Origin of the sequence: Sphingomonas daechungensis, from assembly GCF_039543105.1 — a bacterium.
GTDB classification, from domain to species: Bacteria; Pseudomonadota; Alphaproteobacteria; order Sphingomonadales; family Sphingomonadaceae; genus Sphingomicrobium; species Sphingomicrobium daechungense.
In genome coordinates this window covers 1703262-1925936 of record NZ_BAABJC010000001.1, presented here as the reverse complement: position 1 = coordinate 1925936, position 222675 = coordinate 1703262, and the positions used below count along the sequence as shown (strand labels likewise).

Below are 222675 nucleotides of genomic sequence, written 5' to 3'. Positions count from 1 at the left end.
GCGGGCAAGACCCGTCACGAAGACATGGCCGCCTTCATCCTTCGGCGCGCCCTCGAGGTAGCGGCCTCGCTCAACCTCATGGAACACGCCCGCAGTCGCCTCACCCAGCGCGACGCGGTGAAGCAGGCGATCGACGATCCCGTAGTCAGCCTTCACGGCGACGCGTGGATCTCAGCAAAATGACAACCAGTGGCAGGATTCCCGCGATCAGCAGCGGCCATGACAGGGTCGCTGCAAGCACGCCGTGGAAAGTCCAGACATGCGTAAACGCCAGCACCCAGGCAAGGAGGAGAGGAAGGCCGACCGCGAGGGCGAGGCCGACCGTCAAGGATGCAAAAAGCCCGAACAAGCTCAGGCTGTGATTTCGTAAGACTCGACCCTTCACGGCATCGCTTAGCGACCGGTCGGCCGCAGTCGCCGCACTCTGACGAACGATGCCATTGATCTGCCTGGACCGCTCGACGAGCTGAAGTCTCAAGAAGAGCCACGAAAAGCCGAGGACGACAAACGCCGCCCCGGCATAATTGCCGATCACGAAGCGTCTTTGTCCTCGGTCTCGGTGCCCTGCCGGAGGTGGATCAGGCGCTTGAGCGGGTACCAGATCAGGCCCAGCGCTCCAATTCCGAGCGCCGCGATCAGCGCGACCAGCGATCCAATGAAGGCCAGCCCGGCGCCCGGGCCCATATAGGCATAGGCCGGATCGGCCAGCGCCAAACACATTAGAACGAATGCGGCGACTCGCATTTCACTGCTCCTTTTGGGAGGCGGAAACTGGTCGAAATTCGAAGTGCCCGGGACATATCGAAAGTAAACTATTGCGTAAAGTCAGGTATCTTACACATCGGCAGAGAGGGTGACGGCGGGGGTGGTGCCGCCGGCTGGAGGCACAATGACCGAAAATGGGACAGTTCCGAAAGGGACGTCGAAGCCGCGCAAGCGCTCGACGGATTGGTCCTTCACCGTCTTTGTCATCTCGCTTTGCATGATGGCGTTCCTGTACGGGTTCGCCGCTAACGAATTCGATCTCCCGCCAAAGGGCCTGATGCGCCAGGCGGTGTCTGCCCTGAAGGCTTTGAACCTGATCGATCGAACCATGCCAACGGGCGTGAACCGGATCGAGGACAAGCCCGCTCCTGCAAAGTTCGTCAACCAACTCGACCCGGCTGCCGGAACGGAGCTCTTGCTCGTTACTGGGTGGCCCAATCGCGGTCGCTGCCAGAAATACCCATGCCTTGCGTCCGTAATCGACCGCTCCGGGAAGATCCTGCGCAGCTGGCCGGCACCGCTCGATGAGCTGTTCAGTGACACCAAGGAATTCTCTGGCGACGTGAAGCCGAGCAGCTTTTACCCGATCGGCCTCGGGATGCTCCACGACGGCAGTTTGGTGGCGACCTTCCACGGCACCAACGTCTATCCCTATGCAGTCGGAATTGCCCGGATTGACCCCAATGGGAAGGTGCTCTGGAAGCATCTGGACGGAGCTCACCACTGGATCCACATCGGCGCGGACGAGCGGATTTACGCGCCGGTCCAGGTCCGCCGCCGGATGAAGAACGTCGGCGACAATGCCGTGGAGCTGCGGTGCCCGGATATCGTCTACGACGAAGGTGTGCGCATCTATCGCCCGGACGGGTCGGTCGAGCGAACGCTGATGCTCTCCGACATCCTTGTCGCCAACGGCTATCCGGGCCTCATCTACAGCGTGCGCGACGATTGCGACCCGCTGCACATTAACTCGGTCGACATCGTTACGCCCGAAATCGCCAAAAACATTCCGGGCGCAACAAGCGGCGATCTCCTCATTTCTCTAAGAGAGCAGAGCGCAATCGTGCTGCTCGATCCCGTCTCATCCAAGATCAAGCGCATGATCGTCGGACGGTCGGCCGCGCAGCATAGCGCCCGCTTCCTACCCGACGGCACCGTCCTCGTGTTCGACAACCAGGGCGGGTCACGATCGCTCGGCGGATCGCGAATCTTGCGCGTGAACCTCGTCGACGGAAGTGCTCAGACGGTGTTCCCGACGGACGCCAGCGGGCCGGTCCTGCCCTTCTTCAACTTCGATGGTGGGACCGTCACTCCGAGTCCCGATGGAAAGCGCGCCATGATCGCCTCCAAGCATGAGGCGCGGGATATCGAGATCGACCTGGCGACCGGCAAACCGCTATGGACGATGCTACACGTGGCCGACAGCGGCTCTGCGGGCGGGAAGCCGGAAGCGGCCTATTTCAATGCTTACGGCAATTATTATTTGACCAAGGAGCAGCTGGCGGCATTGCATCTGCAATGAAAGTCCCACGCGGCCCGCCTTGCACTCCCTTCGTATTGCGCTATAGGAGCCGCGTTCGCGACGATCCGGCCGCCGCCGCGGGGTCTCCCCGCCTGGAAGAGGTGGAGATCGTCGCAATTTTTATTGCTTTTTGAAGGTGCCGGAATGGCTGTCCCTAAGAGAAAAACCTCGCCGTCGAAGCGGAACATGCGCCGCAGCCATCATGCGCTGAAGGCCACGACGTTCCAGGAGTGCCCGAACTGCGGCGAGCTCAAGCTCCCGCATAACCTCTGCCAGGCGTGCGGCCACTATAACGGCCGCGAGATCGTTTCGACCGAAGCCTAACGGCTTAAAGGAGGCGCGGGGCTTAAAGCGATGAACGCAGGCCCGCGGATCGCGATCGATGCAATGGGGGGTGACTCCGGTCCGGCGGCAATCGTCGCCGGGATCTCTCGTGCGCGCCGCAAGGATTCGACCCTCCAGTTCGCCCTTTTCGGTGACGAGGCCATCGTCCGCGAGGAACTGGCCAAGCATGACGGTCTGACCCAAGCCGTCACGGTCTACCACGCCCCGGAATCCATTGCGGCGACGGAAAAGCCGAGCCAGGCAATCCGGCGCGCGAAGACGACGTCGATGGGAATGGCGATCAACGCCGTGAAGGACGGCCAGGCCGACGCCGCCGTTTCAGGCGGCAATACGGGCGCGTTGATGGCAATGTCCAAGCTGGCGCTTCGGACCCTGCTCGGCATCGACCGTCCCGCTCTCGCGGCGCTACTTCCGACGCTCGGCGACCAGGATTGCGTGATGCTCGACCTCGGCGCGAACACCGAGTGCGACGCCCAGAACCTGGTCCAGTTCGCGGTGATGGGCTCCGCTTATGCGCGCACCGTGCTGGGCGTTCAGAAGCCGCGCGTGAAACTTCTCAACATCGGCACCGAGGAGCTGAAGGGCACCGACGAGCTCAAGGAGGCCGCAGGTCTGCTTCGCGAAGCGGATTATCTGCCGTTCAAGTTCGATGGCTTCACCGAAGGCGACCAATTGTCGCGCGGTAACGTGGACGTCGTCGTCACGGACGGCTTCTCCGGCAATATCGCGCTGAAGACCGCGGAGGGGACCGCTCGCTTCGTCACCGATCTCCTGCGCCGAGCCTTCAAGAGCTCGCTGCGGTCGAAGGCTGGCTTTGCGCTGTCGCAGCCCGCGCTGAACCTTCTCAAGGTTCATCTCGACCCCAACAATCACAATGGCGCGGTCTTTCTCGGTCTCAACGGCCTGGTGGTGAAAAGCCACGGCGGCGCGAACCCCAAGGGCGTGGCCAACGCCATCGGCGTCGCCGCCAGCATGGTCCGCAACGATATCATCCGGAAGATCGGCGACGATCTCGACAACTTCCGCGCGCACGCGTTCAATGAGGCCGCCCAGTGACAATCCGTTCCGTTGTTGCTGGTACCGGTTCCGCACTTCCCAAACGCCGCGTCGATAATGAGGAGCTTGCCCGGCAGGTCGACACGTCGGATGAATGGATCGTCACCCGAAGCGGGATCCGCAGCCGCTACATCGCCGGAGAAGGCGAAACCACGGCGAGCCTCGCGACCGAAGCCGCACGGCGCGCTCTCGAGGATGCCGGTATCCAAACGTCGGAAATCGACCTCATCGTCCTCGCAACGGCCACCCCCGATCAGACATTCCCGTCATCGGCGACCAAGGTCCAGGCCGCGCTAGGCATCGACGATTGCGTGGCGTTCGACGTTCACGCGGTCTGCACCGGCTTCCTCTACGCGGTCAGTGTCGCGGACGCGATGATCCGCGCCGGCACCGGGCGCACCGCCCTCGTCATCGGCGCTGAGACGTTCAGCCGCATCCTCGATTGGGAGGACCGCGCCACTTGTGTTCTGTTTGGTGACGGTGCGGGCGCGCTGGTGCTTCGAGCGGAGGAGGGCGATCGCGGCATCCTTGCCACCAGGCTTCACGCCGATGGGCGGCATAATGATCTGCTGTTCGTGGACGGCGGTCCTTCGACGACCGGCACCGTGGGCAAGGTGCGGATGAAAGGCCGTGAAGTCTTCCGCCACGCGGTCGTGAACCTTGCCGACGTCCTCGGAGAAGTCCTGTCCGACGCGAATATGACGAGTGAGGACATCGACTGGCTGGTTCCTCACCAGGCCAACGCCAGAATCCTCGACGCGACCGCGAAGAAACTGGGTCTTCCGCCGGAGAAAGTCGTCGTCACGGTCGACAAGCACGCGAACACGTCGGCGGCTTCGGTGCCGCTTGCCCTGGATACGGCCGTCAAGGATGGCCGAATCAAGCGCGGGGACATCATTGTGCTTGAAGCCATGGGAGGAGGCTTTACTTGGGGGGCTGCGGTCCTCAGGTATTGAAATCTAACGAAAATTAGCCAAGAATGTCGCATTGCCGACAGGACGGGTTTCCGTTACGCAAGTGTAACTGCCTAGCAGGGGAGCAACGGCAGTTTTGAGCGGGAGAAGCAAATGGCCGACCTCGGCATTGCAAGGATGAGTAAGGAAATGGGTCTGGGGGGGACGTTGACCCGCGCCGACCTGGCGGATGTCGTGCACAACAGGCTCGGCCTGTCCCGCGCCGAGTCTGCCCAGCTTGTCGAGCGAGTCCTCCACCACATGTGCCATTCGCTGTCAGAAGGCCGGAACGTGAAGATTTCCGGATTCGGCAGCTTCATCCTGCGCGACAAAGGCCAGCGCGTCGGCCGCAATCCGAAGACCGGGATCGAAGTCGCGATTGCTCCGCGGCGAGTCATGACGTTCCGCGCCAGCCAGATCATGCGCGACAGGATCGCTCGGTAACATCGGAATGGCGACCGGCGAAAAGGCACCCGGCGCCTTCAAGACCATCGGCGAGCTTTCAACCGAGCTCGGCGTTGCGCAGCATATCCTGCGGTACTGGGAGACCAAGTTCCCGCAGCTGCGGCCGCTGCAGCGCGCCGGCAACCGTCGCTATTACCGGCCTGCCGACGTCGAGCTCGCGAGGACCATCCATCGCCTGCTGAACGCCGAGGGCTATACCGTCCGCGGCGTGCAGAAGGTGCTCCGCAGCAAGGATCCAATTCCTGAGCCAGCGTCCCCGCCGCCGGCGCCGGTGATGGCCGAAGCTTCAGCTCCGAAGGTCGACGTCCAGCGGCTTAAGGCGCTACGTCACCACCTCGCCGCTTTGATCGACGACTAAGGATCGCGGGGCTTCACGAAGCTCCGGATCCGGCCCGATCCCGGCGAAAGGTCCCGCCAATCCTCGATGTCGAAAATGATCTCGGCAAGCGCCGCGGTCGGAAATTTGTACGCCACGTCTTCGCGCAGGTTCCTTGGACCCTCGGCCAGCAGCAGAGCCAGCTCATGCATACCGGGATTGTGTCCGACGATCATCAAGCGCTCGGAATCCACCGGCGCGCGGCGGACCAATTCCACCAGGCTGTGGGCTTCGGCAAGGTAGATCGCGCGCTCCTCGACGGTTTCGAACTTGCCGCCGAATCCTTCCACTACCCGCGCCAGGGTTTCCCGGGTTCGCACCGCCGGGCTGACGAACACCACGTCGGGGGCGCTGTCTCGCTGGCGCATTTCGTGACCGACCGCTTTCGCCGCACGCCAACCGCGATCGTTCAGCGGCCGGTCGAAATCCGTGAGCGACGAGTCTCCCCAGTCCGACTTGGCATGACGGAGCAGGTATAGGGCTTTCATCCGACAGCCTCCGGCGCGGCCGCCGGAAGGTGAGTGCCGGCCGCCGTCGCCGCGACATGAGCGATCGCCTCGTCAAGCGGAACCCGCCGGATGGGTACGCCCGTAGGGAACGCCGACAGCAGGCGCGAAGGCATTGCCGCCGACAGGATTACGAAGGTCCCGCGATCGCCCTCCCGCCGGATCAACCGTCCGAATGCCTGCGCCAGCCGGGCGCGGACGACGGCGTCGTCATAGGCGCTTCCGCCGCCCGCCATCCGCCGCGCTCCGTGCAGCACGGTCGGTCGGGGCCACGGCACGCGCTCCATCACCACCAGCCGCAGGGATTCTCCCGGGACGTCGACTCCGTCGCGCAAGGCATCGGTTCCGAGTAGCGAGGCGCGCGGATCGTCGCGGAAGATATCGACCAGAGTGCCGGCGTCGATCGGGTCCACGTGCTGAGCCAGCAGCGGCAAGCCCGCTCGCGCCAGCCGGTCCGCAATGCGCGAGTGCACGGTCTTCAGGCGCTGGATTGCGGTGAACAGCCCCAGCGTCCCACCACGCGCCGCCTCGATCAACCTCGCGTACGCACCCGCGAGGGCCGCGGCGTCGCCGGGCTTCACGTCGGTGACGATCAGGACCTCGGAACAGCCGGCGTAATCGAACGGGCTATCGGCCTCGAACCGCCCGACGGAACTGTCGAGATGGGCAGCGCCGGTCCGGGCCTCCGCCCTGTCCCACGACCCATCGCCGCCGCGAAGGGTAGCGGACGTGATGAGCACGCCGTGGGCCGGCTTCAGCACCGCACTCGCCAAGGGCTTCGTCGGATCGAGCCAGCGGCGGTGGATAGCGACATCATATTCACGCCCCTCGACCCGCTCGATGGCCAGCCAGTCGACGAACTCTGGATCCGCGGACCCGCCGACCCTTGCGAGAAGCGCAACCCAGGCGGCGATGATCTCCCGCCGCCACGACACGCCATTGATGGCGCCCTCGACCCGCGCCCGCGCCTGCGAATCCAGCCAGTCGGGCGCATCTTCGAGCACGGCTTCCAGCCGACGGCCGAGGGCCGCAAGCGGCTTCTGAAGCGCTTCCAGCCCTTCCATCGCCTTGATTGCGGCCGCGACAAGCGCCCCGTCCGGCTCCGCCAACTCCGTCTCGAGCCCATAGCCGGCGTCCTGCGCCTTCGCTCGCGCATAGACCATGCCGCGAACCTCGCCGAGCAACGCCTCGACCGGGCCGAACGGCGACCCCTCGATGATCCGCTGCAACCAGCCGTCGGACGGCAGGGCCCTTGCCGCTTCGACCGCTGCGTCGAGTGCCGAAGCGCCTTCATCGTCGTAGCTTGCCACGTCCATCAGCCGGGCGGACAGCCCGCGCCGCCGCCCGCGCGACTTGCCTTCCGGACCGACGATCCACCGCCGCATCTCGATCGCATCCTGTCCGCCGAACGTGACCGCGAAGGTCGAATCGGCGGCATCGAACAGGTGATGCCCCTCGTCGAAGACGATCCGTTGCGGAGCGTCCTCGCGGGCCCGCGCGGCATTGATCATCACCAGCGCATGATTGGCGATGACGATGTCCGCCTCTCGCCCTGCCCGTTCGGCGCGCTCGATGAAGCAGCGTCGGTAGTGGGGGCAGCCGGCATAGACGCACTCGCCGCGCCGATCGGTCAAAGCCGTGGCGCCGGCACGGCGGAACAGGCTCGGCAGCCATCCCGGAAGGTCGCCGCCGACCATGTCGCCATCTTTGGAGTAAGCCGCCCAGCGCCCGACCAATTGCGCCAGGATCGCCGCGCGACCGGCGAAGGCGCCTTGCAGGGCATCCTCCAGATTGAGCAGGCACAGGTAGTTTTCTCGCCCCTTGCGGACGACGATCCGCCGGGCCCGCTCGCCCGGATCGGCGACCAGGCGAGGACCCTCCGCATCCAGTTGGCGCTGGAGAGCCTTCGTGAAGGTGGATACCCAGACCGTCCCGCCCGCGGCCTCCGACCACAAGGATGCTGGGGCGAGATAGGCCAGCGTCTTGCCGATCCCGGTTCCGGCCTCCGCAAGCAGCATGTTCGGCGCGTCCTTCTGACGGCGCGGCGCGAACACGGAAGCGGCTTCCTCGGCCATTGCCGCTTGACCCGCGCGCAGTTCGGAGCGCGATCCGGCCAGGTCCCGCAGCCGATCGCGCGCTCGAACAGGATCGACAACGACCGTTCGCGGCGGCGGCCTGTCGGCGACTTCTTCCCACTGCTTCAGGCGGGAAAAGAGCATGCGTTCGCCCCGCTCCGGTCGCTCGAGCCGCGACGCAATCAGCGGCGCCCAGGTCCAACCCATTCGCGCGAGCGACTGGCTGGACGTCCAGGCCCCCTCGCGCTCCTTCCAGTCCGGCTTTTCGAGGTCGTCGAGCAAGGCGGCGGCAACCGACCGAAGCAAACCGGCAGCACCCGCCTCGCTTTCCGGAGGCTGCAGCCCGACCGCGCGCGCCATGCCGGCAACCGTGGGAACCGCGAAACGCGCTGGATGGACGAAGGCGAACAGCTCCAGGATGTCGAGGCCCGACAAGTCCGGATAGCCAAGCCGCTGTCCGACGAGAGGCGCATTGAGAATGATGTGCGGGCTCTCCGCAGCGCGAGCGATCGCCTCGCCCCGGCTGGCCTCACGCGGCTCGCCCTCCCCCCGCCCGGCAATCCAGATGCCCGCATGGGTTGCGTGAAGCGCGGGAAGAGGCAAAGGAGCAGCCACCTTCAGACAGTGACGCCGGAAGAACAGAAGAGCAACGGATTTGGACGCGCAGACGCTTCAGACGGCCGCAATGGCCTCAAAAGCCTGGCCCTATGAGGAGGCGCGCAAGCTCCTGAAGCGCTGGCCCGATGGCAAGCCCGACGGCGAGCCCATGATCTTCGAAACGGGGTATGGCCCCTCAGGCCTTCCGCACATCGGGACCTTCAACGAAGTATTGCGCACGACCTTCGTCCGCCGCGCCTACGAAGAACTGACGGGAGGTGCGCCGACGCGCCTCATCGCGTTCAGCGACGACATGGACGGGCTTCGCAAGGTTCCGGACAACGTGCCGGAGCAGGAAATGCTCGCGCAGTATCTGGGTCAGCCGCTGACCCGGATCCCCGACCCGTTCGGAAGTCACGAGAGCTTCGCTCATCACAACAATGCGATGCTCCGTCATTTCCTCGATCGGTTCGGCTTCGACTACGAGTTCCTCTCGGCGACCGAGTGCTATGCCATCGGCCGATTCGACGAAATCCTCCGCTCGGTGCTGCGCAACTGGGATGGCGTGATGGGGGTCATGCTGCCGACGCTCCGCGAAGAGCGGCGGCAGACTTATTCGCCCGTTCTGCCGGTCTCGCCGTCTTCGGGCCGCGTGCTGCAGGTTCCGGTCGAGGTGGTGGACGCCGAAGCGGGAATGATCGCCTTCGACGACGAGGAAGGCCGCGTCGAGCAGACCGTGTTCGGCGGTCAGGCGAAGCTGCAGTGGAAGGTCGATTGGGCGGCACGGTGGGTCGCGCTCGGCGTCGACTATGAAATGGCGGGCAAGGACCTCATCGACAGCGTCACCCAGTCATCGGAGATCGCTCGTGTGCTTGGCGGGCGCCCGCCCGAGGGCTTCAACTACGAGATGTTTCTCGACGAGAAGGGCGAGAAGATCTCGAAGTCGAAGGGGAACGGCCTCAGCCTCGACGAGTGGCTGCGTTACGGCAGCGAACCGAGCCTGGCCTTCTACATCTATCGCGAGCCGAAGAAGGCGAAGAGCCTGCATCTCGGGCTCATCCCGCGCGCGGTCGACGAATACTGGCAATTCCGCGGGAACTACGCGGACCAACCGATCGAGCAGAAGCTCGGCAATCCCGTGCACCATATTCACAATGGCAAGGTGCCGGGGCCGCGCAGTTTGCCGCTGACTTACGGCCTGCTTCTCAACCTCGTCAGCCTGCCGGGCATTCACGACAAGGAAACCGCCTGGCGCTTCGTCCAGCGTTACGCGCCGGAGACTTCCGCCAGCACGCATGCGGAGCTGGACGAGCTGATCGGGCTGGCGGTCAACTACGCTCGCGACTTCGTCGTCCCGACGTTGAAGCGGCGTCCGCCGACCGAGACGGAAGCGACCGCCCTACGCGATCTCGATGACGAGCTGGCCAAGTTGCCCGCCGACGCCGATGGCGAAGCGATCCAGAACATCGTCTTCGAAGTCGGCAAGCGCCACCCGTTCGAAAGCCTGCGCGGCTGGTTCCAGGCCTTGTACGAGACCCTGCTCGGCTCCTCGCAAGGTCCGCGCATGGGCAGCTTCATCGCGCTCTACGGCATCGACAACAGTCGACGCCTGATCGCCGAAGCTCTCGAAAGCGAACCCGCCTAGGGCTGGAACGCCCGGCTGGGTCCGAACATCGGACCTTCGCCAAACGCATCCTGACGCGAAACGAAGATCAACGTCGTCGTTCCCGCCTCCGCTTTGGCTTCCGCAAGCATTCGTGCACGCGCGACGGGACATCCCGGCAGCTCATCCGAGCCAACAAAGACCTGGCTCGCCGATGCTGGAACGAACCAGCATAGCGCCCCCAAAAGAAGCAGTGGTTTCGAATGCTTGGGCATTGCCGTGCTCCTCGACAGCCGATCATATCGTAAAGCCGCGTCGCGTTCGGGCGATTTCGATGGCCTGCGTGCCAAATTTCGGCAAACGGCGAGGCCGCTGCGATTTACTTCAGTCCAGAATTTGGCAGGCTGCCGCCATGCTCGACCGCTTCGACATCAGTCTCCTCAACCTGGTCCAGCGTGACGATGGCCAGACGGCGGAAGTGTTGGCGAACAACGTCCCCCTCTCACCATCGGCGATTGCGCGGCGGCTGCGACGGTTGCGTGCCAACGGAATTATCGCGCGGACGATCGCTTTGCTCTCTCCGCGCCTGGTCGAGCGCCGGCTTCGCGCCCTCGTCCTGATCCAGCTTAGCGAGCACGCCGACCTGAAAGGCAAGGACGCGTTGGAGAAGAGGCTGCTCGAGGCGCCCTGCGTGCAATTCTGCTACGAGATCGCCGGTCCCCACGACATCGTTGCTTTATTCGACTGCGAAAGCATGTCGGCCTTCAACGACGCCTCGGACGAACTGCTGGTGTCCTCTCCCACGGTCCGTCGCTACGAAACGCACTTCGTGAAACGCGAAGTGAAGTTCGCACCCTTCGTCGAACTGAGCGAAGGCTAGCTCGCCTTCTTCGCCGCGATCCAGCGGTCGATCTTCTGCTCGAGGATCTGCAGGGGCAGCGCTCCGGTGTTCAACACCTGCGCATGGAATTCGCGGATGTCGAACTTGTCGCCGAGCTCGGCCTTGGCCTTGTCCCGAAGCCGCTGGATCGTCAGCGAGCCGACCTTGTACGCCGTCGCCTGGCTCGGGATGGCGATGTAACGCTCGACCTCCGCCGTGGCATCGGTGCGGCCCATGCCCGAATTGTCGAGCATGTACTTGATCGCCTGATCGCGCGTCCAACCCTTGGCGTGGATGCCGCTGTCGACCACGAGCCGCATCGCGCGCAGCATTTCGTCGTTGAGCGTCCCGAAGCGCTGGTACGGGTCCTTGTAAAAGCCCATGTCGTAGCCAAGCGTCTCCGCATAGAGCGCCCAGCCTTCGACGTACGCCGTATTGCCCCCGAACCGCATGAAGGCCGGAAGCGCCTCATTCTCCTGTGCGAGGCTGATCTGGAAATGGTGCCCGGGCGCACCTTCATGCAGGAACAGGGTCGTTTCACCCCACGTGCTCCGTGAAGGAAGATCGTAGGCATTGAAGTAGAACGTGCCGGGCCGGGACCCGTCCGGCGTGCCCTGCTCGTAGGAGCCGCCGGCTTCGAACTTCTCGCGGAACGGATCGTACGGCTTGATTACCAGCGCGGTCTTCGGGACCGTCGCGAAATATTGCGGGATGTGGGCGTCGACGGCTTTCCCGATGCGGTAATAATCCTCGGTCAGCGACTCCCGGCTCTTCGGCTGGAACTGCTTGGCCGTCCGCATGTGGTCGAAGAACTGGTGCAGATTGCCCTTGAAGCCGACTTGCTGCCGGATCTTGTCGAATTCCGAATTGATGCGCGCCACTTCCTTGAGGCCAAGGTCGTGAATCTCGTCGGGGGTCATCGGCAGCGTGGTCGTCGACTGCAGCAGGTAGCGGTACAGGTGATCGCCGCCCTTCATGTACATCAGGCCGACGCCTTCACGGGCATTGCCGAGATATTCGTCGCGGAGAAAATCACGCAGGCGGGTCAGGGCCGGGTAGATCTCATCCGAAATGGCCGCCCGATACTCACGTGTCAGCCGCTCGCGATCCGCAGCGCCGATCGCGTCCGGGAATTCCTTTACCGGACCGAAGTATGGCGAGTCTTCGGGCTTCTGCTTCAACTGCGTGTCGAGCTGTTCGATCATGTTGCGAACGGTCAGCCTGGTCTCGACGACGCCCGCGGCCTCGCCTTCCTTGAACCGCCCGATGGCGCGGTCGACGTAGACCACGAAATCCTTGTGACGCTTCAGGTTGTTCTCATAGTCCGCAAGCGTGTTGAATGGCGCTCCACCCTTCCCGCTTGCGAAGGTCGGATAGAAGGTCTGGATGCCGTAGAAGTGATTGAGCGGGCGGACCTTGGTCAGGTTCAAGATGTCCGGCTGGTAACCCCGCAGCGTGTCCTTCGTAGTAAATTCGAACGTGTCGTACGCCAGCTGGTCGGTCTCATCGAGCTGGTCGCGCGGGATGGCATGAAGCGCTTCGAGGTCGCTTTCGCCAGCCGCTTTCTCTGCTGCATAATATTCGTCGCTGATGTTGTCGCCGAGCCGGTCGGCATAGCGCATGTCGCCGCGAAAGATCGCGCTGATCGGGTTGCGCTTGAGCGAGGCTTCGTCGCTGGCCTTGAACAGGTCGAACAGCCGGTCGTGCGCGCTCTTCTCCGGGACTGGCGCCGGGGCTGCTTCGGCAACCGGAGCGACAGGCGCAGGCTCGACCGCCGGGACGCCTGCGCAGGCGCCAAGCGCCGTCAGCGACGCACCAAGGAGGAAGAGGCGAAAACAAGGCTTCATGATGACACTTTCTGTGACCGGCGGCGGATAGGAAAAGGGGCGCCGCGATGCCGCAACGCCCCTTCGTCCAATGAACTTCTGCTGTCTACCAGAAGAAGTTGTAGATGATGTCCGCGATCTGCCCGGTGTAGATGTTCACCAGCACCGCATCGTGGTGATAACGGACCCAGCGGTACGGTCCGTAGGCCGGCGGCAAACGATAATACCACGGGTCGTTCAGCCAGAAGCTGCTGCCGTAATAGCTCGGCCACATGCGCCAGCCGAGACCGTAGCGGAAGTAATCCCAGCCGAACGGATCGTAGTAGAAACCGATGTGGAAGCGGCTGCGATGGCGTCGCCTCCAGTCGTTCCAGTCGTAACGGTGATCGCGCCGCCAGTCCGTGTTCCAATGACGGTTGGGATGCGCATGTCTCGTGTTCGCCGTGCTCGGCGCCGGCGGCTCCGTGCCGAACATCGGCCGTCGGCTGACCCGGCGCTCGCTTGGCTGGACAACGTGGGGCGTATCTCGACGCGGCTCGACCAGCGGCCCGCCTTCGCGGCTATTCGGCGGGACCCGCACGTTGCGGTCCTCGATCGTCGAATTCTCGGCCGGACCGTCCCGCCTAGTCCCGCGCCAGTTGCGAACCGTGTCGGACGTCTCGGCCGGCTGGACATGCCGCTCGACGTCGGGTCGATCCGGTAGTGTCGGACGCTCCGACTTCCGGACGTGCGTTTCCGCGGCGCTCGGAGTCTCAACGGCCGGCCGCTCCGGAAGGCTCGGCGCGTGCTCAGCCTTTCTGGCATGGCCCTCGAACGCATTCGGCTGCGGCTCAGTGAAAGTGCCATTGCCGTTCGAACGGCCGCCGGAGTCCGGACGGCTCGAGTTCTGCTGCGGCTGATAGCTGCGTTCGGGTCGCGACGGGCGCTCCGACCGCTGGCTGTCGCCGTCGGACTGGGACTTCTCGGCGCGGTGGCCGCGGAAACCGCGATTTTCACTATCGTTGGGGCCGGCGAGAGCGGGCGACGCCGCGCTGGCCAGCAACATCAGGAGAAAGACCTTACGCATCGCCATTACCTCGGCACTGGAGTTGTACGACAGACCGTGCGCCTGCGCAGATGAGCCGAGGGTGAACCATTCCGCAAGCGAATCGTAATCTTGCCATCGCCGGGGACGCGGTACACGGCGGGCGAATGGTCGACTTGCAAACATCCGCCGGCGTCATCGGGATCGATGTCGAGGGCGAAGGAGCCATTCCGATCCTGTTCCTTCACGGGGTCGGATCGGACAAGAGCGTCTGGAAGGGCCAGCTCGAACACTTCGGTCGGCATCGCCGGGCAATCGCGATCGATTATCCCGGCTACGGCGAAAGCGCATTCCTGCCGGATGCGACCCGTGAGGACTTTGCCCGGGCCGCGTGGGCGGCATTGGACGCGCTCGACATCGACGAAGCGCACGTCTGCGGACTCTCGCTCGGCGGCGTCGTCGCGATCGCCATGCATGCCGCGGCTCCCGATCGCTGCCGCTCGCTGATCATCGCCGACAGCTTCGCCGCGCACCCGCAGGGACAGGCCATTTACGACCGCTCGATCGCCGCGAGCAGCGACATGCGCGGCCTGGCGGAAGCGCGGATCGGAGCGCTGATGGCAAACCAGGACCCGACAGTCAGAGGCCAGGTCATCGAGACCATGTCGCGCATCGACCCCGAAGCCTATCGCCTTGGCGCCCGGGCGGTCTGGCTCGCCGACCAGCGGGAGCGCGCCGCTGCGATCCGCACGCCGACCCTGGTCATTTGCGGCGACGAAGACGCCATCACCCCGCCGGCGCTTTCGGAGGAGCTCGCGAACCTCATCCCCGGCGCCGCCCTCGACATCATCGCGGGAGCTTCGCATCTCGCGAACCTCGACAAGCCGGCGGAATTCAACGCCGCCATCGACGCCTTCCTGGCCAGGATCGAGACGCGCTGAGTGCCGACCGTCTGGGCCACCACGCGCCGCGGCGAGACTCGCCAGATCCACGCGAAGTCCGGCGCCTCCCTGAAGGACAATCTCAAGCGCGGCGGAATGGACGAGATCCTCGGCCTGTGCGGCGGCTGCGCGAGCTGCGGCACCTGCCACGTCTATGTCGCGGAGGATTGGCTGAGCCGCCTGCCGCCGATCCAGCCGGACGAAGAAACCATCCTCGCCTTCTCGGACTGGCGCGAGCCGAACAGCCGGCTGTCCTGCCAGATCAAGGTCACCGACGAACTCGACGGCCTCAGCCTGACCGTCGCTCCTGAGGACTAGGCGCGACCGAAGCACGCCGCGCATTTCGGCCCTAGCTGTTGAACCGCCGCGCCTCCGCTTTCGACTCAATGCGGACACTTAGGACGCTGCGCGATGACGCCGCATGTCGTCCGAAACCTATTGTCTGCCAATAGGGCGAGGGCGCTACGACGACCGTCTCATGTTCCAGGCAGGCCGCTTACAACTCAAACCGAACCTGCCTCCCGCACGGACCCAATATCTGCTAAAAAAGGGTTCGGAGGGGTCGTGGTTTACTCAACCGCATTACGTGAGTTCCAGTCATGGACCAGTTCGTTGCCACCGAGAACATCCGCCGCTTCAGACAACAATTAGCCGAGTGCACCGAGGATCGTCAGCGGCGAATGATCGAGTCGCTGCTGGGCGCGGAGATTCAGAAGCTTAGGCAAATTCAGTTGATCTGCGAGCCGAGTCACGTCGGGACCGATCAATCAAGCGGCACGAGCTCTACTTAAGAGGGGCAAGCCATGGGAACATCAAGATTGAACGCAATAGATATTGTGGCTGTTGCGCTCGGAATCGGAACTGCAGCGCCGTCGGCAGCGTCGGTGATCTGGGTCAACGGGCATGGCGACGTCCCAGGAACGACAACGACGTACATCTGTTCTCAGACACCATTTCCATCTGCTCCGCCGGCGTGCCCCTCCACTCAGATCGCCTGGAGCTTTCCGTTCTCTGTAACGGTCGCGGTAGATCCAGACGCTCTGACGCTTGCCCCTGCGTCCTTCCATAACCTTCAAGTTGGCAACTTCTTCTTTGCGGATTTCTCGATCGCACTTTTGGGCTTGGACCAGTGGGGAAATTATATTTTCGAGGGCCAAGATCTCTCAATCTCCGGTACGACGAATCTCCACCCCTGCTTTGGCGGAGCGGATCCCTGCACAATCGACATGAGTGCATTTTCAGGCCGTACTTTCACTGTCGAGCAGATTGATCCCAAGCCAGTTCCTGAGCCCACCACTTGGCTGACGATGCTGTTGGGGTTCGTAGCTATCGGTTCGCTGCTGAGACGAACCTCGAAAAGGTCGCATAATCGCGTTCCCAGTCTTCTGCATTGGGGCTACGGAAGATCTCACTTGCCTCCCTTGGAGACTTCGGAACAGGGAACATAAAAGTACCTCGCATGAAGGCGATCCACGCTTGGCTTTGCGTATCTCAAGTCTGCGACGCGTTCCCCCTTGCGAATTTAAGGCGATTAGCCCGCAGCAATCATTCAATCGCACCGGGTGCGCCTAAGATCGCCCGTGCTCCGTCCTGGAAGTCGTCCGCCGGCGGATCCTTCAATCGGAACACGCGTAGCACACGCTCATCCGGCCTTGCCTCCAGCCGAAAATTGCCGCTGTCCAGAAGTCCGGCAACCCATTCGAGGAATCCGCCCAAGGATTCCGCAAGCACGGTCTTGGTATCCTCGTCGCGCCCGAAGAGGATGACCTGGCCCACGCGCCCTCGTGGCCACGGACCGAAATCGAGGCCAATGTGATTGCCCGAGCCGTCATGGGTGAGCGGCAACCAGCGCGGATTGATATAGGCCGAATCGACGGCACCGTCCGGCCACCCCCTGCCGGGAATCTTATAGCGATCACCGCCTAGGCTTAAGAGCACTCGGTTCCATGCCGCCCATTGTGCGCCGGCCTCCCGGAGGGGCAGCAGAGGCAGCCCGTAAATGTGGCCCCAGCGATCATCTTTTTCGCCGTCATGCCACCGGTAAAGCTGGCGATAAGACGCCGGCAGGTTGATCCCGACCAGGCGCTCGAACGCGTCCAGCTGCGCTTCCGTCGCAGGCGGATTGAACCGATACCTGTCTGGCGGAAGATGCGCAGCATACCACGCGTCGAGACGCGCAAGCACCGCCGCGATGTTTTCCTCGAGCAACGGCTTCGGTTCGCCGGGCGGCCGCTTCGGCGGCTCCTTATCCGGCATCGCCGGCTTTGTAATTCGTCGCTGCTTCGAGCACGTCGTTGGGAGGATCCCAGCTACCGCTAAGGCTCCAGCCAGCGACGCTCCAACCAACAGCTTACGCCGACTCCAATTCATAACGGCTGGATTGGCAGAGACTTACTAATGTCAGCTTTCCACCCATTCCTGCCACTAGGACGCTCGCGGCGCCTTACCCCCCATTGCGGACACCCGCGATGCCGGTAATTTGCCCGACATCCGAGTTCGAGCGTTAACGGCATTCTGGAACCGTGGAGAATGAGCATTGCGTCTGCCAGGTTGGGTTGAGCGAGAAGAGCGGGAGGCGGTGTCGATCGACGCCTCGGTGGTCTTGCAGGATGGACGGACGTTCCCGGCGATGATCCGCGATGTCTCCGCGAACGGCTGCTGCGTGGAATGCGACGAGGTGCTGCCGGTGGCCGAGACCATTCGACTCGATCTCGGCGAGGACAGCATCGAGGCCGAGGTGCGGTGGGCACTCTCCGGGGCGGCAGGATTGCAACTGGTCAACCGGAACGCCGGCGACAAATGGGCCCAGCGCCGGAGATGACCGGGGCGGGTTGAAGCGAACACCGGCAGCGCCTGATTTCAAATAGGTCGACGGGGCCTGTCCTACAGGCGCTCTATTGTGCCATGCTGTGCCAATGCGCCGCCGCACGTCCGGTCCGAACCTCGCTAAGTTGCCCGGCCCTCACGTGGGCACCCGCGCGCACACGCGTGTCACCGTGAACATTGGGAACATTCGAGGTCTGCCAGCGTGAGAATTGCCTGCGTCGGCGCCGGTCCCGCCGGCCTCTACTTCGCCATTTCGATGAAGCTGCGCGACCCGTCGCACGACGTCACCGTCTTCGAGCGCAATGCGCCAGGCGTGACCTTCGGCTGGGGCGTGGTTTTCTCCGACCAGACGGTCGAGAACTTGCAGGCCAACGACCCGAAGTCCGCGAAGATCATCGCCGACGAATTCGCGCACTGGGACGATATCGACGTCCACATCGGTGGCGAGACGATAACGTCATCCGGCCACGGCTTTATCGGGATCGGCCGCAAGCGGCTGCTGGAAATCCTGCAGGACCGCGCGCGCGAACTGGGCGTAACAATCGAATTCAATGCCGAGTGCGATCCGGCCGATCCGAAGTGGCGCGATTACGACCTCGTCATTGCTTCGGACGGGATCAATTCGCGTTTCCGCGATGCCTATGAAGATGCGTTCGGGGTCGACGTCGACGTGCGCGCGAACAAGTTCGTCTGGCTCGGCACCCGCAAGGTCTTCGACGCTTTCACCTTCGCATTCGAAGAAACCGAGCATGGCTGGATCTGGGCGCACGCCTATCGCTTCGCGCCCGACTGCTCGACCTTCATCGTCGAATGCTCGGAAAACACCTGGCGCAAGTTCGGATTCGACCGGATGGACCAGGCCGAAGCCATCGCGGTGTGCGAAAAGCTGTTCGCGAAATATCTCTACGGCCACAGCCTGATGTCGAACGCGGCGCATCTACGTGGGTCGGCGGCATGGCTGAACTTCCGCCGCATCAAGTGTGAGCGCTGGTCGGCGGGCAACGTCATTCTGCTCGGCGATGCCGCGCACACGGCGCATTTTTCAGTGGGCTCCGGCACCAAGCTTGCGCTCGAAGATGCGATCAAGCTCGCCGACGTGCTCAATCGGCCGGGTCTCAGCCTCGAAGCGGCGATGGACGAGTACGTCGCCGAGCGGAATCTCGAAGTCCTGAAGCTGCAGAACAGCGCGCGCAACTCGACCGAATGGTTCGAGACGCTGGAACGCTACACCCATTTCGAACCGCTGCAGTTCGCTTACTCGCTCCTCACGCGTAGCCAGCGCATCAGCCACGAGAACCTCCGCCTGCGCGATCGCGAATGGTTGGAAGGTGCCGAACGCTGGTTCTGGAAACGCGCGACCGATGGAAGGTCGAACAAGACCGCGCCGCCGATGTTCGCACCGTTCAAGTTGCGCGAGATGACACTGGAGAACCGCATCACCGTGTCGCCGATGGCGATGTACTCGGCGGTCGACGGTACGCCCAACGATTTCCATTTCGTGCATTACGGCGAGCGCGCGATGGGCGGCGCGGGCCTCGTCTTTACCGAGATGACGTGCGTGTCGCCGGAGGGCCGGATTAGTCCGGGCTGCACCGGCATGTGGAGCGATGAGCACGTTGCCGCATGGAAGCGCATCGTCGATTTCGTGCACGGAAATTCAAAGGCGAAGATCTGCCTTCAGCTCGGTCATTCGGGCGCGAAGGGCTCGACGCGCGTTGGCTGGGAAGAGGACAATGCCCCGCTTCCCGACGGCAACTGGCCGATCATGGCCGCGAGCGATGTGGCGTGGTCGCCGGTCAACCAGGTGCCGACCCCAATGTCCCGCAAGGACATGGACGAGGTTCGCGACCAATTCGTCGCCGCCGTCCGGATGGCCCTCGATGTGAATTTCGACATGATCGAACTTCATGCGGCGCACGGCTATCTGCTGTCGGGCTTTCTCACGCCGCTGCAGAATAAGCGCACCGACGAATACGGCGGGTCACTCGAGAACCGCCTGCGCTACCCGCTCGAAGTCTTCACCGCGATGCGGGATGCTTGGCCGTCGGATCGCCCGATGTCCGTCCGCATTTCCGCGACCGACTGGGCCGGTGATCAGGGAATTACTCCAGACGAGGCAGTCGAGATCGCGGACGCTTTCGCCCGCGCCGGCGCCGACCTCATCGACGTTTCTGCGGGCCAGACCTGGACCGGCGCGCAACCCGTTTACGGCCGCATGTTCCAGACCCCGTTCAGCGACAAGCTCCGCAACGAAGCCCGCCTCGCCACGATGGCGGTCGGCAACATCTACGAGCCGGACCATGCCAACTCGATCCTCGCGGCGGGTCGCGCCGATCTTGTGGCTCTAGCGCGGCCTCACCTCATCGACCCGTTCTGGACGCTGCGTGCGGCCGCGCAGCTGGGTTACCGCGACGTGCACGTGCCGCCGCAATATCTCAATGGAATGAGCCAGCTCGCCCGGAACCTGAAGCGCGAGGCGGAGATGGCCGCCGCGCTTCGCGTCTAGCGTCGAAAGGGAGCGTCACCCAAAGCGAGAGTTTCAGTCTGCCCGCCGATCCACAAGCGGTCGCCTTCGTGGTCGATGTACGCCCGCCCGCTCCGACCGAGCTGCGTCCCCTGCGCCGTGACATAGGGCGGATGACCGCGGCCGGATCGGATCATCCATTCGGCAGCGGAGGCCTGGAAGCTTCCGGTCACCGGATCCTCGACGATCGCACCGACGTGATTGCTGAAAAACGTCCGCAACTCGAACGCCAGATCATGGCCATCGGGATATGGCCCGATCACGCCAACATCCATCCGCCGCGGATAGGAACTGACCGGTTCGAGAGCGAGGACCTCCTCCGCCGACCCGAGCAAGATGCCGAGCCAGCCCGGACCGTTGTCGACCCACTCCGCTTCCACGATCTTCGATCGGTGGATGTTGAGGAAGTCAGCGACCTCCGCGACCGAAGATTCCTCCACCGCTCCGGTATGGATTAGCGGAGGCGCTTCGAATGCCCAGCGGCCGCCGCGACGCTCGACGGTGATCAACCCGGCTTCGCATTCCTGGATCACGCGGTCCTTCGACGAACCGGTCCGCTCCGCCCACGCGTGGCAAGTGCCCAGCGTCGGATGGCCGGCGAACGGCAGCTCGCGCTCGAGAGTGAAGATGCGAACGCGGTAATCGGCTTCGTCAGTTGTCGGCGGCAGAAGGAACGTCGTCTCCGACAGGTTCATCCACCGCGCGATCTGCTGCATCGTCTCGGTATCGAGACCCTGGCCGTCATAGACCGCTACCGGATTGCCGGTGAACGGGCCGCTTCCGAAGACGTCGACAAGCTGGAACGTGATGCTCATTGCACTTCTCCTGTCCCAGCCCGCGAGCCGAATACCGCCCGCGAATGCTGTCGGCAACTAAGCCGACCAGCCTCCGCCGAGCGCGCGGAACAGGTTGATTTGAGCGTCGGCGACCTCGCCGTTGACGTCGGCAAGATCCGCTTCGGATTCCGCGAACGTGCGCTCGGCATCGAGCAGTGCAAGCGAGTCCACCACCCCTTCGCGCTGCTGTGCGCGGACGATCTTCGCTGCAACCTCAGCCTCATTGCGGGCCGCCTGCAGTGCTTCGCGGCGGCGAAGCATGTTGGCGTAGGCCGACAGCGCTGTCTCGGTTTCCTCCAGCGAGCGCAGGACGGTTCCGTCGAACAGTGCCAGCGCCTCCTGCGTGCTCGCCTCCGCACCCTGGACACGGGCCCGTGCGCGGGCGTGATCGCTGAACGACCAGCTGATCAGCGGGCCGAGCAGGAAGCCTACTGGGTTGCTCAGCAAATTGCCGAAATTGCCCGCGCTCGAACCAACGGATGCTCCGAGCGTGATCTGCGGATAGAGCTCTGCGGTCGCGACTCCGATCCTAGCGGTCGAGGCCGCGAGACGGCGCTCGGCGGCACGAACGTCCGGGCGCCGAGCCAGAAGCTGCGCGCCATCCCCGACGGGAATTGGCTGATCGAGCTTCAGCGAAGAAGTGCGCGCACCGGCCGTTGAGGGAAGTTCGGAAGGTGCGCGCCCGGTCAGCGTCGCCAGTCGGAACAAAGCGGAATCCCGCTCGGCGGCGAGGGCCGGAATTCCTGCCTGTCGCTGGTTTCGCAGCGCCGCGATCCGCGCCGTGTCGAGGCGCGTCGTCTGGCCGATCTCGACCTGCTTCTCGGTAATGCCCAGTGACTCATCGAGCAGCGCGACGATATGCTCGGCGACCGCGAGACGTTCCGCCGCGCTCGACGCATCCGCATAAGCACGCGCCGTGTCCGCAACGATGGCAATCCGCACAGCATCGGCGTCTGCTTCCGCCGCACCGACATCCCCGCTAGCGGCTTCGACTCCCCGCTTCACGCGACCGAACAAGTCGACTTCATAGGCGACCTCAAGGCCGGCATCGAAGCTGGTCGACGCATCGGAATCGCCATTCTCGCGTCCGCGAGTTGCCGAGGCCGAAGCCCCGCCTTGCGGCAGCCGATCGACCTTCACTTCCTTGAGCGAAGCGCGAGCGCGGGCAAAACGCGCAACCGCCGCGCGGATGTCGGTGTTGTGCGCCAAGGCGTCAGCGATAAGCCCATCGAGTACGGGATCCTTGTACAGCCGCCACCAATCGTCCGGCACGGGTGCGAGCGCCTGGACCGCCGGCGACTTAGCCGCCACGAAGGGTCCGGCAGCTGCCGAAGGTGTCGCGGGTTGCGCATACTCAGGTCCGCTTGCGCACGCCGCCAAGGCGAGCGCCAGCGCGATGCTCATTACAGTCTTCATCTCGAGAGTCCCTATTCCGCGGGCAGCAGCATCGGCTGCTGCTCGGACGGCCGGCCGCGACCGCGCGCCAATCGCTCACCGAGCGTGCGCGTCGCCACGTAGAAGACCGGCGTGAAGATGAGGCCGAACGCCGTGACTCCGATCATTCCGAAGAAGACCGCGGTGCCGAGCGCCTGGCGCAGCTCCCAGCCCGGACCGGTCGCCAGCACCAGCGGCAGCGTACCGAGGACGAAGGCAAAGCTGGTCATAAGGATCGGGCGCAAACGCGACCCGGCGGCTTCAACCGCTGCATCGATGGCCGAAAGGCCTCGCTCCTCCGCCTGCTTGGCGAACTCGACGATCAGGATCGCATTCTTCGCGGCGAGCGCGATGAGCACGATCAGGCCGATCTGCGTCAGGATGTTGTTGTCCAGACCGCGCAGGTTCACTCCCGTCATCGCGGCGAGCAATGTCATCGGCACGATCAGGATGATCGCCAGCGGAAGCAGCAGGCTTTCAAACTGAGCCGCGAGCACGAGGAAGACGAACACCACCGACAAGGCGAAGATGACCGCGGCGATGTTGCCGGCAAGCTTCTGTTGGAAGGCAATATCGGTCCACTCGGTCGCGAAGCCCTGCGGCAAGCTCGACGCGAGCCTTTCCATCGTTTTCAGCGATTGGCCGGTCGAATAACCGGGCGCGGTGTCGCCATCGACCTCGACCGCAGGGAAGAGATTGAAGCGCGTGACGCGATACGGGCCCGTCTTGTCCTGGAACGTCGCGACCGTTCCGATCGGCACCATGGCGCCGCTGTTTGAGCGGGTCTTGAGCTGGGCGATGTCGGCTGGATCGTCGCGATACTGAGCATCCGCCTGCGCCGTTACCCGGAAGGTCCGGCCGAGCAGGTTGAAGTCGTTGACGTAGGCGGAGCCGAGATAGACCTGAAGCGTCTCGTTCACACGCTCCGTCGGTACGCCGAGCATGTCCGCCTTGGCGCGGTCGACGTCGGCAAAGACGCGCGGGGTCGCGGTGTTGAACAAGGTGAAGACGTTGGCGAGACCTTTCTCTTGGTGGGCCTGGCCGATCAGCTGCTGGGCAGCCTGCTCGAGAGCCTGGTAACCGGCGCCGCTGCGATCCTGCACGATCATGCGATAGCCGCCGCCGTTGCCGACGCCTTGGATGACGGGCGGCGGGATGACGAACACGAACGCTTCGTCCATGTCGGCGAGCGCAGCGCGCATGTCGTTCTCGATATTAAGCTCGGTGCGGTCAGTACCCGCCCGCTCCTCGAACGGCTTGAAGGTGACGTAGGCTGCGCCGGCGTTGGAAGCCTGCGTCCCCGACGCTCCGTCGAAACCGGAGAACATCACCGCCTGGTCGACTCCGGGCACCTTCAGCAGCTTGGCCACAGCCTTCTTCAAGACTTCGTCGGTGCGCTCGATCGAGCTTCCCGGCGGAAGTTGGATCGCGGCAAGCGCGTAGCCCTGGTCCTGCGCGGGGATGAACCCGCCCGGCGTGTACCAGAACACTCCGACGGTCAGACCGACGAGCCCGGCATAGGTTGCCAGAGCCCGCTTCGGCGCCCGGAGGACCCGGCGCGTAAAGCTCCTGTACCAATTGCTGAGCTTGCCGAAGCCGGTGTTAAAGCGATCGCCCGCCCGATGGACGAAGCCCATGATACCCGACTCCGCGCGATGCTTGCTCTTCGGCTTCAGCAGCCGCGCCGCAAGTGCGGGAGACAATGTCAGCGAAAGCAGCAGCGAGATGACCGTCGACGCTGCAATCGTCACCGCGAACTGGCGATAGAATTCGCCCGTGATTCCGGTGAGGAACGTGACCGGGACGAACACCGCGCAAAGCACGAGGACGATGGCGACGAGCGCGGTCGAAACCTCGTCCATCGACTGATGCGCCGCTTCCTTTGGACTGAGGCCGTGTTCGAGGTTGCGTTCGACATTTTCGACGACGACGATGGCATCATCCACCACAATGCCGATCGCCAGCACCAGGCCGAACATCGACAATGTGTTGAGCGAGTAGCCGAGCGCGGCAAGCACTGCGAACGAGCCGATCAGCGACACCGGGATGGCGATGATCGGGATAACCGCGGCACGCCAGCTTTGCAGGAAGACGATGATCACAAGAACGACGAGGATAAGCGCTTCGAGGAGCGTTTCCTGCACCGCCGTCATCGACTTGCTGATGAACTCGGTCGGGTTCCAGATGATGCGATATTCGAGGCCCTTCGGGAAAGTCTTGGACGCCTCAGCGAGCTGGGCCTTGACGCCCTCCGCAGCGGCGAGCGCGTTGGTTCCCGGCCGTTGGGTGATGCCGAGGATCACCGAGTCCTTGCCCGAGAGGTAGGCGTTGACCCCGTAATCCTCGGCACCGAGCTCGACGCGTGCGACATCGCGAAGACGCGTGATTGCGCCAGATGCCGAATCGGTCCTGATGATGATGTTGGCGAACTCGTCGGCCGTCTTGAAGCGGCCCTGGGTCTCGACGTTAAGCTGTTGCGCAGCGCCCGTGTCGAAGGGCGGCTGGCCCACGGTGCCGGCCGCAACCTGGACGTTCTGGCTGCGCAGCGCACTCACGACCTCGCCGGCGGTCAGGCCAAGCGTCGAAGCCCGGCCCGGATCGATCCACACGCGCATCGCATAATCGCGGGCGCCAAAGATTGAGACGTCGCCAATACCGTCGACGCGCGACAGTCGGTCCTTGAGCTGCGTCAACGCGTAGTTCGACACGTAGCCGCGATCGAGCGAACCGTCGGGCGACAGAACGTTGACCGCCATCAGCCATGACGGCGAGGTCTTGCGAACGACGACACCCTGCCGGCGCACGTCCTCAGGCAAGCTCGGCGTGGCGAGGGCGACGCGGTTCTGAACGAGCACTTGCGCGGTATCGAGGTCGGTGCCGAGCTTGAACGTAACGGTGATCGTGACGCGCCCGTCACCGGTCGACTGCGACGACTGATAGAGCATGTTGTCGACGCCGTTGATCTGCTGTTCGATCGGCGCAGCGACGGTGTCCGCGACGGTTTCGGCGGACGCACCGGGATAGAAAGTGCTGACCGTGACCGTTGGCGGGACGACGTTCGGGAACTGCGACACGGGCAGCCCGAAGTAAGCGAACGCACCGACGATCGTGATGATGATCGCGATGACGCCGGCAAAGATCGGCCGTCGGATGAAGAAGTGACTGAACTGCATGTTAGAGAACTCTCTTATCGAGCCGCCAGCGTCGCCTGGGAGGCGGAGGGCGACTGCGACTGGGCCGGTGCCAACGGTGCGGCGGCCGGATGAACTTTCGTCACGCGCGCCTTTACCTTGGCACCGGGCATAGCGAACTGGACGCCCTGCACGACCACCCGGTCGGCAAGACTCAGGCCGCTGCGAATGACCCGGAGGTCACCAACCAGCGGTCCGGTTTCAACCGGCTTCGCGGCGACGGTATCGTCCCGCCCGACGACAAGCACGATCTTGCGCGCCTGATCGGTGCGGATCGCCGCGTCCGGGACGAGCAATGCCGGAGTCGTGCCGCCGTCCGCGAGCCGCATGTTTCCGAACATGCCCGGGGTCAGGAAGTAATCCGGGTTGGGAACGACGGCGCGAGCACGAATGGTGCCCGAGTTCTGGCTGATGCCATTGTCGGTGAAATCGAGACGGCCGGTGCGGCTGTACGTGGCCTCATCCTGAAGCCTGATCTGCGCGATGTCGCCTTGCTCACCCGCGGACCGCTGACGCGAATCCTTGAGATACAGGGACTCGGGCACGTCGAACGTGAAGTAGATCGGGTCCAGGGCGTTGATTGTGGTCAGCAAGGTTCCACCGTCCACGCCGGATGCGACGAGGTTGCCCGCGTCGATCTTGCGGTCCGAAATGCGTCCACTGATCGGCGCCCGAATCTGCGTGAACTCTACGTCGAGAGAGCGCTGCTGAACGCGAGCCTGAGCAGCCGCGAGCGCCGCACGGGCCGTCTGCACCTGCGCCGTCAATTGGTCGACATTGGCCTGCGACACCGCATTGGCTTCAAGCAAGCGACGGGCACGGCCGAGATTGGTCTCCGCCAGCGCCAGTTGGCTTCGCGCGGTTGCGACGCCGGCGCGGGCTTCGGCGAGCGCTGCCGTGAACGGACGCGGATCGACAGTGAAGAGAAGCTGGCCCTTCTGGACGATCTGGCCATCGCGGAAGTGGACGCCGACGATCTGCCCCGAAACGCGCGGGCGCACTTCGACCGAGCGGCTCGCCTCGAAGCGGCCGACATAGTCATCCCACAGATTCACCTCGCTCTGCAGGGGGGCCGCGACCGTCACCGTGGGGACCGGGGGAGCAGCGGCGGGGGAGGGATCGCTGCTCCAGAGGGTGACGGCCGCGGCTAGGGCGACCAGGGGCGTTCCGACAATCGCGGCACGTTGCCAGAGCGGCCTGCGCGCGAAGCTCAGGCGGACGCGTTGCGCTTCGCCATCGGACGTGACTTTCGAAATCATGTTCATGCTGCGGCCTTTCGCGGCGCGCTGATGGTGGCGTTGATGCAGCTCGCCATCAGCTCGTACTGATCCGGCGAGAAGCCGGCGGAGAGGAATTCGGCGATGTCACGACCGGGGACCGTGAAGCCGTAGTGCCAGGTCAGCACCGCCATCCGGCGGAGCGCTTCGAGGCGCGGGTTGGCGAGTTCGGGGTTACCCCGGCCAATCATCCAATTGTAGAACTTGCGCACGCGACCGGCTGCGCGGATCGTCCACAGCCGATCGATGCGGGCAAGGCGGATGATGGACCACTCGAGCTTGGAGAAGTCGGGCGTCGCCGAGGCCAGCGCCGGGAGCGCGATCGGCTGGGCGTCTTGCGCATCGATTCTTGCCAGATAGGCCATGTCATTCTCCCTCATTTTTCTGGGCAAGCCTCTCCGTCCGCCGGACCACCGTCTCGACGCGAGTGCTTTTCCCAGGCGCAGAAATCCGCTCACTGAAACGCGAGGTCTCAGCGTGGACTGCTAATGAATCTTCGAACCCTTTTTGCGGGGGTCAGGCCCCGCGGAAGACGGGAGGGCGTTCGCGACACCTTCCCGCTTTCTGTACTGCTCAGTACAAAGTCTGCTAACCGACGTCAAGAAAAATTCTGTACCGGCCGATAAAATAATTTGCGTTAGTTATAAATCAGGCGCTCGGCCAAAGGGCGAGGCCGCTTTCGACCAGCCGGTCGAGCTCATCGCGAGTCGCGCCCTGGCTTGCCTGGACGGAGATGCCCTGGAGCATGGCGATCAACACCCGCATGAGGCCTTCCGAATCAACGTGGGATGGGAGGTCGCCCTCCTGCTTGGCGCGATCGAACCTCTCCATCAACGCGCGCTTGGCGGCTTCGCCTCGCTTGACGACATCCTCGCGTACCGATTGCGAATCGGGCCCGCAGGCAACCGAAGTGATGACGCCCATGCACCCGTGCGGTTCGTCGTAGGCCATCACATTGTCGACGGAGCCGCGCAGCATCACCTCGGCGACGCCGCGTGCAGTCGGTTGCTCAAGCGCCTGTCGAATGTAGGCGAGCTTTTCGGTTTCGTAGAGGTCGAGCGCCTTGCGAAACAACGCGTCCTTGTTGCCAAACGCCGCGTAGAGACTCGGCCGGGTGATCCCCATCGCTTCCGTCAGATCGGTGAGCGACGTGCCATCGTAACCCTTCTCCCAGAAGACGCGCAGCGCCTGCGCAAGAGCACGATCGACGCAGAATTCGCGGGGGCGTCCTCGGCAGGGGCCGGTCCCCTCGGATATCACTTCAGGCTTATTCATATCGCGCGGTACATAATACGGTTTCGTGAAAAATCCAGTGCCATCCTCTACGGTTCCGTTCAGCTCACCTCGATATCCCTTGCGGCAAAGGCGAGGCGAAGTGCTTCGGACAAGCTGTGGACGGCGAGCTTGGCCATGAGATTCGCCCGATGGATTTCGACCGTGCGCGGACTGATGCCGAGATCATAGGCGATCGTCTTGTTGGGAAGGCCGTCTGCGAGCCCATCCAGGACTTCGCGCTCCCGTGGCGTCAAAGCTTTCAATCGAATCGCCGCATCACGGCCGCGATCCAACCGAGCGTCGGCGCGCTGGAGCACCGCTTCACCCGCGCCCAGTGCTGTAAGCAGGGTTGCCTTGTCGAACGGCTTTTCGATGAAATCCACCGCGCCGGCCTTCATGGCCCGGACAGATAAGGGGACGTCGCCGTGACCGGTCATGATGATCACCGGCAGCGCGTTGCCTCCTTCATTCAACGCTTCCTGAACCTGCAGGCCGTCCATCCCCGGCATGCGAATGTCGAGCAAGATGCAGCCCGGATCCAGCGATTTCAGCTCCTTCAGAAGGTCTGCGCCACTCGCGAAAGCATTTACTCGGAAACCCGAAGTCTTGAGCATGAATCCTACCGATCGCCTGACCGAATCGTCGTCGTCGACCAGGTGAACGACTTTCGGTGCCTCACTCATTCGCCGGCTCCCACAATTGGAAGGGTGAAATGAAATACGGTCCCGGCGCCCTCATTCGGCTCGAACCAGATCCGGCCGCCATGCGATTCGATGATGGTCCTGCTGATCGACAGGCCGACGCCCATTCCCGTCGTCTTCGAGGTGATGAAAGGCTGGAAGAGCTGGCCCGCTACAGATTCGGCAATGCCAGTTCCCGTGTCTTCGACCGTCACGGTCACCATCCGGTCCGGACCGGATTCCGTCCTGATCGTCAAGGACCTCTCCGGGCTATCGATCATTGCGTCGACGGCGTTGCGGATCAGGTTGGTCAGCACTTGCTGGATCTGGATGCGATCGACCGGGACGTCATCGAGATCCGGAGCCAATTGCAGCTGCACTTCAATGCCATGCTCCCGAGAGCCCACGAGAGCGAGTGCGCTCGCTTCGGTGACGAGGCGATTGACAGATTCCGGAGCGCGCAGTGACTCTCCATGGCTGACGAACTCGCGCAGCCTACGCACGATTTGCCCCGCTCGGACGGATTCCTTGGCGGCCTCAACAAGCGCTTCGCGCAGGAGCGCATCATTTTGGTGGGCGCCTTCGGGAATGAGGTCGCGTGCCGCTTCGCAATAGTTGGCGATGGCGGTCAACGGCTGGTTCAGTTCATGCGCCAACGAGGACGCGAACGAGGCCATTTCGCTCAACCGTCCGACATGAGCGAGCTCGGACTGGAGGTCGCGCAGGCGCAGCTCCGTCTGCCGCCGTTCGCTGATGTCATGGATGAAGCCTGTGAAGATCCGCTGGTCGCCCATCGCCGCTTCGCCCACGGCAAGCTCGATAGGAAATGTGTAGCCGTCGCGATGCCGGGCGGTCGTCACGCGCCCGATGCCGATGATCTTGCGCTCACCCGTTTCGCGATAATCCCGGATATACTTGTCGTGCCGCTCGCGATCCGGTGAGGGCATCAGCATGGAGACGTTCTCGCCGACAACGTCACCTTCGGAATAGCCGAACATCTTTTCCGCCGCTGCGCTGAATGACAGGATGCGGCCATGATCGTCGATGACAATCATGGCGTCAGGAACTGTCGCCAGGATCGATCGAAGGAGAGTCTCGCTCTCCCCGACCAGGGTCGGACGGCTCATGTCACGAATGATAGCATCAAGCTCCGGAATGGCTAAGGCCGCTCGAGGATCTGGCGGCCGGAATCATTGATGCTGGCGACACTGAACGCTTCGTTGCCGCCCGGGCCTTCGATCGAAACCCTTTCATTCAAGCGCAACGGAACGGCGGGGATCCGCGCTAGCTGCCCGGCCTTGTCCAGCCAGCGAAGCCGCCAATGACCGTTCTCGCGTTCGACCCGGCCATGCATATCCGGCTCGGACGCCCAGAATCTGGCGACGGTCGCCCTTGCCGGATTGGAAGCTATGGCTTCGGCATCGATCCTGCCGTCTGCGTCGAGTGGCACGCGCAAGAGATAAGCCTTGCTCGCCGAGGCCCGCGAAGAGCCGCGACACTGCGCGAGCTCAAGCCGGACGATCTTCCAATTCATCGGATCGGAATATGCCGGGCGCTCGCGGACGCGATATACGCAAAGCCCCGTACTGGTTTGCCACGCTCATTCCGAAGGCGTGTCGGGCGGCTCCAGCTCGAACGATACCCGGTGCCCGAAGGCGACGCGATAATCGAGCACAGAGAGGTATCTGCACCTGGCCCGCATGACAGCTGCATCGGCTGCGGTCGGAAGGTCGAGGCCGGATAGATTGGGGTGGCGTTCCGTGAGAAGTTTCCAGGCCTGGGCCTTCTCGGTCTGGTCGATCACTTCGGCAGCTTCCGCGCCGGCGTAAACGGCCTGCAATACATCGAGGCCGACCGGTTCATGGCCTACAGCGATCGCTACACGAGTGTCCGTACGGATGTTGGCGAGCTTCTGGCTGGACCGGAACACCACGAAGTAAATCGAAAAGCCGAGATTCGCGTATCCCACGATGGTGTTCTGCGGCCATCCGTCCGGGCGGTTGGTAGCGACTGCCATGATACGGTGCGAGTCCAGGATGCGGATAGCCTCGTCTTGGGCCGCGCGTTTGTCAGATGACATTAGATGTCGCCGACATGTTCGCGGTCGAGTCGTCACGCATTTCCGGCTTTGCCGTCAGCCAGTTCCAAATCAGAGCGAACACCGATCCGAACAGGAAACCGGCAGCGAAAGTGATTGCAACCAACGTTGCCGCAGTCTCGAAAGCGAATGGCGCCAGGTCATAGTCGAGCTGGATGAAATGCAGTCGCAGGACGAAGTTCATGAACGCCTTGGCCCAGCCAGCAGCGACCATCGCGACCCACATCGAATGCCAAAGTGCGAGAACCGCGCCGACGGACAGGCCCGCCTTCGTTGGGTTGATGTGACGCATGGAAGAGTCTCCTCGCAGATCAGTGCATCGTCACGATTGAAACCGGGCATTCGCGAAGCAGGTCGCGGGTGACACCGCCGAACAGGAACTCGCCCGCGCGACTGTGACTGTACCCACCCATCACCAGATAAGCGCAGCCCTTGCTCCTGGCGTAGGCCACGATGTCAGCCGCTGGTGAATAGGTGATCTGCCGTTCATCGAAGTCGGCATGGATCCCGTGCCGCGAAAGATATTCGAGTAGCTGCGTGTTCGGGAATTGCGCCGGCTTCGATTCAACGAACCGGACGACCTTTACTTTCGGTGCTAGCTTGAGAAGTCCGATGGCCCCCCGGACCGCGTTCGCCGCCTCGACGCTTCCGTTCCAAGCGATGACGGCGGGCCAATCAAACTCGGCAATTGGCACTTGGTCGCCCGGGATGAGGATAGGCGTGCGCGATTCAGCGATCAAACGGTTGATGAGATACGAACCGCCAAGGCCGAAATCCGGAGCGCTATGCTCCCGACCGACGATCACGAGGTCAGCCAGGGAGGCATGTCCGATGACGGCAGCCGCAAGGGGGGAAGTTACAGACTGGTAGTCCCAGCTGACATCTTCATTCCGCAGACGTTCTTGCACGCTCGCCTGGACCGCTCGTGCCTGATCCTCGAGCGCCTCGACGAGCTGGGCACTCAGGTTCATCCCGCCGTAGGCGTCCACGAACGTGTAGGCCTCGATCGGAACGACGTGGAGAAGCTGGAGATGGGCCGTGCAGGCTCTTGCGATCGAAAGCGCGGCTTGCAGCCGATGCTCGAGATGGCTGTCGTCATGGACATGGAGCAAGATGGATTTGATACCACCCTGCGCGCGGACACATCCCGTCTCACTCTTCAGTGCCGGCGCCGCTTCTGTGACGAGCATGTTCATCTCCTTGGCAATCGGAAAATGCGGTAGGATTCTCTGCCTACCGTCACGCTGGTGCCATCAGGAATTTCACGTAAGCCCCTCTTCTGGGCGAGGGTTCCGTAGCTTTACGTATTCGTCGCTCGGCAACCGGGGGCGTATACCCAATTTGCCTCCCGGAGGATCCCAGACTCCCCCTTCCCCACTCCGGGAGGTTTGCTCCCAGGGACGCTGCTTCTCAGGGAATCTCCCGATTCCGCTCCGCGCCGCCGGAGCCATAGCGTCTCCGCCAACACGCGCCGGATTCGGTGTGAGGCAGGAGCAGATCCGTTGGCAAATGAAGTCGCTGGGGCACAGGAAAAACCCTATAACATCTTGTTCATCCTGACTGACCAGGAACGCCACTTCCGGCCCGGCGAGCTGCCTATCGGTTTCGAGCTCCCGGCCCATGAACGCCTGCGTAAAACCGGCACCTATTTCACCAACCACCGCATCGCATCGTGCGTCTGCACGTCTTCCCGGTCGGTCATCTACACCGGCCAGCATATCCAGAAGACGAAGATGTTCGACAACACGAACTTCCCGTGGATCCAAAGCCTCGATTCTGACAAAGCGACCATCGGCGACATGCTGCGCGAGGCCGGATACTACACCGCCTACAAGGGCAAGTGGCACATGACCAAGGAGTTCGAGGAGGTTAACGAACTCGGCTCCCCGACCAAGATCTTCACCGCCGAAATGGAGGCCTACGGTTTCTCCGATTACTTCGGCATCGGCGACATCATCGCGCACGAGCAGGGCGGATACCTGCACGACGGCATTACCGCAGCGATGGCCGGCAGCTGGATGCGCGGAAAGGGCCGCGAACTCGCGAGCAAGAGCAAGCCGTGGTTCCTTGCGGTGAATTTCGTCAATCCGCACGACGTCATGTTCTTCGACACGACCGATCCAAGCACGCCTCCCGGTCCGCAACCGGGCATCGCCCCCATCCGCCGCAATCCGGACGATCCGCTCTACGCGAAGGAATGGGAGTTCGACCTTCCAGCCACACACTATCAGCCGCTTGACGAAGCCGGCCGCCCGCCCTGCCATAGTGATTACATCCAGTCGCACGACGTGCTGGTCGCGCAGGTCGCCCCAGGCGACGACGGAGCCTGGCGCAGACGTCACAACAATTACCTCAATTGCCTGCGCGATGCGGATCGCAATATCGCTGCAGTGCTCGCGGAGCTGGACGCGTCGGGCCTGGCCGACCGCACGATCATCGTGCTGACCGCCGATCACGGCGACATCGACGGCGCCCACTTCCTGCATGCCAAGGGAGGCACTGCATATCGCGAACAGAACAATGTGCCGCTGATCATCGTCCACCCGGACATCCAGGGCGGCAAGGAATGCCGCGCGCTGACCTCCCACCTCGACATTGCGCCGACGTTGATTTCCATGACTGGCGCCGCGGCCGAGAAGAAGGACGCGATCAAGAAGACCCTCCCGGGCAAGGACATCAGCCCGGCACTGGCGAAGGGCGATGCGGCCGGCATCAACGATGTTCGGGACGGCGCGCTCTATAATTTCAACATGCTCGCCTACGTCGACGGAAACTTCGCCCACCGCGCGCTGGAATTCCTTCACAAGGGTGGCAATCCGAAGACGCTCAAGGAGAACGGGATCGTTCCCGACTTGCGCAAGCGCGGCGCGATCCGTGCGGTCTTCGACGGGCAATACATGTTCGCCCGCTACTTCTCGCCGATGCAGCACAACCGTCCGGGCACACTCGAGCAAATCCACGCTTTCAACGACATCGAACTTTACGATCTCGAAGCTGACCCGCTCGAAGCGCGCAATCTCGCCGCAGGTGACAAGCCTGCGAACGACCTGATCCTCGCAATGAACGACAAGATGACGAAGCTCATCGACGACGAGGTCGGCGAAGATCCGGGCGGAATGATCCCCCCGGGCGTCGAAGGCGGCTGGGAAGTGTCCGCCGAGACCATGAAGGGCTTCTAGATAATGCGGTCCCTGAGAGAGGCGCTCGCCGCGCCTTCCGGCATGCTGGGTCAGCTCATGACGGCCGCATTTTGGAATCTGCTTGCCCTGGTCCTGCTGCTAGCGATCAATTTCCTGTTCCTCTCCCCGGCCGGCTTGCAGCCATCGGGAGCCAAGGCAATCAAGCTGTCGGGATCGCTGCTGACACGCTGAAAATGCTCATTTTGGTCAATCGGCGGACGTATGTTCGCCGTGCCACGCGAACTCAGGGAATCCCCCGATTCCGCAAGCATAGTGACTGTCGCAATTCGATGCGGTGCTGATCCGATCAGCGTGATTTCAGGAGCAGAACCGTGGCAACGAGAGCCTCAATCCGACTGGGAGAAACCCCCAGCAATACCGATAGCGCTCTGCGGCGCTTGATCGTCGCCGGCACGATGGGGGCCTGCGCAATCCTCGCCACCCCAGCGCTCGCGCAGGATGCCGCACCGGCCGCGGCCCCTGCACCGGCCGCCGCACCCGCGGCAGCGCCGGACCGTGATCCGGAAGCGATGGCCGCGCTGGAGAAGATGGGCGCGGCGCTCCGGAAGCTGGAAGTCGCTGAAGTCCACTCCGACGTCACTTCGGAAGAAGTTTTGAGCTCCGGACAGAAGCTGCAATTTGGCGGTACGACGACGCTCATTGTCCAGCGTCCCGACAAGCTGCGAGCGACAATTCATTCAGCGCGGCGCGATCGGGAGATCTTCTATAACGGAAAGACGCTGACGATCTTCGCGCCGAACCTCGGCTTCTTCGCCAGCTTCCCCGCCCCGGGAACGATCCGGGAGATCATCGATCTCGCCGACAGCAAGTATGACATTGCCATCCCGCTGTTCGAGCTGGCCGACTGGGGCACCGATCCGAAAGTCGTCGAGCGTGTGCAGACGGCCTTCCGCGTGGGCGCCGACAGCGTGAACGGCAAGATCTGTACGCATTACGCCGTTCGACAGCCGGCGATCGACTGGCAGGTCTGGCTGGACGAAGGCGGGAGCGGCCTTCCGTGCAAGCTGGTGGTAACCAATCGCGAGGATCCCGCAATGCCGCAGTACACGGCGGTCTATACCTGGGTCCCCGCCAAAGCGGCCAAGGCAGCAAGTTTCACCTTCAGCCCGCCCAAGGGAACCCACGAGATCGCGATCGCGACCATGCCTGACGACGCTGCAGCCGCAGCGAAGGGAGACAAGTGATGAAGATGACCGCACTCAAGACTTTGGCCATTGGCGGCTCCTTTCTCGCCCTTGCGACCCTCTCAGCCTGGGAAGCGGACGCACGGGGCCGGGTCAGCGGCTCCGTCGGAATGTCTGCCGGAGGCCGCCGCGGCGGCGTGAGCGCCTCCGTCCATGGCTCGCCGTCACGCGACATGTCCGTGCGCAGTTCGTCGCGCAGCAACATCAACTCGAGCGGCCGTTACAACGGAAACTACAACGGCAATCACAACACTAACATCAATCGCAACGTGAACGTCGATCGCGACGTCAACATCGATGTCGACCATCACTACGATTACGATTGGGGCGATCACTATCACCCGGTTGCGCGTGCCGCGGTCGCGACCACGGCAGCCGTTGCGACGGCGGCCGTCATCGGCAGCTACTATCGCACGCTGCCCGCTAATTGCGTGACCGTCTACCGCGGCTCGGTGATCTACTATCAGTGCGGCAGCGTCTGGTACCAGCCCAGCTATTACGGCAGCAGCGTCCAATACGTTGTGGTGACCGCGCCCTAGTTGGGTGCGGCGCCAGCGAGTTCGAACTTTAGTAGGAATGAGCGCCTAGTCGCTATTCGGCGACAGGCGCTCATCCCGCTTTTTTCTGCACGCAATCCGCGTCCGCGTCAGGAGTCGGCGCGTGCCTTGAGGACGTGGCGGTGAAGATATCCGCCCACAAGCCCGCCGAGGATCGGCGCTAGCCAGAATAGCCAGAGCTGCTGAATCGCTTCCCCTCCCTCAATCAGTGCCGGCCCGGTGCTGCGCGCGGGGTTCACCGACGTGTTGGTGATCGGGATGCTGATGAGGTGGATGAGCGTCAGGCAGAGCCCGATGCTGATCGGCGCAAAGCTGGCTGTTGCCGCGTCTTCCGTCGAGCCGGTGATGACAATCAGAAAGAAGCAGGTCAGCAGCACCTCAGCCGCGAAGCATGAAGCCAACGAAAAGCCCCCTGGCGATCGATCCCCGAAGCCATTGGTCGCGAGGCCTGTGACCTCGCCAGCCCCCGACGCAATATAATAGAGAGCGGCGGCAGCCAGAGTCGCGCCCACGACCTGCGCAATTACATAAAGCGGAATGTCCTTGCCGGGGAATCGTCCGGCCGCCCACAACCCCGCGGTCACCGCTGGATTGAGGTGGCAACCCGAAATCCGCCCGATCGTAAACGCCATCGTCAGGACAGTGAGCCCGAACGCAAGCGCCACCCCGGCAAACCCGATACCAAGATCCGGAAAGCCCGCGGCATAAATTGCCGCTCCGCAGCCACCGAACACCAGCCAGAATGTTCCGATCAGTTCCGCAAGTCCCTTTTGCATGTTCATTTTTCCCGCTCTCCTTTCGCCGAACAACTTAAAGCCATTCATTGGCCGGTATATCAGGGCAGACCCTCTGAATTGAGCGATTTTGGACAATCGGGTTCGACGCATCTCCGGCCCATCAGCTCGATCTGAGACCTGATTCGATAGCTGCTTTTTGCGGACTCGCGAGAAGGAGCCCGCTGGCACTTTTCGGGCCATGAAGCGATACGTGTCCGATGTTGGATGTGCCGCCGCCACCCCCAGAAATCATCGTCGTCACGGGTAGGGCATTGTCCGACCCGATTTCCAGCCGCGCCTTCCAGACCCACGTCATTGATAGTGGAGAGCTGCGCGATGCGCCGTCGCAACAGTTGGACGAAATCCTGAAGCGGGTCGCGGGGCTGCAACTGTTCCGCCGTTCTGATTCGACCAGCGGCCATCCAACGAGCCAGGGTGTGACTCTGCGTGCGCTAGGCGGAAATGCATCGAGCCGGGCGCTGCTGATCCTGGACGGAGTGCCGCAGGCGGATCCGTTCGGCGGTTGGGTAAACTGGGCGGCCTATGATCCCGCTGGACTGGAATCCGTCAGCGTCACCCGCGGCGGTGGAAGCGTGCCTTACGGCTCCGGTGCACTCGCGGGGGTCATCGAAATGCGCAGCCTGACAGCGGAAGGCGTTGCAGCGTCGCTCGAAGGGGGATCCCGCCAGTCCGTGCGCGGACATGTCTATGCAGGCGCTTCGTTCGGACAATCGCAATTCACGCTGGATACCCAGGCGTCGCGCAGCGACGGCTTCGTTCCGATCACTTCCTCGACACGCGGCACCGTGGATCGGCAGGCCCCCTACCAAGAAGGCAGCATCCGCTCGCGATGGATTACGCCTCTGTCGGGGACGATCGAAGCGCAGGTGGGAGGGCTCGCTTTCGTCGACCGGCGCGATCGGGGAACGGATTTCAGCGGCAACCGAACACGAGGTCTCGATACGTCCCTGCGTTTGGTCGGGCGCGGCGTCTGGCAGTGGAGCGCACTGGCCTACGCGCAGTGGCGAAACTTCCGCAGCAGCTTCGCGAGCGTGACTCAAAACCGCACGACCGTGTCGCGAGCCTCGCTGCAGGACTCGGTGCCTTCGTCTGGATTCGGATTCAGCGCAGAAATTCGGCCGCCGCGATCCGGCGGCGTGGACTTTCGCACCGGTTCAGATGGCAGGATCACCACCGGCGAATCGCGGGAGCTCTACGCGTACGTCGCTGGGCAGCCGACGCGCCGACGAATTGCGGGAGGGAGGACCGAGACGATCGGCCTGTTCGGCGAGGCGAGCTACGAACGCGGACGCCTGCTGTTGACTGCCGGCGGCAGGATCGATCGCTGGACTGTCGAGAACGGCAGCCTGCTCGAGCGACCGCTCGCCGCAGGACCGCCAACGCGGGACGATCACTTCCCCCGGCGAAGCGGCACCTTGCCGACGGCCCGCGCTGGCATCCAATATAAGCTCTCGGGAAACGTGGCTCTCAGGGCCGCCGCATATCGAGGTTGGCGGATGCCGACGCTCAATGAGCTGTTCCGGCCGTTCCGCGCGGGTACGGATGCCACCGCTGCAAATCCCCGCCTGAAGCCGGAAAAAGTTGCGGGCGCCGAGGTGGGCGTTGACGTTTCGGAAGGTCCGCTCACCTTTGCGATGACGGCCTTCGCCAACCGTCTCGACGACGCTATCGCCAACGTAACCTTGGGGCGTGGTCCAGGAACCTTTCCAGGCGTCGGATTTGTCGCGGGCGACTATCGGCCGCGCCAGAATGTCAGGGCGATCCAGGTGACCGGCGTGGAAGCGAGCGGACAGGCAAGGCTTGGCCCCTGGACCCTTCACGCCGATGCCAGCCTGACCGACGCCGAGGTCGATGCGACGGCAGCTGCGTCATTCCTCGACGGACTGCGGCCCGCGCAAACTCCGAAGTTTGTCCTCTCCGCGGGGGCTGAATGGTCGAAGAATGGGCGGACCGTGTCGCTGCAGGTGCGGCATGTCGGGGCGCAGTTCGAGGACGATCAGAACCAGCGCAAGCTCCGCTCAGCAACCACATTCGACGCGTTCGGCAGCCTTCCACTCTCGTCAACTGTCGAGGTTTTCGCCCGCGGCCAAAACCTTCTCGACAAGACCGTGAAAGCCGGGATCGGCGGCGACGGATCAATCGAACGCGCAACACCGCGGACGGTCTGGATCGGGATCAGGTACCGGGATCGCTGAACGGGCTTGGTCTGGCGGAGACGGAGTCAGTCACTCATCCCCACTGCCGGGTTCGGCCTGCTTTCTATGAATTTCGGCCGTCGTCGCGTCCGTCATCACGCCCGCGGCCGCCACCTGCATCTTGTTCTTCATCCCGTAGATGACAGCGTGATCGCCGCTCTTCATCGCGTCCCAGCCCGCCTTCGCGACGTCCGCGGGATCGTCCTTTTTCGCCTGCCCCACCTTGGTGTCGTCGAGCCCTGCGCGGTGGAAGAACTCCGTTTCGGTCGCGCCGGGCTTGAGGCAGGTGATCGTGAGGTTTGTGTCCTTGAGCTCATTGCCGATCGCTGCAGCAAAGCTGTCCACGAACGCCTTGGACCCATTGTAGACTGCCTGGAATGAACCAGCCATGTGGCCTGCGATCGATCCGGTAATCAGCACACGGCCTTCCCCGCGCTGAACCATGGTCTTCAGAACCGGCTGAATAAGCAACAAGGTGCCGGTGATGTTGGTGTCGATAACATGGCGCCACTCGTCCACCGATTGGTCGAGCCAAGCGTGACCGAGGCCGTGACCGGCATTGGCCACCAGCACGTCGATCGGACGATTGCCTGCCGCATCGAGCAGTTGGCGAACGCCCTGCTCCGTCGACAGGTCGCACTCGATCGACTGGACCTCCACGCCCATGTCCTCAAGCGCTGGACCCGCGTCCACGAAAGGCGTGTCGGCCGCCACCAGCAGGTCGTACCCGTCCTCCGCCGCGAGCTTGGCAAGCTCAAGGCCGATCCCGCTCGAAGCTCCGGTGACGATGGCGAATTTACGCTGGCTCATGAGCGAACTCCCTGAGGGTTTCGACCTCGCCCTTTTCCAGGCCAGGCTTAAGGACGATCTTCGTGTATTCGTTCTGGTCGTCGTGCCAGTGCCGGTACATGTCGGGCGCATCTTCCAGACCAGCATGATGGGACACGAGGAATGTCGTGTTGATTTTCCCCTCCAGAATCATGTCGAGCAGTTGCTTCGAATATTTCTGGACGTGGGTCTGACCGCTTTTCACCGTCAGTCCCTTTTCCATCATCTGGCCAAGCGGGAACTTGTCGGCGAACCCGCCATAGACGCCGGGGATCGAGACGCGCCCGCCCTTGCGGCAGGCGAGAATGGCCTGGCGAAGCGCATGGGGACGCTCGGTCCCCAGGAAGGTGTGGGCCTTCACGGTGTCGAGCACATTGTCGATCGCCATGCCGTGGCTTTCCATGCCGACACAGTCGATCACCGCATCTGGACCGATGCCGCCGGTCATCTCATTAAGAGCCGCGCGAACGTCGACTTCGTTATAGTCGAGGATGTCGGCGCCGAGCTGCTTCGCGAGCTCGAGCCGCGTCGGATAATGATCGATGGCGATCACCCGGTGCGCGCCCATGATGAAGGCCGACTGGATCGCGAAAAGGCCAACGGGGCCGCAGCCCCAGACGGCCACCGTATCGCCCGGCTCGATCATCGCATTTTCGGCCGCCATCCAACCGGTCGGGAGAATGTCGGAAAGGAAGAGGACCTGATCGTCTTCGATGCCGTCGGGAATGACGATCGGCCCGACATCCGAATACGGGACGCGGAGGTATTCCGCCTGCCCGCCGGCATAGCCGCCAGTCAGATGCGCGTAACCGAACGCCGCGCCCATTGCGTGACCCATCAGCACTTCGGACGCGTCGGAGGTTTCCGAGGGATTGCTGTTGTCGCAGGCGCTGAACTGCTGTTTCTGACAAAAAAAGCACTCGCCGCAGCTGATCGTGAACGGGATCACGACCTTCTGGCCCTTCTTCAGCGTACTTTTGGGCCCAACCTCCACGACTTCACCCATATTCTCATGGCCGAGGATGTCGCCGGCGCGCATTCCGGGAATGTAGCCGTCGTAAAGGTGAAGGTCGGACCCGCAGATGGCCGTCGATGTAATGCGGATGATCGCGTCGCGGGGATTGACGATCTCTGGGTCGGGAACGGTGTCGACGCGAACGTCGTGACGGCCGTGCCAGGTTACTGCGCGCATGAAATACTCCTCAGATCCGGGCTTCGGTCGGGGTTTCGGACTTTCGGGCCGATGGCGACGCGTTGACGCTCACCTCGCCCGTCTCGAGCAATTGCTTGAACCGGCGTAGATCGCGGCGCGCCTGCACCGTCGGTTCTCTCTGCAGCAGTTTAGCAATGCCGCGCCCGATGGCTCCGCCGGGCGGGTCGTAGCTCATCAGGAAGCGGACATAGGTCCCGCGCCCGGGTGGGGCGTCTTCGAACTCGATGACACCGGCGGTGTCGATGTCCGACCCCTCTTCGCTTTCCCAGGCCAGCCGCGATCCGGGCACGTCCTCGACGAGACGGCTGACGATCTTCACGTCGCTCCCGGCCGGCCCCTTGATCAGCCATTCGGAGCGGCTTTCATCGATGGGCTCCACCTGCCGCACGTTCTCCATGAAAGAAGGGAAGCGGGTGAAATCCTTCCAGATGTCGTAGATTTCCTGCCGGGGCTTTCCGATCGTGACCGTCTTTCCGACGAAAGTTTGGTCGCCCTGCGCTTCCTTTGCAGCATTGCCGCGCAGAACATGGGGCGGAGCATCGCTGCTTGCTTCTTCGCTATTTTCCGATTGCATTTTGCGTCCCCAGACAAAGGCCGCGCCAAGGGTTGCGGCCGCCAGTCCGGCGCCAATCCAGGCACGCGAATTGCTTCCCTGATCCTGCCGGTTTTCGGACATCGACAACCTCCGTCGCATTCCGGCTGTCAACCGAACTGGTCACCGCGAAGTTCCTACGGCTGTTGGGGAATTCCGACGCAGCTAACCTAGGTGAACAGCCGTAGGAACCGTTTCGGCAATCGCAATTTTTAGGGGCTTCTGTGCTGCGCCTTCGCGCAGGTGTCATGCGTACCTGGAGTCCGGATGCGGCGTTCAACCATCGCGATTTGCGCAGCGCTTGCGATGCTCATCGTCATCGCATTGGTGGGCTCCACTCTTATCCGAAAACACCAGCCGGATCTCGGCACTTCGCAGTACGGCACAGGCGCCGCCGAAAAGGCTATCCCTGCACCATCGGCGTCCCCGCCGGACGACGGCAATTGGACCATGCCGGGCAAGGATTACGCATCCACACGCTTCAGCGGCTTAAGTCAGGTCACCCCTCAGAACGTAAGCAAGCTGCAGGTCGCTTTCACCTTCTCGACTGGCACGACCGAGGGATTCGAGGCGCCGCCGCTCGTCGTCAACAACACGATGTACGTAATTGCGCCATGGCCGAACAATGTCTTCGCACTGGACCTGACTAGGCCGGGCGCGCCGGCGAAGTGGACCTATGAGCCAAGGCCGGCCGCGGCGGCGAAAGGCGTTGCCTGCTGCGGTCCAGTAAACCGCGGCGCGTTCTACCTGGACGGCAGGCTGTACATGAACCTGCTGGACGGAAGCACGGTCGCGATCGACGCGGACAGCGGCAAGGAAATCTGGCGGACGAAGCTCGGTGACATTCAGAAGGGCGAGACGATCACGATGGCTCCGCTCGTCGCCGAGGGCAAGGTACTCGTCGGCAATTCGGGCGGCGAAATGGGCGTGCGCGGCTGGCTTGCGGCACTCGATGCCGGAAGCGACAAGCTAGCATGGAAAGCCTACAGCACGGGCCCCGACAAAGACGCGCTGATCGGTCCCGAATACCGCCCCCCCTATCCGCAGGATCAGGGCACCGATCTCGGCGTCAAGAGCTGGGGTCCCGAACAGTGGAAGATCGGTGGTGGCACCGTCTGGGGCTGGCTCAGCTACGATCCGGTGCTCAAGCTCGTCTATTACGGTACGTCCAATCCTGGTCCGTGGAACGCGGAGCAGCGACCGGGCGACAACAAATGGACCGCGGGCGTATTCGCCCGCGACGTTTCAACGGGCCAAGCGCGCTGGTATTATCACAGCACTCCGCACGACCTTTTCGACCACGACGACATTAACGAGACGATACTCGTCGACTGGCCCGGCCCGAATGGACAGCGGATCCCGGCGATGCTTCGGCCCAGTCGCAACGGCTATTTCTACGTCCAGGATCGCCGCAATGGGCGCATCCTGTCGGCCGACGCCTACAGCTTCATCAATGCCTACAAAGGTGTCGATCTAAAGACCGGCCGGCTCATTCCGGCTCCAGAAAAGGAGCCGAAGGAAGGCCGCGTGGTCCGGAACATCTGTCCGGGGCCGCCGGGTGCGAAGGACTGGAACCCGTCGGCGTTCAGCCCGGTCACCGGTCTCATCTACATCCCGCACCTGAACATCTGCATGGATATGGGCGCGAAGAACGCGAACTATATTCCGGGCACGCCTTTCGTCGGCGCCGATGTGAAGATGTATGCCGGCCCCGGAGGCAATCGCGGTGTCTTCACGGCCTGGGATCCGGTGGCGCGCCGCAAGGTATTCGAGATCAAGGAAGATCTGCCGCTGTGGAGCCCCGCGCTCGCGACCGCCGGCGGCCTGGTCTTCTACGGAACGATGGATGGCTGGTTCAAAGCCATCGACGCGCGATCCGGCAAGCTTCTGTGGCAGTTCAAGACGGGAAGCGGGATCATCGGCCAGCCGATCAGCTATCGGGGCCCCGACGGGCGACAGTACATCGCCGTGCCGTCGGGCATCGGCGGCTGGGCCGGAGCGATCGTCTCGGCCGATCTCGACGAACGCGATCCGACCGCCGCGCTCGGCTTCGTCAACGCAGTAAAGGACCTCAAGAAACGCACCACGAGGGGTGGGACGGTTTATGTCTTTGCGCTTCCGCAATAGCACTGCGCTCCTGGCGCTGGCGGCAGCGCTTTGGGGCTGCAATCGCGAGGAGCGGCAGACAAGAGGCAAGCCGTTGGGCGAAACGGCTACCGCCGCAATGCCCGATACAGTCTACCCGGGCACCGGAAACGCACCTGCGCCCGATCCGAGAGCCGCCCAGTACGAAGGGAATGCATCGGCCATCGCCCAGGGGCAGATGCTCTACAATCAGATGAATTGCGTAGGCTGCCACTTTCACGGCGGCGGCGGAATGGGCGTCGCACTTATGGACGGCAAGTGGCGCTACGGCGGTCGCATAGACCAAATCGTCGCCTCAATCGATCAGGGTCGACCGAACGGAATGCCGGCGTGGCGCCATCGGCTAACCGAACAGCAGATGTGGCAACTTGCTGCCTACGTTCGAACGCTGTCCGGCCAGGAGCGCAAAGACGCCGTAAGCGCGCGGGCGGACGAAGTCAGCAACACGCCGCCTCAGACCCAGACGAAGCGGGAACCGCTGATGCCCGCGGACTCGGACGAGCAGTGATGCGGCGGGAAGGATTGTTGGCGCTGCTCTGCCTCAGCGGTTGCTCAGGCGCGCAGACCGCGTTCGGTGGGCAAGGCGCGGAGGATGCCAACTTCATCCAACTGTTCACCGTGTTCATGATCGTCTGCACCGTCATGTATTTGCTTGTCAGTGCTGCGCTGATCGTTGCCGTTTGGCGGCGGCGAAGGACGGCGATGGTGGTTGAGGACTGTAATCATCAGGCGACGTCCGGTGTCGTGCGTCCAGCGTTGATCGGCTGGACTGCCCTGATCGCGATCGGCCTCACCGCCCTGACCCTTGTGGGCTTCTTCACCGACCGTTCCAACGCCCGCAACGGCTCCCATCCGCAGCTCAAGCTGACCGTGACTGCCAACCAATGGTGGTGGGACGTCGAGTATGATTGGGCGGATGTTTCGAAGAGCGTCCGGACCGCGAATGAGATCCACCTCCCGGTCGGCATTCCGGTGGAAGTCACGCTCAAATCGAATGACGTGATTCACAGCTTCTGGATCCCGAACCTCGCGGGCAAGCAGGACCTTATTCCCGGCCGCCGGACAGACGCGCAGCTGCTCCCGCGCAAGACGGGCCTCTACCGCGGCCAGTGCGCCGAATTCTGCGGCACCCAGCACGCGCAAATGGCGCTCGACGTCACGGTCGAAAGCAAGGCCGATTTCGAGAAATGGTATGGCGCTCAGCTGCAAACTGCGCCGGTGCCGAAGACCCCGCTTCAGCTTGCCGGATATCGCTACATCACCACGCGCGAGTGCGCGTCTTGCCACAACATTTCCGGCACATCGGCGGGCGGTCAGGTCGCGCCGGACCTGACCCATTTCGCAAGCCGTCGAAGTATCGCCGCGGGAACGCTTCCGATGAACACCGGTAATATCTACGGCTGGGTCGCCGACCCTCAGTCGCAAAAGCCGGGTAACCACATGCCGACAATCGGCCTCAAGGCCGACGATCTCCACGGCATCGTCGCCTATCTCGAGACCTTGAAATGAAGTCGGCGGCGGAACGCGCGAAACTGCCTCCAGCGGACGTCCCGCGCGACGGGCCAAACCTGACCGGCGAGGAGCTGGAAACGAAGCTTTCCACGACGTGGAGCAATCCTCCCGGCTTCGTCGGCTGGCTTTCCTCCGTCGACCACAAGGACATCGGTCGTCGCTACGTGATCACCGCGTTGGTCTTCCTGGCATTAGCGGGGGTGCTTGCGATCGCGATGCGACTGCAGCTCGCAAGGCCCGACAACGATCTCATCGGCGCCGCGCGCTACAATGAGATCTTCACCATGCACGGCACGACGATGATGTTCCTGTTCGCCGTGCCCGTGATGCAGGGCATGCAGATCTACCTGACGCCCCTGATGATCGGAACGCGATCGAACGCCTTCCCGCGGCTCAATGCATTTTCCTACTGGATGTACCTCGCCGGCGGACTGTTGCTGTGGATCGCGTTTGTGCTGAATGTCGGGCCCGACGTCGGCTGGTTCGCCTACCCGCCCCTTTCCGGTCCCCAGTTCGGCGTCGGCAAGCGCGTCGACATTTGGGCTCAGATGATCACCTTCACGGAAGTCGCAGCGCTGGCGGCGGCGGTCAGCCTGACCGCCACCATACTCAAGCAGAAGGCGCCGGGAATGAGCCTGGCTCGAATGCCGATCTTCGTCTGGGCGACATTAGTAACTTCGCTGATGGTGATCTTCTCGATGCCGTCGGTCGCACTCGCCTCGGGCATGCTTCTGTCGGATCGCCTGGTCGGAACCCATTTCTACAATCCTGCCGAGCGCGGGGACGCCCTGTTGTGGCAACACCTGTTCTGGTTCTTCGGGCACCCCGAAGTTTATATCATCTTCCTGCCCGCGACCGGGTTCGTCAGTGAGATCGTCGCGACCTTCTCTCGCCGTTCCATCGTCATGTACCCGATCGTCGTGATGTCGCTGGTCGCCACCGGCATCCTCGCCTTCGGCCTGTGGGTCCACCACATGTTTGCGACCGGCCTGCCCCGTATCGGCTACAGCTTCTACACTGCGGCAAGCATGTCTGTGTCGATCCCGACCGGGCTGCAAATCTTCTGCTGGATCGCGACGTTGTGGGAAGGGCGGCCGCAATTGAAGGTGCCGCTTCTCTACGTGATCGGCTTCATCTTCACGTTTGTGATCGGCGGCCTGACCGGAGTGATGATCGCTGCCGTGCCGCTCGATCTGCAGTTGCACGACACGTACTTCATTGTCGCGCACTTCCATTACGTGCTGATCGGCGGGGCGGTCTTTCCGCTGCTTGGCGCAATCACATACTGGTTTCCCAAGGCGACCGGTCGACTGATGTCGGAAACGCTGGGCAAGATCGCCTTCTGGATGATCTTCCTCGGCTTTCAGCTGGCCTTCTTTCCGATGCACATCGCCGGCATCTACGGCATGCCGAGGCGGGTCTATACCTACCCCGCTGGCATGGGCCTCGAGCTTCCGAACATGCTGTCGACCCTAGGCTCGTTAGTCGTATCGACTGCGGTTCTGCTGTTTGTAGTCAACTTGGTCATTTCCGCGCGAAGCGGGCGCAGGGCCGCGCCCAATCCATGGGGCGCGCCGTCGCTGGAATGGGCGACGTCCTGCCCGCCTCCGCCATACAATTTCCCGCACATTCCTCTCGTCTCCAGCCGGACCCCATTGTGGGATGCGGGCGAGAAATTGCCGGTCGTCCACGGTCTTCGCGTTGAAGATCGCGAACTCGTGCTGACGACCGTCATGTCCGCCGAGCCCGATGTGCGCGAACCGAGTCCGGAGCCGAGCCCCTGGCCTCTGATCGGGACAGTTGCGACGACCGCGATGTTCGTCTGCTCGATCTTCAGCCCGTGGGCCGTCCTCGTCGGCGTCGTTCCGGTCGCATTGGCGCTCACCGCCTGGTTCTGGCCGAAGAGCCCCGCGCCTGAGCGGGAGCCTGTGATTTCATGAGACATGAGCCCGAATTCGCCGACGACCTCTCAGCCTTGCGGACTCATGCGTTCAGCTATCGGAGCCTGACCTGGTGGGGGATCATCGCCTTCATGGTCATCGAAGGCGCCTTCTTTGCACTCGCAATGGCTGCGTATTTCTTCCTGATGGCGCAGGAGCAGGAGTGGGCTCCGCGTCCCTGGTCGCCGCCGGACCTGCTCGCCGGGACCCTATTCACGGCGGTCATGCTCCTCAGCGAAGTGCCGAACACGATGATCAAGAGGGCGGCTAACGCTTACGATGTGGCTGCGGTCCGGAAGCTGCTGCCGGTGATGTCAGCGATAGGACTTCTACTGGTCATCATCCGCGGCTTCGAATTCAACTCGCTCAACGTTTTCTGGTACGACAATGCGTACGGCTCAATCATCTGGGCCCTGCTGTTCCTGCACACGACGCACATTGTCACCGATTGGGGCGATACGCTCGTCCTCTGGCAATTGATGAAAACGCCTCATGGCGAAGACCCGCGCCGTCTGGTCGATACTGACGAGAATGCGCTTTACTGGCGGTTCGTCTGGCTAACCTGGCTGCCGATCTACGTCCTGATCTACTGGGTGCCGAGGCTGTTCCGATGAGGCAGAGCGGCTCTCTCCGCGAAGTTTTCATGCCTTGGGCCGGACTGGTTGTGGGCATCATTGCCGTAGCTGCTGTCCACCAGTTCGGATCGGACGGCACGTTCGACAAATGCGCAACAATTGCGCCCGGCCCGCTGCTGATCGCTGGCGCCCTAGGGCTGGTCGCCTGCAGCATCTCCGGGCTGGCATCGTGGCGAAGCTTGCGTTTGTCGAAAGATCACCCGCGCCAGGTGGTCGCGACAATCTCCGTCGGTTGTGCCGCCTTATTCGCGCTCGCGATCCTCTACCCGATGATCGCCTCGCTAATCCTTCCCCCATGCTTCGGATAAGGCGCCTTGCCCCAGCAATTGCCGTGCTGGCGGCCGGCAGTCCAACGCTCGCGCATGGCGACACACACGACACCGACCTTAGCTGGACTTTCGATCCATGGGTTATTGATGGAACATGCGCCTCCGTCTTCGGTGGTTGCGACAACCAAGAGGACTTTGCATTTGGCAATTCGCAAGAAGCGAGTTCTGCCGCTCAAGCGCTGCTAGATCAGGTTTTCGTGGGTTTGTTCGACAACGATCCGGCACTAACTTCTGGTTGCAGCGATGTGCTTCGTTGCACGGCATGGTTGAGTTCACGCTCAACCCCGCCCTTGATGTGTATGAGGGCACCATCTTCGTGAATTTGCTCCGACCACAGGGTGCCAATGAAACACGGCCGGCTCCCGTGCTTCGTACTCAGAACCTTTATGCAGTGTGCCAAGATCGAGACACGATACTGTTCATGTTGCGCGAGTCACAAATTCCCCGCGACGATTCAGCGGTCTCGACAGGCGATCCGGCCACGCCAAATCGCGTCAAGTCTTACGCGCTCGTCCAAGGAATTATGCACCGAGTGCAGTAGCGGTAGGTTTTGGAACCCGCCCTGGGTTTGATATTCCCCCGATCCCGCCGTCGAATAAGCAAAGTTCGTTAATGGCAGGTTTCTACCCATTGCGGACATCAGTCCACGGTGTAGGGTCATCGTGCTAGTAGCGTTCAGGGGGGGTATGTTACGTATTAAATGGTTGGGTGTCGCCGCGGGTCTGCTTACCTGGAGTGGATCGACACAAGCTGCTGGCTTGGTCGGGTATTGTCACGCGGCCGTCGGGTCAGCGTATTACTTTACTGAAGTCATAGAACTGCCGGAAACTGGCGAATACGGCTCCGTTCACCTTCGTTACGAAAGATTTGTCGAGGATCGCGTGGGCAAGACCCCCTGGGATTCACGGTGCGACGGATTTGCGACGAGGGAAGAGGCCGAGCAAATGCGCTCGGAGTATCTTGGCAACCTCGCACAAAGCGGCAAGTCGATAACGTTCCTCACGAATTTCCCGCCGGACTCGGCTCAGGCAAGTTCAAGTGCCACGTCTCGGAGCCGAGGCACCGCGCACAAGAATACGGACAGCGCCTCGGTTTCGCACGGCCAGTTGGCCAAGCCGAAGAAGACCAATGCTCAGGCAGACTCTGAATTTGCGATTGCGCAGGCCGAATACGAGAAGCAGCTGGCCGCACAAAGGAAACAGGTCGAGGAATACAAGCGGTCGCAGGACGAAGTTGCGCGCAAGAAGCAGGAGCAGAAGGCGGCGGCAGAGCAAGCGGCGGCCGATTATCAGCGCCAGCTAGAGGCGCATGCCCAGACAGTCCGTAACCAGCAACTCGAATACCAGAAGCAGCTGGCTAAACCTGTGGGCGTGCCGAACGCAGTGTATCGCGGCTTCTGGGCGCCTGATTGCGACGCCGCTCGCAAAAGCGCGACGCTAGGCGCCGGCACCTCCACAACCACCCGCTTCAAGGAAGTGACAAGCGAAGCCGGCAGCAACGGCTGCATCGTCCAGGGTTGGTGGTGGAACCTAAGCGGGGGAGGCACCGCGACGCGGCAGTAGGCTTGCAGGTGCGGTTCACGAGCGAGTTGTCTTTCCACCCAAACCTGCCGCGTCAGCGTTCGACCCATTGCAGCCATTCATCAACGCAGTAAGCAGGGTGCGTGAGGGGCGCGAATATCTTCGTCGGCGTAACGGTCGTCCTTTGGCTCGTCATTGCGTCAATCGGATTTAGCCTCATTCAAGGCGTCGTGTCCCAACATGTCCCGGGTTACCCAAGCAGCGCCCAAATTCGGTTCTTAGTTATCTACCCACTGCTAATTGCAGCGACGCTCGTCGTCTGCGCTTGGCTTTGTAATCGTGGCGCGGGACGCCCAGCATTGCTGGGGTGTCTTTCTGGAACCGCGATGCTGGTCTTCTTCCCTTATTTTCTCGGGTTTGGCGGCGGCGTTTAGTTACGGCAGCTTTCCACCCAAACTCGCCACTAGCGATGGAGTGGCGGCTTTCGACCCATTTCTGACATCTGCATTCGGTCCACCTTTGGCCAGGAAGCGCCATTTTTGTATAGGCCTCTTTGAGACAATATGGATACTCGTCCAATCGTTGCCGCAGTCCCGCCTTATCTTGAACGGCCCGTAGCCTCCATAATCACGCGCACTGTTTCTTGTGGTTGATCCCACATCGGGAAATGCCCGCTGCCCTCGAACCAGTGAAGCCGTGCATTAGGGAACGCAGCCATCGAGCGAGCTGCTTGTCGCGGTAGGCACAGCCGATCCTTTCGTCCCCAACCGATGACAACAGGCGCCAGCGTTTCAGCGATGCCTCGCTGCGTGGCGCCGTTGGCGAGGTCTTTCACAAGTGCGTCAAAAGTCCGCGTGTTTGCGAATGACTCTAGCTCCTGCGCCACCAGTGCGGGATCTAGCGCCCAAGGCTTTGCAGAAAGTTGGGCCATGAGTGCGGTGCGGCCTGCAACATTTTTGGTAATGACAGGGAGTGCCGGCCTGAGCGCCTGCACCAAGCGGATTGATGCCGCGATCGTGGTCCGGAAGAAAGTACGTTCCCAACCTTGCCAGAAGCCGCCCGGGTCCAAAGCTACGACAGCGCCAGCGCGGCCGCGTCGCGCCATTTCGAGCACCAAACGCGCGCCCATGGAGCTGCCTACCATGTCAACGCCCGCGAGGCCCTCGCGTCCGAGCCAATCATCCAAACTGCGCGCGAGCCCATCGAAAGTGCCGCTGTCCGCTTGTTCGGGTGTTTGCCCGTGGCCTGGAAGGTCCAGGGCAATTACTTCCTTTGCCTGAGCAAGTGAAATCGAGATCGAATCCCAGGAGCGGCGGGAGCCACCCAACCCATGGACGAGTAGTAGGGGTTTACCGTGGCCGGTGCGCGTGTGGTTGATGGTCATGCGGGCGCAACGCTTCAGAGTGCACTACGGGGCGCGTAGGCCGCAAACTTCCGTGCGACACTTACGGGCATCCACGCCGCCGGGCTCTAGTATCTGTTTTTCCACCCAAACTTGCCGCGTCAGGTTTCGACCCATTGCGGACATTTGCGGCATTGCTAGTCTGATACGCAGGGGAGCAGTATGAAGCGTATCGCACTGGGTCTTTTGCTCGCGCCATTTCCGGCGGCATTCATTCAGTCGGTCGTGGTGGCGATGTGGCCCAAGAAGGGCATGGGCATCTTCGAGCATCCTCTGTCGATGTTCGTCGCCATCTGCCTGCTCTTCTATCTGCTTGGACTCTTTCTTGCCCTTCCGCTCTACCTTGCGGTCGGCAAACGCCATCCGCAAAGGTTAGTAACGTATGGAGTGACAGGGGCATTGCTGGCGTTGCTGCCCGTCGGCCTTGCGCTGGTTATCGCCGCGGCCGGGCATGGACTATCCACCTATGTGGCCAGCTACAATCTGGCCTTTTTTGCAATCGGCGGGTTCCTTGCTGGCGTCGTCTTTTGGCGCATCGCCACGCCACCGACGCAAACGGCGGCACTCGTCACTCTGTCTCGATGAGATCGTCCGTATTCGCGCTGCTTGCAGTCTCGCTAGGCGCCTGTGCGAGTCGTCCTGGTCCGCGCGACCACATGCCTGAGTACCATACCCTGATGATCGTGTCGGGAAGCGACGAGAGCCTCTCCGCCTTCGAAGTTGAGGCCCGTCGCTGTGGCGTTCCGGTCATCACGCGGGTTCCAAACAAAGACGGTGGAACATGGGTTCGAGTGCAGGGTCCGATCTCCACTGACGACGTGCTTGCGCAGTATGATTGCGCCAAGAGATGGATAACGTCCCACCCGGCCGAGTTGCAGGCAGTCGGAGATGAGGCCGGAGACCTGTGGGATTAGCTTAGTGTCCGCTTTCCACCCAAATCGGCCGCTAAGACCGATCTGCACTTCTTGAGCCAGAGCCCGCAGAATGGCCGCCACTGGGCTTCGCAGGGCCGAAAGTCGGATACGCCCGGAGGCGCTCAGAAACCGCCTCAGCGAGCCTCCTGGCGGCCTCATCGGCCTTGGATGCGTCGCGACCTGCCAAGTCGTTCCGCACCCCCCTGCGGATCAACCGGATGGCTAGGTAAGCCAAGGCCGCGACCTCTTCGCGTTCCAACCGTCGCCACCCCCGGCCGCCGTTGTCGGAAGGATCTTCGAGTCGCATTCGGGCTTGATGGTACAAAAAGGGAACATCTAACTAGATGCTTTGAGGTGGTGGCCTCAAATTTCTAATGCTTCCGATAGCGCCAGCGCGTCGTCCAGTTCGACGCCCAAGTAGCGAACCGTGCTTTCCAGCTTGGTATGGCCGAGAAGTAGCTGGCAGGCCCTGAGGTTGCCGGTCTTGCGGTACAGCATCGCGACCTTGGTTCTCCTGAGGCTGTGAGTGCCAAAGGCGGCCGGCTCCAGCCCGATCAATGCAACCCAGCCTTTGACGAGCCGGAAGTATTGGCGGGTCGATAGGTGAGCAGTCCGATCCATGCGGCTGGGGAAAAGCCAGGCGTCGGGTTCGCCGCGTCGCACTTTCAGCCACTCGACTAATGAGCGGCGGGTCTGCTCCGTGATCTCGAATTGGACGGGTTGGCCGGTCTTCTGCTGAATGACGATCGCCCGACTGCGAACGGCACCGGTCGCAATGATGTTTGACAGCCTAAGCGAAACGACGTCGCAGCCGCGAAGCTTGCTGTCCACGGCTATGTCGAACAGCGCCAGGTCTCGGAGCCGGTTCGCAATCTGTAGTCTAACGCGAATAGCCCAAACGTGCATCGGCCGGAGTGGCTGCTTGGCTCCCACGATGGCATGCGGGCGGTCGGTTCATGGTTCGCTCCCTGATTAGGAGCGGTGTTCAACGGCTAGCGGCGGGTTTGGGTGGAAAGCGGACATGGGAACGGCTTAGAGCGCGACGATGGACCACACATCGGATGCCATCCTAAGCCACATACTTTCGGTTCTAAGAGAGATTGCCGGACGCGGTGCCGCGGTAGACGCTGATATGCTTATCGGCGCGGAACTTCGCATTACCGGCTGGGACAGCATTGACCTTCTTGAACGGCTGGAAAAGGACTACAGCATCGATCTGCGTCCATTTGCTGATGCGCGGTCGACGACACGGCAGGGGTGGTTTCGGACTCGGACTATCGGCGGTGATGCGACCGCTCGGGAGCTTGCCCACCACATAGCCTCGCTGCTTCGGGAACGTTCCTAGGGTAGGAACGGGTCGAAGGCGGCCGCGGCAGGTTTGGGTCGAAAGCCGTCGCGGCAAGTTTGGGTGGAAAGCGGACTCTATGCGAGCCTGCTTCCGAAGCTGCGTTTGGCAGCTGCAATCACTCTTGCGGACGTCAGCTCCCTGACCCACCAGCGCGTGACTCGTCGGTGCCGTAGAGCTGCAGGAAGGCTTCAGCAGCCAAGGTAGACGATTTCTTGAGAAGCTCCGGATCCGGGCCGTCGATTGCTCCCAGAAGGCGCTTTTCGAACATGTCCCACTCGTTGAGACCCTTCCAGTGCATCGCCACCACCCACGGGTCCGCGCGCTTCAGTAGGCCTTCGTCCATCATCAACGCGAAGCGCCTGGCAAGGCGATCCCACGCAGGACCCAAGACCCGCTCGAAAAACTCCTTGCCGACAGGAGAGTCTGCCGGCTGTGTCGCAACCATCCTGACATTTGCGATTGGCACCGGTGAGAGCCGGCGGGTCATGTAGGCGATACCAAGCTTGATGAGCCCGTCCCGGAGATCGCCGGAAGACAGGAACTCGTTCATCAGGCGGTCGGCCTCGTCCGTCACGTCGTAAAGTAGAACCGCGGCCAGGAGCTGCTCCTTGGATTGGAAGTAGCCGTAGAGCGTGGCTTTCGACCCGCCGAGACGCTCTGCGATCATCGACATCGACGTCCGTTCGAACCCGTGTTCGTGAAACAGCTCGGCAGCAACGTCGACGATCTCGCGCTTTTTTTCTTCAGTCCTGACACGCACCAACGTGCAAACTCCCGCAAATACAAAACCGTACATTACAGTTCATTTTACCGTTGACAAGCCTCGACTCGTAAACTAAACCGTACCGTACAGTTACAAAACAGGGATTTGTACAGATGACGCGGCTTTCAACTGCGCGGAGCATCCGCGCGGCAATGCTCTCGGCTACCCTTTTTACGAGCGCTTGTGCCTCAGTGCCCAACCTCGGCGCGATGCCCGAAATGGCAGCGCCGGCGGACTTTGCGGCGGCGCGGTCGCTCAGGACGAGCGAAGGCGCAACGTGGCCGGTAGATGGCTGGTGGCTTCGTTACCGCGATGCCCAGCTTACCCGCCTGATCGACGAGGCACTCATCGGCTCGCCTGACCTCGAGGCCGCTGCGGCGCGGATGCGCACCGCCGAAGGGTTCGCCCAGCGGGCAGGCGCGGCGCTGAAGCCGTCAGTCGATGGGTTCGCGCAGCCGGAACTTGCCAAGCAGAGCCAGAACCAAAGCGTCCCAGCGGCGATGATCCCGAATGGCTGGAACGACAGCGGTTCGCTTGGGCTCAGCTTTTCCCTGGACCTCGACCTCTGGGGCAAGAACCGCGCTGCCTTCCGTGCCGCGAACGCCGACGCGGATGCCGCCCGCTTCGAAATGGACGAGGCCCGGCTAGCGCTGACCACCGGCCTCGCGTCGACCTATGCAGAGCTGGCTTCGCTTTACGCCCAGCGTGACACGCTCGAATTCGCGCTGAAGATCCGAACCGAGACGGCAAGGCTGGTCAATCAGCGTACTGCCATCGGCCTGGATACCCGTGCCGAGCTGAAGCAAGCCGAAGCACGTATCCCCCAGACGCGGGCGGACATCGAGGAAGTCGATGAGGCCATCGCACTCACCAAGAATGCCTTGGCTGCACTCGTCGGCTCAGGTCCCGACCGCGCAATGGAGATCGAGCGTCCGGTGCTCGGTGCGCTTCAGGCGCAGGGAATCCCGGCAAACGCTTCGGTCGAGCTGATCGCCCGTCGTCCCGACATTGCCGCCGCCCGTGCGCGCGTCGAGGGCGCGAGTGATCGCATCAAGGAAGCGAAAGCGGCCTTTTACCCCAACGTAAATTTGAGCGCGCTGATTGGCTTGTCGTCCTTCGGGCTCGGCAATCTGTTTTCCAGCGGCTCTGGAATTGGAAGCGTGAGCCCCGCGGTTTCCCTCCCCTTGTTCCACGGGGGCGCGCTCCAAGGCCAGTACCGCGGTCGACGCGGTCAATATGACGAGGCCGTAGCCCTCTACGATGGCCGCGTCATTGAGGCGTTGCACGAGACGGCCGATACCGTGACGAGCCAGAAGATGCTCGTCTCGCGGCTGGCGAACTCGCGCCGCGCGCTGGCCGACTTTGAAGAGGCCAATCGCCTCGCGAGACAGCGCTACGAGCACGGCCTGTCGACCTACCTCGATGTGCTCTCCGCCGAAGAAGGCGTCCTCGAAGCTCGGCTCAACGTCGCGCAGCTCGAGACGCGTGCCTTCACCCTCGACGTGCAGCTGATCCGCGCCCTTGGCGGCGGCTTCACGGCTGCCTGACTCCAACTTTCGAAACAGGGAATATGACAATGGCTGATAGAGATCCGATCAAATTGCAGAAGGCCGAACACCTCGAGGAGGTCGTCGTGCCGGACGCGGAGAAGACGGCGGACGCGCTGCGAAAGTCGCGCCGGACAAAGGTGCTGCTGGCGCTTGTCGCTGCAAAGCTCGCGATCGGCGGCGGGTGGTACATGCTCCACGACAGCGGCTCGGTCTCGACCGATAACGCCTATGTCGCGGCAGACTCCGCCCAGGTCACGCCGCTGGTCTCGGCAGCGGTGACTGATGTTGCGGTGGTCAACACGCAGGTTGTCCGAAAGGGGCAGGTTCTTCTTCGCCTTGACGACAGCGATGCAAGGCTTTCGCTTGCCAAGGCCGAAGCCGAGTATTTCAAGGCACGGCGCCAGTTCTCGCAGACGGCCGCAAACAGCGGATCGCTTGCGGCGCAGATCAATGCCCGTGAGGCGGATGTCGGCCAGGCACAAGCGCAGCTCGCTTCCGCCAAGGCCAGCTTAGACAAGGCGCGGATCGATTTGGGCCGTCGTTCGGAACTCGCATCGTCGGGGGCCGTATCCGGCGAAGAGCTGACCAATGCGAAGAATGCTTATTCGACCGCGCAAGCGAACCTGGTCCTTGCTCGGGCGGGTGTCGCACAGGCGGCTGCCACGAAGGGCGCGGCTCGCGAGAGCTGGGCGGCCAACCAGGCACTGATCCTCGGATCGACGATCGACACAAGTCCCGAGGTCGCGGCGGCAAAGGCCAAGCGCGACCAGGCACGTCTCGATCTTCAGCGCACAATCATCCGCGCGCCGATCGACGGTGTCGTCACAAACCGGCAGGTGCAGGTCGGCCAGCGCATCAGCGCCGGCTCTCCCGTGATGACGATCGTGCCCGTCGCAAGCGTCTACGTCGATGCAAACTTCAAGGAAGGCCAACTCAAGAAAGTCATGCCCGGCCAGCCGGTCGAATTGACTTCGGACCTGTATGGTGACGACGTCGTCTACCACGGCACGGTCGCCGGCTTCTCGGGCGGCACGGGGTCCGCATTCGCCCTGATCCCTGCGCAAAACGCCACGGGCAATTGGATCAAGGTCGTTCAGCGCCTGCCGGTTCGCGTGACGCTGGATCCCAAGGAGCTCGCCAAGCACCCACTGCGCGTCGGCCTCTCGATGGAGGCCAAGATCGACACGTCCGGAGGCAAGTGATGTCGTCCGTTGAAAACCCGATGCCGGCAATGGGCAAGGGAACGCTGATCCTCGCCTGCTTCGTGCTGGCCTTCACAAACTTCATGGTGGTGCTGGATACGACGATCGCCAACGTGTCCGTCGCGCACATCGCGGGCGGACTCGGTATCTCGTCGAGCGAGGGCACGTGGGTCATCACATCCTATGCGGTCGCGGAAGCCATCTGCGTTCCGTTGACCGGCTGGCTCGCCCGCAGGTTCGGTACGGTTCGCGTCTTTGCGTTTGGGATGGCGGGCTTCGGCGTATTCTCTTTGCTGTGCGGGATGGCGTGGAGCCTCGGCTCACTGGTGGCATTTCGGATAGGGCAGGGACTGTGCGGCGGACCACTGATGCCGATCAGCCAGACCTTGCTCCTTCGCATCTTCCCTAAGGAGAAACACGCGCAAGCCACGGGTATCTGGGCAATGACGACAATCGTCGCTCCGATCTTGGGCCCCATCCTTGGCGGGACGATCTCCGACAACTGGGGCTGGCACTGGATCTTCTTCATTAACATTCCGATCGCGGCCATCTGCGCGACCGGGGCCGTCATCCTGCTACGCAACGCGGAGACGAAGGTGGAGAAGGCGCCGATCGACACGATCGGGTTGATGCTCCTCGTCCTCTGGGTCGGATCGCTTCAGTTGATGCTGGACCTTGGCCGCGAGCACGACTGGTTCGGCAGCGATTTCATCGTCAGCCTGGCGATCATCGCCGCGGTTGGCTTCAGCTTCTTCACCGTCTGGGAGCTGTTCGACAAGGATCCTGCCGTGAACCTCAAGGTCTTTCGGTACCGCGGCTTCACGGTCAGCGTCATCGCGTTGGTGTTCGCCTACGGCACCTTCTTCGCCAGCCTAGTCGTCATCCCGCAGTGGCTGCAGAGCTCGCTTGGCTACACGGCCACCTGGGCAGGTTATGCGACCGCGTTCAACGGTGTCGCCGCCGTGATGATGGCGCCAGTGGTAGCCAAGCTCTCGACGCGGTTCGACGAACGTATCCTCGTGTCGTTCGGAATCCTTTGGCTGGGCGGCACATCGCTGATCCGCGTGTTCTGGTGGACCAGCGATTCCGACTTCTGGACGCTTGCATTGCCGCAACTGATCCAGGGCGCCGGAATGCCGTTCTTCTTCGTGCCGCTGACCACGCTCGCCTTGGGCGCGGTCCGCGAGGACGAAGTGGCCTCGGCCGCGGGCGTCATGAACTTCCTGCGCACGATGTCGGGGGCCGTCGCAACGGCGATCGGCACGACCCTGTGGTACGACGGCGCTCAAGGTACGCGGGCTGAGCTGTCCGGCGTCCTCAACGGCGCCGGAGCGACCATGCAGTCGCTGGAGGCTCACGGCTACACGGTCGAGCAGTCACGCCAGGTCGTGAGCCAGCTTGTCGATGGGCAGGCCACGGCTCTCGCCACCGGATCAATCTTCACCCTCGCGGCAATCGTGTTCGCCGCAGCTGCGTCAATCGTCTGGCTCGCCCCGCGCCCCAAGCACGCGGTCGCAGCGGGCCATGCTCACTAGGAGAAAGGAAGTGTTGGATTTGATGTTTGCCGCTGCTGTGTCTGGCATGCGGATAGGTGCCGAGCAGGAAAGCTCCGCGCCGGCAATCGGCCTTCGCGCCGAAAGCGATGGACAGTCGAACGAAGACGGAAACCATGCGCACGATTGGCGTCCCGATGTGTCCTTCGAAGATGACGAAGACTGCCCGATCTTCTTCCAAAGGGAGATCGGCGGCGTCGGTACATTCCGGGTCGGCCCTCAATGCGCCGACGACGGATTGCCCCACGCCTTGTGATTCGAACGGGGGGGTCCAGCCTCTCCGTTAGATGCGGACCATCACGGTGGTCCGTCCTGACCAAAGCGAACGACCCATCCCACCGGTCACCGGCCGGGCAAGAGAGATCGTGCGCAAAACACGAAGAAAAAGGAGTGAGAGATGCAAGACATTACCAGCGTGAAACCCTTGGCCGGGCTTCGTATCGTTTCGTCAGGCCTCGGGCTCGTCGCTGCCTTTGCAGCGCTGACGGTCTTTACGGTCCACGAGGCTGAAGCTCGTGGTCCAGGCGGCGCGCTCGGCGTCAAAGGCGGGACCTTCTCCCGACCCAGCGGAAGCCGCCTCGGTCAGCACAGTGGCAGCAGGCCTCAGCGGACTAGCGCACAAGAGCCGCAAACCGGTTCGTCGACCGGCGCGAGCCGGAACGCGCAGGCAAAACGCGGAAACGGCAACAGTACGACCGCAACGAACACCGGCAACAACAGGGCCGGCGCCATGAACACCGGAAACGCCAATTCCGGCGTCGTTGGAAGTGGCAACGGCAATACGAACGTCGTGAACAACGGCAACGTTGGGTCCGGAAACGTCAACACCGGCAATGTCGCCGTCGGCAACGACGTCGACGTGAACGTGAATAGCGGATGGGCGGGCTATCCAGCTGGGACGGGAGCGGCCTATGCGACTGGGGTCGCGGTTGGAGCAACCGCGACGACGGTTGCAGTCGGCTCTTACCGCTCAACCCTTCCAGCCAGCTGCTATCCATACACCTACGGGACAAGCCGCTACTATTCCTGTGCCGGCACCTGGTACCAGCAGACCTACAATTCGGGTTCGACCGTCTACGTCGTCGTATCCGACCCCACGAGGAAATAACCCTGCGCTCGCCGCTTTCGCGGCGCTCGCACTCATTGCCAACTCAACCAAAAATCAAACGACGAAGGAACGAACATGATCAACTTGGACTATTCGGGAAAGCGCCGCGGCACGGATGTCGGACGCGCTCTTGCACGGCTAATTGTTGCCGCAACAATTGCCATTAGCGGAGCGGTGCTGGCGGCCGGAGATGGCTCGATTGCATCGGCTTTGCGCAGCGCATTCAGCTAGATCCGGGAACGAGGAGGGGCGGCCCAGTCCAGGCCGCCCCTTCGTCCTCCGGCGAGAAGCGTTCGGCACTCTTAATAGGCAGTCAACGCACGAACTGGTTGTAATGCTTGTTGGGCGCTAGTGGCAGAAATGGGTCGGAAACGGTCGCGGCGGGTTTGGAAAGCCAACATTGAATTGACCCCATCAAATGTAGGACCGTGCTCTCATAATGCTCTTGCTCACCATTGCGGTTGGTGTGACCGCACCTAGCGCTGCCAGTGGCCCTTCAGGCGCGGAGCTTGCCGCCGCGCTGCAAGCTGCCCCCCAGGTCGCAGGACCTGTAAGTTTCAGGACGGACACCATCCGCTCTCTCCGCTGCCGAGCGTTCGAGGAAGAACCAACTGAGTATCGCTGCCGCTTCAAGGCGTGGGATGCTCAGGGCCGCTGGAAGCGGCACTTGGTCATCGTCGCGCTGGACAAGGATAAATGGGTACTCCTGTCGCTCGACTAGGCTGGGGCTAATCTCCGGAACCGGTCGAAAGCGGTCGTTGGCGCTTGCTCAGATCGCGTTGAACGAAGTGGTTCGCAATCGCTACGGCAGTCTACTTCTTCGAGACCTTAACGTCAGCGTTTTGAACCGACCGTACGGCGTAGCCATTCGGTCCTGCGGCGGCTGTGGCTCTGTAGCTCTCAATCACTGCCTGACAGGCCACAGCGACCAGTTCTGGCCGCTCGTTTTCAGGATATTCCGCGCAATCAGAAACGCGACCGTTTTCATCGACGGCGAACATCACCTTGGCGTAGCCCGACGAACGAGCCCCTTTGGGAATTTGGTCTACCTTAACCGTAAGGTCAGGCGGCCTGAGGTTCGGAGGCGGATCATCTCCGACCGCCCATGTCACTCCGGCTCGGAAGACACCCTGGACGGGTGATCCGTCGGTCCACTTTGCCGGTGCCAGCTTCGCACGCTTTTTGATGATGTTGCAGGACAGGCTGTCGAGGTACCTGTCACTGCTGCTGATCTCGACGTCGCAAGCCTGAATTGAGCCGTCGGGCTTCACAGTCACGCGGTAGGTGAGCCAACGCGTGATCCCGTTGATCTGGTGGTAGGCAGGCATGTCATCGGGCGACCACCATTTGAGGAAATCGATGGGAACCGGAGCGCTCAATTGAGCGGCAAGTGCAACCCAGATCATGCGCTCAAGTTTGCACTGGTTTCAGCCATTGTCGATATGCGTCAGCTTCCAGCTTCCAGCTTCTAATGTCCGCTTTGGGTTGAAAGCTAGCGCAGCAGGTTTGGCTGTAAAGCGGACCCTACGATGGGTCCGCCTTCATGACTCTATATTCTTCAACGCTCGCCGGAGCGGCACGCATGAAAGTGACGATCGCTGCGACGCCAACAAGAATGTCCACGGATCGCGACCCCGTCCCAAAACCAACGACGACCACGATGATCACAACTGCGCACGCGAGTGCGAAGAGGTTCAGAAACAATCTGCGCCTGTGATACTGGAAATGGCTGAGCTGCCTGGCATTCAGCTGCATCAGATGGCCCCCTACAAATCGAGCGACAGGATAATGCCGTGCCGACTGGCTTCAATCCCTCTCAGTCAGCATTTGGGTCGGGCCGTCGCGGCAGGTTTGGGTGGAAAGTTAACATCAGAGCCGAGCGAACCCGTACCAAACGAAGCCCACGCTCAGTGCAAGGTAAGAGAGCATGACAATCCAAAACAGTGCCGGTTTCTGACGGCGGCTTGGACCGCCCGCCCAGCCCCAGGTGACGCCCGAGCGAACGGACATCCAAATCAGCCAAATCCAAACCGGCGCGATGAGAATGCCGAGAAAACCCATCGCGTTCTTATAAATGCTCGCCACAGTCGGTATGTGCGCGTTCATCCGATGTCCGCAATGGGTGGAAAGCGGACATTTAGCGAGCCATGCGATACTCTGACAGGCGATGACATTCGACCAAGGGATAGCTGCGGCGCTCGCTTCGATGTGGGTCTTGATACACCTTCAATGGATCCACATTCTGACTCACAAGTCCCTCCGCGAATATTGGCTCGGAGGCGGCCGTGAGTTCTTGTTCTCAAAACTACTCTTTATAGGGGCGCTTGCTGCCTGTGCATTGATGGCGCTCATCCCTTCCTGGGCGGGCGGGATCGGCTTCTTTTCGTTGTGTCTGATGCTTGGCCATAGCTTAACAGCCTCGATTGACCTTCGTCCCTAAATCCGCAGTGGTTCGAACGCTGTCGCGGCAAGTTTGGGTGGAAAGCTGCCGTAACTAAACGCCGCCGCCAAACCCGAGAAAATAAGGGAAGAAGGCCAGCATCGCGGTTCCAGAAAGACACCCCAGCAATGCTGGGCGTCCCGCGCCACGATTACAAAGCCAAGCGCAAACGACGAGCGTCGCTGCAATTAGCAGTGGGTAGATAACTAAGAACCGAATTTGGGCGCTGCTTGGGTAACCCGGGACATGTTGGGACACGACGCCTTGAATGAGGCTAAATCCGATCAACGCAAGGACGAGCCAAAGGACGACCGCTACGCCGACGAAGATATTCGCGCCCCTCACGCACCCTGCTTACTGCGTTGATGAATGGCTGCAATGGTCGAACGCTGACGCGGCAGGTTTGGGTGGAAAGCTGACACTCAGTCGGCGACAGCAACCGCCGTCATTCTCTCGCCCTCGCTTAACTTCCTGCTCTCACAGCGGACAATCGAGCCGGGATCAAATGCCCACTCTTCGTCGTCTGGCACGTCGCCTTCAACCCGATAAGTGTCAGCGGTTAGAGCAGTAGCTTCAACAGGACGCCAAACGTCCACGCCTTCGTTCAACAGAGGCATGTAGATGGTCGCCATGCTTCATCGTGCCAGCGCCCAATTATGTCCGCAATGGGAAAGCGGACCATCTCCCCGTCGCCACGATCACATTCAATCGTCCTTCGGTGGCGGAGGACCGATCATCCACGACGTACCCAAATCTACGGCGTTGGAAGTGGACCGCAGTGCCAGTCCCGTCACCAGCACGCCAAAGAGGATAAGACCGGCATAGAGCAGGAAGTTTGTCCCGGTCGTCACGCCGAGCGTGAAAAGCAGCAACGAGGCCGCGAAGAGCGAGAGAAATATGGCCAAGCCTCTCATGCGCTCAGGCTATCGCATACGAGAATGAGAGCAATCCTTTGCTGTTGCTTTCAGGCACTCCGCTAATGTCCGCAATGCGTGGAAAGCGGCCGTTAGCGCGGCTGTTCAGCGCATTGATGGTCGTCCGGCGAGAATCCTTCCCGACCGTCGATCAAGACGGCGCCACCATGGCACCGCGCGTCGGCTGTGTTGGCCGTATCGGAACGAGCATCCCATTGGACAAAGTCCCTTGCGTAGGCTTTCGCACGCCGTTCCGAAGCCGAAACACAACCGCACAGCGAAGCGCATAGAGTGAGTGTCACAACGCGGTGTTCCATGCGAAGAGACCAGCGTTGCTTCTAATGACCGCAATGGGTCGAAACGGTCGCGACGGGTTTGGGTGGAATGCTGACATTGGAAGGCAGCGCAGTCGTCAGCGATGATTGCGCCGATAGTCGATGCTGTCGGCTTTGCGCTGAGCCGCGCTTCTCAGTGCAATCCAAACCAGGGTCGCCGCGACGAAAGTGGCAACCCACAACCATCTACCTTCAATCAGGGGCGCGACGATGAAGTTATAGATCCACAGGGCGGCGACAATTGCCATTATGAGTACGGCGATCGCCTTGCTCCACCAAGCTGCTGGTGCCGAGATCATGTCGTAGTTTTTCGTTCGTCTGGTTGGATGTCAACTTGGATGGAGAGCTGCCATCAGGCCAAAAGAGCACCGTCGTGAGCGTAAACCGTGAGTTTGCGGTCCTCATCAAGAATGACACGCGAAATGGCACGACCGTAGACGAGCTCGTCCCGGCTGAATGGATGCTCAGCGAGCGTCCGCGAAATGGCTTCTCCATTCGGCAATTTGCAATTGACGGTGACGGTCAGCTCGGTTGGCGAATGCGCGTAAATAGCTAGGCAAGCAGGCTCGCCGGCTGACCGCCTCAACTTGTCCGTCCGAACATAGGTGTAATTGTGTTCGGCGAGACGCTGCTTCAGCGCCTCAACCTGTTCGCCATCAATGCCGAGTTCCGGGGCTCCAAGTGCGATCGCATTGACCAGCCACTCAGCGAAAACTGCCAAACGGTCAGCGCCCGGTGCTTTGTAAGCCGCGAAGGGAAACGTAAGCTCCACCAGGCGTGTGCCGGGAGCGTCCGGCGGCGACGTTTTGAAAACGCCTTCCTCGCGTCCCAGCCAGCAAAAAACCTTCCTGTAGGGAGCGTCTCGCCGCCGCAAGAACTCGGCAAGCAACGAGGCCGTCGAGTTGTGCAGCAGCTTATCTACCGATGCCGCTGCCTCCGCAGGCTCGCTGTTGGAGTGCCCGAAATCTATCCAATCGAACTTGATGCCTCACCTCCGCTTCGGCCCAACTTTGCCGATGCTGTTAAGTCCGCAATGGGTCGAAATCAGACGCTTGGCTAGTGGCAGCTTTGGGTCGAAAGCGGACGCGGCCGGAACGGGTGGAATGAGCATTGCTTCGGCGAAGTTTTGACTACAGGATTGTCGCGTGAGCTTGTTCGCAGCACTTTTGCTGATCGCCGGAGCCGCTCCCTCGACCGCCGTGCCACGCGATATGCCCGACACGGTCGACGCCGTTGACGCCTATTTCGAATGGGAAGTCGCGATGTGCCGCGCGCTGATCGATGTCTGTGAGGCACCCGTCTTGCCGCTTGGCAGGGAAGCGGTAAGCGATCTGTCGTGCCGACCAAGCCAGGCCGGCAGAGCATGGTGCAGTTTCCGCACGCCCGGATCGATCTGCACCGCATATTTTGTCTCGGAGGCCCGCCCACTGGACCACGCCCGTGCGGTCCGTCGAAGCAGCTTGGGTCCGGATGCCGACAATCGTTGGGCAGTAAGTTGGGCAGAAAAGGTCGGACTAAGTCCGGAGGTGAAATGCGATTAGGCGTTCTGCCACTGTCCTAAATATATCGGAACCCGTCGCGGCAAGTTTGGGTGAAAGCGGACATCAGAGCGTACCGCTCATCCGGCACCGTACGTTACGAAGTTCCGCTTGCTCACGTTCCGATGCCGTAGGAGCGCAAATAGCGAGTATATCATCTCGCACCGAGCAATTTGCGCCGTCAGCAGTCAACCTTGGCCCCGGCGGCAGGTCGAGCGCGGCATCCTTTCCGGGCCGATAGTAGAAAAGCCTAAAATACGGAGGGCGTCCCTTTCCCTCTCCGCAAACCGCGTCGTTTGAGCGGCGCACATTCCGTACGTGTAGGGTGTCGGTGGATGCTTCGCGATACCTCTTGGATAGCACCGCGCGGGCCTCTGCATCTAAGGCGGGTTCGGTTGGCGAACATGACGAAAGTGCTGCTGACGCGCAGACGAGGAAACCAGTCCGTATCGCTAAAGCGGAAGTCAGCGCGGCTCGCCCGCGCATTGGTAATCGTCCGCCGAGTATCCCTCGCGACCGTCAAGCAAGACTGCATTCCCATTACACCGCGCATCGGCCGTGTTGGCCGCGTCGGATCTAGCGTCCGATTGCACAAAATCCCTCGCGTAAGCTCTCGCTCGCTGCTCCGAGGGAGATACACAGGCGCACAGCGACGAGCCTAGAATGAGTGCCACAAACCAGCGTTGCATGCGATGAGACTAGCAATGCCTCTAATGTCCGCAATGGGTCGAATACGGTCGCGGCAAGTTTGGGTGGAAAGCGGGAACTCTACTCGAAGGGTTCTAATGTCCGCAATGGCAAGAGAAGCGCATGGCAGACCGCAAAGTGATCTAGGAGATCCAGCGCAGCCCCTGCCAGGTTACGAAGAGCGGCGGAAACTTGAACGCGCGCGTTCCCACGTAGATGCCGCCGGGCTCTTGGCGGGGTACGCCCACAAATTGAGGCACCGGGAACTCGCGGAAGCCTGGTGCCTTTCTCCCAACCGGGAGAAGAAATATGCCGCGCGAACTCATCGATACCGGAACACAGAAGCGCTACGTCCGAAGAGACAAAAAACACGTAGTCAAACAGCCTAAGGACGCCGGCCGGAGCTTGGCTCGGGATCAAAAGCGAGAATCGAATACAAGCACCAAGCGCGGTGAGGGCGATCAGAAAGTTCGACGAGTGGGCCTATATTGATGGTTTCACGGCCCAATCACCGAAAGCCTTGGACACCCGATGAATACACGAAGCTGCAAAGCATTACCGAATAAGGGCTGTCCGCTCGCGCCATAGCGCGGGAGATGGGTCGAACGGAGGAGGCAGTCTTCAACCGGGCAAGTCTCATTGGAGCAACCTTAAGGTGGCGCCAATAGTCGGGACCGGCCAGAAGCGGAAATTCACAGACTTCTTAGGTCCTCATCGGCTGCGTCCGTCGCGACCCTCTTCAGCCTCCCGGATTTAGAGCGCGTTAGACACGTTGCTGAAGGTGCCCCGTAGTTTGGTTCCGGTCGTGCGTAACGAGGCGATCGCCGCAACTGCGATAAGTGCCGCGAGAAGGCCGTATTCAACTGCTGTGGCACCACGGCTGTCGTTACAGACTCTTACAAAGCGCTTGAGCATAATTTGGCCCCTCTAAGCGAAATTGAGCGGCTCGAAGAGGTTCTCTGCCCAGCCCTCGCGGCGCGAAAACGCTTTCGGCCGTCAAACCCATCTCGGTCGCGGGAAATAGCGGATCGGCGGGGCCGCGGGTCAGGTCGGCACTCATCTCCACATACCAGTCCCGTGCGATCGACATAGATAGGTCGCTCACTGGCATCAGGGTGGTCCGAAAGGTCTTGCTGAATTTGGTCCGGACGTGGCGAGCGTCCTGATCGACGAAACCCTCGTCTATGTTCACGTCACCCAGCCGGAATGATGCCAGAGCCGCTACACGAGCCCCGGTTACGACCGCATAGGCGACCACAGCTCGATTGCGCCGCTCCAAGGCAGTTTCAACCGGCATCGCAGCCAGCGCGAGTTCAACCTGCGCAAGCGTGGGCACTCGCTTCTCGCGCCTCGCATTGGCGATCGCGACATCCTTGTCGCTGAGGTTGAAGTAGTCGGCGTCGGAATAGGCGATGTGCGATTTGAACCCTTGCAGGTGAGCCAGCCAGAAGAAGAAAGCGTGCAGGTCTCGGAGTATCGAGTGGACCGTCGCCTTGCTCAACCGTTCGCCGGTTCGGGCATTCAGGGCTTCCGCGAGCCTCTGCTTAAAGGCGACCGCTTGCCGGCGGTGGAAGGACCTAAAATCTCTCCGCCTCGTCGACTCTTCGAACCGATCAATGGACTTCAGCACCCGATCCACCGTGCTTGGGTCGCGGCGCATCGCCTCCTCAAGGTAGAGGACGTACTCGCGCTTGATTCGCTCATTTTTCGCGTTGGGTTTGGTCATGCTGCGGCCTGCCTTTCAGGATCACAGTTCAGGGAGGGAGAAGGGGTCCCAATTAGGCGTAGCTGTCGGTCCGCGAATTGGACCTCGACGCCGGGCATCTTGGCTTCCAGGTCCGCGCGGCGGATCTTCCGATGCATGACCGTCTCGCAAGTTTCGCAGAAGGCTTTCAGGTTGCCTCCTTTTTGAGTCACCAAGACGTATTCAACGAAGCCAAGTGCTGGCCGTCGCGGCTCTCGGCAACTGAAACAGTAGAGCTTGCCTGGTCCACAGGGCTGCTTCCGTTTGGCGTTCCTTTGCTTGAGGAACTCGCGGACGACAGAGCCGTGGAAGAGGATCGGTTTGGAACTGTCGATTGGCTCGAGCCCGGCCGTTCGCCAGTTCAGCACTGTGTTCTTGTGAACGCCGCAACAGGTAGCGAGCTGAGTAGTGTCGTAGTTCCGGTTGAGCTTGACTACGTTCGGGTTTACCCGGCGCTTTGCCATTCCCGCCACCTCAGTTTTGAGAGTCGACGAGGCGGCGAATCGAAGCCGTTTTAATGAGGGTCCGGCGACCCAGCTTGAAGATCTCAAGCCGGCCGTCGCCGATCATCGCATAGATTCCCCAATCCGCGAAACGCTCCACGCTGCCAATCCTGAGAACTATGTTCCGGCTTAGTGAAGTTTTCCCAGAACCAATCCGGGATATTCCACTCACGCTCTTCGAGGCTCCAACTAGTGAAGCCTGACGACGACTTCTGCATCAAGGCCGCTCGTGCCGGCACAAATCCAAGCTTACATTTATCGAGTAGCGCCGGACCCGCAGCAACGGGGTTTGCTCCAAGCTCCTCGTACATAAACTGTCGCGCCGCCACGGCGGACAGCCAGCTGGGATCTCCGACAACGGAAAGGTTGCGGGCTAGCTTGAACCAGCTTTCCGCGCTGAGCATGTCGCGCAGGCCGTCGAAATCGAACTCGACCCCGTAAGCTCTCAATTCGAAAGTTTTGTTGATCCAGGTCGAAAAATCCCCGCGCTCCCAATCCTGCTCGAGCGCGTCATGTCCTTCGGCCCACCAAAACTCGCGAGGAACTAGAGCGAACTGAGCCTCTCCGCGTTCGCTCACAAATAGCCTGGCTCGACTGTTGAGTAGGCCGGCGTGAGCACGCTTGGTAATGGCAAATCTCGCTTCGCGTTTGTCGCCATCCGCTGCCACTGCCGCCAAGGCCTTCGAGGTCGGAATCCAAAATTCGGGCATAGCTGGCCGACTACAGCAACTGCTGCTGCGAACCCGACGTATCCTCGCGTTTCGCGCGCTTTACGCTCGCGGGGGCGTCGGCGCCGTCGCCGACTTTCGACTTGAACAGGATGTAATTGGCGTTCGAGTTGAACGGCAGGTCGAGGTAGATAAGGTCGACGCTCTCGCTCGCGATATGCTCGCGCAGAACGTCGAGATTGTCGCCGTAGAACAGCTTGTTGGTCACGCTAACTCCCCGCCCGAGCCACACAAGCGTAGCAAGGCGGCAACCGGAAGCAACTAGACGGCTTCCGCCAACCGGATAATGTTGGCTTGCGAACCGGTGCAATACGAAGCCCACGCCGGCATGAGCTTTTGTTTCCGCTGCTCGAAGAAGGTCGTTCGTCTGTAGGCGCTTTCGGTGCGATTGGGATTGGTGTGGGCAAGCGCAGCCTCCGCCCAGGCGTCCGCGAAGCCAGTCTCCGCCGCCCAATCGCGGAAGGACGATCGGAAACCGTGAACCGTATAGTCCTTGCCTTCATTGATCCGCAGCACCTTGGCAAGTGTCGCGTCGCTCATCGTTCCTTTCAGCCCTGGAAAGACGAGATCATTCGGCTTGTGAGCGACTGCCTCCCGGAGTTTGCCCAATATCTCGACGGCCGCAGGTGCGAGCGGCACAATGTGCAATCTTGCTGTCTTTGTGTTTTCGGGAGGAACACGCCACTCGCAGCCATCCAAATCGACATCCCGCCATCGCGCCTTGCGGACTTCACCGGATCTAGCCGCAGTCAGGATCAGGAACCGAAGCGCAGCCCGGCCGATGGAGAACTCGCCCTCGGCCAGACTGGAAACGAACTCCGGCAGGCTCTTGTACGGCATCGCGGCGAAGTTGGACCCTTTAGGCTGCTTTATGCCCCCCATCAGCTGGTTGAGCGCCCGCATCGGAGCTTCACTCTTTCGCCATCCTTTGCCGTGCGCATAATCGAGGACCACGCCGATACGCTGGCGAACGCGCCGGGCCGTCTCGCCCTTGGAAAGCCAGATAGGAAGCAGGACCTTCTGAATTGCAGGCGCGTCGATTTCGTCGACGGATAGGCTGCCTAATGCCGGGAAGGCATACGTCTTCAGCGTGTTGAGCCATTGCTCGCCGTGCTTCCCGTTGCGCCAGCCTTTGGAAACCTGTGAGTGGTATTGCTCAGCGGCGCGTCGAAATGTCGGGATTTCCTCGTGGATGTGCCGCCAGACGGCGGATGGGTTCAAGCCAGCCTTCGCAATTTCACGACCGATCCGCGCCTTTTCTCGCGCCTCGCCCAGCGTGAGTGATCGTTTCTGTTGAAGCGGAATTTCAACAGGGACGGCCTCCGGCACGAAGGTCCCAAGGCCAAAGTCCTGCCGCTTCCCATTGTACTGGACTCGAAGGACCCAGGATTTGGTCCCGCTAGGCTTTACGAGGAGATAAAGGCCTTTCCCGTCGGAGTGTCGCCCGGGCTTGGCGTTGCGTGCTTGGGCGACGGTCAGCGCCATGGCAGTTCCCTCAACAGTTACCCCTTTATGGCGCGATTGCACGCGAACGTCAACGACCGTCGGCGCACGGAATCCACCTAAGTAACGTCAGGATTCTAACGATTTTTGGACAATCGCGAATGATTGCGAATAAGTAGCTGGCGGAGACGGAGGGATTCGAACCCTCGGTACGGGAATCCCCCGTACGGCGGTTTAGCAAACCGCTGGTTTCAGCCACTCACCCACGTCTCCGGAAGCAGCGCTAGGCGGCGGCCTATATAGTCAGCCTCGGCATCCTTCAACCGCCCCCTTCCATTCCGCCAGGCATCTCAAGCCGCAGCGATCCGAAACCGCGGATGGAGAAACTGGAGCCTGGTCAGATGGTGCGAATGTCTTCGTTGCGCTAGTAGGTCGCCGCAGCCGGGGGCCTGTTCGAAAGCAAACCTGCCGAGGTAAAGATGAGACGGCTGATTGCATTACTGGTCCTGACCTGCGCCGCCGCTTCGGCGTCCGCGCGAGCTTCAGACGTTCAAACCATGCCTATCGAGTTAAGGGCGGCGACGCTCGGCCCCGGCCAATATGTCTGGGAAGCAAGCACTGCTCCCCCCGGTGCCCTGTTCGTGGTCATCAATCTCACGTCGCAACGCGCCATGGTTTACCGGGAAGGCGTCCTCATCGGCGCCTCGACGATCTCTACCGGCAGCAAGGATCGCGAGACGCCGATCGGAATCTTCCCCATCCTGGAGAAGCAATTGGAGCATCGATCGAGCACCTACGACAATGCACCGATGCCATATATGCAGCGCCTGACCTCAAAGGGCGTCGCACTGCATGCGGGCAATTTGCCCGGTTACGCCGCGTCGCATGGCTGTATTCGCCTGCCGGTGGGCTTCGCCAAGCTGCTCTATGGAGCCACTCAGGTCGGCACACCGGTCATGATCACGGATTCAGCCCAGGTCGCCGAGCAGCAGCGCAGAATGGACGAATTCGTGCGCGCCAATGACGAATTCGTTCGGCGGAGGGCGGAGCAGCGGGCAGCTGCGGACCGGGCGCTCGTCGAATTCGAAAAGGCGAAGGCGGAGCACGAGGAGGCCGTGCGGCGACACAATGCCGAAATGGCAAAGCTTCAATCGGGAGTCGTTCCGAAATAGCCCCGTCGGCTATCCTTCAACAAAGCCGATTGCGGACCTCAGACCCCATGCAATAGCTTGGCTCCGCCGAGGCCATGCAAACCGCTGTCCGGAAGATCGCCGGCAGCGGAAGCTGAAAGGTCGAGGGGAGGACATTATGATGATGAGGCGCTTGGCACTCTGCGCCGGCGGGCTTGCGTCGGCTCTGGCCTTGGCTGCAGTGACGCCGCCGCGGAAAGCCCATTTGGTGCGACCGGCAATCACCGGAATCTCGCATCTCGCAGTCTATTCGAGCGATCTCGGGGCCAGTGAGCACTTCTACGTCGTGGTTCTGGGCGCCACCAAGGGCCCGGACCCCGAGAACCCCGCCGGCGCGCGTTACTATTTCAGCGAGCAGCAATTCGTCGAAGTGCTTCCCTCACCTGCCGGTCTCGGCCCGAGCAGGCTCGCCCACGTCGCGTACAATACAGCCGACGCGTCCGCGCTGCGCGCGTACCTGATTGCAAACGACGTCGCCGGCGCGAGCGAACTCCGGCGCGGGCCACAGGGAGTCTGGTTCTCGGTCAAGGATCCCGAAGGCAACGAGGTCCAGTTCGTGCAGCCCTCAAGCAAGGGCAATGCCGCAATGGCCGGAGCGATCAGCGGGCGGATCATCCACGTCGGCCACCTGGTTCGCGACCGCGCCAAGCAGGACCTTTTCTATCGCGACCTGCTCGGGTTCCGGCCGTACTGGTACGGCGCATTCAATCCCTCAAAGGTCGACTGGGTGTCCCAACAGGCCCCGGATGGACGCGACTGGCTCGAATATATGATGGTCGGTCCGGGATCGGACGTGCCGCTGGAGAAAGTCGATGCCAATCAGCTGGGCGTGCTCAACCATGTGTCGCTGGGCGTGCCCAACATGCAGACGGCGGTTACGACACTCTACCGCGAGAACCGGCTCAGCAAACGCCACGACGGCCCACAGATGGGGCTCGACGGTAAATGGCAGGCCAATTTCTACGATCCCGACGGGACGCGCATCGAACTCATGGAGTTTCAGCCCGTCATGAAGCCGTGCTGTTCAGAATTCACTGCGGAAAGCCCCACGCAATAATGAGGAAGCCGGAGTGGCGACTTACCGGCGCCTGGATCGGTCGCTGCATTATATTGCTCGCACGTCGATCCGCATGTCGAGGCACATCTGCTCGCCGGGCTCGAGGATGCGGATTCCAAGGGCAAGCCAGTCCGTCTCCGGCTCATTGAGCGCGGCGTTCGCGTGGCTGACCGGCTCGGCCACGAAGACTCCACCGCTCGCGGGCGAGTAGATCTGGAAGAAGCGGGCTTCGGGCGACGACAGCTCGATCTCAAACAGCCAATCGGGATCGGTGATCAGGGCGCGCCCGCTCCAGTCTGCGAATCCGTTGTCAAGAGCCTGCCCGCAAATCAGGCGGTCCTTGAGATCGTAACGGCCCGTGGCCGGGAGCTTGGCGACCGGGAGGACCTTGTCATCGATCGTCCACACAAAGCCGACGCCAGTGTCGATCCGGGTCTGAGGCCCGCACTGGAAATAGGGATGCTGGCCCAGTCCGCACGGCATCGGCTCACCGGATGTGTTGGTGCAGGTCAGCCTCACATCCAGCACTGAGTCAACGAGCCTGAAGTCCTGCTGCGCTTCGTAGGCCCAAGGCCATTCCCCGGGCTCGTGCCGGTATGAGAGGACCGCCGAGGATCCATCGACCTCATCCGCTGTCCAAGGGTTCAGCCACCCCTGCCCGTGCAGGGGACTCGGATCGCCAGCCATGTTCGGCTCCAGGCGAATCTCCCTGCCCCGAAAGGCGAACGCGCCGCCCCGAATCCGGTTCACATAGGGGACGAGAGGAAAATTACCCGCCTCCAGAACGTTTTCGAGCGGGGTGAGGCTTTCACGCAATATTGAAACGGGACTTTCGGCTCCCAGATACGCGAGCCGTGAAATTACCCCGCCTATTGAGGGATTTAGCTGAAGCTCGAGCCTCGAGGACGACAAAGTCAGGAGAGTGGATGACATCGGATTTCTAAACCTCAGACGACCAGGAATTCACAAGTCGGCAACTTCGCTGGGGATAAGCTGACAAATAAAGTTGCGCACGGAATCAGGCGCTTGGTAATTTACCCCGGGGTCCGGGGAGAGGAACATGGGTAGACGAGTCAAAGATTTTATCGAGATCAGCGAGTACACTTCGCTCGATCAGCTGATCAACTCGCTCACGGCAATCCGGGACAGCCTGCCGACGGAAGCCGAGCCCGAGCTCCGGATGAAGGGCGACGATGTCTTCGGGCGCCGCCTCTCGATCAGTTACCTTCGCGATTTGAATGCCGAGGAAGCGGCTTGCGAGGCTCGCTACGGCGCCGCCGACCTGCCGGCCCCGGATGCGGAGATCGAGAAGCTCCGGCACCAGCTCGACGGCGTCGACTTCGAACGCGAAGATCGCCGCCGCATTCGACGCGTAGCCTAGCTCACCAACACCGCACCGCCGCGGATTCTCACGCCGACGCCTGCCCCTCGCCGGGCGCGCCAAGATCCACTTCTTCCTCGTTCAGCCTCCGCCGGGCCTCTTCCTCCTGCTCGCGGGCGCTGGCGAGCTCGTAGTGAGACGGCGGGACGATCGGCACGACGAGGCACAGGCTCGACGCGGGTAGCACCTCCCGCCAGTCGCGGATCAGGCGTTTGTAGGCGCGGCCGACATTGCGGATGTTGCGATCGAGGTCGAACAGCCCAAGCGCGTTCACATTGCCGTTCTTCTCACGAAGCGCCGTGTCCCAATCGATTTGGTCGATCAGCGAATACCAGGTGAAGCCGACGGTCGGGATGCCGACGTTGCGCAGGCGAAGGACGTTGGCCCATTCCTTCCACAGCCAGTGCACGGCTTCGTCGCCAACCGGACCTTCGACGAGGTTGGTCTCGGTGTGCATGATCGGAAGGCGGTAGCGATTGTAATATTGCCGCGTGATCTCGGTGTAGCCGAAGACTTCGCCGCTCGCGGTCGTGTGTCCGTTCTCGAAGACGCGATGCTCGTTGGTGCGATAGTAATCGTTGCCGAGGATGCAGTGCTGCTTGAGCCGGTTGTGAAGGAAGAAGTGATACTCTTCCTTCGTCATCCCGTTATCCAGCAGATACTCGTACATCTCACTGTCGACCCGGCGGCCGTAGTTGAGGTCGAGGCTGAGGAAGCGCCGTGAGTTGAGCACTTCCGCCTGATGGATGGCGGCCGGGCTGTCGGCGTGAAAATATTCCGACGATTCGGACTGAATGAAAATCGCGTCGGCGCGGTGCTTGAGGATTTCGAGCATCGCCAGGACATTGGCTTTGACGATGTGCTTGAGCGCGGTGACGAACCCGAGGTCCGTCTTCAGCTGCTCGTTCCACCAGCCGTACTTGGCGGAGAACATCGCGCAGATGAACATCTCGTTGACCGGCGTGTAGAGCTGCACCCAGGGGTAGCGCTCGGCGAAGGCTGCCGCGTACCGCGCGAAGAGAACCGGGAAATCGGGGTTCTGGAAATTGCCGATCCAGTCGGGAACGCCGAAGTGGCAAAGGTCGATGATCGGCGTGATGTCGCGGCGCTTCAGCTCCGTCAGCGTGATATCCGCGAATTCCCAGTCGTACTTGCCGGGGCCGAGATACGTCTTGTGGAGAGGCGGACCATAGCGAAGGAAATTGATGCCGATTTCCTGGACGCAGTCGAAATCCTCGCGCCACCTTTCGTAGTGGCCGCAGACCTCCATCTCGTCGACGCGCGTCCTGCCATTGTCGATGGTCGGGATGCTGTTCTCTATCCCGGTCGCGAACATGAAGTTGGCGATGTTTCAGTCTCCCTCGGACGCCGCTCACGCCGATATTCTATTCAGGGAACAGCTTCTGTCCCGGCCTGCCCGAATAGAAAACCGCGGGAGCAATGTCGCGTTCCCGCCGTTTTCGATAACGAAGAGAACGCATGGCCTGGAAAGACGGATTCATTGCGGTCGATTGGGGCACGACCAATCGACGCGCCTACCTCATAAATTCCGACGGCCTCTGCGCCGACGAGTTCGAGGACGGGCAGGGAATCCTGTCCGTCCCGGCCGGCGGGTTCGGCAATGCCGTCGCGGAGATTCGCCGACGCCTGGGCGACAAGCCGTTGCTGTTGGCAGGGATGGTGGGATCGAACCGTGGATGGGTGGACGCGCCGTATGTCCCCGCCCCCGCCGGGCTCGATGATCTCGCGCGAGCGCTCGTGTGGCCGGAGCAAGGTCGGATCGCGCTAGTGCCGGGGGTGTCCTTCCTTTGCGACGGCGATGCGGACGTCATGCGCGGCGAGGAATTGCAGCTTCTCGGCGCTCTCGCTGCAGGCCTGGTCTCGCCCGATGCGCTCGTCTGCCATCCGGGCACGCACAACAAATGGGTGGTTCTGCGTGAGGGACGCATCATTCGCTTCCGAACCGTGATGACCGGCGAACTGTTCAACGTGCTTCGCGAGCACAGCATTCTCGCCGATCTTATCGGCGGGACCGTTGAGGGGGGTCGTGCGTTTGCCGTGGGCGTGCGCCGTGGTCTTTCGGGCGATTGCCTCACGTCCGAGCTGTTCAAGATCCGCGCACGCATCCTCCTTGGCGAGGCCGAAGCGAGCGACGCACCGTCCTATGCAAGCGGGCTGTTGATAGGCACTGACGTGCGCGCCGGCCTCGGCGAGAGTGATGAGCAGGACATCGTCGTCATGGGTCGGCCGGAACTGACGAAGCTTTATTCGGAGGCCATACAGATCGCCGGCAGGACGCCCCACGAGGTCAATGGGGAGCAGGCTTTCCTCGCCGGAGCGAAGGGGATCGCGGAGTTGATTGAATGAGCGCAGTTGAAGACTTCCGCCGGTACTTCGCCGAGTGTCCGCTGGTGGCCATCGTCCGGGGAGTCACCCCCGCGGAAGCTGAAGCGATCGCAGGCGCCCTTTACAGGGGCGGCATTAGGATCATCGAAGTCCCGCTAAATTCCCCTGATCCGCTGGAGAGCATCCGCATCATCGCCGCGAAGTTTGGTGACCGCGCATTGATTGGTGCGGGGACTGTGCTCGATCCGTCACAAGTGGCCGAGGTTGCGAATGCGGGCGGCCGGCTGATCGTTTCGCCGAACGCCAACACGTCCGTAATCGAAGCAACGGTGGCTGCGGGAATGGTCTCTTCGCCCGGTTACTTTACGCCCTCGGAAGCCTTCGACGCCATCCGCGCGGGGGCTCATTCGATCAAGCTGTTCCCGGCAGAGGCGGCAACTCCCGCGGTGGTGAAGGCGCAGAAGGCCGTTCTCCCGCCGAACGTTCCGCTGATCGTTGTCGGCGGCGTTACGCCCGAATCCATCACAGGCTGGCTCGACGCCGGCGCAGATGGATTCGGCCTGGGCGGCGGCCTTTACAAGCCGGGACAGACCGAACAGGCCACGCTCGAAAAAGCGCGCGCCTATGTCGCCGCATTGGGGGGACAATGAAGCCAATCCGGATTGCGATCATCGGTTTCGGCAAGATCGCCGAAGACCAGCATCTGCCGGCGATCTCGGCGAACCCGCGGTTCGAACTGGCTGCGACATCCAGCCGCACCGGCCATGGCGTCGAGCCAATCTTTGAGGATTGGCGCGAGCTACTGCAAAGCATCGAAGGTCTCGAAGCTGTCGCGATCACGACTCCGCCGTCCGTCCGTCACGAGATTGCGGCAGCTTGCATCGAAGCCGGCCTCCACGTTCTGATGGAGAAGCCGCCGACGTCGACACTTAGCGAGGTCGAGGATCTCATCTGCCTCGCCGAAGCGAAGGGCGTGACGCTGTTCGGAACCTGGCACTCACGTCACAATCCATCGGTGCCGATCGCCGCGCAGGCTCTCGCAGGGAAACGGATCGCCGAAATGCAGATCCGTTGGCAGGAGGACGTCCACAAATGGCATCCCGGGCAGCGATGGATCTGGGACGCCGGTGGGTTCGGCGTATTCGACCCGGGCATCAACGCCTTGTCCATCGTTACAGCCATCTTTCCCGGCTCGCTGTTCGTCCGCTCAGCCCAGTTGAGCGTGCCAGCCAATGCCGAAACGCCTGTTGCCGCCGAGATCGACTTCGCGAGCGACGTCGCCGACGGCCCACTCCACGCCAGCTTCGACTTCCTTCGAACCGACGGGGAAGAATGGACGATCGATATCCGGACCACTGACGGCCGCAGCATCTTCCTGAAGGAGGGCGGCGCCCGGCTGTTCGTCGATGGCGCCGAGCAGGATGTTTCGGGCCCTGGCGAATATCCGGACATCTATCGCGAGTTCGTCGACCTGATCGATCAGCGGCGGAGTTCCGTCGACGTGACTCCACTCCGTCTCGTCGCCGATTCCTATCTTGCCGCGTCCCACACCACAGTGGAGCCTATCACGAGCTGAAATTTGATGACCGTGCTTAACCCTTGTTATGTCCTGTGTCGCAGGCGTAATGAATTCAGTGGCTTCATCGTTCATGAGCCACTGTGGGGGTTTTGTTGCGTATGTTGGACACCATGACCGGACCGGAACGGTTCGAGGACGCCTTTTCGGGCAATTTGCTTCTGTCTACCTTTTCGACGGAAGTGCGCCAGCTTCTGCAATCTGATGCGGACCTGGTCGACCTCGACGTCGGTCAGCGCGTGCTGACTCGGGGCCAGGACGTCGACTGGAGCTACTTCCCCTTCGGCACCACGATGATCTCGCTTGTCGTGGAATTGAGCGACGGCAGGTCGGTGCAAGTCGCCTCGATCGGGCGCGAGGGCGCTGTCGGCGGCATCGTCAGTTGCGGCCACGCGCCCGCGTTCGCGGAGGCCAAGGTGATCGTCGGCGGCCCGGCAATGCGCGTACCGATGAAGGTGCTCGAGCACGCCAAGGGCCAGTCCAGCTTCCTCAAGAACCTTTTCTGCCGCTTCTCGGACTATTTGCTTGCCGAGGTCATGCAGTCCGCGACCTGCAACTCATTTCACAGCATTCAGCAGCGGGCCGCGCGCTGGCTCCTGACTGCGCAGGACCGCGCCGGCGACCGAATCGAATTGACCCAGGAAGCGCTGGCCGAACTGCTTGGCGTTCAGCGCACGACGGTGAACGCAGTCGTCGGAGCCCTGCAGGACCAGGGGCTGATCTCGGCCCGCCGCGGCCGGGTCATCGTCGTCGATCGAGCCGGCCTCAAGCGACATGCCTGCGAATGCTATTCCGCCGTGAAGGACCATTTCGGCGCGGTGATCGGCCCAAGTGGGTCGGGCGGCAGCCCGGACTGCTAAGCCGCGACCGTCCAGTTCAGCGTCTGTCCGGCGTGGAACGGGATCAGATCGATATCTCCAAGGCCCAGGCGTTCGGGAATGTCATTCTCCGCTCGCTGCAGGGTGATGGTGCCCTCGTTGAGCGGAAGGCCGTAGAAATGCGCGCCATGTTCCGAGGCGAAGCCCTCCAGTCTATCCAGCGCGCCCTCCTCCTCGAAGACCGCCGCATAGCTCTCGAGAGCATAGGGCGCGTTGAAGATGCCGGCGCATCCGCAACTTGACTCCTTCGCATGACGCGAGTGCGGCGCGCTGTCGGTGCCAAGGAAGAACTTCGGCGAACCCGAAACGGCGGCCGCTCGCGCGGCCAGCCGATGGTTCTCCCGCTTGACCACCGGCAGGCAATAGGCGTGTGGCCTCAAACCGCCCGCAAACAGGGCGTTACGGTTCAGATGAAGATGCTGCGGCGTGATGGTCGCGGCGATGTTCGCTGGCGCATCCCGCACGAAATGCGCGGCTTCGGCGGTGGTGATATGCTCGAGGACGATCTTGAGCTCGGGGAAATCGCGGATCAGCGGCACGAGAACGCGGTCGATGAAAACCGCCTCACGATCGAACACGTCGACGTCCGGATCGGTCACCTCGCCATGAACGCACAGAACCATTCCTACCCACTGCATCCGCTCCAGCGTCGGATGGAGATTGCGAATGTCGGTGACGCCGAATGCCGAATTGGTCGTTGCATTGGCCGGGTATAATTTGGCGGCGAGCCAGACATTGTCGTTGAAGCCGCTCTCGACGACCTCCGGATCGGATTCGTCCGTGAGGTAATAGGTCATCAGCGGCTGGAAATCGCGGCCGGCCGCTTCCCAGATCCTCTCGCGGTAGTCGGCAGCGCCGGCGATCGTGGTGATCGGCGGAACAAGATTGGGCATGACGATCGCTCGCGCGAACTGATGCGCCGTGAATGGCGCGACCAGCCGAAGCATCTCGCCATCCCGCAAATGGACGTGCCAGTCGTCGGGCCGCCGGATCGTCAGGCTTTGCATCGTCACACTCGGCTCCCTAACTGAAGGCCATGGCCGCGACCACCCTCAGCAATCGAGCGATCGTCCGCCTTTCCGGCGAAGACGTGCAGGGCTTCCTGCAGGGGCTTGTGACAAGCGATGTGGCGGGCCCGCTGCCGGTATGGGCTGCACTGCTGACGCCTCAGGGGAAGTGTCAGTTCGATTTCATCGTCTGGCGTGACGAAGGTGACTTCCTGCTCGACTGCGAAGCTGATTCGGCGGGAGACTTGATCAAGCGGCTGTCCTTGTACCGCTTGCGCCGCCCGATCGGGATCGACCGTGACGCTACGCTCGCCGTCCATTGGGCGCCGGGCGGCCCCGGGACACCGGACCCTCGACTGCCAGAGCTCGGACATCGCTGGCTCGCGGAGCCCGGGGAAAGTGCCGGTGGATGGCAGGAACATCGACTGCGCCTTGGGGTTTGCGAAGGCCGCGCCGAACTTGGCGACATCCTCTGGCTGGAATGCAACGCTGCGGAGTTGAACGGCGTCAGCTTCACCAAGGGCTGTTTCGTCGGCCAGGAAAATACGGCGCGCATGAACTGGCGGCAGAAGGTCAACCGCCGACTGGTCGTCGTTCCAACGACCGCTGCAGGGCCCCGCACGCGAGTGGTTTATGAGGATCTGGGTCTGGCCGTCGAGCACCGCCGTACCGATGATCTCGGCGACGCCATCATCCCTGCCTGGCTCGAGGCGGCGATCGCTCAGCAGCCGTAATCGCGCTTGAGGCTTTTGGGCCCCACGTCGCAGTACCAAACATCCGTCGCACCGATTGCCCAGTCCGCCACTGCCCATCGCCCGTTGCGCTTCTTGAGAACGGCATCGACGCGAAGTCCGTCCATATTGTCGAAGTCCTCGCCAAAGATCTGGTTGCCGTCGATCGCCTTGCCGCCCTTGCGCCGCGGTTCGGCCATGACGAACGCCCAGCCATTCTCGACCCTCAGCACCTGGACGACGAACTCGACGTTCGGCCCCAGCCTGGCTTCGACCTTGGGCCGCAGGGCATCGAGGACGGCCTTTCGCTCCGGTGAGACGGCGGCCGTGAGGACCAGAGCGACAATGAACAGCATTGCGATTCTGGCTTGCCCCATGCCCGTCCTTAGCTGACTGGATCGCCTGCTTTCTTGCGCCGATCGACGATGCGCCACAAGGCAATCGCCCCGATCAGCATCCAGATCACGTTGAGCGCGGCGGACGGGATGGCCCCATGCCACCAGCCGTTCACCGTGAAGCCGGCGGCACCGACCACGTTCATCGCCTGGTAGACGATCGACTGTCCGGTCAGCTTGCCCGCCGAGAGCAATAGATATGCCAACAGGATCAGCACGGCCCCGGCCCAACCAACGACCTCGACGACGATTTCGACCGGAGTCACGTCGCGCTTCTCATGCGGCGTAGCACGCCGCCCAGCGACGCGAGGAGCATCCCCGGCAAGGCCAGCACCAGCAGCATGACGATGCCAGGAATCCAGAGGCTACCGATGCCCTGCGTGACCCACATGACCGGCATCTGCGCCAGCATCACGGCAAGCGGCCAACGCCACGGGCGGTCGGGGAATGCAAAGCCGAGGGCTGCGCAAAGCGCGCAGGCGATCGGCATGTACACGACCCAATATTCGCTGGTGTCCCACGGCTCCCGGCCGCCGGATGTCGCCGAAGCGACTGACCAAAGCAACGCGCCGCCGGCAAAGGAGAGGATCCAGCCGGTGCCGTCCCTCACGCCGCCGCAAGCCTCCGCAGCACGTAGTGCAGAATGCCGCCCGACCTGAAATATTCGAGCTCGTTGTAGGTATCGATGCGGCAGCGGGCGGTGAAGCTGAACTCCTTGCCGTCGTCCTTGATGACCTGGACCGTCACGTCCTGGCGCGGCTTCAATTCGCCGATGCCGGTGATCGTGTATTTCTCCGTGCCGTCGAGGCCGTAGGTCTCGGCATTCTCGCCGGCATTGAACTGAAGCGGAAGCACGCCCATGCCGACGAGGTTGGAACGGTGGATGCGCTCGAAGCTCTCGGCGATGACGGCGCGGACGCCTAGCAGCACCGTGCCCTTGGCGGCCCAGTCGCGCGAGCTGCCGGTACCATATTCCTTGCCGGCAATGATCACGAGCGGGCGCTGGTCCGCTTGGTAGAGCATGGCAGCGTCGTAGATCGCCATCGTCTCGCCGCTCGGTGCGTAGCGGGTGAAGCCGCCCTCGACATTGTCGAGCATGCGGTTGCGGATGCGGATGTTGGCGAACGTGCCGCGCATCATCACTTCGTGATTGCCGCGTCGCGAACCGTAGCTGTTGAACTCGCCGCGGCTGACCTGGCGCTCCAGCAGGTAACGACCCGCCGGGCTGTCCGGCTTGATCGCGCCCGCGGGCGAGATGTGATCGGTGGTGATCGAATCGCCGAAGATCGCCAGCGGCCGCGCGCGTTCGATGTCGCCCGGCGGAACCGGCTCCATCGTCATGCCGGTGAAGTACGGCGGGTTCTGGATGTAGGTCGAGGTCGGGGGCCAGCCGTAGGTGTCGCCGCCTGACACCGGGATCGCCCGCCAACGCTCGTCGCCGCGATAGACGTCGGCGTAACGGCTGCGGAACATGTCGGAATGGACGTGCGCATCAATTAGCGCACGGATCTCGTCGTTCGACGGCCAGATGTCCTTGAGGAACACGTCCTGACCGTTGCGCGCCTTGCCGATCGGCTCATGGGCGAGATCGGCGCGCACGGTGCCCTTCAGGGCATAGGCGACCACCAGCGGCGGCGACGCAAGATAGTTGGCGCGGCAGTCCGGCGAGACGCGGCCTTCGAAATTGCGATTGCCCGAAAGCACGCTGACCGCGACCAAATCATTCTCGTTGATCGCCTTGCTGATCGGCTCCGGAAGCGGGCCGGAATTGCCGATGCAGGTCGTGCAACCGTAGCCGACGAGATCGAAGCCGATGGCGTTGAGGTCTTCGGAAAGGCCGCTGGCGTCGAGGTAATCCGTGACGACCTGGCTGCCTGGCGCAAGGCTGGTCTTCACCCACGGCTTCGGCTCCAGCCCGAACTCGCGCGCCTTGCGGGCGACGAGGCCGGCAGCAATCAGCACCGACGGGTTCGACGTGTTGGTGCAGCTGGTGATAGCTGCGATCACGACGTCGCCATTGCCGACCTGAAACTGCTCGCCCTCAACCGCGACGCGCGGGTCGTTGTGCTTCTTGTAGGTGTGCTCCAGCTCGCCGTTGAACTGGTCGTCGACGTCGCTGAGGACGACGCGGTCCTGCGGACGCTTCGGACCGGCGAGCGACGGCTCGATGCTGCTCATGTCGAGCTCGAGCGTGTCGGTGAACACCGGCTCTGGCAGCGAACTGTCGTGCCAGAAGCCATTGGCCTGGCAGTAAGCGCGGACCAATTCGATCGTCTCGTCGGAGCGGCCGGTGAGCTTCAGATACTCGATCGTCCGCTCGTCGATCGGGAAGAAGCCGCAGGTCGCGCCATATTCCGGCGCCATGTTGGCGATGGTTGCGCGATCGGCGACGCTCATCGTCGCGAGGCCCGGACCGTAGAACTCGACGAAGCGGCCGACGACACCCTTGGCGCGCAGCATCTGCGTGACGGTCAGCACCAGGTCAGTGGCGGTAATGCCTTCAGGCAGCGAGCCCGACAGGCGGAAGCCAACGACTTCCGGAATGAGCATCGACACCGGCTGACCGAGCATCGCCGCTTCGGCCTCGATACCTCCAACGCCCCAGCCGAGCACGCCGAGGCCGTTGACCATCGTCGTATGGCTGTCCGTACCTACCAACGTATCCGGGAAGGCGACCGTCTCGCCGTTCGTGTCGTCGCCGGTCCAGATGCCCTGCGCGATGTGCTCGAGGTTGACCTGGTGGCAGATGCCCGTTCCCGGCGGCACGACCTTGAAATTGTCGAACGCGCCGCTGCCCCACTTGAGGAACTCGTAGCGCTCGCCGTTGCGGGCATATTCCAGCTCGACGTTGCGTTCGAACGCCTTGGGCGTGCCGAATTCGTCGACCATCACGCTGTGGTCGATGACGAGATGCACCGGCACCAGCGGATTGATCTTCTGCGGGTCGCCGCCGAGGTTCTTCATCGCGTCGCGCATGGCGGCGAGGTCGACCACGGCCGGAACACCGGTGAAATCCTGCATCAGCACGCGCGCCGGGCGGTACTGGATCTCGCGGGCGATGCTCCGCTCCTTCTGCCAGTCGACCATCGCCTGGAGGTCGTCGCGAGTAACGGTCGTGCCGTCCTCGAAGCGCAGCAGGTTCTCCAGCAGCACCTTCATCGAGAAGGGCAGCCGGCTGATGTCGCCGAGCTGCTCGGCCGCCTTGGGCAGCGAGTAATAGGCGTAGGATCGGCTTCCGACGGTCAGGTTCGAGCGAGTATTGAGGCTGTCCTGGCCGGTCGGAATCATCGAAAAAGGTCCTGTGATGCTTGGGTTGTGGGAGCGCCCGTCAGATGGGCGGCGTGCTGGCCCTTAGCAATCCGCCCCGAACCCCGCAAACCGGGGCTATATCCATCCGCGCCGCTTCAGGAACCACAGCGGAAGGACTGCGCTGGCAAGCATTAGGGTCAGCGCCATCGGATAACCGAAAAGCCACCTGAGCTCGGGCATATGGTCGAAGTTCATTCCGTAGATGCCGGCGATCAGGGTCGGCGGGAGGAACACTAGTGCTGCCCATGAAAAAAGCTTCATCGCCGCATTCTGCTCGATGCTGATCAGACCGAGCGATGCGTCGAGCAAAAAGGTGAGGTTATCGCCAAGGAATGCGCTGTGGTCGGTCAGCGACTTGGTATCGCCGAGCAGCGCCTGGATGTGATCGCGAAGTCCTGCTGCCTTGGGCGAGCGGAGACGGTCCGACGCCAGGAAAAAGCTCAGCATTCGGGCCGTGCTGACCGCGCTGATCCGAATCTGCACCAGCAGTGACTGAGCGCGGCCGATGCGGCTCAATAGTGAGGTCAGCCGGTCGGCCGGGATCCGACGAGCGTTGGTCGACTTCGCGAAGATGTGGGCCGAGATCTTGTCTATCTCACGTCCGACTTCCTCCAGCTCGTCCGCCAGCCGGTCGATGATCACGTCGAGCAGATTGTAGGCCGCAGTCAGCGAGTCTTTGACCAGAAGATGGTCCTTGTGGGCGTGCTGCTGGAAGGCGCGCACCGGCTTTGGCGTCACATAGCGGACGGTCACGAGCCTGTTGTCGGTCAGGACAAAGCTCACCGGGTCGCTTTTCGGGTGGCCCTCCTCGACACCGTAGATTGTGCTCAAGGTCATGTAGAGCGCACCGTTCTGCTCGTAGAGGCGGCTCGACGGCTCGATCTCGCTCATGTCCTCGCGGGTCGGGATCTGAACGCGAACACACTCCTCGACCAGCTTGTCCTCGTCCCTCGTCGGCTCCTCAAGGTCGATCCAGGTGGCATCGTCGGGAATGCGCTGGCCTTTGCCGGCATCGATGATGCCGCCGTCGCAGTTCGGACCATAAGCGCGAAGCATGTCACGGTTGATTGACCGGCAGCAACGGCTTTGCAAGCCGCTTCGCTCTGCTAAGCCTTGGCTCAATGACCCGAACGCAACGCGCGACTGCTGCTGCCCTGTTAATCGTCGTTGCGGCCGGCGCCCTGCTTTACATGATGGGCCGGCCACCGATCTGCACCTGCGGGACGATCGACGTGTGGATTTCGGAGCCCAACAGCTCGAGGACGAGCCAGATGCTCTCGGACTGGTACAGCCCGAGCCACATCGTCCACGGCTTCCTGTTCTATGCGGTCCTGACTCTTCTCTTCCGCAAATGGCCGGTCGAATGGCGGTTTCTCGCCGCGCTGGCGATCGAGGTCTCGTGGGAGATCGTCGAGAACACGCCCTTCATTATCAACCGCTATCGCGAGGAGACCGCCGCGCTCGGCTACACCGGCGACAGCGTGCTCAATTCGATCAGCGATATTGCAATGATGACGCTGGGATTCTTCCTTGCACGTAGGCTGCCGCTGTGGGCGTCAGTCGCCATCGTCCTCGTCCTGGAATTGATTCCGCTGATCATGATCCGCGACAACCTGACCCTGAACGTATGGATGTTGCTGGCCCCCAATGATGCGGTAAAGGCTTGGCAATCGGGCGGGTAGGCGTCGGCACCATTCGACGCTTCGCGCATTCATCCGGCAAAATCCGAGGAAACCTAGTGAAAACGCTCAAATTTGCCGCGCTCGCCATTCTTCCCGCCCTCTTCGTCGCAACCCCCGCACAGGCCGGAGAAGTGTTCGGCGGCCTCTATGTCCATGACGTGGACACGTTCCTGACAATCGCCGGAGTCGAGGACGGTATGGACGTCCAGCTCGGCTGGCGCGGGGATCGTATCGGCAAGACCCCGCTGCAGCCCTATGCGTTCGCCGCCGTCAACACATCGGGCAACACCAACTATGCCGCGGTTGGCCTCTCGGCGAAGTTCGGGAAGCAGTTCTTCGTCCGGCCCGGGCTCGGCATTGCCGTGCACACCGGTTCGACCAAGGGCTACCAGATCGATGGCAACGGCAAGCTGGAGTTTGGCAGCCGCGTCCTGTTCGAGCCGGAGCTGGGGATCGGCGCCCAGATCACCGACCGGACCTCGATCGAAGCGAGCTGGGTGCACATGAGTCATGCGACACTGTTCAGCAAGCAGAACCCCGGGATCGACAACCTGGGCGTTCGATTAACTTTCAAGCTCTGATCAGCGGCAGCGCACCACCTGCGCCGGCGCGCCCAGGGTCAAGGTGAAGGGCCCAAGTTCGGTCTCGTCTTCCAGCTTGACCGACAAGGTCATGGCGTCCTTGACGATGGTCCCGGAATAGACAGCCTCTTGTGACTTGAAGATCTGGCCGACCTTGATGGGTCCACTCTGGCCGGTCCGGTAGGTGCCCTTGACGCTGAACAGCCCGTCTTTGCCCGGAAAGATCGGCTCATCGATCGTCCCCGTGGCGCAACCGAAGTCGACGGTTCCGGCCCCGCTTTCAAGAACGACGCCGATTTGCGGCCCGCCGAACGAGCCCCCGGCAGGCTTCAGGCCCGGCACCATGGTATCGCAAGCACTCAACGCGACGGCCATTGCGGCAATGGCGAACCTGCCCATCGACATTAGCCGATCATCCTTTCCGGCTTGACCACGCGGTCGAAGGTTTCCTCGTCCACCAGCCCCAGTTCAAGCCCGGCCTCCTTTAGCGTCTGGCCGTTCTTGTGGGCATGCTTGGCAATTGCCGCTGCGTTATCGTAGCCGATCTCGGGAGCAAGCGCTGTCACTAGCATGAGCGATCGGTTCATGTGCTCGCCGATCCGCTTTTCGTCAGGCTCCAACCCATCGAGCGTCCGCAGCGTGAAGCTTTCCATGCCCGTGCTGAGCAGGTTGATCGAGCGAATGACGTTGGCACCAATCAGCGGCTTGAACACGTTGAGCTCGAGATGACCCTGGAGGCCTCCGACCGTCACCGCGACATGATTGCCCATGACCTGCGCCGCGACCATCGTCAGCATCTCGGCCTGGGTCGGGTTGACCTTGCCCGGCATGATCGAGCTTCCCGGTTCATTCTCCGGAAGCTTCAGCTCGCCGAGCCCCGATCGCGGCCCTGAGCCCAGAAGACGGATATCGTTTGCGATCTTGGTCAGCGAGACCGCGATTGTATTGAGGACGCCGGACAGCTCGACCATCGTGTCATGAGCCGCGAGCTCCGCGAACTTGTTAGGAGCGCTGGTGAACGGCAGCTGCGTGAGGTTCGCAATCTCCTTGGCGAAAGCTTCGGCAAAGCCACTGGGCGTGTTGAGCCCGGTGCCGACCGCCGTCCCGCCCTGCGCCAGGCGATAGATCCGTGGCATCACGCCCTGGACGCGCTCGATATTGTCGGCGATCTGCTGCGCGTAGCCCGAGAATTCCTGCCCGAGGGTCAACGGCGTCGCATCCTGGAGGTGCGTACGCCCGATCTTGACGATCCCCGCCCAGCGCTTCGACTGCTCCGCCAGCCGGTCGTGCATCATCCGGAGGGCCGGAAGCAGGCGCCTGTTGACCGCGCGGGCGGCCGAGACGTGAAGCGCGGTCGGGAAGCTGTCGTTCGACGACTGGCTCTTGTTGACGTGGTCGTTGGGGTGAACCGGCTCCTTGCCGCCGCGGTTGCCGGTCAGCTTCTCGTTCGCGCGTCCGGCGATGACTTCGTTGGCATTCATGTTCGACTGGGTGCCGGACCCGGTCTGCCAGATGACCAGCGGAAACTGGCTGTCGAGGTCGCCACGGGCGACTTCCGCCGCCGCCTGCTGGACCGCTTCCGCAATCTGCGGGTCGAGTCCGCCGATACGGGCGTTCACACGGGAAGCGGCCTGCTTGATGAAGCCGAGCGCATGGACGATTTCCAGCGGCATCTGCTCGCGGGGGCCAAACGGGAAGTTCTCGATCGAGCGCTCGGTCTGCGCCCCCCAGTAGGAATCCGCGGGGACCTCGATCGGTCCAAAGCTGTCAGTCTCGGTGCGAGTCGTGTTCATCTGAATTCCTGAAACGTCATGCTGAACTTGTTTCAGCATCCATGAACGCGACGGCGCATCATTGGCAAGGCGGGCGGTCATCGATCCTGCCTTCAACAGGATGACGCAGCGCGCGCTACTTCTTGCGCGTAAAGTCCACGCTGACGACGTTCGAACCGTCTTCGCCGGGTTCGGCCTTGGGCGCGTCGTTCTCCGCTTCCTCATGCTGCTCATGAGCATCGTCCGCGCCACTCGCCTGGAACTTCAGGCTGAAGTCGACCGCCGGGTCGACGAAGTCGGTGACCGCCGCGAACGGGACGTGAAGAGTCGAGGGCACGCCACCGAACGACAGGCCGACGCTGAACGCGTCCTGTTCGACCTTGAGGTCCCAGAATCGGTGCTGGAGGACAATGGTCATTTCGTCCGGGAAGCGCTCCGTCAGGTGCTTCGGGATGCTGACGCCGGGAAGCTTGGTCTTGAAGGTGATGTAGAAGTGATGCTCGCCCGGAAGGCCGCCGGACCGCTCGACCTCGCCGAGAACGCGACCGACGACGTCGCGCAAGGCTTCCTGCACGATCTCGTCGTACGGGATCAGGCTTTCGGGAGTCTCGTCGGTCATATTCAAAACTGGTAGCGAGGCCTCGCCCCCGGTCAAGCGGAGTCCGTAATGCCAATCGACCCGACACAGCCCTACGACGACAACAATGTCTTCGCGCGCATCCTCCGCGGCGAGCTGCCTTCGAAGACGGTTTACGAGGACGAGCACGCGCTCGCCTTCCATGACATCAACCCCTTGGCGCCAGTGCATATTCTGGTGATTCCGAAAGGGCGGTACGTGTCCTGGGACGACTTTTCGGAAAAGGCCTCGGACGCGGAGATCGCCGGGTTCACGCGCGCCGTCGGCAAGGTCGCCCGCGAGGCCGGCCTGGTCGAGATCGGCTACCGGGTGATGGCCAACACCGGCCTTCGAGGCGGGCAGGAAGTGCCTCACCTGCACATGCACATCTTCGGCGGCACAACCCTCGGCCCGATGCTCGCTCGCTAGGGGATTGCCCTTAGGGGCGGAGCCGCTAGGGTCGGCCCCAAGACTTACGCCATCATAGGGGAGTAATAATGGCGACTGCCGCACCAAAAGGCGTGCTCGGGCGCATGATGATGCGCAAAAGCGTGGCCCAGGTTCAGGAAGAGACCCGGACCAGTGAGCTCAAGCGGACGCTCGGACCCTGGAACCTCGTTTTCCTCGGGATCGGCTGCATCATCGGCGCTGGTATCTTCGTTCGCACAGGCAACGCCGCGGCGCTTCATGCCGGTCCGGCCGTCCTCATTTCCTACGCAATCGCAGGCATCGTCTGCGCCTTCGCCGGCCTGTGTTACGCCGAGTTGGCCTCAACGCTGCCCGTGTCGGGCTCCGCCTATACTTATAGCTACACCACGATCGGCGAATTCGCCGCGTGGGTGATGGGTGCGCTGCTGCTCCTCGAATACGGCCTCGCGGCGTCCGTGGTCGCGGTGGGATGGTCCGGATACATGGTCAGCCTGTTGGGTGACATCGGGATCAACATTCCTGTCGAGCTCACCGGGCCAACCGGACATCATCTGATGAAGGATGGCGCGGAGGTGCTCGTCAACGGGGCGCCCGTCGTGTTCACCTTCAATCTTCCTGCGTTCCTCGTCTGCGCCGCGCTCGCGCTTCTGCTGTGCATCGGCGTGTCGGAATCGGCGAAGTTCAACAACGCCATCGTCGCGATCAAGGTGACCGTGCTTGTCGCCTTCATCCTCGTCGGCGGGTTCATCATTCTCAAGGATCTCGGCAGCTACACCCAGAACTGGGACCCCTTTATCCCGGCACCTACGGGCAAGGACGGCGAGTTCGGGTGGAGCGGCATCCTTCGCGCCGCATCGATCGTCTTCTTCGCCTATATCGGGTTCGAGGCTGTCTCGACTGCGGGTCAGGAGGCCAAGAACCCCGGCAAGGACATGCCGTTCGGGATCATCGGCTCGTTGCTCGCCTGCACGGTCATCTACATCCTCGTTTCGATCGTGATGACCCTGATCGTGCCCTACACGTCGCTAAACGTGCCGGATCCGGTCGCCGTCGCGGTCGATGCATTCGGACCGGAATGGGCGTGGTTCGCTAAGACCATCAAGATCGGCGCGATCATCGGCCTGACCTCGGTCATCCTCGTGCTGATGTATGGCCAGACCCGAATCTTCTACACGATGGCGCGCGACGGCCTGCTTCCGCGGGTCTTCGCAACGGTTCACCAGAAGTTCCGCACGCCGTGGATCAACACCTTGCTGGTCGGTGTCATCGTCGCGTTCGCGGCGGGCTTCTTCGACATCAACAGCCTTGGCGACATGACCTCGGTCGGCACGCTCGCGGCCTTCGCCGTGGTCTGCCTGTCGGTGATCTGGCTTCGCCGGACCCACCCGGACATTCCCCGAGGCTATCGCGTACCGCTCTATCCGATCGTTCCGGCGGCTGGCATCCTGTCCTGCCTGTGGCTGATCACGACCGTGCCCTGGTACGTGCTGGTGATCTTCTTCTGGTACACGCTGGCGATGGTCGTGCTCTACTTCCTCTACGGGATGAGGAACTCGGAGCTCGGCAAGGGTGGATACGGCAAGGGCGAGGGCGACTTTCCGCTGTTCCCGGAGGACGCCCCTCTGGACGAAAGCGGCGAACCCACCGTCCGGCCGTAACCGGAGTCAGAGTATGAAGTTCAGGGCGGTCCTTCGGGGCCGCCCTTTTTCTTATGCGACGAGGTCGCCCGCGAGCACCTTGAGGTCGGCTTCCGGGCGCGCACCGTAGTGCTGGATGACCTCGGCTGCCGCGATCGCGCCGAGACGCAGTGATTCCTCGAGGCTGCGGTCGCGCGCGACGCCGAACAGGAAGCCGGCCGCGAACAGGTCGCCCGCGCCGGTCGTGTCGACCAGCTTCTCGATCGGCTCCGCAGGAACGTCGGCGCGCTCATCGCCGCGAGTGGCCAATGCGCCATCTTCGCTGCGGGTCACGACGAGGATTTCGACCTTGTCCTTCACTGCCGCGACTGCAGATTCGAGATGCGCCACGCCGGCCAGCGCCTCAATCTCCGCCTGGTTGGCGAACAGGATGTCGATGCGGCCGCTATCGAGCAGCTCGTTGAACCCGTCGCGATGGCGATCGACGCAGAACGTGTCCGACAAGGTGAAGGCAACTTTGCGGCCAGCGTCCCGCGCAACCTCGATCGCCCGGACCATCGCGTAGCGCGGAGTCTCCGGGTCCCAAAGATAACCTTCGAGGTAGAGAATCCGAGCCGCCCGGATCTGGTCCTCGTCTAGCGCGCTTGCCGGAAGCAGCTGCGCGGCACCGAGAAACGTATTCATGGTCCGGTGCCCGTCGGGCGTGACCAGGATCATCGAGCGCGCAGTCGGAACTCCGACATCCGATGCCGGTGTGATGAACTCCACGCCCGCGGAAGTCAGGTCGTGCCGGTAGAACTCGCCGAGCTGGTCCTTCGCCACCTGGCCGATGAAACCCGCGGTCCCGCCGAACGCCGCGATCCCGGCGGCCGTGTTGCCAGCCGATCCGCCGCTAACCTGGTGCGCCGGGCCCATGTGGGAGTAGAGCCGCTCAGCCTCATCGGCGTCGATCAGCCGCATCGATCCCTTCACCAACCCCTCCATGTCGAGGAAGTCGTCGGAGGCGTTGGCGATCACGTCGACGATGGCATTTCCGATGCACAAGACGTCGAGACGGCAGTCGGTCATGTAGGAGCACCTGTTGCTTTTGCGGGGGAAAGCGCGCGCCTAGCTGCGCCGGGCCCGGGCGGCAAGCTTGCCTCGCCTCCCTGCCGCCGCCATGACTAGGCGATGCGCAAGATCCTTCCTCTCACTGGTGCCGTGTTGCTTTCCGCCTGCGCCACCCAGCCGGGACCGGAGCCGGAGCCGGCTTCAAGGCCTACCCCCACCGGCCCGTCCGTTCCGGGTTCGCTGGTGAACATGACGGCGGCGGAGCTGATCCAGAAGATGGGTCAGCCGAAGCTACAGGTCCGCGAGGGACCCGGCCTCAAGCTGCAGTTCAAGAGCCGCTCATGCATCCTCGACGCCTATCTCTACCCTTCACCGTCGGGCGGCCTGCCCGAGCGCGTGACTCACGTCGACACGCGCCTGTCGAACGGCAATGACACGTCTCAACAGGCCTGTATCGCGTCCCTCATCCGAAGCTGATCGAGCGCCCAGGCCGCGGCCTCGGCAATCACCGGGTCGGGGTCCGAAACATGCACTTCTACGCTGGACGCCAGCGCCCCTGAGCCGCTGTTGCCCGCTGCAATGAGGCAATTGCGGATCAGGCGATCGCGGCCAATCCGCTTGATCGGCGACCCCGCGAACATCTCGCGGAAAGCCGCGTCATCGAGCTTCAGCAGGTCGGCCAGGCTCGGCGCCGTAAGCTCCGCTCGGGGCAGGAACGCCCGATTGGCTGCAGCCGCGTCGGCAAAGCTGTTCCACGGACACACCGCCAAACAGTCGTCGCAGCCGTAGATGCGGTTCCCCATTGCCTCACGAAACTCCTCCGGAATCTGCCCGTCATGTTCGATCGTCAGGTAGGAAATGCATTTGCGTGCATCGATGCGATGTTCCGGCCCGATCGCCCCTGTCGGACAGGAGTCGAGGCATCGCGTGCACGTCCCGCAGTGGATGCCGTCGGTGGCCGGCGAGTCGGGAGCCAGTTCCAGCTCAGTCAGGATCACGCCGAGGAACAGCCAACTCCCATGCTCGCGGGAAACGAGATTGGTGTGCTTGCCCTGCCAGCCGATCCCGGCCGCCTGGGCCAGTGGCTTCTCCATCACGGGCGCCGTGTCGACGAAGACCTTGAGCTCGCTTGGCGCTGCATCGACGATGAAACGGGCCAGCGCCTTCAGCGCCTTCTTGACCGTCTTGTGATAGTCGCCGCCCTGCGCATAGACCGAGATGCGCCCGCGCTCCGTCTCATTTCCTAGCGCCATCGGATCGGACGTAGGTGCATAGCTCATCCCCAGCGCGATCGCCGATCTCGCGTCGGGCCACATCGCTTTCGGAGACACGCGGTGATCGGCCCGCGTCTCCATCCAGCCCATCGTCCCGTGATTCCCCGCCTCGATCCACTTGCGGATATCGAGCCCTGCGGAATCGGCGGCATCCGCGCGCGTGAACCCGCAGGCGGCAAAGCCCAGGCGCTCGGCCTCGGCCCGTATTGCCTCCTTAAGGGTTTGGCTCTTATCCACGGCGCTGCCCTTAACACCGCGCTCCATCGTTTCTCTAAGGAATTCCAGTGCTTCGACAGGCTTCGCCGCAGGGTTGGACGGAAGGGCTGGCCGTCGAAGCGCGCGACCTTGTCAAGGACTTCGCGGAGAAGCGCGCGGTCGACGGCGTCAGCCTCGAAGTTCCGGTCGGTTCCATCTTTGGCCTGCTCGGGCCAAACGGCGCCGGCAAGACGACGACGCTGCGAATGTTGCTCGGCATCATCGAGCCGTCGTCGGGAGAACGCTGCGTGCTGGGTCACACGCGTCCGATCGAAGCCGCTCACCAGATCGGCTACTTGCCCGAGGAGCGCGGCCTCTACCCGTCGATGAACGCGCGGGAGGGGATTGCCTTCATGGGCGCGCTTCGCGGCCTCCCCCTCTCGACAGCCCGCAAACGCGCCGACCAATTGCTCGAGGAGAATGGCCTCGGCGAGTGGGCGAAGAAGCCGATCCGGACCTTGTCCAAGGGCATGGCCCAGACGGTCCAGCTGCTTGGCACGCTCGTCCACGAGCCGCGGATGATCGTGCTCGACGAACCCTTCTCCGGTCTCGATCCGATCAACCAGGGCAAGCTGGAGCGATTGATCCGCAGCCGCGCGGCGGACGGCGTCACCATCATCTTTTCCACGCACGTCATCGCCCACGCCGAACGGCTTTGCGAGCAGATCGCGATCATCGCCGGTGGTAAGGTCGCCTTCAACGGCCGCGTAGACGAGGCGCGTGAATGCCTTCGTCCCATCGTCCGCCTCCGCACCCGCGAGCGCGATGGTCCGTGGCGCTCGGCGCTCCCGCCCTCGGCACGCGAAGAAGGCGGTGACTGGATTTTCGAGCTTCCTCAAAGCGGCCCGGAGCCGCTGCTCAAGGCCTTGATCGACGGCGGCGCGGGCATCGAGACGCTTGCGATCGAACGCCCCGGTCTTCACGAAGCCTTCGTCGCGATTGCCGGGGATGCGGCGGCCCGGGCCATGGCGGTCGAGCCGGAGAACGTGCAGTGAAAGAGCTCATTCGCGCCGCCTTCGTGATCGCCCGCCGCGATTTCTCGGCCACCGTGCTTTCCCGCACCTTCCTGCTGTTTCTGCTGGGGCCGTTCTTCCCGGTCCTGATGATCGCCGTCTTCGGCGCAGCCACCGCCCCAATGAGCGCGACCGAGCGTCCGACGGTCGGCGTGATCGCCACTGCCCAGGACTTCCAGCAGCTGGATGCCGCCCGCAATCGGCTCCAGGATACATTCGGAGCGATCGGGATGATCGGACTCCAGCGGGTTGATCCCAACGGCCAGCCTCAGCAGGCCGCGCGCACGCTGGAGAGCGCCAAGCCGGGCTACGTCGCAGTCCTTGAAGGCGGGTTGGCCAGTCCGAGGCTGCTCGGGTCGGTCAGCGCACAGAGCGGGACGGCCAAGCAGTTGCGGCTGATCATTGCCGAGGCGCGCCGGTCCGGCACTCCTTCGGAAGCCGTCCACTTGCCCGTGATGCTGACCAGCCCATCGCCGAATGCGCCAAACACCGGAGCCCACGCGCTGACCGCGCGAGGCGGCCAGTCGTTGCTGTTCCTACTTACCCTCCTCCTCGCCGGCATGCTTTTGTCGCAGCTGATCGAGGAGAAATCGAACAAGGTGATCGAGGTGCTCGCCGCGGCAGTGCCGATCGATTCCATTTTCCTCGGCAAGCTGCTGGCGATGCTGTGCGCCTCGCTCGTCGGAATCGCCGTCTGGGCCGCCGTGGGTGCCGCAGCCATTGCCGTATTCGCACCGAACGGCCTGAGCGCTCTTCCGCCACCCGCGGTCGGTTGGCCGACCTTCATCCTGCTTGGCATCGTCTATTTCGCGATGAGCTACCTGCTCCTGGGTGCCATCTTCCTCGGCATTGGCGCCCACGCCTCCAGCGCACGGGAAGTGCAGACCCTGTCGATGCCGGTAACCATGGCCCAGGTCGTCATTTTCGCCTTCGCCTCGGTCGCGGTCGGCGCGCCCAACGCAACCAAGGCGATTGCCGCGGCGATCTTCCCGCTATCCTCGCCCTACGTGATGATCGCACGCGCCGGCGAGCTCCCGGGACTGCTGCCGCACCTCGTCGCGATCGTCTGGCAACTCCTGTGGGTCGCCCTCTTCCTCCGAATCGCCTCGCGCATCTTCAGGCGGAGCGTGCTCAAGTCCGGACCGACGCGATTGAAAAGCAGGAAGCTCGCCCGGACGTAGTGTCCGCCTTCGACCCAAACCGGCCGCTAGCCTCGGTTCTCGAAGTCTAGAGGCCGAGCGCATGCCATGGAGCCGATTTGGAGCGGACGCTTTTGGCTCGAGACGCCAACGGAGAAACAGAGAACCTTTTGGATCATCATGAAATGATCAGGAAATGATCATCGCTCTCCGATAGGCGGCTGGTCACTGTCCTCGCGCACCCGCTTCGGGGTGATGAAGGAGAGGACGGATGGCTAGCAAGACATTCGCTAGGATTGCGGCAGGACTGGCGGCGCTTGTTTGCGCAACGGCGGCACAGGCCGACATACTCGATTTCTCAGGAACAATCTCTGGGCTCGGAATTGCAGGACCGGACGCCACCTGCGCGCCTGCTCCTTCCAGAGGGATTCTCGATCCATCAACGTCGACTGGAAACTCGACATTGGGGAGTTTCACATATGGTCACAACTGGTGTTTCTCTGGGGCATCGGGTCCGATCAACGGCACCTTCCAGCTCGACTTTGGGACCGATGAGATCTTTGGCTCGGTCGCAGGCCTGGCGACACCGAGCGGAACACCTTTTCTGACCAACCTCAACTTAACCTACACCATCCTTGGAGGCACGGGCCTGTATGCCAATGCCAATGGGTCTTTTGGCGGAATCGCCACGTCGCAGCTCGAAGCGGGCGTCGGCTCGCATTTCAATCTCAACTTTGGCGGCTCCGTCAACGCCGTCCCAGAACCTGCGACCTGGGCGATGATGCTGGTCGGATTTGGTGTCGTCGGATTCCAGATCCGGCGCAAGAATTCGCGAAAGGGCGGGGCCCTCATGGCGCGCCCCAACTGAAAAATGGATCGGGGGGCACGCTTGCCCGTACCGGTCCATGCGGGCCTCTCGGTCTTTCATCCAACACACTTGTTCGAACGGGCCAGGTCGCAGACGATTTGCGATACATATTGAACAAGCAATCCTGGACGGCTGGTTGGAAATGGCACTCAAAGTAGTAAGCTAGAATCAAATGCTTGGAACCGCTCTTGCCGGTCTCGCGGCAGCGTCAGCCCTGCGACCCTCCGACAATGTCACCTCGGAATCCGAACTCACCGCAGGCAGCGTGATCATGGTGACCGGGGAGCGCGTCCGACGCTCCGAGTTCGACACACCGGCGAGCGTGGAGGTCTTCGATCAACAGCGGATTGAAGGTTCTGTTGGCGTAGATCGCATTGAGCAGATCCTCGAATTGATCCCCAATGTTCAGCTTTCCTCGGGCGGGGAAGGCCCGACGATCCGCGGCCAGGATACGACCGGCCCGACCCGCGACTTGCCGGCTTTCCTCGGCGGCACCCGGCCGCGCACGACGCTGATCGTCGACGGGAGGCCTGTCAGCTTCAACGAGTTCGTATTCGGCTCAGCGCCACTTTGGGACGTGGATCAAGTCGAGGTTTTCCGGAGCCCGCAGACCACCACCCAGGGGCAAAACTCGATCGCCGGCGCAATCTTCGTCCAAACTAGCGATCCGTCGTTCGACCCGCAGACTCGCGCGCGCGTGATCGTTGGCAACCTCGGCACGCGGCAGGCCTCGTTCAGCGCTACAGGCCCGATCGATCGAGATGTTGCAATCCGCGTCGCCGCCGACCTGCGCTACAGCCATCCTGCGAGCAAGATCGCCGATCGAGTTGAGGGAGCCGATCCCAACCACGATGTCTATGGCCTCGTCCGAGGCAAGTTGCTCGCGAATTTGAGCGATTCTGTTCGCTTCCAGCTTTCCCTCAGCCATTCAAAATCGCAAATGCCTCAGTTTGAGGCGGTCCGACCGCCGTTCAAGCTCCGGGAGGACCCGGGTGCGTCCTATGGGACGTTCAAAATCGGAGTGGATTCGGGAACGGCATCCTCAACCGCTGCCCTGTCGCCATCTTTGACCCTGAAGACCCTTTTCACAGGCGGTCGGACGGAGATCCGCCGGTTTGCACCGCCCGGCCTGGGCACCACCCGGATCGCCGGGCGCGACTGGTCGGGTGAGACCTTATTCACTTGGGACCCCTCCGAGACTCTGCAAACCACAATGGGGCTGTCCCACCGCCAGGCCACCCTTCACCAGATGATCGACCTCTCGCAACTGTCCGGAATCGGGCGGTTCGATGACACGCAGCGCGCGACAGGCATCTTCGGCGAAGCCACCTGGCTTTGGACGAGCCGCCTGCATCTCACGGCCGGGCTGCGGTATCAGTCGGATCGACAGGTCAGGACCGGAGCACTTGCTGGGAGCACGTCCCCAATCCCGCTGAACTATAAAAAGGCGTTCGACGCTTGGTTGCCCAAACTATCCCTTTCCTACGACGTCCAGAAGAACGTCCGCGTCGGAGTTCTCCTTCAGCGAGCTTATAATCCCGGTGGGACGACGTTGAGGTTTGATACGGGCCAGCCGGACAATTTCCAGGCTGAATTCCTGTGGGATACCGAGATCTTTGCGCGAGCATCACTTGCTGGCGGCAAGCTCACGGCGTCGGCCAACCTGTTCCGCTACGACATGACGAACCCTCAGCGGGCACGGTCCATCGTCATCATTACACCAACGTCGGCGCTCGTCACTTTTGCGGACCTCTTCAATGTTGACAGGGCCCGAAGCGAAGGAGCGGAGCTGTCAATGGACTGGCGCCCCGATCCAAGCTTCTCAGCGAGGCTGGCAATCGGTGCCCTGTCGACCCGGATAACCGGAGTCCCCCCAGCATACGCTGCGTTCGACGAAAAGGAGTTCCAGCGTTCGCCGCACTTCAGTCTCGGTGCCGAGGTCATGTGGCAGGTCGTTCCCCGTCTTAGCGTGTCGGCGCAGGTGCGGCATAATAGCGGCTACTTTAGCGACGACTTGAACCGTGCTGACCGGCGCGTTCATGGCTGGACCAAGGTCGATGCTCAGGCCTCCTACGCGGCAGGGCAATTCAAGATCTTCGGCTATGCCCGCAACCTGCTGAATACCTTTTACCTTACCTACTTTCTTAACCCGTCCTGGGCGACCGCAGGAGATCCCCGGGAAATCGGCATCGGGCTTGAGGCAAAATTCTAGACGCTGCCCAACCCATAATCCGGCTGCACACCGCGCTTCGACCAATAGTCCGTCAACCCAACACCATCGCAAAGCGCACGAAACCGGGGATCGCGTCTCAGCGCTTCAGAAGGAGGTGTGAAGAGCCACGGCGTGAACCGCCACGCCGTACTCCGCATTCCGTCGGGGGCAGGCGAAGGTCCGACGGCGGTTCCCGGCTTCCGAAATGCCAACAGCGCGTTAGCGACGTCGAAAGCGGCATCGACTTCCCCAAGAGCGGAAAGTGTCATGACCGCCTGGTAGGACAGAGTTGGCGACTTCAGGGCGGCGCGCAGGTTAGCGTCGCGCGCTTGCGCGATGTTTGCAGCCGACCTGTCGCCAAGAGCCGGGAGCGACAACCGCCACAGCGACACTGCATCGGGACTGAACGACTGCGGCAGCGTCGACTTGGAATCGAGCATTGATCGAGCCGCCTCGGCCCTGTCCGTGAACGCATAAATCATGAATCGGGCAAAGCGAACGAAGCGGTGCCACGGCCACATCTCGATCGCCCGATCGATGACCCGGTCAGCCTCGCCGACCCGTCCCAAGATCCACAGCATCTGGGCTCGCGGATAGTTCGTGACGGGGGCCAAAGGTTGGAGTGCCATAGCCCTTTCGACCAGTCCCGACGCCGCACGACTTAATCCGACCGATTGATAGAGTCCCCAGAGGCTTCGCATGGCGCTTATGTTCTTGGGGTCCTTGGTCAGGATCTGATTGAGCCTGTCTTCGGTCGACGCGACGTCCAGCATTGACCGCTGAAGGATAGTCTCGGCGAGGCGTGCATAAGGATCTTCGGGGTCCGCTTTCAGCGCTGCGCGCGAAAATTGGTCCGCGGCACTCGGATTGCCAGTCTGGCTCCCGCCGGAATCGCCGAGCTGAGTATAGGCCATCAGGCCGAGCGCTTTCGCGTCGCCAGGATAGATTGAGAGAGCTTCCTGCAGCGCCTGAAGGCCCTCCTCGCGCTTATCGAACAGCAATGCGCGTTCGCCGGTTTCGAGGAGGGCCGCGAACTGCCGGTCGTTTTGGACCCGCCGAACCGACCACAGGCCAATGCCGGTCAAACCGGCAATTGCCGCCGCGGAAAAGCCGAGAACGTACCTTCGCGAAACCTGCTCCGAGGGCGCCGCCGACGCGTTGGTCCCAAGCGCTTCGTGGGGTGACGCGCGGTCCAACCCTGTGAGGCGATACCCTGTCCGAGGGATTGTCTCGATCTCAAACGACCCGGGCCCGGTCTGCATCGCGATCCGTCGGACACGGTTAATGGTCCGGTTCAAGCTGTCATCGCCAACCAGAGCTCCGCCCCAGCCAGCATCGAAGAGTTGGTCTCTCGTGACGACCTCACCTCTTGCGTCCACCAAGAGGAGAAAAATCTGCATGGTGAGGGGCTCGACCTGAATTTCGCCAGCTGGCCCCTGAATGTGTCGGCGGGCAGGGCTGATAAGGAGCGGACCAGCAGTAAAGTCGCGACGCTCCGCAAGCTGCGCTGGTTTCACCAAACCCGCATTCTCCCACCCACAGACGGCCCCATCAGTAAATGATCAGGCCATGATCGGCAGTCCGTCATCGCACATTGATTGGAGGGTTTCTACGCCGCCTTCAGTCTCTTTGCGGGGAGAAAGCAAATGGCTCGTCAAGGCACGAACGCACTCATCATTTTGAGTGCAGCTTTCACAATGACTGCCTGTGGCGGTGGCGGTGAAGGAGTAAACTCAACGCCAACACCTCAACCGGGCCCACCACCACCACCACCGCCACCGCCACCGCCACCGCAGCCACCGGCAGGTGCCTACCTGACTCCCGGCATCACCCAATCGACTTCCTTTTCCACCCTTGGGTGGGAAATCAGCGCGGGTGACAAGCTGGTTTCCGACGTCGACACAAACGGCTTTTCAGTTTCCTACGACGCTTCGACTCAGAGCTACTTCGTGGCGCTTCCCAGCTATCAGGGAGCTCCGGCTTCGGCTTTCCAGCAGACCGGGCAGTCCAGTAGCTATTATAACGGCCAGATTGCTGGGGCCGGCATGAACCCGGAGCAGATCTCGTTTTTGAAGCCTGGCTCCGGCTACCAATTTTCTGACCTTGCCATGGTCAACGTCCTGGCGAGCTATCCGACGTCAGTCTTCGCCTTTGGTCAGGCAACTCCCGCCGCGTCCGTACCGACGACGGGGTCGGCAAGCTATTCAGGGACAGCAATCGGCGTCTCCGTCTCGAATCTTTACTATTTCGATGGCGCCACAACGCTCAATTTCGACTTCGGGGCAGGAACGCTGGGTGGGCAAATGGATCTTAGCATCCATGATCTTGGCGGCGGCACATCGCATATTGGAACGTACAGTTTCGCAAACACAGTCTACGGAACCGGAAGCGCAACATTCGCGGGATCGCTGCGTGACAGCGCAAACGGCCTCTCCGGAGCATTCTTAGGGCAATTCACTGGGCCTGGCGCAGAGGAATTGATTGCTCGCTGGAACATCGATTTTCGCAATCCCGACACCAATCTGACTGAGCCTGCCGTCGGTGCCCTGATCGGGCGCAGGAACAGCGGGCCGTGAGCGATGGGACGAAAGATCCATCTCTCGCTCGCAGCGGCGCTGGCCGTTGCCGCCTTGTCCCCTGCAAACGCAAGCGAACGGATCAAGCTGTTGGCGCCGGCGCTGCTCGAACTTGGCCAGCGCTTCGAGAGGGTGGGCGAACTCGCCAACGCGACGAAAATCTACCGAACTCTTTTGGAGGACGCTGACGCAGAAGTTCGATCGGAAGCACGGTTTCGACTTGCCAAGATCCTGGCGGCGGAAGGCAAGACGACTGAAGCGGCAGTCTTGATGCGGCGGGTTGCAGATGAAAATCCGAAGGCGACCGCTCCGCGCATTGAGCTTGTGGGACTGCTGCATAGGATTGGCGACGAAGCTGGCGTCCTTCGTGAGTTGCGCTCGCTGAGTAGGCTCGACCTTCCGTTGAATATTGCAAGACTGGTTGACCGGCTGAGTGCGTCCCTCAAGTCTTCTCAGCCGCTGGCATTACAGATTGAACTTGCTGTGGCGCCGGATACGAACATCAACCGCGCCACCCGATCCGACACATTGGGAACGGTGTTCGGAGAATTTGCATTCGATGAAGATTCCAGGGCCAAATCTGGTGTTGGCTTGTCCGCAAGGGGCCTGCTTCAGAGTCGGGTCGATGTGTCGGGCGAAGTTAGCATAGCCGCCCATGGCTCGCTTGACGCCGATTTGTATCGACGGTCAGAGTTCAATGATATTTCGTTCGAAGCAGCAGTGGGCCCGGAGATCGGCCGCGGCCCGGCAAGGATTGCGATAGAGGTCGCCTTCAATCAGCGATGGTTTGGCATGAAGCCGTACCAACGAACTTTCCGCGCTTCCGGCAGTGGTCGACTGATCGTCGATCGAGCTTCCCAGCTGCGGGTCGATGCTTCCATTCGAACTTCCGACAATTTCTTTAACGACCTTCAGGATGGCCACGGCATCGGTACTGTAGTTCGCTACGAACGCGCATTCTCGGCGCGAGTGATTGCGTCGTTGCGTGGGTCATTCGATCGATTCAAGGCAAACGAGCCGGCGTATGCCACTCGGTCCTGGTCCATCGGAGCGACGATATCGCGCGACCTTGGCCGAGCAACCGTCGACATTGGGGCGGACTACGCAAGGCTGAATGCAGATGCCCGGCTGCTAATTCTACCTAAGGCCCGAGAGGATAAGTTGGCTCGTTTTCAATTGGGTGCCGTGTTCCGGCAAATAAGCATTGCTGGCTTTTCGCCGACGATCCGCATTGTCCGCGAGAGAAACCACAGTTCCGTAGAATATTACGAATACAAACGGACGAGGACCGAGTTCGGAATCAGCCGGTCCTTCTGATGTGTCGCCTTTAGAGTGGGCTTTCGACCCATTGCTGCCGCTAGCTGTCGGAGAGTCTTGCGGCAACAGCTGGCAATGGGCACCTTAACCGAATGGTGGCCTCAGAGCAGTCAGCCGAAGGGCGCGTCCAGCACCTCGTTGAGACGGAATATCGGCATTTTGAGGCCGACACGCCGAAAGTGATCGAGGGTTGCCCATGTTGCCTCGACAGCGAAGGCGCTGACGCCTTGCTAACGAACTCATTGCGACATTTAACTACGAGGAACTCTGGTCGTATGTCTCAGGCGTATTCTTCACCCTGGGAAGCGAGCTCGACTTTAAATACTTACTTCCGCGCATCATGGACATCGCAGCCAATGACCCGGCAGGTTTGATCGACCCCGAGATCGTCTTGGGGAAAGTTGGACTAGCTGGTTGGCGAAGTTGGCCCGCTCGTGAGCGCAAGATCATCGAGGATTATGTAGACGCCTGGTTCGAACTCGCGCTCATGCGCGATATGGCAGATGCCGAAGAGGGTTGGCTTGGCTCAGAGGCCGAGGGCGTACTATGCGGAGCTGCCAGAGCAGGCATGACGATATCGGGCTTGATCTCGCGATTACAGGAACCCGATGGTGCACCCGTCCTCAAATGATCTGGCCGACCGATTTCCTGTTAGGTTGTCGGCCTTCTGGGAGGACGCGCCTGAGGGCCTCGAAGAGCTGTCGAGAGTGATCAGTCACAAACCGTCGTAGCGTCCGCTTTCCACCCAAACCTGCCGCTAGCGCAACACTATCTGGCGACCCATGCCAACCGGCTCAGTGGAGCTTGAGCTTGGGCCTCACCACGATGTTCACGCGGCCGATCAGGATCAGGATCGCGCCTCTCAGAAAGCCGTGAATCGCCAACAGGTGCATCCGGTAGAGCGACTTGTAGACGAAGCGAGCGATCCGGCCTTCGACGGCGATCCGGCCGCCGATCAGGTTCCCCATCAAGCTGCCCACGGTCGAAAAGCGGGACAGCGACACCAGGGAACCGTGATCGTGATAGCGAAAAGGGATCAATTCCCGCCCACGCATGAGGCGGATCAGGTTGCGATAGGTTGCTGATGCCATCTGGTGCGCCGCCTGAGCGCGCGGCGGAACCGGCTTCCCGTCGGGAAGCTCGCAGAAGCAGCAATCGCCGATCGCGAAGATCCTGTCGTCGACCGTGGTCTGAAGCGTCGGACGAACGACGATCTGGCACCGCGCGTTCGTTTCCAGGCCGTCGAGCGAACCCAGGAAATCCGGCGCTTTGACGCCGGCGGCCCAGACCTGGAGGTGGCCTGGAATGACCTCGCCTTCGTCCGTGATCATCTCATGCGCCCGCGCCTCGACGATGCGGGTCGCCGGTCGGACGGAAACACCCAGCGCCTCGAGCTCCTCATGGGCGGCCGCGGCTAGCTTTTCCGGAAGGGCGGGAAGGATGCGCGGGCCCGATTCCAGCAAGGTCACCTGAAGCCGCTTTTCGTCGAACACCTCGAGCCCGTAATGTCGAAGCGCCGAGGCGCTGTTGTAGAGCTCGGCGGCAAGCTCGATCCCGGTCGCTCCGCCGCCGACCACCGTCACGCAGACATGCTCATCGGCCTCCGCATCGGCGCTCATCGTCCGTGAAACGCGCAGGCACTGGTTCAGCAGGCGGTGGCGGAAGGCATCGGCCTGTTCGCGATCGTCGAGGAACAGGCAATGCTCCCGCACGCCCGGGACATTGAAGTCGTTGGTCACCCCTCCGACCGCGAGCACGAGATAGTCGTAGCGGATGGCATGCGCGGCCATAAGCTCGGTGCCGTCCACGTCGACCAGGGGCGCGACGATGACTTTCCGCCGCTTGCGGTCGAGCGACTGGAGCGAGCCAAGAAAGAAGCGGTAACCCCAGCGGTGGCCGTGACTCCGGTACCCGACTTCGTCGAGATTGGCGTCGAGCGAACCCGCCGCGACCTCGTGAAGCAGCGGTTTCCAGATGTGCGTGAGGTTGCGCTCGATCAGAACGATGTCGTGATTCTTGCGACCGAACCGGGCGCCCAGCAGGCGGGCGAGCTCAAGGCCGCCGGCGCCACCGCCGACAATCACGATCTGCGTCTTTCGCGCCTTGGCGGTTGGCTGGTCGGCTAGCACGCCTGATGGGACTCGATGTTTACCGGGCGGCTTTCAACCTAGTGTGAACATTTGTCAGGCCGCAGACGATGAGGCTACAGGATCGCCTCGCGCGCCATTTCCTCGAGTTTTGCCATCAGGGCTCGATGCGGGAACGGCCCATGACTGATCCGGGCCACGCCCGCGCTCGCCCATTCCTGCTTCGGCGGCGCGCCGGGGAAGGCGATTACGTTGAGGGGCAACGGAACCTCGCGGACGACCCGTTCGATCTGCGCGGAGTTCGATAGCCGGGGCACGAAGAAGCCGCTTGCTCCGGCATCGGCGAACGCCTTGCCGCGCTCCACGACCTGATCGATCAACGCGTCGTCATGTTCCTGCGTTTTGAGGAGCAGATCCGTCCGCGCGTTGATGAAGAAATTGTCGCCGACCTGCCGCCGGATCGCGGCGATCTTCTCAACCTGTTGGGCGAGCGGGTGAAGACCCTCCCCGCCAATGACCTGGTCTTCGAAGTTGCAACCCACGGCACCCATGTGCGCCAGCCGCCAGACGTTGCGGCCGACCGTGTCCGGATCCGTGGAATAGCCGCTTTCGAAGTCGACCGTCAGCGGAAGGGTGGTGGCGTCGACGATCCGCGCCGCATTGGCGAGCGCGAAGTCGATCGGGACCTTCTGCCCGTCCGGCCATCCGTTCGCGTCGGCGACGGGATGACTGCCGGTCGCCAGCGCCTTCGCTCCCGCCTCTTCGACGGCGTGCGCGCTTCCGACGTCCCAGATGTTGTACAGGATAACCGGATCGCCCGGGACGTGAAGCGCCAGAAAGCGCTCGAATTTCTCAGTCATTGTCGCCGCTCCTGCCAGAGTCGTCCGTACAGGCCCCGTAGCACTTGTCCCGGCCCGATACAGCGCAACCAACTCAGGGTTCAGCGCGTTTGCGGAATCAACAGAGGGGTCGATGTATGACGCGTAACACTGTGTGTATCCCGCTGGCGGCGCTTGTCCTGCTTGCCGGCTGTAAAACCAACGATGTGACCGATGGAGTGCGGAGCGCCGGGAGCGCTGTCGCGGACGGTGCGCAAAGCGCGGTCGGCGCCGGCGTGTCGCTGGTCAATGTCGATTTGCGCAATGTTCTCAATGATCTTGCGCTCGACCTGAAGATCGACCGATCCAACATCCCGATCAACGCCCAGATCCCGATCACGGTCGCAGCCAACGTCTGCGGCGTGTCGATCAACATCCTGTCGATCGGCGGCGGCGGTTCCAGCCAGAGCTGCACGGCGACCACGAGCTCCCCGGAGCTCGCACAAGCGGTTCAGCAACAGCTTGCCGCCAATGGCTCGGTCGGCGGCGGGGCGCAGACGACGACAAGCGCGCAAGGCACAAGCGGCAGCGGGACGACAACGACCCCGCCGCAGCAGCAACCCACAACCCAACCCCCACAGTAGCTTTCCGGGAGGACTATCATGTTGAAATCGTGGCTTTTGGCCGGCGCGGTCGCGTCGGCGACGCTCCTTGCCGCCTGCAAGACGAATGACACCGCACCCCAGAGCGCGTCAGACGGCAGTGCTGGCACGACTGCCGGCACCGGGACGACAGGAGGCACGGGCGCCGGAGACGGCGGCAGCGGCACTTCCACCGGGGGGTCGGGAAGCATTCCGACGCTGGTGAACGTGAACCTGCAGAACGTCCTCAACGACCTTTCCGTGTCGTTGCAGGTCAACCGCAACTCGATTCCCGTCACCGCCCAGGTGCCTGTGGATGTCGCGGCAACGGTGTGCGGAGTCTCGGTCGATGCCCTCGCGGCCTCTGTCGCGAGCGGCAACGCCACTTGTACTGCGACCACTACCAGTCCGCAGCTGACGCAAGTCGTCCAGCAGCAAATCTCCACGGGCGGGAACGTCGGCGGAGGCGATCAGACGACCACGACTCCACCGCCGCCAGGAAACTAAGATTTCGGCGGTGGAACAGAAAACATCTGTAAGCGTATTGCTCACTTCGAGAAGATGAGGCTACCTCAGGCATCTCGTGTCAAAACAGGGAATGAACTGATGAAGAAGATTTCGACCGCTTTCGCAGTGGCCCTCGGCGTCGCTGCTCTCGCAGCTTGTAACCAGAGCCCGCAGGAGCAGGCCGCCGACAACATCGAGGCAAACGCCGAGAACACGGCCGATGCCATCGAAGCCAATGCTGACGATGTTCCGGGTGTCACCCTGAACGAGACTGCCGACAACGCCGCCGACGCAGTTCGCGCCGAGGGCGAGAACGCTGCCGATGCAGTTCGCAACGGCGCCGACGCTGACGGCAATAGCGCGAATTAATTTCGCTCAAGCCGCGCGCACGCACGCGGTTTGAAAGGGGCGCTCCGAACGGGGCGCCCCTTTTTTTTATGGGCTGGGTTCTAGTGGACGAACCGGGCGACGACGTCGCGATAGGACCGGGACACTTTCACCTGCGCACCCGAATCGAGCACCAGGAAGCATTCCCCGTTGGTGTGGGGCTTCACCTGGCGGACGAGGTCGAGGTTGACGATGGTCGAGCGGTGCACGCGCTGGAAACGGCGGGGGTCGAGCCGCTTTTCGAGATCCTTCATCGTCTCGCGCAGGATCAAAGTGTTCTCGCCGGTCTGGATGCACATGTAGTCCCCGGCAGCATCGATCCGCTCGATCGTGTCGACGTCGACGCGGAAGATCTGCCCCTGGTCCTTGATGTTGATCATCTTCTCGTAGCGGTCGGGTGCGTGGCCCTCCGGCGTCCCCGCTTCGGCCAGTTCCTCCGCCGCTTCGGGAGCATGTTCGGCCAGCGCCTCCTTCAGGCGCCCGGCCTCCTCGGCGCTTCTCTTTTCCGATAGGCGCTGTCGAACCCGGTCGAGCGTCGCCGCAAGCCGGTCTTCCTCGACCGGCTTCATGAGGTAATCGACCGCCTGCGCCTCGAACGCGCGGAGGGCGTGGTCGCCATAGGCCGTGACGAACACGAACAGTGGCGGCTCGACGTCCATCAGGCCCTGGATGACGGAAAATCCGTCGAAGCCGGGCATCTGGATGTCGAGGAAGACGAGGTCCGGCTTGTGGGTCTTGATGGCCCTGATGGCCTCACGCCCGTTGGCCGCAGTGGCGACGACTTCGACGTCGTCGTGAGCCTCGAGCCGGAGCTGAAGCCCCTGGGTCGCCAGCGGCTCGTCGTCGACGAGCACGGTGCGAATGGTCATGTGTCCTTGTCTCCGGTTTCGTAGGGAATTTCTACAATAACGCTGAACCCCCCTTTGTCGTTCTCTTGAGTCGCAAAACCATGGGCAGGACCATAGGCCTGCGTCAGACGGTCTCGAATGTTCGCCAGTCCGACGCCGGTCGACGGGCTCGCCGACAAGTCCGCACCCTCGGCCGATCCGTTGTCGGCCACTTCGATCCTCACGCCCTGCCCCTGCCGGGTCGCGTTGATCCAGATGTCGGCCCCGTCCTCGCTCGGCGTCACCGCATATTTGATCGCATTTTCGATCAGCGGCTGGAGCAACAGCGATGGCAAGCGGGCGCCGATCGTTTCCGGCTCAATCTTGAAATGGGGACGGAGCCGGTCCTCGAAGCGCATCTTTTCGATCTCGAGGTACAGCTTCAAAGTCTCCACTTCCTGGGCCAGGGTCACCTTCGCGGTCGGCTCATTGGCCAAGGTATAGCGAAGGAAGGATGACAGCCGCGCAAGCATCGCATTCGCCCGCTCGGTCTGCTTCAGAAGCACCAATGTGGAGATTGAGTTGAGCGTATTGAAGAGGAAGTGAGGATTGAGCTGGTAGCGCAGCATCGCCAGCTGGGCGGTCGAAGCCTGGCTTTCCAGCCGCTCGCGCTGCTTGATCTCACTTTCCAGCAGGAGGAAATAGTTGATCCCGTAATAGAGCGCGGCCCAGGCCGCGAGTAAAGCGAAGTCGAGAAGGATCGCGCTGAGGTAGGTGCGCGGTCCAAGCTCCAGGTTCGGCTTCAGGAAGGTCGCGACGCTCCAGGTCTCGATGATCGAGAAGGCCGTCGCGGCGAGGACAACCACGGCGAGCGACAGGACCAGGGTCCAGATCGGCTTCATCGCGATCAGCCGCCGGAACAGCGACGCCATCAGCAGGGTCAAAGAATAGCCGGTGGCCGTCAGCAGTGCGGTGTGCACCAGCCAGACGAGGCCCATGCTGTTCGAGAAGCCTGACAAAGACCGCAGGATGAAATAGCCGGTCCAACCGGCGCTCTGGAGGATCCAGAAGGCACGGTTCTTGTCATCGAAGAACGGCTGGTCGAGACCGACGCCCGCCATCAGCGGCTGGGCGGGCGAGCGGGCGGCGGCCATGCCGGCTTGCTGTTTCAATGCTGCGCTATCGGTCGCCATTGCCGGTTGGGATATAGAGGGGCAATTCAGCCATTGCGAGCAAAGGCAGGAAGCGGCAATCCGGTCCGCCACGGGAGAGACACGGATGAACGAACATGCTCCGCGCGCGAAGTTTCGCAGCATGGACCAAGGTACGGCGGAAGACTGGGCAACCATCGGGAGCCATTTCTTCCCCTTTGCCCAGGGTCTCGCCGACCGCGTGCTGACCCACCTGAAGCTGCTCGACGGCGACTATGGCGGCTTCCCGATCGACCGCCTCCAGCACTCCCTGCAGACCGCGACTCGCGCTCATCGGGGCGGCGAATCCGAGGACTATGTGGTGATGGCGCTGCTTCATGACATCGGCGACACGCTCGGGACCCTCAACCATCCCGACATTGCGGCGGCCATCATCAAGCCCTTCGTCGATGAGAAGCTGCACTGGATGTGCGAGCACCATGGCATCTTCCAGGGGTATTACTTCTTCCATTACCTCGGAATGGACCGCGACATGCGGGAGCAATTTCGGGGCCATCCGCACTTCGAGGATACTGCCCGGTTCTGCGAGATTTACGACCAGACAGCGTTCGACGAAGCGTATGACACGGCACCGCTCGACTTTTTCGAGCCGATGGTGCGGCGCTTTTTCTCGGCACCGAAGCGGTCGATCTACGTTAGCACCGCCGAATAAGGACCCTACATGAGCTTTGTACGTACGGCCGTTGCGGCGGCCGCAATCATTGTTGCGGGCTGCAACTCATCGCAAACCAATACGGCCATGAACGCCGCCGATAATCAGACCGAAGCCAGTATCGCGCCGGTCCTCGAAACTGCCGATGCCAAGGACTCAGCCAGCTACGCCCGTCCGTTGGAAGCGCGCGTCCACCACGTCGCGCTCGACCTCAACGTCGATTTCGAGACGAAGCGTCTAGGCGGCACTGCGACCCTCGACATCGATCGCAAGCCGGACGCGAAGGAGATCGTCCTCGACGATAAGGGCCTGGAAATCGCCAGCATCACCGACGGCTCCAACCAGCCGCTCGACTACAAGGTCGGTCCGTCCGATCCCAAGCTAGGCTCTCCGCTCGCGATCTCGCTGCGCCCGGACACCGACCGGTTGATCATCAAGTACAAAAGCGCTCCGGATGCTGGCGCGCTGCAGTGGCTGACCCCGGAGCAGACCGCGGGGAAGAAAATGCCCTACCTGTTCAGCCAGGGCCAGGCGATCGAGAACCGGAGCTGGATTCCAACCCAGGACTCACCCGGCATCCGCCAGACGTGGGAAGCGACGATCCACGTTCCGGCGGGTCTGACGGCGGTCATGAGCGCCCCGAAGGCGGCCGAGCCGATGACCCAGGGCGGCGAGAGCGTCTTCACCTACAAGATGGATCACAGTGTCGCTCCGTACATGATCGCAATCGCGGTCGGAGACCTCGCCTTCAAGCCGCTCGGCAAGCGAACCGGCGTCTGGACCGAGCCGGCCATGCTCGATCGTGCCGCGGCAGAGCTCGCGGACACTGAGAAAATGGTCGAGGCTGCCGAGACGCTCTACGGGCCCTATCGCTGGGGTCGCTACGACGTCCTCGTCCTACCGCCAGCTTTCCCATACGGCGGCATGGAAAACCCGACTCTGACGTTCCTGACGCCGACCTTCATTGCGGGCGACAAGAGTCTCGTCGGCCTTGTTGCTCACGAGCTTGCACACAGCTGGTCCGGCAATCTCGTCACGAATGCCAATTGGAGCGACAGCTGGCTCAACGAAGGGGTCACTTCCTACTTCGAGAATCGGATCATGGAGGCGCTCTACGGCCCTAAGCGAGCCGCGCAGGAAGCTGCGCTCAGCTTCGACGAGATGGAGAAAGCGTTCGCCGAAGAGGGCATTAATGGCCCCAACACGCAACTTCACCTAAGCCCGAAGGAAGGTGTGCCCGATGGAGGCGCAGGCGGAATTATTTACGATAAGGGCGCCGTCTTCCTGCGAACGATGGAAAAGATCGTCGGCCGCGAGAAATGGGACGCCTATCTGCACTCATACTTCGACCGTCACGCCTTCCAGCCGATGACTTCCGCCTTGTTTTTGGCCGATTTGCGGGAAAAGCTGGTCAAGGGCGACAAGGCCCTCGAGCAGAAGCTTCAACTCGACAATTGGCTCTATAAGCCGGGCCTGCCCTCGAACGTCGCACGGCCCGATCCGGCCGCGTTCGCGGATGTGGACAAGGCCGTTTCCGCATTCACCGTCGGGGGACCGGTGCCAGCAGGCTTCAGCAGCTGGACGACGGCCGAAAAACTGCGATTCCTCAACAAGTTGCCTCGGAAGCTGCCGACTGCCCGGCTCGACCAGCTGAACAAGACGCTCAAATTGAACGACGCCGGCAACCAGGAAGTCCTGTTCGCCTGGCTCGATCTGGCCATTCGCAACCGATACGACCCTGCGGTCCCGGCGCTCGAGCATTTCCTGACTTCGCAGGGCCGACGCAAATTCGTGCGTCCGTTAATCCAAACTCTGGCCTCGGATAACGCGTGGGGGCGGCCCATCGCGGCACGCGTCTACAAGGTTGCGAGGAGCTCCTATCACCCCATTACGCAGAGGGATTTGGACAAACTTAAATTAGGCAGTTGAGAGCTACGTCTTAACCGCGTCTCAACCCTCTTCGGCTACCGCTTGCTTAGACCAGAAGTAGCGAGCGCAATGTACGAAGCTCCCGACCGTTATAAGCGGATGATTTCAGCGCGCCTGCCGGACGGCGAGTCCCTCGGGCTCGCCAGCGATCCGTCGGACAACGCCAGTACTCCGCTTAAGGACGTCCAGTTGATTTCCAGGGCGCAGCTCGCGCCCTTTTTCGCCGCCGCGAACATCGTTGCTGCGCTGATGATGGCCGCTGCCCTCTGGGGCGACGTCGATGAAATGCTCGTGGTTCCGTGGGCCTTGGCTGTTGCGGGGATCAACCTCCTCGCGCTTCACATCGCCAAGACCCAGGCGATCACGCACATCGGCAGGTCGGGACGACGCGTCCCCGACTGGATGATGATCGGCGAAGTCGTCCTTCGTGCGGCAGTCTGGCTGTCACTTCCGCTCTACGTTTTCGTCGGTCTTCCACCGGGCGGGCAGGTCATCGCGGCATCGATCGCTGCGGGCCTCGGCGTCGCCGGGCTCGGCCTTGTAGTCCATCCGCGCTCAGTGATTGGATGGATGTCGACGTTTACGGCAGGCCTGGCTGCGGCACTTCTACTCGGCCGCAACACGGTGCCGTTCCAGCACATGCTTTCGATCCTGTTCACACTTGGCGTGTCGATTTTCGGTGTCCTCAACGTCGCCCGCTGGGCCTTCGAGCAATTGAAGACCAACGCGACGTTCAGCGCCCAGAGCGAAAGTGCCAGCCTTTTGCTGCAGGAATATGAGCAGCGCGGCGTGGGTTGGCTCTGGCAGGTCGATGCGGAAAATCGCGTCACCTACATCAGCTCGCGAATGACGGCCTTGCTGGGACGCCCCGCCAGCCAGTTGCTCGGCCACTCGATGCCCTCTTTGCTCGGCGGTCATGCGGAGCTGGGCCGCAAGCTGCTCGAGAAGCAACCCTTCAATGCGCTCGACATGGAATTGCAGACGGCCCGCGGGCCTCGCTGGATCTCGATCGCGGGCGACCCCATCATTGATACCGCTGGCCGCTTCGAGGGCTTCCGCGGCGTCGGCAGCGACATCACGGAGATGCGCCAGACGCAGGAGCGCCTGACCCACCTCGCCAACATGGATGTGCTTTCCGGCCTGCCCAACCGCGGTCGCGTTCGTCAGCTTCTCGGCGACGCCCTGCGCCAGGCGACGGCGAACAACACCCCTTGCGCGATCCTTTTTCTCGATCTGGACGGCTTCAAGCCGGTCAACGACACGTTCGGCCACCCGAAGGGCGACGCCGTCCTGCGCGCCGTTGCCAAGCGTCTGGTCGATGAAGTCGGCGCCGACGGGCACGTCGGCCGCATGGGCGGCGACGAGTTCGCCATCGTCATCACCGACGCCCAGAGCCGCAAGCTGGTCGAGCAACTTTGTGATCGCATCATCGTGTCGATCAAGGAGCCCTACATGATCGACCAGACCGAGATCCGCATCGGCGTCTCGGTCGGCTGCGCCTTCGGCCCAATCGACGGCGCCACGGTCGACGACCTGATCCTCAAGGCCGACCTTGCGCTCTATCAGGCGAAGGACGCCGGACGCGGCGTCGCGCGCTACTTCTCGTCCGAATTGCAGTCGGAACAGGAAGACCGCGTTCGTCTGGAACAGGATCTCCGCCAGGCGGTCACCTCCAAGCAGTTCCACCTCGCATTCCAGCCTCTGGTCAGCGCCAAGAATCAGAAGCTCGTCGGATTCGAGGCCCTTATCCGCTGGAACCACCCACAGCGAGGGTTCGTGCCGCCGGGGGTCTTTATCCCGGTTGCCGAGGAATCGGGCCTGATGGTTCAAATCGGCGAATGGGTCATCGACGAGGCTTGCCGCGCCGTCGCCACCTGGCCGGACCCGATCACCGTCGCGCTGAACATCAGCCCGAAGCAGATCGTGCTTCCGTCACTCCCGAACGTCGTCAGCGAGGCTCTCGCCCGTTGGAAAGTACCGGGCAACCGCATCGAGCTGGAAGTGACCGAAGGCGTGTTCCTTGGCGACAACGGGCCAACGCTAGACGTCATGAAGCGGCTTCGCGCGCTGGGCGTCGGCATTGCGCTCGACGACTTCGGCACCGGCTATTCGTCGATCGGCTATCTGAACAAGGCGATCTTCCACAAGCTGAAGATCGACGGCAGCTTCGTCCGCGATTGCGGCTCGCGGCCCGAAAACGTCGCGATCATCAAGTCGATTGTCCAGCTGGCCAAGAGCTTCCGCATGTCGGTGACCGCGGAAGGCGTCGAGACTGCCGAAGATTTCGAGCGGATGCGCGAACTCGGCTGCGACACGATCCAGGGCTACTTGTTCGGCAAACCTCTGTCTTATGAGCGAGCGAACCAGATGGTGGTTGGATTGGGCGCCAAGAGGATGGCGGGCTGATCAATAGCGAGCGAGGATGAATTCCCGCGCGCGTTCATATTCGTACGGCGTCACCCTCCCGTCACCGTCGCCATCTGCGAGGTCCTTGAACGCAAGCGCGGCCGGCTGGGCCTCCTCGATCGAAATCCGGCCGTCGCCATTGGTATCGAACGTTCGCCTGGCCCACTGGTCTAGCACCCAGTCGCGCTCGAACAGCTCGACCGCATGAGGGTTGAGCGAGGCCGGCGCTGGCGCAGGTTGAGTCGCGACTGAGAGGACCGTGAGAAGCAACCCAACCATGAAACGCTAAACGCAGAGCCGCTCGCGTTGCTCCCGGCTGTTGACTTGGAGGGCTGCCGGACGGACACGGCAGCCTGGAGAGGGGCGGAAACAGTGGCGAGCGGCGGCGCGACACCGATAGTCCATATCGGCTTTCCGAAAGCCGCTAGCACCTGGTTCCAGAAGAGCTTCTTCCCCTGCGTAAAATCGCCGCGCTACGTCAACCGTGCGCTGGTCAATGCCGCACTTCTTGACGCCAATGCGCTGACCTTTGATCCCGCCGCGGCGCTCGCGACCCTTGGGCTAACAAGGGGTGAGGCCGGCATTCTCTCGGAGGAAGGGCTGTGCGGCTACCAGCATAATGGTGGCATCGACGGCATCGTCACCAAGGAATTTGCGCATCGGATCAAAGCGACATTCCCGGACGCCCGCATCGTGATCATGCTCCGGTCGCAGACTAGCGTGATCGTCTCTCTCTACCAGCAGTATATCCGCGCCGGCGGCACCTTCAGCGCCACTCGCTTCCTGTTTCCCAAACTCTATCTGCAGCGGCCTGAAGTGGTGACCTACAAGCAGCCGCGTTTCGACGTCGACTTCTTCCTCTATTCGAGGATCGTCGCGCTCTACGACGATCTGTTCGGACGCGAAAACGTTCACGTCTTCCTGTTCGAGGATTTCCGTCGCGGTGGCATGGATTTCCTGCGCGAGTTCGCAGCAGAGCTCCGGCTCAACGTCGATTGGGAAAAAGTCTCGCTGGAACCGCGCCTGCGCGGCTATGGCGCTCCGCTCGCCTGGATCGCCCGCGGCCTCAATCTCTTCACCCGTCGCTCGGTCCTCGACAAGCACTACCTCGTGAACATTCCGGGCTGGTATCGGCCGCGCCGGAAGATCCTCGAAGCACTCAACCGAACGGGACTGTTCGGGAAGCCGCCCAAGCTGAGCGACCTCATCGGCAAGGATGCTGCGGGGAAACTGGAATCCCATTTCGCGCGAGACAATGCGCTCCTTGCCGAGCGGCGCGGACTGCCTCTGGCCGAGCTCGGCTATCCCATGCCTGCCGGTCAGGCGGAGAGCATCGCCTTCAAGTCCGATACCGTCGCGATCGCAGAATAGTCGGAATCGCTCCGGACCAGCCGAACCTCGAGCGGCGACGGGGCTACCTCTTTTGCGACTGCGGCGGCCCAGACATCGTGCCACGTTTCGAGGAACGATGGATTCTCATACTGCCTGAGGATCACCGCATGCCTCTTCCTGCCCTTTTTCGAATTCGGCTCTGCTCCCGGCGACTGGAGGCGCTTACGAAGGGTGTCGGGGTCGTTGGCAAGCGTAATCGAAGTCACGCGTTTGGCTGACGATAGCAAATGGAACGCAGGGTCGCGGGGATGTGCATGGAGAGGCCGGTCGAAGGGCCGCAGAATGTCGTAGTGGTAAATCAGCGTCTCGTGGCGGCCGGTTCGAAGTCCATCGACATCGTTTGCGGAGGCCACGGAGAAGTCGCCTTCAATTCCAAACCGCGCGCGCAATTCCTTCGACGACTTGAGCCGCTCGATGAAGGTCGACTTGCCGACCCCGGTCACGCCCGCAACCACGACCAGATGGTCGATCTGTCGCCGGCGCGCTTCGACGATCCACCGGCCTTTGAAGCTCGACGGATGGAAGCGAACCGGCTCGAACGCTTTCGAATGACCGTTGACGATCACCGACATCGCCTTCTTCGTGAAGGTGAAAGTGCGATCGGCGGCGCGGGTGCTCTTCGACGTATCGCCGAGAAGGACGAGCGGCGCGTTCGTCGCGCCCCATAGCGAGAAAATATTCGCGACCTTCATCACCTCTCGCGCCTTCACCGGCGCGACCTCGAGATAGAAGCGGTCGCGGGTCATCGACATGATCTTCCGGATCGCCCCGATCGGCTCATAGAGATGGTGAAGCACGTTGAGGCAGAGCACGACGTCGAACGATTTCGGCTCGGGGACATAATCCTCGAAATCCGCTTCAATATACTCCGCGGGCAGGTTCATCAGTCGCGCAATCTCGCGAGCGTGCCGGATGCGCTCCGGCGACGTTTCGAGCCCGGTGGCGCCCGCTGCACCATGCTTCAGCGCTTCCAGGCAGAAATGCCCGAGCGAAGAGCCGATATCGAGCAAAGTCAGCCCTTCAAGGCCGCTTCCGAACAGCAGCGAGTCCATGGACGTGCGCTGGTATCCGCCGGTCCCCTGCCCCTCGCCGAAATCGATATTCTGATACTTCACATGCTCTGACTGAAGGAGCTTGGCGATCTCCTGGTCACGCTGCGTCTGGTCCAAAGTCCCGGCCTCGCTGAAATGTGGCCGCCTCGTATGACCGTGCTTTGCCGAGGGCAAGGTTGGGGACAATCGACGTTCGGGACGAACAGAGCCGCTGCGCTGTTGTAGAATTGGCTTCGGGCCTTATGATTCCAGCCTGTCGGGGGCAGAGCGACATGTGTGGAATAGCGGGATGGTATAGACGCTCCGGCCGAGCGGTCTCCAGCGCTGTCGTGAAGCGGCAGTGCGACACCATCTATTCGCGTGGACCTGACGATTACGGCGTGACGGTCGATGGCGATTTCGGCTTCGGCATGCGCCGCCTCAGCATCATCGACATCGAAGGCGGCCACCAGCCGATGCGGACCGAGGACGGCCGCTACTCGATCGTTTTCAACGGGGAGATTTATAATCACCTCGAGCTTCGGCCGGAGCTGGAGCGGCGCGGCGCCAGGTTCCGCACCCACAGCGATACAGAAACAATCCTTCAGGCTTTTGTGTGTTGGGGCAACGACGCATGGGGCCGCCTTGACGGCATGTTCGCAATCGCAATCTGGGATCATGCCGATCGCCGGCTGACGCTCGCCCGCGACCCGCTGGGAATCAAACCCCTGCTCATCACCGAGCAGGAAGGCGGCATTGCCTTTGCCTCCGATCTCCGCGCGCTTCGAGTGCTTCCTGGTCATCGCTGGGAGCTCGACGACCGGGCAGTTCACGACTTCTTCTGCTACGGTTACGTTCAACCGCCCCGATCGATTTTCCACAACGCGCGGAGCCTCGGTCCCGGTCAATTCATGGAAGTCGACCGGTCGAGCAGCAATGCAAAGACCTATTGGCAACCGCGCTTCAATGTCCGCCACAATCTGACTGAAGGCGAATGGATCGAAGAAACCCGAAGCAGGGTACTCGCCACCGTCAAAAGCCACATGCTTGCCGACGTGCCGGTCGGCGCTTTCCTGTCAGGGGGGATCGACTCCAGCGCGATCACCGCAGCGATGGTTCGAGTCGCGAACACGCAGGTCAAGGCCTTCACTCTGGGCTTTCCCGGAACGTCGATTGACGAAAGCGCGTCGGCGGCGCGGATCGCCAGGGACCTCGGTGTCGAGCATCATGTCCTGCCGCTGGAGCCGGCGGCAGCGGGCGACGTGCTTCCACAAGTCCAGGCCGATTTCGACGAGCCATGCGCAGCGACTGCGGCGGTTCCAATCTGGCACCTGTCCAAATTCGCGCGAGAGCAGGTAAAGGTCGTTCTCTGCGGCGAGGGCTCCGACGAGATTTTCGCCGGCTACAAGCGACAGCGGACCGCTCTCCTCGCATCCCGCCTCGCGCCTTTGCTCAACGGCCCGCTCCATCTCGGCGACTTGATCGACGCACTGCCCAGGAGCGGCCTTGCGCGCTGGAACTACCAGGTTCAGAGCGCCCGCCGCTTCCGCCAGTCGGCGCTGCTCGAGAACAATCTCCAACGCTATATCGCGGCGACCGAGATCTCGACGCCGGGAGTACGATCCCGGCTTTACGCGCCGTCCTTCTGGAAAGAACAGGAAGGGCCCGCGAGCTACCAGAAGCTGGAGGCGGAATATTTCCTGCCCGAGCACCGTGCGCTGTCCCCGCTTGAGCAGCTGATGCTCGGCGATCTCACCATCCATATGCCCGGGTCGCTGCTGAACCGGCTGGACAAGGGCAGCATGGCGCATTCGCTGGAGGCGCGCGTCCCCTTCCTGTCGCGCGAGTTCGTCGACTGGAGCCTGACGGTACCGCAGGACATGAAACTCCGCGGCCGGGTTGGGAAATACTCGCTCCGCAAGGCGATCGAGCCATGGCTCAACAAGGACCATCTTGACCGCCGCAAGCTGGGTTTCCAGCTGCCTTTCGCCGAATGGTTCCGCGGCGACTTCAGCCGCTTCGCTCGCGAGGCCTGGAACGATAGCGGTGCCCGGCAGCTCGGTTACTTGCAGCCCGATGCGGTCGAACAATTGTTCGACGAGCACGCGCGCGGCGAGGCCAATCACGGCCGCATCCTCTACGCGATCGCCATGTTCAGTTGCTGGTGGCAGCAGTCGATGAGCCAGGGTCAGAGCAAGGCTGCCTAACCCACCATGCTGATCGATCTTCGAACCGCAGAGGGCCTCGGCCCTATCGACGCCGACATCTGCGTGATGGGCGCCGGCGCGGCCGGCATCCCGCTTGCTCGCCGCCTTGCCAAGGGCGGGCTAAAGGTCTGCCTCGTCGAAAGCGGCGGAACGGATTTCGAGCAGGCGACGCAGGATCTCTACCGGGGCGCGAATCTCGGCATGCCCTATTACGACCTGCACGATTCAAGGCTCCGGTTCTTCGGCGGCACGGTCGCGATCTGGGGCGGACGCTGCGCGGTCCTCGACCCGATCGACTTCGAGCAGCGTCCCTGGGTCGAACACAGCGGCTGGCCCATCGACCGAAGGCAGCTAAATCCATATTACCGGCAAGCGAACGCCATCTTCGATGTCGGCGAGTTCAATTACGAACATGATGTGTGGCAGCAGCTTGGGGTCCCCGATCCCGGCCTGGATCCTTCCGAGCTCGACGCGAAGCTATGGCGTTTCGACGAGGAAATGGAGCGGTTCACGGCCGCCCGCGCGCGCGACCTGTTCGAGGTCCCCAACGTCACTGTCCTGCTACACGCCAACGTCACTCAAATCACTACTTCCGAAGCAGGGAGGGCTGTCGTTGGGGTCGAAGTCCGCTCGCTGGAGGGCCGAAGCACGACAATCAGGGCGCGCCGTTACGTACTCGCCTGCGGGGCCATCGAAAATTCGCGCCTTTTGCTCGCCAACGGCATCGGCAATGGTCACGACAATGTCGGCCGCTACTTCATGGAGCATCCCGCCGGCCGCGTAGCGAAGATCGAGACGCGCGAGCCCTATGAGTTGTGGGCGCTGTTCCAGAAGCGCTTCTACCGCGATCGGCCGCCGCTGGCGCCGGCGCTTCGCCTCGCCGACGACGCCCAGCGGAAGCACGAGGTCCTGAACAGCATCGTCACATTCAAGCTGCAACGCGACCCGAAGCACGGCGTGAACATGAGCAGCGCCGTCTACAACAAGCTCCGCCACAACATCTCGCCTGACCGCAAGGGCCGCATGGCCGACCATCTCTATCGGGCCGTGCGCACCGCCTTCCATCGCTCGGTCCGCAATTGGTTCGAGAAGATTCGGGCCAACACCGGGCGCACCCACCTTTACGCGATCACGCGCGGTGAGCAGGCGCCAAACCCAGAAAGCCGCGTCATTCTTTCAGGCGAACGCGACGCGCTCGGGTCACCGCGCGCCGATCTCGTGTGGAAGCTGAGCGACATCGACAAACGTACCGCCCGGATATTCCCCGATGTCATGGACCGCGAGCTGCGCCGTCTCGGCAAAGGTAGCGCGACGCCGACCGAGTGGCTGTCCGACCCCGACCCGCAATGGCCGATCGACTACACCGTCGGGAACCACCCCTTCGCAAACTACCACCAGCTCGGCGGCACGCGCATGAGTAGCGACCCGGCGAAGGGCGTCGTGGACGGCGACTGCCGGGTCCACGACGTCGAGAACCTTTACGTTGCCGGCGGATCGATTTTCCCGACCAGCGGCTGGGCCAATCCGACTCTGACAATCGTCGCTCTCGCGCTGCGGACGGCCGATCACCTTTTGGCGGAATCAGCCTCGGACTAGCGCCGAGCGCACGGCTTTCGACAGGGCTTCCGCCCGAAACGGCTTGGTGAGCAGCGGAGCGTTGGGTGCGATCCGCTTGATGGAATCGGTTTCGCTGTATCCGGACACGAACAGAATGGGCTGGCCGGGATGGGTCGATAGGATCTTGCTGGCGACGTCGGCCCCCGAAAGACCGGGCATGATGAAATCGAGCACCACCAGATCAGGCACTTCTGACGAGAAGGCGTTCAGCCCAGTCTTGCCGTCTGGAGCCTGGCGAACGACATAGCCCTGGTCGACGAGCGCCTCGGAAATGAATTCCCGAACGTCGGGGTCGTCGTCGATGACGAGGATGCGCTCCGCCGACGTTTGAGGTTCGCCGGCCGGCTCCTCGGAGTCGCCGGCTGTGGCTTTCTCGCCCGGCCCCGCGGCCTTGAAGAACAGGCTGACCGAAGTCCCCTTGCCGGGCTCGCTGACGATCCGCGCGACTCCGCCCGATTGGCGCGCCATCCCGTAGACCATCGACAGCCCAAGGCCGGTGCCCTTGCCGACTTCCTTGGTCGTGAAAAACGGCTCGAAGGCCCGCTCGCGCACGTCCTCGGTCATGCCGGAACCGGTGTCGCTGATGCTCAGCTCGATGTAATCGCCCGGGTCGAGGTCGGTCTCCTGGGTGACAACCACATGCCGCGTCTTGAAGGTCAGCACCCCTCCTTCAGGCATCGCATCGCGCGCGTTGATCGCGAGGTTGAGGACGGCAACCTCGACCTGGGTTGGATCGGCGAGGACCGGCACCATCTCCTCGTCGAGGTCGAACTTCTTCTCGATGCCCGGCCCGAGCACGTTCTTCAGCAGCGGCCGCATATTGTCGATCAGTGGCGCGATGTGCGTCGCGCGGACTTCCAGCCGCTGGACTCGGCTGAAGGCGAGAAGCTGTCCGGTCAGCCGCGCGCCCCGCTCCGCGGCGGTGAGCGCGTTGGTGGCGTAGCGCTTTAGTTTCTCGTCCTCGATCCGCTTGGTCAGGAGATCGAGGCCGCCGACGACCACGGTCAAAAGGTTGTTGAAGTCGTGCGCGATCCCGCCGGTGAGCTGGCCGAGCGCCTCCATCTTCTGGCTTTGCCGGAGCTGCGCCTGGGCAGCCTTCAGCTCGGTGATGTCGCGCGCCTCGAACAATAAATAGATGATTGATCCATCGGTGTCCTTCACCGGCTGGACCGACACGTCGAGGATCGCCGTAGGAAGTCCCGCCCGCTCCATCTGGACTTCGGTCGTGAAGATCCTGCCCTTCGCGGCCTGGGCAATACCCTCCCTCATCACCGCACGATGCTGCGGATAGGCTTTCATCGTCGGCGAATCCCAGAGCTTGAGGCCGATCGCATCGTCGGGATTGGGATGCCGCCAGATCTCGCGGCGATTGTTGACCGCCAGCACCGTGCCGTCGGGCTCCAGCAGCACCATCACCTCGAGAGCGGCTTCGAAGACCGCCCGGAACTGCGCTTCGCGCCGGACCAACTCGGCAGTCCGCTCCTCGACCTGGCGCTTGAGATCGAGTTCGGCCTCCTTCGCGACCGTGATGTCAGTGGCCGCACCGATGAAGCCGGCCAGCTCGCCGTCCGGCGCGTAACGCGGCGACGAAGTGCTTCTCAACCAGCGGTATTCGCCATCGCCGCGCCGGTACCGTCCCTCAAGCGTGAAGGTGCCGCGACCCGCCTCGCCGGCGATCGATTCCTGGACGATCCGGTCATGATCGTCGGGATGGATGCGCTCCCGCCAGTCGAGCGTACGGGCGAGCTCGCGGTCACCACCGACGAAATCGACATAGGCGTCGTTGACGAAGTCGCGGGTGCGGTCGAGGCGGGTCACCCACATCAGGACCGGCGCCTGGTTCGCGATCCGGCGGAAGCGATCCTCGCTCTCGCGAAGGGCTCGTTCCGCTGCGCGTTGCTCGGTCACGTCCTGTACGAGAACGATGACGCCCCGAACCCTTCCAGTGCCATCCGTCCAAGGCATGTAATTGGTCTGGACCGCCAGATTGCCGCGGGTGGGGTGCCTGAAGTCCGTCGCGAAGAACTTGCGTTCCCCCGCGAAGGCGGCCGCAATCAGCGGCTCACGCATGGCCCAGGCTTCTTCGCCGAGCAGTTCCCTGATCGTCAGTCCGAGCAGTTCCAGGCGGGGCCGCTCGAACCAGTCGGCCATGGGCTTGTTCATGAAGCGGTAGCGAAGGTCCTCGCCGATGTAAGCCACCATGACTGGCAGCATGTCGGCGACTGCAAGCATACCGGAGAAGTCGAATCCCCCGCCTGCAAGTTCGATCGGACTGCCCGATTCCGAGGCCGCTTCGGCGCTCGCCTCGCCGGCCTTCGAATTCAACGCCTTACTCGTGTCGGCCATGACTCGACATGCTAGGCCAATCCCCCCTTTCTGCGAAGCAGAACCTGCTCCGCACCACGGCAACAATTCGCGTGATTTCATCCAGTTCCCGGCCTGGCGCGGATTCAGGCAACGGGGCGCGGATCGCCCAATATCGATGAAACCACTGCCGCGGTCACGGCGTTGAGAGCGGTCGAAAGGAAGGATCGGACAATGCCGACCAACGACGCGCTGAGGACGCTGACTGGTAGAGGGTATCACGCCGTGTACCGGGAGCATGAGGTCAATCACTGCCCCGGCTGCGGCCGCACGCACTGGCTGATCGGTCGAATGTCGGCGGAGTGCGCGTTCTGTGCCACGGCCTTGCCGCTGGCCGAGGCCGGCATGCGCTCATACGCTGGCCCCGCGATCATTCAGCACAAAAACCGCCACCAGGACGCTGCCTGGGCCGCCTAAGCTGCCTTCTTCCGCACCGGCACCGACGCATTGCACAAGTCGACGCCGCCTGCCGGGCGGATGAAGAATTCGTCCTGCCGGTTGGCGCGGGCTTTCACATAAGCCGCAAACGTCGCGCTGCTTGTATCCATGTACTGGTAGGATGGCCGGGCGGCTGCAGGGATTTCGCTTCCCAGCCGAACCATGGCGATCGGCACGTGCATGCTCTCGCTCTTGTAGAAGCCGAGCGCCTCGGTCCCTCGCGGTAGCGAACTCAACCGATCCATCCCGTCGATGACCCTGCCGACCACCGCGATGTTGCGGTCGAGGTGACGCGGCGCGTGACCGATGACGGCGTACAATTCCCCGCCTGTTCCCGTGTCCGGTGACAGGTCCCGGCCCACGCCGACATAGCCGTAACAGTGGGTGAGATTCGCCGTGCCCGCCTTGGTGTCATAGCCGATCAGCCAGCCGCCGGCGAAGCCTGCGCTGGGGGCGAAATCGTCCGGATAACCCAAGGGTCGGACGGATAATCCCTCTAGCGATCGATGATATTCGGCCGGCGGCTTGGCGACGACACCGGCCGGAAGCGGCTTCTTGCCTTCGTTGTTGCCCCACTGAACAACGTAATTGTCCTGCACGCGGTAGATCGTCGAGCCGGTCCACCAGCTCCCTTTCGCCAACGCGCGAATGTTCGCGACGTGGACCGGTGCGAACTGCGGTGCGAGCTGGATGACCACCTGTCTTCCGTTGGCAAGATCCATCACCAGCAGATCGTCCGGGCTGATGTCTCGCCAAGCGCCCGCGGGAGCCCCCGCGACGATTTCGGACGGAGTCTTGGGTTTCGCGGGAGGCGAGGCGGCAATCAGGACAGTTGAAAACAGAAGCATTGCACGCATCTCAGCCCTCCACAGCGAACGGCCGTGGTCTAGCCGACGATTGCGAGCGCCGCTATCGCCCGGCGATGCACACTGCCACTCTGATGCTCCTGGGGTCGGGCGAACTCGGCCGGGAATTTGCAATTGCCGCCAAGCGGCTCGGCTGCCGCGTCATCGCCTGCGACCGCTCCGAGAGCGCCCCCGCAATGCAGGTCGCCGATGCGTTCGAGGTCTTCTCCATGCTCGACGGCAAGGCGCTGACTGCGGCGGTGAAGAAGCACAAGCCGGACGTCATCGTTCCGGAGATCGAGGCGATCGACACGGACACTCTCGCCAAGCTCGAATCGGACGGTTGGCGGGTCGCTCCGTCGGCGAAGGCGGTTCAGCTGACCATGAACCGCGACGGCATCCGCGAATTCGCCGCACGCGACCTCGCTTTGATCACCTCGCGCTACAAGTTCGCCGAGTCCCGCGAGGATGCGATCGCGGCTGCCGCCGAGATCGGAGTGCCGTGCGTCGTGAAGCCGGTCATGTCGAGCTCCGGCAAGGGCCAGACGACCGTCAAGGAGGCGGGCGATGTCGGTGCCGCCTATGATTACGCCGTGGCCAACATGCGCGGCGACCGGCCCCGCGTCATTGTCGAGGAATTCATCGAGTTCGACAGCGAGATCACGCTCCTGACTGTCGCCACCGAGGCCGGCGTCCTGTTCTGCGCGCCGATCGGTCACCGACAGGAAGCCGGCGATTATCGCGAGAGCTGGCAGCCGGCCAAGATCGCCGACGGAGCGCTGCTATCGGCGCGGCGGCAGGCGCGGAAGATCGTCGAGGCGCTCCGCGGCTACGGGATCTTCGGTGTGGAGTTCTTCATTAAGGGCGACCAGGCGATATTCTCCGAATTGTCGCCCCGTCCCCACGATACGGGCATGGTGACTCTGATCACCCAATTCCCGAACGAATTCGAGCTCCACCTGCGCGCAGTCTTGAAGCTGCCTATTCCTTCGATCGAGCTGACCCGGCCCGGGGCCTCGGCGGTCATCCTGGCGAGCGAAGAGAGCGAGAACTTCGAATTCGAAGGCTTGGCGGAAGCGCTTGCTCGTGGTCATCCGGGCGCACCGGTCGATCTGCGCATCTTCTGCAAGCCGAAGACGCTCAAGAATCGGCGAATGGGGATCGCGCTTGCTGGCGGAACGGATGCGGAGGACGCGGTCGCGACTGCAAAAGCTGCGGCAGCGGCCGTGAAGATTCGCTATTCGTGAGGTGAAACTCACGGCGGTTGCGTTGTTGAATCAGTTGATGATGAAAGGACGTTCGATGCGAACCCGGATCTCGGCGACAATCGCACTGGCGCTGCTGGCGTCGGGCTGCGGCGACAACAGCAGCCAACCGGCACCGGCGAAGCAGATTTCGGTGCGCAGCGAACAGCAGAATGCACTTCACAATCTCAGCGAATCCAACCTGAAGATCGCGCTTCGAAGGGCGATCTATGACAGCGGCAAGAAGTGCAACACACTCACCGATGCTGGCTACGTCCAGGAATATGGCAATCTCTCGATGTGGACCGCCACCTGCTCCACCAAGCAAAGCTTCGCGATCTTCGTCGGGCCCGACGGATCAATCCAGGTTCGTGATTGCCGGGAAGTCGAGCAGCTGAAGCTACCCGCTTGCGTCATCACCAAACGGCCCAAGCCGGACCGCCCGGCTTAGTCGCAGCGGCGGCTTTCCTTATACTCGCCCGCCGCGGTCTTTTCCTTGACCGTTACGCATGAGCCCTGGCGCGTTTCCTCGCGCCAGCTGCCGTCCGGATTGGTAATTCGATTGCCGCCCTTGGGCACGCGCTTACCGTCGCGAATCTCGTAGTTCCAGCCGCGCGGCGTCGCCTGGTCCTTGTTGCCCTGGTTCGCCTGCGCGAAGGCCACGCCGGCAAATCCGGTCACTGCCAGCATGGCAGCTCCGATCAGCAGTGCACCCTTCGAAACCATCTTCATCACACGACTCCTTAGCGTCGCTTCCTACTCTCGCCGATGTGAACAGCGGGTGAAAGACGAAGCGCGGCAAATCTGCGCCGAACTGACGCAGATGGGAGCGAAATGACGATTTTTGAAGGGCTTGGCCCTCTCAGGGGTTTAGCCCTGGCGAGCCTTGAAACGCCGGTTCGTCTTGTTGATCACGTAGGTGCGCCCACGGCGGCGGATCACGCGGCAATCGCGGTGGCGCGCCTTGAGCGACTTCAAGCTGTTGCGAATCTTCATGGCGCGCGCCTGTCTCTTCGTTTCGTCTGGTCAAAAATAAGGAAGGCCGCCCGCAGGGGCAGCCGCTGGTCGCGCGCTTAAGCGAAAACGGGCTTCGCCGTCAAGGTGCAGCGCTCAGCGGCGGGCCTTCGGCTGGCCCGGGGCATAGGTCTCGCCGAAATAGTCCCCGGCGTACCACATCGGCCTCCGCTCGCCGTCAGCCATCGCCCTGGCAATGCGATAATTGAGTTCCGCAAACTTCGCGCCCGCGTCCCAGCGAATCGCCTGGCCGAGGTCGTCCTTCACGGAATGATACGTTTCGCCCAGGAACTTCTGCCACAGTGGCCGCCCGCCATTTGCATAGCCTGTCATCAGGAACACGGCGGGCACGCCCTGCTTCGCGAACGGATAATGGTCGGAGCGGACGAACAGGCTTTCCTGCGGCATCGGATCCGGAGAGACCGCGACGTTCATGCCCGCCCCGGCCGCGGCGACAGCCCTTGCGGTCGTCGAATGCTTTGCGCCGAAGGCCACGACGTCGGTGAAATCGTAGAGGAGCAGCGGCATGTCGAGGTCGACAAGGCCGACGATCTTGTCCGCGGGTACCGTCGGATGCGACGCGAAATAACTGGCGCCCAGGAGGCCGTATTCCTCGCCCGTATTGGCAATGAACATCACGGATCGCCGCGGCGGCTTGCCGGAATCGACGAACTCGTGCGCCGCCTCCAGCATCGTTGCAACGCCGGCCGCATTGTCGAGCGCCCCATTGTAGATCGCGTCTTCACCTGGCTTGGCGTCCGCCCTCACCCCCAGATGGTCGAGGTGCCCCATCAACACGACATGCTCGGCGGCCAGCTTGCGATCCGACCCCGGCAGCACTGCGACGACTTCAGGGCTCGTGAAGTCCTCCCAGTTCGATTTCGCGGTAATCGAAAGGCTGGCCGGCAGCGGGAAGCCGCGAACCTTCTTTCCGGTCGCGACGTCCGCCCGGATGGCTCGCAACTGCCGTGGAGCCCGCTCGAAAATCCGCTCGGTGACCTCCGATGAGACGGCGATCGATTGCGCCGACGATGCGCGGCTCGAACGGCCTTGCGAATCCACCCAGTCGATCACCGGCCGCTTCGAAAAGCGCTGGATATCCCCCGCGATGGTTGAAGAATCATCGAGCACGATAATCCCGAGGGCACCCTGCTCGCCCGCCGTTTGGGCCTGAATCGACGCGAGGTGCGCCGCCACATCGGTGGGAACGCCCGGCAGCCGGTCCGGCAAGGCGACCACGATCTTCCCGCGAACGTCGAGGCCGGCATAATCGTCGACGCCCAATTGCTTGTCGCAGATGCCGCGCCCGACAAATACGAGCGGCGCGCTCAGGCTGACGTCGTGGCTGGTGACGCTCGGCCTGATGGCTGCGTTCTTTCCGGTGACGAGCGGCATTTTCTTGCCGTTGACCGTAAGCGTAATGGAGGCAGGGGCGTCGAACGTTGCCTTCCGGAATGGAACGTCGATGAAATAGCTGCCGTTCAGTCCGCCGGGCTTCAGCCCGAGTTCTCGGAACTCCGAGGCCACGTAGGCGGCCGCGATCCGGTGTCCCTCCGACCCCGTGTCACGGCCCTTCAATAAGTCGCTCGCCAGGAATTCGACGTGCGCCCGAACGCGGTCGGCGGCGAGATCACGTTCTGCGGGCTTGGCAGGCGCGGCGCCAACCAGCAGCGCCGCAAACGCTGCGACCCAAACGGTCCTGGACTTCATTCCCAGTTCCGGGACTGCAGCTTCCTCTCCCATTCGAGAGCATGGGTCAGGATCGTGTCGATGTCGGCATAACGCGCCGACCAGTCGAGCGTGCTCAGCAGCGCCTTGTTGGACGAGATGAGGTTGGGTGGGTCACCCGCGCGGCGGCCCTTGATCTCGCGCCGGATCGGCTTGCCGGTCACGCGCTCCAGCGCGTCGAGCACCTCGATGACCGACAGCCCGCGCCCGTAGCCCAAGTTAAGGACGAGGTTCTCCTCAGGCTTTTCGATTAGCCGCTCGAGTGCTTTCAAATGCGCCGCCACCAGGTCGCTGACGTGGATGTAGTCGCGCACGCAACTGCCGTCCTCGGTCGGATAGTCGGTGCCGTAGACGTCGATATGGTCACGCTTCCCGACGGCCGTCTCGACCGCGACCTTGATCAGGTGGGTCGAGCCCTTGCCGACCTGGCCCGAGCGGCCCTCGGGATCGGCGCCGGACACGTTGAAATAGCGAAGCGCCGCGTAATTCATCGGATAAGCAGCCGCCGAATCCTCGAGCATTCGCTCGGTCATCAGTTTCGATGCGCCGTAGGGATTGATCGGGATCTTCGCGACGCTTTCGTCGACCGGCACCCGCTCCGGCTCTCCGTAGACGGCTGCGGTCGAGGAAAAGACGATGTGGCGGACGCCCGCATCGATCGCGGTCGAGACGAGCGCGTGGCTGGCGACCGTATTGTTGCGGTAATAGTCGAGCGGCTTCTCGACGCTCTCAGGCACCACGATCGACCCCGCGAAATGCATGATCGCGCCGATGCCCTGCTCGGCAATAATGCGCTGAACGAGCTCACGGTCCGCGACATTCCCTTCGTAGAAAGGGACGTCGTCGGGGACGAGATATTTGGTCCCGGTCGAAAGGTCGTCGATTACGGCAACGGTCCAACCCGCGTCGCGCAGGGCAAGGACCGCATGGCTGCCGATATATCCGGCTCCGCCGGTCACAAGCACAGGAACTTTGGACATGCGCGGCAATCGCTAGCCGAGGCTTTGGCGCGGCGCCAGTGCCCCTACGCCGTTGGTTTCACGAACTTAAGCGTCATGCGGTCGCTTTCGCCGATCGCCAGGTACTTGTCGCGGTCCTGGTCCTTCAGCGCCAGCGATGGCGGCAGCGTCCACACGCCTTCCGGCCAGTCGGTCGTGTCCTTCGGATTGGCGTTGATTTCCGACGAAGCGATGAGCTTGAAGCCCGCGGCCTCCGCGAGCCGGCGGACGGTCGAAACCTTGATGTAGCCGCTGCTGCGCTCGCGCTCCTCGCTGGCCGATTCCGGCAGCCGGTGATCGACGATGCCAAGGACCCCGCCGGGTTTCAGCATCGCAAACATCTGGCGAAAGGCTTCCGCGCTGTAGTCCTGCTTGTCGTCGCGGCGGTACCCCATCCGCCAGTTATGGACGTTGCGGAAGGTCAGGACGACATCCGCCGTGCCGTCCGGAAGACGCTTTGCAGCCGAATCAAAGGCCGGGAAATCGACCGCCTCGATTCCACCGTAAAGCTTGGCATCGGCCTGCTGCAGCTTGGCAAGGCCGCTGCGTCCCCAATCCGGCGCGCCGGCGTATAGCTTGCCTCCGCCAGCTGCGAGGTAGGGCGCGAGGATCTCGGTGTACCAGCCGCCGCCAGGCCAGATCTCGACAACCGTGTCGCCTGGATCGACCTCGAAGAAGTTCAAGGTCGCCGCGGGATGCCGATACCGATCGCGAACGACGTTCGCCGGAGTCCGGCTTGGACTGGCGACGGCGGCTTCGATCTTCGCAAGCCGCTCGGACGAAGCTGCCTGCGAAGGAACGGGAGCGGTCGCGACTTGCGACGAGGCGGCAATCAGCAATGAAGCGACGGACAAAGCGACGTAAGCAATCATGAGAACTCCCTTGCTCTAACTCAGCTATCTCATCGGCTGGTACTTGATCGTCCCGCTTCCGGTTGCGCGGACAGGAAGGAACAGGCCTTGTCCCGTCGCTTCGATCCGGCCGGATTCGACCTTATCGATCTGCGCCGAGACGACGACATCGCCCTGCCGCCGTTCCTGAATCGCCTTCCGGGCGGCGGCGATGACATGATCGTAGTCCTTCGCGAAATCCTCGGTAAGCGCAGCCTGGACGGTCCCGATCATCGTCGGGTCGGTGAACAAGCGGATTGCAAGATTGACGGCCGCATTGCTGGTGTCGCCGGCAATGGCCAGATCATGAACGCTCAGGACCGCGGAATTGGGTTCGTTGAACAAGGTTCCGGTCAGCCAGACGACGGCGCTCGTCCTGGTTCGCGGCTTGCCGACCAGTTGCGCGGCCAGGTCGATGCCGACAGCAACCCTGCCGTTCTCGGTCGCATAGACGGTCACCTTCTGGAACGTCGCATCGACAGCGCCGACGTTTCGAATATTGATCCCCTTGGCCGCGCGCTTCTGCAGGGCGCGGAGGATGACGGGCTCAATTTCTCCATAGTCCGCGATCACTGGCGTGTTGAAGACGATCCCGACTTCCTTGAGGCCGTTGGCCGCGGGCGGGAGCGGCGTCGGGACCGGGTCCGTCGGCCGTTCACCAACGAAGGTCTCGGTAAGGAGCTGCGCCGCGATGGTCAGCGTAATGTTCGTCTTGTTGGCATTGTAGCCGACAACGCCGAGCTTTTGCGGCGATACGCGCATCCAGGCGGGCGGATTCTCGCGGTTGAGAAGGATGGTCGTGAAGCCCCCGCCCCAGATTTGCGCGACTTGGGGCCGGACATTCAGCTTCTGAAGCTCGGCCGGCAGCGACTTCTCGAGCCCGGCAACGACTCCGGTCAGCCGGGAATCAGCCTGCTTTATGAAGGTGATCCGCCGGCCGAGCAGGTCGATTCCAGGCGGGTTGGTCCAGTTGTAAGTGATGTCGAGCTTCGCCGTCGGCGTCCAATCGCTGCGCATGCCCAGGCGAACGCTGGCGGTGACGTTGACGGCGCCGGTGGCGGTCTCCTGCCGAATGATGCCGCCGACGTCCCTGACGCTCACCACCGCCGAAACCGGCATGGTCATCTGCAGGATCTGACCCTGTCCGCTCAGCCGGATCGGTCCACGGACCGCACGGCCGACGATCTGGCAACCGAGGTTGGGCGTAACCTTCAGCCCCTTCCGCCCGAAGATCTTCACGCCAAGCACCTTGCCGCCCTTGAATGCGCGCTGCGCCGGAACGCATGCATCCTCATACTGATTAATGTTCCAGAGGACGGTCGGAGCAGCCCGGTTCAGGGCCGCCTGAACATCGGCCATCGGCACCACGATCGGGGCTTCGAGGGTGGAGATCAGCTTCGGCAGTTCCGCCTTGGTCTCCACCTTGGGTGGAGCCTGGATCTCAATCGTCCGATTGCACGAGGCGAGCGCGCACGCCAGCAGTGCGAGCACTCCACACCGCGCGATCATGCCCCTCATTGAAAAGAAGCCCCCATTGCGGATTGCTTAGGGGACTATCCCATTGTCGCCAAGCACATGCGCTCTGGAAGACGGTTTGCTTGATGGACAGGCTCACACTATCAGCGGCGCCGATTACCGGCATTTTTCAAGAAGGTCTCATGGCACTCACGATTTCGAGCGCATTCGATGCAGGAAACATCCGCGTCGCGAAGCAGGACGGCAACACGGTCGATCTCGAGATCGTCAAGGACCACATGTCCGACTTCTACCAGTGGTTCTATTTCCGCCTTGCTGGCGGCGAGGGCCGCGAAGTCACGCTGCGGATCACCAACTGCGCGGACTCCGCCTATCCGAACGGTTGGCCGGACTACAAGGCGGTCGTCTCGAACGATCGCGAAGAGTGGCTGCGCGTCCATGATACCAGCTATGCCGATGGCATCCTCACCATCCGCTTCACGCCGGCAACCGACTGCGTCTGGCTCGCCTATTTCGCGCCATACTCGATGGAGCGTCACCACGACCTGATTGCGACGTACGCATCGCTTCCGGTCGTTGAGTATCGTTCGCTCGGCAAGTCGATCGACGGACAGGATCTCGATTGCCTGACGATCGGCGACGGCGATCTCACCGTCTGGCTCTACGCTCGCCAGCATCCCGGCGAGAGCATGGCCGAATGGTGGATGGAGGGCGCCCTCGAGAAGCTCACCGATCCCGACGATCCCGTCTCGCGCGTGCTTCGCCGCGACTGCACCTTCCACATCGTTCCGAACATGAACCCGGACGGGTCGAAGCGCGGCCATCTGCGCACCAACGCCGTGGGCATCAATCTCAACCGCGAATGGCATGCGCCGACGGCCGAAAAGAGCCCTGAGGTTCTCTACGTCCGCAATGCGATGGACGAGACAGGGGTCGATTTCGCGATGGACGTCCACGGCGACGAAGCCATCCCGGCGAACTTCCTCGCCGGGTTCGAAGGCATCCCGTCGCTGACGGATCGCCAGCTCGGCCTGTTCAAAACGTTCTCCGATAATCTCGAGCGCATTTCGCCCGACTTCCAGACCCGCCAGGGCTATGAGGTTCCTCCTCCCGGCCAGGCCAACATGTCCATGTCCACCACCCAGCTTGCCGAGCGCTTCGGCTGCGTGTCGATGACCCTAGAAATGCCGTTCAAGGACAATTTCGACCTGCCCGACCCGCTCTACGGCTGGAGCCCGGAGCGGTCGAAGTTCCTGGCTTTCGCCTGCCTGGAAGCGCTCCACGCGACGCTTCCCGACCTCTCGAAGGCAAAGGCGGAGAAGCCCGCCAAGGACAGGGTCGACGCCTGATGCCAACGCTTGTCCTGCTTCGCCACGGCCAATCGCAATGGAACCTGGAGAGCCGATTCACCGGTTGGTGGGACGTCGATCTTTCCGCGCAGGGCGTCGACGAAGCGCGCGCTGCCGGCAAATTGCTGAAGGACCGCGGCTATGAGTTCGACCGCTGCTTCACGAGCGTCCTGACCCGTGCCATCCGCACGCTTCACCTCGTCCTGCACGAGCTCGACAGCCTGTGGCTGCCGGTCGCCAAGGACTGGCATCTGAACGAGCGGCACTATGGCGGGCTGACAGGGCTCAACAAGCAGGAGATGATCGACAAGGTCGGGGCCGAGCAGGTGAAGATCTGGCGCCGCTCCTACGATATCCCACCGCCCCCGCTCGCCGACGATAGCGAATATGCCGTCGGCAATGATCGGCGCTATGCCGGCATTCCGGTGCCAAATACGGAAAGCCTGAAGGACACGATTGCCCGCGCATTGCCCTACTACGATGCGGAGATTGTCCCGGCGCTGCGACGTGAGGAGCGCGTGCTGGTCGCGGCGCACGGCAATTCGATCCGCGGCATCATCAAGCATCTGTCGAACATCGGCGACAATGAAATTGTGGGTGTCGAGATTCCGACCGGCCAGCCGCTGGTCTACGAACTCAACGACGACCTGACAGTCCGCGATTCCTATTATCTGAGCGAGCGCGCGGCTTAGGCCGCGGCTTTTTGCCGATACATGGCAAGGTCGGCCCGGGCCATGACCGCCTCCGGCTGATCGTTCGGCTCGATTGCTGAAATGCCGATGGCCACGCTCAGCGGCAGGCACGTACCCTGGAAGCAGAACTCGCAATCCGCGATCATCGAGACAAGGCGGTCGGCCGTCTCCGAAGCTCCAACTTCGTTGACCCGCTCCAGCAGGATCCCGAACTCGTCGCCGCCCAGCCGGGCCACGCAGTCGCTCTTCCTGACGCCCTTCGCAAGCATGTCGGCAACCTGCATGAGCGCTTCGTCGCCGGCCTGGTGACCGAAGGTGTCGTTGATCATCTTGAGGCCGTCGATGTCGACGAACAGCATGGCTGCGCTGTCATCGTAGCGGCTGACGCGGTCGATCGCCGCTTCCAGGTGACGCATGAATCCACGCCGATTCGGCAGGTCGATCAGCACATCCTGGTAGGCGAGGCGATCGAGAAGCTCGACGCGCTCCTGCAGTTGCGCGATCTCGGCCTTGAGGCGCCGCACCTCTGCAAGCAGGGTGTCAGGATCGGTCACGTCGATGACCACATCGTTCATAGGAGCCCGAGATTCCCCTTAAGAGCGAAAAACATAATCTGATTCGGCCTCGGGGAAAATACCCATGACTGGACGATGCGATGGCGTGTTCCTAAACGACACAATTGCTGAGGCGGAGGGAAGCAGGGGAATGTCGCAGCCGCTCGTCGGTATCATCATGGGCAGCAGCTCGGACTGGGAAACGATGCGCCACGCGGCCGAGACGCTCGACAAGCTCGGGGTCGCTCACGAGACGAAGGTCGTTTCCGCCCATCGCACGCCCAAGCGCCTCTACGATTATGCGTCGACCGCCAAGGAGCGCGGCCTCAAGGTCATCATCGCCGGTGCCGGCGGAGCCGCGCATTTGCCGGGCATGGCCGCCTCGATGACCAGCCTTCCCGTGCTTGGCGTTCCTGTCGAAAGCCAGGCCTTGAAAGGCATGGATAGCCTGCTCTCCATCGTTCAGATGCCCGCCGGCGTCCCTGTCGGCACCCTGGCCATCGGCCGCGCCGGCGCCGTCAATGCCGGCCTGCTCGCGGCCTCGATCCTTGCGACGATCGACGACGATCTTGCGGCGCGTGTCGAGCGGTATCGCGAGGAGCAAACCCAGGCGGTGGTCGAATCGCCGGAATGATTGCCCCGGGCTCGATCATCGGGATTGTCGGCGGCGGCCAGCTCGGCCGGATGCTGGCGGTCGCCGCGGCCCAGCTCGGTTACAAATGCCACATCTTCGACCCGCACGAACGGCCCTGCGCGGCAGATGTCGCCGCTGGCTTTACCAGAGCAGCGTACGACGACACCGCGGCCCTCGCAGCTTTCGGGCAGGCGGTCGACATTGCGACCTACGAGTTCGAGAACCTGCCCGTCGAACCGCTCAGGGTCCTCGGCGACAAGCTTCGGCCGGGCACCAAGTCGCTCGCCGTCGCCCAGGACCGCGCGGAGGAAAAGGCCTTCATCGAGGCCACCGGAGCCCGTGTCGCCCCTTGGCGCTCGGTCTCCAGCTTCGAAGACGTCGAAGCCGCGGTCGCCGAGCTTGGCGTCCCGATCGTGCTCAAGACCCGCCGCTACGGCTACGACGGCAAGGGCCAGGCCTGGATCCGCTCACCGGAGGAGGCAGCGGCGGCGTGGGACGCGATTTCCCACGAGCCCGCGGTTGCCGAAGCCGGCGTCAGTTTTGCCGCCGAGTTCTCCGTCATCGTCGCACGTTGGGCCGACGGCCGGACGACCTTCTGGGACAGTCCCGACAACGCCCACCGCGAGGGCATCCTGCGCACGTCGACCGTTCCCAGCGGCGATCTCATCGCTGGCCAGACCGCCGAAGCCCGCGCGGCCGCAGCCAGCGTTGCCGAAGCCCTCGGCCACATCGGCGTCCTGACCGTCGAATTCTTCGCCAGCGCCCATGGCCCCGTCGTCAATGAGATCGCTCCGCGCGTGCACAACAGCGGCCACTGGACGATCGAAGGTGCGGTCACGTCGCAATTCGAGCAGCACATCCGTGCCGTCTGCGATCTTCCGCCCGGCTCGACCGACCTCGCCGCGGCAGCCGTGGCCATGGACAATCTCATCGGCGACGAGGTCCACGGCTGGCGGGATCTGCTCGCGGACCCGAATGCCCACGTCCACATCTACGGCAAGGGCGAGGCCCGCCCCGGCCGCAAGATGGGCCACGTCACAAGGTTGACGCTCAAATGAAGATCATCGGCAGCTTCGTCAGTCCCTATGTCCGCAAGGTCCTCGCCTGCCTTCACCTCAAGGGCCTCGCCTACGAGATCGACCCGATCACGCCGTTCTTCGGCAATGACGAGTTCCGCCGCCTGAGCCCGCTGAGCCGCATCCCGGTCCTGATCGACGGCGACTTCACCGCGGGCGATTCCTCCGTCATCTGCGCCTACATCGACGAGGCTTACCCGGGGCCCCCGCTGCTCCCCTCCGATCCCAAGGACCGCGCCCGCGCCCGCTGGTTCGAGGAATATGCCGACACCCGCCTCGGCGACGTCTTCATCTGGAACCTGTTCTATCAGAAGCTCGTCCACCCGATGGTCTGGGGCGAGCCGGGCGATCAGCAGCGCATCGACAAGGCGTTGGCCGAGGACATCCCGGAAGTCATGGACTATCTGGAAGGCCAGCTTCCCGAGAGCGGCTGGCTGTTCGGCGAGTTCGGCCTGGCCGACATCGCGATCGCTACCTTCTTCCGAAACGCCGCCTACGTCGACTACCATCCCGACCCGGCGCGCTGGCCGAAGGTTGCGAGCTTCGTCGATCGCGCACTCGCCCACGACGCCTTCGCCGCCACCAAGCCGTTCGAAGACATCCAGCGCGGCGTCGACATCAAAGGCCGCCGCCAGGCACTCCTCGACGCGGGGGCACCGCTCACCAGTGAAACGCTCGGGACTCCGACGCCTCGCAAGGGAAAGATGACGCTTTGAACGCAGCAATAGGAACCGCGACCCCACGGCCTTGGTTCAGCCTTTCCATGGCGTTGCGTGCATCCGCGTTGCTCATCGGCAGCCTGTTCCTGTGTTCCGCACCGGCGGCGAAGGCCGAGCGGCTCCCCTACCCCCTCCGCTTCTTCGAAGGCGCGACGGAGATGGTGAGCACCGTCGATCTCATCACCAGGGAACCCTACAAGGCACGCACCATCGGCCAGGGAAAGATCCAGCCGGACGGCTCGCTCGTCCTGGTCCAGCGCGTCGAGGATGAAGGCAAGAAGCCGTACCAGCGCCGCTGGCACATGAAGCAAGTCGCCCCGGGCCGTTACGTCGGAACGATGAGCGAGGCGCGAGGGCCGGTCACCGCCGAGGAAGTCGGCGACCGCTTCCGATTCCGCTTTAAGCTGAAGGGCGGCGTCTCCGTAGAACAATGGATCATTCCACTGGCCGGAGGCCGCGCCGCCCACAGCCTGATCACCATCAAGAAGCTTGGCATCAAGGTCGGAAGCTCGACCGGCATGATCACAAGGTCGCTTCGCTAGCGGCCACTAAGTCGCGAAATCGGACGTTAGCGCCGACGCCGCCAAAACCCTCCTGACCGCTTGCCCCAAGAGTGGTACAATGCGCGCCGCTAGATATGCTGAGGAGGCGATCGTGAACGCGATCATGGCCGTGGCAATCACCGCAAACCAGCTGGGATTGCGTAAAAGCAAGAAACCCGTCGCAAGGCCTGACCCCAAGAAGCGCTGAGCCGGTTCGCGAACATTGGCGATGACTGCGGCGGGCAGCTAGCGGTCCAGAATGCTGCCCTCTGCCGGATCTAGCGGCAGGTTTCGACCCAAACCTGCCGGTAGGCCTCCTGCCCCGCTTTGATCAATTGAGTCTTTGGAAGCGAATAGATCGGGGGCAGAAGCGCCTCTCTGCCCCCCAATCTCCTACTTCGATGGCATGAACGTCACTTCACGCATCAGATATTCACCCGTTATGTCCCGCAAATTGGGATAGACGGTAGTGGTGGTACTTCGGGTTGGGGCTTCGTTTGCCGTTCCCCACTCTCGCATGAACGCTTCGTAGCGAGCCTTATTTGGCGCCAGATCGCTGGTGTTGGCGAACGTTGTAACTAGCATGACATTGAACTCGCCGCCGTTCGGCAGGTCACTCACATACACATGATAGTCCTTTATATGCCCAAGCCGCTTTGAAGCTGCGCTGCTGGCTACCCAGGTCTGGCGGATACCCTGTAGGTAGTCTTCGACCATGTTCTCCTTCACCTTGATCGTGGAGACATTCGAGACGGTGTCGCTCACAGTGTAGTCCGTATAAGGCTTGAGCTGAGCTGATGCGGGCGTTGCAAGCGCAACGGCGAGGCCAAAGGCCAGTAACTTCTTCATCGGATTGTTCCCTGTATCTAGCTGTCTAGCTAGGAGGCGAACCGGCGGTTCGCTGGAGCGGCCCAACCACATGGGCGCGGACGGACAGGTGGAAAGTCGTTCCTGAAGCAACGAAGCGCGCTTTCCGCGGAATAAGCAATAGCGCGAGCGATATAACTACCCAGCCGGATTATCCATCTTGGTCGGGTGGGCTCGCATCAGGACCGCGGACTCGATTTTGATCGCTGTCAAGGTCGCGGGGTCGTACGTCGGTTGCGTGCGGCCAGTGGTCAGAATTGCTTCAGCCAGGCCGGCGAATTCAAACCCACGATGCACCGAGCCAAGTTAAGGGAGCTTATGTCCGCTTTCCACCCAAACCCGCCGCGACCGTATTCGACCCAAAGCGGACACTAGGCTGGCAAAGAGATCAGGAACGGCCCGGACAGCTGGGGGGCCATCCGAGCCGGGACTGTCTCTCCCCTCCTGGAATCGACACTCCGAGCGGCTGCTTACGTAAACGTCAGAGTTTCACAAGCGCGAAGCAGCCAGTGTCAGCTTTCGACCCATTTCGGACTCCCAACTGCGAGCCAAACCAACCCCCATCCGTGCTTGATCTCCGGCATATCCCGCCGGGCGTCTGCGACCCGTTCCTGCCATTGGGCAGGCATCTGCCGCTGAAAATTTTCCAACGCCTTTGTTCGACGCGTGAAAACCGAACCGAGCTAGAAGCCTTATTCAGCGCGTCGTCGATTGGTGTTTCTTGTATCCGGATCAGGCAGGCTTCAGCGGGCCGGAAGCCACGACCGGGCCGGTCGGCGCACCCGTCGGAGAGCCACCGCGCGGTTCGACGGAGATAGCAATCGTCGCGCCTTCCTGAAGCAACTTGGCGAGCGCTTCGGCCAGCGTGACGTGTGACTGATCAGAGCCCGGCAAGGTTCCGAGCGAGACCGGCTTGCCGCCGGCCGGGATTACCCAAAGCTCATGCGAGTGGGCGGGATCGCCGGAAAGCTTTCCGGACACCACGGTGATCAATTGACGGCGGTCGGGGTCCCAATTCGCGACCACTTTCGCTTCCTGGGCATCGCCGAGGACTGCCACCATCGGCTCAGCCGGAACGGCCCGGACCGGGACCGGGACCGGCGGCCGGAACACCAGGAAAAGAGCAAGAGCAGCTGCAATGCCGGTCATCCCAAGCGCCGAACCGCGCCAGATCGACACCTTTCGCCGCAAAGCGACCACATTGCCGGACGCGCCGGTGTGGCCAACGTCAGCGGTAATCCTCGACCAGAGCATGCGGGGCGGCGCGACCTCTGACACCTCCTCGTACAGGCGAGTGAACCGGCCAGTCCAGCGTTCGACATCTGCCCGGAATTCGGCATCCGAGGCGTCAAGGTCGCGGGCGCGGCGCAGGTCGTCCCCGGTAAGCGCGCCCAACGCATATTCACCAGCGAGGATGTTGCGGTCATCCATGTCTGTGCGGTCGTCGCTCATCGTTCCAGACATCCGCGAAGTCGCTGGAGGCCGCGCCGGATCCAGCTTTTCATCGTCCCAAGCGGGACACCCTGCCGTTCCGCGAGCTCAGGATAGGTCGCGCCATCCAGGAAAGCCGCCCGGATCATGTCGCGCGTACGCTGTTCAAGCTCGTCGAGGCAGCCGGCCAGCCGCTCGGACTCCTGCCGATCCTCGATCACATCGATCGCGGACAGACCCCCGTCGGCAATACCCTCGGCCGCACCGACATCTTCGCTGTTCGGAAGCCGCTGCCTCAAACGGTCGATGGCCTTGTTTCGTGCAACAACTGCGAGCCAGGTGATCGGGCTCGCCTTGTCGCCGTCGAAGGTCGCCGATTTCTGCCAGACTTTCACGTAGGTGTCCTGAAGCACATCCTGGGCTTCGGCCTCATTGCCGAGCAGCCTTAGGCAGATCCCGTAGAGCTTCCCAGAAGTCCGGCCATAAAGCGTTTCGAACGCCTGCACGTCGCCGTCCGCGGTCGCCAGCATCAGCGCTCTCAGTTCGTCCCTTGCGGGGCCGTCGTTTACGCCACGATTCATCGTAATGGTCATGCCCGATCCCGGTCCCTACTGATAGGGCCGGCGGGAAGTCGCCGCATCACGCGGTTGAATTGACCCCTTCCCGCCGGGCGTGCCCGACCCCAATCGGGCACGCAAGCGTGTTCAGGGCATCACAACCGTGTCGACGACGTGGATGACGCCGTTCGATTGCATCACGTTGGCAATGGTGATGCGCGATTTGCCGCCCTTGGCGTCGATGACCCACCAGCCGCCGCCCGACTTACGGAACCTGAGGTTCTCGCCTTGCACGGTCTTCAGCGTCGCGGTGCCGCCATGCTTTGCGGCCATCGCTGCGATCTGGGACGCGGTATAGGTCCCAGGAACGACGTGATAGGTGAGCACCGCGGTAAGCTTGCCCTTGTTTTCAGGCATCAGCAGCGTGTCGACGGTCCCCGCCGGCAATTTCGCGAATGCTTCGTTCGTCGGCGCGAAAACGGTGAAGGGACCTTTCCCGGACAAGGTATCGACCAACCCGGCCGCTTTGACGGCCGCGACCAATGTGGTGTGATCCTTCGAATTCACGGCGTTCTGGACGATAGTCTTGGTCGAATACATCGCGGCGCCGCCAACCATCGGATTGCGGGCGCCTGCCGGTGACGAGCCTGCCATTGCAATCATCAGAGCGATGGCAACCGGGCGAGCAAGATTCCTCATAAATTTCTCCTTCGACAGGTTAACCCTGTATTGGAGATACGGAGACATCTCGCTGGTAGACGCATGGGCGGGTCAGTCAGGTGCGCGCGCCACGACGGCAACTACCGAAACGGCTGATTAATATTTATTTACCGGCAGTTGCGTCCGCCGCTGGCGCCCAACCGTAGCTCCTTGGTCCCGTTCCGGGGCAAGGAGAGTATTAATGAAAAAGGGACGTATCGGTCTGTTGGCAATGGCCGCCGTGTGCCTGCCCGTATCGGCCTTAGCCCAGCAGGTTGTGCCGACGGCCCCAGGAAATGCCCAAGGTCCTGCGCCCCTTCGCTATTTCGGAACCGGCGGAAGCCGTGTCCAGCAAATCTATTCGTCCAGCTATTTCAGCGGACCGCAGTCGATCAGTGCCATCAGCTTTCGTGCCTATCCGGGCGCGGGGCCGAGCTTCTTCTCCGGCAATACCGTCAATGTGTCCGACATTACGATCCAGGCCGGCGTAACCGGGGCGTCCGGCAATGACTCATCGGGAGTTGCCGATGCAGTGTTTGCGAACAATTTGTTGAACCCGCAGACGGTCTATTCAGGGGCGCTGTCGCTCTCCACCGCTGCAACGGGAACGGGCTCCCAGCCATTCGACTACACTATCATGTTCGACAATCCGTTCCTCTACGATCCGGCCATGGGGAGTCTGATTCTCGACTTCCTGATCCCGACCGACGCGACGGTCTCGGGCTCCGGGTTCGGCTTTCTGACCTTTGACACGGTGAACACGCTTGACGACGGCATCTACAGCGTTGTCGACATCTTCAATGGTGCAGCCACCACCGGAACGCAGTCAACAGCGGGGGCGATAACGCAGTTCACGACCTCGCAAATCGCTGCCGTTCCGGAGCCCGCGACCTGGGCAATGATGCTTTTCGGTTTCGGTGCGGTCGGTCTCTCTATGAGGCGGCGTAAGGCGGGCGCAATCGCACGCCGGCAGATAGCCTAGTTCACCTTGTAGACAGTGCCGTCAGTAGTTTGGCGGCACCTTCTACATCGATCGCGGGCGTCCGCTTTCCACCCATCGCGGACATTAGACATCGAAGTGGAATGCCTTGCCTCTAGCGCTCGGTTCCCAGCCCGCCGCCAGCGCACCCTTGATGGCTTGTTCAAGTTCCTGACGATGGACCTGTGGGCGGTGGCGGGGTCCTCTGGCCTCGCTGAGCAGGACCCTTGGCGCGGGGAAAGTGTAATAGTGCCTCGCGCCCATCTTCGGTCGCATCCCGGACTCCGACCAACATACCTTGCCAGCCGTCCACAGTGCACCATTGCGGCTCGCGACGTAGGTCCCAGTCGTACGCCCGACCTTCGATTTCGATTGTGCCATTTAGTGTACGCGTGTGGAGCATGTGGGGGATATCAGCACGCTACTCCTAACGTCAGCTTTCCACCCAAACCTGCCACTAAAGAACGTCGCCATGGGTTCACCCATGGCGGCGTCGGCCTCCCATCGGACCAGGCTTACTTCGGCTGCATTTCCTCAACCGGCAGGCCAAGCTTGGCCAGCTGCGGCTTCACCTTGGCCGCATCGCCGACCACCACCCAGACGAAGCCGTTCGGATCGACTGCCGCCCGCAGCGCCGCGTCGAGCGACGCCTTCGACTGCGAACGGTACTTGTCCGCCAGCAGCTCGTAGTAATTGTCGGGACGGCCGTAGAGCGCGTTGGTCTGCATCGCCCCCAGCACGGAACCCGACGTTTCGAACGAGCCCGGCAGCTGGCTGACCCGGTTGGCGAGGTTCCGTTCGAATTCCTCGTCGGTAACCGGCTTGGTGGTCAGGAACTCGCGGATGTCGGCCTGCAGCGCCTTGATCGAATCGCCGGTGCGGTCCGCCTGCACGGGGGCGGAAATCACATAGGGCACGACCTTGGCATTGAGCTGCGTCGTCCCGCGAACGCCGTACGACCAGCCTTTCGTTTCGCGCAGGTCCATGTTGATGCGCGACAGGAACTGCACGCCCAGTACGTCGTTGGCGAGCGTCAGCGCCGCCATCTCCCCGCGCGGATCGACCGGCGTCACCTGGCCGCCGACGATGATCGACTGCGGTGAGCCCGGGCGGTCGATGAGCACGATCCGCTGGGCATTCGGGCGCGCCGGCGGCGCGGTGAACACCTTCTCACCCTTCGCAACGGCAGGCGCCGTCCAAGTGCCGAAGCGCTGCTCCAGCTGCTGCTGGACGTCGGCAAGCGGCAGGTTCGAGACCACGAAAATCTCGAGATTGTCCGGCCGCAGCCACCGCTGCTGGAAACCGACCAGATCCTCGCGCGAGAACGCCTTCACGGCTGCCGGATCGCCGGAGCCGATCGCGGCATAGGGATGCGTCGGGCCGTAGAGCAGCGACGGCAGCGCGCGCCCCGCCATCCGCTCCGGAGTCTTCTGCTCCTGCGCGATCCCGGTCAGGATCTGGGTGCGGACGCGTTCCACTTCCGGCGCATTGAAATCGGGCCGCTGGACGAGGTCTGCCAGCAGGTCGAGCGACGGGCCGAGGTTGGCGCTGAGCGCGGACAAGGTGACGTTGCTGGTGTCAGCGCCGCCTCCTGCGGAGATCTGGGCGCCCAGCCGCTCTTCGTCCTCGGCAATCTGCTGCGAGGATTTGCCCGCAGCGCCTTCGTCGAGAAGCGACAGGGTCATGTTCTGCAGGCCGCGACCGTTGGGTGCATCGGCTGCATAGCCGGCGTCGAAGCCGAGCGCGATCTGCGTGACCGGCACGGTCGTGCGCTGCGCGTAGCTGACCTTGATGCCGTTGGAGAGCGTCGTGTGCTGAACCGCCGGGAAGTCGAGCGGCGCATTACCGGATACGGCAGGAATCTCGCGCTTGACCTTGGGCGTCTTGATGTCGGCGGTCTTGCCCGTCTTCGGCTTGAACTTCGTCTCCTCGTACGGAGGCCGGTCGCCGGGCTCGAGCCTGATCGTGAATGCAGGACGGGTCAGCCACTGCTGCAGCGCCGCCTTCACGTCGGCGGGCGTCAGCGCGGCATAGGCATCGAGCGTCCTCTTGTAGAAGTCGGAATCTCCGACGAAGACCTCGCCTTCGGCCAGCGCCACGGCCTTGCCGCCGAAGCCGCCAACCTGCTCCAGCCCGCGAATGCGCCCGCTGACTTCGCGGGTCGCGGCGCGGCGGACTTCATCCTCGGTCGGGCCGTTGGCGATGAATTCGGCCATGATCTCGTCGAGACGCTTCTCGACCCCCGCCGGATCGACGCCCGGCTTCACCGTCGCGTCGACCTCGAACATCCCGATCCGCTGGAACGGCTGCAGTCCGGCGCTGACGCCGACCGCGAGCTTTTCGTCACGCACCAGGATCTTGTCGAGGCGCGAGCTGGCGAGGCCACCGAGGATAGACCCGCCGATGTCGAGCGCGGCAAGCTGGTCCGACTGCAGACCGGGAACCGCCCAATGCTTCTGGATCTGAACCGCGGCGACGCGATCCTTCATGACGATCGACTTGGGCGCGGCCAGGGTCGGGACGTCGGCGGCCGCCGGCGTGTTCACCGGGCCCGCCTTGATCGCTCCGAAATACTTCTCGACCAGCGGCTGAGCTTCCGCCGCCGTAATGTCGCCCGCCAGCACGAGGACGGCATTGTTCGGGCCGTACTTGTCGATGAACCATTCCTTCACCGTCGCCAGGCTGGCGGCGTCGAGGTCCGCCATCGAGCCGATCGTCGAGTGGTGATACGGATGGCCTTCGGGGAAGAGGTTGCCGAGCACCTCATATTCGGTGAGGCCGCCCGGCTGGTTGTCGCCCTGCCGCTTCTCGTTCTGGACGACGCCGCGCTGGTTATCCAGCTTCTCCTGCGTCACTGCGCCGAGCAAATAGCCCATGCGGTCGGATTCCATGAACAGGGCGCGGTCGAGCGCAGCCTTCGGCACCGTCTCAAAATAATTGGTGCGGTCGAACCAGGTCGTCCCGTTGTAATCGGTCGCGCCAATCTGCTGCAGGTAGGTGAAGTAGTCGCCGGGCAGGTTGTCCGAGCCGTTGAACATCAAATGCTCGAACAGATGCGCGAAGCCGGTCTTGCCCTTTGGCTCGTCCTTGGAACCGACGTTGTACCAGGTACTGACCGCGACGATCGGCGCCTTATGGTCTTCGTGGACAATGACCGTCAGGCCGTTTGCAAGCTTGAACGAGGTGTGCGGAATCGCGACTTCCTGGACCAGCGCGGAAACCGGCGCCGGTTCGGACGGCGCTGGCGCCGCAGCGGCCGGCGGGGCGGCCGGGGCGACGGCGGTTTGCGGCGCGGTCGCGCAGGCGGCGAGCAGCGATGCGCTGGCAAGCAGGACGGCAATACGATTCTTGTTATTCATGAAGCTTTTAACTCCCCTCGACTCGGCGGATTGCTGTAGGGGTCGCGCCCGTCAGCGCAAGACGCTTCGACGGACGACGCTTCGACATCGACGAACGGGCGGAAATCGCCTTAGTGCGGAATGGCTCCGCCCAGGATGTCGCCGATTCCGAACTTCTTCTTTTTCTTCGGCTGCTGTCCTTGGCCCTGCGGGGCGCCCTCACCCATGTCGGGCATCCCGAGCATGGTCGACGACACCGTCTTGAAGCGGACACGGGCGGTCCACTTGGGCGCCTTCGGGCTCTCCGCAAAATAGGCTTCCGGACCGTAGCCGATCTCCATGATCATGCCTGCGGGCGACGCCTGGACGACCTCGGCGGGCAAGGTGCATTCGGTCGTCGTCGGCGGCAATACGTGACCCGTGCCGATCAGTCGCTTCACCTCGCTCGGCGGCAGATAATCGAGCAACGCGGCCGTCGCGGCGCTCTTGGACGATGACCAGATGACGACGTCCCCGCTCTGGTTGGCGCCGAACATGGCCAGTGCGTAGCCGGTCGCGGTAGGCGCTGGAGTCCAGCCCATTCGCACCGCTCCGGAGGGGAGCGCCGCGATCTGCCGGAGGTTCAGGTTCGGCATCCAGTCCTGGCCGAGGGTGAACGCGATCGGCGGCGAATAATTGCCCTCGACCTTGTGCACGCCGATTAGCGACCCGCCCGGCGGCACCTGCTTGCGGTCGACCTTGTTGGGCCATTCGCCATAGCCCGGAGCCGTTCGCGGCACCGCCGAATAACGCGCGAAGCTCGACATCGCGGCCATCCCGGGCGGGATCTGCCCAGCCGCGACCTTGGAAAAATCGATGACCGTCGGCTGGCCGGCCGCGACATGCTCGCCGCAGCCCCAGTAGACCAGCATCCGCCCCTTTGGCTTCTCATAGGGCATCGCCGTCGGTTCCGGCTTTGGCCTGTCCGGCGCGATCAGCGGCAGGCTCGGTCCCATCTGCAGCCCCGGCGGGATCAGGTGATCGGCCTTGGGAGCGGCAGGAGCCTTGGTCCGCGACGCGAGCCGCAGCTCCAGCGTGTGCGTCACCGGCGGTGCGCTGCCGGACATCATGCCCATCATCTGGCTCATGCTCGGGCGGCCGCCGCCTCCGGTCATTCCGGCCCCAAAGCCGCCTGTCGTCGCGGCATCCATCCAGTAGTTCGCGATCGGCGGAGGAGGTGGCGGGGCCTTCGCGGGCGCCGCCGCATAGACTGCTGCACCACACGCGGCCGCGCACACACCCGTAGCCAAGATGCTGAACTTGCTCATCGATTAGCCCCCTGTTGAACAGCCGTTATCCAACGCCCTCGCGCTTCCTTCAATCCCCTGCTAGCGCGCCCCGCAAATGACAGAGCTGAACAAAATCCGGAATTTCTCGATCATCGCGCACATCGATCACGGGAAGAGCACGCTTGCCGACCGCCTGATCCAGCGCACCGGCGGGCTGACCGAGCGCGAGATGACCCACGGGCAGATCCTCGACAATATGGAGATCGAGCAGGAGCGCGGGATCACCATCAAGGCGCAGACCGTCCGCCTCGCATGGAACGGCTATGAGCTGAACCTGATGGACACGCCCGGCCACGTGGACTTCGCCTACGAAGTCTCGCGCTCGCTCGCGGCCTGCGAAGGCGCCCTCCTCGTCGTCGACGCCGCCCAAGGCGTCGAAGCTCAAACTTTGGCGAATGTTTATCAATCGATTGAGCATGACCACGAGATCGTGCCGGTGATCAACAAGATCGACTTGCCCGCCGCGGACCCGGAGGGGGTGCGGCAGGAGATTGAGGAGATCATCGGGCTCGACGCCTCCGAGGCGGTCCTCGCCTCCGCAAAGTCGGGCATCGGGATCGACGAAGTTCTCCAGGCGATCGTCGACAAGATCCCCCCGCCCAAGGGCGACCGCGACGCGCCGCTGAAGGCGATGCTCGTCGACAGCTGGTACGACCCCTATCTCGGCGTGGTCATCCTGGTCCGCGTGATGGACGGCGTCATCCGCAAGGGCGCGCAGATCAAGTTCATGGCCGCCGGCACCACCCACCTCGTCGACCGCGTCGGCTGCATGCGCCCGAAGATCGAGCAGCTAAGCGAGCTGGCCGCGGGCGAGATCGGCTTCATCACCGCGCAGATCAAGGAAGTCGCGGAAACCCGCGTCGGCGACACCATCACCGATGCGAAGCGCCCCGCCGCCGAGCCGCTCCCCGGCTTCAAGGAAGTCCAGCCGGTCGTCTTCTGCGGCCTGTTCCCGGTCGACGCCGCGGACTTCGAGAAGCTCCGTGACAGCCTCTACAAGCTCCGCCTCAACGACGCCTCGTTCAGCTTCGAGATGGAGACCAGCGCCGCGCTCGGCTTCGGCTTCCGCTGCGGCTTTCTTGGCCTTCTCCACCTGGAAATCATCCAGGAGCGGCTGACCCGCGAATACGACCTCGACCTCATCACCACCGCGCCGAGCGTGGTCTACGAGGTCCACCTGCGCGACGGCAAAAAGCTGGAGATCCACAACCCCGCCGACTGGCCCGACCCGACCGTGATCGAGCGGGTCGAGGAGCCGTGGATCGACGCGACCATCTACGTCCCCGACAGCTATCTCGGCGCGGTGCTGAAGCTGTGCCAGGACCGCCGCGGCATCCAGAAGGACCTGACCTACGTCGGCACCGGAAGCCACGCGCGGGCGATGCTGCGCTACGAGCTTCCGCTCAACGAAGTGGTGTTCGACTTCTACGACCGACTGAAGTCGATCAGCCGCGGCTACGCGTCATTCGATTATCACCAGGTCGGCCACCGCGAGGGCGACCTCGTCAAGATGAGCATCCTGGTCAACGGCGAGCCGGTCGATGCGCTGAGCATGATCGTCTACCGCGGAAACGCGGAAGCCCGCGGCCGCGGCATGTGCGAGCGGTTGAAGGACCTGATCCCCAGGCACTTGTTCAAGATCCCGATCCAGGCCGCGATCGGCGGCAAGGTCATCGCCCGCGAGACCATCGCCGCGCTGCGCAAGGACGTGACCGCCAAGTGCTACGGCGGCGACGCCACCCGCAAGCGCAAGCTTCTGGAGAAGCAGAAAGAGGGCAAGAAGCGCATGCGGGAATATGGCTCCGTGAGCATCCCGCAGGAGGCGTTTATTGCTGCCTTACGTATGGGTGATGAGAGTTGAAGCGCTTTTTGCAGTGGGGAAGCGAGAGACACGACGCGCAAGGGCTGCTTTCTGATCTCCAATCGGCAATCAACAGCGCGGTTGGTGCGATGACTTGACCTGCATCTGGAGTGTCTGCACCCATCGCCGGGAACGCGAGTGGTCGATCGAGGTGTTTATTGTCTTCGCACGCTGAGATTGCTTTGGATATATTACGGGTCGTCTGGGAGGAGGTGGAGAGCCAACCGATCCCCGCTCCTTCAGATCCGTTGGATAAGTTGATCGACGTAGTCCTTTCCGGCGAGGAGATCGGCTACAAGAAGGCCGTAGTCATCCAAGCTGCCGGAAAGGCGGCAGACCCAACTCTGGACGCGCAGGCCATGCAGAAGGGCGATGGCAACGAGCGCTCATGGGACGCGAGAGAGTTCGCAAAACAGAGCTTTGTGAAGTGGAACCTCGAGGCGAACAAGCCTTTTGCTCATTCGGCTGATCCATATGTGAGCAATCCATATCGTATTCCGCGCTTCGATTCCTCGCAACGAAGAGGCAGAAAGCGTCCTCGAGAATTCGACAACACGCTTCTTGTTCTCGAGCACCTAGGCGACTCACCGTTCGAGAGTCAGCAAGGCTTCAGTCTTTCCCGGATGAATTTCAATTTCTCGGCCGACAAAGCGCAAGATATTCGCAGGTGGGCAATGCAGTTCCACCAATTCTCGCTGAGGCTGTAGCAAGTCAGATCACTTCCGCGCTCGCCGCCTGAGGGGCAGCCGTAACTCGCCGAAGTATTGCCTCTAACTTGTCCAGTTTATCAACTGAACATTCCCAAATAGTTAGAGTTCGCCAGCCTAGTCGATTCAATTCGACTACGTTCCGAAGGTCGCGCTCCTGAGTTCTGGCTAGCTTTGGCAACCAATAGTTTTGCCGGGTTCGAGGCAAGCGAGCGTGGCGGCAGCCTGGGTGCTGATGCCAAAAACATCCATGAACCAGTATCGCCAACCGGTACCTTGGCAAAACGACATCCGGCTTTCCTGGGAGGTCACACCGATGAAGCCGAAACCGAAATCCCATCCTGTGCAGGAGGCGCCTAACACGCATCTCTGGTTTGGTGTCCGTACTCCGGATCTTACGCATGCGATCCGAGACCACGTTTGCAATTCGAGCATCTCGCGGGAAGCGCGGAAGGGGCGGAGGCTGCGATTCAAGCATGACTACTCATATATACGACGGGCTGAGAACCGGGACCCGACACTTGTCTGACGCTTCCAACTCCGACCCTCCATGCCCGCACGCGCTGCCTTGGTCAGCGACTAATAATGGCCCTATCCGACCTCCGCAGGCTCCACCGTCAATCGCAACCCCATCGCGCTCAGGATAGCGCGGATCGTCTCGAACGACGGGTTCCCATCTTGGCCGAGCGCCTTGTAGATTCCCGGACGACTGATGCCGCTGCGCCGAGCCAAATCCGAAATGCCATGGGAACGCGCGACGGTCGCAAGAGCAGTGCGAAGCTCCTCGGGAGTGGAATCCTCGAGATAGGCATCGAGATAGGCTGCGATGGTTTCGGCGGTGTTGAGATAGTCGGCGGAGTCGAAAGCCGTGGTTTCGATCTTGGCCATCAATCAACCTCCTTAGCCAAAGCCTTTGCTTCCTCGATGTCCGCGCTCTGCGTCGACTTGTCGCCGCCGCATAGCAAGACGATCAGCTCCGAACCTCGCTGGATAAAATAGACGCGATAGCCCGGGCCGTAGAAAATTCTTATCTCCGAGACTCCATCTCCAACCGGAGCGACGTCTCCCAAATTTCCTTGCCCAGCCCGATCAAGCCTCTTCAGGATGCGAGCCCGGGCGCGTTCGTCACGCAGACCTGCCAACCATGTCGCAAATCGAGTGGTCTGCCGGACCTCGATCAACTTTGTCTCCTATAGTTTACAATACACATGCTGTCAACCATAGATTACAGGAGGCGTGTGTTTGTCAACGTAACTGGACGTAGTTCGGCTCACCCAACCGCCCCGCCTCCCCATGCGCCAGCCATCGGATGAACGCGTCCGCTTCATCCTCTTCGTCAAACTGCTGAGGCCGCTGCTCGCCCGGACCGGCGAGCGGTTGCGGAGGCTGGTTTTGGGGTTGGCGGGTGGCGGCGTCGGATCGGTGCTTCATCCTGGTCTCCTTGGCAAGTGCCAGCCGTCACGGGAGTGAATCCCGTGACGTCGATCGGGCTCGCTGTGCGACCCGTCGTCCGGCCTGGGGCACGCATCTCTTCGCGCTGCTCCGGCGACGCTACGCGTCGGCGTCGCTACGCTCGGTGCTCACTCGCGCGCGCCACTCTTCGATGGCGCGACGCTCGTAGGCCCGTTGCTCCTCCGCGTCCTGTCCATATTGCCATTGCCGGGCGGCGCGCTGTTCATTGTGCTTCATCGTCGCCCACCTCTCCCTGGTGAAGCCGCGCGCCGGGGTGGTGGTGGCGCCGGTGGAATCCTCGTCGGCGGCGGTGGTGAACTTGCCCTCGACGCTGCGGTGCGCCTTCAGGAAGCTGACGTCCGGGTGCCTCGGGCGTTCGGGCTGGCCTTCCTCCGTCCACCATTTCCGCCGCGCGGCGTCCAGCCAGTCGGAGAAGGCGGTGCTGGCGATCTGAGTGACATCGTGATCGCCGCGGCGCAGCTTGCTCATCACGTCGTGCGTGTCGAAGCCGAGGCGGGTGGCGGTGAGGTCGAACATGACTTCGATGAAGGTGACCTGGCGAAGGTAGAAATCGGCGGCGACGGTCTGTCCGGCGAGGCGCGCCTGCCGCTCGGCCGCGACCTTCTTCAGGAACTTGGCGCCGATCGCCTGCATGAGGTCCCACTTCTGCTCGTCGCTCATGACCGGTTCCGGCGCGGGTTCGGGCGGCAGGTCGCGTTTCGAACCGCGGCGCTGAATGCCGGGGACCTCGCCGGTGTAGGGCGGCTGGGAATCGAGGCCGTTGCGGCGGCGGCCGATGATGATGGCGGCGTCCCAGGACATGCGGAAGCCGTTGGCGGAAGGGGTCTTGTAGAGCGCCTCGGAGCCGGTGGCGTGCTTGCCCATCTGCCACACGGCGGACTGGACCGTGCCGGTGGCGGCGATGCGGGCGATCAGCTCTCGCTGAAGCTCCGGGGTCCAGCCGTCGGGGCGCCTGACCTTGCGGACGACGGGATCGAAGTTGAGCAAGGGCGCGATCTCGGGATCGGCGGCTAGCTTTTCGAAGTGGGGGATGGCGGTGCCGGTTTGAGGCTCGGCGGGCGCTGGGGATGCGTTCATCCCGCGCCCTGTATGCAAAATCCGGGGCTGTAGGACAGCCCCCGCGCGCTCAGGCGCCGTGCGTTTCGGTGCGGAGATGGTCCAGCGCGAAGGCTTCGGCGAACTCGGCGCCGAGCTTGTCACCGGCGATCCACTTGACCACCGCGTTGCAGCGGCCGCGGCCGGGAAGCATCAGCCAGATGCGGGCGCCGACTTCGAAATGGCCGTCGCTTTCGGCCATGAAGCCGGTTTCGGAGATGTTGAGGACGCGGGCCTCGACGCCCTCGGTGCCGAGCTCGCGGACGCGGGCGTCCAGCTCGACCGGAAGGCGCGATGCGCGGCGACGTTCGACGGGATCGGCGGTTTCGCCGATGCGGGCCCTGATCATGGAGAAACTCATTTCCACGTTACGCAACTCAAGACTTCGTCTCGAAGTTCACTCCGATACGCCCATCGCGAACCCAGCAGACCTGCCCGCACACCCGGCCCCGGTCGGAAAGATGGAGCGCGACGGCCTCGCCAATATGCGGCATCGATTGGAAAATGACCATCGCCCCGAAGCGGGAAATGTTGAGCAGCCGGACGACATGCTTGCGGCCGCGAAGCTCCAGGACGGCGGTCTGGGACACGGTTTCCGTGCGCGGTTCGATGCGTTCGTCGAAGATCCGGCGCACGCTTCGCGGTATCATTGTGCCGTTCAACATTCTCAAGGTCCCCAATCGGCAGGGCAAGGTAGGCGGCGGGACCTTAAGGATTGGTTCGTTCCGGATTCATCATTTGCCGCAAGGGTGTGGCGCGGGCGTCACTAGCGACAGCCGTTCAGCCCGTGTATCAGGTGGATTGCACATTCTTTGAGGTGTCGAGGTTGGGGCTACCCACCTCGAAACGTGGGATTTTCCAGGGGATGAGAGTGCGTTTCAAAGGCTTGCTTCTGTTCACGGCGCTGATGGCTCCCGCCGGGCTCGCGATCGCCCAGACCGGCGTGCCGGCGGCCAAGCCCGCGCAGGCGACCACGCCCGTCGCTCCGCCGGTGGCGGCGCCCGTTCCGCCGCCTCCGCCGCCCGCGGTGTGGACGCCGCTGGACGCCAACCAGCTGCTGATGGCGATCATGACCTCGGCCAAGGAAGGGCTCGACCCCAGGGATTACGATACGGCCGGGCTGATCAGCGCGATGAGCGCGGGCGACCCGATCCTGCTCTCCGCGGCGGCGACCGAGCGCTTCAACGCGCTGTCGAACGACCTGGCGCTGGGCCGCGTGAAGCGCGCCGACCGGCAGAACTGGTTCGTCCCCGATCCCGACCTCGATGCGGCGAAACAGGACACCTTGCTCCGCGCCGCGCTGGCGCAGCACCGGGTCGGCGAAGCGCTGACGGGCTTGTTGCCGACGCACCCGCAATATGCGGCGCTGAGGCACGCTCTGGAGGTCACTCCGAAGGGCGAGACCGACAAGATCAACCGCATCCGCCTGAACATGGACCGCTGGCGCTGGCTGCCGCGCGACCTGGGCGAGCGATACATCATCGTCAATGTGCCGGCCTATACGGCGGCGCTGGTCGAGAACGGGCAGACCGTGTCGCGCCACCGCGCGGTTGCAGGTGCAATCAAGACGCAGACGCCGCAGCTGATGGCGGTCGCGACGGGGGTCATCCTCAATCCATGGTGGGAAGTGCCGCCCAGCATCACCAAGGAAGTCGCGGGCAAGCCGGGCTATGTTTCGCTGAAAGGGCCGGACGGGAAGATCCTCCGCTGGCGTCAGCCGCCGGGGCCGCGCAACGCACTCGGGCAGATCAAGTTCGTGATGTACAACCCGCACAACATCTACCTTCACGACACGACCGCGAAGACGTTGTTCGACGCCAAGTCGCGCGCCTACAGCCACGGCTGCATCCGCACCGAGCACATCCTGCTGCTGGCCGAGAAGCTGCTTGGCGAGGGCACTTATGCGCCGGCCGCGGATGGGACCGTGCCCGCCGCCTGGACCCCGGAGCGGATCAAGGAGACGGTCGCCAGCCAGAAGACGGTGCAGGCGAACTTCCCCAAGCCGCTCCCGGTCTACATCGTCTACATGTCCTCCGCTGCGCTGCAGGACGGGTCGATCAAGGACTATGCCGACATCTACAAGAAGGACGGCAAGGTCATCGCGGCCCTGAACAATGCCCCGAAGACCCCGCAAGCCAAGACGCCTGACAAGGTGGCTTCACGCTAACGCCACGGGACTCTTGGCGGCGGCAGCCGTCGCGGCTATTCAAGGTCAAGAGTTGTGGGGGAGGGTAAGACGAAACCGGAAATCGTCTATGCGGCGGCTTATGCGGCTTGCGCGGGTATCGCCTTTGTTGCGTCGAGGGCGCGGGGAAATCCCGCCACGTCGGAGACCGCACCCTTCTGGCTGCGCATCGCATTCGTTTGCGCCGCGTTCGCCGCGCTGCGCGCGGTCGATGCGCAAATGGCAGTCAGCGATGCCTTCGGCGAATATTACCATTCGGCGGGCCTGTCCGACTGGTCGCGGCCGGGGCCGTACATCCTGATCGTCGTCTTCCTGGCCCTTGCCTTCGCGGGTGCTGGCCTGTTCCTGTTCCGCCTGAGGACCCTGCACCGCTCGGTGCTGTGGGCCGCAGCCTCAATCGCTGCACTGGTGGTCCTCGCTTTGTCGCACAGCCTGGCGCTCTATTACCCGAACATGATCCTGCAGACGCAAGTCGGGCCGGCGACCGTGAGCCGGATCATCGAAGCGATCCTGCTCGCCACCCTGGCCTGGTCGGCATGGTGGTTCATTCGCGACGCCAAAGCGCGTGGCGCCGTCGCCCAGGAAGCCTAGCTGCTCGCCAAGGACCTCCGGCAAAGCCTGGAAATGGTCGCCGCCATGGCGGCCGAAGCGTCCGACGACTGGTGGATCATCGGCAGCGCGGCGATCGCATTGCACGGCTTTCCGGTGACTCCTGTCCGTGACGTCGACCTGCTGATGTCGGCACGGGACGCGGAGATCTTCATGAAGCGGGTCGGCGGAGGCGGACGGACCGGACCACCGAGCGCGAAGTTCCGGTCGGCCGTGTTTGGAACCTGGCGAGCCCCGCCCCTACCGGTCGAAGTCATGGGCGGCTTCGCTTTGGCGGCTGCGAACGGCTGGCAACCCGTGGTGCCGCGAAGCCGCGAGGCAAAGCGGGTCGGGGACCAAGAATTGTTTGTCCCGTCCGTTCCGGATCTGAAGGCGATGCTGATGGCGTTTGGTCGGCCCAAGGACCTCGAACGGGCGCTCTTAGTGTCCTGACATCCAGCGGCTGAGCGCATCGAGCACTTCGGCTTCGGCTTCGGCCCCAGTCCGGCCGCTCTTCGCCGCAACCTTGAAGCTGTGATCGGCCTGGTCGACCAGGTGCAGCGTTGCGAGACTGCCGAGCCCGGCAACGACGGGACGCAGCAGGTCGAGCTCCGCCAGAGCGTCGCGGGTGCCGGACACGAACAGCATCGGAATCCGGATCATGGCGAGATGGCTTGCGCGCTCAATGCCCGGCTTACCGGCGGGATGAAGCGGAAAACCGAGGAAAGCGAGGCCGCGCACACCCGGCAGCGGGTGGTCCGCCTGCGCCTGGGACGTCATCCTTCCGCCGAACGAGCGGCCTCCGGCGAAGAGAGGAAGACCGTCCGCAACCTCGGCGGCCCTGGCGACTACGGCGCGGACGGCGGCATGCGCAAGCCGCGGCGGGTCGGGACGCTTCCCGCCCTTTTCGGTGAAGAGGAAGTTGTAGCGGAGCGTGGCAACGCCGCGTTCGGCCAGCCCTTCCGCATTGCCGGCCATGGCGCGGTGGCGCATGTCGGTGCCGGCCCCATGCGCGAAGACGAACAGGGCCTTCGCGTCCGGTGGCATCAGCAACAGTCCGGACGTGGTTTCATCGCCAACCGGGATCGATAGAGTTTGGGCGTCCATCACCGCGCGCCTAGCACAAAAAGCCGGGGCCCCGGATCACGATCCGAGGCCCCGTCCTCTCCTGCCCCCTGAAGCTGGGTCTAATCAGGCAACCTTGTCGGCGTAGATCATCCGGCCGCCGGCGAGGCGGCGCATGACGTCCCACTGGCTGGCGCGGCTGAACGCAAAGCAGCCTTCGGAACGTCCGAGCTTGCCATGCTGCGAAATCATCTGCGGCTCGGCGTACCAGGCGTTGTGAATGACGATGGCGCGTGCCTCGGCATTGTTGTTGGTCCAGTCGAGGCCGTTGACCTTCATCGAGAGGCCGTACTTGCCTTCGTAATAATCGCCTGTCGTGTAGGCGCCGCTGGAGGTCGCATAGGACCCGAAATCGTTGGAGAAGCGCTCGAGGAAGCCCGAATGGTCGGGATCCGAGCCGCGGCCGTGAGCGACGAGATGGCTTTCGACCGTTCCGTTCATCAGGTCGACGAGGTGGAATCGCGGGTCGCTCGACGGTTTCGAGAAATCGACAATGCCGATCACGTCACGCGCACGCGCCTGGTAGCGGTGCGAATCCAGCGCGGCCTTGGCCTTCTGGAACAAGGTCGGATCGATGCCCGGAGGGGTGACCTGCTGCGGCGCGAGTGGACCCAGCGGGTCCCGCGGCACCGGCGGCGGAGCGTAAACGATCGACGGAAGGCCAACGGAGCTTGCAGCCGACGAGAGCATGGCCCCCGCCGCGCCAACGGCGCCCCAACGCAACACTTCCCTACGATTGAAACCCATTACCACCCCACTCGAATGAAGCGGAGGTTGTACACGGGAGAAGGTTAATCGCCGATAACCGCGATTGCGCAATTAGTTAGCCTATCGTGTTCAGGCCTCGATTCACCGCAGTGAATTGAACTTTTTGCTCGCCCGGCACTCAACCTGCGGCGCGACTGACCGGGGAGTCCTTTGGGAACTGTGCCTCGGGAATGGCCATTTCCGAAATCCTTTCGGCTTCGTGAGATTCGACGCCAAGCGACATGAGAATGCGCTGAGAAAGCTTCTTGCCGTAATCGGGCGGCGGAAGACCGAGTGCCAAGGTGTTTATGGCAGCCAAGACCGTTCCAGCGACAAGCACGAACCCCAATTCCACCTCGGCGATTGTAAACTGTCCCGAGGCCATACCCGCGACGAGGTCTCGAGGAAGATCCTCTCGCAGGCGCGTATTCTGCTCAAAGACATAGAGTCCTGCACGGCGAAAAAATGCGGCCAGGAACTGGTTCGCCTCAATCAGAGCGATCCATGAGCGAATGCCTGCCGACACCCGTTCTGCCGCGTCTGCCCGCGCTTCCACGACGGGAGCCACCGCGTCCATCAAGTCGTCACTCACCTGGACCGCGACGGCCTTCAGAAGCTCCTCAACGCTTTCGAAGTAATTGTAGAATGAGCCTCGCGAGACGCCCGCATGTCGAATGACATGCTCGATTCCCTTCGGCTCGGCATCCGGGGACGAAAAGACGACGAGCGCTGCTTCCATCAGCTTCGAGCGCATACGATCGCGGCGCTCGGCAGCCACGCGGACGCGGTGATCACCTGTTCTGCTGGAATCCACCAGCGAGAATTATCGCATGATCGGGTCAGAGTAAACTGATTGTCATAATGACAAGTCGTATATTATGACTAGACGTCCGGGTGCCTCCGGACTATTGAACTCGAACTCGTTCGCGCCGCTGCCGACGGCTCGCAGACTTCGAACGAGCTTGTGGAGGCACGCTTTGACCGGCGTCCTCGGATCGGGGGCAACGATGGCGTCCATTCCAGTCAAGCGACTCATGATCGTGGACGATCATCATTCTGTCCGGCGTGGCGTGAGAGGTCTCGTCGAGGCGACGGGCTATTACTCGGTCGTTGCCGAAGCGGCAGACAGCCGCGCGGCCGTGGACATGTCCCGAAATACCCGGCCCGATATTGCCGTCATCGATGATTGTTTGCCGGGTTTGAGCGGCGTCTACCTCGCCACGGAATTGAAGCGCCTGTCGCCGCGAATTGCGATCCTGATGTACACGGCGCACGAGCGGGAAGATTTCGTGCTTGAGGCCCTCGAAGCGGGCGTGAGGGGTCTCGTGCTGAAATCAGAACCCGGAACGCAGGTTCTACGGGCGCTCGATTCGCTTTCTTCAGGCCGGCCATTCTTCTCCAGCTCCGTGTCAGAGAGACTGCTGGATTCCTACCTCAAGAAAGGATCCCGGCCGCTCACCGGCTTTTTGACGAATCGTGAGCGTGAGGTCGTCCAGCGCATTGCCGAGGGGCAGACCCGAGCCGAAATGGCGAGCGGGCTCCGGATCAGTGTGAAGACAGTCGAAACGCATCGCACGAACGTGATGCAGAAGCTTTGCCTCAGGACAACTGCCGACCTCGTACGGTACGCAGTGCGCAACGGGATCATTGTGGCCTGATCGGGGCAAAGGCTCGCATCCCCCCGGAGCGGATACTCGCGCATCGACGAGCCCCGGGTCTGCGATCATCCTGCTATTCGGTGGTCTTTCCGCGCCTTGCATGGGCTGGAGGGCACTGCTAAGGGCGGCGCCCCGACCCAGCAATGCTGCGCCGGGCGAAGATTATTGGTCCCGTAAGCTTTTGACGGGATTGGACACAGCAGATTCGGAGTTTCACAGGGCATTTATGCAGATCATCGTTCGCGACAATAACGTCGACCAGGCGCTCCGCGCGCTCAAGAAGAAGCTGCAGCGCGAAGGCGTCTATCGCGAGATGAAGCTGCGCCGCCACTACGAGAAGCCGTCGGAAAAGCGCGCACGCGAGCGTGCCGCTGCCATCCGTCGCGCCCGCAAGCTCGAGCGCAAGCGCGCCGAGCGCGAAGGTTCGCGCTAAGCCCTTACCCTCCAGAACGGGACGCAAAGACATGTCGGTTGCCGAAGCTGCCAAGCGTCCCGAACATCGCGGACGCGCCGCGGGAATCTGGATTGCCCTGATCGTCCTGGTCGCGGCCGGAATCGGCCTTGCCTGGCTCGGCGCCAGCCCGCTGCGCGGCACCACGACCGAAAGCGGCCTCAGGATCCGCACCCTGCAGGCCGGCGAGGGCCCGTTCATCCAGTCGGTCGACGGCGTGATGGTCGAATATGAAGGCCGCCTTGCCGACGGCACCGTGTTCGACGACAGCGCCCGCCACGGCGGCCCGCAGCCGATGATCGCTGGACAGGTCATCCCCGGCTTTGCCGAGGCGCTGACCAAGATGCAGAAGGGCGGCAAGTACAAGATCCACATCCCGGGCAAGCTCGCTTACGGCGAGACCCCGCCTCCGGGCAGCCCGTTCGGCCCCAACGCAGACCTCGATTTCGACGTGCACATCGTCCAGATCGTGCCCAACGCGGCGCTGATGCAGCAGCAGGGCGTTCCCGACGGCGGCCAGGCGGAACCGCATCGGCTTCCGGTGCCTGAACCCGGCCAGCCCCAGCCTTAAGGCGAGCTAGCTCCGTCCCCGACGACCTCGGGGCTCAATCCATCCTTCTCCGCATTTTCGTGGCTGAGATCCATCAGCGTCACCTTGATCGCTGCCAGGATCGGATCGGCGAACAGGATCCCGAGAATTCCGAACAGCGCGCCCATCAGGAGCTGCATGGCGAGCACGATCGCCGGCGCGAGATCGACCGTGCGCCGCGCGATGTATGGAATGATCAAGTAACCGTCGATGTTCTGCACCGCGAAGTAGATGATGATCGCCGCGAAGCCCTGGTGCGGGCCGGCGCTGAATCCGACCGCGACCATCAGGATGCCCGAGGTGATTGCACCGATGTTCGGGATGAAGGCGAGGATGCCGGTAATCAGGCCCAGCAGAGCCGCCATCGGCACGCCGACCAGCCACAGCAGCACGCCAGTGAAGAAGCCTTCGAAGACCATCCCCAGCAGGCGGCCCAGCAGCAGGCGGCGCAGCGTGTACCCGACATGGTTGGCGATTCGGTAGAATTGCTCGCGGTGGCGGACCGGCAGCATCCAGGCGATGCCCCGGTCGTAAAGGCGCGGCTCAATCGCCAGGAAGATACCGATCACGAGCATCAGGATGACGCTGGTGACGGCGCCGATCGCGCTTCCGACAACGCTGGTCAGGCGGCCGACCGAGCCCAATAGCTGGGAGCCGAGGTTCGTCGGCGGTCCCTTTGGAATCAGGCCGAGCGACGACACCGTCTCCATCAGCTTGTCGAACTGGGCGGTGACCACGATCCGCAGCGCCTCGAACTGGGCGGCGATGGTGGTGCCGGCGAACCAGCCCACCCAGGCAACGAAGCCGAATCCGAGCAGGAGGGTCAGCAGAAGCCGGAAACCGCGGCGAATCGGCAGGAACCGGCCGAGCAGCCGGGCGCCGCCGTCGAGGAAGACGGCAAAGATCATTCCGCCGATGATCAGCAGCAGCGGCTGGGCGAGGACGATGACGCCCGCGACCAGCAAGGCGAGCCCGAACCAGACGGACGCGCGCTTGAATTCACGGGCGACCAGGGGGTCGCGAAGCTCGACAGGTCCAGGGCGCTCGACGTGAGGTTCGACGGTCGGCGGCCCTGAACTCATCGGCTACTCCTTTTGTGCCCGAAGAGACGTCCCTGCACGGCCCGAGCGAAGCGCTTCGAACCAGCTCAGCGGGTTCAGCAGCTGCGACGTGCCGTCGAGCGAGAAGGTGATGAACTCCGCCCGGCCGCCGATATTTTCCCACGGCACGGGGCCGCCGAGGCCCTGCTGCTCATGGGTGAAGCGGCTGTCGGCGCTGCGGTCGCGGTCGTCGCCCATCAGGAACAGGTGGTTGGCGGGAACCTTGACCGGCGGGCGGTCGTCGCCGGCCGAACCCGGGCCGAGGTCGATGGTGTCGTAGGTGACGCCGTTGGGAAGCGTCTCGCGAACGATCGGAAGCCGGCAATAGGCTTTCCCGTCCTCGCCGATCGTCTGGAAACCGGAAAATTCCATGCCGCAGGGAACGTTGGCGTCGACGGGCACCATCACCGGCGGACGCGGGACCGACTTCACCGGCTTGCCGTTGATGATCAGGCGCCCGCCGCGGACCTCGATGGTGTCGCCGGGAAGGCCGATAACGCGCTTGATCCAGTCGTCGCTTCCGCCCGGCGGGGTGACAATAACGATATCGCCGCGCTCCGGCATCCGGCCCATCACGCGCCCGCTCCAGTGCGGGAAGACGTGAAAGCTCGGGGAAACCCACGACCAGCCGTACGGATATTTGCTCACCACCAGCCGATCGCCCTTGAGCAGGATCGGCATCATCGATTCGGACGGGATGTAGAAGGGCTTGGCGATGAAGCTGTGGAACAGCAGCACCGCGACGAGGACCCAGAACAGGCCCTTGATCTCACGCCACAGCGCGGCGCCCTTGCTTTCCTCGGCGACCGGAGCGGGAGCAGGTGATGGCTCGGCGCTCGATTCGGGGACGGTGTCGGTCAATCAGGGCTCCAGCTTGCGGGCTTGCAGGATGACAAATGCCTGAGCCCAGGGAAAATCGTCGGTCATCGTCAGATGTATGTCGATGGCGTGGCCTTCCGGCGCAAGGGCGTCAAGCCGCGCCCTGGCACCGCCGGTGAGGCGGAGGGTCGGAGCGCCCGACGGCGCGTTCACCACGCCGATGTCCTTCATGTAGACGCCGCGCTTGAAGCCGGTGCCGACGGCCTTGGAGAACGCCTCCTTGGCGGCGAAGCGCTTGGCGAGCGTTCCGGCGCGCGTGTGCGGGCGAGATGCGGCCTTGGCTTTTTCGACATCGGTGAAAACGCGGTTGAGGAAGCGGTCGCCGAAGCGTGCCAGCGAATTCTCGATGCGCTCAATGTTGCAGAGGTCGGAGCCGATGCCGATGATCATGCGCTCAAACCAATCCGGCCAGCGTCGCGAGAAGGATCGCCAGCGGGATAGGGATAAGCGCGAATACCTGCGCGAGACCTCGCTGTCCCCGCCGGGAAGCGCCGGCGGAAGCGATCGATCCCGCGACGACCAGCGCCAGCGGCGCGGCCAGCGCGACCATGTCTGCGAACGAGGGTGTCCGACCGAAGGTCATCGATGACGTATGGCTCCATCCCAGCGCGAGGAACAGGAGCGCCAGGACGAATTGCACGCCGAGCACGACTTTCAGTCCAGCCGACAATCCGCTCAGCATCGCGGCATCCTAGCGCGCGCTGTCCATCAGCTCGCGCATGCGGCGGACGCTGGCATCCAGGCCGGTGAAGATCGCCTCCCCGATGAGGAAGTGGCCGATATTGAGCTCGGCGATCTGCGGGATGGCCGCAATGGGCACGACATTGTCGAAGGTGAGGCCGTGGCCTGCGTGCGGCTCGATCCCGTTCTTGACCGCAAGCGCCGCGCAGTCGGCAATCCGCTTGAGCTCGGCGGCGCGTTCCTCCCCCTCGACGTGCGCGTAGCGGCCGGTGTGAAACTCGACGACCGGCGCGCCGAGACGGACGGCGGCGGCGACCTGCTCCTCGGATGGCTCGATGAACAGGCTGACGCGGATGTTCGCGGCGCTTAAGCTTTCCACGAAATAAGCGAGGTGTTCGTTCTGGCCGGCGGCATCGAGGCCGCCCTCCGTCGTTCGCTCCTCGCGCTTTTCGGGCACGATGCACGCCGCGTGCGGGCGATGGCGGAGCGCGATGCCGAGCATCTCCTCGGTCGCCGCCATCTCCAGGTTCAGCGGCAAGGCGATCTCGGCCATCAGCCGCTCGATGTCATTGTCGGTGATGTGACGGCGGTCTTCGCGCAGGTGGGCCGTGATGCCGTCTGCATCAGCATCAGCGGCGAGGATCGCCGCCCGGACCGGGTCGGGATGATCGCCGCCGCGCGCGTTCCGGATGGTCGCGACGTGATCGATGTTGACGCCCAGCCTGAGCGAATTGGAGCGCAGCTCGCCCGTCACGCCGCCGCGCGGCTCCCGGGCTTGATCGCGGGTATGGCCTCAAGCTCCGGTGGAAGAGAGTCGGCCTCATACGTCGGAACGTCGATGCGGATCAGCGAGGTGTAGGGCACGCCGAGATCGACGCCGCCGCCCGACCGGTCGACAATCGACGCAGCAGCGATCACTTCGCCGCCAGCCTCTCCGATCGCCCTGATCGCTTCACGGGACGACAGGCCGGTGGTGACGACATCCTCGACCATCAGCACCTTGGCCCCCGGATCGATCCGGAAGCCACGGCGCAGCTCGAAGCTGCCTTCGGGCCGCTCGACGAACACTGCGGGCTTGCCCAGCGCGCGTCCCATTTCATGGCCGATGATCACTCCGCCCATGGCCGGCGAGACGACGATGTCGATAGCGTCGCGGGTCGCTTGGGGAAGGCGGTCGGCCAGCGCCACGGCGATCCGCTCGGCCCGCGCCGGGTCCATCAGCAGGCGGGCGCATTGCAGATAACGCGGGCTCCGAAGCCCGGAGGACAGGATGAAATGCCCTTCGAGCAGCGCGTCGGCCGCCCTGAATTCCGCAAGGACTTCGTCTTCGGTCATGAATGCTCCGCCGTTCGGACCGAGCGCGTGAATAGGCTTCGCACGCAACAGCTTCAACACCATTGGATGAGGCGCTTGAGAGAGCGAAAAGCCGTGCCTATAAGGCCGCTGATTCAAGGGGGCCCGGTCGCGGTGCTCTTAGTCCCCAACCCAAGTTCACCGGGGTGAAAATGAAACTGATTGCATGGGCGATTGCCCTGGCAGCCGCCGGACTAACACCTGCAGCGGCCCAAAGCCCGCAAGCGGCCCAGCCGCAGGCCGCAACCGCTGCGGAAGCGGCGGCCCAGCCGACCGTTGCGAATGCGCCTGGCGGCTCGACGGCCCCCGCCAATCCCGAGGCTGTGGCGATGACCGCGACGGGCCCGGGCCATGCGGCCCCGACCGAGGTCGGCGTTCCGCGGAAATCCGGCATCGGCATCCAGGAGCAGGTGACCGACATCGGCCACTATGCCGCGAACTTTCACAACAACTGGCTGCTGCTTCTTTGCGTGGTGATCAGCCTCTTTGTCCTTGGCCTGCTCTGTCTCGCCCTGGTGAAGTTCCGCCGTGGCGCGAACCCGACCCCCTCGCGCACCTCGCACAACACCGTGCTCGAGGTGGTATGGACGCTGGTTCCCGTCCTCATCCTCGTCGCCATCGCCATCCCGTCGATGCGTCTTCTCAGCAAGCAATACAACCCGCCGCCCGCCGACCTCACCGTGAAGGTCGTCGGCAACCAGTGGTTCTGGACCTATTCCTATCCGGACAACGGCGGGTTCGAGATCGTTTCGAACCAGTTGAAGGAGCAGAAGGACGTCAAGCCGGGCGACCGCTATCGCACCGACAAGGACGGTCCGCCGATGCTCGCGGTCGATGAGCGGATGGTCATTCCGGCCGGCAAGGTCGTGAAGTTCCTGGTCACCTCGAACGACGTGATCCACGCCTTCTGGGTCCCGGCCTTCTGGAGCAAGATCGACGCCAACCCCGGCCAGGTGAACCAGATGTGGGTCAAGGTCGATCGTCCGGGCGTCTATTTCGGCCAGTGCACCGAGCTGTGCGGCGCGCGTCACGGCTACATGCCGACCGCGGTCGAAGTGGTTCCGCCGGAACAGTTCGCCGCCTGGGTCGCTTCCAAGGGCGGCACCATGCCCGGCGCGAAGCCGGCCGCAGCGCCCGCCGCCGCTCCGGCGGCGACGCCGGCCGCGGCCTCCGCCGAAGCGCAACCGGCTGCGCCGCAGCCCGCCACCAACCAGGCCGCGACGGCCCAGAATTAAGAGCGGAAGCAAAGTATTATGGCCACTACCGCACTGAAGGCTCACGAAGCGCACGACGCTCATCATGATGCCGATCACAAGCCGAGCTTCTTCGTCCGCTGGTTCATGTCGACGAACCACAAGGACATCGGCACGCTCTATCTCATCTTCGCGATCGTCGCGGGAATCATCGGCGGCAGCATCTCGGGCATCATGCGCATGGAGCTGATGCACCCGGGCATTCAGTATCTGAATCACGCCTGGCCGATCGGCGCCGGCACCGCATCGGGAATCGACGAGCAGCTTCACCACTGGAACGTGCTGATCACCGCGCACGGCCTGATCATGGTCTTCTTCATGGTCATGCCGGCGATGATCGGCGGCTTTGGCAACTGGTTCGTGCCGTTGATGATCGGCGCGCCGGACATGGCGTTCCCGCGCATGAACAACATCAGCTTCTGGCTGCTGGTCCCCGCCTTCCTTCTGCTGCTCGGCTCGACCTTCGTCACCGGCGGCACCGGCCTCGGCGCCGGCACCGGTTGGACGGTCTATGCACCGCTATCGACCAGCGGGTCCGCGGGACCTGCCGTCGACATGGCGATCTTTTCGCTCCACCTCGCGGGCGCCAGCTCGATCCTGGGCGCGATCAACTTCATCACGACCATCTTCAACATGCGTGCGCCGGGCATGACCCTGCACAAAATGCCCCTGTTCGTGTGGTCGATCCTGGTCACCGTCTTCCTGCTTCTGCTGGCGTTGCCGGTGCTTGCAGGTGCGATCACCATGCTGCTGACCGACCGCAACTTCGGCACCAGCTTCTTCGACCCGGCTGGCGGCGGTAACCCCGTCCTCTACCAGCACCTGTTCTGGTTCTTCGGCCACCCCGAAGTGTACATCATGATCTTGCCGGGCTTCGGCATGGTCAGCCAGATTGTCGCAACGTTCAGCCGCAAGCCGGTGTTCGGCTATCTCGGCATGGCCTACGCAATGGTCGCCATCGGCGTGGTCGGCTTCGTCGTGTGGGCGCACCACATGTTCACGGTTGGCCTGACCATGGAAACGAAGATGTACTTCACCGCCGCGACGATGATCATCGCGGTCCCGACCGGCGTGAAGATCTTCAGCTGGATCGCCACCATGTGGGGCGGCTCGATCACCTTCGAGACGCCGATGCTGTGGGCGATCGGCTTCATCTTCCTGTTCACGGTCGGCGGCGTCACCGGCGTCGTCCTCGCGAACGGCGGCGTCGATAACTACATGCACGACACCTACTATGTGGTTGCGCACTTCCACTACGTGCTCAGCCTCGGCGCGGTGTTCGCGATCTTCGCCGGCTTCTACTATTGGTTCCCGAAGATGAGCGGGAAGATGTACAACGAGCTGCTCGGCAAGCTGCACTTCTTCATCATGTTCATCGGCGTGAACATGATCTTCTTCCCGCAGCACTTCCTCGGCCTCGACGGCATGCCGCGCCGTATCCCGGACTACACGCCGGCCTTCGAGCATTGGAACACGATCTCGACCTACGGCTACATGGTCACGATCGCTGCGATGGGGATCTTCTTCGTCAACCTGATCTGGTCGCTCGCGGCCGGAAAGAAGGCGCCGGACAACCCCTGGGGCGAAGGCGCGACGACGCTGGAATGGACGCTGTCCAGCCCACCGCCGTTCCACCAGTTCTCGACGCTGCCGAAGATCAGCTAGGCGGATCGAGCCGGAAAAGAGAAAGGCCCCGGGAGACCGGGGCCTTTTGCTTTTACGAACCCAAAGCAGACATTAAGCCTTGTTTAGAGTGCCGAAACTATCCAGCGGTAGCGTTCTTGGTATGAAGCGTCCCATTCTCATCGTAAGCGCATTAGTTGCTCTCGGGGGCTGCGGTCATTCACCTCGCTGTGCCACCAATGATGCCCAAGGTCTTGTTCAGGCGCTCAAACCGAGAGAGCAGTACAGGTCGATGCTCACGATGGCCGTTGAACGGACGCAAACGGTTAGCATGGCAGCGGCACGGGATGGCTCCAGAGGGCGAGAAAAGCTTGCGCAGGCCATTGATGGGGCCGTTGAACGGCACGGGACGCAGTGGGAGCAAAACCTCGTTGCAAGCTGGCAAACGTTAAGCGCCGCAGAAATACAACAAGTATGCACTGCATTGGAAGAACGTGACCAAGACACCTTCATGCGGTTCGCAGAACGAGTCGGCCCTGAGGTGAAATCGCGGAACGAACCGGTAATGCAACGTGCGGCAGTCGAGGTTCTAGACGCCGTTTGGTGAGCGCGTGGTCGAATGTCCGCTTTCCACCTATTCCTGCCGCTAGACCAGCGCAGCCATCGCCTGAACTAGGGAATTTCCCGAATGGAATTGCGCCCGTCAGCAAGGTTGATGGCTGGATGAGATTCTTCCGTACTGCCGCCATCGCTGTCGCCGCGTCGTGCCTCGCCCTTCCCGCGTCCGCGCAGCAGGTTGCACGGCAGGATCGGCCGATCCTGGAAGTCGCTGCGCAGCTGAAGAACGGCGAATATGTCTGGGCGCCGGAGCTGAGCCCGTCCGGGGGCATGCTGCTAGTGGTCAACCTCGCTTCCCAACGCGCGATCCTGTTCCGCAACGGCGTGCCGATCGCGGCGTCGACGGTCTCCAGTGGAAAACCGGGCTACGAAACTCCGCTCGGCGTCTTCACCATCCTGCAGAAGATCAAGACGCACTTTTCTTCGACCTACAACAATGCGCCGATGCCCAACATGCAGCGGCTGACCTGGAAGGGCATTGCGCTGCATGCCGGGAATTTGCCCGGCTATCCGGCCTCGCATGGCTGCATTCGCCTTCCGGCTGGGTTTTCGGCTTTGCTGTTCGGGGCGACCGAACTCGGAATGACCGTGGTGATCACGAGTGTGCCGACCGCTCCGACGGGATCGGACGCTCCCTCTCTCGCGTCGACCGCTGCGCCCGGACCCGACATTCCCATCGCGAGGGCGCCCTACGAATGGCACCCGGAGCGGTCGCCGGCCCATGACGACAGCATCGTCTCGGTCGTGGTCAGCATTGCCGATGGACGGGCGGTAGTGCTGCGCAACGGCATCGAGATCGGATCCGCCCCGGTGCGGGTGACCGGCGAGACGCGGCCGATGGCCTACGTCATGCGCTCGTGGGACGAGAGCGGTCAGAAATGGCTGAAGGTTCAGTTCGGCGGCGAGGGCGAGGGGATGGAGGTCGTCCCCGGCGAGGGCAAACGGTTTGAGACGCCGGTCATGTTCCGCCACGACGTGATGTCCGTACTCAAACCCGGAAGCGTGATCATCGTTACCCCGGCCTCCCTGCAGTCCGGGAGCACCGGGCGCGAGCAGACCATCATCGAGGAAGAAGAGGCGAAGCCGGCTAGTTAGCCAGCCGCGATGCCTTGGTGATCTTCACAACGGGCTCGAGCATCTGGCCCTTCATCACCCCTTCGCCCTTGGTCGGCGAGGTCGGCGCGGCCTGGATGGCCTTCACCACGTCCATGCCTTCGACCACATGGCCGAACGCCGCGAAGCTTGCGTCGAACGAGGGGATGTCGCTGAGCAGGATGAAGAAGTCCGCCTTGGCGGTGCCGGGGGAGAAGGCAGCCATCGAAACCGTGCCGGTGACGTGCTTAATGCCGGTCTTGCTGACCGGTTCGTGCGCGATCGCGGGGTAGAGCTTGCGGGCGTCGGTGGTGATCCCGCCCTGGACGATGCCGCCACCGTCGGTGAACTTCATCGACCGGTAGAAGCTCTCACCGTTGAAACGCCCGGCATCGACGTAACGGAGGAAGTTGTCGGTGGTGACCGGTGCATGGCCGCGGTCGAGCGCGAGGACGATGCGTCCGGCGCTGGTGTCGAGGGCGACCTTGACGATGTCGGTAGCGGCGGAGGGGGACGCGGGCGCCTGGGCGGCGGCCGGGGCGACGAGCAACAGGCTCAATGCAAAGGCGAATCGGGTCAGCATGGTCCTAGGGTAGCGGGCCGCGCAGAGGGTTCCAGTCCACGCGTTCCCTCATTATAGCCCCAGCCGAGTCATGACCCCCACCATTGCGCAACCTGCCCTGCCCGCCGACTGGCGCGATCTCGTCGCGCTGACCAAGCCGCGCGTGATGAGCCTGGTGGTGTTCACCGGGCTGTGCGGCTTGCTGGCAGCGCCGGAGATGCTTCCACCGGTGCTCGGCTTCACCGCGATCCTGTGCATCGCCCTCGGCGCCGGAGCGGCCGGGGCGCTCAACCAATGGTATGAGGCAGATCTCGACGCGAAGATGCGGCGGACCGCCAATCGCCCGCTTCCGGCGCAGCGGATGGACCGGCAGACGGCGCTTCACTTCGGTGTCGGGCTGTCGGCTTTCTCGGTCGTCCTGATGGACCTTGCGACCAATCATTTGGCGGCGCTGCTGCTAGCGATTTCGATTCTCTTCTATGTCCTGGTCTATACCGTCTGGCTGAAGCGGCGAACGGCGCAGAACATCGTCATCGGCGGAGCCGCCGGCGCCTTTCCGCCGCTGATCGGCTGGGTTGCCGCGACCGGGCAGATCGACCTGCTGCCCGCTCTGCTGTTCGCGATCATCTTCTTGTGGACGCCGCCGCACTTCTGGGCGTTGTCGCTGTTCGTCCGTTCCGATTACGCAGCTGCGAACGTGCCGATGCTACCGGTCGTAGCGGGCATTCAGAACACGCGCCTGCAGATCCTGCTCTACAGCCTGACCGTGGCAGGCGCCGCTGTCGCGCCCTGGGCGCTTGGCCTGACAGGCACGCTCTACGGCGTCGCCGCCGTCGTGCTCAGCGCGGTCTTCCTCGTGCTGGCGGTCGCAGTGTTCGCGAACAAGGCGGATACGCCGGCAGGCATGAAGCCAGAGCGCCGGCTGTTCGCTTATTCGATCCTCTATCTCTTCGCCTTGTTCACCGCCGTGGTGGTGGACCGCTGGGTGGCTGCATGAACCCGCATCCCGAAGACGAACTGCTCCGTCGCCAGCGCGAGCGGGCTCGGCTCATGGCCTGGCTGCTGGGCGCCTTCGTCATCCTGCTGTTCCTGATCACCGTGGCCAAGATCGGCCTGAACAAGTGACGGCCGTCGCTAGCAAGAACGGGCGCACGGCTGCGATCATGGCCTTCGCCGCGCTGGCGATGCTCGCGCTCGCCTTCGCATCGGTGCCGCTCTACCGCGCCTTCTGCCAGCTGACCGGCTTTGACGGGACCCCGCTCCGTGCCGAAAAGGCGCCGGGAGCGGTGGCCGGCCAGATTGGCGTCCGCTTCGATGCCAATATCAACCAGGACCTGCCGTGGAAGTTCGAACCGGTGCAGGAGACGGTGCGCGTCGCCCCCGGGGCGCGGACGCAGATCCTCTATCGCGCCACCAACCTGACCGCGCGGACGACGACGGGCCAAGCGGTGTTCAACGTCACGCCGGAAATTGCGGGGCCTTATTTCTCCAAGATCGAATGCTTCTGCTTCTCCGAACAAACGCTGAAGCCCGGCCAGTCGGTCGACATGCCGGTCGTCTTCTTCGTCGATCCGAAGATCCTCGACGACCCCGACACCAGGAACATCGACGAGATCACGCTCAGCTACACATTTTACCCGGTGGAAAAGCCGGAAACGTCCCGCTAGAGCCGCAAGCAAAGAACACGAGGGGAAGCCCGCGCAATGGCCGCAAGCAAGAATCACGATTACCATCTGGTCGATCCCGATCCATGGCCGCTGATCGGCTCATTCTCGGCGCTCGCTCTGTTCGGCGGGCTGGTGATGTGGATGCACGACAATCCGTACGGCTCCACCGTCGGCTTCCTCGGCCTCGCTGGCGTCCTGGTCACCATGTACAGCTGGTGGTCCAACACCATCCGCGAAGCACACCAGGGCTACCACACGCCGGTCGTGCAGCTTCACCTGCGTTACGGAATGATCCTGTTCATCGCCTCCGAGGTGATGTTCTTCCTCGCCTGGTTCTGGGCCTATTTCGACGCGTCGCTGTTCCCGTCGACCGCGGAAGTGATTGGCGGCCAGTGGCCCCCGAAGGGCCAGGAAGTGCTCGACCCGTTCGGCTTCCCGCTACTCAACACCCTGATCCTGCTTTGCTCAGGCACGACGGTGACCTGGGCGCACCATTCGCTGATCCACGGCGATCGCGAAGGGCTGAAGCTCGGTCTGCTCCTGACGGTTCTGCTCGGCATCCTGTTCAGCGGGATCCAGGCCTACGAGTACATGCACGCTCCGTTCGCGTTCAAGCTTGCCAACGGCGGCACGATCTACGGTTCGACCTTCTTCATGGCGACCGGTTTCCACGGCTTCCACGTGATCGTCGGTACCATCTTCCTCACGATCTGCCTGATCCGCGCCTACAAGGGCGATTTCACGCCCAAGCAGCACTTCGGCTTCGAAGCGGCGGCTTGGTACTGGCACTTCGTCGACGTCGTGTGGCTGTTCCTGTTCGTGTCGATCTACGTATGGGGCGGCTGGGGCGCGCCGCACGCGGGGTGACCGGGACATGGGCGAGGTGAATCCACCATCGCCACTGGCCAACACCCTCAAGGGAACCTGCCCGCGCTGCGGGCAGGGACGGTTGTACAAGGGGCCGGTTCAATTCGCGGCCACCTGCCGGGATTGCGGCCTCGATTTCGACAGCTTCAACGTGGGCGACGGGCCCGCCGCGTTCCTGATCCTGATCGTCGGCGCGATCTTGACGGTTTGCGCCGTCGTCTTCGACCTCAAGGTCTCGCCGCCCTGGTACGTTCACCTGGTCTGGATTCCGGTCGGCCTCGCTTTGACGGTCGGCGGCCTGCGCCTCGCCAAGTCCTGGCTGATCGCACAGGAATACCGCCATCGCGCCCGCGAAGGTAAGATCGTGTCATGACCCGGAGAATTCCCCTAATCCCGACCCTCATCGTCGCCGCTGCGGTGGCCGTGATGATCGGCCTTGGCGTTTGGCAGCTTCAGCGCGCCAAGTGGAAGGAAGGCCTGCTCAATCAATATGCGGAAGCGGAGAAGCTGCCGCCGATCGCCTTCCCGACCTTGCCGATGAAGGACGCGCAGCTGCCGCTGTTCCGGCACGCCACGGGGATCTGCCTTCGCCCTACGGGCAAGCGCACAGTGCCCGGCGAAGGGGCGACATCCCGCGAGCCCGGCTTCGTCCACATCGTAGACTGCGCAACGGGCGCCGAAGGTCCGGGGATGAGCGTCGCAGTGGGCTGGTCGAAGGATCCCAACGCGGCGGTGAATTGGAGCGGCGGCCCGGTCAGCGGGATCATCGCGCCGGACAATGTGACGAGGCTGCGGCTGGTCGCCGCGACGGCCCCGCCTGGGCTGGAAGCCGTTGCCCCACCGTCGCTCGCGTCGATCTCGAACAATCACCGGTCCTACGCCATTCAGTGGTTCGCTTTCGCGCTGATCGCGACGATCATCTATGCGCTGGCGCTCCGGTCGCGCTGGAAGAAGGAGCCGCAGGTTTGAGCGCGGCGATGCATCGGCTTGCCAATGGCCTGACCGTTGCGGTCGATCCGATCGCAGGGGCGGAGAGCGTGGCCTTGGGCGTCTACGCGATGGTCGGGTCGCGGTCGGAGCCGGAGAATTGCTCCGGCCTCGCGCACCTTGTCGAGCACATGGTGTTCAAGGGGGCGGGGGGCAGGAACACACGCGAACTCGCTGAGGCGATCGAGGATGTCGGCGGCTACATGAACGCCTGGACCTCGCGCGACCAGACGACGTTCCACGGCCGCGTGCTGGCTCGGGACACCGCGCTTCTGGCCGAACTGCTCGCCGACCTGATCCGCGCTCCGCACATGAGCGACGAGCATGTCGAGCGCGAGAAGGACGTGATCCTGTCCGAGCTCGGCGAGACGATCGATTCGCCTGAAGACCTGGTCAACGACCATCTGTTCGAGGCGGCGTTCATGAACCAGCCGCTCGGCCGATCCATCCTCGGCCGTGAGGAAAGCCTGGAGCGGATCGGGCGCGAGGATTGCGTCGCGTGGATGACCGGCGAGCTCGTGCCCTCACGCCTGATCTTGTCGGCCAGCGGGAAGGTCGACCCTGACGAGGTCCTGAAGCTCGCCGAGCGGCTGTTCGGCGACATGGCCGACAAGGCAGGCACGCCAATCGGAAGCGCGGAGTTCACCGGCGGTCTCCGCAACGACCGGCGAGAATTCGAGCAGGCGCACTGGTGCCTCGGCTTGCCAGGCCTCGCCGCCTCGGACCCGCGGATGCCGGCGCTCGCCGTCTTCGTACAAGCGCTTGGCGGCGGGACATCCTCGCGGCTGTTCCAGGAATTGCGGGAAGAGCGCGGACTCGCTTACTCGATCGGCGCCTGGAACCAGGCGTTCGCCGACACGGGCGTCGTCGCCATCGGTTGCGCCGCTGACCGCAACCGGGCCGTGGAATCGATGAACTCGGCGCGGGAGGTGCTCGCCGACACGATCGAAACATTGACCCATGTTGAGGTCCGTCGGGCGCAGGCCCAGATGGAAGCGGGCGTCCTGATGGCACTCGAAACGCCACAAGGTCGCGCCGACCAGATGGCGCGTTCGATCGAGGTATTCGGCCGCATTCTGACGCTCGACGAACTGCTGGCCGATTTGCGCAACGTCGACATCGGTGCGGCCAGGGCAGCCGGCGCAGCGCTCGTCGACGGGCGGACTGCAATCGCCTCGGTTGGAGCGCGCCTCGCGGCGGTTGCCTGATGCAACTCGAGACTTTGGTTGCCGAACCATGGCCGGATTGGGGCCTGATCGACAGCGGCAACGGACAGAAACTGGAGCGCTACGGACGCATCACGGTTGTTCGCCCGGAGCCGCAGGCGATGTGGCAGCCGGCAAGCGAGCAGTGGGACCCTGACGCGACCTTTGTCCCAGGTTCCGACGAGGACGGCGGCGGGCGCTGGGTCCAGCACCGGCCGGTTCCGGTGCAATGGGAGCTGTCGCGGGGCCCGGTCCGATTCAATGCCTCCCTGACACCGTTCCGGCACCTCGGCTTCTTCCCCGACATGGCGCCGCAGTGGGACTGGATGCGCGAGCGATCCAGCGATGCCGATATCCTGAACCTGTTCGGCTACACCGGTGTCGGCTCGCTGATCCTCAGCGAAGCGGGCGGGCGACTGGTCCACGTCGATGCGTCGAAAAAGTCGGTCGAAGGCGGCAAGGCCAATGCGGTGCTGTCGGGCCTCGCCGACCGGCCGATCCGCTGGATGGTCGATGACGCCAGCAAGTTCACCGCTCGCGAGGTCCGGCGAGAGCGCCGCTACGACGGAATCCTGCTCGATCCGCCCAAGTTCGGGCGTGGTCCGACCGGTGAGGTCTGGCGGCTGGAGGAGAATCTTGCTCCGCTGCTCAGCGACTGCCGAAAGCTGCTCGATGAGAACAGCCGTTACCTGGTGCTGACCGTTTACGCGGTGCGGATGTCCGCCCTCGCGATCGGCGAGCTAGTCAGGCAGACGTTTGGCGATCTCGGCGGAACGGTCGAGGCCGGCGAGATGTCGGTGCGGGAAGAGGCGCGCGGCTTGCTCCTGCCGACGGCGATCTTCGCGAGGTGGTCGCGCTAAGGGTGCCCTAAGAGTTGATGGGGTCCCTAGGTTCGCGACGCGCGGATCGCGCCGCCGATGACGAACGGGGCGGCGGCAACCAGCAGCAGCGATACGGCGGCTTCCAGCAATAGCGCCCCGGACTGATCATCGCCCGACGCGCCAGCGCCGAAGATCAGCAACGGCACGGCCAGCGGCAGCAGCAGGATGCCGGCTAAGGCTCCGGCCCTCGGCAATCCCGCGGTCAACGCAGCGACCATCACCGCCAGCGCCGCCAGTGCGGGCGTGCCTATGGCAAGGGCGATCATCGTCCGCCCGAGCGCCTGCGGCGCGATGCCGAGGATGAACGAGCTTGGCAGCGCCGCCAGAAGCAGCAGAGGCCCGAACGTCAGCCAATGCGCGCCGACCTTCGCCGCGCCGACCGCCTCCTCCGAAACACCGCGAATGGTGAGCTGGTCGAGAACGCCGTTGGCTCGATCAGGCTCGACGAGCCGCTCGATGGGGAGGAGCGCCGCTGTTAGAGCCGCGATCCACAAGCCGCCGGAAGCGATCCGCTCCAGTAGCCGCGGGTCCGGACCGACTGCGAATGGCACGAGCGTCGCAACCACCAGGAAGAAGCCGACCGGAAGCCAGGCCGCGCCACCGATCGCGCGGCGCACGTCCCGTGCAATGAGGGCACCGATCACGCGCCAAGCTCCAGCTTCGCCCAGCTGCCGCCGAGTGCGCCGTGGGAGGCGGCAAGGACTCCGCCGCCCCGCGCGAGGTGCGTTTCGACCAGAGCTTCCAGCCGCGAAACGGCGTCGCTGTCGAGGCCGTTGAGCGGTTCGTCGAGCAGCCACAACGGCGCCGGGGAGGCAGCGACCCGGGCGAGCGTCGCTCGTTTCGCCTGGCCCGTGGACAGAAGGCGGACAGGCACGTCGGCAAGATGCGCCAAGCCGAGCAAGTCCATCGCTCTGCCAGTGTCACCGCCCCAGAATTGCAGCGCACGTCGCAATGGGAGTTCGCGGTCCAGGGCCAGAGCATCGTCGGCGAGCGTCAATTCGGCGCGCTCGATGCTTCCCTGCTCCTGCTGCAACAGGCCCGCCGCAAGCCGGATCAGGCTGGACTTCCCGCACCCGTTCGGCCCCGTCAGGTGAAGCGCCTCGCCGGGCGCAATGGCTAGATCGAGAGCTTCGAACAGGATTCGGCCGCCCCGCCGGCAGGTGACGCCCCTAAAGCGGAGCAAAGGCTTCACTGAACCGCTTCCTCGAGCGCGTGCATGTCCTCGTCCGACAGGCCGAAATGGTGGCCGACCTCGTGGACCAGCACATGAGCGATCAGATGTTCGAGGCTGTCCTCACCCGCCGCCCACTCGTCGATGATCGGCCGCCGAAACAGCCGGACCCGATCGGGCAGAGTGCCGGAATGCTCGACGCTCCTCTCGGTGAGCGGGATGCCTTCGTAGATTCCGGTCAGGTCGAACGGGTCCTCGATGCCCATCGCATCAAGCGTTTCGTCATCGGCGAAATCCTCGACCGACAGGACCACGTCGCCAAGATGCCCCGCGAACGGTTCCGGAAGCGCTTGCATCGCCCGTCGCGCGATAGCCTCCATCTCATCGGCTGAGGGCGGATTTCCGAAGCGCCGCATCGACGCGGCATAGGGGCTTGGGCCGCTCGCCCGCAAGGTTGCCGACGCGCGCTTCCTTGCCTAGATGGGCGCCTTCCAGCGATTTGCGGAGCGGTGGCCGAGTGGTCGAAGGCGCTCGCCTGGAAAGTGAGTATACGGCAAAACCGTATCGAGGGTTCGAATCCCTCCCGCTCCGCCACTTGCTTGTCCGCCGATGTTCGCGGACATGAAAACAATCAAGATTTATCAAGTTGAACGCCGGTTGCAGGGTACGCCAGCGTCCATTGACAGTTGTGCACATCCGACTCAAAGTGTGGGGAGAGACGTTGGGACGATGGGATCTTGGCAATGGGAAAGCTCAATCCTGCGCAAGTGCGGAACCTGACTGCGCCGGGTCGATACATGGACGGCGACGGGCTGATGCTGGAGGTGAAGCCGAGCGGCTCCAAGAGTTGGGTCGTTCGGCTCCAGGCAGGCGGAAGGCGGCGAGACTATGGGCTGGGCTCGCTCAAGGACATCGGCCTGTCCGACGCCCGCGACCTCGCGCGGGACTACAGGAGGAAGCTTCGCTTGGGCTTGGACCCGATCGCAGCGCGTTGCACTGTTAGCATTACTCCGACCTTCGCGGAGGCAGCCGCGACCGTGCACGAGGAACACAAGCGCGGCTGGCGCAACGGCAAGCATGGTGCGCAGTGGCTCTCCACGCTGAAGACTTACGCGTTCCCAGCGATCGGCAAGCTGGCGGTTGATGCGGTAAGCACCGGCCAAGTGCGGGACCTGCTTGCAGACATCTGGCTCACCAAGCCGGAGACAGCGCGGCGAGTGCGGCAGCGCATCGGAACCGTGATGGACTACGCGCACGGCAAAGGCTGGCGGGACCCCTTCGTGATGTCAGCCGTAAGCAAGGCGCTCCCTAAGCAGCCTCGCAAGTCCGGCCGCTTCGAAGCTTTGCCCTATGCGGACGTGCCAGCTTTCGTCGCCAAGCTGCGCGAGCGGGCGAGCGTTGGGCGGCTGGCTCTCGAAGCCTTGATCCTGGCTGCAGCACGCTCCGGCGAAATAAGGTTAGCTCGTTGGAGCGAGATTGACATGGACAAGGCGACGTGGACGGTTCCGGCCGAGCGCATGAAGGCGGGCAAGACGCACATCGTGCCATTGTCAGATGCAGCGCTGAGCGTATTCAAGCGCGCAGCTGAGTTCCGCACGGGAGGCTCAGACCTTGTGTTCCCCGGCATGAAACGGGGTCGGCCGCTGAGCGACATGACGCTGTTGAAGATCCTTCGCGACATGAAGGTGGACGCAACCGTGCACGGCTTCCGCTCATCCTTCCGTGACTGGTGTGCAGAGGAAACAAGCTTTTCCGGAGAGGTTGCTGAGGCAGCGCTGGCGCATGCAATCCCCAACAAGGTCGAAGCCGCCTATCGGCGAACGGACTTCTTCGAAAAGCGCCGGAAGTTGATGGATAGCTGGGCCGCGTTCTGTTCGGCGTCGAGTGCAACTGTTGTGAAACTCATTTCAGCATGAACTAACTTCGAACATCTCGCCGAGCGAATTTGATTTGGACTTCCGCGATTCGCAGTTTCGAAGCTCACTGGTCGCAGCTTGGTCGCGGTCCCTATTATTCTGTGGATGCGTGAAGAGCAGGGAAACTTGGCGAGCCTCCCAGCGAAAGGGCCAACTGGCTCACATTCTATCCACAGCCGTGCGCCTCCGTGCTACTTATGTTCTTGTTGGAGGGTGGCTGATCGCCGTCCATCATATGTGTGCACGGGTAAGTGCAGCCGATCATGAAAGGACCAACATGGACGAACCAATCCTTCTCTCAATCGACAAGGCAGCCGAGGCGCTGAGTATCGGCCGATCAAAGACTTATGAACTTATCAGCGAAGGCCGATTGCTAACGGTCAATATCGGACGGCGCCGTCTGGTTCGAGCTGACAGCGTTCGTGCAATTGCAGGCGGGGGTGCAGCTTGATGTACGCCGGACAGAGAATGGCCTCCGAAGCGGCTGGCACCGCTCCGAAGGCCGAAGTTGTCGCCCTTGGAAAGTCGACAATGCTCCTTTGCCTGAAAAGCGAAGGTGTCGCCAGCGCGTTCTCGCACGAGGGAGGCGAACGATGAGCCGCCTTTCTCTGCGAGCCGCGATCAACGCGATGTGTCGGAGCTGCCTGTACGACCCCGGCAACGGCAACGGCGGCTGGCGAGAACAGGTCGAAGGTTGCTCGTCGAGCAACTGTCCCCTGCATTCCGTTCGCCCATTGCCCGTAAGAGCAAGAAAACCGGACGAGGACGCTCGGGACCGGTCGTTGGCACCCGTGGCAGCCAATGACGGCTTAGGGGCGCTCTCCGCCGCGATAGTTGGCCTTAACGACATCACCTCAAACGTCGGGAGGGCGGCATGAGCGCGGCGTTCGAGATCATCTATCGCGACAAGCTGTGGCGTATCGGTCTGTCCGAATATGGTGGCGAGCGGCGGCTGTCGATTTGGTCCCATTATCGGGACCGGCAGACCGGGGACTGGCTACCATGCGGCGGGAAGCGGGATGCTCCTGGCTGCATTGTTCCAGCCGATCGGATGGACGAGCTTGCCCACGCCATGAGTTTGATCGCCGAACAACTACGCTCCAGCACCGGCTGACGGCCTAGCTCCGCCGCACGGCGGCCGGGTCGGCACAGTGACCGCGCGCCCGCGTGGGCGTATCTGCGGCATGGTTGTTTCAACAGTCAGGAGACAGCCGATCCGGCCGTCATTCTCTAGCCTTTCAAAACTTGCGAATGGCCTCAGGCCAGAGCGCGAGTGTCAGGGGTCTAAGTGCCTCGTTTCGCTGATGCATCCTCTCAGGAAGCCGTCATTTCGAGAGCAATACGCGCGGGCGCATGCGCGTTATCTGCCAAACCCAGCGAGGTCTTTGAAAAACAATCAAGAAATCAAGCTAACTGGTCAGCCCCACCGGCTGGCACGGTCGTTGCAATTTACAGTACTGATACAGGTGCGCTGCATGGTTTAGCCCGGCCGCAGCGGAAGAGGCGCCGCTCCACCGCTCTACGGTCGAAGGATTGTGAGAACCTGCTCCTCGCTGGCGAGCACGCAATTTCCATCGGCAAGCCATTGAACCGGATGTTGACTGTTCACTTCGACGCGGCCGGCATCTCCGACCCGGTGAAAGCAACGGGCCAGCTGCTGAAGCTCATGGGCGACTGGCTCCGCTGTTATAACACCGCGATAACAGCGGTATGGGTGCGTGAAGCAGGAGGGTCGAAAGGCGAGCACGTACACATTCTGCTCAGCGTCCCACCGCCTATTGTACGATCATTTGCGAGGATGCAGCGCGGCTGGTTCAAGAAGATCGGGGCTGCTTGGAGGCAAGGAGTCTACAAGAGCCGCCCGATCGGCGGCAGCCATACGTTGGCCTTCAACTATTCAAGCAAGAGCCTGTATCAACAGGCGCTAACAGGCGCGTTGCACTACCTCCTGAAGGGAGCAGACGAACGGGCAAGGTCAGCACATTGCATCAGCAAACGCGCTGACGGCGGCGAACTTAGGGGCAAGCGTTGCTCCACTACGGAGAACATCGGTCGCACCGCACGCTTACGCGCTGACTCACTAAAATAGTGAGGAATAGAGGGACGGGGGGTGTCCAGATCTCTGCACCCGTCAAAGCGGAGAGCGGCGCAAGTCCGGTGCTCAAACGCTAAACCAGTTTTTTCTGGGTGTTGTTGGAAGCCTCTGCGCGCGGGCGCACGCGCGAGGCATAAAATCTCCAGTTAGCGTTTAAGCCGCGTTCTTCGGCCGCTCTCCGCTCAAAGGTCTTTAGGGATTTGGGCACCCCCCATCCCCTCAAGAGCTAGTGGCAGCTTTCGACCCATTGTGGACATTAGATTCGTCGGTCAGAACCCCGACATGGCGGGCGGCGGATTGGATACTTTAGGACGTTGGCATTGGGGAGCCGTCTGTCTCGGCGTGGGCTTCGTTGCGTTCTGGAGCGGGGGCTTCTTGCTGGTCTGCTTAGTCGCCATTGCTCTCCTTACTTACGCAGCCCTCTTTGCCACCGTCGCTACGGCGCTAGGGTCGAGGCGTTCTTCGACGGCAGCTGACGGCGATATTGCGTCACCTTTGCTCACGCGGTTCGGCACGAACTTTCGTAAGGCGCTGGTAGACGGACCGATCTTTGTGCTGAGCTACTGTTGACGGCGGTTTTCGACCCATTCCTGCCGTTAGATCACCATTCCTGCTACGCCAGCATGGGGGAAGATTCATGCGTTTGAGTGTCTTGGCGACGGCAATGCTTGTCCTGGCTTCAGGACCAGTCGATGCGCGCCGCGCCGCGCCGCATACCGCTCGTTGGATTGTGCCAGCAAATCCTTCGCCGCCCTCAAGCTTGGCTCTCGTAAAAGGCGGGCATTTTCGACTGGGGAGAATCATTCCCGCCAAACTGTATGAACTTCAGCGCGATGCTTTGGTGGCGAACAGAGACGTTCTTACCATTCCTGCCGGCACCCTAATGATCAAGTTAGAGGACCAGCCCCGCACTGCGTGCGAGCTTAAGTCACGTCGGGGGAGTGCCTATTCCTGTATTACGGACGCAGACGGGGATGGCAGGTTTGAAACCTACTTCTTGACCCAGGTTTTCAACGAGATTTTTTTAGGGTCGATTGGTGACGACTTTGCGGTTTTCCCTCTCGCTGGCTCCGTGGAGATCACCGAGATCGACGCCCAATCCAGAACACCGGATATAGGGCTGGAACTGAAGGTCGAGCGCCTATCTAAAGGTGTAGTGAAATACCGCATTTGCCTGCGCCCTTCTTGGGAGGGAAAATACTACAAACAGGCTCCTTGCTCGAAGGAGCCGGTGCAGGCCGAGTTGGATGACTCGGGCAGAGTGTCGATCCAAGGGCAAAGAGTTCGGCTTATCCCTGCCGAGGGCAAGCCTTCTTCCGTCATAGTTGAGTCAAGTCCGAGCGATTTCGAGTTTTCTACGAGCTTTTCTCTCTTCTAGTAATCGTTCCCTAGTGTCCGCTTTCGACCCATTGCGGTCACTAGCTACGGCCCCTCATCGGTCGAGAGCCCAACCATTGACAACCACTTCACCGAGGCCTGGCTGGCCGTCGACTTTCAAAAACTTCGACGTTCGCGCGCACCACCCATCTCCGTCGATGTCTGTCTCATTTGCCAAGCAACGGCTTGCTTCGTATTTACAGTTTGCGGCGGCCCGGTCAGTTGCACGGCAGGTGGCATTGCGGACCCTGACGCGAGATTCTGCATTCAACTCATCGGGGTCGGCGTAAGCGCCCACAACCGTCAAATCAGCGAGTAGTTGATGGCCGCTTTCGATCTGTGCGATGGTTCGCGTCGAGGGAATTGCAAGATCTGCTATTCGAGCTGCGCATGCGGTCAATGAGAGAAAAATAGTAAAGCCGAGATCGCGTTGCATCGAAATTGCATAACGCTTTCGCCTCTCGCCGGGAATGACCGCTTTCACCGATTCCGGCACAATATACTTTTTGCGAAATACCTAATTGCGACCTCTCAATGGCGTCGCCACCCGTCGGCTGTGCGAACAAACCGTTGGTCGCGTCGACTGAATTGTTTGGTCAGTCCTTTGAGCGTCACTTCATAGCTACATATCGTGTCGGTTGAATTAGTGGCACTACAGCTGAGCTTGCCAATAGCCGACGGCCGGGTGACCGATATGGTTGTCATCCCTTCCAGGAAGGCAGCAGACGCGTCCGCGTCCCAATCGGATTGTTCGATGGATAGAATGTCGCCCGGTGTGGGGTGAGACATTGTCGTGGCGCATCCCGCCAGGGTCGCAACCAAAATCAATAAAGACTGGTGCTTCATACGGTCACAATAGCGCAAACCGACGTTTCCGCTAATGACCGCTTTCCACCCAAACCCGCCGCGACAGTTTTCGACCCATTGCGGACATTAGAGGGGTCGGTCACAAACGCGCCATGAAGACGGTCGCGATAGCCTTGTTAGTAGCAGGCGCGGCAGCGGTTGCCGGACTTGCGGCGAGTGTTGGTGGCCGCACTGTGCATCGCGACGTTGCCGGTCATCGCTTCGAAGTTCCTAAGGATCAACTCTTCGACGAAACGATCCCTTGGCTGCCGAAGGCCGAGAGTGAATCTTTTGTCTTCCTGCTGCACCCGAACCATGATCCTGATCACATCCCGGACCACAGATTCCTCGTTCAGCCTCTAACCCGCAATTGTCCGGGCGATGCCTCGCAGATGCTGCGGATCGCATGCCGCTTGGAGAAAACCGAGGTTGGCGATGGCCCACCTTACGAAATGCGACAAAGTGAAAGCGACCCGTGGGCATCCGATCTTTATTCGGTCCGTCGCATGCCCGATGGAACCGCCGACCAAAGCCGCCAGATAGCCTACTGTCAGCGGTTTGAACCCAACCCGGCGAAGCCGAAGGTCACCACGCTATGCACGACGTTCTGGGCCTACAAGGGAATGATGTTGCAGTTCTCTTTTGACGAGGAAGAGCTGCCCAAAATGATTGCGATGAAGCGCGACGCAATGCGATTGCTGGACAGTTGGGAAGTCAAATAAGCACTGCCGCGAAGTTGTCGCCGTAAGGTCAGCTTTCCACCCATTGCGGTCATTAGATTGCGAACTAAGGTTGGCCTTGTTGTCAGGAGGCCATGTGACCCGCAGGATCTTAGCCGCCGCGCTCGTGTGCTGCGTTTCGCTTTCGAACGTAGCAAGTGCCGGTGTGCCGGGCGGCTCGGCAAACACATGTGCGGCTTGGAACGGTAGATACAGCGGAGAGATACCCGAACAACAAAGCGCATTCGACCACTCACAACAGGTGACTGTAGTTGTCGAGGGTCGCACTGCTTATGTCGCTATTGGTGAAACGGCGGGCGACTTCGACGCGTCGGGAGACAATCTTCGTTGCACGAGCAACCGCGTAACTGGCACGCTCGACACCGGTGCCGGTGGAACAGGCAAGGTTTCCGTCTCGCTAAAGCGCAAAGCCGGAGCAGTATATTTGCGGCTATTTGCCTACAATGACGGGGACGGATTGAAGAACCAAGCGGCATACTTGCCGTCTGAAGAGTTTGAGATCGCTTTAAAACGGACGCGCTAAACGCATCTAATGGCCGCTTTCCACCCAAACTTGCCGCGACAGTTTCCGACCCATTGCAGACATTCGGGACGAGGTTAGCATTCAGTGGATGAACCAAGGCCGGGTGATAACGCTGGCAGTACTATTGGCCGCGGGTGTGCTACCATCGACGGCTCCGGCGGGCGCGGCCCCCGTAACCTCAGAAAAGGTCGCCTGCGACGTGGCCAAAGCCCGCGTGGCTGCAAGAGGGCATTTCCCAGTGTCGGCAATAGCGTTTTGTGACTTCATCACCTCGGAGGAGCAGTCAAAAGACCTTTACGTCCTCGGTTTGCATGGCAAAAGGGACGACTGTGGAGATGACGTATGCGGCAGCACTCTCATGGGTTGGTTTGCCGTTGAGAAGTCAACCGGTCTCGTATTCGAATGGGACTTCACCGATTTTCCGGGCAAGTTAGGAGCGGCCGTTACGACCCATCACTAACGTCCGCTTTCCACCCATTCCCGCCGCTAGCCGTTGAACATCGCTCCTAACCAGGGAGCGAACCATGAACCGACCGCCGCAAGTCATTGTGGGAGCCAAGCTGCCACTCCGGCCGATGCACGTTTGGGCGATCCGCGTTCGATTGCAGATTGCGAACCGGCTGAGAGACCTGGCGCTGTTCGACATCGCCGTGGACAGCAAGCTTCGCGGCTGCGACGTAGTCTCCCTGAGGCTGCTGGACATCATCGCGGCCGGCGCGATCCGCAGTCGCGCAATCGTCATTCAGCAGAAGACGGGTCGGCCAGTCCAATTCGAGATCACCGAGCAAACCCGTCGCTCATTAATCGAGTGGCTGAAGGTCAGGCGCGGCGATCCAGATGGCTGGGTCTTTCCCAGCCGGATGGACCAAAGCAATCATCTATCAACTCGGCAGTACTTCCGGCTCGTTAAAGGCTGGGTCGCTCTCATCGGGCTGGAGCCGGCCGCCTATGGGATGCACAGCCTTAGGCGAACCAAGGTGGCGATGCTCTATCGCAAGACCGGCAACCTCAGAGCCTGCCAGCTGCTACTCGGGCATACGAAGCTGGAGAGCACAGTTCGCTACTTGGGCGTCGAGCTCGACGACGCGCTGGCGCTCTCGGAAGCGTTGGAAATCTGAAGCTAAGCCTTCGGCCCACCTAGCCAGATGTTCCCCATTTGTACCAAGTAGCCCGAATGCGACTCGACGATCCTTTAGACAACGGCGGCCGGGGCTGGCGACGATTGGAGCCCGAAGAGGTCGCGGCCCTGGCCTACCTCGCGATCCGCCTGATCCGCAGGGGCGTACGGAACGACCTAGCAGGTCGCGACGCCTCGAAGGCCGACGAAGCTGCCAGGAGGCTCGCTGAGGCCGTTTCCGAGCGCTTGAGGGCGTATCCGACGTTTGGCCCCGCAAGGCCCGTTGGCGGCCATTCTGCGGGCTGTGGCTCAAGAGATGCCGATCGGTCCTAGCGGCAAGTTTGGGTGGAAAGCTGCCACTGCCAATGGCTGTCAGCGGCCACTCTCTTTGACGGAAATGATCGAAGGGTCACGCCCCTCGCGCTTGGCCACACGGACATTTCGAAAACGCCTAGCAGCGAGTCCCAGCCAAAAGACGCCTCCGGCGGCAAGAAAGAGACTTCCAGCGGTACTGCCGAGCCCAAACGGGGCATAGCGACCCTCTACGAAAACGCCGTAGGCGGACCAAAACATCGTGGCCGAAAGGAAAAGCAATGCCCAAGGATAAAGGCCGAGCTTGTCAGTGTAGATGGTCTTCATCCAGCGAGCGAGCCTCTGGCGGTCTTTCTTGCATCATGCCCTCGACGTCGAATGTCCGCAATGGGTCGAAAGCTGCCACTAGAGAGGGCATAGGAGCGCTGCGCGACAGCCTAAGGTGGGGACGAATGTTGGGACGATTTGGTGTCCCAGCTATTTTATTGTGTTATTTTAATTCGATGGGGGATTTTGTTGTGCGGACTCCCGCTCCGCCATCTTCCCTTTCACCATCGTCCGGCATCTGCTTGAAGGCCGCGTGGCCGGCGTTTGGAACTTCGCGATCGATCGGGGCGGGACGTTTACCGACGTGATCGCCTGGGACGCCGAAGGCCGCGTCCGGACCGAAAAGCTGCTGTCCGAAAATCCCGGCCAGTATGACGACGCCGCGATCGAGGGGATCGAGCGCATCCTTCGTTCGGAAGGCGGCGTGCTCGGCGAAGTCCGCATGGGCACGACTGTCGCCACCAACGCTTTGCTGGAGCGCAAGGGCGCGCGCGTTGCGCTCGCGATCACCCGCGGCTTCGGGGACGCCTTGCGCATCGGGTACCAGGCGCGGCCCGAGATCTTCGCCAGGCACATCGTTCTGCCGGAACAGCCTTACGAGGCATCGGTCGAAATCATCGAGCGCGTCGGCGCGGACGGCGAAATCGTCACTCCGCTCGATGAACAGGCGGCCCGGGCAACGCTGGAGCCCGTGCGGGAACGCGGCATCGACGCGCTGGCCATCGTGCTGATGCACGGCTGGAAGTTCCCGGAACACGAGCGTCGGGTGGCGGAGATTGCGCGGGAGCTTGGCTTCACGCAAATCTCGGTCAGCCATGAGGTCGCACCCCTGATCAAGCTGGTCGGGCGTGGCGATACGACGGTGGTCGATGCCTATCTGTCGCCGATCCTGCGCCGCTATGTCGACCGCGTTTCGGGTGGGCTTCCGGACGGCACCAAGCTGCAGTTCATGCAGTCGAACGGCGGACTCACCGACGCCGGAGCCTTTCGTGGCAAGGATGCGATCCTCTCCGGCCCCGCCGGCGGGGTTGTCGGCATGGTCGCGGCGTCGGGCGAGGAACGGCTGATCGGGTTCGACATGGGCGGGACGTCGACCGACGTCTCTCACTACGCCGGCCGCTTCGAACTTGCCGACGAGAGCACGGTCGCCGGAGTCCGCATCCGCGCCCCGATGATGCAAGTCCACACGGTCGCGGCGGGCGGCGGCTCGATCTGCCGCTTCGATGGAATGCGCTTCCGGGTCGGTCCTGAGTCTGCCGGCGCGAAGCCGGGACCGGCCTGCTACCGGGACGGCGGGCCGCTGACGGTGACCGACTGCAACCTTGTCCTTGGACGGATTGTGCCCGAGGAGTTTCCATCAGTGTTCGGGTCGTGCGGCGACGAGCCGCTCGATCCGGCCGCATCGGAAGCACGGCTGCGAGAGGTTGCGGACGCTGTCGAGGGATCGCTCGGGCACCGCATGGAACTGTCCGACATTGCGGAGGGATTCCTGCGGATCGCCATCGACAACATGGCCAATGCGATCCGCAATATCTCAGTCGCGCGGGGCCATGACGTCACCCGCTACACCCTCGTCAGCTTTGGCGGGGCGGGTGGCCAGCACGCCTGCCGGGTCGCGGACTCGCTCGGGATCGAGCGGATCCTCGTTCACCCGCTGGCGAGCTTGCTCTCGGCGTACGGGATCGGCCTCGCTGACGTGAAAGCCATCCGAGAAGCCGGCATCGTCAGGCCGTTGAGCGCAGACTTCTCGGGCCCGCTGGATGCTCTCGAGCGTGCAGCGACCGAAGCGCTCATCGAGCAGGGCGTAGACGCCAGCCGCATCGATCTGAATCGGCGCGCACGACTTCGGTTGGCGGGCAGCGATACGACGCTGGAAATTGAGCTCGGACCATTGGCTCAAATGCGCGCGGCTTTCACCGATTTGCACCGCCAGCGCTTCGGTTATGTCGACGACAAGGGTGAAATCATCCTCGATGCGCTGATCGTCGAGGCGGTCGGCAAATCCACCCCGGACCGAGGAGGGGGACCAGCGAAGCTGGTGGAGGGGCAGTCGAGCCAGGGTCAGAAACCTCTCGATCAATCCTCGCGACTGCCATCTCCTCACTTCGGGGAGGTATTGCGCGGTCCGGCTCTCATCACTGACGCCACCTCGACGACGGTCGTCGAACCCGGCTGGAGCGCCACCCGCCGCGACGACGGCACGCTCGTCCTGACACGCTCCGTCCCCGCGAACCGCGCCCACGCGATCGGGACGACTGCGGACCCGGTGATGCTGGAGATTTTCAACAACCTGTTCATGGCGATTGCCGAGGAAATGGGCGTGGCGTTGCAGTCGACTGCATCGTCCGTGAACATCAAGGAGCGGCTCGATTTCTCCTGCGCGATCTTCGACGCGGAGGGCGCGCTGATCGCCAATGCGCCCCACATCCCGGTCCACCTCGGGTCGATGGGCGAGAGCATCCGGACGATCATCGATACTCGCGGGTCCGGTCGCGACGGGCGTGGCATTCGTCGCGGTGATGCTTATGTGCTGAACGACCCCTATCGCGGCGGAACGCACCTGCCGGACATCACGGTGATCGTGCCAGTGTTCTACGGCGAAGAAGCCGAACCGTCGGCGTTCGTGGCGGCGCGTGGACACCATGCGGACATCGGCGGAATCGCGCCGGGATCGATGCCGCCGGACAGCCGCACGATCGATGAAGAAGGCGTGCTCATCGACAATGTCCTGCTCGTCGACGAAGGCCGTTTCCTCGAAGCGGAAATCCGCGAGTTGCTTGCGACGGGCGAATGGCCGGCGCGAAACGTCGACCGCAATATCTCCGATCTCAAGGCGCAGCTTGCCGCATGCGTTCGCGGTGCAGAGGTCCTGGTGGCCACCGCGCGCGACTACGGTCCGGAGGTCATCGGCGCCTACATGCACCATGTGCTCGCCAATGCCGAGGAATCGGTACGGCGCCTGCTGGACCGCCTCGACGACGGGGCGTTCGAGTATGAGATGGACAACGGCGCCCGCGTCGCGGTGAAGATCTGCATCGACAAGGCGACGCGATCCGCGACGTTCGATTTCACCGGCACCAGCGATCAGCTGCCGGACAATTTCAACGCACCGTTCTCGATTGTCCGCGCGGCATCGCTTTACGTCCTGCGTACTCTGATCGACGATCCGATCCCGATGAACGACGGCTGCCTTCGCCCGATCAAGCTGGTCGTTCCGGACGGTTGCATGCTCTCGCCGCGCTATCCGGCTGCGGTTGTCGCCGGAAACGTCGAGACCAGCCAAGTGGTCACCGACACCTTATTCGCCGCGACCGGACGCCTCGCCCCGAGCCAGGGGACGATGAACAACTTCACCTTCGGCAACGCGCGCCACCAATATTACGAGACGATCGCCGGCGGGTCGGGCGCTGGCCCGGATCACGATGGCACGAGCGCCGTGCAGACCCACATGACAAACAGTCGGCTGACCGATCCTGAGGTGCTGGAGACGAGACTGCCGGTACGGTTGGAGCGGTTCGCGATCCGGCGTGGCTCAGGCGGCGAGGGTCGGCACCATGGCGGCGATGGCGTGATCCGCGACCTACGTTTCCTTGAACCGATGCGCGCCAACATGCTCGCCAACCGCCGCCGCGTTGTCCCAAAGGGATTGGCGGGCGGAGGCGATGCCCTGCCCGGCCGCAACTGGGTCGAACGCGTTGACGGCAGCATCGAGGAACTGACCGCGACCGACGCGGCGGAGATGCAAATCGGCGACCGCTTCGTCATCGAGACTCCGGGCGGCGGTGGGTTTGGAGCGAGCGAATGAACTACTGGCCGCTGCTCGGCATCCTGCTGGTTGTGCTCGGCTTCGCGCTGCGGCTGAACCCGATGCTGGTGGTGACTGGGTCGGCGATCGTCACCGGCCTGCTCGGCGGCATGGACCTGGTGAAGGTCATCGAGACCTTCGGAAAGGCCTTCAACGACAACCGCATCATCGCGATCGTCTGGATCGTGCTGCCGGTCATCGGATTGCTCGAGCGCTACGGACTGCAGCAGCAGGCCGCGCGAGTTATCCGAAGTATCAAAGCGGCGACCGTCGGACGATTGCTGCTGCTCTACATGGTCGTTCGCCAGGCAACCGCCGCGATGGGACTGACGACGGTTGCCGGGCAGGCACAAACCGTGCGCCCGCTCGTCGCTCCGATGGCGCTCGCGGCAGCCGAAGAGCAGCATGGCGAGATCGACGAGCCGACCGCCGAGAAGGTGAAGGCCTATTCCGCTGCGACGGACAATATCGGCCTGTTCTTCGGCGAAGACATCTTCATCGCCATCGGCTCGATCGTGCTGATCCAGCAGACGCTGGCGACCTACGGTTACAATCTGTCGCCTCTCCACCTGGCGCTGTGGGCGATCCCAAGTGCGATCGCGGCATTCCTGATCCACGGCACGCGCCTGATGCTGCTCGACCGCAAGCTGAAGCGGGGCGGCAAGTGATTACGCTGCACTGGCTCTACGTGCTGGCCGGAGCGATGTTCGCCGCCTTCGCGCTGCTGAGCGCGTTCGACCGCGCGAACCCGAAGCGGCTTGGCAACGCCGCCTTCTGGGGACTGATGGCGCTGAGCCTCATCGGCGGCGATTACCTTGGCGACTTCGGCAATGGCCTGCTGGTGCTTGGTCTCGCCGGGCTGGCCGGTTTCGGCTTCCTTGGTCGAAGCCATCCGCCGACCACGAGCGATGAAGAGCGTGCCGCCTTCTCCGTCAAGCTGGGCAACACGCTGTTCCTGCCGGCGCTTATCATACCCGCAACGGCGCTGATCGGGACGCTCGTCTACAACTACACGGCGGTCGGCCATCTCGGCTGGATTGAGGCCAAGCGGGAGACCTACGTGTTCCTATGCCTCGGCGCCCTGTTTGCGCTGGGCACGATCTACATCTGGCTGCGACCGCCCGCCGTCGCGCCGCTGCAGGAAGGCCGCCGCCTGATCGACGCGATCGGCTGGGCCGCCGTCCTTCCGCAAATGCTCGCCGCGCTCGGAGTGCTGTTCGCTGGAGCGGGCGTAGGCACGATCATCGGCGACATCACCGGCATGGTCATTCCGGAGGGCAACATCTTCGCGACCGTGCTAGTCTTCGCCCTCGGGATGGTGCTGTTCACAATGATCATGGGCAATGCCTTCGCGGCATTCCCGGTGATGGCGGCGGCAATCGGCGTGCCGCTGCTGATCAAGGCGTACGGAGGCGATCCCGCGGTGGTTGGAGCCGTCGGCATGCTCGCGGGTTTCTGTGGAACGTTGATGACCCCGATGGCGGCCAACTTCAATCTCGTGCCCGCGGCGCTGCTGGAGCTGAAGGACCAGTACGGCGTCGTGAAGGCGCAGATCGCGACGGCGCTGCCTCTTCTCGCCGTGAACATCCTGATCCTGTATTTCGCGGCCTTCCGATGAGCCGGTTCTGCCTCGATTCGGACACCGCCGCGCGTTTCGCCAGAATCGCGCTCGGTCACGTGCGGCAGGAATTTCCGCACAAGCTCGATCATGTGCTTGGGTCGGACGAAGATGCTCAGCCGCCGCATGTTCTCCACCCGATCTTCTTCGGAAGCTTCGACTGGCATAGTTCCGTGCACGGCTGGTGGACGCTGCTGACGCTCCGGCGGCTGTTCCCGGACACGGATGAAGCGCGGGCGATCGAGAAGCTGGCCGACCAGAGCTTCACGGCCGAGAAAGTAGGAACCGAGCTTGCCTATCTGAAGCGTCCGCTCAGCCGCGGGTTCGAGCGGCCCTATGGATGGGCGTGGCTGCTGCAGCTTCATCTCGAAGCATCGCGGCATTCGGAAAGCTGGGCGCCGGAACTGGAACCGCTCGCCCGCGCTTTCGCCGACCGGCTAAGCGAGCATCTTCCGGCGCTGACCTATCCGATCCGTGTCGGCACCCACTTCAATACGGCGTTCGCGCTGGTCCTCTCGCTCGAATGGGCGGAGCAGTTCGACGAGGATCTCGCCGCAGCGATCCGCGAGCGGGCAAAGCACTGGTTCGAGAACGACCGCGACTGTCAGGCCTGGGAGCCGGGCGGCGACGAGTTCCTGTCGCCAGCGCTGATCGAGGCACTTTGCATGTCCCGTATCCTGCCCGAGCCGGAGTTCGTGACTTGGTTCGGAGGGTTCCTGCCCAAGCTCGACCTCGGTCAGCCCGCGACGCTGTTCAGTCCGGCTGTCGTGAGCGATCGCAGCGACGGGAAGATCGCCCACCTCGACGGCCTTAACCTCAGCCGCGCGTGGTGCTGGACGAGCTTGGCGCCGCTCTTACCGGCCGAGGAAGCGCAGCTCGCTTACGACACGGCGGAAGCGCACCTCGAAGCGGCGATGTCGCATGTGGCGGGCGACTATATGGGTGAGCATTGGCTGGCGAGCTTCGCGCTGCTGGCGCTGCTTGCTAATGACACTTGAAGCGGTCGAAGGGCTCCAGACAAGCATTGCAGCGCCACTGGGACTTGCAGGGGGTTGAACCGAAGCGGCTGACCTCGTGCGTGTCGGTCGATCCGCATTGCGGGCATTGCGCTAGCGCCTCCGGATGCGGCGGATCGATGCCGTAGGCGCGTAGCTGCTCGCGGCCGCGCTCACTGATCCAGTCGGTCGTCCACGGCGGGAAGAGGACGCGTTCAACGTGGACCTCACCGAAGCCGGCCGCGTCTAGCGCTTCGCGGACCGAACGCTCAATGGCGATGGTCGCCGGGCAGCCGGTGTAAGTCGGTGTGATCTGCACTCGCGGAGGGTTTGAGGCGAAGCCGCGTACGATGCCGAGGTCGGTGATCGAAACCACCGGAATCTCCGGGTCCATAACATGATCGAGGACGGCCATGACCGCCGCCTCGTCCAGCACAGCGACGTCGTTCATGCCGGGATATTACACCCGTTCGATGGCTAGCGCGATGCCCTGCCCGACGCCGATGCACATGGTCGCGAGGCCTAGCTTTCCGCCGCTGCGCTGAAGCTCCTCGGTCGCGGTGAGCGCGAGGCGCGCGCCGGACATTCCGAGCGGATGGCCGAGAGCGATGGCGCCGCCGTTCGGATTCACGCGGGAATCGTCGTCGGCAATGCCGAGCTGACGAAGGACGGCGAGGCCCTGAGCCGCGAATGCCTCGTTGAGTTCAATCACGTCGAAGTCGCTAACCTTGATGCCGAGACGCTTCGCCAGCTTCTCGGTGGCCGGCGCCGGACCGATACCCATGATGCGCGGCGGAACGCCGGCGACTGCGCCGCCGAGAATGCGGGCGCGGGGCGTCAGGCCGTTCCGCCTTGCCGCCTCTTCCGAAGCGATGATGAGCGCAGCCGCGCCATCGTTGACGCCGGAAGCATTGCCCGCCGTCACCGTGCCGTCCGGGCGAACGATCGGCTTCAGCTTGCCGAGCGCTTCGAGCGTGGTTGCGCGGGGATGCTCGTCGCGGTCGACGATGACCGGATCGCCCTTACGCTGCGGGATTTCGACGCCGACAATTTCGGCAGCGAGGCGGCCGTTAGCCTGCGCGGCGGCGGCCTTTTCCTGGCTGCGGAGCGCAAAGGCGTCCTGGTCTTCGCGGCTGATCTGGAAGTCCTGCGCGACGTTCTCGCCGGTGCTCGGCATGGTGTCATCGCCGTAGGCTGACTTCATCTTCGGATTGACGAACCGCCAGCCGATCGTGGTGTCGTACATCTCCGCATTGCGGTCGAAGGCGCTGGTCGCCTTGGCCATGACGAAAGGCGCGCGGCTCATACTCTCGCTTCCGCCCGCGATGATCAAATCGCCCTCGCCGCTTCGGATCGCCCGCGCCGCCATTGCTACAGCGTCGAGGCCGGAGCCGCACAAGCGGTTGAGCGTCACGCCGCCCGAGCTGTCCGGCAGCCCGGCGAGCAGCCCCGCCATTCGCGCAAGGTTGCGATTGTCCTCGCCCGCCTGGTTGGCGCAGCCGTAGATCACGTCGTCCAGCTCGCCCCAATCGACGCCCGGATTGCGGTCGATCAGCGCCTTGATCGGGATCGCGGCGAGGTCGTCAGCGCGAACGGACGAAAGGGCTCCCGCATAGCGCCCGATCGGCGTGCGGATGGCGTCGCAAATGAAAGCCTCGGTCATTCTATCTCCTCGTCATCGCGAGGAGAGCAGCGACGTGGCGATCCAGCTGGATTGCTTCGCTTTGCTCGCAATGACGGCAATTCTTGATCAGATTACCCCGCGGCGCATCTGATCGAGTTCGATGCTCTCGAACAGCGCCTTGAAGTTGCCCTCGCCGAAGCCCTCGTTGCCCTTGCGCTGGATGATCTCGAAGAAGATCGGCCCGATCACGTTCTGGGTGAAGATCTGCAGCAGCAGGCCCTGACCTTCGGTCGGCGCGCCATCCATCAGGATTCGGCGCTTCTCCAGCTCCGCGACATTCTCGTCATGGCCCTGGATGCGCTCGGGAAGCATCTCGTAATAGGTGTCGGGCGTGTCCTGGAACGGAATGCCGCGGCCGCGGATGATGTCGACGCTCTGGTAGATGTCGGTCGTCCCCAGCGCGATGTGCTGGATGCCCTCGCCCTTATACTCGCGGAGGAATTCCTCGATCTGGCTCTTGTCGTCCTGGCTCTCGTTCAGCGGGATGCGAATCTTGCCGCAGGGGCTGGTCATTGCCTTCGAGAACAGGCCGGTCACCTTCCCTTCGATGTCGAAGTAGCGGATCTCGCGGAAGTTGAAGAGCCGCTCATAGAAGTCGGCCCAGGTCGCCATGTTGCCGCGGTTCACGTTGTGCGTGAGGTGGTCGATATAAGTGAGCTTGGAGTCCGCGTCGGCCATCCGCTGCTGCCAGTCGGGATGGAAATCGAAGTCGACCTCGTAGATCGACTGGTCGCCGTAGCGGTCGACGAAAAACAGGCGCGATCCGCCAATGCCCTCGATCGCCGGAATGTCGAGCTCTCCGTCGCCGCTCTTTACCTCGACATTCTTGGCGCCGAGCTTGAGCGCGCGCGCATGCGCGGCGTTGGCATCCTTGACCCGGAAAGCCATGGCGCAGGCGCTCGGCCCGTGCGCCCTGGCATATTCCTCGGCGTAGCTGCCCGGTTCGGCATTGATGACGAAATTGCAGTCGCCCTGCTTGTGCAGCGTGACGTTCTTGCTCTTGTGCCGGGCCACTTCGGGGAAGCCCATCCTGGTGAAAAGCGAGCGCAAAAGCTCAATGTCGGGCGCGGTATATTCGACGAACTCGAAGCCGTCGGTGCCCATCGGGTTTTCGAGGCCCAGCGGACCCTTTTCCGCGACTTGCGTAGCCATTGGATTCTCCTTTGCGGCCCAACTGCTCCCCCGGCCGTTCCATTGCAAGGTTCGGCCGGCGCGGCGTACGCTCGGCCGATGAGCAGCGAAGCGCCAGACGGCTGGACATATGAGGATGGCGGCAAGGCCATCGTCCGCACTTTTAAGTTCAAGGATTTCAGCGAGGCGTTCGGCTTCCTAAGCCGCGTCGCGCTGCTCGCGGAAAAAGTCGATCATCACCCGGAATTCACCAGCGTCTGGAACCGCGTCGACTTCCGACTGACCAGTCACGACGCGGGCGGGGTGACGGAGCGCGACATCAAGCTAGCTCTGAAGATCAATGCACTTGCGGGGGAATCATGATGCGAATGATCATTGCCGGGCTTCTGACGCTGTTTGCCACACCGGCCCTGGCCGGCGTCCATCCGCCGGAGGTCGAGAAGCAGCTGGCGTTCATTGTAGGCGACTGGACGATCAAGGGCCTGGAAGCGAACTACCGCGACCATTGCTCGTGGTTTGACGCGAACAGCTTCGTCGTCTGCGACACCACCGACCAGCGCAAGGCCAATCACCACAGCATCGCCGTCCTCGGCTGGTCGGCCGCCGACAATCGCTACACCTACCAGCAGTATGACGACTCCGGCCGGGGCCGCACCGAGCCCTGCTACGCCAACGATCGGAAGGGCCTTACCTGCCTCGGCCAGGCAACGACCAAGGACGGACTGGTGCAAACGCGCAGCTACATCTGGCCCACCGAGACCGGCCTTGGCATCCGGCAGGAGAAATCGGTCAACGCCGGTCCTTGGACCGATGTCGGAGAGGTCGCCTACATCCGGCGCGGGAAGTAGCGCCTAACGCAAATCGAGATCGGCCTGTGCCGGGTGCAAGGGCCGGGCCTTGATCCAGTTCGAGACGCGGTGTCCGATGCGGGCGCACGGCTTTTCGATCAGGAAGTAGGACGCCGCAACGACGACCGGCAGCAGCATGATCGGCGGCGGGCCGAGGGGGTAGACGTCAGTCCACGTCAGGAACAGCTGCTGCCAAAGGTAGAGGCTGTAGGAGCATAGGCCGACCGCGTTGAGGGGCGTGCTCTCCAATACCCGCCGGATCAGCGGCAATTCGCGCGACGCGAACAGGATGTACGGCACCGCGAGCGGAGTCAGGACCTGGAGCCGGGGCGCCTCGAGCGGCGGCAGGAACACGGCCGCGGCCGCGACGAGCCAGGCCCAATACGATGCATGCTTGGCGATCCACGCCTTCACATCATCGTTGCAGGCGTAGAGCGCACCGGCCGCGATGCAGGCAAAGGCCAGCCAGTTGCTGTGATCGTGGGCCGGCAGAAGCAGATAGGCCGTCAACAGCACGGCGATCAGCCCCACGAGAAATCCGGTCCGTCGAGGGAGAATCGTCAGAAGCAGGGGCCAGGCGAGGTAGAATTGCTCCTCGACCGCCAGCGACCAGGTGTGGGCCACCCACCATTCACAGTCGGTCAGGCCCGTATTGCAGGTGAACAAGGCCGAATTGGCGATCGTCGACGGATTGAACGTGATGACGCCGAGCCGGCGGAGCAAGAGCAGCCCGATGAAATAGGCAAACAAGGGCGGCAGGATGCGAAAGGCGCGCCGGGCATAGAACGCCGGGATGCTGATTCCTCCGCGCGCTTCTTCTTTCAGCAGCAGTGTCGTGATGATGTAGCCGCTGATGACGAAGAAAATCTGCACCCCGATCTCGGCGAGCGGCTGGGCAAGCCGCGGGATCGGCGGCGGCGTGCCGAAATGATAGCCGAGCGCGTGCGACGCGACGACGCAGAGGACGGCGACGCCCCGATACCCGTCGATCAGACGATCACGCTGCAAGCGATGCCCCCCGGAAACCCATCATCAGGATACGCAGGTTCAGCAGGGTGTCCAATGACGATGAACGAGCCAATTCCCTGAAAGGGACGGTCCTATTTATGAAAGGAGCGGACGGCGCGGGCCGGGGTGACGTGGGGAACGACGATCTTCCCGGCGCGCTTGAGCGCCTTGGTCATCGATGTGAAGACGAATCCCGCGACGGCCTGGCTGCCCAGCACTTCGCGTGACGGCCCGGGCTGAAGGTCGTCGAGCGGATGCCGTGCGAGCATCTGCTTCCGGGTCAGGCCCTGGTCGATCAGGAGGGCGATGCGCTTCCGAACCTCTCGCATCCGGTCGAGGCTTTTCTGCACGTCGGCCTTCCTGGCGAGCGGGCCGTGACCCGGCACGATGAGCGTGTTGTCGTCGGCAAGCTTGAGGAGAAGTTCCTCGGCGGCGATGTAGCCGTCGATGTCGCTGTTCTCCATGTAGGGGAAGGTGCCGTTCACGAAGATGTCGCCGGTGTGAATGACGTTGGCGCGGGGAAAGACCGTGATGGTATCGCCTTCGGTATGGGCGGGCGGCGTATGGATCAGACGCACTTGCTCCCCGTCGAAACGCAAGGTCAGCGCATTTTCAAAGGTGACCTGCGGCGCATCGCCGCGGCGGCGCGAGTGCCAGGAGGAGGCTTCGGCGAGGTAATTCCAGATGCTTCCGTGCCCGATGATGATCGCGCCATCGTCGAACAACTGCGAGTTGGCGCAGGCGTGGTCGAAATGGCCGTGGGAATCGACAACCAGGCGGACGCGTGGGTCCTTCAGATCGGGAAGCGCGGCGCGTTCCTTGCCCACCATTTCGGGATGCCCGGGATCGACGAGAAGGACTCCGTCGTCGCCGACGAGAGCGGTCGTGTTACCTTGAACCAGGTCGGTCCCGTAGGCGCTCAGCATATAGACATTGTTACGCAGCGGGGTCGCCCGGACGTGAGCGCGCCAGAACATCAGGTTGCGGTCGACGCAGACCCCGTGGCGGGGCATCAAATATAATGTGCCGAGCGCGCCGAAGGCCGCAACGGCAAGCGCCGCGAGCATGACTCGCCTTCGCTTCAATATCATGACGCCACCCCTCACACCCGGGGCGGAACATAAGTCTAAGCCGTTAAGAAGGCTACACGGGGGGGCGTGCGCGCAATGAGCCCGCTTGCGGTAGGAGGAGGAGTTGTTGACGCCAGCGCTTGGCCATTGCCCGTTCATCCGGGACGTGAGATACGAGCAGCATGAATCGCCTGACGATCAGCGCTGTCTATTATTACCCCGACGAGGTTGGGATCGGCTGACGCGCGCCTAGTTCAGACGACCAACCTCGACCCGCTCGGCAATCGCCCGGCGGGTTTTTTATTGCCCTTCGAAAGGAACGAGCATGCTTCAGGAGACGATCAGCGAGGACCAGCCAGCGAAGCACTGGCAGGACTATGTCGTTCCGCAATGCTGGGAGGCATTCACCAACGACGATCACGCGGTGTGGGACCTGCTGTTCGCGCGACAGGTCGAGCTGCTCGGGTCGCGGGTGGTGTCGCCGTTCCTCGACGGGATCGACTTGCTCCGGCTGTCGCATCCGGGCGTTCCCGACGTCGAGGGCCTGAACGCGATCCTGACCCCACGAACCGGGTGGCGGGTGGTGGCGGTGCCGGGGCTGGTTCCGGACGACATCTTCTTCGCCATGCTGGCGGAGCGCGTGTTCCCGGTCGGCAATTTCATCCGGACGCGGGCGCAGCTCGACTATCTCGAAGCGCCAGACTGTTTCCACGACATGTTCGGGCACATCCCGATGCTTGCGCATCACGACTTCGCCGAGATGGCCGAGCACATGGGGCGGCTGGGCACGATTGCCTGTGCTGCGGGCCACGGCGAGCGGGCGGCGCGGCTGTACTGGCACACGGTCGAGTTCGGGCTGGCCCGTGAGAACGGTGAGCTGAAGATCCTCGGCGCCGGGCTCGCTTCCAGCTTCGGCGAAGCGCATTTCAGCTTGGAGAGTGACGAGGTCGAGCGCTTGCCCTTCTCGATCGAGCGAGCGGTGCGCACGGCGTACAAGCACGACGCCTTCCAGCCGCGCTACCTCGTCTCGCAATCGCTTGATGAAACCGTCGCCGACGTGCTGGCGATGGATCAAGAGCGATTGGTGTCCGATGAAGGCTGACCGAACTCCCTGAGCAGGCGGGATATCGGGACTTGTTCGGACTGACTCGGGCGCGACTTCGTGGTGAGCAGTCACGACCAGCCGGCACAAGGGAAGAGCGTTGGCGCGAAAAACCCTGCTTAGCGAGCTTCGCGACTATTTCCAGGAACGGAGCTCGCGGCGCGCCTGGGCGCTCGCCGCGCAGGACGGGATCATTGCCACTGCCAGCATCCTGCTCGGCTTTGCCGGGGCCGGCGCGGGGGACAGGACCCTTCTGCTGGCCGCGAGTGCCGCAACGGTCGCCGGAATGCTCAGCGCCGGCGGAGCGGCATGGTCGCAGGCGGCGGCGGAACGGGAAGCGGAACTGAGCGCAATCCGGGAGGAGAAGGCGGGCTTCGATGAGGATGAAGGCGTCGATACCGTCGATATCGCAGATTATTACGAAAAGAAGGGGCTGAGCCGCGACCTGGCGGAACGGGTCGCCGCCCAGCTCATGGTTCGCTCGCCGTTGAAGGCGGCGCTGGAGACCGAACACGGAATCCTGGTACTCACATCGCGGGCGGAGGTGATGTTCACCGGCATCGGATGCTCGCTGGCTTTTGCGTTCGGCGCCAGCATTCCGTTCGCGCTGACCTTCCTGCTTCCGGTCAGCATCGAGACTTGGGTGATCGTTCTCTCGGTGCTCGTCTCGCTGACATTGATTTCGATCGCCGGGGCGCGGGCGGGATACATGGACGTTCGCAATACGGTGGTTCGAACGCTGACGGTCGGCCTGATCACGGTCAGCGCCACGTATTTGCTGGGAGAGGTGGCCTTCTAGAGATCGCGAAGGGATCAGCTGCTGGCGAGGGAGCGCCGCTGCCACCTGCGCAGCGCAACGATGGTCCAGACAATCTCGATCACGCCGAATGGCCAGGCGCCCTGGAGGAAGCCGTAGATGGACCCGAGCGCCGATCCGAAGGCAAAGCCCAGGATCCACCCGGTCGCGCGATCTTCCAGCGCGTAGCAGACCAGAGTGAACGAGACCGCGGCAAAGCCGAACCAGGTGAGTGCGTCCATGCCAGTGCTCCCCGCGCCGCCGTGGACCCAATTCTGCGATTTGCCAATTCACCTGTTCCTATCATGTGGCGCACCGGGACGGGGCTGGTATAGCCGCCATTCGATGGCCGACGACGAAGTGCTCCGCGAATATCGTACCGGGTCCGACCCGCGCACCTTGCGCGACGCCCTCGGCTGCTTCGCGACAGGCGTGACGGTCGTCACCTGTTTTGACGAGAACGGGGGCCCGGTCGGCTTCACTGCCAACAGCTTCACCTCGGTGTCGCTCGATCCGCCGCTGCTGCTGGTCAATGTGCACAAGCACGCCGCCTGTGCCGCTGGCCTCACGAATGCCCAGCACTTCGCGGTCAACGTGCTCCAGACCGGTCAGCAGCCCGCCTCCATCCGCTTCTCGACGCGGCAGGAGGATCGGTTCGGAGCCAACGACTGGTCACGAGGCGAATTCGGGGCGCCCGTGCTCCAGGAATCGCTCGGCGTGTTCGAGTGCGAGCGGTATGCGGTCCATGACGGCGGCGATCACCACATCCTGGTCGGCCACGTGGTGAAGGCGAGCTTCAACCCCGAGCTCGACCCGCTGCTATACTTCCGCGGCCGGTACCGCCGCCTGCATTTCGACTAGTCGACGATCAGCTCTTCCGGGTGCTTCACGAAGCGCCTGACGGCGAGCACGATAATTCCGCCAACGATCAGGCCGGCAATGGCCGAACCCACCGCGTAGATGAACCATTCAAGCACCGGCCCCATGAGGCCGACCGCCTCGCCTGCACGCTCGGACCAGTCGTGAAGCGTATGCGGGACGACTTCGAGGATGTGCAGCTCCTCGAGGCCATGGAGGATGATGCCGCCGCCCACCCAGAGCATGGCCCCGGTGCCGATCAGCGACAGGGCGGTCAGCATTTTCGGGACGAAATGAACGAGCGCCTCACCGATTCGTCGGCTTGCGGGATTGCTCCGCTGCGCAAGATGCAGGCCGATATCGTCGAGCTTCACGATGAGCGCGACCAGCCCGTAGACGCCGCCGGTGATCGCCAGCGCAACGACGACAAGCGCGAAGGCCGTAGTGGCCAAGCTCAAATGATCGAGGCTGGCGAGCGCGATTGCCATGATTTCCGCCGACAGGATGAAATCGGTACGGATTGCGCCCTTCACCTGCATCGCCTCCAGATCGGCCGGATCGGCCATGGCATCGACCAGCTCCTCCTCGTGATGATGGTCGTGAAGGACGAGCTCGGCGATCTTCTCGGTCGCCTCGAACGCGAGATAGGAGCCGCCGATCATCAGCAACGGGACGATCAGGAAAGGCGCGAAGGCAGTCAGCAGCAGGGCCGCCGGGAGCAGGATCAGCAGCTTGTTGCGCAAGCTCCCGACCGCGATCTTGCCGATGATAGGCAGCTCGCGCTCTGGCGCCAGGCCGACCACGTAGCGGGGGGTAACCGCCGTATCGTCGATGACGACACCGGCGGCCTTGGTGCTCGCCTTGCCCGCCGCGCCGGCCACGTCATCGAGCGAGGAAGCGGCGAGCTTGGCGATAGTGGCGACGTCGTCGAGAAGCGCAATCAAACCTGAAGGCATGTCTGCCGCTTACCCGTCATTGCGAGGAGCGCAAGCGACGAAGCAATCCAGTGACGCGAGGTGGATTGCTTCGCTCCGCTCGCAATGACGAAAAGGTTTCGCTAACGCCCCCCCATGCTGGGACTGGATTTCATCAGGGCCAATCGCGAGGCGGTCGAGCGGGCGATCGAGGTCAAGAACGTCGACATTCGTGTCGGAGACCTCCTGACCCTCGATGGCGAAGTGCGCTCGCTGAAGACCGAGATCGAGGCGCTTCGGGCGGAGCGGAATGCGATCAGCGCCCGGTTCAAGGACGTTGCTCCCGAAGAACGGGCCGAGCTTGGTCGGCAGGCGAAGGACGCCGGCGCCCGCGCCAGCGAGCTGGAAAACGACCTGGCCGAGAAGCAGGGCGTGTTGACCGGCCTGCAGATGCGCCTTCCGAATATCCCGTGGGAAGGCGCGCCGATCGGGCCGGACGAGAGCTACAACACGGTCGTTCGAACGGAAGGCGCGGTTCCGGCGTTCGATTTCGAACCGCTCGACCATGTTGCCCTGATCGAGAAGAACGACTGGGCCGACCTGTTGCGGATCGTGCAGGTGTCGGGGTCGCGGCAATATTGCCTCAAGGGGCGTCTGGCGTTGCTCGAGACCAAGCTGATGGGCTGGGCGCTAGACCGCATTGCCGAGGCCGGCTTCACACCAATTACGGTGCCGTCGATGGCGCGCGAGCAGGCGTTCCTCAATCAGGGTCAGTTCCCCGGTCACGTCGAGGAGACCTATGCGCTGCCGAACGATGATCTTTACCTCGCCGGCACCGCCGAGGTCGCGCTGACCTCACTTCACTCGGGCGAGATCATCGAGGCCGACAAGCTGCCGGTGCTCTACGCCGGCTATTCGCCCTGCTTCCGTCGTGAAGCGGGAAGCGCGGGCAAGGACGTTCGCGGGCTCCTGCGCGTTCACCAGTTCATCAAGGTGGAGCAATACGTCATCTGCGAAGCGGACGACGCCCAGTCGGCGTCTTGGCACGCGCGGTTGCTGGAGCTTGCCGAGAGCATGCTGCAGGCGCTGGAAATCCCCTACCAGGTGATCGAAACGTCGACCGGCGACATGGGCCTTGGCAAGTTCCGCATGAACGACATCGAGAGCTGGGTGCCGAGCCTCGGCAAGTATCGCGAGACGCATAGCTGTTCGACCCTGCACGACTGGCAGGCCCGGCGCGCGAACATCCGCTACCGCGGCAGCGACGGGAAGGTGCGGTTCGCGCACACGCTCAACAATACGGCGCTGGCCAGCCCGCGGATCCTGGTGCCGCTGCTGGAGAACCACCAGACCGAGGACGGCCGCGTGAAATTGCCCAGGGCTTTGCAGGCCCTGCTCGGGGGCGAGTTCCTCTGAGGTATCGCTTCGAAGGCGACGACCGGCCGCCTCCGGCATGGCGCCGATATCATGAAGCGGGATCCTTGTTCGCGCGATTCTGGCACGGTTTCGGACATCTGCGCCCGCGTGGACCCGTCGATGGGCCGCCAGCACTGGTCATTCCCGGCTTCATCGCCACCGACCGGACGACGCTGGCATTGCGCAAAGCTCTCGCCGAGGCGGGGTGGCGCGTTCATGGCTGGGAGCTTGGCTGGAATCGGGGCGCGCGCGCCGATACCATTCGCTGCCTGAAGTCGCGCCTCGACGCGATCTCCACGCAGCCGATTCTTCTCGTCGGCTGGAGCCTCGGCGGGGTTTTTGCCAGGGAGCTTGCACGTGAACATCCTGAGCGCGTGAGAGCGGTCGTGACCCTCGGATCCCCTTTCTCCGGCGATCCGCACCAGAACAACGTATGGCGCCTCTATGAGCGCGTGGCCGGGCACAAGGTGGACGCTCCGCCACTACCGCGGATCACCGAAAAGCCGCCGGTCCCGCATCTTGCGGTCTGGTCCCGCCGCGACGGAATCGTCGCTCCCCGCTCAGCCCGAGGCCTGGAGCACGAACGGGATGACGCCGTTGAGCTTCAGTGCACCCACATGGGCTTCGGTGTTTCGTCGCGGGCCGTTCGAGAGGTAGTACTGGAAATCGACAGGTTCCTGAAAAGTCACGAGTAATTCGCGGAAGTATATTGTTCCGGCAACGCAAGGACCTCATATTGATGGCATGAGTTGGCGAAAAGCTCCTGCGCCGATCGGGCCAGCGGCCGGCAACGAACTCGCTCATCCCGACGATCTTGCGCCGCCGGTCTGGCACCGCATGCGCGAGATGGCCTGGCGCTTGCCGCGTGTCCTGGCGGGTCTCGGTCCGCTCGGTCCGCGTGGACCGGAGGACGGGCCGCCAGCGCTGGTCATTCCGGGCTTCCTTGCCACGGACCGGACGACGATGGACCTTCGACGGGCCTTGGCGCGTGCCGGATGGCGGGTTCATCCGTGGCTTTTGGGGCTCAACACCGGGGCCAAGAAAGACACGCTGAAGCTCCTCGAAAAACGCCTCAACGAGATCGGGAAAGGCAAGCCGGTGCTGGTCGTCGGCTGGAGCCTCGGCGGGATGTTCGCGCGCCAGCTTGCACATCGCTGCCCGAAGAAGGTGCGGGCGGTAGTGACGCTTGGCTCGCCGTTTTCCGGCAATCTCAAGACGAACACCAACGTTCGCGAATTTTACGAGCGGATCGCCGGCCACGACGTCAACGAGCCGCCGTTCCCGCACGTCCTGGACAAGCCGCCGGTGCCAACGCTGGCGCTGTGGTCACGGCGGGACGGGATCGTTGCGCCAAGCGCCGCGCGCGGGCTAGACCATGAGCGCGACAAGGCGGTGGAGATCGACAGCTATCACACCGGTTTTGCAGTGCATCGCCCGGTGCTGATGCAGATCGTCAACGAGATCCGGACGTTTCTTGCCGAGGCTGAAGGCTGGCCTCCCACTTTGCAGCCGCTGGTCGTCGCCGCGCCGTTTGCAAAGGCCTGATCCGCGCCGTTCGAGTCGCACGATTGACTCTTTCTCCTGACTCACGAGATAAAGAACAAAAGTAGAACATAGACGTTGCGAGTCGTGTGGTTGGAGGCCTTTCCCTGGTCGCCGGCGGCGGAAGCCGTGCGGCCGAAATTCACCAGCTCCCCAGCGGGCTGGGTGAACGCTGGCACTTGCCCGCGCCGCCCAGCCCCACCTTGTCGGAGCTTTTCGCAGGCTCGCCCCGCGATGCCGGCTGGGCGGGGTTCCTGCTGGCGCAGGCGGACCGCGCCAAGCCCGTGCTGTGGGTGCAGGACCGGATGGCGATCATCGAAAGCGGGCGAATCTATCCGCCGGGATTGGGTGGCGGCGAACTCATCCATGTCGAGGCGCGGGACGCGAAACTCGCGCTCTGGGCGATGGAGGAGGGGCTAAGATGCTCCGGCCTGTCCGGAGTGATCGGCGAGCTGTGGGGCGATCCCGCGGCGCTAGACTTCACCGCGACGCGGCGGCTCGCGGTAGCGGCGGAACGATCGCGCGTCCCATGCTGGCTGGTGCGGCTGGCGGCGACGCCGAACCTCAGCGGGGCGCGGATGCGCTGGCGGATCGCGAGCATGCCGAGCATCGCCAATCCGTTCGATCCGCGCGCGTCCGGCTCCCCGGCATGGGAAGCGGAGCTGTTCCGCGCGCGCGGGCATCAGCCCGGCCGCTGGGGCGTGGCGCATGAGGCGGGTGCTTTCCATCTGGCTACCGCACCTGGCCGTGGAACGCTGGGCGAGGTCGAGCGACTTCGGGCCTGATGATCCGGTCGTCCTGACGGTCGAGGGCACTCACGGGCCGATCATTCATGCCGTGACGCGAGCGGCAGCCGAACGTGGGGCCCGGGCGGGATCGCGGCTGACCGATGCGCGGGCGATCGACCCGGTGCTGATCGCGGTTCCGGCCGATCCGGCTGGCGACGAGGTGTTGGTCGAGCGGCTGGCACGCTGGGCCGGGCGCTGGTCGCCTTTGGTCGAAGTCGATGGGCCGAGTGCGTTGCGGCTGGACGTCACCGGCGTCGCCCATCTTTTCGGCGGCGAGCGCAGGCTGGTGGCGGACGTGCAGACGCGGTTTGCGGTCGCCGGACTGTCGACACGGGTGGCGATGGCGCCGACGGCTGCGGCCGCCTGGGCGCTGGCGCATTACGGCGATGCCGCCGCGGTGATCTGCGGCAAGGACACGGGCGCGAAGCTCGCCGACTTGCCGGTCGCGGCGCTCAGATTGCCGCCGGAAGCGACGCGGACGCTGGAACGGCTGGGGCTGAAGACCGTCGGCACATTGGCCGGCATCGAGCGGCGTTCGCTGGCTCGCCGGTTTCGCGAGGCGGACAATCCGGTCGATGCGCTCGACCGTGCGCTTGGCCGCAAGCCGGAACCGCTGACCGCCGTTCCTTCTCACCGCCCGCCGCGAGCCTTGCTCAAGCTGGAAGAGCCGGCGACGCATCCGGAAGCGCCGAGTCAGGCGCTCGAACGGCTGATCCCCGATCTCGTCCAGCAGCTACAGCGGCGGCACCTCGGTGCGCGGCGGCTGAGTCTGATCGGTTTCCGTGTCGACGGAAGCATCGGTGTCGCCTCGGTCGCGACCTCGATCCCAAGCCGCGAACCGAAACATCTTCAGCGCCTGATCGCCGACAAGGCTGCGGCGCTCGATCCCGGGTTCGGCTTCGACGCCTTTGCACTGGAAGCGAGTTGGGCGGAGGCTTTGTCGTCGGCGCAGGACAGCCTTGTCGGTGAGCCTTCGAGCGAACGTGAGGTCGCCCGGCTGGTCGACCGGCTCAGCGTAAAGCTGGGGCCGGACAAGGTGCGGCGGCCGCAGCCGCATGAGAGCCATCTGCCCGAGCGCGCCAGCGGTTGGCGTCCGGCGCTTGAGAAAGCGGAGCCGGTTGGGCCCGCACCGGCCTCAGCCAGGCCGCAGCGGATGCTCGACCGGCCTGAGGCGATCGCGGTCGTCTACGCCACCCCCGAAGGCGTACCGCGCCGCTTCGTCTGGCGCCGGGCAGTCCACGACATCGCCCGCGTCGAAGGGCCGGAGCGGATCGCTCCCGAATGGTGGCGGGAGCGGTCGACGGCACGGCTTCGCGATTACTACCGTGTCGAAGACCAGTCCGGCCGCCGCTACTGGATCTACCGCGAAGGCGTGATCGGCGACGGCCGCGGCGGCCTGCCCGAGTGGTACATGCACGGCCTGTTCGGCTGATGCCTGAGTATACCGGTTTTTCGCGACTGAAGCTGGTGCGGACTGGCGACATGCCGCCCGCGCCGGTCGAGAAGGCGCCCTATGTCGAACTAGGTGTCTCGACCCCCTTCTCCTTCCTGCGCGGCGCGTCGGACGCGATCGAGCTGACGCTGACGGCACTGCATCACGGCTACGACGCGATCGGGGTCGCCGACCGCAACACCCTATCCGGCGTCGTTCGCATGCACAGCGCCTGCGATGCGGCGGGGCTGACGCCGCTGATCGGTTGCCGGCTCGATCTCAAGGACGCGCCAAGCCTGCTCGCTTATCCGATCGACCGTGACGGCTACGGACGGCTGTCGAGCCTGCTCTCGCTGGGCAAGATGCGAGCCGACAAGGGAGAGTGCGACATCAGCCTTTCCGATGTCGCCGACCATGCCGAGGGCATCGCCTTCATCGCCTGGCCGCAGGACGATCTCGCTGATTTCGAACGGGAATTGCCGCGCCTGCGTGAAGCTTTGACGTCACTGCGTCACGTTGCTGCAAGCTGGCTTTATCGCGGCGACGACAATGCGCGGATCGAGCAGCTGGACCGCATCGTCCGCCGTCACGGCTGCACCATCCTCGCCACCAACGACGTCCATTATCACGCGCCCGACAAGCGCCCGCTCCAGGACGTGATGAGCTGCATTCGCGAGAAAGTGACGCTGACCACGGCGGGCTTTCTGCTCAACCCCAATGCCGAGCGGCACCTGAAGTCGCCCGAGGAAATGGCGCGGCTGTTCGCCCGCTGGCCGCACGCGATTTCGGCGACGCGCGAGTTCGCCGACAGCCTCCACTTCAGCCTCAACGAGCTTCGCTATGAATATCCTCGCGAGACGGTGCCGGAGGGACGGACCCCGCAGCAGCATCTCGAGCATCTGACCTGGGAAGGCGCGCGGCGGTTCTGGGGCGACAAGGTGCCGTACAAGGTGCTGAAGCAACTCAATTACGAGCTGCAGCTGATCGAGAAACTCGACTTCGCGCGCTACTTCCTGACGGTGAACGACATCGTCGCGTTCGCGCGTGGCCTCGATCCGCCGATCCTGTGCCAGGGGCGCGGGTCGGCCGCGAATAGCGCGGTCTGCTATTGCCTGGGGATTACCGCGGTCGATCCGGCGCTGAACGACCTCCTCTTCGAGCGCTTCATTTCGGAGGAGCGCCGCGAACCGCCCGACATCGACGTCGATTTCGAGCATGAACGGCGCGAGGAGGTGATCCAGCACATCTACGAAAAGTACGGCCGCGACCGCGCGGGGATTGCGGCGACGATCATCCATTACCGCCCGCGCTCGGCGATCCGCGAGGTCGGCAAGGTGATGGGCCTCAGCGAGGACGTCTGCGCGGCCATTGCCTCCAACTATTGGGGCAGCATGGAGGCCGAGGTCGCGGAGGAACGGGCGAAGGACGCCGGGCTTGACATGAACGACCCGCATTTGAAGCGCGTCATGAAGCTGGCCGAGCAAATGATTGGCATGCCGCGCCACCTTTCGCAGCATGTCGGCGGCTTCATCCTGACCGAGCGGCCACTGACCGAGACCGTCCCCATCGGCAACGGCGCGATGGACGACCGCACCTTCATCGAATGGGACAAGGACGACATCGAGGAACTCGGCATCCTCAAGATCGATGTGCTCGCGCTCGGCATGCTGACCTGCATCCGCAAATGCTTCGACCTGATCGATTTGCACGAAAGCGAGCGGTTCGAGCTGGCGACCGTCCCGCAGGAGGTGCCGGAGGTCTACGACATGCTGTGCAAGGGGGATTCGCTCGGCGTGTTCCAGGTCGAGAGCCGTGCGCAGATGAACATGCTGCCACGCCTGAAGCCCCGGAAATTCTACGATTTGGTGATCGAGGTCGCGATCGTCCGGCCTGGGCCGATCCAGGGCGATATGGTCCATCCCTATCTGAAGCGCCGCGCGGGCAAGGAGCCGGTGACCTTTCCTTGCCCCGATCCCGCGCATGGCGAGCCCGACGAGCTGGAAAAGATCCTTGGGCGGACGCTCGGCGTGCCGATCTTCCAGGAACAGGCGATGAAGATCGCGCTCGATGCGGCGAAGTTCAGCTCCGAAGAGGCGAACCAGCTGCGCAAGGCGATGGCCACCTTCCGCTCACGCGGGAACATCGACGTGCTTCAGGACAAGATGGTCGGGCGGATGATCGAGCGCGGCTACGATCCCGAGTTCGCCCAGCGCTGCTTCGACCAGATCAAGGGCTTCGGCGAATATGGCTTTCCCGAAAGCCATGCGGCGAGCTTTGCGCACCTCGTCTACGTATCGAGCTGGCTGAAGTGGAAATATCCGGCGGCGTTCGCGTGCGGGCTGCTCAATTCACAGCCGATGGGCTTCTACGCGCCGGCGCAGATTGTCCGCGACGCGAAGGAGCATGGGGTCGAAGTACGCGCGGTCGATGTGAACCACAGCGACTGGGACTGCACGCTGGAGGATGGTGCGCTGAGGCTCGGCTTTCGCCAGGTCGAAGGGCTGCATCGCGATGCGGTCGAGCGGCTGGAACGGGCGCGCGGATCGCGGCCTTACGACAGCGTCGAGGATTTGCGCACACGCGGCGGCGTGCCGGTGCATGCGATCCACCGGCTGGCGTCGGCCGATGCGTTTCGCTCCATCGCCCTCGATCGCCGCGCGGCGCTATGGGATGCGCGGGCGCTCAAGCAGGCGCCCGACCTGCCCCTGTTCATTGCCGCAGAAGCACGCGATGAAGGCGCTGAGCTAGTGCCCGCGAAGCTGCCGGCGATGCCGCTCAGCGAGCATGTCGTAAACGACTATCAGACGGTCCGCCTCAGCCTGAAAGCACACCCGATGGGCTTCCTTCGCGAGCGCTATGCCGCGCAGAAATTCATCACTGCCGACAAGCTTCCGCATGTCCGCGACGGCAAGCGCGTGTCGATGGCCGGGCTGGTGCTGATCCGGCAACGCCCGGGCAGCGCCAAGGGGGTCTGCTTCATCACGCTGGAGGACGAGACCGGCATCGCCAACCTCGTCGTCTGGCCCGACGTGTTCGACAAGCAGCGCAAGATCGTCATGGGCGCGCGGCTGATGTGCGTGCACGGGATCATTCAGAAGGACGTGGACGATGGCGTCATCCATCTCGTCGCGCGGAAGCTAGAAGATCACACTCACATGCTCCGCCATTTGAGCGACGAATTGATGCCTTCGACGCTCAACCAGGGCGACGGTGCGGGAAGCTGGCGGCCGCCCGCTGCGGCTCATCCTCGTGACGTTGACGTCATCCCCAAGTCACGGGATTTCCACTGAATTATTGATTCGTCGACGAAACGAGGTTTGACTCGCAGCCGACTACCCACCATCGTATACATTCGCCGTCGGTGCTGTGCCGCGTAGCGACGGAGTGAAACATGCCAGCGCGGCCCCCGGCCATCGATTTCGAAGCCCTTTTTGGCGCTTCTCCCAATCCCTACGTCTTGATGGCGCCCGACCTCACCATCGTCACGATGAACGACGCCTATCTGAAAACGACGATGCGCGAGCGCTCGGATATCGTTGGCAAGGCGATGTTCGAGGCTTTTCCAAGCGACCCGGATTCGGAAAGCCACCAGTCCCTGCGCAGCTCCCTCGAACGGGTGGTGCGGACCGGCCAGCGTGACGAGATCGCGCTCATCCGATACGACATCCAGCTGCCGTCGGGCGGCTATGAGGAACGCTATTGGAGCGCAACCCACACACCGCTGCTGGAAGACGGCAAGACGGCTTACATCCTGCAGCACACCGTCGACGTGACGGAGCTTCACCGGCTGCGCACCTTCGCCGCGGAGGCGGGCCATTATCATCGTGAAGAAGCGGGCGTTTTCCAGCGCGCGCACGCGGTTCAAGAAGCCTATCAAACCCTTGCGCAGGAAACGCAGCGCCTGCGCACCCTGTTCGAGCAGGCACCCGGGTTCATTGCCGTCATCACCGGTCCCGAACAGCGGTTCCAATTGGCCAACGCCGCCTATCAGCGGTTGGTGGGCGGCCGCGACGTTGTCGGCAAGACGGTTGCCGAGGCTCTGCCCGAAGTCGTGGACCAGGGCTTCGTCACCCTTCTCGATCAGGTGATCGCTACCGGGGAGCCCTATATCGGGCGAAGTGTCAGCGTCATGCTGGAAGCGGAAGGCGGACCGCTCGAAGAGCGCTTCCTCGACTTCATCTACCAGCCGATCAGCGCCGCCGATGGCGAGATCATCGGTGTCTTCGTCCAGGGTCACGACGTCACGGTTCAGCGCCGCGCCGAAGAGCACCAGCAGTTGCTCATCCACGAACTCAATCATCGCGTGAAGAATACCCTGTCAATCGTCCAGGCGCTCGCCATGCAGTCGTTCAACGATCGCGCCGACCCCGCTGTGGCAAGGCAGACGTTCGATGCACGATTGAACGCACTATCCGCCGCTCACAACCTCCTGACGACCAAGAACTGGGAGCGAGCCGGGCTGCTAGAGACGATCCGGACTTCGGTCGCTGCGACCGCCGGCGCGAACCTGTCGCGCGTTTCGATCCAGGGGCCAGACATTCTCATTGCACCGCAGACGGCCGTGTCGCTGGCAATGGCGATCCACGAGCTTTGCACCAACGCAATCAAATATGGGGCCCTGTCGAACGAGGACGGCCGGGTGGCCGTGCGATGGAGCGCTTCGCCGGGCGACGACGGGACGATCGGGCTGATCCTGGAATGGGAGGAGACCGGAGGTCCGCCCGTTGTCGTCCCATCGCGCCGCGGCTTCGGCACCCGCCTGATCGAACGCGGCCTGTCCGCCGAATTGCGCAGCGAGGTCGAGCTCGACTTCCGACCGTCCGGCCTCAAGTGCACGATCGTTGCGAAGCTGCCCGCAGTTTCCGAATGACGTTCGAGGGGGCGACGATCCTCATTCTTGAGGACGAACCGATCATCGGCCTTGCACTAGAGGACATGCTCGTACGCAGTGGAGCTTCGGTCCTGCATGCTTCGCGGATCGAGGAAGCACGCGATCTTGTAGAACTCAAGCACATCGACGCGGCAATTCTGGACGTAAACGTGCACGGAGCGATGAGCTACCCCATCGCAGACATGCTGGCGGAGCGCGCCATCCCGTTCATCTTCGCCACCGGGTATGGCGACCGCTCGCATCCGCCCCAGTTCGGCAAGGTGCCGACCGTGGCGAAGCCATACAGCGCGCATGACATCGAAAGCGCGTTCAGGGCCGATCGAGATTAACCCCGACTTTGCGCCGTAAGATGGGACGGGCATAAGAGCCGTGATGATCGCGCTTATGACCTTGGCGGTTTCAGCGTCGGCTCCCGCGGAGTCTATCGAAGGGCTGTGGCTTCACCCGGAACGCAGCGTCATCATTCATCTGTCGCCGTGCGGAAACGCACTGTGCGGCACGGTGACCTGGGCGAACGAGAATGCGAAGAAGGCGGCAAGGCGAGGGATCGATCCCTTGGTCGGAGCTCGGCTGCTGACCGACCTCCGGCCGCGATCGAACGGGCAATGGCGGGGCAAACTCTTCGTCCCCGACCTCAACGTCCGGGTGAACGGCAAGATCACGCCGATCAATCCCAACAAACTTCGCGTGTCCGGTTGCCTGATCGGCGGAATGATCTGCGGATCGCAGGTCTGGACGCGTACGGACCAGCCGGTCGCGCGCTGAGGCGAGCCGAAACCGTTCATCGCCGCGCAAGCTGAGCGCGCCATTATTGCCGCAAATCTCCACTAAATGGGCGTCATGAAACGCATTATTCTGAGCATTGCGACGGCCGCTCTTGCGCTTGCTTCGACAACGCCCGCGTTCGCGCAGGCGCTCGAAGGCAAGTGGGCCAATTCGAAGCGCAGCGTGATCGTCCAGGTGGCGAAGTGCGGCGAGGCCTATTGCGGCACCGTCAGCTGGGCCACGCCGAAGAACAAGGCGAAGGGCGCCGAGCCCGGCACCCGCGTGCTGACCGACCTGCGGCCCGTGAGCGACGGCGTCTACAAGGGCAAGGCTTATGAGCCGAAGCGCAACATCCGCGGATCGGCAACCGTGCACCAGGTCGGGCCCAACACGATGGTCGTGAAGGGCTGCGCGGTGTTCGGAGTCTTCTGTTCCGAGCAGCGCTGGACGCGCGTCAGCTAAGCCCGATCACGTCGAAGCCGATCTCGTTGGCGAGAACGGCGCCCTGCAGATCGCTCATTTCGTCGGCCCAGTAGCGGTCGGCGGTGAAGTGCGGCGAATGCTCCCGAACGGCCGAGTGGATCAGACGAAGCTTCGGGCTCGTTTTCAGCGGCGCGTGATAATCGATGCCCTCCGCACCCGCCATCAGCTCGACCGCAACGACTCCGGCCGTGTTCTTGGCGATCTTGACCGCTTTCCGGCCCGCGATGGGAGCCATCGAGACATGGTCTTCCTGCCCCGCGCTCGTCGGAATCGAGTCGACGCTGGCGGGGAAAGCGAGGGTCTTGTTCTCGCTGACCAGGGCAGCTGCAGTAACCTGCGGGATCATGAGGCCGGAATTGACCCCGCTGTCCTGGGTCAGGAACGCGGGCAGGCCGCTCATCTTCGGGTCGACGAGCACGCTGGTCCTCCGCTCCGAGATCGATCCGACTTCGCACAGTGCCATCGCAATCATGTCCGCCGCGAAGGCGACCGGCTGGGCATGGAAATTGCCGCCGGAAATCGCTCCGTCCTCGTCGGGAAACAGGATCGGGTTGTCGGTGACGGCGCCCGCTTCGATGGTCAGCGTTCGCGCCGCACATTCGAGCAGGTCGAGCGAGGCGCCCATGACCTGCGGCTGGCAGCGGAAGCTGTAGGGATCCTGGACGCGGCTGCAGCTGACATGGCTGGTCAGGATCTCGCTGCCTTCAAGCAGGTCGGCAATGGCTGCCGCCACACGAATCTGGCCTGGCTGCCCCCGCAGCTCGGAGATTCGGGGATCGAACGGCTTGGAACTGCCCTTCAACGCGTCCACCGAAAGCGATCCGGCCGCGACCGCCGCGGCGAAGACTCGCTCACCGAAAAACAGGGCATCGAGCGCAAGCGCCGTACTCGCCTGCGTGCCATTGATGAGCGCGAGGCCTTCCTTCGGCGCGAGCTGCAGCGGCTCGAGGCCGATCTTCTTCAAAGCGTCGGCCGCCGGGATGAAGCCGCCCATGTCGATGCGTCCGTAGCCCATCAGGGCTGCAATCAGGTGAGCAAGGGGGGCGAGGTCGCCGCTTGCGCCGACGCTGCCCTGCGACGGGATGACCGGCATCGCTCCATGTTCCAGCAGCGTCTGCAGCGCCTCGATCACCACCGGCCGAACACCGGAATGACCACGGCCGAGGCCGAGTAGCTTCAGCACGATCATGAGCTTGGTGACGTTACGGGGAAGCGCTTCGCCAAGCCCAGCGCTGTGCGACAGGATGAGGTTGGTCTGCAGCTCGGCGAGGCGATCGTCCGGGATTCGCGTGTTCGCGAGCAGGCCGAAACCGGTGTTCACGCCGTAGACGGTCTCGCCTCCGGCCACGATCCGGTCGACAGATGCAGCCGCATTCGCGACGCGCTGCATCGCTGTGTCGTCGAGTTCGGCGACCTGCTCCTCGCCGCACCAGAACTTGCGCAGCAGGTCCAGCGTGACGTTGTTGGGATCGACCTTCATGCGCCGACCATCGGCAGGTCGAGACCCTGCTCATGCGCGCAGTCGATAGCGATGCGATAGCCCGCGTCGGCGTGACGCATCACGCCCGTGCCGGGGTCATTCCACAAAACGCGCTCCAGCCGCCGCGCGGCATCGTCTGTGCCGTCGGCGACGATCACCATTCCGCTGTGCTGCGAATAGCCCATGCCGACGCCGCCGCCGTGATGGAGCGATACCCAGGTTGCGCCGCCGGCCGTGTTGAGGAGCGCATTCAGAAGCGGCCAGTCGGACACGACGTCGCTGCCGTCCATCATGCTTTCCGTTTCGCGGTTGGGCGAGGCGACCGAGCCGCTATCCAGATGGTCGCGGCCAATCACGATCGGCGCGCTGACTTCGCCATTCCGCACCATCTCGTTGAACGCGAGGCCGAGCTTGTGGCGCTGGCCAAGGCCAACCCAGCAGATGCGCGCGGGCAGGCCCTGAAAGGCGATGCGCTCCCGAGCCATGTCGAGCCAGCGGTGAAGGTGGGGATCGTCGGGGATCAGTTCCTTCACCCGTCGATCGGTGCGGTAGATGTCCTCCGGATCGCCGGACAGGGCGACCCAGCGGAACGGTCCGATGCCGCGGCAAAAGAGCGGGCGAACGTAAGCGGGAACGAACCCGGGGAAATCGAACGCATGGGTGACGCCCATGTCCTTCGCTTCCTGGCGGATGTTGTTGCCATAATCGAACGTCGGGACGCCCATATCCTTGAACGCGAGCATGGCTTCGACGTGGACCGCGATCGACGCTCGTGCCGCTTCGGCGACGGCGGCGGGGTCGCGCTCGCGCATCTCCTGCCATTTCGCGACCGACCAGCCCGCCGGGCAGTAGCCGTTGGCGGGGTCGTGCGCGCTCGTCTGGTCCGTCAACGCGTCCGGACGAATGCCGCGCCTCAACATCTCCGGCAGGATCTCCGCCGCATTGCCGAGCAGGCCGACGCTGGTCGGCTCCGTAGCGTGTGCGAGGATCTCCAGCGCCTCGTCGATCGTCGCGGCGCGCTTGTCGAGGTATCGCGTTTCCAGCCGCTTCTCGATTCGGCTTTCCTGGCATTCGATGGCGATGCAATGCGCGCCGGCCATCACCGCCGCGAGAGGCTGCGCGCCGCCCATTCCGCCAAGCCCGGCCGTCAGGATCCATTTGCCGTTGAGATCGCCGCCGAAATGCTGGCGACCCATCTCCGCGAAGGTCTCGTAGGTGCCCTGAACGATGCCCTGCGTGCCGATGTAGATCCACGAGCCCGCGGTCATCTGGCCGTACATCATGAGCCCGGCGCGATCGAGCGCGTTGAACGTCTCCCATGTCGCCCACTTCGGCACGATGTTGGAATTGGCGATCAGCACGCGGGGCGCATCCTTGTGCGTCGGGAAGACTCCGACGGGCTTGCCCGATTGCACCAGCAGGGTCTGATTTTCCTCCAGTCGCTCGAGCGTCTCGACGATCTTGTCGAAGCACTGCCAATTGCGTGCGGCGCGGCCGATGCCGCCGTAGACGACCAGGCTCTGTGGATCCTCGGCAACCTCGTCGTCGAGATTGTTCATCAGCATCCGGACTGCCGCTTCGGTGGTCCAGCTCTTCGCCACGATCTCGCTTCCGCGGCGGGCGCGGATGCGGCGGCTGTTGTCGCGTCGGTCAGTCAAATCCTACCCCTTCCCCAATCGCCGCCGCTCTAGCGGTTCCGTCGGCTTAGCCCAAGGGCCGGCCTCGATTACGGCCGGCGAGGCGGCTGAATGCCACCATCAACACGCCAGCGATCACGAAAGCGATGGCCAACCCTACTGCGTTCAACGCGGTCCGCGCCGGGCCCAGCTCGGCAAGATTCATGAACGGATAGGGATAGCGCCCATCGATCGATCCACGCACGATGGCGTAAGCAAAATAAGCGAGCGGATAGAGGCTCCAAAGCAAGGAGTGCTGCCAACGCAGGCCGTACTTCGGCGCGATCGCGATCCAGTAAAGAACCGTCATGATCGGCACCGCATAGTGCAGGATCGTATCCGCGATCAGCGCCGCGCCTTCGAGTTGCAGGAGGCCGCGAAGAAGGGTCACATAAACGACGCCGACGAGCCCGATCGCCAGGGTCACGCCGGCATGGATGAAGGAAGACACGCGCCGGTCGAGCGCGACAGCCGTCATGGTGACGGCGACGATCAGGTTCGTCGTGATCGTAAAGAAGCGCAGGATGATCCAGAGCGTCTCGAGCACCGAACCGGAAGTGCCGAATGTTGCGTAGAATTGGATGCCAAGCCCCACCCAGGCGGTTAGGGCAATGATCACGGCGAGAAGCCTAGGCATCTGTCCCCCCGAACATCCGACGCTCGGGTCCCGGTAACCCGATCCAGTAGCCGAGTTCCGAGAGATTTTCGATCCGCCAGACGCAGAGATCCGCGGCTTTCCCCGCGGCAATACTCCCGACCTCATGAGCCAGGCCGAGCGCACGAGCCGCGTTGATCGTCATACCCGCCACGGCCTCCTCCGGCGTCAGGCCGAACAAGGTGCAAGCCATATTCATCGTCAGCGTGGGCGACAGCATCGGGGAAGTTCCCGGGTTGCAATCGGTCGCGATTGCAATCGGCACCTTGTGCTTGCGCAGAACCGCCACCGGCGGCTTCCTCGTTTCCTGAAGCGCATAGAAGGCGCCGGGCAAGAGCACGGCCACCGTTCCAGCCTTGGCCATCGCCTTGGCGCCCGCATCGTCGAGATGCTCGAGGTGATCGGCGGACAGTGCCTTGTAGCTGGCGGCGAGCGCGGCGCCGTTCTGGTTCGACAATTGTTCGGCGTGAAGCCGCACCGGCAAGCCGTTGGCGCGCGCCGCATTGAATATGCGTTCGACCTCCTGCGGAGTGAAAGCGATGCTTTCGCAGAAGGCATCGACGCTCGTTGCCAGCCTTTCGCGGGCCGCGCGCGGGATCAGCTTGTCCGCGATCATTGCGACATAGTCGTCACGTCGATCCCTGTACTCGGGCGGAAGGGCATGGAGCGCCAGCAACGTCGGGACGATGCGCACCGCCTCGCTGGCGGCTAAGGCCGCGGTGCAGCGAAGCAGGCGGATTTCGCCTTCAACGTCGAGCGCATAACCCGACTTGATTTCCACCGTCGTGACGCCGCCCTTGATCAGCGCGTCGAGGCGATACGCCGCAGACGCCAGAAGCTGATCGGTGGAGGCGGCATGCGTCGCCTTGACCGTCGAGGCGATTCCGCCTCCGGCCTTGGCGATTTCCTCGTAGGTCGCTCCGGCGCGGCGCATGGCATGCTCGTCCGCACGGGTGCCGCCGAAGATCAGGTGCGTGTGGCAATCAACAAGGCCCGGGGTGACCCAGGCGCCGCCGAGCGCGACGACCTCCTTCGCCCTGAAACCGGCCAGCTCGGTGCGCTTGCCGACACGGAGGATCCGGCCGTCCTGAATCGCGATGGCGCCATTTTCGATCAGACCCAGCGGGTTGCCCGGCAAGGGCTCCATGGTGGCGATACGGCAGTCGACAAGGAGGCTGTCCCACATGGCCGTCGCCTTAGGCGACTGCTCTTGCTACGGCAAAGGAATGCGTGGCTGGCCCAACCTTTCCGAGCTTCTCGTGGCACGGGATTCGAACGCGCCCGTTGGCCTCGTGGGGGCGCCACTCGCAGCCGGATCGGTCACGCCGGGTTCCTGCGATCTTGCGCCAGCTTTACTGCGTGAGACACTTCGGAGAATCGGCCGGTACGACATCGAGACCAAGCGCGAAATCTCGACCCGCATCGTCGATCGCGGCGATGTGGAGATCGCCGGAATGACCATCGAGCAGGCGACGGGACCGATCCGCGAGGCCGTGCAGTTCAGCGCGGCGCTTCACGAGTTGACCTTAGTCGTCGGCGGCAACAATGCGGTGACCCGTCCTGCCGTTCTCGGGCTTGGAATGCCGCTGGAAAGAGTCGGCCTCATCACGCTCGACGCCCATTTCGACATGCGCGACACGCACGAGGGATTGAGCAACGGCAACCCGGTTCGCGCTTTGATCAACGATGGGCTTCCCGGCGCGAATATCGCGCAAATCGGACTCGCGGCGTTCGCGAACAGTCGCCGGATGCATGAGGACGCAGTCGCCGCAGGCAATCTCGTCATCACGATTGGCGAAGTCGGCCTCAACGGCGTCCCACGCGCGATCGAGCGGGCGCTAAGCCATGTCGAGCATTGCGAAGCGATCGTCGTCGACTGCGACATCGACGTCATCGACCGCTCGCAACTGCCGGGTGCACCGGGTGCGCGACCCGGTGGGATGGCCGTTGCCGATTTCTTCAACGCAGTGCGTTACCTGGCGTCGCAGCGGAAAGTGCGCGTCATCGACCTCACCGAGTGGGATCCGCCACTCGATACCACCGACCTCAGCGCGCTGACCGCAGCGCGCTGGGTCGCGGAATGCCTTTCCGGCTACGAGCTGCGCTGAGCGTCCGCGGCCTTCCCGCGGCCGATATCGGACATGGTTCGGAACGTGATGGAGAAGCGCAGCTGGTCGCCGGGGACGATCCGATGCTCCCACTCGTGGCGCGCTTCACCGGAAAGTCGATAAGCCGAACGAGGCTCGACCGGCAGGTTGATACGGAGGAAGCCATCCTCCGTCCTTCGCCGGAAGCGGAGGATCGCCGGTGATCCCAGCGAGACGCCGACGACCCGGTCGAACACGCTTCGATCCTTGTGCCACCCGATGCCGGCGCCAGGATCGTATCGCGCGATCAGGGCGTGGGCGATGTCCGCACCCGCCCACGCTGCGGCTCCCTGACAAAGCGGCTCCAACCACCCGGGGATGGGTTCCGCCGGCGCAAAGCTGGCGTCGTCGAAATCGTAGCGCCAGCCGAAGCTCTGTGTCTTCCGATTGCCGGTCCAGCCGTGGAAGCGGAATGGCGCGAGGTCCATTCGCTCAACCTCCGCCAACAGCGCGGCTTCCTCGTCCCGGGTGACGAAATCCGGCCGATAGTCCAGACCGTCGATCAGTGGAGCGGCGAACAGGTCCGCCTGGGTCACGACCCGAATAGCTCCGCGATTTCGGACGGCCGCAGCTCGGGCGCGAGCTGCTCGAACGTGCACTGCTTGGGAGCCTTGTCCGGCCGCCAGCGCAGCAGCGCGGTGCCGTGGCGGAAACGCCGTCCCGTGACCTGATCGTAGCGGACTTCGACGACCAGCTTCGGCTTCAGCGGCTCCCACTGCCCGCTGCGCTCGGTACTCCATCGGCTTGGGCCACCGGGCGCGTTGCCCGTGAATCCAGGCGGCTTGATCAGTGCTTCCAGCGTCCTGGTCAGCTCGGGGCGCTCCTTGGCGGGAATTGCAGACGTGAAGCCCACATGATGAAGCAAGCGCTCGTCGTCATAGAGGCCGAGCAGCAAGGAGCCGACCTCGTGCTTCTTTTCGGCGTATCGGAAACCACCGACGACGCAGTCCGCGGTCCGTAGCTGCTTCACCTTGATCATCGCACGCTCGCCGAAGCGGTAGGGTTGGTCGAGGCGCTTCGCGACGACACCGTCCAACGCCCCTCCGCTCCGCTTCAGCCAGCCCGCCGCGACGTCCCGATCGGTCGTCGCCGGGGACAACAGCAAACCGTCAACCGCGTTCACCCTGAAGAAACGTTCGAGCGCCTGCCGCCGTCCGGAGAGAGGGTTGTCGTCAACGGACCTCCCTCCCGCTTCGAGGATGTCGAACAGCATCAACAATGCCGGCGTCTCCTGCGCAAGCTTGCGGACCCGGCTTTCGGCGGGATGCAACCGCATCTGCAGGGCCTCGAAGTCGAGGCGGTCCTGGAGCGGAATGATCAGCTCACCGTCGAGTGTGAACCGGTCGGCCGCGACCTTCCCGAGCGTTTCTAGCACTTCGGGAAAATAGCGGCCGAGTGGCTTGCCGGACCGGGAGATCATTTCCACAGTCCCGCCGTCTCGGCGCGCGATGCACCGGAAGCCGTCCCATTTCGGCTCGTACTGCCAGCCTTCGCCTTCGGGCAATTCCGCGGCGAGCAGGGCTTCCATGGGTGCCGGGACTGACGAGGCTTTTGCCATTCGTAGATAATCGCCACGCCTTCGCAGTCGTTCCCATTGCGCTTGCACGTCGTGAGGTTACGTTGCCGTTCCGAACTGGGGAGGCAGCATGGCATTCGACCCGAACGTGGCGACGGCGCGATATATCGACAGCCTCGGACCCACAGCGCTTCAGAAGGCGCACGACTACACCGTCGGCAAGGAATGGATGCTGCTCTGGGCGCTCGTCGTGTCGGCGGTGGTGACCTGGCTGATCGTTCGATGGGGGATCCTCGACGCAATCGACCGCCGACTTCCGGAGCGAAGACAGAACCTACGGGCGTTCGTGCTCAGCTTCATCTTCCTGATCGTCTCGGGCGTGCTCAGCCTGCCGTGGACGATCTACGACGATTGGTGGCGCGAGACCGGCTATGGGCGGACCAGCCAGCCGTTCGCCGACTGGCTCGGGCAGAATGCGCTTTCGGCCGCAATTACGTCGCTCGTCCTCGCTGCCTTCATGATCGGCGTTTACTGGCTGATCCGGCGCGCGGGAAAGCGTTGGTGGATCTGGTCGGGCGCGCTGACCGCGGCGGTCATGGCCTTCGTCATGCTGCTCTCGCCCGTACTGATCGAGCCCTTGTTCAATAAATATGAGCCGGTCCCGCCCGGCCAAGTTCGCGACACGGTCGTGGAGATGGCCAAGCGTGCCGAAATCCCCCCGGACAAGGTCTTCATGTTCGACGGATCGCGCCAGTCGAACAACTTCACCGCCAATGCCGGCGGAGTCGGGAGCACGGCACGGGTCGCGATCTCCGACGTCGCGCTCAAGAGTGCCTCGATCGATGAGGTGAAGGCCGTGACCGGTCACGAGATCGGACATTACGTCCTCAAGCATACCTGGTCGGGGATTCTGTTCTTCGCGGTCCTGGCGATGGTGCTCTTCTGGCTCGCAGAAAAGCTCTACCCGCGCTTTGCCCGGGCGTTTGGGTCGGACGCCAAAATCGATGACCCTCGCGGGGTGCCGGTGCTGTTCTTCCTCATCTCGGTTTTTGCCGTCGCCGCGTCGCCCTTCATCAACACGTTCGGCCGGACGCTGGAAACGCAGGCCGACATGTATTCGCTGGAGACGGAGAACCGCCCGGACGCCCTCGCCAGCGCGCTCGTGAAAACGGCCGAGTATCGCTATCCCCGACCCAATGCGGTCGAGGAGTTCGTGTTCTACGATCACCCTTCCGTCGAACGGCGGGTCCGGGTGGCAATGGAATGGAAGGCCGCGCATCCGGACCCGGCCGCTGCGAAGTGACCAAGCGGCTGAGGTGACCTAGAGGCCCTGGCCTCCGGAGACCTCGATCCTTTGGCCGGTCACCCAGCCGGTTTCTCCAACGAGCAAAGCGGTAATCGCACCGCCGACATCGTCGGGCAGGCCGACGCGGCCCATCGCCGTGTTGGCCGCGACCTGCTTGTTGATCTCTGGATTGTCGCGGACGCGCCCGCCTCCAAAGTCGGTCTCGATCGCGCCGGGCGCGATCGCATTTACCGCGATGCGGCGCGGACCGAGCTCCTTGGCAAGATAGCGCGTCAGCACTTCGACGGCGCCCTTGAGCGAGCCGTAGATCGAAGCGCCGGGATAGGCGAAGCGGGCGAGGCCGGAGGACAAGTTCACGATCTTGCCGCCATCGACAATCGACGGCAGCAGCTTCTGCGTCAGGAAGAACACGCCCTTGAAGTGGATGTTGGTGAGCCGATCGAAGTCCGCTTCCGTTGCTTCGGCGAAGGGGACGTGAAGGCCGATGCCGGCGTTGTTGACGAGATAGTCGATCGTCTCGCGGTCCCAGTTCTCCTTGAGCACTTCACGGAGTTGAGAGGCGAATGCGTCGAAGGTGACGGCGTCGCCGGTGTCGAGCTGCAGGGCGACCGCCTTCCGGCCGAGGTCCACGATTTCCGCAACGGCTGCGTCGGCTTCGGCATTGTTCGAATGGTAGGTGAGCACGACATTGACGCCGGCGCGGGCGAGGTGGACGGCGGTGTTGCGGCCAAGGCCGCGGCTGCCGCCGGTGATGAGTGCGATCTTCGGGGATTGGTCGGGCATGGCGATCCTTCCAGGAGGGAAGTCGTCACGTAAGAAACGCCAGCCCAAACTTCACGTGCCGCGGGCACAAAAAAAAGCCGCCCGAAGGCGGCTGATGTGTTGGTTGCGGGGGTAGGATTTGAACCTACGACCTTCAGGTTATGAGCCTGATCCGAGCGGTTTTCACAACTATTTGAATCAGGCTCCAAAACTCGGCTAACGTGCTGATTATACGGAGATTTCCTGATGCCAAGAGATGCCAACTTCGGACATTCAGTGTCAACAATATGCCAGCTGAGTACGGACACAGCGCGGACACAGAGAAGTCAGCGCAAATTGGATGATCGATTCGTTCGTGAATGCGAGCCGCCAGTTCAAGGCAATCGGATTTCCTATGACAGTCGCCTGTCGGGCTTCGGGCTACGGGCTACGGGTCACAGCTGGTGGCGCTCGCTCGTTTGTCTTCAACTATCGGATAAAGGGCCGGGAGCGCCGCATCACGATAGGCCAATATCCAGCCTGGTCCGCTCTCGCGGCTCGGAAGCAGGCCGAGCATCTACGCCGCCAGGTCGATATCGGCCTCGACCCGTTGGACGGCCGTATCGCGGAGAGGGAAGCGCCCACAGTTCGGGCGTTATATGTCCGATACGAAGAAGAGCACCTGCCGACTAAGGCGCCTCGGTCAGCGGCAGATGATCGCGGGATGTGGAAGAACGATATTCTTCCCGCGCTCGGTGCAAAGAAGGTTGCTGATCTGCGCCCGCAGGACTGCGACGCGTTACATCGCACTATCAGCCACACGCGGCCGATCCGCGCAAATCGAGTAAATGAGGTCCTCAGGAAAGCTCTGAACCTGTCGATCAGGTGGGGCTGGATCGAGCGCAATCCCGCGACCGGCGTGCGCAGAAACCCGGAGCCGAAGAGACACCGTTATCTTGACCGGGAAGAGGTTGGGCGGCTGATCGACGCACTCAACAAGCACTCTGAACGAACATCGTCCGACGCGATCCTATTCATGCTCCTGACCGGCTGCCGAAAGAGCGAAGCACTGAATGCCACCTGGTCCCAGTTCGACCTTGGCAATCAAGTCTGGACCAAACCAAGCGCTGAAACCAAACAGCGCCGCGAGCACCGTGTTCCCTATTCTTCTGCTGCGGCGTCGATCCTCAAGCGCAGGTCTGGGTCTGCTGGCCAGCAAGTGTTTGCCGGCAGCACCGGTGGGGCGTTACAGGACGTTCGCCGAACGTGGGCTGCCGTATCTAAGTCTGCTGGTCTTCAAAGTGTTCGGCTCCACGACTTGCGTCACACCTTCGCCAGTTTGGTCGCATCATCCGGACAATCGCTAATGGTTGTCGGCGAGCTCCTTGGGCATTCGACTCCGCAAACTACGAAGCGATATGCGCACCTCTACGACGATGCTCTCCGAAGCGCGTCGGAGGGCGTCTCGCGGTCACTACGGACGCAGAGGAAGCGCCGCAGGAAACTCAAGGGCTAGCGGCAGGAATGGGTGGAAAGTTGCCATTCCTTAGCGAATAAGATGCTGAGCGATGGCCTCGCCGACTAGCGAGCTAGCAATCGCCGCTCCACGTAAATCTGCGCCGCCATTTAGGGCGTTGCTCGCAGCATCAATGTCTGCGCTGCTTTCGGCAACGCGCTTGTAGACTTCATGGTCCACCAAGGCCCTGCGGCGGTGCTTGCGCGCAAATCTCAGCGCGGCAACGTATTCGAGCTGCCGCATTAGATCAGCCCTCACCATTGCACCGCCCGGCTCAGTGGCCGTCACCTCCCTGACGAAGGTGCGAACTCCCAAGTCCTCGAGAACTGGGCGGCTAAATGCGATTGGTAGAAGCGCCGCCAACCGATGAGCTTGACCCTCGCCAAATCCATTGGCCCGAAGACACGCTATCTGATGATCTCCCGACAGGCCCAACGTGCGAGCGAGTATCTCCGCAGCTTCAATGAGCCTTTGGTCGGAAATCGCGGAGCGCCTCGGCCAGATCGTCACGCCGCCAGCGTATGGCTCGGATCAGGCCTCCGCAATGGGGTCGAGGCTAATGGCAGGAATGGGTCGAAAGCGGACTCTAGCAATAAGCTAGATACCAAGGTCATATCGGTTGACCGTCCGAGCGAGTTTGTCGCCGATGCGCGACGGGGAGTTCGAGACTTCCCGCGCTAATTCGTCGCCAATGCTGAGCGCGAACGCACGAAGTTGGGGGAATTGCACACCCCGCAGCGCGGCGCGATTGACCATCAGGCCAAGCATTTGGCGCGCCAGAAGGTCGTTTAGCGCGTCCTTCTGGACGCTCTTCACCAAGTCGGGGTCCGCCCACTGCCGCATTTCGAATAGGTCTGTTTGGACTTCGTCGACTACGCGGTTCCAAAGCTCGCTGTTCGGCCACCTCGACCGATTGGAGTCTCTGGTGGGCTGGGCGTGGCGAATGGCCTCAATCGAAGCGGCAAACATGTCTCCGAGCCGATTGTCTAAGTCGGACCATGTGCGAATATTCCAGCGCTCCTTCAGGTAATGCTTTCCAGCCCGGACTTCGACACGCCAAATTCGGCTTTCGGTCGGATCGTCCTGCTTCAATGGAGGTTCTCCCGAGCGCGCCCTTGAGGCGTTCCAGATTTCCCACCAGCCGACCTTATGCTTCGCGATC

Annotated in this window: 235 protein-coding genes, 2 tRNA genes and 2 pseudogenes (2 of these 239 running past the window's edge); 127 read left to right on the top strand and 112 right to left on the bottom strand. The window is 62.9% G+C overall.

What is annotated here, in order from left to right; translation table 11 throughout:
* The 3 genes in view from ABD928_RS10105 to ABD928_RS10095 are tightly spaced (each overlapping or abutting the next) and all read right to left on the bottom strand, a layout consistent with a single transcriptional unit that may run on beyond the window.
* Window positions 1-156 carry the beginning of a sulfotransferase gene (locus ABD928_RS10105; protein ID WP_187715301.1) on the bottom strand. 858 nt of this gene lie to the left of the window's left edge, so 156 of the gene's 1014 nt are visible here — the first part of the coding sequence; the start codon lies at window positions 154-156; its stop codon lies off the left edge, out of view.
* Window positions 146-535: a hypothetical protein gene (locus ABD928_RS10100; protein WP_187715302.1), complete on the bottom strand. Its 390-nt coding sequence runs from the start codon at window positions 533-535 to the stop codon at window positions 146-148. The genes ABD928_RS10105 and ABD928_RS10100 overlap by 11 nt, the downstream gene beginning before the upstream one ends.
* Window positions 532-744, bottom strand: coding sequence for a hypothetical protein (locus ABD928_RS10095; RefSeq protein ID WP_187715303.1), 213 nt, complete (start codon window positions 742-744; stop codon window positions 532-534). Before ABD928_RS10095 ends, ABD928_RS10100 begins: the two co-directional genes overlap by 4 nt.
* A gap of 145 nt (window positions 745-889) precedes the next feature.
* On the opposite strand from ABD928_RS10095, the gene ABD928_RS10090 reads away from it, so the two are divergent.
* The 6 genes from ABD928_RS10090 to ABD928_RS10065 all read left to right on the top strand — a co-directional run bounded on the left by ABD928_RS10090 (window position 890) and on the right by ABD928_RS10065 (window position 5464).
* Window positions 890-2287: an arylsulfotransferase family protein gene (locus tag ABD928_RS10090; RefSeq protein WP_187715304.1), complete on the top strand. Its 1398-nt coding sequence runs from the start codon at window positions 890-892 to the stop codon at window positions 2285-2287.
* A gap of 144 nt (window positions 2288-2431) precedes the next feature.
* Window positions 2432-2611 carry a 50S ribosomal protein L32 gene (gene rpmF / locus ABD928_RS10085; protein ID WP_187708782.1) on the top strand — a complete coding sequence of 60 codons (180 nt, stop codon included), beginning with the start codon at window positions 2432-2434 and terminating at the stop codon, window positions 2609-2611.
* 30 nt (window positions 2612-2641) lie between these two features.
* Window positions 2642-3688, top strand: a complete 1047-nt coding sequence (gene plsX / locus ABD928_RS10080; RefSeq protein WP_345168466.1) for a phosphate acyltransferase PlsX — start codon at window positions 2642-2644, stop codon at window positions 3686-3688.
* Window positions 3685-4644, top strand: a complete 960-nt coding sequence (locus tag ABD928_RS10075) for a beta-ketoacyl-ACP synthase III (RefSeq protein WP_345168463.1) — start codon at window positions 3685-3687, stop codon at window positions 4642-4644. The genes plsX and ABD928_RS10075 overlap by 4 nt, the downstream gene beginning before the upstream one ends.
* Window positions 4645-4755: 111 nt before the next feature.
* Window positions 4756-5085 carry an integration host factor subunit alpha gene (locus ABD928_RS10070; protein ID WP_395622574.1) on the top strand — a complete coding sequence of 110 codons (330 nt, stop codon included), beginning with the start codon at window positions 4756-4758 and terminating at the stop codon, window positions 5083-5085.
* 7 nt (window positions 5086-5092) lie between these two features.
* Window positions 5093-5464 (top strand): MerR family transcriptional regulator, encoded by a 372-nt coding sequence (locus tag ABD928_RS10065; protein WP_187715306.1) that lies wholly within the window; start codon window positions 5093-5095, stop codon window positions 5462-5464.
* Here the strand turns inward: ABD928_RS10065 and ABD928_RS10060 are convergent.
* Both ABD928_RS10060 and ABD928_RS10055 read right to left on the bottom strand, forming a co-directional pair.
* On the bottom strand, window positions 5461-5970 hold the full coding sequence (locus ABD928_RS10060; RefSeq protein ID WP_187715307.1) for a SixA phosphatase family protein: 510 nt from the start codon (window positions 5968-5970) through the stop codon (window positions 5461-5463). The two genes, ABD928_RS10065 and ABD928_RS10060, sit on opposite strands and share 4 nt — an antisense overlap.
* Window positions 5967-8678 (bottom strand): ATP-dependent DNA helicase, encoded by a 2712-nt coding sequence (locus tag ABD928_RS10055; RefSeq protein WP_345168457.1) that lies wholly within the window; start codon window positions 8676-8678, stop codon window positions 5967-5969. The genes ABD928_RS10060 and ABD928_RS10055 overlap by 4 nt, the downstream gene beginning before the upstream one ends.
* A 70-nt stretch (window positions 8679-8748) precedes the next feature.
* Between ABD928_RS10055 and ABD928_RS10050 the strand changes: the two genes are divergently transcribed.
* The gene (locus ABD928_RS10050; protein WP_187715788.1) at window positions 8749-10305 is read left to right on the top strand and encodes a lysine--tRNA ligase; all 1557 of its coding nucleotides are present in this window, start codon (window positions 8749-8751) and stop codon (window positions 10303-10305) included.
* On the opposite strand, the gene ABD928_RS10045 is transcribed toward ABD928_RS10050, so the two are convergent.
* Window positions 10302-10538: a hypothetical protein gene (locus tag ABD928_RS10045; RefSeq protein WP_345168455.1), complete on the bottom strand. Its 237-nt coding sequence runs from the start codon at window positions 10536-10538 to the stop codon at window positions 10302-10304. The two genes, ABD928_RS10050 and ABD928_RS10045, sit on opposite strands and share 4 nt — an antisense overlap.
* A gap of 137 nt (window positions 10539-10675) precedes the next feature.
* On the opposite strand from ABD928_RS10045, the gene ABD928_RS10040 reads away from it, so the two are divergent.
* Complete coding sequence (locus tag ABD928_RS10040) at window positions 10676-11143, top strand: Lrp/AsnC family transcriptional regulator (protein ID WP_345168452.1); 468 nt, start codon at window positions 10676-10678, stop codon at window positions 11141-11143.
* Here the strand turns inward: ABD928_RS10040 and ABD928_RS10035 are convergent.
* Window positions 11140-12990 (bottom strand): DUF885 domain-containing protein, encoded by a 1851-nt coding sequence (locus tag ABD928_RS10035; protein ID WP_345168450.1) that lies wholly within the window; start codon window positions 12988-12990, stop codon window positions 11140-11142. The two genes, ABD928_RS10040 and ABD928_RS10035, sit on opposite strands and share 4 nt — an antisense overlap.
* An 85-nt stretch (window positions 12991-13075) precedes the next feature.
* Entirely contained in the window at window positions 13076-14035 is a 960-nt protein-coding gene (locus ABD928_RS10030) for an RcnB family protein (protein ID WP_345168447.1), read from the bottom strand.
* Window positions 14036-14160: 125 nt separating this feature from the next.
* Here ABD928_RS10030 and ABD928_RS10025 point away from each other — a divergent pair, with 125 nt between their 5' ends.
* The 3 genes from ABD928_RS10025 to ABD928_RS15420 all read left to right on the top strand — a co-directional run bounded on the left by ABD928_RS10025 (window position 14161) and on the right by ABD928_RS15420 (window position 16382).
* Window positions 14161-14934, top strand: coding sequence for an alpha/beta fold hydrolase (locus ABD928_RS10025; protein WP_345168444.1), 774 nt, complete (start codon window positions 14161-14163; stop codon window positions 14932-14934).
* A complete protein-coding gene (locus ABD928_RS10020; RefSeq protein WP_187715309.1) occupies window positions 14935-15252 on the top strand; it encodes a 2Fe-2S iron-sulfur cluster-binding protein in 318 nt (105 codons plus the stop codon).
* Between the two features lie 485 nt (window positions 15253-15737).
* Window positions 15738-16382, top strand: a complete 645-nt coding sequence (locus ABD928_RS15420) for a PEPxxWA-CTERM sorting domain-containing protein (protein ID WP_187715310.1) — start codon at window positions 15738-15740, stop codon at window positions 16380-16382.
* Window positions 16383-16479: 97 nt separating this feature from the next.
* Here the strand turns inward: ABD928_RS15420 and ABD928_RS10015 are convergent, their stop codons facing one another.
* Complete coding sequence (locus ABD928_RS10015; RefSeq protein ID WP_187715311.1) at window positions 16480-17190, bottom strand: SMI1/KNR4 family protein; 711 nt, start codon at window positions 17188-17190, stop codon at window positions 16480-16482.
* A gap of 280 nt (window positions 17191-17470) precedes the next feature.
* Between ABD928_RS10015 and ABD928_RS10010 the strand changes: the two genes are divergently transcribed.
* Both ABD928_RS10010 and ABD928_RS10005 read left to right on the top strand, forming a co-directional pair.
* The gene (locus ABD928_RS10010; RefSeq protein ID WP_223276503.1) at window positions 17471-17755 is read left to right on the top strand and encodes a PilZ domain-containing protein; all 285 of its coding nucleotides are present in this window, start codon (window positions 17471-17473) and stop codon (window positions 17753-17755) included.
* A 207-nt stretch (window positions 17756-17962) separates the two neighbouring features.
* Window positions 17963-20266, top strand: a complete 2304-nt coding sequence (locus ABD928_RS10005; RefSeq protein WP_187715313.1) for a bifunctional salicylyl-CoA 5-hydroxylase/oxidoreductase — start codon at window positions 17963-17965, stop codon at window positions 20264-20266.
* On the opposite strand, the gene ABD928_RS10000 is transcribed toward ABD928_RS10005, so the two are convergent.
* The 12 genes from ABD928_RS10000 to ABD928_RS09945 form a co-directional block, all read right to left on the bottom strand.
* Window positions 20263-21099 (bottom strand): PhzF family phenazine biosynthesis protein, encoded by an 837-nt coding sequence (locus ABD928_RS10000; protein ID WP_345168440.1) that lies wholly within the window; start codon window positions 21097-21099, stop codon window positions 20263-20265. The genes ABD928_RS10005 and ABD928_RS10000 overlap by 4 nt on opposite strands.
* Before the next feature lie 57 nt (window positions 21100-21156).
* Window positions 21157-22536 carry an efflux transporter outer membrane subunit gene (locus tag ABD928_RS09995; RefSeq protein ID WP_345168437.1) on the bottom strand — a complete coding sequence of 460 codons (1380 nt, stop codon included), beginning with the start codon at window positions 22534-22536 and terminating at the stop codon, window positions 21157-21159.
* A gap of 11 nt (window positions 22537-22547) precedes the next feature.
* Window positions 22548-25727, bottom strand: coding sequence for an efflux RND transporter permease subunit (locus tag ABD928_RS09990; RefSeq protein WP_187715314.1), 3180 nt, complete (start codon window positions 25725-25727; stop codon window positions 22548-22550).
* A 14-nt stretch (window positions 25728-25741) separates the two neighbouring features.
* Entirely contained in the window at window positions 25742-27010 is a 1269-nt protein-coding gene (locus tag ABD928_RS09985; protein ID WP_345168434.1) for an efflux RND transporter periplasmic adaptor subunit, read from the bottom strand.
* A complete protein-coding gene (locus ABD928_RS09980; protein ID WP_345168431.1) occupies window positions 27007-27387 on the bottom strand; it encodes a hypothetical protein in 381 nt (126 codons plus the stop codon). The genes ABD928_RS09985 and ABD928_RS09980 overlap by 4 nt, the downstream gene beginning before the upstream one ends.
* Before the next feature lie 283 nt (window positions 27388-27670).
* Window positions 27671-28297 carry a TetR/AcrR family transcriptional regulator gene (locus ABD928_RS09975; RefSeq protein WP_187715317.1) on the bottom strand — a complete coding sequence of 209 codons (627 nt, stop codon included), beginning with the start codon at window positions 28295-28297 and terminating at the stop codon, window positions 27671-27673.
* Between the two features lie 59 nt (window positions 28298-28356).
* Window positions 28357-28980 carry a response regulator transcription factor gene (locus ABD928_RS09970; protein WP_345168428.1) on the bottom strand — a complete coding sequence of 208 codons (624 nt, stop codon included), beginning with the start codon at window positions 28978-28980 and terminating at the stop codon, window positions 28357-28359.
* Window positions 28977-30104 carry a sensor histidine kinase gene (locus tag ABD928_RS09965; protein ID WP_187715318.1) on the bottom strand — a complete coding sequence of 376 codons (1128 nt, stop codon included), beginning with the start codon at window positions 30102-30104 and terminating at the stop codon, window positions 28977-28979. Before ABD928_RS09965 ends, ABD928_RS09970 begins: the two co-directional genes overlap by 4 nt.
* Before the next feature lie 32 nt (window positions 30105-30136).
* Window positions 30137-30511: a hypothetical protein gene (locus ABD928_RS09960; RefSeq protein ID WP_187715319.1), complete on the bottom strand. Its 375-nt coding sequence runs from the start codon at window positions 30509-30511 to the stop codon at window positions 30137-30139.
* A 66-nt stretch (window positions 30512-30577) separates the two neighbouring features.
* Window positions 30578-31057 carry a pyridoxamine 5'-phosphate oxidase family protein gene (locus tag ABD928_RS09955; RefSeq protein ID WP_223276504.1) on the bottom strand — a complete coding sequence of 160 codons (480 nt, stop codon included), beginning with the start codon at window positions 31055-31057 and terminating at the stop codon, window positions 30578-30580.
* On the bottom strand, window positions 31047-31367 hold the full coding sequence (locus ABD928_RS09950) for a hypothetical protein (RefSeq protein WP_187715321.1): 321 nt from the start codon (window positions 31365-31367) through the stop codon (window positions 31047-31049). Before ABD928_RS09950 ends, ABD928_RS09955 begins: the two co-directional genes overlap by 11 nt.
* A gap of 19 nt (window positions 31368-31386) precedes the next feature.
* Window positions 31387-32265, bottom strand: a complete 879-nt coding sequence (locus tag ABD928_RS09945) for a universal stress protein (protein ID WP_345168422.1) — start codon at window positions 32263-32265, stop codon at window positions 31387-31389.
* A 312-nt stretch (window positions 32266-32577) separates the two neighbouring features.
* On the opposite strand from ABD928_RS09945, the gene ABD928_RS09940 reads away from it, so the two are divergent.
* The 4 genes from ABD928_RS09940 (at window position 32578) to ABD928_RS09925 (ending at window position 35998) form a co-directional block, all read left to right on the top strand.
* Window positions 32578-34254, top strand: a complete 1677-nt coding sequence (locus tag ABD928_RS09940) for a sulfatase family protein (RefSeq protein WP_345168419.1) — start codon at window positions 32578-32580, stop codon at window positions 34252-34254.
* Between the two features lie 3 nt (window positions 34255-34257).
* Entirely contained in the window at window positions 34258-34446 is a 189-nt protein-coding gene (locus ABD928_RS09935; RefSeq protein WP_187715324.1) for a hypothetical protein, read from the top strand.
* A 140-nt stretch (window positions 34447-34586) separates the two neighbouring features.
* Window positions 34587-35459 (top strand): DUF2092 domain-containing protein, encoded by an 873-nt coding sequence (locus tag ABD928_RS09930; RefSeq protein ID WP_345168416.1) that lies wholly within the window; start codon window positions 34587-34589, stop codon window positions 35457-35459.
* Window positions 35459-35998, top strand: a complete 540-nt coding sequence (locus ABD928_RS09925; protein ID WP_187715326.1) for a hypothetical protein — start codon at window positions 35459-35461, stop codon at window positions 35996-35998. The genes ABD928_RS09930 and ABD928_RS09925 overlap by 1 nt, the downstream gene beginning before the upstream one ends.
* A gap of 107 nt (window positions 35999-36105) precedes the next feature.
* Here the strand turns inward: ABD928_RS09925 and aqpZ are convergent, their stop codons facing one another.
* Window positions 36106-36792, bottom strand: a complete 687-nt coding sequence (aqpZ, locus tag ABD928_RS09920; protein ID WP_345170187.1) for an aquaporin Z — start codon at window positions 36790-36792, stop codon at window positions 36106-36108.
* A 218-nt stretch (window positions 36793-37010) separates the two neighbouring features.
* Here aqpZ and ABD928_RS09915 point away from each other — a divergent pair, with 218 nt between their 5' ends.
* Window positions 37011-39008: a TonB-dependent receptor gene (locus ABD928_RS09915; protein ID WP_345168413.1), complete on the top strand. Its 1998-nt coding sequence runs from the start codon at window positions 37011-37013 to the stop codon at window positions 39006-39008.
* Between the two features lie 30 nt (window positions 39009-39038).
* Here ABD928_RS09915 and ABD928_RS09910 read toward each other — a convergent pair whose 3' ends face one another.
* The 3 genes from ABD928_RS09910 to ABD928_RS09900 are packed head-to-tail and all read right to left on the bottom strand — an operon-like array spanning window position 39039 to window position 41725.
* Entirely contained in the window at window positions 39039-39818 is a 780-nt protein-coding gene (locus tag ABD928_RS09910; protein WP_187715329.1) for an SDR family NAD(P)-dependent oxidoreductase, read from the bottom strand.
* Window positions 39805-41028: a zinc-dependent alcohol dehydrogenase gene (locus ABD928_RS09905; protein ID WP_187715330.1), complete on the bottom strand. Its 1224-nt coding sequence runs from the start codon at window positions 41026-41028 to the stop codon at window positions 39805-39807. Before ABD928_RS09905 ends, ABD928_RS09910 begins: the two co-directional genes overlap by 14 nt.
* 10 nt (window positions 41029-41038) lie before the next feature.
* Entirely contained in the window at window positions 41039-41725 is a 687-nt protein-coding gene (locus ABD928_RS09900; protein ID WP_345168409.1) for an SRPBCC family protein, read from the bottom strand.
* Window positions 41726-41908: 183 nt separating this feature from the next.
* On the opposite strand from ABD928_RS09900, the gene ABD928_RS09895 reads away from it, so the two are divergent.
* The 7 genes from ABD928_RS09895 to ABD928_RS09865 all read left to right on the top strand — a co-directional run bounded on the left by ABD928_RS09895 (window position 41909) and on the right by ABD928_RS09865 (window position 49764).
* Window positions 41909-43768, top strand: coding sequence for a PQQ-dependent dehydrogenase, methanol/ethanol family (locus ABD928_RS09895; protein WP_345168406.1), 1860 nt, complete (start codon window positions 41909-41911; stop codon window positions 43766-43768).
* Window positions 43746-44294, top strand: a complete 549-nt coding sequence (locus tag ABD928_RS09890) for a c-type cytochrome (RefSeq protein WP_187715331.1) — start codon at window positions 43746-43748, stop codon at window positions 44292-44294. The genes ABD928_RS09895 and ABD928_RS09890 overlap by 23 nt, the downstream gene beginning before the upstream one ends.
* A gap of 17 nt (window positions 44295-44311) precedes the next feature.
* A complete protein-coding gene (gene coxB / locus ABD928_RS09885; protein ID WP_187715332.1) occupies window positions 44312-45295 on the top strand; it encodes a cytochrome c oxidase subunit II in 984 nt (327 codons plus the stop codon).
* Window positions 45292-47238 carry a cytochrome c oxidase subunit I gene (gene ctaD / locus ABD928_RS09880; RefSeq protein ID WP_345168402.1) on the top strand — a complete coding sequence of 649 codons (1947 nt, stop codon included), beginning with the start codon at window positions 45292-45294 and terminating at the stop codon, window positions 47236-47238. Before coxB (ABD928_RS09885) ends, ctaD (ABD928_RS09880) begins: the two co-directional genes overlap by 4 nt.
* Window positions 47235-47852, top strand: coding sequence for a cytochrome c oxidase subunit 3 (locus tag ABD928_RS09875; protein WP_187715334.1), 618 nt, complete (start codon window positions 47235-47237; stop codon window positions 47850-47852). Before ctaD (ABD928_RS09880) ends, ABD928_RS09875 begins: the two co-directional genes overlap by 4 nt.
* Window positions 47849-48181: a hypothetical protein gene (locus ABD928_RS09870; protein WP_187715335.1), complete on the top strand. Its 333-nt coding sequence runs from the start codon at window positions 47849-47851 to the stop codon at window positions 48179-48181. The genes ABD928_RS09875 and ABD928_RS09870 overlap by 4 nt, the downstream gene beginning before the upstream one ends.
* A gap of 965 nt (window positions 48182-49146) precedes the next feature.
* A complete protein-coding gene (locus ABD928_RS09865; RefSeq protein WP_345168397.1) occupies window positions 49147-49764 on the top strand; it encodes a hypothetical protein in 618 nt (205 codons plus the stop codon).
* 556 nt (window positions 49765-50320) lie between these two features.
* Here ABD928_RS09865 and ABD928_RS09860 read toward each other — a convergent pair.
* Window positions 50321-51106, bottom strand: coding sequence for an alpha/beta fold hydrolase (locus ABD928_RS09860; RefSeq protein ID WP_187715337.1), 786 nt, complete (start codon window positions 51104-51106; stop codon window positions 50321-50323).
* Between the two features lie 180 nt (window positions 51107-51286).
* Between ABD928_RS09860 and ABD928_RS09855 the strand changes: the two genes are divergently transcribed.
* Together ABD928_RS09855 and ABD928_RS09850 are read left to right on the top strand one after the other, a co-directional pair.
* Complete coding sequence (locus tag ABD928_RS09855) at window positions 51287-51709, top strand: hypothetical protein (protein ID WP_187715338.1); 423 nt, start codon at window positions 51287-51289, stop codon at window positions 51707-51709.
* 71 nt (window positions 51710-51780) lie between these two features.
* On the top strand, window positions 51781-52038 hold the full coding sequence (locus ABD928_RS09850) for a type 2 periplasmic-binding domain-containing protein (protein ID WP_187715339.1): 258 nt from the start codon (window positions 51781-51783) through the stop codon (window positions 52036-52038).
* A 363-nt stretch (window positions 52039-52401) separates the two neighbouring features.
* On the opposite strand, the gene ABD928_RS09845 is transcribed toward ABD928_RS09850, so the two are convergent.
* Complete coding sequence (locus ABD928_RS09845) at window positions 52402-52944, bottom strand: tyrosine-type recombinase/integrase (RefSeq protein ID WP_187715340.1); 543 nt, start codon at window positions 52942-52944, stop codon at window positions 52402-52404.
* A gap of 572 nt (window positions 52945-53516) precedes the next feature.
* On the bottom strand, window positions 53517-54146 hold the full coding sequence (locus ABD928_RS09840) for a TetR/AcrR family transcriptional regulator (RefSeq protein ID WP_223276512.1): 630 nt from the start codon (window positions 54144-54146) through the stop codon (window positions 53517-53519).
* A 116-nt stretch (window positions 54147-54262) separates the two neighbouring features.
* On the opposite strand from ABD928_RS09840, the gene ABD928_RS09835 reads away from it, so the two are divergent.
* The 7 genes from ABD928_RS09835 to ABD928_RS09805 all read left to right on the top strand — a co-directional run bounded on the left by ABD928_RS09835 (window position 54263) and on the right by ABD928_RS09805 (window position 60283).
* Window positions 54263-55696 (top strand): efflux transporter outer membrane subunit, encoded by a 1434-nt coding sequence (locus ABD928_RS09835; protein WP_345168388.1) that lies wholly within the window; start codon window positions 54263-54265, stop codon window positions 55694-55696.
* 29 nt (window positions 55697-55725) lie between these two features.
* Window positions 55726-56901, top strand: a complete 1176-nt coding sequence (locus tag ABD928_RS09830) for an HlyD family secretion protein (RefSeq protein WP_345168386.1) — start codon at window positions 55726-55728, stop codon at window positions 56899-56901.
* Window positions 56901-58436 (top strand): DHA2 family efflux MFS transporter permease subunit, encoded by a 1536-nt coding sequence (locus ABD928_RS09825; RefSeq protein ID WP_187715342.1) that lies wholly within the window; start codon window positions 56901-56903, stop codon window positions 58434-58436. Before ABD928_RS09830 ends, ABD928_RS09825 begins: the two co-directional genes overlap by 1 nt.
* A 10-nt stretch (window positions 58437-58446) precedes the next feature.
* Window positions 58447-58710 carry a hypothetical protein gene (locus tag ABD928_RS09820; protein ID WP_345168383.1) on the top strand — a complete coding sequence of 88 codons (264 nt, stop codon included), beginning with the start codon at window positions 58447-58449 and terminating at the stop codon, window positions 58708-58710.
* A gap of 141 nt (window positions 58711-58851) precedes the next feature.
* Window positions 58852-59562, top strand: a complete 711-nt coding sequence (locus tag ABD928_RS09815; RefSeq protein ID WP_345168380.1) for a hypothetical protein — start codon at window positions 58852-58854, stop codon at window positions 59560-59562.
* Window positions 59563-59637: 75 nt separating this feature from the next.
* Window positions 59638-59793 carry a hypothetical protein gene (locus tag ABD928_RS09810; RefSeq protein WP_187715344.1) on the top strand — a complete coding sequence of 52 codons (156 nt, stop codon included), beginning with the start codon at window positions 59638-59640 and terminating at the stop codon, window positions 59791-59793.
* 208 nt (window positions 59794-60001) lie between these two features.
* Window positions 60002-60283 (top strand): hypothetical protein, encoded by a 282-nt coding sequence (locus ABD928_RS09805; RefSeq protein WP_345168374.1) that lies wholly within the window; start codon window positions 60002-60004, stop codon window positions 60281-60283.
* A gap of 91 nt (window positions 60284-60374) precedes the next feature.
* Here the strand turns inward: ABD928_RS09805 and ABD928_RS09800 are convergent, their stop codons facing one another.
* From ABD928_RS09800 to ABD928_RS09775, 6 genes are all read right to left on the bottom strand, one after another.
* Window positions 60375-60968 carry an energy transducer TonB gene (locus ABD928_RS09800; RefSeq protein ID WP_345168372.1) on the bottom strand — a complete coding sequence of 198 codons (594 nt, stop codon included), beginning with the start codon at window positions 60966-60968 and terminating at the stop codon, window positions 60375-60377.
* A 118-nt stretch (window positions 60969-61086) separates the two neighbouring features.
* On the bottom strand, window positions 61087-61317 hold the full coding sequence (locus ABD928_RS09795) for a hypothetical protein (RefSeq protein ID WP_187715346.1): 231 nt from the start codon (window positions 61315-61317) through the stop codon (window positions 61087-61089).
* A 1107-nt stretch (window positions 61318-62424) separates the two neighbouring features.
* Complete coding sequence (locus tag ABD928_RS09790; protein ID WP_345168368.1) at window positions 62425-62634, bottom strand: hypothetical protein; 210 nt, start codon at window positions 62632-62634, stop codon at window positions 62425-62427.
* 72 nt (window positions 62635-62706) lie between these two features.
* The gene (locus tag ABD928_RS09785) at window positions 62707-62916 is read right to left on the bottom strand and encodes a hypothetical protein (RefSeq protein WP_345168365.1); all 210 of its coding nucleotides are present in this window, start codon (window positions 62914-62916) and stop codon (window positions 62707-62709) included.
* A gap of 412 nt (window positions 62917-63328) precedes the next feature.
* Window positions 63329-63550, bottom strand: coding sequence for a hypothetical protein (locus ABD928_RS09780; protein ID WP_187715348.1), 222 nt, complete (start codon window positions 63548-63550; stop codon window positions 63329-63331).
* Between the two features lie 53 nt (window positions 63551-63603).
* Window positions 63604-63972, bottom strand: coding sequence for a hypothetical protein (locus ABD928_RS09775; protein ID WP_187715349.1), 369 nt, complete (start codon window positions 63970-63972; stop codon window positions 63604-63606).
* Window positions 63973-64396: 424 nt separating this feature from the next.
* Here ABD928_RS09775 and ABD928_RS09770 point away from each other — a divergent pair, with 424 nt between their 5' ends.
* Complete coding sequence (locus tag ABD928_RS09770; RefSeq protein ID WP_345168360.1) at window positions 64397-64792, top strand: hypothetical protein; 396 nt, start codon at window positions 64397-64399, stop codon at window positions 64790-64792.
* 1437 nt (window positions 64793-66229) lie between these two features.
* Here the strand turns inward: ABD928_RS09770 and ABD928_RS09765 are convergent.
* Window positions 66230-66391: a Flp family type IVb pilin gene (locus ABD928_RS09765; RefSeq protein WP_345168358.1), complete on the bottom strand. Its 162-nt coding sequence runs from the start codon at window positions 66389-66391 to the stop codon at window positions 66230-66232.
* On the bottom strand, window positions 66363-67202 hold the full coding sequence (locus ABD928_RS09760) for a site-specific integrase (RefSeq protein ID WP_187715352.1): 840 nt from the start codon (window positions 67200-67202) through the stop codon (window positions 66363-66365). The genes ABD928_RS09765 and ABD928_RS09760 overlap by 29 nt, the downstream gene beginning before the upstream one ends.
* Window positions 67203-67279: 77 nt before the next feature.
* Between ABD928_RS09760 and ABD928_RS09755 the strand changes: the two genes are divergently transcribed.
* Window positions 67280-67738, top strand: coding sequence for a hypothetical protein (locus ABD928_RS09755; protein WP_345168355.1), 459 nt, complete (start codon window positions 67280-67282; stop codon window positions 67736-67738).
* Window positions 67739-67767: 29 nt separating this feature from the next.
* Here the strand turns inward: ABD928_RS09755 and ABD928_RS09750 are convergent, their stop codons facing one another.
* The 4 genes from ABD928_RS09750 to ABD928_RS09735 all read right to left on the bottom strand — a co-directional run bounded on the left by ABD928_RS09750 (window position 67768) and on the right by ABD928_RS09735 (window position 70167).
* On the bottom strand, window positions 67768-68433 hold the full coding sequence (locus tag ABD928_RS09750; protein WP_345168352.1) for a hypothetical protein: 666 nt from the start codon (window positions 68431-68433) through the stop codon (window positions 67768-67770).
* A 10-nt stretch (window positions 68434-68443) separates the two neighbouring features.
* Window positions 68444-68659 (bottom strand): hypothetical protein, encoded by a 216-nt coding sequence (locus ABD928_RS09745; protein ID WP_345168349.1) that lies wholly within the window; start codon window positions 68657-68659, stop codon window positions 68444-68446.
* Between the two features lie 53 nt (window positions 68660-68712).
* A complete protein-coding gene (locus ABD928_RS09740) occupies window positions 68713-69936 on the bottom strand; it encodes a tyrosine-type recombinase/integrase (RefSeq protein WP_345168346.1) in 1224 nt (407 codons plus the stop codon).
* Between the two features lie 138 nt (window positions 69937-70074).
* Window positions 70075-70167 (bottom strand) — tRNA-Ser (locus ABD928_RS09735).
* 206 nt (window positions 70168-70373) lie between these two features.
* Between ABD928_RS09735 and ABD928_RS09730 the strand changes: the two genes are divergently transcribed.
* Window positions 70374-71066, top strand: a complete 693-nt coding sequence (locus ABD928_RS09730; protein WP_345168343.1) for a L,D-transpeptidase family protein — start codon at window positions 70374-70376, stop codon at window positions 71064-71066.
* 142 nt (window positions 71067-71208) lie between these two features.
* Window positions 71209-72141 carry a VOC family protein gene (locus tag ABD928_RS09725; protein ID WP_345168340.1) on the top strand — a complete coding sequence of 311 codons (933 nt, stop codon included), beginning with the start codon at window positions 71209-71211 and terminating at the stop codon, window positions 72139-72141.
* Window positions 72142-72189: 48 nt separating this feature from the next.
* On the opposite strand, the gene ABD928_RS09720 is transcribed toward ABD928_RS09725, so the two are convergent.
* Window positions 72190-73074 carry an aldose 1-epimerase gene (locus tag ABD928_RS09720; protein WP_345168338.1) on the bottom strand — a complete coding sequence of 295 codons (885 nt, stop codon included), beginning with the start codon at window positions 73072-73074 and terminating at the stop codon, window positions 72190-72192.
* A 127-nt stretch (window positions 73075-73201) separates the two neighbouring features.
* Here ABD928_RS09720 and ABD928_RS09715 point away from each other — a divergent pair, with 127 nt between their 5' ends.
* Complete coding sequence (locus ABD928_RS09715) at window positions 73202-73522, top strand: hypothetical protein (RefSeq protein WP_187715354.1); 321 nt, start codon at window positions 73202-73204, stop codon at window positions 73520-73522.
* A gap of 28 nt (window positions 73523-73550) precedes the next feature.
* Here ABD928_RS09715 and ABD928_RS09710 read toward each other — a convergent pair whose 3' ends face one another.
* Window positions 73551-74858 carry a family 1 glycosylhydrolase gene (locus ABD928_RS09710; RefSeq protein WP_187715355.1) on the bottom strand — a complete coding sequence of 436 codons (1308 nt, stop codon included), beginning with the start codon at window positions 74856-74858 and terminating at the stop codon, window positions 73551-73553.
* Window positions 74859-75001: 143 nt separating this feature from the next.
* Between ABD928_RS09710 and ABD928_RS09705 the strand changes: the two genes are divergently transcribed.
* The 4 genes from ABD928_RS09705 to ABD928_RS09690 all read left to right on the top strand — a co-directional run bounded on the left by ABD928_RS09705 (window position 75002) and on the right by ABD928_RS09690 (window position 78304).
* Entirely contained in the window at window positions 75002-75889 is an 888-nt protein-coding gene (locus ABD928_RS09705) for a 2-dehydro-3-deoxygalactonokinase (protein WP_345168336.1), read from the top strand.
* Window positions 75886-76518 (top strand): 2-dehydro-3-deoxy-6-phosphogalactonate aldolase, encoded by a 633-nt coding sequence (locus tag ABD928_RS09700; RefSeq protein ID WP_345168333.1) that lies wholly within the window; start codon window positions 75886-75888, stop codon window positions 76516-76518. Before ABD928_RS09705 ends, ABD928_RS09700 begins: the two co-directional genes overlap by 4 nt.
* Window positions 76515-77444: a Gfo/Idh/MocA family protein gene (locus ABD928_RS09695; RefSeq protein WP_187715358.1), complete on the top strand. Its 930-nt coding sequence runs from the start codon at window positions 76515-76517 to the stop codon at window positions 77442-77444. Before ABD928_RS09700 ends, ABD928_RS09695 begins: the two co-directional genes overlap by 4 nt.
* A gap of 113 nt (window positions 77445-77557) precedes the next feature.
* On the top strand, window positions 77558-78304 hold the full coding sequence (locus tag ABD928_RS09690; RefSeq protein ID WP_345168329.1) for a Crp/Fnr family transcriptional regulator: 747 nt from the start codon (window positions 77558-77560) through the stop codon (window positions 78302-78304).
* On the opposite strand, the gene pyrC is transcribed toward ABD928_RS09690, so the two are convergent.
* Entirely contained in the window at window positions 78301-79329 is a 1029-nt protein-coding gene (pyrC, locus tag ABD928_RS09685) for a dihydroorotase (RefSeq protein ID WP_345170185.1), read from the bottom strand. The genes ABD928_RS09690 and pyrC overlap by 4 nt on opposite strands.
* Window positions 79330-79358: 29 nt before the next feature.
* On the opposite strand from pyrC, the gene ygfZ reads away from it, so the two are divergent.
* On the top strand, window positions 79359-80063 hold the full coding sequence (ygfZ, locus tag ABD928_RS09680; RefSeq protein WP_345168327.1) for a CAF17-like 4Fe-4S cluster assembly/insertion protein YgfZ: 705 nt from the start codon (window positions 79359-79361) through the stop codon (window positions 80061-80063).
* Here the strand turns inward: ygfZ and ABD928_RS09675 are convergent.
* The 5 genes from ABD928_RS09675 to ABD928_RS09655 all read right to left on the bottom strand — a co-directional run bounded on the left by ABD928_RS09675 (window position 80051) and on the right by ABD928_RS09655 (window position 84820).
* On the bottom strand, window positions 80051-80437 hold the full coding sequence (locus ABD928_RS09675) for a hypothetical protein (RefSeq protein ID WP_345168325.1): 387 nt from the start codon (window positions 80435-80437) through the stop codon (window positions 80051-80053). The genes ygfZ and ABD928_RS09675 overlap by 13 nt on opposite strands.
* An 8-nt stretch (window positions 80438-80445) precedes the next feature.
* Window positions 80446-80721, bottom strand: a complete 276-nt coding sequence (locus ABD928_RS09670; protein ID WP_187715361.1) for a CBU_0592 family membrane protein — start codon at window positions 80719-80721, stop codon at window positions 80446-80448.
* Window positions 80718-81065, bottom strand: coding sequence for a hypothetical protein (locus ABD928_RS09665; RefSeq protein ID WP_187715362.1), 348 nt, complete (start codon window positions 81063-81065; stop codon window positions 80718-80720). The genes ABD928_RS09670 and ABD928_RS09665 overlap by 4 nt, the downstream gene beginning before the upstream one ends.
* Entirely contained in the window at window positions 81062-83743 is a 2682-nt protein-coding gene (acnA, locus tag ABD928_RS09660; RefSeq protein WP_187715363.1) for an aconitate hydratase AcnA, read from the bottom strand. Before acnA ends, ABD928_RS09665 begins: the two co-directional genes overlap by 4 nt.
* A gap of 96 nt (window positions 83744-83839) precedes the next feature.
* Window positions 83840-84820 carry a magnesium transporter CorA family protein gene (locus tag ABD928_RS09655; protein ID WP_187715364.1) on the bottom strand — a complete coding sequence of 327 codons (981 nt, stop codon included), beginning with the start codon at window positions 84818-84820 and terminating at the stop codon, window positions 83840-83842.
* Between the two features lie 65 nt (window positions 84821-84885).
* On the opposite strand from ABD928_RS09655, the gene ABD928_RS09650 reads away from it, so the two are divergent.
* Window positions 84886-85446, top strand: coding sequence for a DUF2585 family protein (locus ABD928_RS09650; protein WP_187715365.1), 561 nt, complete (start codon window positions 84886-84888; stop codon window positions 85444-85446).
* Between the two features lie 56 nt (window positions 85447-85502).
* Complete coding sequence (locus tag ABD928_RS09645; protein WP_345168316.1) at window positions 85503-86027, top strand: acyloxyacyl hydrolase; 525 nt, start codon at window positions 85503-85505, stop codon at window positions 86025-86027.
* Here ABD928_RS09645 and ABD928_RS09640 read toward each other — a convergent pair whose 3' ends face one another.
* The 3 genes from ABD928_RS09640 to ABD928_RS09630 form a co-directional block, all read right to left on the bottom strand.
* The gene (locus ABD928_RS09640; RefSeq protein WP_345168313.1) at window positions 86028-86432 is read right to left on the bottom strand and encodes a hypothetical protein; all 405 of its coding nucleotides are present in this window, start codon (window positions 86430-86432) and stop codon (window positions 86028-86030) included.
* Window positions 86432-87820, bottom strand: coding sequence for a class II fumarate hydratase (gene fumC / locus ABD928_RS09635; protein ID WP_345168310.1), 1389 nt, complete (start codon window positions 87818-87820; stop codon window positions 86432-86434). Before fumC ends, ABD928_RS09640 begins: the two co-directional genes overlap by 1 nt.
* Window positions 87821-87935: 115 nt before the next feature.
* Window positions 87936-88418, bottom strand: a complete 483-nt coding sequence (locus ABD928_RS09630) for an SspB family protein (protein ID WP_187715368.1) — start codon at window positions 88416-88418, stop codon at window positions 87936-87938.
* Window positions 88419-88466: 48 nt separating this feature from the next.
* Between ABD928_RS09630 and ABD928_RS09625 the strand changes: the two genes are divergently transcribed.
* On the top strand, window positions 88467-88844 hold the full coding sequence (locus ABD928_RS09625; RefSeq protein ID WP_187715369.1) for a histidine triad nucleotide-binding protein: 378 nt from the start codon (window positions 88467-88469) through the stop codon (window positions 88842-88844).
* A gap of 68 nt (window positions 88845-88912) precedes the next feature.
* Window positions 88913-90502: an amino acid permease gene (locus ABD928_RS09620; protein ID WP_345168305.1), complete on the top strand. Its 1590-nt coding sequence runs from the start codon at window positions 88913-88915 to the stop codon at window positions 90500-90502.
* Between the two features lie 51 nt (window positions 90503-90553).
* On the opposite strand, the gene ABD928_RS09615 is transcribed toward ABD928_RS09620, so the two are convergent.
* Window positions 90554-91549 carry an adenosine kinase gene (locus tag ABD928_RS09615; protein WP_187715370.1) on the bottom strand — a complete coding sequence of 332 codons (996 nt, stop codon included), beginning with the start codon at window positions 91547-91549 and terminating at the stop codon, window positions 90554-90556.
* Window positions 91550-91651: 102 nt separating this feature from the next.
* Here ABD928_RS09615 and ABD928_RS09610 point away from each other — a divergent pair, with 102 nt between their 5' ends.
* The gene (locus ABD928_RS09610; RefSeq protein WP_345168302.1) at window positions 91652-92008 is read left to right on the top strand and encodes a hypothetical protein; all 357 of its coding nucleotides are present in this window, start codon (window positions 91652-91654) and stop codon (window positions 92006-92008) included.
* Here ABD928_RS09610 and queG read toward each other — a convergent pair.
* Complete coding sequence (gene queG, locus ABD928_RS09605; RefSeq protein WP_425569706.1) at window positions 91972-93042, bottom strand: tRNA epoxyqueuosine(34) reductase QueG; 1071 nt, start codon at window positions 93040-93042, stop codon at window positions 91972-91974. The two genes, ABD928_RS09610 and queG, sit on opposite strands and share 37 nt — an antisense overlap.
* A gap of 47 nt (window positions 93043-93089) precedes the next feature.
* Here queG and ABD928_RS09600 point away from each other — a divergent pair, with 47 nt between their 5' ends.
* The 4 genes and pseudogenes from ABD928_RS09600 (at window position 93090) to ABD928_RS09585 (ending at window position 98292) form a co-directional block, all read left to right on the top strand.
* Window positions 93090-94055 (top strand): ABC transporter ATP-binding protein, encoded by a 966-nt coding sequence (locus ABD928_RS09600; protein ID WP_345168296.1) that lies wholly within the window; start codon window positions 93090-93092, stop codon window positions 94053-94055.
* Window positions 94052-95254, top strand: a complete 1203-nt coding sequence (locus ABD928_RS09595) for an ABC transporter permease (protein ID WP_187715372.1) — start codon at window positions 94052-94054, stop codon at window positions 95252-95254. Before ABD928_RS09600 ends, ABD928_RS09595 begins: the two co-directional genes overlap by 4 nt.
* A gap of 700 nt (window positions 95255-95954) precedes the next feature.
* Window positions 95955-96080: pseudogene (locus tag ABD928_RS15415) on the top strand (PEPxxWA-CTERM sorting domain-containing protein); the annotation flags it as partial.
* Between the two features lie 172 nt (window positions 96081-96252).
* Complete coding sequence (locus ABD928_RS09585; protein ID WP_345168291.1) at window positions 96253-98292, top strand: TonB-dependent receptor; 2040 nt, start codon at window positions 96253-96255, stop codon at window positions 98290-98292.
* Here ABD928_RS09585 and ABD928_RS09580 read toward each other — a convergent pair.
* The gene (locus ABD928_RS09580; protein ID WP_345168288.1) at window positions 98289-99809 is read right to left on the bottom strand and encodes a winged helix-turn-helix domain-containing protein; all 1521 of its coding nucleotides are present in this window, start codon (window positions 99807-99809) and stop codon (window positions 98289-98291) included. The genes ABD928_RS09585 and ABD928_RS09580 overlap by 4 nt on opposite strands.
* Window positions 99810-99890: 81 nt before the next feature.
* Between ABD928_RS09580 and ABD928_RS09575 the strand changes: the two genes are divergently transcribed.
* From ABD928_RS09575 to ABD928_RS09565, 3 genes are all read left to right on the top strand, one after another.
* On the top strand, window positions 99891-100868 hold the full coding sequence (locus tag ABD928_RS09575) for a HupA family protein (protein ID WP_345168285.1): 978 nt from the start codon (window positions 99891-99893) through the stop codon (window positions 100866-100868).
* Between the two features lie 3 nt (window positions 100869-100871).
* On the top strand, window positions 100872-102185 hold the full coding sequence (locus ABD928_RS09570; protein WP_187715377.1) for a surface lipoprotein assembly modifier: 1314 nt from the start codon (window positions 100872-100874) through the stop codon (window positions 102183-102185).
* A gap of 340 nt (window positions 102186-102525) precedes the next feature.
* Window positions 102526-102816 carry a hypothetical protein gene (locus ABD928_RS09565; RefSeq protein WP_187715378.1) on the top strand — a complete coding sequence of 97 codons (291 nt, stop codon included), beginning with the start codon at window positions 102526-102528 and terminating at the stop codon, window positions 102814-102816.
* Between the two features lie 163 nt (window positions 102817-102979).
* Here the strand turns inward: ABD928_RS09565 and ABD928_RS09560 are convergent, their stop codons facing one another.
* Both ABD928_RS09560 and ABD928_RS09555 read right to left on the bottom strand, forming a co-directional pair.
* Entirely contained in the window at window positions 102980-104314 is a 1335-nt protein-coding gene (locus ABD928_RS09560) for an NAD(P)/FAD-dependent oxidoreductase (protein ID WP_187715379.1), read from the bottom strand.
* A 74-nt stretch (window positions 104315-104388) separates the two neighbouring features.
* Window positions 104389-105132: an isocitrate lyase/PEP mutase family protein gene (locus ABD928_RS09555; protein WP_187715380.1), complete on the bottom strand. Its 744-nt coding sequence runs from the start codon at window positions 105130-105132 to the stop codon at window positions 104389-104391.
* Window positions 105133-105248: 116 nt separating this feature from the next.
* On the opposite strand from ABD928_RS09555, the gene ABD928_RS09550 reads away from it, so the two are divergent.
* From ABD928_RS09550 to ABD928_RS09540, 3 genes are all read left to right on the top strand, one after another.
* Window positions 105249-105734, top strand: coding sequence for a hypothetical protein (locus tag ABD928_RS09550; protein ID WP_187715381.1), 486 nt, complete (start codon window positions 105249-105251; stop codon window positions 105732-105734).
* 18 nt (window positions 105735-105752) lie between these two features.
* The gene (locus tag ABD928_RS09545) at window positions 105753-106238 is read left to right on the top strand and encodes a hypothetical protein (RefSeq protein ID WP_345168277.1); all 486 of its coding nucleotides are present in this window, start codon (window positions 105753-105755) and stop codon (window positions 106236-106238) included.
* A 99-nt stretch (window positions 106239-106337) separates the two neighbouring features.
* A complete protein-coding gene (locus tag ABD928_RS09540) occupies window positions 106338-106607 on the top strand; it encodes a hypothetical protein (protein WP_187715383.1) in 270 nt (89 codons plus the stop codon).
* An 80-nt stretch (window positions 106608-106687) separates the two neighbouring features.
* On the opposite strand, the gene ABD928_RS09535 is transcribed toward ABD928_RS09540, so the two are convergent.
* Together ABD928_RS09535 and ABD928_RS09530 are read right to left on the bottom strand one after the other, a co-directional pair.
* Complete coding sequence (locus ABD928_RS09535; RefSeq protein WP_345168272.1) at window positions 106688-107494, bottom strand: LytR/AlgR family response regulator transcription factor; 807 nt, start codon at window positions 107492-107494, stop codon at window positions 106688-106690.
* Window positions 107491-108606: a sensor histidine kinase gene (locus tag ABD928_RS09530; protein WP_395622279.1), complete on the bottom strand. Its 1116-nt coding sequence runs from the start codon at window positions 108604-108606 to the stop codon at window positions 107491-107493. The genes ABD928_RS09535 and ABD928_RS09530 overlap by 4 nt, the downstream gene beginning before the upstream one ends.
* 124 nt (window positions 108607-108730) lie before the next feature.
* Between ABD928_RS09530 and ABD928_RS09525 the strand changes: the two genes are divergently transcribed.
* From ABD928_RS09525 to ABD928_RS09515, 3 genes are all read left to right on the top strand, one after another.
* Window positions 108731-109315 (top strand): HD domain-containing protein, encoded by a 585-nt coding sequence (locus tag ABD928_RS09525; RefSeq protein ID WP_187715384.1) that lies wholly within the window; start codon window positions 108731-108733, stop codon window positions 109313-109315.
* A gap of 9 nt (window positions 109316-109324) precedes the next feature.
* Window positions 109325-111244, top strand: a complete 1920-nt coding sequence (locus tag ABD928_RS09520; RefSeq protein WP_345168267.1) for a M1 family metallopeptidase — start codon at window positions 109325-109327, stop codon at window positions 111242-111244.
* A gap of 69 nt (window positions 111245-111313) precedes the next feature.
* Window positions 111314-113650, top strand: a complete 2337-nt coding sequence (locus ABD928_RS09515) for a putative bifunctional diguanylate cyclase/phosphodiesterase (RefSeq protein ID WP_345168265.1) — start codon at window positions 111314-111316, stop codon at window positions 113648-113650.
* On the opposite strand, the gene ABD928_RS09510 is transcribed toward ABD928_RS09515, so the two are convergent.
* Window positions 113651-113929, bottom strand: coding sequence for an EF-hand domain-containing protein (locus ABD928_RS09510; protein WP_187715387.1), 279 nt, complete (start codon window positions 113927-113929; stop codon window positions 113651-113653). It abuts the gene before it with no gap.
* Window positions 113930-114022: 93 nt separating this feature from the next.
* Between ABD928_RS09510 and ABD928_RS09505 the strand changes: the two genes are divergently transcribed.
* A complete protein-coding gene (locus ABD928_RS09505) occupies window positions 114023-115021 on the top strand; it encodes a hypothetical protein (protein WP_187715388.1) in 999 nt (332 codons plus the stop codon).
* Here ABD928_RS09505 and ABD928_RS09500 read toward each other — a convergent pair.
* Window positions 114970-116211: a class I SAM-dependent methyltransferase gene (locus tag ABD928_RS09500; RefSeq protein ID WP_345168261.1), complete on the bottom strand. Its 1242-nt coding sequence runs from the start codon at window positions 116209-116211 to the stop codon at window positions 114970-114972. The two genes, ABD928_RS09505 and ABD928_RS09500, sit on opposite strands and share 52 nt — an antisense overlap.
* 125 nt (window positions 116212-116336) lie before the next feature.
* On the opposite strand from ABD928_RS09500, the gene asnB reads away from it, so the two are divergent.
* The gene (gene asnB / locus ABD928_RS09495; RefSeq protein ID WP_345168258.1) at window positions 116337-118280 is read left to right on the top strand and encodes an asparagine synthase (glutamine-hydrolyzing); all 1944 of its coding nucleotides are present in this window, start codon (window positions 116337-116339) and stop codon (window positions 118278-118280) included.
* 6 nt (window positions 118281-118286) lie between these two features.
* Window positions 118287-119876: an FAD-dependent oxidoreductase gene (locus tag ABD928_RS09490; RefSeq protein WP_187715391.1), complete on the top strand. Its 1590-nt coding sequence runs from the start codon at window positions 118287-118289 to the stop codon at window positions 119874-119876.
* On the opposite strand, the gene ABD928_RS09485 is transcribed toward ABD928_RS09490, so the two are convergent.
* On the bottom strand, window positions 119862-122243 hold the full coding sequence (locus ABD928_RS09485; protein WP_345168254.1) for a PAS domain-containing protein: 2382 nt from the start codon (window positions 122241-122243) through the stop codon (window positions 119862-119864). The two genes, ABD928_RS09490 and ABD928_RS09485, sit on opposite strands and share 15 nt — an antisense overlap.
* Before the next feature lie 192 nt (window positions 122244-122435).
* Here ABD928_RS09485 and ABD928_RS09480 point away from each other — a divergent pair, with 192 nt between their 5' ends.
* Complete coding sequence (locus tag ABD928_RS09480) at window positions 122436-122678, top strand: hypothetical protein (RefSeq protein ID WP_345168252.1); 243 nt, start codon at window positions 122436-122438, stop codon at window positions 122676-122678.
* Here ABD928_RS09480 and ABD928_RS09475 read toward each other — a convergent pair.
* A complete protein-coding gene (locus ABD928_RS09475) occupies window positions 122675-123556 on the bottom strand; it encodes a peptidylprolyl isomerase (protein WP_345168249.1) in 882 nt (293 codons plus the stop codon). The genes ABD928_RS09480 and ABD928_RS09475 overlap by 4 nt on opposite strands.
* A gap of 65 nt (window positions 123557-123621) precedes the next feature.
* Between ABD928_RS09475 and purT the strand changes: the two genes are divergently transcribed.
* A complete protein-coding gene (gene purT / locus ABD928_RS09470; protein WP_187715394.1) occupies window positions 123622-124791 on the top strand; it encodes a formate-dependent phosphoribosylglycinamide formyltransferase in 1170 nt (389 codons plus the stop codon).
* 55 nt (window positions 124792-124846) lie between these two features.
* On the top strand, window positions 124847-125239 hold the full coding sequence (locus ABD928_RS09465) for a hypothetical protein (RefSeq protein ID WP_187715395.1): 393 nt from the start codon (window positions 124847-124849) through the stop codon (window positions 125237-125239).
* Here ABD928_RS09465 and ABD928_RS09460 read toward each other — a convergent pair.
* The 6 genes from ABD928_RS09460 to ABD928_RS09435 form a co-directional block, all read right to left on the bottom strand.
* Window positions 125236-125520: a hypothetical protein gene (locus tag ABD928_RS09460; RefSeq protein ID WP_187715396.1), complete on the bottom strand. Its 285-nt coding sequence runs from the start codon at window positions 125518-125520 to the stop codon at window positions 125236-125238. The genes ABD928_RS09465 and ABD928_RS09460 overlap by 4 nt on opposite strands.
* Before the next feature lie 138 nt (window positions 125521-125658).
* Complete coding sequence (gene ykgO, locus ABD928_RS09455; RefSeq protein ID WP_118857849.1) at window positions 125659-125784, bottom strand: type B 50S ribosomal protein L36; 126 nt, start codon at window positions 125782-125784, stop codon at window positions 125659-125661.
* Between the two features lie 114 nt (window positions 125785-125898).
* Window positions 125899-127512 (bottom strand): M20/M25/M40 family metallo-hydrolase, encoded by a 1614-nt coding sequence (locus ABD928_RS09450; protein ID WP_345168232.1) that lies wholly within the window; start codon window positions 127510-127512, stop codon window positions 125899-125901.
* The gene (galE, locus tag ABD928_RS09445; protein WP_345168229.1) at window positions 127509-128510 is read right to left on the bottom strand and encodes a UDP-glucose 4-epimerase GalE; all 1002 of its coding nucleotides are present in this window, start codon (window positions 128508-128510) and stop codon (window positions 127509-127511) included. The genes ABD928_RS09450 and galE overlap by 4 nt, the downstream gene beginning before the upstream one ends.
* A 44-nt stretch (window positions 128511-128554) precedes the next feature.
* The gene (locus ABD928_RS09440; RefSeq protein WP_187715397.1) at window positions 128555-129400 is read right to left on the bottom strand and encodes a class I SAM-dependent methyltransferase; all 846 of its coding nucleotides are present in this window, start codon (window positions 129398-129400) and stop codon (window positions 128555-128557) included.
* Window positions 129401-129424: 24 nt separating this feature from the next.
* On the bottom strand, window positions 129425-130927 hold the full coding sequence (locus ABD928_RS09435; protein ID WP_345168225.1) for a DUF4403 family protein: 1503 nt from the start codon (window positions 130925-130927) through the stop codon (window positions 129425-129427).
* Window positions 130928-131076: 149 nt separating this feature from the next.
* Here ABD928_RS09435 and ABD928_RS09430 point away from each other — a divergent pair, with 149 nt between their 5' ends.
* Together ABD928_RS09430 and gpmA are read left to right on the top strand one after the other, a co-directional pair.
* Window positions 131077-132243 carry a M14 family metallopeptidase gene (locus ABD928_RS09430; protein ID WP_187715399.1) on the top strand — a complete coding sequence of 389 codons (1167 nt, stop codon included), beginning with the start codon at window positions 131077-131079 and terminating at the stop codon, window positions 132241-132243.
* A complete protein-coding gene (gpmA, locus tag ABD928_RS09425; protein WP_345168222.1) occupies window positions 132243-132935 on the top strand; it encodes a 2,3-diphosphoglycerate-dependent phosphoglycerate mutase in 693 nt (230 codons plus the stop codon). The genes ABD928_RS09430 and gpmA overlap by 1 nt, the downstream gene beginning before the upstream one ends.
* Here gpmA and ABD928_RS09420 read toward each other — a convergent pair.
* Window positions 132932-133510, bottom strand: a complete 579-nt coding sequence (locus ABD928_RS09420; RefSeq protein WP_187715400.1) for a GGDEF domain-containing protein — start codon at window positions 133508-133510, stop codon at window positions 132932-132934. The two genes, gpmA and ABD928_RS09420, sit on opposite strands and share 4 nt — an antisense overlap.
* Window positions 133511-133640: 130 nt before the next feature.
* Between ABD928_RS09420 and purE the strand changes: the two genes are divergently transcribed.
* Genes purE through ABD928_RS09400 form a run of 4 tightly spaced genes read left to right on the top strand, consistent with a single transcriptional unit; the run spans window position 133641 to window position 136460 of the window.
* On the top strand, window positions 133641-134123 hold the full coding sequence (gene purE / locus ABD928_RS09415; RefSeq protein WP_187715401.1) for a 5-(carboxyamino)imidazole ribonucleotide mutase: 483 nt from the start codon (window positions 133641-133643) through the stop codon (window positions 134121-134123).
* The gene (locus ABD928_RS09410; RefSeq protein WP_187715402.1) at window positions 134120-135181 is read left to right on the top strand and encodes a 5-(carboxyamino)imidazole ribonucleotide synthase; all 1062 of its coding nucleotides are present in this window, start codon (window positions 134120-134122) and stop codon (window positions 135179-135181) included. Before purE ends, ABD928_RS09410 begins: the two co-directional genes overlap by 4 nt.
* Window positions 135178-135915: a glutathione S-transferase family protein gene (locus ABD928_RS09405; protein WP_345168219.1), complete on the top strand. Its 738-nt coding sequence runs from the start codon at window positions 135178-135180 to the stop codon at window positions 135913-135915. The genes ABD928_RS09410 and ABD928_RS09405 overlap by 4 nt, the downstream gene beginning before the upstream one ends.
* Before the next feature lie 53 nt (window positions 135916-135968).
* Complete coding sequence (locus ABD928_RS09400) at window positions 135969-136460, top strand: hypothetical protein (RefSeq protein ID WP_345168217.1); 492 nt, start codon at window positions 135969-135971, stop codon at window positions 136458-136460.
* 393 nt (window positions 136461-136853) lie between these two features.
* On the opposite strand, the gene ABD928_RS09395 is transcribed toward ABD928_RS09400, so the two are convergent.
* From ABD928_RS09395 to ABD928_RS09380, 4 genes are all read right to left on the bottom strand, one after another.
* Window positions 136854-137309 carry a hypothetical protein gene (locus ABD928_RS09395; RefSeq protein ID WP_187715405.1) on the bottom strand — a complete coding sequence of 152 codons (456 nt, stop codon included), beginning with the start codon at window positions 137307-137309 and terminating at the stop codon, window positions 136854-136856.
* Window positions 137310-138059: 750 nt separating this feature from the next.
* Window positions 138060-138779, bottom strand: coding sequence for an anti-sigma factor (locus tag ABD928_RS09390; protein ID WP_187715406.1), 720 nt, complete (start codon window positions 138777-138779; stop codon window positions 138060-138062).
* Window positions 138776-139351, bottom strand: coding sequence for a sigma-70 family RNA polymerase sigma factor (locus ABD928_RS09385; protein WP_345168212.1), 576 nt, complete (start codon window positions 139349-139351; stop codon window positions 138776-138778). The genes ABD928_RS09390 and ABD928_RS09385 overlap by 4 nt, the downstream gene beginning before the upstream one ends.
* Window positions 139352-139462: 111 nt before the next feature.
* Window positions 139463-140014 carry a fasciclin domain-containing protein gene (locus tag ABD928_RS09380; RefSeq protein WP_187715407.1) on the bottom strand — a complete coding sequence of 184 codons (552 nt, stop codon included), beginning with the start codon at window positions 140012-140014 and terminating at the stop codon, window positions 139463-139465.
* A 202-nt stretch (window positions 140015-140216) separates the two neighbouring features.
* Between ABD928_RS09380 and ABD928_RS09375 the strand changes: the two genes are divergently transcribed.
* Window positions 140217-140996 carry a PEPxxWA-CTERM sorting domain-containing protein gene (locus tag ABD928_RS09375; RefSeq protein WP_223276527.1) on the top strand — a complete coding sequence of 260 codons (780 nt, stop codon included), beginning with the start codon at window positions 140217-140219 and terminating at the stop codon, window positions 140994-140996.
* Between the two features lie 512 nt (window positions 140997-141508).
* On the opposite strand, the gene ABD928_RS09370 is transcribed toward ABD928_RS09375, so the two are convergent.
* Both ABD928_RS09370 and ABD928_RS09365 read right to left on the bottom strand, forming a co-directional pair.
* Window positions 141509-144352: a M16 family metallopeptidase gene (locus tag ABD928_RS09370; RefSeq protein ID WP_187715408.1), complete on the bottom strand. Its 2844-nt coding sequence runs from the start codon at window positions 144350-144352 to the stop codon at window positions 141509-141511.
* A 110-nt stretch (window positions 144353-144462) separates the two neighbouring features.
* Window positions 144463-145638, bottom strand: a complete 1176-nt coding sequence (locus ABD928_RS09365) for a hypothetical protein (protein ID WP_345168207.1) — start codon at window positions 145636-145638, stop codon at window positions 144463-144465.
* A gap of 76 nt (window positions 145639-145714) precedes the next feature.
* Between ABD928_RS09365 and lepA the strand changes: the two genes are divergently transcribed.
* The 3 genes and pseudogenes from lepA to ABD928_RS09350 all read left to right on the top strand — a co-directional run bounded on the left by lepA (window position 145715) and on the right by ABD928_RS09350 (window position 148259).
* Window positions 145715-147520, top strand: a complete 1806-nt coding sequence (gene lepA, locus ABD928_RS09360; RefSeq protein ID WP_345168204.1) for a translation elongation factor 4 — start codon at window positions 145715-145717, stop codon at window positions 147518-147520.
* Window positions 147521-147630: 110 nt separating this feature from the next.
* A pseudogene (locus ABD928_RS09355) lies at window positions 147631-148071 on the top strand (restriction endonuclease, SacI family); the annotation flags it as partial.
* A complete protein-coding gene (locus ABD928_RS09350; RefSeq protein ID WP_187715797.1) occupies window positions 147993-148259 on the top strand; it encodes a DNA cytosine methyltransferase in 267 nt (88 codons plus the stop codon). The pseudogene ABD928_RS09355 and the gene ABD928_RS09350, both read left to right, overlap by 79 nt.
* Here the strand turns inward: ABD928_RS09350 and ABD928_RS09345 are convergent.
* The 7 genes from ABD928_RS09345 to ABD928_RS09315 all read right to left on the bottom strand — a co-directional run bounded on the left by ABD928_RS09345 (window position 148232) and on the right by ABD928_RS09315 (window position 151430).
* Window positions 148232-148630, bottom strand: coding sequence for a very short patch repair endonuclease (locus ABD928_RS09345; protein ID WP_187715410.1), 399 nt, complete (start codon window positions 148628-148630; stop codon window positions 148232-148234). The two genes, ABD928_RS09350 and ABD928_RS09345, sit on opposite strands and share 28 nt — an antisense overlap.
* Before the next feature lie 188 nt (window positions 148631-148818).
* Window positions 148819-149115, bottom strand: a complete 297-nt coding sequence (locus tag ABD928_RS09340; protein WP_187715411.1) for an addiction module antidote protein — start codon at window positions 149113-149115, stop codon at window positions 148819-148821.
* A complete protein-coding gene (locus tag ABD928_RS09335; RefSeq protein WP_187715412.1) occupies window positions 149115-149408 on the bottom strand; it encodes a type II toxin-antitoxin system RelE/ParE family toxin in 294 nt (97 codons plus the stop codon). The genes ABD928_RS09340 and ABD928_RS09335 overlap by 1 nt, the downstream gene beginning before the upstream one ends.
* Window positions 149409-149472: 64 nt before the next feature.
* Complete coding sequence (locus ABD928_RS09330) at window positions 149473-149658, bottom strand: hypothetical protein (protein WP_187715413.1); 186 nt, start codon at window positions 149656-149658, stop codon at window positions 149473-149475.
* A gap of 120 nt (window positions 149659-149778) precedes the next feature.
* Complete coding sequence (locus ABD928_RS09325) at window positions 149779-150777, bottom strand: hypothetical protein (RefSeq protein WP_345168197.1); 999 nt, start codon at window positions 150775-150777, stop codon at window positions 149779-149781.
* A 49-nt stretch (window positions 150778-150826) separates the two neighbouring features.
* Entirely contained in the window at window positions 150827-151144 is a 318-nt protein-coding gene (locus ABD928_RS09320) for a PilZ domain-containing protein (RefSeq protein ID WP_187715415.1), read from the bottom strand.
* 28 nt (window positions 151145-151172) lie between these two features.
* The gene (locus ABD928_RS09315) at window positions 151173-151430 is read right to left on the bottom strand and encodes a PilZ domain-containing protein (RefSeq protein ID WP_345168193.1); all 258 of its coding nucleotides are present in this window, start codon (window positions 151428-151430) and stop codon (window positions 151173-151175) included.
* A 236-nt stretch (window positions 151431-151666) separates the two neighbouring features.
* Between ABD928_RS09315 and ABD928_RS09310 the strand changes: the two genes are divergently transcribed.
* The 3 genes from ABD928_RS09310 to ABD928_RS09300 are packed head-to-tail and all read left to right on the top strand — an operon-like array spanning window position 151667 to window position 154021.
* A complete protein-coding gene (locus ABD928_RS09310; protein ID WP_187715416.1) occupies window positions 151667-152962 on the top strand; it encodes a L,D-transpeptidase family protein in 1296 nt (431 codons plus the stop codon).
* Between the two features lie 54 nt (window positions 152963-153016).
* Window positions 153017-153571 carry a hypothetical protein gene (locus tag ABD928_RS09305; protein ID WP_345168188.1) on the top strand — a complete coding sequence of 185 codons (555 nt, stop codon included), beginning with the start codon at window positions 153017-153019 and terminating at the stop codon, window positions 153569-153571.
* Between the two features lie 33 nt (window positions 153572-153604).
* Window positions 153605-154021: a hypothetical protein gene (locus tag ABD928_RS09300; protein ID WP_187715418.1), complete on the top strand. Its 417-nt coding sequence runs from the start codon at window positions 153605-153607 to the stop codon at window positions 154019-154021.
* Here the strand turns inward: ABD928_RS09300 and ABD928_RS09295 are convergent.
* From ABD928_RS09295 to ABD928_RS09285, 3 genes are all read right to left on the bottom strand, one after another.
* Window positions 154010-154675, bottom strand: coding sequence for an alpha/beta hydrolase family protein (locus tag ABD928_RS09295; RefSeq protein ID WP_187715419.1), 666 nt, complete (start codon window positions 154673-154675; stop codon window positions 154010-154012). The genes ABD928_RS09300 and ABD928_RS09295 overlap by 12 nt on opposite strands.
* Window positions 154676-154759: 84 nt before the next feature.
* Window positions 154760-155419: a murein L,D-transpeptidase catalytic domain family protein gene (locus tag ABD928_RS09290; RefSeq protein WP_345168183.1), complete on the bottom strand. Its 660-nt coding sequence runs from the start codon at window positions 155417-155419 to the stop codon at window positions 154760-154762.
* Between the two features lie 160 nt (window positions 155420-155579).
* Window positions 155580-156254 (bottom strand): TetR/AcrR family transcriptional regulator, encoded by a 675-nt coding sequence (locus ABD928_RS09285; protein WP_345168180.1) that lies wholly within the window; start codon window positions 156252-156254, stop codon window positions 155580-155582.
* A gap of 193 nt (window positions 156255-156447) precedes the next feature.
* Here ABD928_RS09285 and ABD928_RS09280 point away from each other — a divergent pair, with 193 nt between their 5' ends.
* The 3 genes from ABD928_RS09280 to ABD928_RS09270 all read left to right on the top strand — a co-directional run bounded on the left by ABD928_RS09280 (window position 156448) and on the right by ABD928_RS09270 (window position 158120).
* The gene (locus ABD928_RS09280; protein ID WP_345168177.1) at window positions 156448-157098 is read left to right on the top strand and encodes a response regulator; all 651 of its coding nucleotides are present in this window, start codon (window positions 156448-156450) and stop codon (window positions 157096-157098) included.
* Between the two features lie 226 nt (window positions 157099-157324).
* Window positions 157325-157531, top strand: coding sequence for a 30S ribosomal protein S21 (gene rpsU, locus ABD928_RS09275; RefSeq protein WP_187478788.1), 207 nt, complete (start codon window positions 157325-157327; stop codon window positions 157529-157531).
* A gap of 31 nt (window positions 157532-157562) precedes the next feature.
* Entirely contained in the window at window positions 157563-158120 is a 558-nt protein-coding gene (locus ABD928_RS09270) for an FKBP-type peptidyl-prolyl cis-trans isomerase (RefSeq protein ID WP_345168167.1), read from the top strand.
* On the opposite strand, the gene ABD928_RS09265 is transcribed toward ABD928_RS09270, so the two are convergent.
* The 6 genes from ABD928_RS09265 to pyrE are packed head-to-tail and all read right to left on the bottom strand — an operon-like array spanning window position 158117 to window position 162133.
* Window positions 158117-159220, bottom strand: coding sequence for an AI-2E family transporter (locus ABD928_RS09265; RefSeq protein ID WP_345168164.1), 1104 nt, complete (start codon window positions 159218-159220; stop codon window positions 158117-158119). The genes ABD928_RS09270 and ABD928_RS09265 overlap by 4 nt on opposite strands.
* A 3-nt stretch (window positions 159221-159223) precedes the next feature.
* On the bottom strand, window positions 159224-160099 hold the full coding sequence (lepB, locus tag ABD928_RS09260) for a signal peptidase I (RefSeq protein ID WP_187715422.1): 876 nt from the start codon (window positions 160097-160099) through the stop codon (window positions 159224-159226).
* Window positions 160100-160507 (bottom strand): holo-ACP synthase, encoded by a 408-nt coding sequence (gene acpS, locus ABD928_RS09255; protein WP_187715423.1) that lies wholly within the window; start codon window positions 160505-160507, stop codon window positions 160100-160102.
* Between the two features lie 4 nt (window positions 160508-160511).
* Window positions 160512-160799, bottom strand: coding sequence for a hypothetical protein (locus ABD928_RS09250; RefSeq protein WP_187715424.1), 288 nt, complete (start codon window positions 160797-160799; stop codon window positions 160512-160514).
* 9 nt (window positions 160800-160808) lie between these two features.
* A complete protein-coding gene (locus ABD928_RS09245; protein ID WP_425569703.1) occupies window positions 160809-161552 on the bottom strand; it encodes a pyridoxine 5'-phosphate synthase in 744 nt (247 codons plus the stop codon).
* Window positions 161549-162133 carry an orotate phosphoribosyltransferase gene (pyrE, locus tag ABD928_RS09240; protein ID WP_345168161.1) on the bottom strand — a complete coding sequence of 195 codons (585 nt, stop codon included), beginning with the start codon at window positions 162131-162133 and terminating at the stop codon, window positions 161549-161551. The genes ABD928_RS09245 and pyrE overlap by 4 nt, the downstream gene beginning before the upstream one ends.
* A 170-nt stretch (window positions 162134-162303) precedes the next feature.
* On the opposite strand from pyrE, the gene coxB (ABD928_RS09235) reads away from it, so the two are divergent.
* From coxB (ABD928_RS09235) to ABD928_RS09225, 3 genes are all read left to right on the top strand, one after another.
* Window positions 162304-163386, top strand: a complete 1083-nt coding sequence (coxB, locus tag ABD928_RS09235; protein WP_187715426.1) for a cytochrome c oxidase subunit II — start codon at window positions 162304-162306, stop codon at window positions 163384-163386.
* 18 nt (window positions 163387-163404) lie between these two features.
* Window positions 163405-165069 carry a cytochrome c oxidase subunit I gene (ctaD, locus tag ABD928_RS09230; protein ID WP_187715427.1) on the top strand — a complete coding sequence of 555 codons (1665 nt, stop codon included), beginning with the start codon at window positions 163405-163407 and terminating at the stop codon, window positions 165067-165069.
* 681 nt (window positions 165070-165750) lie between these two features.
* On the top strand, window positions 165751-166740 hold the full coding sequence (locus ABD928_RS09225) for a L,D-transpeptidase family protein (protein ID WP_345168156.1): 990 nt from the start codon (window positions 165751-165753) through the stop codon (window positions 166738-166740).
* Here the strand turns inward: ABD928_RS09225 and ABD928_RS09220 are convergent.
* Window positions 166733-167320 carry a peptidylprolyl isomerase gene (locus ABD928_RS09220; protein WP_345168153.1) on the bottom strand — a complete coding sequence of 196 codons (588 nt, stop codon included), beginning with the start codon at window positions 167318-167320 and terminating at the stop codon, window positions 166733-166735. The genes ABD928_RS09225 and ABD928_RS09220 overlap by 8 nt on opposite strands.
* 70 nt (window positions 167321-167390) lie before the next feature.
* Here ABD928_RS09220 and ABD928_RS09215 point away from each other — a divergent pair, with 70 nt between their 5' ends.
* The 8 genes from ABD928_RS09215 to ABD928_RS09180 are packed head-to-tail and all read left to right on the top strand — an operon-like array spanning window position 167391 to window position 172885.
* Complete coding sequence (locus ABD928_RS09215) at window positions 167391-168296, top strand: heme o synthase (RefSeq protein ID WP_187715430.1); 906 nt, start codon at window positions 167391-167393, stop codon at window positions 168294-168296.
* Complete coding sequence (locus ABD928_RS09210; RefSeq protein ID WP_262984921.1) at window positions 168293-168424, top strand: hypothetical protein; 132 nt, start codon at window positions 168293-168295, stop codon at window positions 168422-168424. The genes ABD928_RS09215 and ABD928_RS09210 overlap by 4 nt, the downstream gene beginning before the upstream one ends.
* The gene (locus tag ABD928_RS09205) at window positions 168421-168966 is read left to right on the top strand and encodes a cytochrome c oxidase assembly protein (RefSeq protein WP_345168147.1); all 546 of its coding nucleotides are present in this window, start codon (window positions 168421-168423) and stop codon (window positions 168964-168966) included. The genes ABD928_RS09210 and ABD928_RS09205 overlap by 4 nt, the downstream gene beginning before the upstream one ends.
* A 36-nt stretch (window positions 168967-169002) precedes the next feature.
* Window positions 169003-169833 (top strand): cytochrome c oxidase subunit 3, encoded by an 831-nt coding sequence (locus tag ABD928_RS09200; RefSeq protein ID WP_345168144.1) that lies wholly within the window; start codon window positions 169003-169005, stop codon window positions 169831-169833.
* A gap of 7 nt (window positions 169834-169840) precedes the next feature.
* Window positions 169841-170206, top strand: a complete 366-nt coding sequence (locus ABD928_RS09195; protein WP_187715431.1) for a DUF983 domain-containing protein — start codon at window positions 169841-169843, stop codon at window positions 170204-170206.
* A complete protein-coding gene (locus tag ABD928_RS09190; RefSeq protein ID WP_345168140.1) occupies window positions 170203-170802 on the top strand; it encodes an SURF1 family protein in 600 nt (199 codons plus the stop codon). The genes ABD928_RS09195 and ABD928_RS09190 overlap by 4 nt, the downstream gene beginning before the upstream one ends.
* Window positions 170799-172028 carry a M16 family metallopeptidase gene (locus ABD928_RS09185; protein WP_345168138.1) on the top strand — a complete coding sequence of 410 codons (1230 nt, stop codon included), beginning with the start codon at window positions 170799-170801 and terminating at the stop codon, window positions 172026-172028. The genes ABD928_RS09190 and ABD928_RS09185 overlap by 4 nt, the downstream gene beginning before the upstream one ends.
* The gene (locus ABD928_RS09180) at window positions 172028-172885 is read left to right on the top strand and encodes a class I SAM-dependent methyltransferase (RefSeq protein ID WP_345168135.1); all 858 of its coding nucleotides are present in this window, start codon (window positions 172028-172030) and stop codon (window positions 172883-172885) included. Before ABD928_RS09185 ends, ABD928_RS09180 begins: the two co-directional genes overlap by 1 nt.
* A 26-nt stretch (window positions 172886-172911) precedes the next feature.
* On the opposite strand, the gene ABD928_RS09175 is transcribed toward ABD928_RS09180, so the two are convergent.
* Genes ABD928_RS09175 through ABD928_RS09165 form a run of 3 tightly spaced genes read right to left on the bottom strand, consistent with a single transcriptional unit; the run spans window position 172912 to window position 174493 of the window.
* Window positions 172912-173550, bottom strand: coding sequence for a heme exporter protein CcmB (locus tag ABD928_RS09175; RefSeq protein ID WP_187715432.1), 639 nt, complete (start codon window positions 173548-173550; stop codon window positions 172912-172914).
* The gene (gene ccmA, locus ABD928_RS09170; RefSeq protein ID WP_345168131.1) at window positions 173547-174098 is read right to left on the bottom strand and encodes a heme ABC exporter ATP-binding protein CcmA; all 552 of its coding nucleotides are present in this window, start codon (window positions 174096-174098) and stop codon (window positions 173547-173549) included. The genes ABD928_RS09175 and ccmA overlap by 4 nt, the downstream gene beginning before the upstream one ends.
* Window positions 174095-174493: a metallopeptidase family protein gene (locus tag ABD928_RS09165; protein WP_345168129.1), complete on the bottom strand. Its 399-nt coding sequence runs from the start codon at window positions 174491-174493 to the stop codon at window positions 174095-174097. The genes ccmA and ABD928_RS09165 overlap by 4 nt, the downstream gene beginning before the upstream one ends.
* A gap of 87 nt (window positions 174494-174580) precedes the next feature.
* On the opposite strand from ABD928_RS09165, the gene ABD928_RS09160 reads away from it, so the two are divergent.
* The 6 genes from ABD928_RS09160 (at window position 174581) to ABD928_RS09135 (ending at window position 179466) form a co-directional block, all read left to right on the top strand.
* Window positions 174581-174671: transfer RNA gene (locus ABD928_RS09160), tRNA-Ser, on the top strand.
* A gap of 149 nt (window positions 174672-174820) precedes the next feature.
* Window positions 174821-175993 carry a tyrosine-type recombinase/integrase gene (locus ABD928_RS09155; protein ID WP_187715433.1) on the top strand — a complete coding sequence of 391 codons (1173 nt, stop codon included), beginning with the start codon at window positions 174821-174823 and terminating at the stop codon, window positions 175991-175993.
* Between the two features lie 235 nt (window positions 175994-176228).
* Entirely contained in the window at window positions 176229-176444 is a 216-nt protein-coding gene (locus ABD928_RS09150; protein WP_345170180.1) for a helix-turn-helix domain-containing protein, read from the top strand.
* A gap of 423 nt (window positions 176445-176867) precedes the next feature.
* Window positions 176868-177107 carry a hypothetical protein gene (locus ABD928_RS09145; protein WP_187715435.1) on the top strand — a complete coding sequence of 80 codons (240 nt, stop codon included), beginning with the start codon at window positions 176868-176870 and terminating at the stop codon, window positions 177105-177107.
* 174 nt (window positions 177108-177281) lie between these two features.
* Window positions 177282-178082 (top strand): hypothetical protein, encoded by an 801-nt coding sequence (locus tag ABD928_RS09140; protein ID WP_187715436.1) that lies wholly within the window; start codon window positions 177282-177284, stop codon window positions 178080-178082.
* A 643-nt stretch (window positions 178083-178725) separates the two neighbouring features.
* Entirely contained in the window at window positions 178726-179466 is a 741-nt protein-coding gene (locus ABD928_RS09135; RefSeq protein ID WP_187715437.1) for a hypothetical protein, read from the top strand.
* Between the two features lie 54 nt (window positions 179467-179520).
* Here ABD928_RS09135 and ABD928_RS09130 read toward each other — a convergent pair whose 3' ends face one another.
* Window positions 179521-179901 carry a hypothetical protein gene (locus ABD928_RS09130; RefSeq protein WP_345168121.1) on the bottom strand — a complete coding sequence of 127 codons (381 nt, stop codon included), beginning with the start codon at window positions 179899-179901 and terminating at the stop codon, window positions 179521-179523.
* Between the two features lie 523 nt (window positions 179902-180424).
* On the opposite strand from ABD928_RS09130, the gene ABD928_RS09125 reads away from it, so the two are divergent.
* The 8 genes from ABD928_RS09125 (at window position 180425) to ABD928_RS09090 (ending at window position 189751) form a co-directional block, all read left to right on the top strand.
* Window positions 180425-181033, top strand: coding sequence for a hypothetical protein (locus ABD928_RS09125; protein ID WP_345168119.1), 609 nt, complete (start codon window positions 180425-180427; stop codon window positions 181031-181033).
* Between the two features lie 94 nt (window positions 181034-181127).
* Window positions 181128-181574: a hypothetical protein gene (locus tag ABD928_RS09120; RefSeq protein ID WP_345168116.1), complete on the top strand. Its 447-nt coding sequence runs from the start codon at window positions 181128-181130 to the stop codon at window positions 181572-181574.
* A gap of 88 nt (window positions 181575-181662) precedes the next feature.
* Window positions 181663-182034 carry a hypothetical protein gene (locus ABD928_RS09115; RefSeq protein ID WP_345168112.1) on the top strand — a complete coding sequence of 124 codons (372 nt, stop codon included), beginning with the start codon at window positions 181663-181665 and terminating at the stop codon, window positions 182032-182034.
* Window positions 182035-182098: 64 nt separating this feature from the next.
* Window positions 182099-182692 carry a tyrosine-type recombinase/integrase gene (locus ABD928_RS09110; RefSeq protein ID WP_187715441.1) on the top strand — a complete coding sequence of 198 codons (594 nt, stop codon included), beginning with the start codon at window positions 182099-182101 and terminating at the stop codon, window positions 182690-182692.
* Window positions 182693-183583: 891 nt separating this feature from the next.
* The gene (locus ABD928_RS09105) at window positions 183584-187135 is read left to right on the top strand and encodes a hydantoinase B/oxoprolinase family protein (RefSeq protein WP_345168109.1); all 3552 of its coding nucleotides are present in this window, start codon (window positions 183584-183586) and stop codon (window positions 187133-187135) included.
* Window positions 187132-187803, top strand: coding sequence for a DUF969 domain-containing protein (locus ABD928_RS09100; RefSeq protein ID WP_187715443.1), 672 nt, complete (start codon window positions 187132-187134; stop codon window positions 187801-187803). Before ABD928_RS09105 ends, ABD928_RS09100 begins: the two co-directional genes overlap by 4 nt.
* Window positions 187800-188753 (top strand): DUF979 domain-containing protein, encoded by a 954-nt coding sequence (locus tag ABD928_RS09095; protein ID WP_187715444.1) that lies wholly within the window; start codon window positions 187800-187802, stop codon window positions 188751-188753. The genes ABD928_RS09100 and ABD928_RS09095 overlap by 4 nt, the downstream gene beginning before the upstream one ends.
* Window positions 188750-189751: a DUF2891 domain-containing protein gene (locus tag ABD928_RS09090; RefSeq protein WP_187715445.1), complete on the top strand. Its 1002-nt coding sequence runs from the start codon at window positions 188750-188752 to the stop codon at window positions 189749-189751. Before ABD928_RS09095 ends, ABD928_RS09090 begins: the two co-directional genes overlap by 4 nt.
* On the opposite strand, the gene paaD is transcribed toward ABD928_RS09090, so the two are convergent.
* The 3 genes from paaD to hppD all read right to left on the bottom strand — a co-directional run bounded on the left by paaD (window position 189738) and on the right by hppD (window position 192584).
* The gene (gene paaD, locus ABD928_RS09085; RefSeq protein WP_223276532.1) at window positions 189738-190199 is read right to left on the bottom strand and encodes a 1,2-phenylacetyl-CoA epoxidase subunit PaaD; all 462 of its coding nucleotides are present in this window, start codon (window positions 190197-190199) and stop codon (window positions 189738-189740) included. The two genes, ABD928_RS09090 and paaD, sit on opposite strands and share 14 nt — an antisense overlap.
* Window positions 190200-190208: 9 nt before the next feature.
* Window positions 190209-191411 carry a 3-oxoadipyl-CoA thiolase gene (gene pcaF / locus ABD928_RS09080; protein WP_187715446.1) on the bottom strand — a complete coding sequence of 401 codons (1203 nt, stop codon included), beginning with the start codon at window positions 191409-191411 and terminating at the stop codon, window positions 190209-190211.
* A gap of 87 nt (window positions 191412-191498) precedes the next feature.
* Entirely contained in the window at window positions 191499-192584 is a 1086-nt protein-coding gene (gene hppD / locus ABD928_RS09075; protein WP_345168104.1) for a 4-hydroxyphenylpyruvate dioxygenase, read from the bottom strand.
* A 78-nt stretch (window positions 192585-192662) separates the two neighbouring features.
* Between hppD and ABD928_RS09070 the strand changes: the two genes are divergently transcribed.
* Both ABD928_RS09070 and ABD928_RS09065 read left to right on the top strand, forming a co-directional pair.
* A complete protein-coding gene (locus tag ABD928_RS09070; protein ID WP_187715447.1) occupies window positions 192663-192926 on the top strand; it encodes a 4a-hydroxytetrahydrobiopterin dehydratase in 264 nt (87 codons plus the stop codon).
* Entirely contained in the window at window positions 192926-193411 is a 486-nt protein-coding gene (locus ABD928_RS09065) for a hypothetical protein (RefSeq protein ID WP_187715448.1), read from the top strand. Before ABD928_RS09070 ends, ABD928_RS09065 begins: the two co-directional genes overlap by 1 nt.
* A gap of 3 nt (window positions 193412-193414) precedes the next feature.
* Here ABD928_RS09065 and ABD928_RS09060 read toward each other — a convergent pair whose 3' ends face one another.
* Window positions 193415-194419 carry an acyltransferase family protein gene (locus tag ABD928_RS09060; protein ID WP_187715449.1) on the bottom strand — a complete coding sequence of 335 codons (1005 nt, stop codon included), beginning with the start codon at window positions 194417-194419 and terminating at the stop codon, window positions 193415-193417.
* A gap of 92 nt (window positions 194420-194511) precedes the next feature.
* On the bottom strand, window positions 194512-195510 hold the full coding sequence (locus ABD928_RS09055; RefSeq protein ID WP_345168100.1) for an MBL fold metallo-hydrolase: 999 nt from the start codon (window positions 195508-195510) through the stop codon (window positions 194512-194514).
* A 304-nt stretch (window positions 195511-195814) separates the two neighbouring features.
* Between ABD928_RS09055 and ABD928_RS09050 the strand changes: the two genes are divergently transcribed.
* Entirely contained in the window at window positions 195815-196591 is a 777-nt protein-coding gene (locus ABD928_RS09050) for a phenylalanine 4-monooxygenase (protein WP_187715451.1), read from the top strand.
* Window positions 196592-196691: 100 nt separating this feature from the next.
* Entirely contained in the window at window positions 196692-197390 is a 699-nt protein-coding gene (locus tag ABD928_RS09045) for a VIT1/CCC1 transporter family protein (RefSeq protein ID WP_345168098.1), read from the top strand.
* Between the two features lie 14 nt (window positions 197391-197404).
* On the opposite strand, the gene ABD928_RS09040 is transcribed toward ABD928_RS09045, so the two are convergent.
* The gene (locus ABD928_RS09040; RefSeq protein WP_187715453.1) at window positions 197405-197629 is read right to left on the bottom strand and encodes a hypothetical protein; all 225 of its coding nucleotides are present in this window, start codon (window positions 197627-197629) and stop codon (window positions 197405-197407) included.
* A 103-nt stretch (window positions 197630-197732) separates the two neighbouring features.
* Here ABD928_RS09040 and ABD928_RS09035 point away from each other — a divergent pair, with 103 nt between their 5' ends.
* A complete protein-coding gene (locus ABD928_RS09035; RefSeq protein WP_223276533.1) occupies window positions 197733-198248 on the top strand; it encodes a flavin reductase family protein in 516 nt (171 codons plus the stop codon).
* Here the strand turns inward: ABD928_RS09035 and ABD928_RS09030 are convergent.
* A complete protein-coding gene (locus tag ABD928_RS09030; RefSeq protein WP_345168095.1) occupies window positions 198245-199201 on the bottom strand; it encodes a DUF808 domain-containing protein in 957 nt (318 codons plus the stop codon). The genes ABD928_RS09035 and ABD928_RS09030 overlap by 4 nt on opposite strands.
* Window positions 199202-199315: 114 nt before the next feature.
* Here ABD928_RS09030 and serS point away from each other — a divergent pair, with 114 nt between their 5' ends.
* From serS to ABD928_RS08980, 10 genes are all read left to right on the top strand, one after another.
* A complete protein-coding gene (gene serS, locus ABD928_RS09025) occupies window positions 199316-200575 on the top strand; it encodes a serine--tRNA ligase (RefSeq protein ID WP_345168093.1) in 1260 nt (419 codons plus the stop codon).
* 65 nt (window positions 200576-200640) lie between these two features.
* On the top strand, window positions 200641-201270 hold the full coding sequence (locus ABD928_RS09020; protein ID WP_187715455.1) for an alpha/beta hydrolase: 630 nt from the start codon (window positions 200641-200643) through the stop codon (window positions 201268-201270).
* A gap of 49 nt (window positions 201271-201319) precedes the next feature.
* Window positions 201320-202120, top strand: a complete 801-nt coding sequence (locus tag ABD928_RS09015; RefSeq protein WP_345168091.1) for a lipase family alpha/beta hydrolase — start codon at window positions 201320-201322, stop codon at window positions 202118-202120.
* Between the two features lie 86 nt (window positions 202121-202206).
* On the top strand, window positions 202207-202902 hold the full coding sequence (locus ABD928_RS09010; RefSeq protein ID WP_345168089.1) for an ImuA family protein: 696 nt from the start codon (window positions 202207-202209) through the stop codon (window positions 202900-202902).
* Window positions 202826-204337 (top strand): DUF6504 family protein, encoded by a 1512-nt coding sequence (locus ABD928_RS09005; RefSeq protein WP_345168087.1) that lies wholly within the window; start codon window positions 202826-202828, stop codon window positions 204335-204337. Before ABD928_RS09010 ends, ABD928_RS09005 begins: the two co-directional genes overlap by 77 nt.
* Window positions 204338-204387: 50 nt before the next feature.
* Entirely contained in the window at window positions 204388-207627 is a 3240-nt protein-coding gene (locus ABD928_RS09000; protein ID WP_345170178.1) for an error-prone DNA polymerase, read from the top strand.
* 101 nt (window positions 207628-207728) lie between these two features.
* Window positions 207729-209207 carry a PAS domain-containing sensor histidine kinase gene (locus ABD928_RS08995; protein WP_187715458.1) on the top strand — a complete coding sequence of 493 codons (1479 nt, stop codon included), beginning with the start codon at window positions 207729-207731 and terminating at the stop codon, window positions 209205-209207.
* Window positions 209204-209557 carry a response regulator gene (locus tag ABD928_RS08990; protein WP_345168085.1) on the top strand — a complete coding sequence of 118 codons (354 nt, stop codon included), beginning with the start codon at window positions 209204-209206 and terminating at the stop codon, window positions 209555-209557. Before ABD928_RS08995 ends, ABD928_RS08990 begins: the two co-directional genes overlap by 4 nt.
* Before the next feature lie 43 nt (window positions 209558-209600).
* Window positions 209601-209993, top strand: coding sequence for a DUF2147 domain-containing protein (locus tag ABD928_RS08985; RefSeq protein ID WP_187715460.1), 393 nt, complete (start codon window positions 209601-209603; stop codon window positions 209991-209993).
* Between the two features lie 75 nt (window positions 209994-210068).
* On the top strand, window positions 210069-210455 hold the full coding sequence (locus ABD928_RS08980) for a DUF2147 domain-containing protein (RefSeq protein ID WP_187715461.1): 387 nt from the start codon (window positions 210069-210071) through the stop codon (window positions 210453-210455).
* Here the strand turns inward: ABD928_RS08980 and hutH are convergent.
* The 4 genes from hutH to hutI are packed head-to-tail and all read right to left on the bottom strand — an operon-like array spanning window position 210448 to window position 215473.
* Window positions 210448-211956 (bottom strand): histidine ammonia-lyase, encoded by a 1509-nt coding sequence (hutH, locus tag ABD928_RS08975; protein WP_345168082.1) that lies wholly within the window; start codon window positions 211954-211956, stop codon window positions 210448-210450. The genes ABD928_RS08980 and hutH overlap by 8 nt on opposite strands.
* Window positions 211953-213614 (bottom strand): urocanate hydratase, encoded by a 1662-nt coding sequence (hutU, locus tag ABD928_RS08970; protein WP_345168080.1) that lies wholly within the window; start codon window positions 213612-213614, stop codon window positions 211953-211955. The genes hutH and hutU overlap by 4 nt, the downstream gene beginning before the upstream one ends.
* 46 nt (window positions 213615-213660) lie before the next feature.
* Window positions 213661-214269: a Pr6Pr family membrane protein gene (locus ABD928_RS08965; RefSeq protein ID WP_223276652.1), complete on the bottom strand. Its 609-nt coding sequence runs from the start codon at window positions 214267-214269 to the stop codon at window positions 213661-213663.
* On the bottom strand, window positions 214262-215473 hold the full coding sequence (gene hutI / locus ABD928_RS08960) for an imidazolonepropionase (protein ID WP_345168075.1): 1212 nt from the start codon (window positions 215471-215473) through the stop codon (window positions 214262-214264). Before hutI ends, ABD928_RS08965 begins: the two co-directional genes overlap by 8 nt.
* On the opposite strand from hutI, the gene ABD928_RS08955 reads away from it, so the two are divergent.
* A complete protein-coding gene (locus ABD928_RS08955) occupies window positions 215472-216395 on the top strand; it encodes an arginase family protein (protein WP_187715462.1) in 924 nt (307 codons plus the stop codon). The genes hutI and ABD928_RS08955 overlap by 2 nt on opposite strands.
* On the opposite strand, the gene ABD928_RS08950 is transcribed toward ABD928_RS08955, so the two are convergent.
* A complete protein-coding gene (locus ABD928_RS08950) occupies window positions 216380-216970 on the bottom strand; it encodes an alpha-ketoglutarate-dependent dioxygenase AlkB (RefSeq protein ID WP_223276539.1) in 591 nt (196 codons plus the stop codon). The two genes, ABD928_RS08955 and ABD928_RS08950, sit on opposite strands and share 16 nt — an antisense overlap.
* Window positions 216967-217962, bottom strand: coding sequence for an ATP-dependent DNA ligase (locus tag ABD928_RS08945; RefSeq protein ID WP_345168068.1), 996 nt, complete (start codon window positions 217960-217962; stop codon window positions 216967-216969). Before ABD928_RS08945 ends, ABD928_RS08950 begins: the two co-directional genes overlap by 4 nt.
* Before the next feature lie 118 nt (window positions 217963-218080).
* On the opposite strand from ABD928_RS08945, the gene ABD928_RS08940 reads away from it, so the two are divergent.
* On the top strand, window positions 218081-219253 hold the full coding sequence (locus tag ABD928_RS08940; RefSeq protein WP_345168064.1) for a M48 family metallopeptidase: 1173 nt from the start codon (window positions 218081-218083) through the stop codon (window positions 219251-219253).
* Between the two features lie 18 nt (window positions 219254-219271).
* On the opposite strand, the gene ABD928_RS08935 is transcribed toward ABD928_RS08940, so the two are convergent.
* A complete protein-coding gene (locus ABD928_RS08935) occupies window positions 219272-220039 on the bottom strand; it encodes an SDR family NAD(P)-dependent oxidoreductase (RefSeq protein WP_345168061.1) in 768 nt (255 codons plus the stop codon).
* 373 nt (window positions 220040-220412) lie between these two features.
* On the opposite strand from ABD928_RS08935, the gene ABD928_RS08930 reads away from it, so the two are divergent.
* Window positions 220413-221513: a tyrosine-type recombinase/integrase gene (locus tag ABD928_RS08930; protein ID WP_345168058.1), complete on the top strand. Its 1101-nt coding sequence runs from the start codon at window positions 220413-220415 to the stop codon at window positions 221511-221513.
* Between the two features lie 30 nt (window positions 221514-221543).
* On the opposite strand, the gene ABD928_RS08925 is transcribed toward ABD928_RS08930, so the two are convergent.
* Both ABD928_RS08925 and ABD928_RS08920 read right to left on the bottom strand, forming a co-directional pair.
* Complete coding sequence (locus ABD928_RS08925; protein ID WP_187715464.1) at window positions 221544-221756, bottom strand: hypothetical protein; 213 nt, start codon at window positions 221754-221756, stop codon at window positions 221544-221546.
* 354 nt (window positions 221757-222110) lie between these two features.
* A protein-coding gene (locus ABD928_RS08920; RefSeq protein ID WP_345168053.1) for a hypothetical protein crosses the window boundary here: on the bottom strand, window positions 222111-222675 show its final stretch. It continues 587 nt past the right edge of the window; the window shows 565 of its 1152 coding nt (coding positions 588-1152); the start codon falls outside the window, past its right edge — the gene reads right to left on this strand; its stop codon occupies window positions 222111-222113.

Bases quoted from the DNA above. Each gene is read 5' to 3' on its own strand.
- ABD928_RS09845 (WP_187715340.1), bottom strand. From the start codon at position 52,944: ATGCACGTTTGGGCTATTCGCGTTAGACTACAGATTGCGAACCGGCTC.
- ABD928_RS09555 (WP_187715380.1), bottom strand. From the start codon at position 105,132: ATGACTGAGAAATTCGAGCGCTTTCTGGCGCTTCACGTCCCGGGCGAT.
- ABD928_RS09525 (WP_187715384.1), top strand. From the start codon at position 108,731: ATGAACGAACATGCTCCGCGCGCGAAGTTTCGCAGCATGGACCAAGGT.
- ABD928_RS09270 (WP_345168167.1), top strand. From the start codon at position 157,563: ATGTCGGTTGCCGAAGCTGCCAAGCGTCCCGAACATCGCGGACGCGCC.
- ABD928_RS10040 (WP_345168452.1), top strand. From the start codon at position 10,676: ATGCTCGACCGCTTCGACATCAGTCTCCTCAACCTGGTCCAGCGTGAC.
- ABD928_RS09955 (WP_223276504.1), bottom strand. From the start codon at position 31,057: ATGTCATCTGACAAACGCGCGGCCCAAGACGAGGCTATCCGCATCCTG.
- coxB (WP_187715426.1), top strand. From the start codon at position 162,304: ATGAAACTGATTGCATGGGCGATTGCCCTGGCAGCCGCCGGACTAACA.
- acnA (WP_187715363.1), bottom strand. From the start codon at position 83,743: ATGATTCCGACCGGCCAGGACAGCCTCAATACTCGCTCGAACCTGACC.
- ABD928_RS09515 (WP_345168265.1), top strand. From the start codon at position 111,314: ATGTACGAAGCTCCCGACCGTTATAAGCGGATGATTTCAGCGCGCCTG.
- ABD928_RS09395 (WP_187715405.1), bottom strand. From the start codon at position 137,309: ATGAAGAAGTTACTGGCCTTTGGCCTCGCCGTTGCGCTTGCAACGCCC.
- ABD928_RS09545 (WP_345168277.1), top strand. From the start codon at position 105,753: ATGTTGAAATCGTGGCTTTTGGCCGGCGCGGTCGCGTCGGCGACGCTC.
- ABD928_RS09985 (WP_345168434.1), bottom strand. From the start codon at position 27,010: ATGAACATGATTTCGAAAGTCACGTCCGATGGCGAAGCGCAACGCGTC.
- ABD928_RS09055 (WP_345168100.1), bottom strand. From the start codon at position 195,510: ATGATATTGAAGCGAAGGCGAGTCATGCTCGCGGCGCTTGCCGTTGCG.
- ABD928_RS09935 (WP_187715324.1), top strand. From the start codon at position 34,258: ATGCGGTCCCTGAGAGAGGCGCTCGCCGCGCCTTCCGGCATGCTGGGT.
- ABD928_RS09895 (WP_345168406.1), top strand. From the start codon at position 41,909: ATGCGGCGTTCAACCATCGCGATTTGCGCAGCGCTTGCGATGCTCATC.
- plsX (WP_345168466.1), top strand. From the start codon at position 2,642: ATGAACGCAGGCCCGCGGATCGCGATCGATGCAATGGGGGGTGACTCC.
- ABD928_RS10095 (WP_187715303.1), bottom strand. From the start codon at position 744: ATGCGAGTCGCCGCATTCGTTCTAATGTGTTTGGCGCTGGCCGATCCG.
- ABD928_RS09530 (WP_395622279.1), bottom strand. From the start codon at position 108,606: ATGGCCGCCGCCCGCTCGCCCGCCCAGCCGCTGATGGCGGGCGTCGGT.
- ABD928_RS09965 (WP_187715318.1), bottom strand. From the start codon at position 30,104: ATGAGCCGTCCGACCCTGGTCGGGGAGAGCGAGACTCTCCTTCGATCG.
- ABD928_RS09125 (WP_345168119.1), top strand. From the start codon at position 180,425: ATGAAGACGGTCGCGATAGCCTTGTTAGTAGCAGGCGCGGCAGCGGTT.
- ABD928_RS08940 (WP_345168064.1), top strand. From the start codon at position 218,081: ATGGCATTCGACCCGAACGTGGCGACGGCGCGATATATCGACAGCCTC.
- pyrC (WP_345170185.1), bottom strand. From the start codon at position 79,329: ATGCAAAGCCTGACGATCCGGCGGCCCGACGACTGGCACGTCCATTTG.
- ABD928_RS10090 (WP_187715304.1), top strand. From the start codon at position 890: ATGACCGAAAATGGGACAGTTCCGAAAGGGACGTCGAAGCCGCGCAAG.
- serS (WP_345168093.1), top strand. From the start codon at position 199,316: ATGCTGGGACTGGATTTCATCAGGGCCAATCGCGAGGCGGTCGAGCGG.
- ABD928_RS09585 (WP_345168291.1), top strand. From the start codon at position 96,253: ATGCTTGGAACCGCTCTTGCCGGTCTCGCGGCAGCGTCAGCCCTGCGA.
- pcaF (WP_187715446.1), bottom strand. From the start codon at position 191,411: ATGACCGAGGCTTTCATTTGCGACGCCATCCGCACGCCGATCGGGCGC.
- ABD928_RS09150 (WP_345170180.1), top strand. From the start codon at position 176,229: ATGTGTGCACGGGTAAGTGCAGCCGATCATGAAAGGACCAACATGGAC.
- ABD928_RS09815 (WP_345168380.1), top strand. From the start codon at position 58,852: ATGCAAGACATTACCAGCGTGAAACCCTTGGCCGGGCTTCGTATCGTT.
- hutH (WP_345168082.1), bottom strand. From the start codon at position 211,956: ATGAAGGTCGATCCCAACAACGTCACGCTGGACCTGCTGCGCAAGTTC.
- ABD928_RS10050 (WP_187715788.1), top strand. From the start codon at position 8,749: ATGGCCTCAAAAGCCTGGCCCTATGAGGAGGCGCGCAAGCTCCTGAAG.
- aqpZ (WP_345170187.1), bottom strand. From the start codon at position 36,792: ATGCAAAAGGGACTTGCGGAACTGATCGGAACATTCTGGCTGGTGTTC.
- ABD928_RS09760 (WP_187715352.1), bottom strand. From the start codon at position 67,202: ATGACCAAACCCAACGCGAAAAATGAGCGAATCAAGCGCGAGTACGTC.
- rpmF (WP_187708782.1), top strand. From the start codon at position 2,432: ATGGCTGTCCCTAAGAGAAAAACCTCGCCGTCGAAGCGGAACATGCGC.
- ABD928_RS10065 (WP_187715306.1), top strand. From the start codon at position 5,093: ATGGCGACCGGCGAAAAGGCACCCGGCGCCTTCAAGACCATCGGCGAG.
- ABD928_RS09765 (WP_345168358.1), bottom strand. From the start codon at position 66,391: ATGCTCAAGCGCTTTGTAAGAGTCTGTAACGACAGCCGTGGTGCCACA.
- ABD928_RS09135 (WP_187715437.1), top strand. From the start codon at position 178,726: ATGCGTTTGAGTGTCTTGGCGACGGCAATGCTTGTCCTGGCTTCAGGA.
- ABD928_RS09195 (WP_187715431.1), top strand. From the start codon at position 169,841: ATGGGCGAGGTGAATCCACCATCGCCACTGGCCAACACCCTCAAGGGA.
- ABD928_RS09440 (WP_187715397.1), bottom strand. From the start codon at position 129,400: ATGATTGCTTACGTCGCTTTGTCCGTCGCTTCATTGCTGATTGCCGCC.
- ABD928_RS09825 (WP_187715342.1), top strand. From the start codon at position 56,901: ATGTCGTCCGTTGAAAACCCGATGCCGGCAATGGGCAAGGGAACGCTG.
- hutI (WP_345168075.1), bottom strand. From the start codon at position 215,473: ATGTGGGACAGCCTCCTTGTCGACTGCCGTATCGCCACCATGGAGCCC.
- ABD928_RS09640 (WP_345168313.1), bottom strand. From the start codon at position 86,432: ATGTCGATGGGCAGGTTCGCCATTGCCGCAATGGCCGTCGCGTTGAGT.
- ABD928_RS09980 (WP_345168431.1), bottom strand. From the start codon at position 27,387: ATGGCCTATCTGGCAAGAATCGATGCGCAAGACGCCCAGCCGATCGCG.
- ABD928_RS09430 (WP_187715399.1), top strand. From the start codon at position 131,077: ATGGCACTCACGATTTCGAGCGCATTCGATGCAGGAAACATCCGCGTC.
- ABD928_RS09410 (WP_187715402.1), top strand. From the start codon at position 134,120: ATGATTGCCCCGGGCTCGATCATCGGGATTGTCGGCGGCGGCCAGCTC.
- ABD928_RS09420 (WP_187715400.1), bottom strand. From the start codon at position 133,510: ATGAACGATGTGGTCATCGACGTGACCGATCCTGACACCCTGCTTGCA.
- ABD928_RS09830 (WP_345168386.1), top strand. From the start codon at position 55,726: ATGGCTGATAGAGATCCGATCAAATTGCAGAAGGCCGAACACCTCGAG.
- ABD928_RS09700 (WP_345168333.1), top strand. From the start codon at position 75,886: ATGAGCGCAGTTGAAGACTTCCGCCGGTACTTCGCCGAGTGTCCGCTG.
- ABD928_RS09950 (WP_187715321.1), bottom strand. From the start codon at position 31,367: ATGCGTCACATCAACCCAACGAAGGCGGGCCTGTCCGTCGGCGCGGTT.
- ABD928_RS09300 (WP_187715418.1), top strand. From the start codon at position 153,605: ATGGTCGCCGCCATGGCGGCCGAAGCGTCCGACGACTGGTGGATCATC.
- ABD928_RS09190 (WP_345168140.1), top strand. From the start codon at position 170,203: ATGACCCGGAGAATTCCCCTAATCCCGACCCTCATCGTCGCCGCTGCG.
- ykgO (WP_118857849.1), bottom strand. From the start codon at position 125,784: ATGAAGATTCGCAACAGCTTGAAGTCGCTCAAGGCGCGCCACCGCGAT.
- ABD928_RS09165 (WP_345168129.1), bottom strand. From the start codon at position 174,493: ATGCGGCGCTTCGGAAATCCGCCCTCAGCCGATGAGATGGAGGCTATC.
- ABD928_RS09550 (WP_187715381.1), top strand. From the start codon at position 105,249: ATGACGCGTAACACTGTGTGTATCCCGCTGGCGGCGCTTGTCCTGCTT.
- ABD928_RS09035 (WP_223276533.1), top strand. From the start codon at position 197,733: ATGGCCGACGACGAAGTGCTCCGCGAATATCGTACCGGGTCCGACCCG.
- ABD928_RS09855 (WP_187715338.1), top strand. From the start codon at position 51,287: ATGAAGCGTATCGCACTGGGTCTTTTGCTCGCGCCATTTCCGGCGGCA.
- ABD928_RS09215 (WP_187715430.1), top strand. From the start codon at position 167,391: ATGACCCCCACCATTGCGCAACCTGCCCTGCCCGCCGACTGGCGCGAT.
- ABD928_RS10070 (WP_395622574.1), top strand. From the start codon at position 4,756: ATGGCCGACCTCGGCATTGCAAGGATGAGTAAGGAAATGGGTCTGGGG.
- purT (WP_187715394.1), top strand. From the start codon at position 123,622: ATGCACACTGCCACTCTGATGCTCCTGGGGTCGGGCGAACTCGGCCGG.
- ABD928_RS09725 (WP_345168340.1), top strand. From the start codon at position 71,209: ATGAGGCGCTTGGCACTCTGCGCCGGCGGGCTTGCGTCGGCTCTGGCC.
- ABD928_RS09265 (WP_345168164.1), bottom strand. From the start codon at position 159,220: ATGAGTTCAGGGCCGCCGACCGTCGAACCTCACGTCGAGCGCCCTGGA.
- ABD928_RS09340 (WP_187715411.1), bottom strand. From the start codon at position 149,115: ATGGCCAAGATCGAAACCACGGCTTTCGACTCCGCCGACTATCTCAAC.
- ABD928_RS09925 (WP_187715326.1), top strand. From the start codon at position 35,459: ATGAAGATGACCGCACTCAAGACTTTGGCCATTGGCGGCTCCTTTCTC.
- ABD928_RS09890 (WP_187715331.1), top strand. From the start codon at position 43,746: ATGTCTTTGCGCTTCCGCAATAGCACTGCGCTCCTGGCGCTGGCGGCA.
- ABD928_RS09715 (WP_187715354.1), top strand. From the start codon at position 73,202: ATGGGTAGACGAGTCAAAGATTTTATCGAGATCAGCGAGTACACTTCG.
- ABD928_RS09785 (WP_345168365.1), bottom strand. From the start codon at position 62,916: ATGAGAGGCTTGGCCATATTTCTCTCGCTCTTCGCGGCCTCGTTGCTG.
- ABD928_RS08935 (WP_345168061.1), bottom strand. From the start codon at position 220,039: ATGCCCGACCAATCCCCGAAGATCGCACTCATCACCGGCGGCAGCCGC.
- ABD928_RS09695 (WP_187715358.1), top strand. From the start codon at position 76,515: ATGAAGCCAATCCGGATTGCGATCATCGGTTTCGGCAAGATCGCCGAA.
- ABD928_RS08965 (WP_223276652.1), bottom strand. From the start codon at position 214,269: ATGCCTAGGCTTCTCGCCGTGATCATTGCCCTAACCGCCTGGGTGGGG.
- ABD928_RS09450 (WP_345168232.1), bottom strand. From the start codon at position 127,512: ATGAAGTCCAGGACCGTTTGGGTCGCAGCGTTTGCGGCGCTGCTGGTT.
- ABD928_RS09690 (WP_345168329.1), top strand. From the start codon at position 77,558: ATGACCGGACCGGAACGGTTCGAGGACGCCTTTTCGGGCAATTTGCTT.
- ABD928_RS09050 (WP_187715451.1), top strand. From the start codon at position 195,815: ATGCTTCAGGAGACGATCAGCGAGGACCAGCCAGCGAAGCACTGGCAG.
- ABD928_RS09295 (WP_187715419.1), bottom strand. From the start codon at position 154,675: ATGGACGCCCAAACTCTATCGATCCCGGTTGGCGATGAAACCACGTCC.
- ABD928_RS09900 (WP_345168409.1), bottom strand. From the start codon at position 41,725: ATGTCCGAAAACCGGCAGGATCAGGGAAGCAATTCGCGTGCCTGGATT.
- ABD928_RS09910 (WP_187715329.1), bottom strand. From the start codon at position 39,818: ATGAGCCAGCGTAAATTCGCCATCGTCACCGGAGCTTCGAGCGGGATC.
- ABD928_RS09655 (WP_187715364.1), bottom strand. From the start codon at position 84,820: ATGCTTCGCGCTTATGGTCCGAACTGCGACGGCGGCATCATCGATGCC.
- ABD928_RS09280 (WP_345168177.1), top strand. From the start codon at position 156,448: ATGGCGTCCATTCCAGTCAAGCGACTCATGATCGTGGACGATCATCAT.
- ABD928_RS09250 (WP_187715424.1), bottom strand. From the start codon at position 160,799: ATGCTGAGCGGATTGTCGGCTGGACTGAAAGTCGTGCTCGGCGTGCAA.
- hppD (WP_345168104.1), bottom strand. From the start codon at position 192,584: ATGGCTACGCAAGTCGCGGAAAAGGGTCCGCTGGGCCTCGAAAACCCG.
- ABD928_RS09130 (WP_345168121.1), bottom strand. From the start codon at position 179,901: ATGCAACGCGATCTCGGCTTTACTATTTTTCTCTCATTGACCGCATGC.
- ABD928_RS09510 (WP_187715387.1), bottom strand. From the start codon at position 113,929: ATGGTTGGGTTGCTTCTCACGGTCCTCTCAGTCGCGACTCAACCTGCG.
- ABD928_RS09915 (WP_345168413.1), top strand. From the start codon at position 37,011: ATGTTGGATGTGCCGCCGCCACCCCCAGAAATCATCGTCGTCACGGGT.
- ABD928_RS09365 (WP_345168207.1), bottom strand. From the start codon at position 145,638: ATGAGCAAGTTCAGCATCTTGGCTACGGGTGTGTGCGCGGCCGCGTGT.
- ABD928_RS09370 (WP_187715408.1), bottom strand. From the start codon at position 144,352: ATGAATAACAAGAATCGTATTGCCGTCCTGCTTGCCAGCGCATCGCTG.
- ABD928_RS10000 (WP_345168440.1), bottom strand. From the start codon at position 21,099: ATGAGCATCACGTTCCAGCTTGTCGACGTCTTCGGAAGCGGCCCGTTC.
- ABD928_RS09390 (WP_187715406.1), bottom strand. From the start codon at position 138,779: ATGAGCGACGACCGCACAGACATGGATGACCGCAACATCCTCGCTGGT.
- ABD928_RS08980 (WP_187715461.1), top strand. From the start codon at position 210,069: ATGAAACGCATTATTCTGAGCATTGCGACGGCCGCTCTTGCGCTTGCT.
- ABD928_RS10045 (WP_345168455.1), bottom strand. From the start codon at position 10,538: ATGCCCAAGCATTCGAAACCACTGCTTCTTTTGGGGGCGCTATGCTGG.
- ABD928_RS08930 (WP_345168058.1), top strand. From the start codon at position 220,413: ATGACAGTCGCCTGTCGGGCTTCGGGCTACGGGCTACGGGTCACAGCT.
- ABD928_RS08925 (WP_187715464.1), bottom strand. From the start codon at position 221,756: ATGCGGCAGCTCGAATACGTTGCCGCGCTGAGATTTGCGCGCAAGCAC.
- ABD928_RS09065 (WP_187715448.1), top strand. From the start codon at position 192,926: ATGCGAATGATCATTGCCGGGCTTCTGACGCTGTTTGCCACACCGGCC.
- ABD928_RS09790 (WP_345168368.1), bottom strand. From the start codon at position 62,634: ATGGCGACCATCTACATGCCTCTGTTGAACGAAGGCGTGGACGTTTGG.
- ABD928_RS09100 (WP_187715443.1), top strand. From the start codon at position 187,132: ATGAACTACTGGCCGCTGCTCGGCATCCTGCTGGTTGTGCTCGGCTTC.
- ABD928_RS09535 (WP_345168272.1), bottom strand. From the start codon at position 107,494: ATGACCATTCGCACCGTGCTCGTCGACGACGAGCCGCTGGCGACCCAG.
- ABD928_RS09705 (WP_345168336.1), top strand. From the start codon at position 75,002: ATGGCCTGGAAAGACGGATTCATTGCGGTCGATTGGGGCACGACCAAT.
- ABD928_RS09710 (WP_187715355.1), bottom strand. From the start codon at position 74,858: ATGTTCGCGACCGGGATAGAGAACAGCATCCCGACCATCGACAATGGC.
- ABD928_RS09385 (WP_345168212.1), bottom strand. From the start codon at position 139,351: ATGACCATTACGATGAATCGTGGCGTAAACGACGGCCCCGCAAGGGAC.
- ABD928_RS09905 (WP_187715330.1), bottom strand. From the start codon at position 41,028: ATGCGCGCAGTAACCTGGCACGGCCGTCACGACGTTCGCGTCGACACC.
- ABD928_RS09460 (WP_187715396.1), bottom strand. From the start codon at position 125,520: ATGAAGATGGTTTCGAAGGGTGCACTGCTGATCGGAGCTGCCATGCTG.
- ABD928_RS10015 (WP_187715311.1), bottom strand. From the start codon at position 17,190: ATGCCGGATAAGGAGCCGCCGAAGCGGCCGCCCGGCGAACCGAAGCCG.
- ABD928_RS08985 (WP_187715460.1), top strand. From the start codon at position 209,601: ATGATCGCGCTTATGACCTTGGCGGTTTCAGCGTCGGCTCCCGCGGAG.
- ABD928_RS08995 (WP_187715458.1), top strand. From the start codon at position 207,729: ATGCCAGCGCGGCCCCCGGCCATCGATTTCGAAGCCCTTTTTGGCGCT.
- ABD928_RS09115 (WP_345168112.1), top strand. From the start codon at position 181,663: ATGAACCAAGGCCGGGTGATAACGCTGGCAGTACTATTGGCCGCGGGT.
- ABD928_RS09325 (WP_345168197.1), bottom strand. From the start codon at position 150,777: ATGAACGCATCCCCAGCGCCCGCCGAGCCTCAAACCGGCACCGCCATC.
- ABD928_RS09960 (WP_187715319.1), bottom strand. From the start codon at position 30,511: ATGAATTGGAAGATCGTCCGGCTTGAGCTCGCGCAGTGTCGCGGCTCT.
- ABD928_RS09620 (WP_345168305.1), top strand. From the start codon at position 88,913: ATGGCGACTGCCGCACCAAAAGGCGTGCTCGGGCGCATGATGATGCGC.
- ABD928_RS09480 (WP_345168252.1), top strand. From the start codon at position 122,436: ATGCCGACCAACGACGCGCTGAGGACGCTGACTGGTAGAGGGTATCAC.
- ABD928_RS09610 (WP_345168302.1), top strand. From the start codon at position 91,652: ATGCGCAAGATCCTTCCTCTCACTGGTGCCGTGTTGCTTTCCGCCTGC.
- ABD928_RS09485 (WP_345168254.1), bottom strand. From the start codon at position 122,243: ATGGCCGACACGAGTAAGGCGTTGAATTCGAAGGCCGGCGAGGCGAGC.
- ABD928_RS09740 (WP_345168346.1), bottom strand. From the start codon at position 69,936: ATGGCGCTGACCGTCGCCCAAGCACGCAACGCCAAGCCCGGGCGACAC.
- ABD928_RS09750 (WP_345168352.1), bottom strand. From the start codon at position 68,433: ATGCCCGAATTTTGGATTCCGACCTCGAAGGCCTTGGCGGCAGTGGCA.
- ABD928_RS08990 (WP_345168085.1), top strand. From the start codon at position 209,204: ATGACGTTCGAGGGGGCGACGATCCTCATTCTTGAGGACGAACCGATC.
- paaD (WP_223276532.1), bottom strand. From the start codon at position 190,199: ATGAACGACGTCGCTGTGCTGGACGAGGCGGCGGTCATGGCCGTCCTC.
- ABD928_RS09625 (WP_187715369.1), top strand. From the start codon at position 88,467: ATGCCAATCGACCCGACACAGCCCTACGACGACAACAATGTCTTCGCG.
- ABD928_RS09040 (WP_187715453.1), bottom strand. From the start codon at position 197,629: ATGGACGCACTCACCTGGTTCGGCTTTGCCGCGGTCTCGTTCACTCTG.
- ABD928_RS09210 (WP_262984921.1), top strand. From the start codon at position 168,293: ATGAACCCGCATCCCGAAGACGAACTGCTCCGTCGCCAGCGCGAGCGG.
- ABD928_RS08955 (WP_187715462.1), top strand. From the start codon at position 215,472: ATGGCCGTCGCCTTAGGCGACTGCTCTTGCTACGGCAAAGGAATGCGT.
- ABD928_RS09650 (WP_187715365.1), top strand. From the start codon at position 84,886: ATGACCCGAACGCAACGCGCGACTGCTGCTGCCCTGTTAATCGTCGTT.
- gpmA (WP_345168222.1), top strand. From the start codon at position 132,243: ATGCCAACGCTTGTCCTGCTTCGCCACGGCCAATCGCAATGGAACCTG.
- ygfZ (WP_345168327.1), top strand. From the start codon at position 79,359: ATGGCCGCGACCACCCTCAGCAATCGAGCGATCGTCCGCCTTTCCGGC.
- ABD928_RS09850 (WP_187715339.1), top strand. From the start codon at position 51,781: ATGCCTGAGTACCATACCCTGATGATCGTGTCGGGAAGCGACGAGAGC.
- ABD928_RS09975 (WP_187715317.1), bottom strand. From the start codon at position 28,297: ATGAATAAGCCTGAAGTGATATCCGAGGGGACCGGCCCCTGCCGAGGA.
- ABD928_RS09615 (WP_187715370.1), bottom strand. From the start codon at position 91,549: ATGACCGACTGCCGTCTCGACGTCTTGTGCATCGGAAATGCCATCGTC.
- ABD928_RS09675 (WP_345168325.1), bottom strand. From the start codon at position 80,437: ATGGGGCAAGCCAGAATCGCAATGCTGTTCATTGTCGCTCTGGTCCTC.
- ABD928_RS09155 (WP_187715433.1), top strand. From the start codon at position 174,821: ATGGGAAAGCTCAATCCTGCGCAAGTGCGGAACCTGACTGCGCCGGGT.
- ABD928_RS09860 (WP_187715337.1), bottom strand. From the start codon at position 51,106: ATGACCATCAACCACACGCGCACCGGCCACGGTAAACCCCTACTACTC.
- ABD928_RS09330 (WP_187715413.1), bottom strand. From the start codon at position 149,658: ATGAAGCACCGATCCGACGCCGCCACCCGCCAACCCCAAAACCAGCCT.
- ABD928_RS09380 (WP_187715407.1), bottom strand. From the start codon at position 140,014: ATGAGGAATCTTGCTCGCCCGGTTGCCATCGCTCTGATGATTGCAATG.
- ABD928_RS09970 (WP_345168428.1), bottom strand. From the start codon at position 28,980: ATGAGTGAGGCACCGAAAGTCGTTCACCTGGTCGACGACGACGATTCG.
- fumC (WP_345168310.1), bottom strand. From the start codon at position 87,820: ATGAACACGACTCGCACCGAGACTGACAGCTTTGGACCGATCGAGGTC.
- ABD928_RS09990 (WP_187715314.1), bottom strand. From the start codon at position 25,727: ATGCAGTTCAGTCACTTCTTCATCCGACGGCCGATCTTTGCCGGCGTC.
- ABD928_RS09875 (WP_187715334.1), top strand. From the start codon at position 47,235: ATGAGACATGAGCCCGAATTCGCCGACGACCTCTCAGCCTTGCGGACT.
- ABD928_RS09090 (WP_187715445.1), top strand. From the start codon at position 188,750: ATGAGCCGGTTCTGCCTCGATTCGGACACCGCCGCGCGTTTCGCCAGA.
- ABD928_RS09405 (WP_345168219.1), top strand. From the start codon at position 135,178: ATGAAGATCATCGGCAGCTTCGTCAGTCCCTATGTCCGCAAGGTCCTC.
- ABD928_RS09835 (WP_345168388.1), top strand. From the start codon at position 54,263: ATGACGCGGCTTTCAACTGCGCGGAGCATCCGCGCGGCAATGCTCTCG.
- ABD928_RS09375 (WP_223276527.1), top strand. From the start codon at position 140,217: ATGAAAAAGGGACGTATCGGTCTGTTGGCAATGGCCGCCGTGTGCCTG.
- ABD928_RS09780 (WP_187715348.1), bottom strand. From the start codon at position 63,550: ATGATCTCGGCACCAGCAGCTTGGTGGAGCAAGGCGATCGCCGTACTC.
- ABD928_RS09995 (WP_345168437.1), bottom strand. From the start codon at position 22,536: ATGAAGACTGTAATGAGCATCGCGCTGGCGCTCGCCTTGGCGGCGTGC.
- galE (WP_345168229.1), bottom strand. From the start codon at position 128,510: ATGTCCAAAGTTCCTGTGCTTGTGACCGGCGGAGCCGGATATATCGGC.
- ABD928_RS09200 (WP_345168144.1), top strand. From the start codon at position 169,003: ATGGCCGCAAGCAAGAATCACGATTACCATCTGGTCGATCCCGATCCA.
- ABD928_RS09475 (WP_345168249.1), bottom strand. From the start codon at position 123,556: ATGCGTGCAATGCTTCTGTTTTCAACTGTCCTGATTGCCGCCTCGCCT.
- ABD928_RS10060 (WP_187715307.1), bottom strand. From the start codon at position 5,970: ATGAAAGCCCTATACCTGCTCCGTCATGCCAAGTCGGACTGGGGAGAC.
- ctaD (WP_345168402.1), top strand. From the start codon at position 45,292: ATGAAGTCGGCGGCGGAACGCGCGAAACTGCCTCCAGCGGACGTCCCG.
- ABD928_RS09030 (WP_345168095.1), bottom strand. From the start codon at position 199,201: ATGCCTTCAGGTTTGATTGCGCTTCTCGACGACGTCGCCACTATCGCC.
- ABD928_RS09180 (WP_345168135.1), top strand. From the start codon at position 172,028: ATGCAACTCGAGACTTTGGTTGCCGAACCATGGCCGGATTGGGGCCTG.
- lepA (WP_345168204.1), top strand. From the start codon at position 145,715: ATGACAGAGCTGAACAAAATCCGGAATTTCTCGATCATCGCGCACATC.
- ABD928_RS09540 (WP_187715383.1), top strand. From the start codon at position 106,338: ATGAAGAAGATTTCGACCGCTTTCGCAGTGGCCCTCGGCGTCGCTGCT.
- ABD928_RS08945 (WP_345168068.1), bottom strand. From the start codon at position 217,962: ATGGAAGCCCTGCTCGCCGCGGAATTGCCCGAAGGCGAAGGCTGGCAG.
- ctaD (WP_187715427.1), top strand. From the start codon at position 163,405: ATGGCCACTACCGCACTGAAGGCTCACGAAGCGCACGACGCTCATCAT.
- pyrE (WP_345168161.1), bottom strand. From the start codon at position 162,133: ATGACCGAAGACGAAGTCCTTGCGGAATTCAGGGCGGCCGACGCGCTG.
- ABD928_RS09465 (WP_187715395.1), top strand. From the start codon at position 124,847: ATGCGAACCCGGATCTCGGCGACAATCGCACTGGCGCTGCTGGCGTCG.
- ABD928_RS09015 (WP_345168091.1), top strand. From the start codon at position 201,320: ATGAGTTGGCGAAAAGCTCCTGCGCCGATCGGGCCAGCGGCCGGCAAC.
- ABD928_RS09000 (WP_345170178.1), top strand. From the start codon at position 204,388: ATGCCGCCCGCGCCGGTCGAGAAGGCGCCCTATGTCGAACTAGGTGTC.
- ABD928_RS09945 (WP_345168422.1), bottom strand. From the start codon at position 32,265: ATGCTCGTCACAGAAGCGGCGCCGGCACTGAAGAGTGAGACGGGATGT.
- ABD928_RS09490 (WP_187715391.1), top strand. From the start codon at position 118,287: ATGCTGATCGATCTTCGAACCGCAGAGGGCCTCGGCCCTATCGACGCC.
- ABD928_RS10025 (WP_345168444.1), top strand. From the start codon at position 14,161: ATGGTCGACTTGCAAACATCCGCCGGCGTCATCGGGATCGATGTCGAG.
- asnB (WP_345168258.1), top strand. From the start codon at position 116,337: ATGATTCCAGCCTGTCGGGGGCAGAGCGACATGTGTGGAATAGCGGGA.
- ABD928_RS09870 (WP_187715335.1), top strand. From the start codon at position 47,849: ATGAGGCAGAGCGGCTCTCTCCGCGAAGTTTTCATGCCTTGGGCCGGA.
- ABD928_RS09800 (WP_345168372.1), bottom strand. From the start codon at position 60,968: ATGATCTGGGTTGCACTTGCCGCTCAATTGAGCGCTCCGGTTCCCATC.
- ABD928_RS09810 (WP_187715344.1), top strand. From the start codon at position 59,638: ATGATCAACTTGGACTATTCGGGAAAGCGCCGCGGCACGGATGTCGGA.
- acpS (WP_187715423.1), bottom strand. From the start codon at position 160,507: ATGATCATCGGCATCGGCTCCGACCTCTGCAACATTGAGCGCATCGAG.
- ABD928_RS09730 (WP_345168343.1), top strand. From the start codon at position 70,374: ATGAGACGGCTGATTGCATTACTGGTCCTGACCTGCGCCGCCGCTTCG.
- ABD928_RS09225 (WP_345168156.1), top strand. From the start codon at position 165,751: ATGAGATTCTTCCGTACTGCCGCCATCGCTGTCGCCGCGTCGTGCCTC.
- rpsU (WP_187478788.1), top strand. From the start codon at position 157,325: ATGCAGATCATCGTTCGCGACAATAACGTCGACCAGGCGCTCCGCGCG.
- ABD928_RS09520 (WP_345168267.1), top strand. From the start codon at position 109,325: ATGAGCTTTGTACGTACGGCCGTTGCGGCGGCCGCAATCATTGTTGCG.
- ABD928_RS09110 (WP_187715441.1), top strand. From the start codon at position 182,099: ATGAACCGACCGCCGCAAGTCATTGTGGGAGCCAAGCTGCCACTCCGG.
- ABD928_RS09720 (WP_345168338.1), bottom strand. From the start codon at position 73,074: ATGTCATCCACTCTCCTGACTTTGTCGTCCTCGAGGCTCGAGCTTCAG.
- ABD928_RS09565 (WP_187715378.1), top strand. From the start codon at position 102,526: ATGGACATCGCAGCCAATGACCCGGCAGGTTTGATCGACCCCGAGATC.
- ABD928_RS09570 (WP_187715377.1), top strand. From the start codon at position 100,872: ATGGGACGAAAGATCCATCTCTCGCTCGCAGCGGCGCTGGCCGTTGCC.
- ABD928_RS09320 (WP_187715415.1), bottom strand. From the start codon at position 151,144: ATGATCAGGGCCCGCATCGGCGAAACCGCCGATCCCGTCGAACGTCGC.
- ABD928_RS09220 (WP_345168153.1), bottom strand. From the start codon at position 167,320: ATGCTGACCCGATTCGCCTTTGCATTGAGCCTGTTGCTCGTCGCCCCG.
- purE (WP_187715401.1), top strand. From the start codon at position 133,641: ATGTCGCAGCCGCTCGTCGGTATCATCATGGGCAGCAGCTCGGACTGG.
- ABD928_RS09070 (WP_187715447.1), top strand. From the start codon at position 192,663: ATGAGCAGCGAAGCGCCAGACGGCTGGACATATGAGGATGGCGGCAAG.
- ABD928_RS09795 (WP_187715346.1), bottom strand. From the start codon at position 61,317: ATGCAGCTGAATGCCAGGCAGCTCAGCCATTTCCAGTATCACAGGCGC.
- ABD928_RS09435 (WP_345168225.1), bottom strand. From the start codon at position 130,927: ATGATCGCGCGGTGTGGAGTGCTCGCACTGCTGGCGTGCGCGCTCGCC.
- ABD928_RS15420 (WP_187715310.1), top strand. From the start codon at position 15,738: ATGGGAACATCAAGATTGAACGCAATAGATATTGTGGCTGTTGCGCTC.
- ABD928_RS09630 (WP_187715368.1), bottom strand. From the start codon at position 88,418: ATGACCGACGAGACTCCCGAAAGCCTGATCCCGTACGACGAGATCGTG.
- ABD928_RS09345 (WP_187715410.1), bottom strand. From the start codon at position 148,630: ATGCGTAAGATCCGGAGTACGGACACCAAACCAGAGATGCGTGTTAGG.
- ABD928_RS10035 (WP_345168450.1), bottom strand. From the start codon at position 12,990: ATGAAGCCTTGTTTTCGCCTCTTCCTCCTTGGTGCGTCGCTGACGGCG.
- ABD928_RS09865 (WP_345168397.1), top strand. From the start codon at position 49,147: ATGCGCTCGGAGTATCTTGGCAACCTCGCACAAAGCGGCAAGTCGATA.
- ABD928_RS09805 (WP_345168374.1), top strand. From the start codon at position 60,002: ATGCTCTTGCTCACCATTGCGGTTGGTGTGACCGCACCTAGCGCTGCC.
- ABD928_RS10030 (WP_345168447.1), bottom strand. From the start codon at position 14,035: ATGCGTAAGGTCTTTCTCCTGATGTTGCTGGCCAGCGCGGCGTCGCCC.
- ABD928_RS09005 (WP_345168087.1), top strand. From the start codon at position 202,826: ATGAGGCGGGTGCTTTCCATCTGGCTACCGCACCTGGCCGTGGAACGC.
- ABD928_RS09145 (WP_187715435.1), top strand. From the start codon at position 176,868: ATGAGCGCGGCGTTCGAGATCATCTATCGCGACAAGCTGTGGCGTATC.